At 27.7% G+C, this 230686-nt stretch carries 194 protein-coding genes, 7 tRNA genes and 2 rRNA genes (1 of these 203 cut by a window edge); 113 read left to right on the top strand and 90 right to left on the bottom strand.

Features of this window, described 5'->3' with window-relative positions; genetic code table 4:
• The first annotated feature begins 140 nt into the window (after nt 1-140).
• The 13 genes from ACR82Z_RS00005 to ACR82Z_RS00065 all read left to right on the top strand — a co-directional run bounded on the left by ACR82Z_RS00005 (nt 141) and on the right by ACR82Z_RS00065 (nt 12340).
• Complete coding sequence (locus tag ACR82Z_RS00005) at nt 141-1556, top strand: helix-turn-helix domain-containing protein (RefSeq protein WP_435129504.1); 1416 nt, start codon at nt 141-143, stop codon at nt 1554-1556.
• A 134-nt stretch (nt 1557-1690) separates the two neighbouring features.
• Nucleotides 1691-2809: a DNA polymerase III subunit beta gene (locus tag ACR82Z_RS00010; protein ID WP_435129507.1), complete on the top strand. Its 1119-nt coding sequence runs from the start codon at nt 1691-1693 to the stop codon at nt 2807-2809.
• A gap of 1 nt (nt 2810) precedes the next feature.
• Complete coding sequence (locus tag ACR82Z_RS00015) at nt 2811-3032, top strand: RNA-binding S4 domain-containing protein (protein WP_435129510.1); 222 nt, start codon at nt 2811-2813, stop codon at nt 3030-3032.
• Nucleotides 3033-3187: 155 nt separating this feature from the next.
• Nucleotides 3188-4336: a type 2 glycerol-3-phosphate oxidase gene (glpO, locus tag ACR82Z_RS00020; protein ID WP_435129513.1), complete on the top strand. Its 1149-nt coding sequence runs from the start codon at nt 3188-3190 to the stop codon at nt 4334-4336.
• Between the two features lie 9 nt (nt 4337-4345).
• On the top strand, nt 4346-5737 hold the full coding sequence (locus ACR82Z_RS00025; RefSeq protein WP_435129516.1) for an MFS transporter: 1392 nt from the start codon (nt 4346-4348) through the stop codon (nt 5735-5737).
• Nucleotides 5730-6458, top strand: coding sequence for a glycerophosphodiester phosphodiesterase family protein (locus tag ACR82Z_RS00030; RefSeq protein ID WP_435129518.1), 729 nt, complete (start codon nt 5730-5732; stop codon nt 6456-6458). Before ACR82Z_RS00025 ends, ACR82Z_RS00030 begins: the two co-directional genes overlap by 8 nt.
• A gap of 10 nt (nt 6459-6468) precedes the next feature.
• Nucleotides 6469-7986: a glycerol kinase GlpK gene (gene glpK, locus ACR82Z_RS00035; RefSeq protein ID WP_435129521.1), complete on the top strand. Its 1518-nt coding sequence runs from the start codon at nt 6469-6471 to the stop codon at nt 7984-7986.
• A 7-nt stretch (nt 7987-7993) separates the two neighbouring features.
• Complete coding sequence (locus tag ACR82Z_RS00040; protein WP_435129524.1) at nt 7994-8752, top strand: MIP/aquaporin family protein; 759 nt, start codon at nt 7994-7996, stop codon at nt 8750-8752.
• A gap of 9 nt (nt 8753-8761) precedes the next feature.
• Complete coding sequence (gene dhaK / locus ACR82Z_RS00045) at nt 8762-9745, top strand: dihydroxyacetone kinase subunit DhaK (protein WP_435129527.1); 984 nt, start codon at nt 8762-8764, stop codon at nt 9743-9745.
• Complete coding sequence (gene dhaL / locus ACR82Z_RS00050; protein WP_435129530.1) at nt 9736-10347, top strand: dihydroxyacetone kinase subunit DhaL; 612 nt, start codon at nt 9736-9738, stop codon at nt 10345-10347. The genes dhaK and dhaL overlap by 10 nt, the downstream gene beginning before the upstream one ends.
• Nucleotides 10347-10727, top strand: a complete 381-nt coding sequence (locus ACR82Z_RS00055; RefSeq protein ID WP_435129533.1) for a PTS-dependent dihydroxyacetone kinase phosphotransferase subunit DhaM — start codon at nt 10347-10349, stop codon at nt 10725-10727. Before dhaL ends, ACR82Z_RS00055 begins: the two co-directional genes overlap by 1 nt.
• Nucleotides 10728-11021: 294 nt before the next feature.
• Nucleotides 11022-11144 (top strand): hypothetical protein, encoded by a 123-nt coding sequence (locus tag ACR82Z_RS00060; protein WP_435129216.1) that lies wholly within the window; start codon nt 11022-11024, stop codon nt 11142-11144.
• 524 nt (nt 11145-11668) lie between these two features.
• Nucleotides 11669-12340: a hypothetical protein gene (locus ACR82Z_RS00065; RefSeq protein WP_435129536.1), complete on the top strand. Its 672-nt coding sequence runs from the start codon at nt 11669-11671 to the stop codon at nt 12338-12340.
• A 535-nt stretch (nt 12341-12875) separates the two neighbouring features.
• Here the strand turns inward: ACR82Z_RS00065 and ACR82Z_RS00070 are convergent.
• The 8 genes from ACR82Z_RS00070 to ACR82Z_RS00105 form a co-directional block, all read right to left on the bottom strand.
• Entirely contained in the window at nt 12876-16901 is a 4026-nt protein-coding gene (locus ACR82Z_RS00070) for an MGA_1079 family surface serine endopeptidase (protein ID WP_435129539.1), read from the bottom strand.
• An 81-nt stretch (nt 16902-16982) separates the two neighbouring features.
• Nucleotides 16983-17348 carry a DDE-type integrase/transposase/recombinase gene (locus tag ACR82Z_RS00075; protein ID WP_435130651.1) on the bottom strand — a complete coding sequence of 122 codons (366 nt, stop codon included), beginning with the start codon at nt 17346-17348 and terminating at the stop codon, nt 16983-16985.
• A gap of 53 nt (nt 17349-17401) precedes the next feature.
• Nucleotides 17402-17917, bottom strand: a complete 516-nt coding sequence (locus tag ACR82Z_RS00080; protein ID WP_435129541.1) for a transposase — start codon at nt 17915-17917, stop codon at nt 17402-17404.
• Between the two features lie 307 nt (nt 17918-18224).
• Nucleotides 18225-18443, bottom strand: a complete 219-nt coding sequence (locus ACR82Z_RS00085) for a hypothetical protein (protein ID WP_435129544.1) — start codon at nt 18441-18443, stop codon at nt 18225-18227.
• 79 nt (nt 18444-18522) lie between these two features.
• Nucleotides 18523-18990, bottom strand: a complete 468-nt coding sequence (locus ACR82Z_RS00090; RefSeq protein ID WP_435129547.1) for a transposase — start codon at nt 18988-18990, stop codon at nt 18523-18525.
• A 67-nt stretch (nt 18991-19057) separates the two neighbouring features.
• Nucleotides 19058-19303, bottom strand: a complete 246-nt coding sequence (locus ACR82Z_RS00095; RefSeq protein ID WP_435130653.1) for a transposase — start codon at nt 19301-19303, stop codon at nt 19058-19060.
• Nucleotides 19257-19736 carry a hypothetical protein gene (locus ACR82Z_RS00100; protein WP_435129550.1) on the bottom strand — a complete coding sequence of 160 codons (480 nt, stop codon included), beginning with the start codon at nt 19734-19736 and terminating at the stop codon, nt 19257-19259. Before ACR82Z_RS00100 ends, ACR82Z_RS00095 begins: the two co-directional genes overlap by 47 nt.
• 4 nt (nt 19737-19740) lie before the next feature.
• A complete protein-coding gene (locus tag ACR82Z_RS00105; protein WP_435129553.1) occupies nt 19741-21201 on the bottom strand; it encodes a hypothetical protein in 1461 nt (486 codons plus the stop codon).
• 202 nt (nt 21202-21403) lie between these two features.
• Here ACR82Z_RS00105 and upp point away from each other — a divergent pair, with 202 nt between their 5' ends.
• The 8 genes from upp to der all read left to right on the top strand — a co-directional run bounded on the left by upp (nt 21404) and on the right by der (nt 31397).
• Entirely contained in the window at nt 21404-22030 is a 627-nt protein-coding gene (upp, locus tag ACR82Z_RS00110; protein WP_435130655.1) for a uracil phosphoribosyltransferase, read from the top strand.
• Nucleotides 22031-22037: 7 nt separating this feature from the next.
• The gene (locus ACR82Z_RS00115) at nt 22038-24353 is read left to right on the top strand and encodes a class I tRNA ligase family protein (protein WP_435129556.1); all 2316 of its coding nucleotides are present in this window, start codon (nt 22038-22040) and stop codon (nt 24351-24353) included.
• Between the two features lie 8 nt (nt 24354-24361).
• Nucleotides 24362-27052, top strand: coding sequence for an endopeptidase La (lon, locus tag ACR82Z_RS00120; RefSeq protein ID WP_435129559.1), 2691 nt, complete (start codon nt 24362-24364; stop codon nt 27050-27052).
• Nucleotides 27052-28542, top strand: coding sequence for an APC family permease (locus tag ACR82Z_RS00125; RefSeq protein WP_435129562.1), 1491 nt, complete (start codon nt 27052-27054; stop codon nt 28540-28542). The genes lon and ACR82Z_RS00125 overlap by 1 nt, the downstream gene beginning before the upstream one ends.
• On the top strand, nt 28512-28952 hold the full coding sequence (gene msrB, locus ACR82Z_RS00130; protein WP_435129565.1) for a peptide-methionine (R)-S-oxide reductase MsrB: 441 nt from the start codon (nt 28512-28514) through the stop codon (nt 28950-28952). Before ACR82Z_RS00125 ends, msrB begins: the two co-directional genes overlap by 31 nt.
• A gap of 64 nt (nt 28953-29016) precedes the next feature.
• Nucleotides 29017-29439 carry a hypothetical protein gene (locus ACR82Z_RS00135; protein ID WP_435129568.1) on the top strand — a complete coding sequence of 141 codons (423 nt, stop codon included), beginning with the start codon at nt 29017-29019 and terminating at the stop codon, nt 29437-29439.
• A complete protein-coding gene (cmk, locus tag ACR82Z_RS00140; protein ID WP_435129571.1) occupies nt 29429-30097 on the top strand; it encodes a (d)CMP kinase in 669 nt (222 codons plus the stop codon). Before ACR82Z_RS00135 ends, cmk begins: the two co-directional genes overlap by 11 nt.
• On the top strand, nt 30090-31397 hold the full coding sequence (der, locus tag ACR82Z_RS00145) for a ribosome biogenesis GTPase Der (protein WP_435129574.1): 1308 nt from the start codon (nt 30090-30092) through the stop codon (nt 31395-31397). Before cmk ends, der begins: the two co-directional genes overlap by 8 nt.
• A 246-nt stretch (nt 31398-31643) precedes the next feature.
• On the opposite strand, the gene ACR82Z_RS00150 is transcribed toward der, so the two are convergent.
• From ACR82Z_RS00150 to ACR82Z_RS00165, 4 genes are all read right to left on the bottom strand, one after another.
• A complete protein-coding gene (locus ACR82Z_RS00150) occupies nt 31644-33509 on the bottom strand; it encodes a GmrSD restriction endonuclease domain-containing protein (RefSeq protein ID WP_435129578.1) in 1866 nt (621 codons plus the stop codon).
• A gap of 90 nt (nt 33510-33599) precedes the next feature.
• Nucleotides 33600-34145: a ribosome recycling factor gene (gene frr / locus ACR82Z_RS00155; protein WP_435129581.1), complete on the bottom strand. Its 546-nt coding sequence runs from the start codon at nt 34143-34145 to the stop codon at nt 33600-33602.
• Nucleotides 34146-34150: 5 nt separating this feature from the next.
• A complete protein-coding gene (pyrH, locus tag ACR82Z_RS00160) occupies nt 34151-34870 on the bottom strand; it encodes a UMP kinase (RefSeq protein ID WP_435129584.1) in 720 nt (239 codons plus the stop codon).
• 387 nt (nt 34871-35257) lie between these two features.
• Nucleotides 35258-36205 (bottom strand): hypothetical protein, encoded by a 948-nt coding sequence (locus tag ACR82Z_RS00165; RefSeq protein WP_435129587.1) that lies wholly within the window; start codon nt 36203-36205, stop codon nt 35258-35260.
• Nucleotides 36206-36227: 22 nt separating this feature from the next.
• On the opposite strand from ACR82Z_RS00165, the gene ACR82Z_RS00170 reads away from it, so the two are divergent.
• From ACR82Z_RS00170 to ACR82Z_RS00180, 3 genes are all read left to right on the top strand, one after another.
• Entirely contained in the window at nt 36228-36878 is a 651-nt protein-coding gene (locus ACR82Z_RS00170) for a hypothetical protein (protein WP_435129590.1), read from the top strand.
• A complete protein-coding gene (locus ACR82Z_RS00175; RefSeq protein ID WP_435130657.1) occupies nt 36856-37077 on the top strand; it encodes a transposase in 222 nt (73 codons plus the stop codon). Before ACR82Z_RS00170 ends, ACR82Z_RS00175 begins: the two co-directional genes overlap by 23 nt.
• 303 nt (nt 37078-37380) lie before the next feature.
• Nucleotides 37381-37614 carry an IS3 family transposase gene (locus ACR82Z_RS00180; protein ID WP_435129593.1) on the top strand — a complete coding sequence of 78 codons (234 nt, stop codon included), beginning with the start codon at nt 37381-37383 and terminating at the stop codon, nt 37612-37614.
• Between the two features lie 36 nt (nt 37615-37650).
• On the opposite strand, the gene ACR82Z_RS00185 is transcribed toward ACR82Z_RS00180, so the two are convergent.
• The 9 genes from ACR82Z_RS00185 to ACR82Z_RS00225 form a co-directional block, all read right to left on the bottom strand.
• Nucleotides 37651-38397 (bottom strand): IS30 family transposase, encoded by a 747-nt coding sequence (locus tag ACR82Z_RS00185; RefSeq protein WP_435129596.1) that lies wholly within the window; start codon nt 38395-38397, stop codon nt 37651-37653.
• 444 nt (nt 38398-38841) lie between these two features.
• Nucleotides 38842-39633, bottom strand: coding sequence for an alpha/beta fold hydrolase (locus tag ACR82Z_RS00190; RefSeq protein WP_435129599.1), 792 nt, complete (start codon nt 39631-39633; stop codon nt 38842-38844).
• Between the two features lie 61 nt (nt 39634-39694).
• Nucleotides 39695-40507 (bottom strand): DUF5378 family protein, encoded by an 813-nt coding sequence (locus ACR82Z_RS00195; RefSeq protein ID WP_435129602.1) that lies wholly within the window; start codon nt 40505-40507, stop codon nt 39695-39697.
• A 78-nt stretch (nt 40508-40585) separates the two neighbouring features.
• Nucleotides 40586-40936 carry a 50S ribosomal protein L19 gene (gene rplS / locus ACR82Z_RS00200; protein ID WP_435129605.1) on the bottom strand — a complete coding sequence of 117 codons (351 nt, stop codon included), beginning with the start codon at nt 40934-40936 and terminating at the stop codon, nt 40586-40588.
• The gene (gene trmD, locus ACR82Z_RS00205) at nt 40926-41609 is read right to left on the bottom strand and encodes a tRNA (guanosine(37)-N1)-methyltransferase TrmD (RefSeq protein ID WP_435129607.1); all 684 of its coding nucleotides are present in this window, start codon (nt 41607-41609) and stop codon (nt 40926-40928) included. Before trmD ends, rplS begins: the two co-directional genes overlap by 11 nt.
• Before the next feature lies 1 nt (nt 41610).
• Nucleotides 41611-41847 carry a 30S ribosomal protein S16 gene (rpsP, locus tag ACR82Z_RS00210; RefSeq protein WP_435129610.1) on the bottom strand — a complete coding sequence of 79 codons (237 nt, stop codon included), beginning with the start codon at nt 41845-41847 and terminating at the stop codon, nt 41611-41613.
• A 144-nt stretch (nt 41848-41991) separates the two neighbouring features.
• Nucleotides 41992-43017 (bottom strand): energy-coupling factor transporter transmembrane component T family protein, encoded by a 1026-nt coding sequence (locus ACR82Z_RS00215; RefSeq protein WP_435129613.1) that lies wholly within the window; start codon nt 43015-43017, stop codon nt 41992-41994.
• The gene (locus tag ACR82Z_RS00220; protein ID WP_435129616.1) at nt 43017-43928 is read right to left on the bottom strand and encodes an energy-coupling factor transporter ATPase; all 912 of its coding nucleotides are present in this window, start codon (nt 43926-43928) and stop codon (nt 43017-43019) included. The genes ACR82Z_RS00215 and ACR82Z_RS00220 overlap by 1 nt, the downstream gene beginning before the upstream one ends.
• The gene (locus tag ACR82Z_RS00225) at nt 43919-44719 is read right to left on the bottom strand and encodes an energy-coupling factor transporter ATPase (protein ID WP_435129619.1); all 801 of its coding nucleotides are present in this window, start codon (nt 44717-44719) and stop codon (nt 43919-43921) included. Before ACR82Z_RS00225 ends, ACR82Z_RS00220 begins: the two co-directional genes overlap by 10 nt.
• A 216-nt stretch (nt 44720-44935) precedes the next feature.
• Here ACR82Z_RS00225 and ACR82Z_RS00230 point away from each other — a divergent pair, with 216 nt between their 5' ends.
• From ACR82Z_RS00230 to gyrB, 7 genes are all read left to right on the top strand, one after another.
• Nucleotides 44936-45058: a hypothetical protein gene (locus ACR82Z_RS00230; RefSeq protein ID WP_435128362.1), complete on the top strand. Its 123-nt coding sequence runs from the start codon at nt 44936-44938 to the stop codon at nt 45056-45058.
• A gap of 524 nt (nt 45059-45582) precedes the next feature.
• Nucleotides 45583-46296 carry a hypothetical protein gene (locus tag ACR82Z_RS00235; protein WP_435129622.1) on the top strand — a complete coding sequence of 238 codons (714 nt, stop codon included), beginning with the start codon at nt 45583-45585 and terminating at the stop codon, nt 46294-46296.
• A gap of 604 nt (nt 46297-46900) precedes the next feature.
• Nucleotides 46901-47872 (top strand): LacI family DNA-binding transcriptional regulator, encoded by a 972-nt coding sequence (locus tag ACR82Z_RS00240; protein WP_435129625.1) that lies wholly within the window; start codon nt 46901-46903, stop codon nt 47870-47872.
• Nucleotides 47872-48975, top strand: a complete 1104-nt coding sequence (locus tag ACR82Z_RS00245; protein WP_435129628.1) for a potassium channel family protein — start codon at nt 47872-47874, stop codon at nt 48973-48975. Before ACR82Z_RS00240 ends, ACR82Z_RS00245 begins: the two co-directional genes overlap by 1 nt.
• Nucleotides 48968-49795: a deoxyribonuclease IV gene (locus ACR82Z_RS00250; protein ID WP_435129631.1), complete on the top strand. Its 828-nt coding sequence runs from the start codon at nt 48968-48970 to the stop codon at nt 49793-49795. Before ACR82Z_RS00245 ends, ACR82Z_RS00250 begins: the two co-directional genes overlap by 8 nt.
• A 121-nt stretch (nt 49796-49916) precedes the next feature.
• Nucleotides 49917-50516 (top strand): thermonuclease family protein, encoded by a 600-nt coding sequence (locus ACR82Z_RS00255; protein WP_435129634.1) that lies wholly within the window; start codon nt 49917-49919, stop codon nt 50514-50516.
• A gap of 77 nt (nt 50517-50593) precedes the next feature.
• Nucleotides 50594-52546 carry a DNA topoisomerase (ATP-hydrolyzing) subunit B gene (gene gyrB, locus ACR82Z_RS00260; RefSeq protein ID WP_435129637.1) on the top strand — a complete coding sequence of 651 codons (1953 nt, stop codon included), beginning with the start codon at nt 50594-50596 and terminating at the stop codon, nt 52544-52546.
• 46 nt (nt 52547-52592) lie between these two features.
• On the opposite strand, the gene gpmI is transcribed toward gyrB, so the two are convergent.
• From gpmI to ACR82Z_RS00305, 9 genes are all read right to left on the bottom strand, one after another.
• On the bottom strand, nt 52593-54098 hold the full coding sequence (gpmI, locus tag ACR82Z_RS00265; protein ID WP_435129640.1) for a 2,3-bisphosphoglycerate-independent phosphoglycerate mutase: 1506 nt from the start codon (nt 54096-54098) through the stop codon (nt 52593-52595).
• A gap of 39 nt (nt 54099-54137) precedes the next feature.
• Nucleotides 54138-56420 (bottom strand): UU173 family protein, encoded by a 2283-nt coding sequence (locus ACR82Z_RS00270; protein WP_435129643.1) that lies wholly within the window; start codon nt 56418-56420, stop codon nt 54138-54140.
• Nucleotide 56421: 1 nt separating this feature from the next.
• Nucleotides 56422-57819: a DUF2130 domain-containing protein gene (locus tag ACR82Z_RS00275; RefSeq protein WP_435129646.1), complete on the bottom strand. Its 1398-nt coding sequence runs from the start codon at nt 57817-57819 to the stop codon at nt 56422-56424.
• 106 nt (nt 57820-57925) lie between these two features.
• Nucleotides 57926-59542, bottom strand: a complete 1617-nt coding sequence (locus tag ACR82Z_RS00280; protein ID WP_435129649.1) for a site-specific DNA-methyltransferase — start codon at nt 59540-59542, stop codon at nt 57926-57928.
• A complete protein-coding gene (locus tag ACR82Z_RS00285; protein ID WP_435129652.1) occupies nt 59529-60053 on the bottom strand; it encodes a hypothetical protein in 525 nt (174 codons plus the stop codon). The genes ACR82Z_RS00280 and ACR82Z_RS00285 overlap by 14 nt, the downstream gene beginning before the upstream one ends.
• A 473-nt stretch (nt 60054-60526) precedes the next feature.
• The gene (locus ACR82Z_RS00290; protein WP_435129655.1) at nt 60527-61708 is read right to left on the bottom strand and encodes an IS256 family transposase; all 1182 of its coding nucleotides are present in this window, start codon (nt 61706-61708) and stop codon (nt 60527-60529) included.
• Nucleotides 61709-61831: 123 nt separating this feature from the next.
• Nucleotides 61832-63493, bottom strand: a complete 1662-nt coding sequence (locus tag ACR82Z_RS00295; RefSeq protein WP_435129658.1) for a DEAD/DEAH box helicase family protein — start codon at nt 63491-63493, stop codon at nt 61832-61834.
• A 1-nt stretch (nt 63494) separates the two neighbouring features.
• The gene (locus tag ACR82Z_RS00300) at nt 63495-64985 is read right to left on the bottom strand and encodes a site-specific DNA-methyltransferase (RefSeq protein WP_435130659.1); all 1491 of its coding nucleotides are present in this window, start codon (nt 64983-64985) and stop codon (nt 63495-63497) included.
• Nucleotides 64975-65376, bottom strand: a complete 402-nt coding sequence (locus ACR82Z_RS00305; protein ID WP_435129661.1) for a hypothetical protein — start codon at nt 65374-65376, stop codon at nt 64975-64977. Before ACR82Z_RS00305 ends, ACR82Z_RS00300 begins: the two co-directional genes overlap by 11 nt.
• Before the next feature lie 663 nt (nt 65377-66039).
• Between ACR82Z_RS00305 and ACR82Z_RS00310 the strand changes: the two genes are divergently transcribed.
• A complete protein-coding gene (locus ACR82Z_RS00310) occupies nt 66040-66684 on the top strand; it encodes a transposase (protein WP_435129664.1) in 645 nt (214 codons plus the stop codon).
• Nucleotides 66685-67230: 546 nt separating this feature from the next.
• Here the strand turns inward: ACR82Z_RS00310 and ACR82Z_RS00315 are convergent.
• Nucleotides 67231-67980 carry a hypothetical protein gene (locus tag ACR82Z_RS00315; RefSeq protein ID WP_435129667.1) on the bottom strand — a complete coding sequence of 250 codons (750 nt, stop codon included), beginning with the start codon at nt 67978-67980 and terminating at the stop codon, nt 67231-67233.
• Here ACR82Z_RS00315 and ACR82Z_RS00320 point away from each other — a divergent pair.
• A complete protein-coding gene (locus tag ACR82Z_RS00320; protein WP_435129670.1) occupies nt 67949-68170 on the top strand; it encodes a hypothetical protein in 222 nt (73 codons plus the stop codon). The genes ACR82Z_RS00315 and ACR82Z_RS00320 overlap by 32 nt on opposite strands.
• A 43-nt stretch (nt 68171-68213) precedes the next feature.
• Here the strand turns inward: ACR82Z_RS00320 and ACR82Z_RS00325 are convergent, their stop codons facing one another.
• From ACR82Z_RS00325 to ACR82Z_RS00340, 4 genes are all read right to left on the bottom strand, one after another.
• On the bottom strand, nt 68214-68660 hold the full coding sequence (locus ACR82Z_RS00325; protein ID WP_435130661.1) for a nicotinamide mononucleotide transporter: 447 nt from the start codon (nt 68658-68660) through the stop codon (nt 68214-68216).
• Nucleotides 68661-68669: 9 nt separating this feature from the next.
• Nucleotides 68670-69014, bottom strand: coding sequence for an HNH endonuclease domain-containing protein (locus ACR82Z_RS00330; RefSeq protein ID WP_435129672.1), 345 nt, complete (start codon nt 69012-69014; stop codon nt 68670-68672).
• Nucleotides 69015-69407: 393 nt separating this feature from the next.
• Nucleotides 69408-70556, bottom strand: a complete 1149-nt coding sequence (locus ACR82Z_RS00335) for a DNA cytosine methyltransferase (RefSeq protein WP_435129675.1) — start codon at nt 70554-70556, stop codon at nt 69408-69410.
• Between the two features lies 1 nt (nt 70557).
• Nucleotides 70558-71805, bottom strand: a complete 1248-nt coding sequence (locus tag ACR82Z_RS00340) for a hypothetical protein (protein ID WP_435129678.1) — start codon at nt 71803-71805, stop codon at nt 70558-70560.
• A 116-nt stretch (nt 71806-71921) separates the two neighbouring features.
• On the opposite strand from ACR82Z_RS00340, the gene ACR82Z_RS00345 reads away from it, so the two are divergent.
• The 5 genes from ACR82Z_RS00345 (at nt 71922) to ACR82Z_RS00365 (ending at nt 78773) form a co-directional block, all read left to right on the top strand.
• Nucleotides 71922-72473, top strand: a complete 552-nt coding sequence (locus ACR82Z_RS00345; RefSeq protein ID WP_435129680.1) for an inorganic diphosphatase — start codon at nt 71922-71924, stop codon at nt 72471-72473.
• A gap of 155 nt (nt 72474-72628) precedes the next feature.
• Nucleotides 72629-73933, top strand: a complete 1305-nt coding sequence (locus ACR82Z_RS00350; protein WP_435129683.1) for a BMP family ABC transporter substrate-binding protein — start codon at nt 72629-72631, stop codon at nt 73931-73933.
• 64 nt (nt 73934-73997) lie between these two features.
• Nucleotides 73998-76235, top strand: coding sequence for an ATP-binding cassette domain-containing protein (locus tag ACR82Z_RS00355; protein ID WP_435129685.1), 2238 nt, complete (start codon nt 73998-74000; stop codon nt 76233-76235).
• A complete protein-coding gene (locus tag ACR82Z_RS00360) occupies nt 76228-77826 on the top strand; it encodes an ABC transporter permease (protein ID WP_435129688.1) in 1599 nt (532 codons plus the stop codon). The genes ACR82Z_RS00355 and ACR82Z_RS00360 overlap by 8 nt, the downstream gene beginning before the upstream one ends.
• The gene (locus ACR82Z_RS00365) at nt 77826-78773 is read left to right on the top strand and encodes an ABC transporter permease (RefSeq protein WP_435129691.1); all 948 of its coding nucleotides are present in this window, start codon (nt 77826-77828) and stop codon (nt 78771-78773) included. The genes ACR82Z_RS00360 and ACR82Z_RS00365 overlap by 1 nt, the downstream gene beginning before the upstream one ends.
• A gap of 120 nt (nt 78774-78893) precedes the next feature.
• On the opposite strand, the gene ACR82Z_RS00370 is transcribed toward ACR82Z_RS00365, so the two are convergent.
• From ACR82Z_RS00370 to ACR82Z_RS00400, 7 genes are all read right to left on the bottom strand, one after another.
• Nucleotides 78894-85124 (bottom strand): glycoside hydrolase family 20 zincin-like fold domain-containing protein, encoded by a 6231-nt coding sequence (locus tag ACR82Z_RS00370; protein WP_435129694.1) that lies wholly within the window; start codon nt 85122-85124, stop codon nt 78894-78896.
• A gap of 217 nt (nt 85125-85341) precedes the next feature.
• Nucleotides 85342-85692: a 50S ribosomal protein L20 gene (rplT, locus tag ACR82Z_RS00375; protein ID WP_435129697.1), complete on the bottom strand. Its 351-nt coding sequence runs from the start codon at nt 85690-85692 to the stop codon at nt 85342-85344.
• A 43-nt stretch (nt 85693-85735) separates the two neighbouring features.
• On the bottom strand, nt 85736-85924 hold the full coding sequence (gene rpmI / locus ACR82Z_RS00380) for a 50S ribosomal protein L35 (protein ID WP_435129700.1): 189 nt from the start codon (nt 85922-85924) through the stop codon (nt 85736-85738).
• The gene (gene infC, locus ACR82Z_RS00385) at nt 85905-86531 is read right to left on the bottom strand and encodes a translation initiation factor IF-3 (RefSeq protein ID WP_435130663.1); all 627 of its coding nucleotides are present in this window, start codon (nt 86529-86531) and stop codon (nt 85905-85907) included. Before infC ends, rpmI begins: the two co-directional genes overlap by 20 nt.
• A gap of 299 nt (nt 86532-86830) precedes the next feature.
• A complete protein-coding gene (gene whiA, locus ACR82Z_RS00390; RefSeq protein WP_435129703.1) occupies nt 86831-87688 on the bottom strand; it encodes a DNA-binding protein WhiA in 858 nt (285 codons plus the stop codon).
• Between the two features lie 37 nt (nt 87689-87725).
• The gene (locus tag ACR82Z_RS00395; protein WP_435129706.1) at nt 87726-88697 is read right to left on the bottom strand and encodes an ABC transporter transmembrane domain-containing protein; all 972 of its coding nucleotides are present in this window, start codon (nt 88695-88697) and stop codon (nt 87726-87728) included.
• Complete coding sequence (locus tag ACR82Z_RS00400; RefSeq protein WP_435129708.1) at nt 88681-90258, bottom strand: ATP-binding cassette domain-containing protein; 1578 nt, start codon at nt 90256-90258, stop codon at nt 88681-88683. Before ACR82Z_RS00400 ends, ACR82Z_RS00395 begins: the two co-directional genes overlap by 17 nt.
• 160 nt (nt 90259-90418) lie before the next feature.
• Here ACR82Z_RS00400 and ACR82Z_RS00405 point away from each other — a divergent pair, with 160 nt between their 5' ends.
• Nucleotides 90419-91468 (top strand): hypothetical protein, encoded by a 1050-nt coding sequence (locus ACR82Z_RS00405; RefSeq protein ID WP_435129711.1) that lies wholly within the window; start codon nt 90419-90421, stop codon nt 91466-91468.
• Here the strand turns inward: ACR82Z_RS00405 and ACR82Z_RS00410 are convergent.
• Together ACR82Z_RS00410 and ffh are read right to left on the bottom strand one after the other, a co-directional pair.
• Nucleotides 91465-92046, bottom strand: coding sequence for a hypothetical protein (locus ACR82Z_RS00410; protein WP_435129714.1), 582 nt, complete (start codon nt 92044-92046; stop codon nt 91465-91467). The two genes, ACR82Z_RS00405 and ACR82Z_RS00410, sit on opposite strands and share 4 nt — an antisense overlap.
• 81 nt (nt 92047-92127) lie before the next feature.
• Nucleotides 92128-93480: a signal recognition particle protein gene (gene ffh / locus ACR82Z_RS00415; RefSeq protein ID WP_435129717.1), complete on the bottom strand. Its 1353-nt coding sequence runs from the start codon at nt 93478-93480 to the stop codon at nt 92128-92130.
• A gap of 63 nt (nt 93481-93543) precedes the next feature.
• On the opposite strand from ffh, the gene ACR82Z_RS00420 reads away from it, so the two are divergent.
• The 14 genes from ACR82Z_RS00420 (at nt 93544) to ACR82Z_RS00485 (ending at nt 106995) form a co-directional block, all read left to right on the top strand.
• Nucleotides 93544-94494, top strand: coding sequence for an RluA family pseudouridine synthase (locus ACR82Z_RS00420; RefSeq protein ID WP_435129720.1), 951 nt, complete (start codon nt 93544-93546; stop codon nt 94492-94494).
• Nucleotides 94478-95353, top strand: a complete 876-nt coding sequence (locus tag ACR82Z_RS00425) for a hypothetical protein (RefSeq protein ID WP_435129722.1) — start codon at nt 94478-94480, stop codon at nt 95351-95353. Before ACR82Z_RS00420 ends, ACR82Z_RS00425 begins: the two co-directional genes overlap by 17 nt.
• A gap of 290 nt (nt 95354-95643) precedes the next feature.
• On the top strand, nt 95644-97359 hold the full coding sequence (locus ACR82Z_RS00430; protein ID WP_435129724.1) for a hypothetical protein: 1716 nt from the start codon (nt 95644-95646) through the stop codon (nt 97357-97359).
• Nucleotides 97359-98069: an ABC transporter ATP-binding protein gene (locus ACR82Z_RS00435; RefSeq protein WP_435129726.1), complete on the top strand. Its 711-nt coding sequence runs from the start codon at nt 97359-97361 to the stop codon at nt 98067-98069. Before ACR82Z_RS00430 ends, ACR82Z_RS00435 begins: the two co-directional genes overlap by 1 nt.
• Nucleotides 98047-99180: an aromatic motif membrane protein gene (locus ACR82Z_RS00440; RefSeq protein ID WP_435129729.1), complete on the top strand. Its 1134-nt coding sequence runs from the start codon at nt 98047-98049 to the stop codon at nt 99178-99180. Before ACR82Z_RS00435 ends, ACR82Z_RS00440 begins: the two co-directional genes overlap by 23 nt.
• Nucleotides 99170-100165: an aromatic motif membrane protein gene (locus ACR82Z_RS00445; RefSeq protein WP_435129732.1), complete on the top strand. Its 996-nt coding sequence runs from the start codon at nt 99170-99172 to the stop codon at nt 100163-100165. The genes ACR82Z_RS00440 and ACR82Z_RS00445 overlap by 11 nt, the downstream gene beginning before the upstream one ends.
• Nucleotides 100149-101573 carry an aromatic motif membrane protein gene (locus ACR82Z_RS00450; RefSeq protein WP_435129734.1) on the top strand — a complete coding sequence of 475 codons (1425 nt, stop codon included), beginning with the start codon at nt 100149-100151 and terminating at the stop codon, nt 101571-101573. The genes ACR82Z_RS00445 and ACR82Z_RS00450 overlap by 17 nt, the downstream gene beginning before the upstream one ends.
• A gap of 94 nt (nt 101574-101667) precedes the next feature.
• Nucleotides 101668-101790: a hypothetical protein gene (locus ACR82Z_RS00455; protein WP_435128362.1), complete on the top strand. Its 123-nt coding sequence runs from the start codon at nt 101668-101670 to the stop codon at nt 101788-101790.
• 730 nt (nt 101791-102520) lie between these two features.
• The gene (locus tag ACR82Z_RS00460) at nt 102521-102784 is read left to right on the top strand and encodes a transposase (protein WP_435128564.1); all 264 of its coding nucleotides are present in this window, start codon (nt 102521-102523) and stop codon (nt 102782-102784) included.
• A complete protein-coding gene (locus ACR82Z_RS00465; RefSeq protein WP_435129737.1) occupies nt 102717-103082 on the top strand; it encodes a transposase in 366 nt (121 codons plus the stop codon). Before ACR82Z_RS00460 ends, ACR82Z_RS00465 begins: the two co-directional genes overlap by 68 nt.
• Nucleotides 103064-103801, top strand: coding sequence for an IS256 family transposase (locus ACR82Z_RS00470; RefSeq protein ID WP_435129740.1), 738 nt, complete (start codon nt 103064-103066; stop codon nt 103799-103801). Before ACR82Z_RS00465 ends, ACR82Z_RS00470 begins: the two co-directional genes overlap by 19 nt.
• Before the next feature lie 112 nt (nt 103802-103913).
• On the top strand, nt 103914-104801 hold the full coding sequence (locus ACR82Z_RS00475; RefSeq protein ID WP_435129743.1) for a hypothetical protein: 888 nt from the start codon (nt 103914-103916) through the stop codon (nt 104799-104801).
• A gap of 347 nt (nt 104802-105148) precedes the next feature.
• Nucleotides 105149-106129 carry a recombinase RecA gene (gene recA / locus ACR82Z_RS00480; protein ID WP_435129746.1) on the top strand — a complete coding sequence of 327 codons (981 nt, stop codon included), beginning with the start codon at nt 105149-105151 and terminating at the stop codon, nt 106127-106129.
• A gap of 38 nt (nt 106130-106167) precedes the next feature.
• The gene (locus ACR82Z_RS00485) at nt 106168-106995 is read left to right on the top strand and encodes a TIGR00282 family metallophosphoesterase (RefSeq protein WP_435129749.1); all 828 of its coding nucleotides are present in this window, start codon (nt 106168-106170) and stop codon (nt 106993-106995) included.
• 36 nt (nt 106996-107031) lie between these two features.
• On the opposite strand, the gene ACR82Z_RS00490 is transcribed toward ACR82Z_RS00485, so the two are convergent.
• From ACR82Z_RS00490 to ACR82Z_RS00525, 8 genes are all read right to left on the bottom strand, one after another.
• A complete protein-coding gene (locus tag ACR82Z_RS00490; RefSeq protein ID WP_435129752.1) occupies nt 107032-107844 on the bottom strand; it encodes an ABC transporter permease subunit in 813 nt (270 codons plus the stop codon).
• Entirely contained in the window at nt 107837-108784 is a 948-nt protein-coding gene (locus tag ACR82Z_RS00495; protein WP_435129754.1) for a hypothetical protein, read from the bottom strand. The genes ACR82Z_RS00490 and ACR82Z_RS00495 overlap by 8 nt, the downstream gene beginning before the upstream one ends.
• Nucleotides 108756-109472 (bottom strand): ATP-binding cassette domain-containing protein, encoded by a 717-nt coding sequence (locus tag ACR82Z_RS00500; RefSeq protein WP_435129757.1) that lies wholly within the window; start codon nt 109470-109472, stop codon nt 108756-108758. Before ACR82Z_RS00500 ends, ACR82Z_RS00495 begins: the two co-directional genes overlap by 29 nt.
• A 39-nt stretch (nt 109473-109511) precedes the next feature.
• Nucleotides 109512-109934: an ATP-binding cassette domain-containing protein gene (locus ACR82Z_RS00505; protein WP_435129760.1), complete on the bottom strand. Its 423-nt coding sequence runs from the start codon at nt 109932-109934 to the stop codon at nt 109512-109514.
• Nucleotides 109935-109982: 48 nt separating this feature from the next.
• Complete coding sequence (locus tag ACR82Z_RS00510; protein ID WP_435129763.1) at nt 109983-111428, bottom strand: hypothetical protein; 1446 nt, start codon at nt 111426-111428, stop codon at nt 109983-109985.
• A gap of 12 nt (nt 111429-111440) precedes the next feature.
• Nucleotides 111441-111788 carry a hypothetical protein gene (locus ACR82Z_RS00515; protein WP_435129766.1) on the bottom strand — a complete coding sequence of 116 codons (348 nt, stop codon included), beginning with the start codon at nt 111786-111788 and terminating at the stop codon, nt 111441-111443.
• A gap of 89 nt (nt 111789-111877) precedes the next feature.
• Nucleotides 111878-113722 carry a P68 family surface lipoprotein gene (locus ACR82Z_RS00520; RefSeq protein ID WP_435129769.1) on the bottom strand — a complete coding sequence of 615 codons (1845 nt, stop codon included), beginning with the start codon at nt 113720-113722 and terminating at the stop codon, nt 111878-111880.
• Nucleotides 113723-113792: 70 nt separating this feature from the next.
• Entirely contained in the window at nt 113793-115691 is a 1899-nt protein-coding gene (locus ACR82Z_RS00525; protein WP_435129772.1) for a P68 family surface lipoprotein, read from the bottom strand.
• Between the two features lie 262 nt (nt 115692-115953).
• On the opposite strand from ACR82Z_RS00525, the gene ACR82Z_RS00530 reads away from it, so the two are divergent.
• The 6 genes from ACR82Z_RS00530 (at nt 115954) to ACR82Z_RS00555 (ending at nt 127727) form a co-directional block, all read left to right on the top strand.
• A 16S ribosomal RNA gene (locus ACR82Z_RS00530) occupies nt 115954-117459 on the top strand.
• 269 nt (nt 117460-117728) lie between these two features.
• Nucleotides 117729-120634: ribosomal RNA gene (locus ACR82Z_RS00535) — 23S ribosomal RNA — on the top strand.
• The 16S and 23S rRNA genes sit together here, the layout of an rRNA operon.
• Before the next feature lie 374 nt (nt 120635-121008).
• On the top strand, nt 121009-124704 hold the full coding sequence (locus tag ACR82Z_RS00540) for an AAA domain-containing protein (RefSeq protein WP_435129774.1): 3696 nt from the start codon (nt 121009-121011) through the stop codon (nt 124702-124704).
• Nucleotides 124640-126598 (top strand): hypothetical protein, encoded by a 1959-nt coding sequence (locus tag ACR82Z_RS00545; RefSeq protein ID WP_435129777.1) that lies wholly within the window; start codon nt 124640-124642, stop codon nt 126596-126598. Before ACR82Z_RS00540 ends, ACR82Z_RS00545 begins: the two co-directional genes overlap by 65 nt.
• Nucleotides 126598-127602 (top strand): hypothetical protein, encoded by a 1005-nt coding sequence (locus ACR82Z_RS00550; protein WP_435129780.1) that lies wholly within the window; start codon nt 126598-126600, stop codon nt 127600-127602. Before ACR82Z_RS00545 ends, ACR82Z_RS00550 begins: the two co-directional genes overlap by 1 nt.
• On the top strand, nt 127602-127727 hold the full coding sequence (locus tag ACR82Z_RS00555) for a hypothetical protein (protein ID WP_435129783.1): 126 nt from the start codon (nt 127602-127604) through the stop codon (nt 127725-127727). Before ACR82Z_RS00550 ends, ACR82Z_RS00555 begins: the two co-directional genes overlap by 1 nt.
• A gap of 36 nt (nt 127728-127763) precedes the next feature.
• On the opposite strand, the gene ACR82Z_RS00560 is transcribed toward ACR82Z_RS00555, so the two are convergent.
• Genes ACR82Z_RS00560 through ACR82Z_RS00570 form a run of 3 tightly spaced genes read right to left on the bottom strand, consistent with a single transcriptional unit; the run spans nt 127764 to nt 128979 of the window.
• On the bottom strand, nt 127764-128231 hold the full coding sequence (locus ACR82Z_RS00560; protein WP_435129786.1) for a transposase: 468 nt from the start codon (nt 128229-128231) through the stop codon (nt 127764-127766).
• A 30-nt stretch (nt 128232-128261) separates the two neighbouring features.
• On the bottom strand, nt 128262-128546 hold the full coding sequence (locus ACR82Z_RS00565; RefSeq protein WP_435130626.1) for a transposase: 285 nt from the start codon (nt 128544-128546) through the stop codon (nt 128262-128264).
• A complete protein-coding gene (locus ACR82Z_RS00570; RefSeq protein ID WP_435129550.1) occupies nt 128500-128979 on the bottom strand; it encodes a hypothetical protein in 480 nt (159 codons plus the stop codon). The genes ACR82Z_RS00565 and ACR82Z_RS00570 overlap by 47 nt, the downstream gene beginning before the upstream one ends.
• Here ACR82Z_RS00570 and ACR82Z_RS00575 point away from each other — a divergent pair.
• The 3 genes from ACR82Z_RS00575 (at nt 128973) to ACR82Z_RS00585 (ending at nt 133099) form a co-directional block, all read left to right on the top strand.
• Nucleotides 128973-130739 carry an AAA family ATPase gene (locus ACR82Z_RS00575; RefSeq protein WP_435129789.1) on the top strand — a complete coding sequence of 589 codons (1767 nt, stop codon included), beginning with the start codon at nt 128973-128975 and terminating at the stop codon, nt 130737-130739. The two genes, ACR82Z_RS00570 and ACR82Z_RS00575, sit on opposite strands and share 7 nt — an antisense overlap.
• Nucleotides 130740-131282: 543 nt before the next feature.
• Nucleotides 131283-132821 (top strand): S8 family serine peptidase, encoded by a 1539-nt coding sequence (locus tag ACR82Z_RS00580; protein WP_435129791.1) that lies wholly within the window; start codon nt 131283-131285, stop codon nt 132819-132821.
• An 89-nt stretch (nt 132822-132910) separates the two neighbouring features.
• A complete protein-coding gene (locus ACR82Z_RS00585) occupies nt 132911-133099 on the top strand; it encodes a hypothetical protein (protein ID WP_435129794.1) in 189 nt (62 codons plus the stop codon).
• Here ACR82Z_RS00585 and ACR82Z_RS00590 read toward each other — a convergent pair.
• Nucleotides 133082-133276 (bottom strand): hypothetical protein, encoded by a 195-nt coding sequence (locus ACR82Z_RS00590; RefSeq protein WP_435129797.1) that lies wholly within the window; start codon nt 133274-133276, stop codon nt 133082-133084. The genes ACR82Z_RS00585 and ACR82Z_RS00590 overlap by 18 nt on opposite strands.
• 614 nt (nt 133277-133890) lie before the next feature.
• Between ACR82Z_RS00590 and ACR82Z_RS00595 the strand changes: the two genes are divergently transcribed.
• On the top strand, nt 133891-135195 hold the full coding sequence (locus ACR82Z_RS00595; protein ID WP_435129800.1) for a hypothetical protein: 1305 nt from the start codon (nt 133891-133893) through the stop codon (nt 135193-135195).
• A 54-nt stretch (nt 135196-135249) separates the two neighbouring features.
• On the opposite strand, the gene deoC is transcribed toward ACR82Z_RS00595, so the two are convergent.
• The 3 genes from deoC to deoD are packed head-to-tail and all read right to left on the bottom strand — an operon-like array spanning nt 135250 to nt 137916.
• On the bottom strand, nt 135250-135912 hold the full coding sequence (gene deoC / locus ACR82Z_RS00600; protein ID WP_435129803.1) for a deoxyribose-phosphate aldolase: 663 nt from the start codon (nt 135910-135912) through the stop codon (nt 135250-135252).
• Between the two features lie 2 nt (nt 135913-135914).
• Complete coding sequence (locus tag ACR82Z_RS00605; protein WP_435129806.1) at nt 135915-137210, bottom strand: thymidine phosphorylase; 1296 nt, start codon at nt 137208-137210, stop codon at nt 135915-135917.
• A gap of 1 nt (nt 137211) precedes the next feature.
• Complete coding sequence (deoD, locus tag ACR82Z_RS00610; RefSeq protein WP_435129809.1) at nt 137212-137916, bottom strand: purine-nucleoside phosphorylase; 705 nt, start codon at nt 137914-137916, stop codon at nt 137212-137214.
• A gap of 488 nt (nt 137917-138404) precedes the next feature.
• On the opposite strand from deoD, the gene ACR82Z_RS00615 reads away from it, so the two are divergent.
• The 6 genes from ACR82Z_RS00615 to ACR82Z_RS00640 all read left to right on the top strand — a co-directional run bounded on the left by ACR82Z_RS00615 (nt 138405) and on the right by ACR82Z_RS00640 (nt 147295).
• A complete protein-coding gene (locus ACR82Z_RS00615; RefSeq protein ID WP_435130628.1) occupies nt 138405-144848 on the top strand; it encodes an SGNH/GDSL hydrolase family protein in 6444 nt (2147 codons plus the stop codon).
• Between the two features lie 14 nt (nt 144849-144862).
• The gene (locus ACR82Z_RS00620; protein WP_435129812.1) at nt 144863-145387 is read left to right on the top strand and encodes a hypothetical protein; all 525 of its coding nucleotides are present in this window, start codon (nt 144863-144865) and stop codon (nt 145385-145387) included.
• 83 nt (nt 145388-145470) lie between these two features.
• Nucleotides 145471-146019: a DNA cytosine methyltransferase gene (locus ACR82Z_RS00625; protein ID WP_435129815.1), complete on the top strand. Its 549-nt coding sequence runs from the start codon at nt 145471-145473 to the stop codon at nt 146017-146019.
• Nucleotides 146020-146024: 5 nt separating this feature from the next.
• Complete coding sequence (locus ACR82Z_RS00630; RefSeq protein WP_435129818.1) at nt 146025-146444, top strand: DNA cytosine methyltransferase; 420 nt, start codon at nt 146025-146027, stop codon at nt 146442-146444.
• Nucleotides 146437-147129, top strand: a complete 693-nt coding sequence (locus ACR82Z_RS00635) for a UpaP162 family type II restriction enzyme (RefSeq protein WP_435129820.1) — start codon at nt 146437-146439, stop codon at nt 147127-147129. Before ACR82Z_RS00630 ends, ACR82Z_RS00635 begins: the two co-directional genes overlap by 8 nt.
• Nucleotides 147130-147204: 75 nt before the next feature.
• Nucleotides 147205-147295: transfer RNA gene (locus tag ACR82Z_RS00640), tRNA-Ser, on the top strand.
• A gap of 135 nt (nt 147296-147430) precedes the next feature.
• Here ACR82Z_RS00640 and ACR82Z_RS00645 read toward each other — a convergent pair.
• The 5 genes from ACR82Z_RS00645 to ACR82Z_RS00665 are packed head-to-tail and all read right to left on the bottom strand — an operon-like array spanning nt 147431 to nt 149831.
• Entirely contained in the window at nt 147431-147817 is a 387-nt protein-coding gene (locus tag ACR82Z_RS00645) for an HAD family hydrolase (protein WP_435129823.1), read from the bottom strand.
• A gap of 8 nt (nt 147818-147825) precedes the next feature.
• Nucleotides 147826-148458, bottom strand: coding sequence for an HAD-IIB family hydrolase (locus ACR82Z_RS00650; RefSeq protein ID WP_435129826.1), 633 nt, complete (start codon nt 148456-148458; stop codon nt 147826-147828).
• Nucleotides 148458-148856 carry a hypothetical protein gene (locus tag ACR82Z_RS00655; protein ID WP_435129829.1) on the bottom strand — a complete coding sequence of 133 codons (399 nt, stop codon included), beginning with the start codon at nt 148854-148856 and terminating at the stop codon, nt 148458-148460. Before ACR82Z_RS00655 ends, ACR82Z_RS00650 begins: the two co-directional genes overlap by 1 nt.
• Nucleotides 148831-149364: a hypothetical protein gene (locus ACR82Z_RS00660; RefSeq protein ID WP_435129832.1), complete on the bottom strand. Its 534-nt coding sequence runs from the start codon at nt 149362-149364 to the stop codon at nt 148831-148833. Before ACR82Z_RS00660 ends, ACR82Z_RS00655 begins: the two co-directional genes overlap by 26 nt.
• A complete protein-coding gene (locus ACR82Z_RS00665) occupies nt 149364-149831 on the bottom strand; it encodes a hypothetical protein (protein ID WP_435129835.1) in 468 nt (155 codons plus the stop codon). Before ACR82Z_RS00665 ends, ACR82Z_RS00660 begins: the two co-directional genes overlap by 1 nt.
• Nucleotides 149832-149890: 59 nt before the next feature.
• Between ACR82Z_RS00665 and ACR82Z_RS00670 the strand changes: the two genes are divergently transcribed.
• Nucleotides 149891-150733 carry a Cof-type HAD-IIB family hydrolase gene (locus ACR82Z_RS00670; RefSeq protein WP_435129838.1) on the top strand — a complete coding sequence of 281 codons (843 nt, stop codon included), beginning with the start codon at nt 149891-149893 and terminating at the stop codon, nt 150731-150733.
• 76 nt (nt 150734-150809) lie between these two features.
• A complete protein-coding gene (locus tag ACR82Z_RS00675) occupies nt 150810-152630 on the top strand; it encodes a R.Pab1 family restriction endonuclease (RefSeq protein WP_435129841.1) in 1821 nt (606 codons plus the stop codon).
• Between the two features lie 71 nt (nt 152631-152701).
• On the opposite strand, the gene rbfA is transcribed toward ACR82Z_RS00675, so the two are convergent.
• The 3 genes from rbfA to ACR82Z_RS00690 all read right to left on the bottom strand — a co-directional run bounded on the left by rbfA (nt 152702) and on the right by ACR82Z_RS00690 (nt 154823).
• Nucleotides 152702-153043 (bottom strand): 30S ribosome-binding factor RbfA, encoded by a 342-nt coding sequence (gene rbfA, locus ACR82Z_RS00680; protein WP_435129844.1) that lies wholly within the window; start codon nt 153041-153043, stop codon nt 152702-152704.
• A gap of 69 nt (nt 153044-153112) precedes the next feature.
• Entirely contained in the window at nt 153113-153685 is a 573-nt protein-coding gene (locus ACR82Z_RS00685; RefSeq protein WP_435129847.1) for a PTS sugar transporter subunit IIA, read from the bottom strand.
• 10 nt (nt 153686-153695) lie between these two features.
• Nucleotides 153696-154823: a trigger factor-related chaperone gene (locus ACR82Z_RS00690; RefSeq protein WP_435129850.1), complete on the bottom strand. Its 1128-nt coding sequence runs from the start codon at nt 154821-154823 to the stop codon at nt 153696-153698.
• A 69-nt stretch (nt 154824-154892) separates the two neighbouring features.
• Here ACR82Z_RS00690 and ligA point away from each other — a divergent pair, with 69 nt between their 5' ends.
• From ligA to ACR82Z_RS00715, 5 genes are all read left to right on the top strand, one after another.
• Nucleotides 154893-156905, top strand: a complete 2013-nt coding sequence (ligA, locus tag ACR82Z_RS00695; protein WP_435129853.1) for an NAD-dependent DNA ligase LigA — start codon at nt 154893-154895, stop codon at nt 156903-156905.
• 9 nt (nt 156906-156914) lie between these two features.
• A complete protein-coding gene (locus ACR82Z_RS00700; RefSeq protein ID WP_435129856.1) occupies nt 156915-158021 on the top strand; it encodes a DNA cytosine methyltransferase in 1107 nt (368 codons plus the stop codon).
• 37 nt (nt 158022-158058) lie between these two features.
• Nucleotides 158059-158229 (top strand): hypothetical protein, encoded by a 171-nt coding sequence (locus ACR82Z_RS00705; RefSeq protein ID WP_435129859.1) that lies wholly within the window; start codon nt 158059-158061, stop codon nt 158227-158229.
• Between the two features lie 86 nt (nt 158230-158315).
• Nucleotides 158316-158504 (top strand): hypothetical protein, encoded by a 189-nt coding sequence (locus ACR82Z_RS00710; protein ID WP_435129862.1) that lies wholly within the window; start codon nt 158316-158318, stop codon nt 158502-158504.
• 6 nt (nt 158505-158510) lie between these two features.
• A complete protein-coding gene (locus tag ACR82Z_RS00715; RefSeq protein WP_435129865.1) occupies nt 158511-158819 on the top strand; it encodes a tyrosine-type recombinase/integrase in 309 nt (102 codons plus the stop codon).
• A gap of 78 nt (nt 158820-158897) precedes the next feature.
• On the opposite strand, the gene ACR82Z_RS00720 is transcribed toward ACR82Z_RS00715, so the two are convergent.
• Both ACR82Z_RS00720 and ACR82Z_RS00725 read right to left on the bottom strand, forming a co-directional pair.
• On the bottom strand, nt 158898-160097 hold the full coding sequence (locus tag ACR82Z_RS00720; RefSeq protein ID WP_435129868.1) for a hypothetical protein: 1200 nt from the start codon (nt 160095-160097) through the stop codon (nt 158898-158900).
• Between the two features lie 75 nt (nt 160098-160172).
• Nucleotides 160173-160418: a hypothetical protein gene (locus ACR82Z_RS00725; protein ID WP_435130630.1), complete on the bottom strand. Its 246-nt coding sequence runs from the start codon at nt 160416-160418 to the stop codon at nt 160173-160175.
• 456 nt (nt 160419-160874) lie between these two features.
• Between ACR82Z_RS00725 and ACR82Z_RS00730 the strand changes: the two genes are divergently transcribed.
• Nucleotides 160875-160950: transfer RNA gene (locus ACR82Z_RS00730), tRNA-Thr, on the top strand.
• Between the two features lie 24 nt (nt 160951-160974).
• On the opposite strand, the gene ACR82Z_RS00735 is transcribed toward ACR82Z_RS00730, so the two are convergent.
• Nucleotides 160975-161274: a thioredoxin family protein gene (locus tag ACR82Z_RS00735; protein ID WP_435129871.1), complete on the bottom strand. Its 300-nt coding sequence runs from the start codon at nt 161272-161274 to the stop codon at nt 160975-160977.
• 294 nt (nt 161275-161568) lie between these two features.
• On the opposite strand from ACR82Z_RS00735, the gene ACR82Z_RS00740 reads away from it, so the two are divergent.
• The 3 genes from ACR82Z_RS00740 (at nt 161569) to ACR82Z_RS00750 (ending at nt 162886) form a co-directional block, all read left to right on the top strand.
• Nucleotides 161569-161691, top strand: coding sequence for a hypothetical protein (locus ACR82Z_RS00740; protein ID WP_435129216.1), 123 nt, complete (start codon nt 161569-161571; stop codon nt 161689-161691).
• Nucleotides 161692-162276: 585 nt separating this feature from the next.
• Complete coding sequence (locus ACR82Z_RS00745; protein ID WP_435129874.1) at nt 162277-162495, top strand: hypothetical protein; 219 nt, start codon at nt 162277-162279, stop codon at nt 162493-162495.
• Complete coding sequence (locus ACR82Z_RS00750; RefSeq protein WP_435129877.1) at nt 162431-162886, top strand: hypothetical protein; 456 nt, start codon at nt 162431-162433, stop codon at nt 162884-162886. Before ACR82Z_RS00745 ends, ACR82Z_RS00750 begins: the two co-directional genes overlap by 65 nt.
• A 968-nt stretch (nt 162887-163854) precedes the next feature.
• Here ACR82Z_RS00750 and ACR82Z_RS00755 read toward each other — a convergent pair.
• The 4 genes from ACR82Z_RS00755 to ACR82Z_RS00770 all read right to left on the bottom strand — a co-directional run bounded on the left by ACR82Z_RS00755 (nt 163855) and on the right by ACR82Z_RS00770 (nt 167708).
• The gene (locus ACR82Z_RS00755) at nt 163855-164076 is read right to left on the bottom strand and encodes a TM2 domain-containing protein (RefSeq protein WP_435129880.1); all 222 of its coding nucleotides are present in this window, start codon (nt 164074-164076) and stop codon (nt 163855-163857) included.
• 149 nt (nt 164077-164225) lie between these two features.
• Entirely contained in the window at nt 164226-165824 is a 1599-nt protein-coding gene (locus ACR82Z_RS00760; protein WP_435129882.1) for an ATP-binding cassette domain-containing protein, read from the bottom strand.
• Nucleotides 165824-167386, bottom strand: coding sequence for an ATP-binding cassette domain-containing protein (locus ACR82Z_RS00765; protein ID WP_435129885.1), 1563 nt, complete (start codon nt 167384-167386; stop codon nt 165824-165826). Before ACR82Z_RS00765 ends, ACR82Z_RS00760 begins: the two co-directional genes overlap by 1 nt.
• Nucleotides 167370-167708: a hypothetical protein gene (locus tag ACR82Z_RS00770; RefSeq protein WP_435129887.1), complete on the bottom strand. Its 339-nt coding sequence runs from the start codon at nt 167706-167708 to the stop codon at nt 167370-167372. The genes ACR82Z_RS00765 and ACR82Z_RS00770 overlap by 17 nt, the downstream gene beginning before the upstream one ends.
• Nucleotides 167709-167762: 54 nt before the next feature.
• Here ACR82Z_RS00770 and ACR82Z_RS00775 point away from each other — a divergent pair, with 54 nt between their 5' ends.
• On the top strand, nt 167763-167987 hold the full coding sequence (locus ACR82Z_RS00775) for a hypothetical protein (RefSeq protein ID WP_435129890.1): 225 nt from the start codon (nt 167763-167765) through the stop codon (nt 167985-167987).
• Between the two features lie 899 nt (nt 167988-168886).
• Here the strand turns inward: ACR82Z_RS00775 and ACR82Z_RS00780 are convergent.
• The 5 genes from ACR82Z_RS00780 to ACR82Z_RS00800 all read right to left on the bottom strand — a co-directional run bounded on the left by ACR82Z_RS00780 (nt 168887) and on the right by ACR82Z_RS00800 (nt 179689).
• Entirely contained in the window at nt 168887-170479 is a 1593-nt protein-coding gene (locus ACR82Z_RS00780; protein ID WP_435129893.1) for a hypothetical protein, read from the bottom strand.
• Between the two features lie 44 nt (nt 170480-170523).
• Nucleotides 170524-170661, bottom strand: a complete 138-nt coding sequence (locus ACR82Z_RS00785) for a hypothetical protein (protein WP_435129896.1) — start codon at nt 170659-170661, stop codon at nt 170524-170526.
• A 179-nt stretch (nt 170662-170840) separates the two neighbouring features.
• Complete coding sequence (locus tag ACR82Z_RS00790; protein WP_435129899.1) at nt 170841-171065, bottom strand: hypothetical protein; 225 nt, start codon at nt 171063-171065, stop codon at nt 170841-170843.
• 574 nt (nt 171066-171639) lie between these two features.
• The gene (locus tag ACR82Z_RS00795; RefSeq protein WP_435129902.1) at nt 171640-175593 is read right to left on the bottom strand and encodes an Ig-like domain-containing protein; all 3954 of its coding nucleotides are present in this window, start codon (nt 175591-175593) and stop codon (nt 171640-171642) included.
• 283 nt (nt 175594-175876) lie between these two features.
• Nucleotides 175877-179689, bottom strand: a complete 3813-nt coding sequence (locus tag ACR82Z_RS00800) for an Ig-like domain-containing protein (RefSeq protein WP_435129905.1) — start codon at nt 179687-179689, stop codon at nt 175877-175879.
• A 607-nt stretch (nt 179690-180296) separates the two neighbouring features.
• On the opposite strand from ACR82Z_RS00800, the gene ACR82Z_RS00805 reads away from it, so the two are divergent.
• Nucleotides 180297-182993 (top strand): HsdM family class I SAM-dependent methyltransferase, encoded by a 2697-nt coding sequence (locus ACR82Z_RS00805; protein WP_435129908.1) that lies wholly within the window; start codon nt 180297-180299, stop codon nt 182991-182993.
• A gap of 106 nt (nt 182994-183099) precedes the next feature.
• Here ACR82Z_RS00805 and ACR82Z_RS00810 read toward each other — a convergent pair whose 3' ends face one another.
• From ACR82Z_RS00810 to ACR82Z_RS00825, 4 genes are all read right to left on the bottom strand, one after another.
• On the bottom strand, nt 183100-183837 hold the full coding sequence (locus ACR82Z_RS00810; protein ID WP_435129911.1) for a transposase: 738 nt from the start codon (nt 183835-183837) through the stop codon (nt 183100-183102).
• On the bottom strand, nt 183819-184184 hold the full coding sequence (locus ACR82Z_RS00815; RefSeq protein ID WP_435129228.1) for a transposase: 366 nt from the start codon (nt 184182-184184) through the stop codon (nt 183819-183821). The genes ACR82Z_RS00810 and ACR82Z_RS00815 overlap by 19 nt, the downstream gene beginning before the upstream one ends.
• The gene (locus tag ACR82Z_RS00820) at nt 184117-184380 is read right to left on the bottom strand and encodes a transposase (RefSeq protein ID WP_435128564.1); all 264 of its coding nucleotides are present in this window, start codon (nt 184378-184380) and stop codon (nt 184117-184119) included. The genes ACR82Z_RS00815 and ACR82Z_RS00820 overlap by 68 nt, the downstream gene beginning before the upstream one ends.
• A 183-nt stretch (nt 184381-184563) precedes the next feature.
• On the bottom strand, nt 184564-188439 hold the full coding sequence (locus ACR82Z_RS00825) for a hypothetical protein (protein WP_435129913.1): 3876 nt from the start codon (nt 188437-188439) through the stop codon (nt 184564-184566).
• Between the two features lie 675 nt (nt 188440-189114).
• On the opposite strand from ACR82Z_RS00825, the gene ACR82Z_RS00830 reads away from it, so the two are divergent.
• From ACR82Z_RS00830 to ACR82Z_RS00850, 5 genes are all read left to right on the top strand, one after another.
• Complete coding sequence (locus ACR82Z_RS00830) at nt 189115-190422, top strand: YitT family protein (RefSeq protein WP_435129916.1); 1308 nt, start codon at nt 189115-189117, stop codon at nt 190420-190422.
• Nucleotides 190423-190480: 58 nt separating this feature from the next.
• The gene (locus ACR82Z_RS00835) at nt 190481-190726 is read left to right on the top strand and encodes a hypothetical protein (protein ID WP_435129919.1); all 246 of its coding nucleotides are present in this window, start codon (nt 190481-190483) and stop codon (nt 190724-190726) included.
• 112 nt (nt 190727-190838) lie between these two features.
• The gene (gene rplU, locus ACR82Z_RS00840) at nt 190839-191138 is read left to right on the top strand and encodes a 50S ribosomal protein L21 (RefSeq protein WP_435129922.1); all 300 of its coding nucleotides are present in this window, start codon (nt 190839-190841) and stop codon (nt 191136-191138) included.
• 6 nt (nt 191139-191144) lie between these two features.
• The gene (gene rpmA, locus ACR82Z_RS00845; protein WP_435129925.1) at nt 191145-191408 is read left to right on the top strand and encodes a 50S ribosomal protein L27; all 264 of its coding nucleotides are present in this window, start codon (nt 191145-191147) and stop codon (nt 191406-191408) included.
• Between the two features lie 451 nt (nt 191409-191859).
• Entirely contained in the window at nt 191860-192630 is a 771-nt protein-coding gene (locus ACR82Z_RS00850) for an IS30 family transposase (protein WP_435129929.1), read from the top strand.
• A gap of 557 nt (nt 192631-193187) precedes the next feature.
• On the opposite strand, the gene ACR82Z_RS00855 is transcribed toward ACR82Z_RS00850, so the two are convergent.
• Nucleotides 193188-193331 (bottom strand): hypothetical protein, encoded by a 144-nt coding sequence (locus ACR82Z_RS00855; RefSeq protein ID WP_435128810.1) that lies wholly within the window; start codon nt 193329-193331, stop codon nt 193188-193190.
• Nucleotides 193332-194206: 875 nt separating this feature from the next.
• On the opposite strand from ACR82Z_RS00855, the gene ACR82Z_RS00860 reads away from it, so the two are divergent.
• From ACR82Z_RS00860 to ACR82Z_RS00925, 14 genes are all read left to right on the top strand, one after another.
• The gene (locus ACR82Z_RS00860) at nt 194207-194881 is read left to right on the top strand and encodes a hypothetical protein (protein WP_435129932.1); all 675 of its coding nucleotides are present in this window, start codon (nt 194207-194209) and stop codon (nt 194879-194881) included.
• Nucleotides 194882-195604: 723 nt separating this feature from the next.
• The gene (locus ACR82Z_RS00865; protein ID WP_435129935.1) at nt 195605-198043 is read left to right on the top strand and encodes a putative immunoglobulin-blocking virulence protein; all 2439 of its coding nucleotides are present in this window, start codon (nt 195605-195607) and stop codon (nt 198041-198043) included.
• Between the two features lie 8 nt (nt 198044-198051).
• Nucleotides 198052-200787 (top strand): Ig-specific serine endopeptidase MIP, encoded by a 2736-nt coding sequence (mip, locus tag ACR82Z_RS00870; RefSeq protein ID WP_435129938.1) that lies wholly within the window; start codon nt 198052-198054, stop codon nt 200785-200787.
• A complete protein-coding gene (locus tag ACR82Z_RS00875; protein WP_435129941.1) occupies nt 200787-202355 on the top strand; it encodes an MSC_0624 family F1-like ATPase-associated membrane protein in 1569 nt (522 codons plus the stop codon). Before mip ends, ACR82Z_RS00875 begins: the two co-directional genes overlap by 1 nt.
• Nucleotides 202345-202950: an MSC_0623 family F1-like ATPase-associated protein gene (locus tag ACR82Z_RS00880; RefSeq protein ID WP_435129944.1), complete on the top strand. Its 606-nt coding sequence runs from the start codon at nt 202345-202347 to the stop codon at nt 202948-202950. Before ACR82Z_RS00875 ends, ACR82Z_RS00880 begins: the two co-directional genes overlap by 11 nt.
• A gap of 1 nt (nt 202951) precedes the next feature.
• The gene (locus tag ACR82Z_RS00885; protein WP_435129947.1) at nt 202952-203875 is read left to right on the top strand and encodes an MSC_0622 family F1-like ATPase gamma subunit; all 924 of its coding nucleotides are present in this window, start codon (nt 202952-202954) and stop codon (nt 203873-203875) included.
• The gene (locus tag ACR82Z_RS00890) at nt 203868-204320 is read left to right on the top strand and encodes an MSC_0621 family F1-like ATPase epsilon subunit (protein WP_435129950.1); all 453 of its coding nucleotides are present in this window, start codon (nt 203868-203870) and stop codon (nt 204318-204320) included. Before ACR82Z_RS00885 ends, ACR82Z_RS00890 begins: the two co-directional genes overlap by 8 nt.
• The gene (locus ACR82Z_RS00895) at nt 204313-206955 is read left to right on the top strand and encodes an MSC_0620 family F1-like ATPase-associated subunit (protein WP_435129953.1); all 2643 of its coding nucleotides are present in this window, start codon (nt 204313-204315) and stop codon (nt 206953-206955) included. The genes ACR82Z_RS00890 and ACR82Z_RS00895 overlap by 8 nt, the downstream gene beginning before the upstream one ends.
• A gap of 1 nt (nt 206956) precedes the next feature.
• Nucleotides 206957-208474, top strand: coding sequence for an MSC_0619 family F1-like ATPase alpha subunit (locus ACR82Z_RS00900; protein ID WP_435129956.1), 1518 nt, complete (start codon nt 206957-206959; stop codon nt 208472-208474).
• Nucleotides 208474-209850, top strand: coding sequence for an MSC_0618 family F1-like ATPase beta subunit (locus ACR82Z_RS00905; protein WP_435129959.1), 1377 nt, complete (start codon nt 208474-208476; stop codon nt 209848-209850). The genes ACR82Z_RS00900 and ACR82Z_RS00905 overlap by 1 nt, the downstream gene beginning before the upstream one ends.
• A gap of 94 nt (nt 209851-209944) precedes the next feature.
• On the top strand, nt 209945-210772 hold the full coding sequence (locus ACR82Z_RS00910; protein ID WP_435129962.1) for a DNA adenine methylase: 828 nt from the start codon (nt 209945-209947) through the stop codon (nt 210770-210772).
• Nucleotide 210773: 1 nt separating this feature from the next.
• On the top strand, nt 210774-211418 hold the full coding sequence (locus tag ACR82Z_RS00915; RefSeq protein ID WP_435129965.1) for a DpnII family type II restriction endonuclease: 645 nt from the start codon (nt 210774-210776) through the stop codon (nt 211416-211418).
• 35 nt (nt 211419-211453) lie between these two features.
• A complete protein-coding gene (locus ACR82Z_RS00920; RefSeq protein WP_435129968.1) occupies nt 211454-211756 on the top strand; it encodes a transposase in 303 nt (100 codons plus the stop codon).
• Between the two features lie 885 nt (nt 211757-212641).
• Complete coding sequence (locus tag ACR82Z_RS00925) at nt 212642-212881, top strand: DpnII family type II restriction endonuclease (RefSeq protein WP_435130632.1); 240 nt, start codon at nt 212642-212644, stop codon at nt 212879-212881.
• 28 nt (nt 212882-212909) lie between these two features.
• Here ACR82Z_RS00925 and ACR82Z_RS00930 read toward each other — a convergent pair whose 3' ends face one another.
• On the bottom strand, nt 212910-213629 hold the full coding sequence (locus ACR82Z_RS00930) for a transposase (RefSeq protein WP_435129971.1): 720 nt from the start codon (nt 213627-213629) through the stop codon (nt 212910-212912).
• A gap of 270 nt (nt 213630-213899) precedes the next feature.
• Between ACR82Z_RS00930 and ACR82Z_RS00935 the strand changes: the two genes are divergently transcribed.
• The 8 genes from ACR82Z_RS00935 to ACR82Z_RS00970 all read left to right on the top strand — a co-directional run bounded on the left by ACR82Z_RS00935 (nt 213900) and on the right by ACR82Z_RS00970 (nt 217638).
• Nucleotides 213900-215966 (top strand): PTS fructose transporter subunit IIABC, encoded by a 2067-nt coding sequence (locus tag ACR82Z_RS00935; RefSeq protein WP_435129974.1) that lies wholly within the window; start codon nt 213900-213902, stop codon nt 215964-215966.
• Nucleotides 215966-216874, top strand: coding sequence for a 1-phosphofructokinase (locus ACR82Z_RS00940; protein ID WP_435129976.1), 909 nt, complete (start codon nt 215966-215968; stop codon nt 216872-216874). The genes ACR82Z_RS00935 and ACR82Z_RS00940 overlap by 1 nt, the downstream gene beginning before the upstream one ends.
• Before the next feature lie 27 nt (nt 216875-216901).
• The gene (locus ACR82Z_RS00945; protein ID WP_435129979.1) at nt 216902-217039 is read left to right on the top strand and encodes a hypothetical protein; all 138 of its coding nucleotides are present in this window, start codon (nt 216902-216904) and stop codon (nt 217037-217039) included.
• A 168-nt stretch (nt 217040-217207) separates the two neighbouring features.
• Nucleotides 217208-217282 (top strand) — tRNA-Asn (locus ACR82Z_RS00950).
• 5 nt (nt 217283-217287) lie between these two features.
• Nucleotides 217288-217363 (top strand) — tRNA-Glu (locus ACR82Z_RS00955).
• Nucleotides 217364-217367: 4 nt separating this feature from the next.
• Nucleotides 217368-217443: transfer RNA gene (locus tag ACR82Z_RS00960), tRNA-Val, on the top strand.
• Nucleotides 217444-217446: 3 nt separating this feature from the next.
• Nucleotides 217447-217522: transfer RNA gene (locus ACR82Z_RS00965), tRNA-Thr, on the top strand.
• A gap of 31 nt (nt 217523-217553) precedes the next feature.
• Nucleotides 217554-217638, top strand: a tRNA-Leu gene (locus ACR82Z_RS00970).
• 240 nt (nt 217639-217878) lie between these two features.
• On the opposite strand, the gene ACR82Z_RS00975 is transcribed toward ACR82Z_RS00970, so the two are convergent.
• The 5 genes from ACR82Z_RS00975 to ACR82Z_RS00995 all read right to left on the bottom strand — a co-directional run bounded on the left by ACR82Z_RS00975 (nt 217879) and on the right by ACR82Z_RS00995 (nt 224704).
• Nucleotides 217879-219489 carry a CTP synthase gene (locus ACR82Z_RS00975; protein ID WP_435129982.1) on the bottom strand — a complete coding sequence of 537 codons (1611 nt, stop codon included), beginning with the start codon at nt 219487-219489 and terminating at the stop codon, nt 217879-217881.
• 82 nt (nt 219490-219571) lie between these two features.
• On the bottom strand, nt 219572-220795 hold the full coding sequence (locus ACR82Z_RS00980) for a CNNM domain-containing protein (protein ID WP_435129985.1): 1224 nt from the start codon (nt 220793-220795) through the stop codon (nt 219572-219574).
• Between the two features lie 40 nt (nt 220796-220835).
• Complete coding sequence (locus ACR82Z_RS00985) at nt 220836-222287, bottom strand: DnaB-like helicase C-terminal domain-containing protein (protein WP_435129988.1); 1452 nt, start codon at nt 222285-222287, stop codon at nt 220836-220838.
• Complete coding sequence (rplI, locus tag ACR82Z_RS00990; RefSeq protein WP_435129990.1) at nt 222274-222732, bottom strand: 50S ribosomal protein L9; 459 nt, start codon at nt 222730-222732, stop codon at nt 222274-222276. Before rplI ends, ACR82Z_RS00985 begins: the two co-directional genes overlap by 14 nt.
• 1 nt (nt 222733) lies before the next feature.
• Nucleotides 222734-224704, bottom strand: coding sequence for a DHH family phosphoesterase (locus tag ACR82Z_RS00995; protein ID WP_435129993.1), 1971 nt, complete (start codon nt 224702-224704; stop codon nt 222734-222736).
• A gap of 275 nt (nt 224705-224979) precedes the next feature.
• Here ACR82Z_RS00995 and ACR82Z_RS01000 point away from each other — a divergent pair, with 275 nt between their 5' ends.
• The 4 genes from ACR82Z_RS01000 to ACR82Z_RS01015 form a co-directional block, all read left to right on the top strand.
• The gene (locus ACR82Z_RS01000) at nt 224980-226479 is read left to right on the top strand and encodes a hexose phosphate transporter (RefSeq protein ID WP_435129997.1); all 1500 of its coding nucleotides are present in this window, start codon (nt 224980-224982) and stop codon (nt 226477-226479) included.
• A gap of 93 nt (nt 226480-226572) precedes the next feature.
• Entirely contained in the window at nt 226573-229137 is a 2565-nt protein-coding gene (locus tag ACR82Z_RS01005; RefSeq protein WP_435130000.1) for a DNA topoisomerase (ATP-hydrolyzing), read from the top strand.
• 1 nt (nt 229138) lies between these two features.
• A complete protein-coding gene (locus tag ACR82Z_RS01010) occupies nt 229139-230218 on the top strand; it encodes a hypothetical protein (protein ID WP_435130003.1) in 1080 nt (359 codons plus the stop codon).
• Nucleotides 230211-230686: the 5' portion of a hypothetical protein gene (locus ACR82Z_RS01015; RefSeq protein WP_435130005.1), read on the top strand. 124 nt of this gene lie beyond the right edge of the window; 476 of the gene's 600 nt are visible here — the first part of the coding sequence; its start codon is at nt 230211-230213; its stop codon lies off the right edge, out of view. The genes ACR82Z_RS01010 and ACR82Z_RS01015 overlap by 8 nt, the downstream gene beginning before the upstream one ends.

Here is a 230686-nt window from a genome sequence, read left to right on the forward strand (position 1 = left end):
AAAAAAATGTTGTTAATAAGTATTAATATATGTATATTTTAGCAGTAGAAGTTGTGAATAACTTTTATATTTGCTTGGTATTTTATCATTATTTTTAATTATTCTTGTAAGTGTATATTATTTACTTTATAATTTAATTTATGAATGATGAAGTTGTTAAAAACATAAACAATTATGAAGATGTTAAACTCGATTCATTGACTGAACAACTTAAAAGTTATTTAAGGAACGAAATAACAGACAATGTTATTTGAAAGTCTTTCTTTTTTAAGATGAAAATCATTGATTTTAGTAGAAACATATTAGTTATATATATACCACTAGAACAAGAGCAATCACTTTTAGGATTAAATGGTTTTTATAAAGAAATTTTTGATAAAGCAATAAAGGAAATATTTGGAACACAAGTTTTTTATAAATTAACAATAAAAAACAAAACAGAATATCAAAAAGAAACAGAAGAAGAACAAAGAAAAATTAATTCTAAAGTTATCACAAAAGAAGAAAAGAAAAAATTATCAAACAACTTTGTTCGAAATCAAACATTTGATAATTATTTAAAAGATGGTTTTAATGAAGAAGTTGTTGAAATTTGTCAAAATTTAATTAACAATCCTTTTGGTTTGAATACTTTATATATTTTTGGTAGTTCTGGTATAGGAAAAACCCACCTTTTACATGCGATAGGAAACGAATTTGTTAAAGCAGGTAAAAAAGGTTATTATATTTCTCCTAACTCTTTTACAAGACAAATTTCTTCTTTATTAATGTCAAATGAATCTTTAAAGATTTCTAACTTAATTAAGTTTTTTACAGAATTAGATTTAGTTGTTTTTGATGATTTTCAACTTTTTGGTGATGGACAAAAAAAACAAACTAAAAATTTCATATACGAAATTATAGATGGAAGAATCCAAAGCAATAAACTTACAGTAGTTGCTGCTGAACTTAATATACACGACTTAGAAAATAAATTTGATGACAGACTTATAACAAGATTGGAATCTGGTTTAATTACTAAAATTAAAAATCCAAACGAAAAAGAAATGTATAACTTATTGGGTTTTGTTCTTGATTTAGAAGGTTTTGATTTTCATATATTAGATGAAAATTCAAAACAATTTATAGTTAAAAATCACTTTAGTTCAATTCGTGCTTTATTGGGTGCAGCTAAACGTGTTTCTTTTTCTCGAAACAAACTTATTAATACAAATTATGTTTATGATGTTATTCAAAAAATTTTCGCTGATGTTGTAAGACAGCAAGTCGAAATCAATTCAGAAAGTATTATTAAGGCAGTTGCTAAATATTATCGGATATCCGAAAAAGATATATATGGTTCATCTAGAAAAAAAGAAATAGTTGTTGCAAGACATATAGCTATCATATTAGTGAATAGTTTTCTTTCTCTTTCATCCACAGAAATAGGAAAGATATTCAATAAAGATCACACAACTATATTAAATGCTATTAAGAAAATTAACAATGATGTATATGACAAATCAATTCAAAAAACTATCGAACAACTTTCTCGGGAAATCCGTGGTTTAAAATAAACATTTATACATAAATAAATAAGTTGTTAATAGTTCAAAAAGTTAAATTTTTAAGGTTTTTATAGCTTATTTTATGCTTTTTAGTTTTAAAGCACTTATTCACAAGAAATTATATAAATAATAAGGGGAAATTTATGAAATTTACAATATCAAAAAATGTTATTGATAATAATATAGATTTTTTATGTTCTTATAACGATAATAATGATGCTTTTGTTCCGTATCGTGGTATTTATTTTAAAATAGATGCAGATAAACTTGTTTTGATTTCAGCAAAAAATAACTTAGCGGCTAGAATTATAATTAATGTAGATGAAAAAGATTTATCAGTAGATGAAGCAGGAATATTTTTAATTAGTTCAAACATATTAAGAACCATAATTAAAAAAATGGATAATAGAATAACATTTGAAAGTTATGGACAAAATATAAAAATTTATGACAAGACAACTAAATATACTTTAACACAATTAAATTCTGATTCATATCCTTTTATCAATTTCGATTTAAAGAAAAATCAATTTACTATAAAATCAAAAATTTTAGAAGAAGCAATTAATAATGTTTCAATATCTACTTCACAAGGAACAAACGAAAGATTAACTGCTCTTTTATATAAATGTATAAATATAAAAAATACTGATATAAATAAACTGCGTTTGACAGCGACAGATAGTTTTAGATTATCAAGTTTATTAATAAATATAAATAAAGAAATAAATATAAACGTGATTGTTGAAGCTAAAAATTTAAAGAAACTTATTTTTAAAGATATGCCTGAAGAAATAGTAGTATTTTTTGATGAAGAAAAAATCGGTATATCTGCAAATAACTTAGTTATTTTTACTAATTTAACAAAACTAAATTATCTTGATATAAATAATTTTATAACACCTGTTTTTTCTAAAACATTAAGTATAGAAAAAGAAGAATTTTTAAAATTAATAAATAAGGTTGTTTTTTATAACTCTGATAAAGTACGTAGATTATCATTTTTTATAAATCAAGAAGAATTAAAACTAAGTTTTGAAGTCCCTGAACTTGGTATATCTCAAGCATCAACAAAAAATATTACTTATAATGGAAAACCTTTAGAAATGGATATAGATTTTCAATTTATTAAAGATGCTGTTTCTGTATTACCAAACGGAAAAATATACTTAAAAATAAACGAGACAAATGATCGTATTTTTGTTCTTTCAGATGAAAACAAAAATCATATACAACTAATTACTCCTATAAGAAGGTATTAATATGAATATAAAAATAAAAGGTAAGTTTATCAAACTGGGACAATTTCTTAAAAAAATAGAAGAAATAGACTCAGGTGGACAAGCAAAATTATATTTACAAGAAAATAACATAAAAATAAACGGAAAAACCCCCGAAGGAAGAAGTTCAAAAATATATATAAATGATATTGTTTGAGTAAATAATGATGTATACAAAATAACAAGTATTGATTCAGAAATATAAAATCTAAGATAATTCTTAGATTTTATTTAAAAAACTCATATTTATGGCAAAAATACGGAAATAATTTCTTTTAAAAACAAAATAATTAAGTTTTTATTATTAATTAATAAAGATAATAAATAATTTTTCTATAATTAATATTATAGGAGGATATTATGAAATATGACGTTGTTATTATTGGTGGTGGTATTATCGGTGCTTCGATAGCATATGAACTATCACAATATAAATTAAAAATTTTGCTTTTAGAAAAAAATCCAGTTTTTGCTGATGAAACATCTAGAGGTAATTCAGGAGCAATCCACGGAGGTTTTGATCCAGAACCAGGTAAAGTAGAAGCAAAATTAAATGTTTTAGGTAATCAATTATGAAGAGAAAAAATATTTAAATATTTAGATTTTCCTAGAGCACAAGTTGATTCGTTAATTTTAGCATTTAACGAAGAAGAAATGGAGCATGTCCATATGCTTTATGAACGCGGAATTATAAATAAAGTGCCTGCTGAATTCATGAAAGTTCTTACAAAAGAAGAAGTTCTTAAAAAAGAGCCGAATGTAAATCCTGATGTTCATGGAGCTCTTTTATGCACAAGTTCATGAGCAATAGATCCCGTTCGTGCAACATTTGCATTTTTAGGTGCTGCAGAAAACAACGGAGTTGAATTGCGAAATAATGCAGCAGTCAAAGATATAGAGTTTGATGAAACAGACTTTAAAATTCATATAAATAAAAAAGAAGTAATAACTGCTTCTGTTGTAATTAATGCTGCTGGGCACTATGCAGACGTTTTAGCCGAAAAAGCAGGTTATGGTGATTTTAAACAAACAACCAGACGTGGTGAGTATAGAATTCTTGCGCGTTCTGAAGGTGGTGTGGTTAATTCTATATGCTTTAAAGTTCCTACAATTCACGGAAAAGGCGTTATCGTTGCACCTATGCTAGATGGACATGTAATGGTGGGACCTACAGCAGAAGAGGGTGTTCCTAAAGATCAAACTCGGGTTGTGACAAAAGAAAAATTTGATTATATCGGTCAAATAGGAACACAAATTATTCCTTCACTTCGTTTAGATCGTACTATTATGACACTTGCCGGATCGCGTCCAATTGACATAGAAACAAATGATTTTGTTATAAGACCAGCAAAGAAAAATGCAAGATTTATAAATGCAGCAGGAATGCAATCACCAGCTATTGCTTCTGCTCCAGCTATTGCACAAGAAATAGCAAAATTAGTAGAAAAAGCAGGATTGGAATTAGAAAAAAAAGAACATTTCAATCCTAAATACAAAGTTAGATTTTAAAAGGAAGATATGATTAGTAAATTTAAAGGACTTACATACAAACAAATCATTGCTTTAGTTATTTTAGCAGCTTGTGATGTGTTTGTAATTGCAGCTCCATATTATATTAAAAATATAATACCTAATTTACACACATATTTGAATATACGTGAAGATCAAGTTGCTTCCCTTACATCGATAATAGGATGAGTTACCTTAGTTACTCAATTACCGGGGGGGGTCCTTGCCAACAAATTCAGTTCAAGATGATTGTTGTTTATAGCAGTATTTTCAACAGGAATAATAACTTTTTGGTTTGGTGGGGTGATTTGAAACTCAAGTACATATTCAAAAGAAAGTGTGTTTATTCAATATTCAATTATATTTGGATTATGAGGTGTTTCATCAACATTAGTATTCTGAACACCCTTATGAAAACTTGTTTCCCAACAAACAACTAAGGAAAATCAAGGTTTAGCATACGGGATACAAGGAACAGCAAACGGTTTAATCGGATTATTATTTGTGTTCTTTATTGGAATTATGATTACTACATACTGAGCACCAAAGGATGTTAGTTCACATATACCATTTTCAACTTATGCATTCTTAATAGCATCATTTTTAGTGGTTACATCAGTGCTTGTATTAGTTTTAGTTCCTGAAAAACCAATGCAAAAGAATAATGATAAACTTTCTTGAGCAAAGGTTAAAAAGAACATTTTAGAGGTTTATAAAGCCTTAAAAAACTGAAAATTATGAGCTTTATCATTATTTGTAATGGGTATGTATACTTTCCAAAGTGTCTTTGCTTACTATTTGTTACAATTGATTCAAAATTCATATTCAGCACCCGTAATACTTGTAACTGTTTTGGGTGGATTAAGAACATATGGACTTAGAACGATTGTATCAACATTTATAGGTCGTTGAGCAGACAAATTTAGAAGTTATATATTATTCTTATTAATTACAACAGGAATAGGAATTATTGTTTTAGGAATTATTATTCTACTGGGATTTGCACCTAAATCAGCCTCTGTTGCTGTGATAGTTATAAGTAGTATTTTATACTTATTAGCAGGGATTTTATCTTGGGCTATGGTTACATTAAGATATACACAAGTTGGTGAAATACATATTGAAAAGAATTCTTATGCTTCATCGGTTGGGATTTTATCGTTTATCGGATTTTCAACCGATGCTTGATTATATAATGTAACAGCTGCAGTGGGTAAAAGATATACAGAAAATAATTCGACAAATACATCTCAAACAGGATATCAAATTATTCTTGTGATTACACTTGCAATAGCGATTATCGGACTAATTGCAGGTGTTATAGTTCATATCGCTAACAGTAAAGAACTAAAGAAACTCGGAAAAACAAATTATAGATGGAGAACATTAGAAAATGCTTAGTAAACAATTAATTTTAGGACACAGAGGTTATTCGGGTATCGCACCTGAAAACACAAAGTTGTCATTTGAAATGGCATATCAATTTAATTTTGATGGAGTTGAACTTGATGTTCATTTAACAAAAGATAAAGAACTTGTTATCATCCATGATGAAACAACAAATCGAACATCATTGACATCAAAGGAAATTGAATTTACAACATTAGCAGATCTTCGTAAAGATGATCATTCAAAATTCTTTAAATTTAAAACTCAACCACAAACTATTTTAACCTTAGAAGAGTTTTTAGATGCATATATAGACAAATTTCAGGTAATTAATGTTGAAATTAAAACTGATCAAAAAGATTATAAAGGGATCGAAGAAAAATTACATAAATTATCTGAAAAATATGGTGATAAATACTTTGAAAAAATAGTATTTTCATCATTTAATTTCCAAACCTTAAGAAATATGCACAAAATTTCTTCAAAATACCGTTTGGGATTTCTTTTTTGGACTCAAACACAATTTAATTCTATTTCTGTTACAGAGATTAAAGAAATTTGCGAATTCTTAAATCCTTGATGGGTTTTATATGATAAAGATAAAGAAAAATATAAAAAAATCAACTTACCTTTGATGTTATGAACATTAAAAGACAAGAAGAAATTTGATGAATATGCTAATGATTCATTGGTTTATGCTCAAATAAGTAACTATAAATTCGAAAAGAAATAATAGAGGTTGTATGACAGATAAATATATTATTACACTTGATTCAGGTACCACATCATGTCGCACATTAGTAGTCGACCATGATGGGAATATAAAAGCAAGTGCTCAAAGTGAATTTACCCAATATTTTCCTAAATCAGGTTGAGTAGAACACGATCCACTTGAAATATGAAATACACAACTTTCAACTATGCAAACTGCTAAACATGCAGCAAAAATTAAATCTCATGATATTGCAGCGTTAGGGATTACAAATCAACGTGAAACAGTGGTTTTATGAGATAAAGAAACAGGATTACCTGTATATAACGCGATTGTTTGACAAGATCGTAGAACAGCTGAATTTTGTGACACCTTAATAAAAGATGGTAAAGAAGAAATGTTTCGTTCTAAAACAGGATTAATTATTAATCCATATTTTTCAGGAACAAAAATTCGTTGAATCTTAAAAAATATTAAAGAAGCTCAAGAAAAACTTGCACAAGGAAAATTGCTTGCAGGAACAATTGATACATGACTAATATGAAAATTAACAAACGGAAAAGTACACGCAACTGATGTATCTAACGCTTCTAGAACATTGTTATTTAATATTCATACACTTGATTGAGATCAAGAAATTTTAGATTTATTAGAAATACCAAAATCAATTCTTCCTAAAGTGAAATCATCATCAGGACACTTTGGAGTGGTAAGTCCATACCATTGATCAAATAAAGCGTTAGGACAAGTTCCTATTACAGGTGTTGCTGGAGATCAACAATCAGCATTATTTGGACAATTATGTACTGAAGTTGGTATGGTTAAAAATACTTATGGTACAGGATGTTTTACACTTGTAAATACCGGTAATGAGGCAGTTGATTCAAAAAACAAACTTCTTACTACTATTGCTTGAAAACTAGGTGATCAAAAAGTTGTTTATGCCCTTGAAGGTTCGGTTTTTGTTGCCGGTGCAGCGATTCAGTGACTTCGTGATTCGGTTGGATTGTTATATAACGCAGCAGAATCAGACTTTTTTGCTTCATTAGTAAACGATGATCAAAGAGTTTATGTGGTTCCATCATTTACTGGTTTAGGAGCACCATATTGAGATTCATATTCTCGTGGAGCAATTTTTGGTTTAGAACGTGGAAGCAAACGTGAACATATTATTAAGGCAACCTTAGATTCTATTGCTTATCAATCAAATGACTTGATCTCAGCGATGCAAAAAGATTTAGGTAAACCAATTGTGGCTTTAAAAGTTGATGGAGGTGCATCTAATTCTAACTACTTAATGCAATTTCAAGCTTCAATTTCAAATTTAAAAGTTGAAAGACCTAAAAATATTGAAACAACTGCCTTAGGTGCTTCATATTTAGCTGGTTTAGCGGTAGGTTACTGGAAAGATTTAGAAGAAATTAAACAAATAAATCAAATTGACCGTGTATTTTCACCATCATTTAGTCAAGAAAAGATTAATCACTTGCTTAAAGGCTGACAAACAGCGGTTAAAAAGACATTAAATTGAACTAAAGATATAGAATAGGAGAAATATGGATTATCATTTTTGATTAACGGTATTATCAGAATTTTTAGGTACAATGGTGCTTATTATTTTAGGTAATGGTGTTAATTACTCTGTGTCTGGTAGAAAAATGTTTGCAAATCAACCAGGAAAATGAACAGTAATCATTTTTGGTTGAGGTATAGCAGTTATGGCGGGTGTTTTAGTCTCAAGATCTCTTGGTGGTTTCGGACATTTAAATCCTGCTGTAAGTATTTATGGTGCGATAAGCAATAAAGATGCAACCTTATTGATATATATACCGTTTCAATTATTAGGTGCGATGGTAGGACAAATAGTTTTAGATTTTATAAATTGAAAACACATTCAAGAAACAGAATTATCTGCTATACGAAGTTCACATTGCACCGGACCAGTATATGATAACAAAAAAGACAAAGCATTAATTTTTAACTTTTCTTATGAATTAGTAGGAACATTAATGTTGGTTGGAGTTATTTTAGCATTTAATCGTGGTGCAGCAGCAAAAGATGTTGCTAGTTTAGGTCCTTTACCTGTAACTTGATTAGTTGTAGGTATCGGTGCTTCTATCGGTGCTTCAACAGGATATGCTATTAATCCGGCACGTGATTTTGGACCAAGAATAATTTATTGATTCTTAGAATCGATAATGCTTAAAAAACGTAAAAGTGAACATATAGGAGCAAACTGAAAATATTCATGATTACCTGTGGTAGCACCATCATTAGCAGGAGCAATAATTGGACTGTTTGCGTTAATTCATTAGAAAGTTATTATGAAGAAAATATTAAATAACCCACAAAACATAGTTGATGAAATGTTAGAGGGTTTTGTAAAAGTTAACAAAAATGTTAAAAGAGTTACTGGATTTAATGTTATTTATAATCCAAACTTTGATAAAAACAAAATTGCTTTAATTTCTGGGGGTGGTTCAGGACACGAACCAGCACACGCCGGATATGTAGGACAAGGAATGCTTGCAGCAGCGGTTGCTGGTGAAGTATTTACATCACCTACACCTGATCAAGTTGAATCAGCAATCAACCAAATAGACTCACAAGCAGGAACATTACTGATTATCAAAAACTATACAGGTGATAAATTAAACTTTGAAATAGCCCAACAACTTGCACAAGCGAATGGAAAAAATGTTGAAAGTGTTTTAGTTGACGATGATGTTGCTGTTGAAAATTCAACTTGAACTATTGGTCGTCGTGGAATTGCTGGAACAGTTTTTGTACATAAAATAGCAGGTGCAGCAGCAGAAAAAGGATTAAATTTATCAGAAGTAAAAAGAATTGCAGAAAAAGTAATTAAAAATGTAAGAACATTTGGAATTTCACTAAATTCAATTTTTATCCCTACCACAGGTAAAGAATCGTTTTCTTTAAAAGAAGATGAAATAGAATTTGGATTAGGGATTCATGGAGAACCTGGAGTAAAAAGAGAAAGAATTAAATCATCAAAAGAAATAGTTAAAGAAATGTTAGATCTAATATTAAATGATTTAGATTATAGCAATTCTGATGTAGCTTTAATGGTAAATGGACTTGGTGGAACACCAGAAATGGAATTATATATTGCTGCTAATGATATTCATAATTATCTACAAACAAAGAATATAAATATTTATAGCAGTCATTTAGGTAATTTTATGACTTCCTTAGAGATGCAAGGATTTTCTATTTCACTACTTAAATTAGATTCTGAATTAAAAGAAATGCTTGATGCACCAACCGAGGTAAGAAATTGGAAGTAAAATATCAGAACTTAGTTGATGCAATGCATCAGATAAATATAGATTTGCAAGATAATCAAGATTATTTATCTTCGCTAGATCAAGCGATAGGTGATGGTGATCATGGATTTAATATGGTGCGGGGTTTTGTTAAAGTTGCTGAAATAAGACCTAATAACCTTGATTTAAGTGGTTATTTAAATCAAGTTGGTAGAACTTTGATGTCAGTTGTTGGAGGTGCTTCTGGACCTTTGTATGGTATGGCATTTTTACAAAGTGGAAATACACTTAGAGGAAGTGAGAAGTTTGACCTTGTTGAATTTAAAACCTTAATTGAAACTTTTGCAGCTTCACTTGAAAAACTTGGTAGAGCTTCGCTAAATGAAAAAACAATGTATGATGTTTGAAAACCACTTGCAAGTTATTTAGAAAATAAAAATAACTTGCAGCAAAAAGAAAAAGATAACTTAATAGAGTTTGTCAAATCACTTTCTGATAAAACTAAAGAAATGCAAGCAAACAAAGGAAGAGCATCATATTTAAAAGAAAGATCGATTGGAACTGTTGATCCAGGATCTTATTCAAGTTATTTAATACTTAAAAACCTAATTAAGGTGCTTTAATGAAATTGTTTATTATTGTTAGTCATTATTTAAAACTTGCACAGACTATTAAAGAATACTTGTTAAAAATGTTGCCTATAAAAAAAGAAAATGTTAAAATAGAAGCAATAAGTGGGATAAATGAAGAATTAGGTACAGATCCTTTTAAAATTTTAGAAGTAATCCAATCTAATCCTGATATAAGTGAAATATTTATCTTCCCTGATTTAGGTTCTGCTGTATTATCAGCTGAATCAATGATACCTATGATAGAGGATAAAAAAGTATTTATCAGTAAGGGAGCAATTGTTGAAAACACATTTGCTGCATATGTTTTAGCCAATGCAGGTGCAGACTTTGAATCTGTTTGTCAAGCAAGTTTAGCACCTTTACAAAAATAAAACCAAGTTTATAAAACTTGGTTTTATTAATTATCAAATGGTTTAAAAAACCAAGGAAGTGGGTACATATTTGGATTTATTGCATTCATTTTCATCATATATGAAGCAAGTGATTTAGTGTTGTTTAATATTAATGGATTTTGTCCATCTCAGTTGATCCCAAAATAATTATAAAAGTTTTTACTATAGGTTCAACTTTGTAAAAATCTTAAAGGAGCACCAGAATTTATAGCGTGAATTATTAAACAAAATTTTACTAATTACTATAGTATATAATTTTGTAAGGATTTAATAATGAACAATAACTTTGAATTATCTAATTTCAGAAAAACAAGACTGATAAATTTACAAACAGTAATGCAATTTAGTGATTTAACAATACAGAGTTTAGCAAAAAAATCGGAAAATCTCTCGTAACTGTTATTAAATATAAGAAAATTATATAAAAGGGAGAAGAAGTTTATTAAAAAATTTGTTCTTCATAAGAATAGAGATAACATTCATGCCTGAAAATACTCAAATGAAGAGATAAAGAAATTAGCAGAAGATTATAATAATAAAAAACTCCTCACTTAGCGACGGGAAGAGTTCAACAGATTCATATTTGAGTTTGTTTTTATATAATGAAAAAATAAACTCGAATATATCTTACTCTCAATTTCATAAAAGACTAATAAAATTAGGTGTTATATCTGCTTTTGCTTATAAAAGTGACGAAAATTCTGCAAAAAATATGTAAAGTATGCAAAATTAACGAATAAGGAATATCTTTTTGATAATATGGTTTTTAAAAAACCTAAGAAAAAGAAGTAATTAGAACCGAACAAAGACGAAATTTCTCATTTGGTCAAAGGGTAGAAATAGATGGATGCTCACACAAATTCTTAAATAATAAAGAAATAACATTAATTGGTTCCATTGATGTAGCAACAGGTTTAATTTTGTCATTACATTTTGAGAAAAAAGCAGAATCATTAAATGGACATCAATCAAATATTGAAAAAATGATAAATAATTATGGAATTCCACAAATGATTATTACAGATAACAGAAAGAATTTTTATAATTCTGCTGAATCAAATGCTTCTACATATAATGCCGTAAGAGATTTAGGAATAGAATTTATAACCACTTCTGAATCAAACGGAAAACCACATATTGAACGTTTTTGAGATTTTGCACAAAAGAGAATTCCAAGTTGAATAAAAGACCACAATTATAAAACAATTGAAGAATTGAACCAAAATATAGGTGAATTAATGAATTATTTAAATATTACAAGAAAAAGTGTTATACAAAATCCACAAAGTAATTTCTTTAGACAACCACATAAAGAATACCTAGAAAATTACTTTGATTTAGAGATAAAAAGAAAAATTAATGCTGCTGCAGTAACTTATAATAATGTAAATTATGCACCCTATGAAAATGACAAAAGAATTAAAATTAATAGCAGCACAGATATAAAATTTGTCATAGGAACAGACGAAAAATTATATTTTAGAACCAAAAATAAAAGATATGAAGCAAAACCGATATCTACAAAAGATATGACTCATTATGAGAAAATAGCATTCTGAAAAACGCTTGCATTAGGGGTAAAAGAAGTATAAATCATATCAAGACTTCTTTCGAGTGGTTTCTCCTTTAATAAATTACTTGATTTAAAAATTAGAAAAATTGCTTCATCTGATAAATATACAAATTGATGAAATAAAAATATTGCAACAAATACTAGATGAACTCGAAGATGCTCGTAAAAAACTCGATAACATCACAAATTTATAAAATCAAACAAACAAAATTTATGAATATTTTACCAAAGCAGTGCCTGGGATTTTCCTTTACAGGAAAATCGTTTAAAACATACACATACAAATGTTTTTAAGGGTTTCTCACTTTTACCACTTCTAACCCCCGCCTAATGCTACAAAATAGGTAGGGAATTTTCTTTTTGAAAAAAAGAAACAAAAAACTTTATATCTGTGGCAGATACGCAAATATTTTATTTGCTACAAGCTCACTTTTTCAGATTTTGTTTTTTATATTTTTATATAAAGGTGTTTTATTATAAAAAGTAAACAGAAAAATCTTAAATTAAATTTTTTATGGTATTAAAAAAACTGGTAAAAAGTGATTAATCCTGCTTTATGCTATATAATTTTTATACATTGTAACTATGTAAAGTTTTGAATAATATTTCAGACTTAAAGGAGCACCAGAATTTATAGTAGAAATATAATTATTATCAGCACCCATAACACCTGTACCAGAATTACCGGCATTAAAATATGCAGGTGTATATCCATCTTGTCGGTTAAATCCGACATTTTGATCACTAAAGATAGCGCGATTTAATAAATATCCATTTTCTTTTGCATAAGGATAACCATTCATTACAAACTGAGCCCGAACTGAGGAGAATGATTCTAGATTTTGCCCATTGGTATTAAGTTTTAATGGAGGTAATTTATATCAGTTTTCAAACCATGCTGCTCGAACGAATTGTCCACTGTTATAAGCTTGTTCAATTACAGGTTTGATATCAACAATAGCAACTGTCATATCGGCAAAAGCTGGATTTTGCCCATTTAAATCAAGTTGCTTCAAACCTGTTCAAACTATAGCAGCTTTAATGTTTTTTGGTGTATAAACATTGTTTTGGCCTGCATCAACATTGTTAGAATAGTTATCTAAAGCGATATTCATATACCTACCTGCTTCAAAACGATTAGGTAAATTGTTTCCTTGCAGCGAATCTATATCGAATTTATTACCACCTTCAACATGGTTGTTAGTAATAATGTAAAATAAACCACTATTTGGATCATCATTTACTTTTGCTAGCATTGTAGCAGTTCCGCGAGAATAACCAAACGTTCTAGATTTTGCATTATTAACTAAATCTATATTTACATCATTTTCTTTTCAACTACGATGTAAGAATTTGTTATCTTGCAAATACCCATCATGTAGTTTAAAATCAACATTTTGGTTTGGATTATATCAACTTAAATCGTATGCTTTCGGATCACTTATGAATGTTATCGGTTCGTTTTCTTGATTGTAATCTAATTTTGTATAATCAAAAATATTAGTTTTTACACCAAAATTTTCTTCAACATTGTTTTCATATTCAATATGTATTGCAGCAGCATTTGATGCAAGCAGAAATGATTTATTTGGATCAAATTCATCAAATTTATCACTGTTATAAAATTTTGCATCACCGATTCCGTATAAGTATCTTAATAAGTTACCAACAACTAATTTGTACTTTGCATCAGTTATCTTGAAAACAAAATTAATATCACCTGAGTCATTTAATGTAGCAGTCAATGAAAAAGGTATATGAGGAAGTTCTTTTGAAACTTTTTCATAAAAAACATTAGATGTATGTGAATTTATAGTGATAGTTTTTTGAGTTTTTAATTTATCGTAATCTATTTCAAAATCATATCCACCTTTGTTTTGGTGAACTCTATCAGAAATTCTTGACTTTCTTTTTGCGTTTTGAACTAAAACATTTCCAAAAAGATGTAAATATATTTTTCGATGGTTTGAATTATTGGATTCAAAAGTTTTAGCAAGATATTTAGATTTTAAAATTCAATGAGTAGCATTATTTTCCTTGTCAAAAGTTCATAATGCATCTTTATAATATAATTCAATTTCCCTGCTTCTAAAAATTGAATTTTTCTTGTATACAGTTGTTAAAGGTTTTTCTTTTGAAATATCTAAATCAACTTTAACTTCATTATTAGAGTTTCCTAATAAATATCATGTTCTACCGAAAATAGTTCTTCCTGGTTTCTCGTATTTTAAGGTTACATAGACATTATCACCTGCTTTAACAAGTTTATCAAGTTTAATATAATCTTTTGCAACCGTGTAATCATTGTATGTTAGTACATTAGGATTTATGGTAATAAATTGATTAAAATTGCTTGCAGAAAGATTTTTAGCAACAAAGTTGCTTGATAAAGTTAAATCGGATTTTTTAATATTATTTAATATAACTTCAGGATATAATTTATCTTTATAATCGTTTTTTAAATTAACCAATGTGATAGAGTGATTAATATGATATCTTTTGTTTGTGTTTGTTTTATCTATAAATCCTAATTTGAATATCATCTTTCCGTGTTCAGGATTTTGAACATCGTAGAAATAAATAAAATATTTCTTATTTATTTCATTTAAATTTAATGTATTTAAAACATCTGTTGATAAAGATATATCATCGTAATTGTATTCGTTTTTGTTGGTATTTTCTTTTTTGAAATTATCAGTTTCACCTTTAAATTCTTCTTTTTTTTCATCGGGTTCTGCTGTTGTGTTTTTAAATGCAAGTAAGTAATTAAGCATTATTTGTGCATTTTGCTTTACTATATCAGTTGGAACTAACACACTGTATTTAACTTCACTGTGTCCTGTAAATTCAGCAAGGACTTTGCGATATTCAAAGTTTTTACTATTAATTTTATTAATGGTATCTTTATCTTTTTGATCAATTTCGTTATTTTCTCTTCGTGAAGGTGTTGGTTTAAAGTCATCATCAGTAAATTTGTTATTATTTTTAGGTTTAATATCACGATATTGAATAGGTTTTCAATATTTGATATCTAGCGTTAAATTATCATAATCACTTTGATTTAATTTGATTTCATTACCATTTCCATCTTTAATTGAAAAAGTAATTAAAGCATTATCGGTAAAATGTTTACCTGCTGATTCGATAGCCGATGATTTAGCATATATCTGATATTCACCTATTTTAGGAATTATATAGACATCATTGAATGTATCTTTTGGGTTTCTTTGGATTATTGAATAATTATTATGTGTGTTATTTAGATTTTTAATTTTTATAAGGTTAAAAAGTTTTGAACCAGATTTATCCCTAAAAATTTCAAAAATCTTATCCAGTGCTTTTTGTTGACTTTTCGTTAAATTATCAATTCTATCAAAATTTTGTGTTGTAAAACGAAGCGAGATTTCTTTTTTTAATTGTCCTTTTGTAACTAGAAAATTGAATATAGCAGATGATTTAGTCGGATCACCTGGATCAATTTCAAAAAAGTGATTATTGGTAGTTTTTAAATCAATCGTAGCATCAGATGGAATATTATAATTAACTCAAGGATTGTTTTCTTTAAACCACATTAAAACAATGTTTTTTATTTGCATTGCTGAAAGTTTATTTGAATGATCTGCTGCATCATCAAGTAAAGGAAAATTTTTCTCGTTGTTTTTTGTTGTTGGTTCAACAAAAAAATCTTTATTATTAAATTGACTCTTTATTTTTTCATAAAAAGGTTCAATGTTATGTTTTCAAAATCATCATCTAAATAAACCTGCTTTTGTAAAAGCATTGTGATATTCTTTGTATTGTCCGTTGCTTCCTGTTTCGTTGTAATATTTTGTGTTACCTAAATAAATAGGGTTAACATAAAGATTTACAGGTTTATAATAATCGCTTTGTTTGAAAGCATTATTTAAGGAAATAGAAGCATCAAAAGTTTGATTATCTTCAGGTAAAAAATCTATTGAGTTTAAACTTGATACATTTAATGTTTTAATTATATGATTATTAAATAGTAGTTCTATATTCAAATTTAATTTATTATTTAAATCAAAGAAAGTAGTTGAATTTTCTTTGATTTTAAATTTAAAGTAGTTGTTAATATATGTTTGTTTGATAGATAAGTTATCTTTAAGAATTTGTAATGTAATATCACTTTTTTTATAAAGACCTAAATTAAAATAATTAATATTATATATTTCATCGAGATTTTTAATCGACGATTCATTAATAATGTTATTTACATCTTTTTCAGTATTATTAATGCTTAATTCACTTGTTACATCACCGCTTCAGACATTATTTTTAGCAGATGCATGATATGTTAAAATCAAAGTATTTTTATTATCATCTTTTAAATTTATATCAGTTAATTTATAGTTAAATTGATTACTTTTTGGCTCTTGTAACCATAATTTTGTATTTTTAAGATTAAAAGAAAGAGAAGTTAAATAACGATTTAAATCATATTTTGAGAGTCGATCATCAAGTTTTACATTAAGTTGTTTTTGTGCTTGTTTCTGATAATCATTGTTATTAAACAAGGACATAAAAATTAACAGAAAATTAACATTGTATCATCTCGGCATATTGCAGAGGTGATTTTCAATCTAAAACAGATTGAATTCGTTTTGTATTATATCAAATTATGTATTGGTGTATTAGTTTTTTTAATTCATCGAAGTAATTTTTGAATAATCTACCTTTTTTAGTCATTCAGATTTTAAGCATGAAAATCAATACTCTATTTCTCTATTATCCAAAGAATTACCAACTCTTGAAAATGAAACTTTTCCATTCTTTCTTTCTATCATATCAATATAGTATTTTGAAGTATATTGATATCCATGATCAGAATGGATTATAAAAGAATCACGATTAAAATCTTTAATATTTTTAAAGTTATCAATAACAAGTTCTAAGTTGTTTTTGGTGGATATTGAATATCCTAAAATTCTTTTAGTTTTATGTTCAATAATTGCAGATAAGAATATATGGTTTTGGAAAGGTTTTAGAGTCGGCAGGAGCAGGGATATATGTTACATCAGTAGCGATGATTCCTCTAGAATCTTTATCATTAAAATCTCTTTTAACTAGATCTTCTTTTTGAAAATTTGTATTCTTTTTTCACGAACTTTTTCTTATTACGAACAAAAGATTTTATATTTAAATATTTCATTATTCTTCCTAAAGTCCTGTAATTTATGTATATTCCGTATTTTTCTCTTAATACAATAGACATTTTTACACGACCATAAACTTGCTTGTTTTCGTAAAAAACTTTCAGGATTATTTCTCTGTACTGCTCGTATTTTTCTTCCTTTTTGCTTATTGAATTTGTTTTTCATTTTGAGATAGTTTGTCTAGTTGCATCTAATATTTCTGCTGTCTTAGTTTGTGATAAGTCTTCTAATTCATGAGACTCATTTTTCTTTTGATTCTTATCCATTTTTTCTGCGATTTCATAGTATCGAGTCGCGATAATTATTAGATCTTGTCTGGTAAATTTTTCAAAATTTGGAACCTTAGATTTCTTGTCTTTCTTCGGTCTTCCAGAACCTGGTTTTCTTTGTGAACCACTTTTGGTTAATAATTGATTTTCCATATTTAAATTATAATATGAAACAATTTTTTTCAATCTATTTCTTAAACTTGTTGATTTAATAAAGATTAATTTTGAACTGATTTCTTTCATAAAATATAAAAGCTTTTTCGGTTCCTTCACTTGAATAAATTTCAAAAATTTTATCAAATTCTTCCTTCTTAAAATGCTTTGACATTGCTTTCCTTTCTTTAATATTTTTGGGTGCGGACACCCCTAGGGGTGTTGGTTAATCCTATTAATAAAACAAAAAGATTAACAGAATTAATTGTTAATCTTTTTGTCCTACTTTATATTTTGATTATCTTTTTTATCTAATAATGAATCGAGTTTTTGCTTTCATAGAATCTAAGTTATTAATAAGTGTTTCCCTTAGATTCAAGATATGATTTAGATCGAATGTTTTAAGTTTTAAATCAGAAGTAAAAAACCTTAAAACAGCAGCAGAAAGTGAATTTAATTGATTTAAATCATCTTGACTGATATTGGATTTATCTAACTGTGATTGAGTGCTATAAGTTATGTTCAACTTGTTAAAAATATCTATAAACGAACTTAATTGATTGGTCTAAACATGGACACTTTTGTGGTACTAAAAATGTGTTTTGTTAAAAATTGAATTCTCTCCAACATTGTTGTGGAGTTTTCCGATTTAAAACTGATTGGAATCTAATTTTATTATAAAAATTTATATATTCATCAATTAATTGATAAATTTCGTTAAATGTTAATTTATTTAAGTTGTATAAATTTAAGCATTCTGATTTTATAACAGAAAAGAAATATTCTGATTCTCTGTTGTCCAGTGAATTTCCTATTCGTGACATTGAAATTTGAGCATTTAATTTTTGTGTTAACTTTATATATTCTTTTGAAGAATATTGATATCCGTGATCGGAATGAAGTATTCATTTATCTTTAAAATGAATTTTTGAAATATGCTCAATAACAAGTTTTGTGTCATTTGTTTCTGAAAGGTTTCAAGACACAACAGGCTTTTGTTTTGTGATGTATTGCAACTGATAAATATAAATGATTTGATTCTGAATCTTTTGGAGCAGTAATATATGAAACATCTCAGAGAAACAATGTTATTCTTTTCACCGTTATAATCTCTTTGCACAAGATCGATAAATTTTACATTTATATCCTTTTTTCTTTTTTTCTTTTCTTTTGTCTAACGAGACATTTTAAAGAAAATTTGTTCATTATTCTCCCTATTTTCCTGTAATTTAGGTTTATTTTATATTTTTTGTAGATGTAAATCGATAATCTTACACGACCATATAAACCTTTATTTTCTTTGAAAGATTTAATAACAAGTTCTTCATCAGAAGTATTTTTAGACTTCTGGTTTTGGTAAATTAATTTGTTTCTTTCATCTGAAATAACTAGTTCTTGAAATACCTAAAAGGTAAAGAATTTTGTTTAACGAAACATAAGAATTTAACTTCTTAATTTTTGAAATTGCTTCATCTAAATCGATTTCATTATTTGTGGATTCAGTAAAAATTTTCAAAATTTCTATCACAAACTCTTTGCTGTAATTATTCAGTTCATCGTATTTAATGTTTAACTTAATTTTCTTTCTTCCGACACCTTTATTTTTCTTCAAAGACTTTCCTGTCTTGCTGCATAAATTCATATTTAAATTATATATTTTTATCTTATTTTTGAAATTTTTAATTACTTCTTTTGTTAATTTTGTATTTCTAATTTTGCAAAATTCAATTCAAAAAATATTTACTTCAATTTTAGATTTACAACTTTGATATTTTTCGATTCAAAACTTTCATTGTTCGTGAGTTAGGTGTTTTGCCATATTTTTACTCCTTTTTTATCAAAAAAATCGCCGGGGTGGTACCACCCCGGCGTCCTACTTTAGTCTTTTGATTAATATCAGCTGCTATTTTTTGTGTTGATATATATTCATCAAGTTGCTTTTTTAAATCATTTGAAAAATTATTATTATCTTTGATTTTGTTAAACTCAGATAAAGCATTTTGGTAAACTTGATTACCGTTTATATTGTTTAAAAAAGAAGAAATTAAACTTATATATGTATTTAGTTTTTCTAGATAATTGTTATCTGTGGCTATATTTTCAATGTTTTTTAATAATTTTGAATTAGAAGCATCATCAAATGAATTTTTTGAAATTTGTTCATCTAATTTAGTTTTATTATCGCTGTTTATATAGTTAATATCATTATCTGTTTTTAATTGATTATATTTATCTAAAAGTATATTTAATTTTTCTTTTTCTTTGTTTAATTTATTTGCTCTACTTAAAAGTGTATTAATTTCATTGGAAATTAATACATTATCAATAGCATTAATAAATTGTGATTTAGTATCGTTTGTTAAAAGATTGAATGAAGTTATTTGATTTTTTGCTTGATTTTTAAGATTGTTTAGTTGAGTATTTGATTTATTTTTGTTTTTTAAACTATCAATTTCAGCATTTATTTGCTCTAAAATACTTTGGTATTGTATAGTCAATTTGTTAATATCATCAAACTTTTTTGTTGATATATTTAATGTGTTAAATTGTTCAAAATATTGCTTGAGTTCCGAAACATTTTGATGAGAATTTTTGATATTGGAAATTTCATCAAAAACAAATTTATTTGACTGTAAAATAGTCAAAAAAGAATTAAAACCGTTAATTCCATCTTGTTTTAGTAAAATTTGCAAAAATTTATCATTTGATAAATCATAATATGAAGAAAATTTACTTATTTCTTGTAAAAAAGTGTCATATTTTGCTTTAAATTTTACATAATTATCAATGGTAGAACTAATTTGAGCATCTTCATTAATAATTTTGTCCTTATATTCATCTATGTTTTTTGAATTCACACTTTTCAATTGATTAAGCAACAGGTTAATTGATTCATCTACATTTATATTTGAATTGATTAACGTAAAATATTTGGAAATATTTGCATCTGATAAATATGTTTTTAACTGTGAAACCTTTAAAAAAGCATTTTTTCAGTCTGTTAAATAATTTTTAAAAGATGTTAAAAACTTATTGAAATCTTTTTCTTTTACATCCTTTATAATCTTTCTTAAATCAGGTTTATAAGCGTTTGTTTGTGTTGGTAAACCTTTTCATTCTATAGTTTGTTCTATTTTAATAACAGACTGATTTTGATATTTCTTTTGTGATTCCAATGCTAAATTATTATGAGTTAAACCTATTCCTAAACCTACTGCTGTTGCTAAAACAGCAGAAGATGCTAATGTAGCAGCAGTTATAATTATTTTTGTTTTCTTTTTCATAATTACCTATATTTATATATTTATATTTTAGATTATTTAAAAATATAATGAAATTTCTTATAAAGTTCGCATTTAGTCCTTTTTTTGTTCTCTTTCGATAAAAATAAATAATAAAAATGCAACTGCATTTATAAATGATTAGAAAAATATAAAAAAGTATATAATATAAAAATATTTATATAATGTGAAATTAGGAGAAATGATGCTTAAAATTTTAGAACACCCACTTATTAAAATAAAACTTACTAAATTACGTGATAAAAATACATCACACAAAGAATTTAGAAGTAATTTAAATGAAATAGGTTCGCTAATGGTTTATGAAATTATGCGAAATTATAAAACAAAACCTAAACAAATTACAACTGCTTTAGGACAGGACTTTGTTGGTGATACATTTTCAAATGAAATAGTTTTGGTACCCATTTTACGTGCTGGATTAGGTATGACAGAAGGTTTACTTGATTTAATTCCACAAGCAAGAGTAGGACACATTGGAATGTATCGAGATGAAGAAACCTTACAACCAAACGAATACTTTTTTAAGATGCCTAATGTTCCAAAAGACAGTTTAATTATAGTAGTTGATCCGATGCTTGCTACTGGAAATTCAGCAGTCGATGCGATTAGACGGATTTATCAAGAGGGTTATACAAATGTACAGTTAGTGTGCCTAGTTGGAGTTAATGAGGGTGTTAATAATGTTTTAAGCCATTTTGGAGAAGACTTTCATATATATTTATCTGCACTTGATGCTAGGTTGAATAATAAAGGTTATATCGAACCTGGTTTAGGTGATGCAGGGGATAGAATTTTCGGAACAAAATAGGAGCAGAATGTCTTATAAATTTGAAGAAATAGAAAAAAAATGACAAAAATATTGACTTGATTCTAAAAATTTTGAACCTTCAAATAATTTTACATTACAAAAGAAATACATAGTTAGTATGTTTCCGTATCCTAGTGGGAAAATCCATATGGGACATGTTAAAAATTATGCTATAAGTGACGCGATGGCACGTTTTTATCGTCGTCAAGGGTTCAATGTATTTCATCCATTTGGGTGAGATGCGTTTGGTTTACCTGCTGAAAATGCAGCAATAAAAAATAATATTCATCCTAAAAAATGAACTTATGAAAATATTAAAAATATGGATGCTGAGTTAAAAAGACTTGGTTTATCTTTTGCCTGAGATCAAGAATGTATTACAGCAGATGCAACATATACAAAATGGGAACAATTTTTATTTATTCAACTTTGAAATAAAGGTTTGATTTATAAAAAGAAGAGTTTGCTTAATTGATGCGAAAATGATAATACAGTTTTAGCAAATGAACAAGTAGTTGATAATAAATGTTGACGTTGCAATGAAAATGTTGTGCAAAAAGAAATGGATACATATTATTTAAAAATAACTGAGTATGCTGATGAACTTTTAAATGATTTGAAAACATTAGAAAATCATTGACCCCAACAAGTTTTGACAATGCAAAAAAATTGAATTGGTAGAGAAGAAGTATATAAAATTATCTTAGAATCTGCAAATAAAGATTTTGAAATAGTTGTTTTTGAAAAAGATTATCAAAATATTGTAAATGCAGACTTTTTGGCTATAAATTTTAAACACCCACTTGTGAAAAAACTAAAAAATCAGGGATTTTTGAACGAAAAAAAACAAAAAATACTTGATGAAATAAATAATTGTGTGATTAACAAAATTTTTGGAAAGAAATTATCAATAAAAACACCATTTCAAGTTATTAATCCAGTTACTCATGATTTTTTAGATGTTTATATAACAGATTTCGCAAGTTTTTCTGCAAAAGAAGCACAATTTGCTTCGAGTAAGAACGAAAGTCATTTAGCATTTATGAATGTAAATAGCATAAGTGTAAAAAAGAAAATTAAAAATCATATTGTTTTAGAAAAAGAACTAAAAAAGGTAGTTCAATATAATCTTAGAGATTGAGGAATTTCGAGACAAAGATATTGAGGAACACCAATTCCTTTAATTCATTGTCAAATGTGTGGAACTATACCGGTTCCTGAATCGGATTTACCTATATTATTACCCGAAAAAGTTGAATTCACTGGAAAAGGAAATCCTATTTTAACAAACAATGAATGAGTAAAGACTAAATGCTATCGTTGTGGTATGGATGCAAAACGAGAAACAGATACACTTGATACATTTTTTGAATCGAGTTGATATTGAATGAGATATACAACACCCCAAAACCTTAGAGATAACAACTTGTTTATCAAAGAAAATATAAATTACTGAAATCAAGTAGATGAATATATTGGTGGTATAGAACATGCAATTTTACACCTTTTATATGCTAGATTTTTTTCTAAAGCACTTGCTGACCTTGGTTTAATAAATTATCGCGAACCTTTTTTAAATCTTTTAACACAAGGAATGGTGTTAAAAGATGGTGCAAAAATGTCGAAATCAAAAGGTAATGTAGTTGAACCAAAAGAAATGATAGAAAAATATGGTGCAGATGCAACCAGATTGTTTGTTTTTTTTGCTGCTCCACCAGCAAAAGAATTAGATTGAAGTGATGCAGGACTAAATGGATGTTTTAAGTTTTTGAATCGACTAAGTGATAGGATTAATGAATTGCCTGAAAATACAACCTTAGATGAAATAAATATAGAAAAGTTATCTTCACAAGAAAAGAATGCAAGAAGAAAACTTTATCAAGGAATGCAAAAATATTTAGATGTCTTTAACAAAAGAGAAAATGAATATGCATTTAATACTGTTATTGCATGAGTAATGGAAACATTTAATGAGTACGATACGATTAAAGATGTTGCTTTATTAAAAGAGATGTATTATGTCGTTTTGAATATTTTAGAACCTTTTGCCCCACACCTTGCTTGAGAATATTCAGAAAAATATTTTAATTTAAAAAACTTAAAAGATTTTAGTATAGATGAATCAGCATTAATTGTGAACGAATTAAGTTATGGTATAACCGTAAATGGTAAAGTCCGTGGAGAAATATTGGTTGATATAAATTCAAGCGAATCAGAAGTTTTAGAAAAAGCACAAAAAGAAGTTACAAAATGATTAGAAGGAAAACAAATTATTAAAAAAATATTTATACCTAAGAAATTAATTAATTTTGTCATAAAATAAGGAGAATAATGAAAAATAAAAACATATACCCATTATTAGTTGTTGATACAAACTGAATGTCTTTTCCAAAAGGTATTCATCAAATAGAAACAGATGCATTTAATTTGTATTCATCTGGCGCTTTAGTTATTCCTAAAACAAATATAGAACATAAATTTGTTATTTCGTTTACAAATAATGAGCATGAATTAGAAAGTAAAGCAGTATTTGTTAAATTCTTAAAGGCAGAACCACTTGAACCTCCTGTAAAAGATTCAGAACGAGATCAAAAATGTATGTTGACATATGAAGTTTTAGGTTTTTTTAACATAAAAGAATATGGTTTCGCAGAAACAGATGAAGATGGTTATGTTTTGTTAGAAACTTATCAACCTGTTAAAGAAGGAGATGGAGATAAACTATATGAAGAACAATTAGTCAGAGTTTGTTCGGGTGAAGTAAAGTTTGTTCCTGAAGAACCTAATTCTGATGAAACAAATGAAGTTTATAAATTTGACTTATTACCACAAAATCATGATTTAGATGCAATGCTTTCTGCTTTAAAAGGGATAAGGGATACTGAAAAAATCCCTGGTATAAAAGAAACACAATCAGTTAATATTATTTTTCAATATAATCCGATAACAAAAAAACCATATACAACCGATGACCTTTCTGCACTTATTAATTCATATTATCCGAACTTTGAATTAAAAACAAGAGAAGAAAAAATTAAGTTTTTATTTACTTTTTTATCATTTTTATCACCCGAAATAAATGAAAAGTTTGCTGCATTTTATAAATTTAACATTATTTCTTTAATGAAATTAATTGCATCCGCAACAGGTATGATGAGTCAAAATGTTGATATAGAATCACAAATGACTCAAAAGATGACAGATAAAATGGCAAGTCAACATAAAGAATATGTACTTCGTGAAAAATTAAAATATATACAAGATGAATTAGAAGGAATGAATGTTGATCCAAGCGATGATGATGATTATGCAAAAGAGTTAAAAGATAAAAATAAATCTTTCCGTTACCCTGAATCAGTAAAGAAAATTATTGCTGAAGAAACAAAGAGAGCGAACGAAATGATGGCTACATCACCAGAAGCAAATATTTCAAAAACTTATGTCAATCATCTCAAAAAACTACCATGAAGACTTACACAAAAAGAGTTATTAGATTTAGATCATGCTAAAAAAACCCTTTCTAAGTATCATTATGGACTTGAAGAAGTTAAGCAACGTGTTTTAGAATATATCGCTGTTATTATTAATACAGAAAGAAACAAAAAGAAAAAAGAAAATAAATTACCTTATGATGAAAATTATGAGATTGATATGAATTTGTTTAAGGATTCTAATAAACAAAATGATAAAACATTTAATAATGTCCCTATTATTTGTTTAGTCGGGCCACCTGGGACAGGAAAAACTTCGCTTTCTAAAGCAATTGCAGAATCATTATCCAGAAAGTTTGTAAAAATTTCTCTTGGAGGAGTGCATGATGAAAGCGAAATCCGTGGACACAGAAGAACCTATGTAGGAGCAATGCCAGGAAAGATTATCAAAGCTATTTCACAATGTTCTGTTTCTAATCCAGTTATCTTATTAGATGAAATTGATAAAATGGCTTCAACAAATAAAGGGGATCCGGCATCTGCGATGTTAGAAGTTTTAGATCCAGAACAAAATACAAAGTTTCAAGATCACTACTTAGAACATGAATACGATTTATCTAAAGCAATTTTTATTGCGACTGCTAATTATTATGAAAACATTCCTCATGCTTTAATAGACCGTGTTGAAGTTATCGAATTATCTGCTTACACATTAACTGAAAAATTAAAAATTGCACAGCAACACTTGATGCCAAAAGTAACAGAACAAGTTGGGGCAAGTAGCGACTTTATGCAGATTTCTGAAGACACAATGAAATACATTATTCAAAACTATACCAAAGAAGCCGGAGTTCGTGGATTAAAACGTGTCTTAGATAAATTAGCACGCAAATTCGTGCTTAAAAAACTCGAATTACCAAAACTAAAAAATAAACAATTCGAGGTAAAAATAAATGATTTAAAAGAACTTTTAGGACCCGAAAAATTTAAAGATAATGAAAATGATGGATACAAAACCCCTGGTGTAGTTAATGGTTTAGCATATACATCAGTTGGTGGATCAACCTTGCAAATTGAAGTTAATACTTATCCAGGAAAAGGAGAAATTAAATTAACAGGTTCATTAAAAGATGTTATGAAAGAATCTGCTAATATATCACTTTCATATGTGCGTGCAAATGCTGCTAGATATGGTATTACAGACTTTAATTTTGATGAAACAACAATTCATATCCACGTCCCAGAAGGAGCAGTACCAAAAGATGGCCCAAGTGCAGGAGTGACATTTACCACTGCATTAATATCAGCATTATCACAACGAATTGTATCATCTGAAATTGGTATGACTGGCGAAATAACCCTTAGAGGTAATGTTTTAGATATCGGTGGCCTAAAAGAAAAATCATTTGCTGCCGCTTCTAAAAACTTAAAATATGTTTTTATACCTACAGGAAATGTAAAAAACTTAATTGATGTTCCTATGGAAATTAAAGAAAAGTTAACTTATATTCCTGTATCTAATTATGAAGAAATATATGAAGTAGTTTTTGAGAAGAAGAAACCCAAAAAACAATTAGAGTTTAAGCAATAGTGAAAAAACATTTTAGTGAAAAATCATTTACTTTTTTCACTATTAACTTTATTGTTGGTTTAGGTTTCCTTACAACTTTTTCAGAAATACTAAATATAGGATTTTACGGATATTTAGTTATTGCTCTTTGTTTGCTTACAATGACAGGAACTGCATTAGTATTTGCTCGTTTAGGGAATGCTTTTAAAGAACATTATGGTGGTTCATATGCTTATGCAAGACACCTTGATTCAACCTTGTTTGAAGAACAGCCAAATGTTGAAAACAAATGATATAAATTTAAAAAAGGTTTTGTAAAGAATTTTTGTTATTTCATTGGTTGAAATCAATTCTTACAATCACCTGTTTTATCATCTGTGTCACCTTTGTTTTTAGCGCAAACTTTTGAATTAGTAATACCTAAAACTATTTCAAATTATATAACTATAATATGGATTATAAGGGTCATTGCATTTATCTTCTTTGGTGCATTGATATTGATATCAACCAAAGGATTATCACTTAATACAAAAGTTGTATTTTTAACATCTGCTGTAAAATGAGCATTTTTGTTGATAGGTTTTGTAAATTTAGTATATCTTTCGGTTATAAAACCAGGTGGATATACAGTTGTTTATGAAACAACAAAAAAAGCAACATCTACAATGATTTTTGGAAGTATTTTAGTTTTTATTTTTGCTTTTGCAGGAATTGAAGATATGGCTTCTATGGCAAAGGACGCAGAATTTAAAAATTTTAAAAGAATTTTATTTGTTTCCCTAGGAATTGTAGCAGTTGTTTACTTAGCATTTTATAGTGTTTATTTAGCAATAAAGTTTGATTCAAATAACAATGAATTTTCACAAATTTATTATCTTGTAATGAATATTACAGGAACGATTGTGTTTATTATTGGATTTATATTTAATGATATAGGGTATAAAATTACACAAACGGTATCTACAGCAAGAAAGTTAATTCCGCTTGCATTAGATAATCATATTAATCCAAAATATGCAGATCATAATAAACACGTTGAATACCGTAATGCAATCATTTTAACAGCAGTTATTACATTTATAGCAATGCTTGTTTTATGATTAGTACCAACCCTTTTAAGCAAAACAAAAGATAATGATAACCCGTTCTTTACAGCTGTTATAAAAGTAAATAGTTTAGCACTGTTAATTGAAGATACTTTAACAGCTGTTGTAGCATTAATTTTAGAAAAAAAGAAACAAATATCTAAAATCCCGTGATGAGAAAAAACAATATATATAGTTAATATTTTATGAATTTCAACTTTAATTTTATTTTTCTTAGTACCAAACATATTAGGTAACAACTGAGATGAGACCAACACCTTTGTTGTAGTTGTATATCTATCATTTGTTTTGATAGGATTTATAATAAAATGAATGTGAATTTATAAACAAAAGAAACCGAACAATTTAAAAAAGATAATTTTTTGAAAGGAAATATGGAACAAAAGAAAAAAGAACAACGTTTAAAAGAACTTACAGAATTACAATATAAAGTAACTCAAGAAGGATATACAGAACATCCATATTCAAATGAATATGATGAACATTTTGAAGAAGGAATTTATGTGGATATCGTTGATGGAACACCACTTTTTAAATCACAAGATAAATTTAATTCAGGATGTGGGTGACCAGCATTTAGTAAACCGATAGATGAAGATGTTGTAACAGAACATAGCGATTATTCACATAATATGATTCGAACTGAGGTAAAAAGTAAAAATGCCGATTCACACTTAGGACATGTATTTAATGATGGTCCAAGAAAATTAGGTGGACTTCGGTACTGCATTAATTCTGCATCATTGCGTTTTATTCCTGTAGATAAATTAAAAGATGAAGGTTATGAAGAATACCTTGAATTATTTAAAAAATAACTGTAAAGCACTATAATGTGCTTTTTGTTATTTCAAAATATAAAAAATAAAGTAAAATAACTATATGAATTTTAATGGTTCAAAAGTAGATGATTCAAACGAAGATAAGGATGTTTTAGATAACCTAATTCTGCTATCTCAATCAGGAAATGATGAACTAAAAAAAGAGCAAAAATGATTCAAAAAGAACATTAATTCAGCTTATAAATATCAGCAAAATGTTAGTATCGAATCCAAATTAATAGAAAAACAAGAAGTTTTTGATTTCGATTTTAATTATTTGTATAAAGAATTATTACAAGGTTATATAGACTTAAAAATTAAATTCGATAAACAAAACGACTCATATGTAGATGATATAGAATTTATTGAAAAAGATAAAGCACAATATTTAATTGATACATTAGCTTCAGAAGAACACAATATATCAAATACTACAAAAGTAAGAATAAAGAAAAAGAAACTTGGAGGTAGTGATGAAAGTTAATATTGCAATAGATGGGCCATCTGGAGTAGGTAAATCCACAGTAAGTAAGCAAATAGCAAGCAGATATGGTTTCACTTTTATAAATAGTGGTAGTGTATATCGGGCAATAGCAAAAAACACCATTGATAATGGTGTTGATTCTCGTGATCAAGAAAATGTTATTAAGACATTACAAAAAGGTATGATTAAACTGCTAGAAAATGACAGAATTGAATTAAAAGGAATTGATGTATCAAAAGCTATAAGAGCCGATTATATCTCACAAATAACTCCGTCTGTGGCTAAAATTCCTGCAGTTCGAGAGTTTGTGGTTGATTATATCCAACAACTCACTAAAAAACGTAAAGGATATATTATCGATGGGAGGGATACAACTTTTAAAATTATGCCTCATGCGGAAGTAAAAATCTTTTTATGAGCAGAAGAAGAAGAAAGAGCAAAGCGTAGAATGAAGCAAAATCAGGAATTAGGTTATAATACAGGTTTTGCAGAAGTGCTTTATGAAGTAAAAAAACGAGACGAACAAGATATGAATCGTGAAGTTGATCCGTTACATAAAACTGAAGATGCAGTATTTATTGATTGTACTAATTTAGAGATAGAAGAAGTGATAGCAAAGATTATGGATTTGGTTAAAGAAAGGTCAAAAGATGCATAATACAGTTGCAATTATTGGAAAACCTAATGTAGGAAAAAGCACCTTATTTAATCGTATTATAGGTAAAAAGATATCAATTGTTTATGACCAACCAGGTGTTACAAGAGATAGATTGTATGAAAAAATTACTTGATCAGGTCATGAAATCAAATTAATTGATACCGGTGGAATTGAAATTGAAAATAAACCTTTTCAAGAACAAATCCAGATTCAAGCAAAAATAGCGATTGAAGAAGCAGATGTTATTGTTTTTATTTTTGATGGGACAAACGAAATAAGTAATGATGATTTATTCATAATGAATATTTTAAGAAAGAGCAATAAACCTATTATTGCTGTGGCAAACAAACTAGAAAACAACCAGCAATTTGATTATGGTTGATATGCTTTAGGAGTTGAACATATTTATTCTGTTTCTGCATTACACGGTGAAGGTGTTGGTGAAGTTTTAGATAAGTGTTTAGAATATCTTGATTTCAGCGATGAAGACCAAAATGATTATTTTAATTTAGCGATTATCGGAAAACCTAATGCTGGTAAAAGTTCGCTACTTAATAATTTAACTAAAGAGTATCGTTCAATTGTTTCAGAAATTGCAGGAACTACACGAGATAGTGTTAAATCAACCGTTGAAATAGACCATAAACTATATAATGTGATTGATACAGCAGGAATAACAAAAAAATCAAAATTAATTGAAAGTGTTGATCATTATGCTTTGATGCGAGCGATGAATTCGCTATCAGAAGCTGATTTGTCTTTGATAGTAATCGATGCGACACAACAAGAAGTATCGCATTTTGATTCTAGAATTATAGGATATGCATTAGAGAATGAAAAACCAATAATTGTGGTAATAAATAAATGAGATTTAGTTGAAAAACAAACAAATACAATGGCTGATTATGAAAAGAAAATGAGAAATAAATTTCATTTTGTTCCATGAGTTCCTTTTGTATTTATTTCAGCAAAATTTAATCAAAGAATTAATAAGTTGATAGTAACTTTATCAGAAGTTCGTGAAAATATGGAAAGAGATATAAAACCGTCGTTGCTTTCTAATTTAGTGCTTGAAACACAACTTATTCAACCAGCACAACCGTTTAATGGTGGAAGATTAAATATTTATTATGTTCGTAAAGAATTATCAAAAATACCTACTTTTACATTCTTTGTAAATAATAAAAAATTCTTACACTTTTCATATCAAAGGTTTTTAGAAAATCAATTGAGAGCTACCTTTAATTTCAAAGGTTGTCCAATTAAGATGTATTTTAAGAATAAGAATGGGTTGGAGTAAAATTGGTTGATAAAAACTAGAGTTAGTTAACATTTTCTTTAAGAAAAATAATTAAAATAAGGTAGAAGGTTATAGTGGCATTGATTAGAACCTAAATTTTTACTGTTTTTATACCTAGCAAAAAAACGGCATATTTTTAAAGTAAGACGCCGAGTGGTCCCTTAGGCGTCCTACTTATGAATAGTATAAGGATTTTATTTATTAATGTGGTATTAAAGAAAGAAAATTTACATAATACTTTAAAATCTAAATATTCTCATATCATTTTTTAATTTTTTTTGCCATTAATTTTCTTCTTTCAGGTAAAAATTTATCTTTATAATCTTTATATGTTCAGTTTATTATATCTTTTGGAATACAGTTTTCATCGAGATTTTCATCCAATTCTTCTAAGGAAATCTTTCTACCAAGGAAAAGAGAATTATTTGTTTTTATATCTTGAATTATTTCTTTAAAATATACATTAGGTGCTTTGTCTTTGATCTTAATATTTATATTCTTTTCTAAATATACTAAGTTAGCAGAATGGTTGTATCATTTTTTCTCAGATAAAAATGAATATTCATTAAATTCATTAGAAGAATTAATTAAATATTGTTTGGGAAAAATATGGTGTTTGTCACTGATTAAATTTTTTAACATATCCTCTTGTGTTAATCAAGGAGTAAGAAATCCTTTATTGCCGTTAGCAACTGAGGCGGCATAATAACATTTTAGAAAAGGATTTTCTTGTATACTTGTATCTAAGAGTTCAGGAAGTCTTAGTTCTCAAAAATCAGTTGTCAATTCTGTTTGATCTATTTTTCTTAATATCACTTCGATTCCTAATTCTTTTATATTTCTTAAATCATTAATAACTTGATCAACATAACTATCTTTATATCTTTTTGTTAATAAAGACATTATATACCATTTAACAGTGTATTTTTTAACTTCTTCCATACCAAGACGAGATAGTTTTCTAAGCTTTAAAAAGACTATATAAGCAACATTTATTACAACAGAATTTTTATTGATTTTTATATTTTTAAATCCTATATTTTTGATTGCTTGTGTAAAAGTATTGAAATTATATTTGTCTATAAAACTCGAAATTCCATTAATAATTTTTTCAAAATTACTTTGTATATTTTCTGGAATATATTCTCTTTTTTCGAAATCCCTACCAGATAATAATTCAACAAGATCGCTCATTTTTGCTCTATCAAAAATATGAGAAAATGAAACAAATAATATATCATTCACTGATGGTTTATAAATATAATCATTATTATTTATATTACTAAGTCAAGTAATTTTCTGACCCATTTCAGTTTTAAAAAAATCTGGATCAATTTTTTCAATCTCTCTGTAAATATTATTATCGGTTTTTAGGATTTCAGAAAAATAATTCATAACTCTAATTATATTTGTTCCGTAATTTTTATTTGCAGAAATTTTACTTATTGAATAATCCAAAAGCTTTAAAGGTGTCCCTTTGGAATTTATCCTTATAAAAATTTCTGTAAGCGTTTCCAGATCAACATATTCTTTTATTTCAATTACCCCAATATTAGTTGATCATATTTTATGTTTTAAATTATCTATTTTGCTATCGATATCTTCCATAGTTATTTCTGGATTATCATTAATATATTTTTGACAAACTTTATAATGAGAATGACCTTTAAATATATCTGAAATATCAGATATTCATTTTTTACTATTTTTTGTATATGCATTTTGTATTTTAAAAATCTCTTCATTTTTCTTAGGGAAGGGGTTAAAAGAAACAATTATTCTTCTTTTTTTATAATTTTCATCCAAGACTTCTAAACCATTAATTATTGCATTTAGAGCAGTTAACCTTTGTTGACCATCAATCAAAACAGTTTCAAAATCATCATTTGAAACATAACTCTTCCGTTTTATATCATTATTACGAGGTCTGTTTGTTATTATATAACCTATTGGGAAACCATGATATAAGGAATCGAACAAATCACTTACTTGTTTGTCTTTTCAAACATAAGGTCTTTGCATTTCGGGAATTATAAGTTTATCCTGAGAAAGTTCATAAATAATATCTTTAATTGTTCTTTGTTTTAGTTCATATTTAGTATTATTTTCCATAATCTTCCTTGTATAAATGTGAATATTTCCTTTATTATATACAAAAAAAAAAAAAAACAAACAAACCACAAATTTTTTCATTATAGCTTGTTATTTGTTTAATAATTCGTTTTCTTTTTCTTTGGTTAATTGAACGACTTTTTCAATTAATAAATCTACTTCTTTTTGAACAGCATCTAAGTATTTCTTTTCTTCATCATCAGAAAGTTCTTCATTTGCTTTAATCATCTTATTTATTTCTTGACGAGCATTACGGATTCCTATTTTAGCTGCTTCAGTAAGTTTTGCTAACGATTTAGTCATTTCCTTACGGCGCTGAGTTGTTAAAGAAGGAAATGTAAGTCTAATTTGATTCCCTTCATCAATGGGGGTAATCCCAAGATTTGCTTTATCTAAAGCTTTAGCAATTTCTTTTACTGATCCCATATCATAAGGCTTAACTAAAAGTTGTTGTGGTTCAGGAACCGAGATGTTTGCTAATTCATCAAGTGGAGTAGGAACATCATAATAGTTTACCCGAATCCCTTTAATAAGTTGTGGATTGGCTCTACCAGTAGAAATTTTTGACATCTCAAATTTAAAATGACTAATTGCTTTTTCAGATTTTTCTTGTAGTTCTAATAAATAAGTTTCCATATCCATTATTTAATTACCTCTGTGTGTGTTATTTGTCCTTTTAAAGCTTTTAATATTGAATCTTCTTCGAGTAAGTTAAATATAATTAAATTAATATTGTTATCACGAGCCATACTAGTGGCAGTTAAATCCATAACTTGTAATTTTTTTTCAAGTATTTCATTATATGTAATTTTATCATATCTTTTTGCATTCGGATTTGTTTTAGGATCACTATCATAAATCCCATCGGTTCCATTTTTACCCATTAAAATAACTTCTGCACCAATTTCAGATGCATATAATGTAGATGCAGTATCAGTGGTGAAATAAGGACGACCAGTTCCACCGACAAAGATTACAACCTCTCCATCTTCAAGGTATTTCATTGTTTTTTCATTTACATAGTTTTCCGCAACACGAGCATCAATGTTCAATGAACTTTGCACCCTTGCTTTAAGTCCCACAAGCTCAAAACCACTACGAAGCGCTAAACCATTCATTATGGTAGCGAGCATCCCGATGTAATCGGCACGATTACGAGGAATACCATTTTTTTCAGCAGATGCACCTCTTCAGAAATTACCACCACCAATAACAATAGACACTTGTACACCTTGCTTTACAATTTCTTTTAATTGTATGGCAATTTTCTTAACAAGTTCGTTATCAATTGCTAGGTGTTTTTCTTTGTTAGCAAAACCTTCACCAGAAAGTTTTATTAAGATTCGTTTATATTTAATCATTTTTCCTCTAATATAATTTATTTATCATATTATAAACAAATTTTATGAATTGTTATATTTAAATATAAAAGGTCTGAAATATTATTCAAAACTTTACATAGTTACAATGTATAAAAATTATATAGCATAAAGCAGGATTAATCACTTTTTACCAGTTTTTTTAATACCATAAAAAGTTTAATTTAAGATTTTTCTGTTTTACTTTTTATAATAAAACACCTTTATATAAAAATATAAAAAACAAAATCTGAAAAAGTGACTTGTAGCAAATAAAATATTTGCGTATCTGCCACAGATATAAAGTTTTTTGTTTCTTTTTTTCAAAAAGAAAATTCCCCACTATTTTGCTATCAGTGCGGGGTTAGAGGTGGTAAAAGTGAGAAACCCTTAAAAACATTTGTATGTGTATGTTTTAAACGATTTTCCTGTAAAGGAAAATCCTGAGACTACTTTTGGTAAAATATTCATAAATTTTGTTTGTTTGATTTTATAAATTTGTGATGTTATCGAGTTTTTTACGAGCATCTTCTGAGTTCATCTAGTATTTGTTGCAATATTTTTATTTCATCAGTCTGTATATTTATCAGATGAAGCAATTTTTCTAATTTTTAAATCAAGTAATTTATTAAAGGAGAAACCACTCGAAAGAAGTCTTGATATGATTTGTACTTCTTTTACCCCTAATGCAAGCGTTTTTCAGAATGCTATTTTCTCATAATGAGTCATATCTTTTGTAGATATCGGTTTTGCTTCATATCTTTTATTTTTGGTTCTAAAATATAATTTTTCGTCTGTTCCTATGACAAATTTTATATCTGTGCTGCTATTAATTTTAATTCTTTTGTCATTTTCATAGGGTGCATAATTTACATTATTATAAGTTACTGCAGCAGCATTAATTTTTCTTTTTATCTCTAAATCAAAGTAATTTTCTAGGTATTCTTTATGTGGTTGTCTAAAGAAATTACTTTGTGGATTTTGTATAACACTTTTTCTTGTAATATTTAAATAATTCATTAATTCACCTATATTTTGGTTCAATTCTTCAATTGTTTTATAATTGTGGTCTTTTATTCAACTTGGAATTCTCTTTTGTGCAAAATCTCAAAAACGTTCAATATGTGGTTTTCCGTTTGATTCAGAAGTGGTTATAAATTCTATTCCTAAATCTCTTACAGCATTATATGTAGAAGCATTTGATTCAGCAGAATTATAAAAATTCTTTCTGTTATCTGTAATAATCATTTGTGGAATTCCATAATTATTTATCATTTTTTCAATATTTGATTGATGTCCATTTAATGATTCTGCTTTTTTCTCAAAATGTAATGACAAAATTAAACCTGTTGCTACATCAATGGAACCAATTAATGTTATTTCTTTATTATTTAAGAATTTGTGTGAGCATCCATCTATTTCTACCCTTTGACCAAATGAGAAATTTCGTCTTTGTTCGGTTCTAATTACTAGTAGGACGCTAGGGTGGTACTACCCTAGCGATTTTTTTGATAAAAAAGGAGTAAAAATATGATGAAAACACCTAACTCACGAACAATGAAAATTTTGAATCGAAAAATATCAAAGTTGTAAATCTAAAATTGAAGTAAATATTTTTTGAATTGAATTTTGCAAAATTAGAAATACAAAATTAACAAAAGAAGTAATTAAAAATTTCAAAAATAAGATAAAAATATATAATTTAAATATGAATTTATGCAGCAAGACAGGAAAGTCTTTGAAGAAAAATAAAGGTGTCGGAAGAAAGAAAATTAAGTTAAACATTAAATACGATGAACTGAATAATTACAGCAAAGAGTTTGTGATAGAAATTTTGAAAATTTTTACTGAATCCACAAATAATGAAATCGATTTAGATGAAGCAATTTCAAAAATTAAGAAGTTAAATTCTTATGTTTCGTTAAACAAAATTCTTTACCTTTTAGGTATTTCAAGAACTAGTTATTTCAGATGAAAGAAACAAATTAATTTACCAAAACCAGAAGCCTAAAAATACTTCTGATGAAGAACTTGTTATTAAATCTTTCAAAGAAAATAAAGGTTTATATGGTCGTGTAAGATTATCGATTTACATCTACAAAAAATATAAAATAAACCTAAATTACAGGAAAATAGGGAGAATAATGAACAAATTTTCTTTAAAATGTCTCGTTAGACAAAAGAAAAGAAAAAAAGAAAAAAGGATATAAAATGTAAAATTTATCGATCTTGTGCAAAGAGATTATAACGGTGAAAAGAATAACATTGTTTCTCTGAGATGTTTCATATATTACTGCTCCAAAAGATTCAGAATCAAATCATTTATATTTATCAGTTGCAATACATCACAAAACAAAAGCTTGTTGTGTCTTGAAACCTTTCAGAAACAAATGACACAAAACTTGTTATTGAGCATATTTCAAAAATTCATTTTAAAGATAAATGAATACTTCATTCCGATCACGGATATCAATATTCTTCAAAAGAATATATAAAGTTAACACAAAAATTAAATGCTCAAATTTCAATGTCACTGAATAGGAAATTCACTGGACAACAGAGAATCAGAATATTTCTTTTCTGTTATAAAATCAGAATGCTTAAATTTATACAACTTAAATAAATTAACATTTAACGAAATTTATCAATTAATTGATGAATATATAAATTTTTATAATAAAATTAGATTCCAATCAGTTTTAAATTGGAAAACTCCACAACAATGTTGGAGAGAATTCAATTTTTAACAAAACACATTTTTAGTACTACAAAAGTGTCCATGTTTAACCATTATCTTGTGTAATTGATTTAACATTTAATTTGTATTTTTTAATTGTGTCTCAAAGTAATCGATTAATCTTTCAAGGATTTTTTTCTGGTAGAAGAATGATAATTCCATATCTTGTAATTCTCTCTGTGAAAATAAGTAAATGACTATGTTTTGCACGGTTTCTTCCTATGATTAAATCGACTTCTCAATGTCCATATTCACTTCTTTCTGCAATACTAGTTGGACGAGATCAAAAGGACAGAATCCATCTTTTTCCTACTAATTTTTCTACTCCACTTTTGTAGTCATCTGGATGTTTCTTTCTATATTTGCTGCGTAAACAGTCTTTTCTGCTTATAACTCAAACACCACTTTCGATTCAGTTGAATACTGTTCTTAAAGTCTGGTATTTGCACTTTTGAGTATTTTTAATATACTGATAAGTGACATCGATTCCAAAACTTCTTTTATTAAATTTGCTATGGAAAATTTGCGAAAATATATCATATTTATGCATGTGTGATTTTAAAATACAATGCTTTTTTCATTGATTTCTTATCTCACATTTTTCTTGCATATAATAAACATCATAACCAAATAAATGAGAATTTCTCTTTATTTCTCTGCTGATAGATGAACGTGAAATTTTCATTTCTGTTGAAATTTCAGTTAGTGATTTTTTCTCTGTTTTTAATAAAAATTCTAATCAAATTCTTGTTTTCAGGGTAAAATTATTAATGAGAGGCTCCTTTCTATTCACTAGATAGAAAAGGGGTTTTTACAACCGTAATAATTTTATTTAGAAATAACAAAAACAAAGCTTCTCTTTGTAAAATATACATACAATACATTTATCTGTTTTGCACTTTCACCACCCCCTCTGCCCTCCTAATGAGCAAAATAGGTAGGGAACTTTCTTTTGTAAAAAGAAACAAAAAACTCCCTACTTTGCAAACTCAGTTTATAAAGCAGGTTTTATTTTTAAGCCTTGCATAAAAAATAAAAAAAGTTACTAAATTTAAAATTTAACTTTTGGGATTAATGACTTTGTAAGTTCAAAATTATTTTTGCTTTTGTTAAATTAATATCGTAAATTTATTATTGAAAATATTTGTGGTTATACAAAAAAGCTACACAATAGTCTAATTTTTATAGTGTAGCTTTTTAGATTGCATTTTGGGAGCACTGTATACAGTGCTTTTAGTTATTTCTTGTAAAAATCACTTATAATTTTAAAGTATTTATCAAAGCTTTCAAAATATAGCATATGACCAACTTTATTAAAAACTTCAATTTGGATATCTTTAACATTTTCCTTAAAATATTTGATGCAGTTTTCTCTATCAATAACAGCATCTTTTTCACCTAACATTAATAAGGTAGGAACATTAATTTTATTTAACCCTGATTCAATTTGATTCATCAAATTTATATCTGGCAAGCTGTGTCCGAGTTTTAAAATTGTAGGATTGTTATAAAGTCAAGGATTAAAGTTGTTTCTTTCATTTTCCATAAAATCTTTATTTTCAAATAGATTAGTTGGATCAAAATAGAGTGCTTTTAAGAAAACTTTATAATCATCAAAAGTTTTAGGAAAATATGTATCTAAATAGTCTTGTTTTTTAACTAATGATGATTTATTCATCGGAGCAACATAAATCATTTTTGAAAATAGTTTAGGTGCTTTTTTATAAGCAAGCGAAATAGTTCCACCTCCCATTGAATGGCCAATTAAAACTACATCTTTTAAATTATTTTGTTTGATAAATTTAATTAATAAATCAGAAAAACCGTTAACGCTAATTTCATCATTATTTTTTGCTTCTAATAAGTTGTTGCCTGGAAAAGAAATTGCATAATAATCACTTAGGGTTCATTTATCCATAAAAACATTATGAATTTCTGCTCTTGAGTTAAATCCATGTACAAAAATAATTGGGTTTTTAGGTTGGTTGTTATCTTTAAAAACATAAGGATAATCGTATTTTAAGTTCATATAACCTTTCTTTTATCTATTTATTAATAGATAAAATTATAACATCTAAAATTTATGTATTTTATATTTTTTGAAGTAAAATTTCTTGTTTTCTTTGTGGAAATTTTTGTCATTTTCTATAAAGAAAAACCTTAAAAAACACTAAAGAAGAAATTAAGAAAACAATGCTTATGTGAAATACTATTGCAATATAAGGAATCGGAATAGGCACAATAGAAGCAATTGTGTAAAATTCTCCTCCATATTGTCAATCTAAGTTTACTAAACCAGAAGCATTGTGTGTTATATTGAGTGCAAAAATCATTATAGTAGTGTATACAAGTTGAATAAGGAAGAATATATTTGTGTAAATGATGTCTTTGTATTTATTATCGTGATAGGATATATAATAATATGCTCCTATAACATATATAATAAAGTGCAACATAAAATAAAGTTTGTTTAATGATGTACCTATAAAAATATATCATAAATTTATTGATGCCTGTGGTTCAGTATAAGGAACAAAAATAACTGTTAAAAATCCACAAAGAGCTGCTGTCGGAGCGATATACGAAATGATTTTATGATTTTTTTCACTTATCAACAGGATGCTAATTATTAAATATAACATCGGACATATATCGAGTAAAAGTGATTTTGACAAAACAGTGCTTCGATAAAAATCATTGCTAGGTGCTGATGTAATTTCTGTAATTAAAGCAATATCTCTAAATCATCTTGCTGCAGCAAAGTATATTAATAAAGTAATTCCGATGCTAATTTTTATCCATCTTTTTCTAAGTTTGTTTTTTGTCTTTTTGTTTATATACCAAGGGATAAAAGTGAAAATAAAAGATAAAAACAAAATAAGTATTAAAAATCCATTTTTCATTTATTCCTAACTAATAAATTATATAAGTTTTATGAAAAAAGACAAAAAAACCACAAAGGTGGTTTAAATGAGGATATTTTATCTTTTAATTTCTTTAAGACGAGCACTTTTACCTTTACGATCACGCATGTAAAATAATCTTTTTCTACGAACTTTATTTGAACGTACTACTTCGATGTGTGCTATTAAAGGTGAGTGTACAGGGAATGTTCTTTCAACACCAATTCCATAAGAAATTTTTCTAACTGTAAATGATTCTCTTGTTCCTGATTCTTTTTTAGAAATTACTAAACCTTCAAAAACTTGGATACGTTCTTTTTCACCTTCGCGGATACGAACTGAAACACGAACATTATCACCTGTTTGAAAGTTTGGTAAATCATTACGCAACTGACTTTGTTCTACTACTTCTAATAATTTATTTCTCATTTTGAATCCTTTCAATGATATCGGGGCGATTTTTTAATGTTTTTGTATATTGTGCATCCCGTTTTCATTTATCAATTTCCTTATGATTACCATTAAACAAGACTTCAGGGACTTTCATACCCTTATATTCTCTTGGTCTGGTATATTGTGGGTAATCTAATAAACCTTGTCCTTGAAAAGAGTCATTAATATGTGATTCTGCTTTTATAACACCAGGTAGCAATCTAATTATACTATCAGCAATAACCATTGCTGGGAGTTCTCCGCCTGTCAAAACATAATCACCTATTGATAATTCTAAGTCAACTAGTTCAACAACCCTTTCATCAAAACCTTCGTATCTACCTGCTATTAATGTAATTTGATTCTTTTTAGATAATTCATTTGCAATTTGTTGGTTAAAAGTTTTACCCTGTGGTGAAACTAAGATTTTATAACCACCACGATTCTTTAATGAATCTAATGCTAAATCAATTGGTTCAACTTGAAGCAAAAGACCGTGTCCACCGCCATAAATTTCATCGTCTACTTTATGGTGTTTGTCTTTACTGAAATTTCTAAAATCAATAACATTAATTTCAATAATATTATTCTGAATAGCTTTATGAATAATGCTTTCTTGATAAAAAGGTGTGAAATAATTTGGAAACAAGGTTAAAAAATTGATTTTCATTTTATTTTGATACTTTGTGAGCTTTAAGTAGGTTCGCAACTGTGTCAGTAGGTTTTGCACCTTGATTTAATCATTTAACTGTAGCCTCTTTGTTTAAAACAAATTCCTTAGTCGATGGATTGTAGTGTCCTAATGCTTCAATAAATCTTCCATCACGTGGAGCTCTTGCATCAGCAGCAACAATTTTATATACTGGTTTGAATTTACTTCCCATACGTTTAAGTCTTATTTTTACCATTAATATCCTCCTTTACTGTCAAGTAATTTTACTTGACACTCTAAAATGTTGTATAAATTATAATAAAAAAATTTTTATAATCAAATTTAATTTAAAAATTCATTTAAGACTATATAAAAGACTTAAATGAATTTTGTTAATATATTAACCTACTACCCGTAAATCAAGATATCATTTTGGAAGTATATACTGACCTATTGAGAAGGTATTGTTAGCACCAAATTTAAAATCATAATTTTTAAAATAAATATAGTTAAAAATTATTATTATAGCTAATGCAATAAATGCTAATAAAACTAATATATCGATTCAAGTAGGTTTAATTTGTCGATATTTTGTCCGTTTTTCATATGGATCATAACCACGAGTTTCCATTGAGTTTGCTAAATCATCCGCTTTTTGAAAAGATGAAACAAATAAAGGGATAATTAAGGTGGTAAATGCGGTTATTTTTTCTTTTAAATTACCATTTTTAAAATCCACTCCACGTGAAGATTGAGCTTTTATAATTCTTTGCGATTCATCTACTAATGTTGGGATAAAACGCAAAGCGATCGAGATAATTGTAGCGATAATATGTGTTGGAATAAATAAGAATTTTAAAGGATAAATTAAATCTTCGATTGCTTTATTTAATAAAATAGGCCGTGTTGTGTTGGTAAGCAAAGATGTAATTAAAACCATTATGTAAATTCTTAAAAACAATGCTAAAGTTCTGTTGATAGAATTTAAAGAAACACCATATTGGATTTTCGCATTTTGTCCAAATGTTTTTACAAGTGTTGAATAATCAAAGTTAGTTCCTAAATAATATTGCTGTCAACTGATCGGGGTGGTAAAATCTGATTTAGATGTATAAAAACTTCAAAAAAGTTCATTGTGATAGTGATCATTATAGACTGATTCAGAATTTATGATATATAAATTAACTAAGAAAATAACAACTGAAATAAAAATAGGTAGTTTAAGTAACTTAAATAAAGGTCTAATTTTTTTAGTAGATGCTAGATAAATAATTACCAAAGGAAGTAAAATAACAAATAAATCAATAAATGAACTAGCAATAAATACCATTATAATATATAAAACAGTTAAAAAAACCTTTATACGAGGATCGAAATTATAAAGAAAACCATTACCAGGGATATAACGACCAAAAATACTTTTCATTATTTATCCTCTCTTGATAAATTGATAAAATCAGCAAGTTCTTTTAATGATTTTACCTTAGGTACATCTAATCCGTTTTGTCTTAATTTAAAGACAAATTCGAGTAATTTGGGAGGTTGTAAATTGTTTTCTTTTAAAAAAAGAATATCATTTAAAACTTCATAAGGTTGTCCTTGTCGCACAAGTTTTCCGTCTTTTAAAACAACAACTTTACTTGCTCTTTCTAAGACATGGTCTAAATCATGTGTAACATTAATAATGGTTTTACCACTTTGGTTTAGGTTGGTTAAAATATCTAAGATTTCTACCACACCCACAGGATCCAATCCAGCAGTAGGTTCATCAAAAACCATAAAATCAGGGTTCATTGCTAAGATACCAGCAATAGCAACGCGTCGTTTTTGTCCACCCGACAACTCAAAAGGACTGCGAGACAAATATTCTGAACCTAATCCTAACATCTCTAAACATTTTCTTGCTCTTTGATATGCTTCTTCTTTAGGTACACCATATGCAATAGGGCCAAAAGCGATGTCATCTTTTATAGTATTTTTGAAAAGTTGGTATTCAGCAAACTGAAAAACTATCCCGATTTTCTTACGTATTTCTTTTAGGTTTTTAATTTTTCTTCGTTTTTGCGAATCATTTATGATATGAAAGCTTTCTGTATGGTAGTTTTTTAACTTTTTATTATATATATCAGTTGAAAAAGTTCATTCTACTGTTCCAAAAGAAGGTTTAAGTAAGCCATTTAGATGTTCAATTAAAGTAGTTTTACCTGAGCCAGTTGACCCGATAATACCTAAGTATTCACCATCAGCAACATCTAAGTAAACATCAGTGAGAGCAGTAAATTCTCAAGGAGTTCTTTTATTAAAAATATGTGTAATTTTGTTTGTTTTTACTTGCATATATTGTCTATTAACTCCTGTTCGTTATAGGTTGGATTAATTCCTTTAATAAGTTCGCTAAGTTTATAAATAAAAGGAGAATCAATTTTCGCTAAATCAATTATGTCTTTATTATTTAGTATTTCTTGTGGTGAGCCAAATGCCACTAATTCACCATTTGAAAAAACTAAACATTTATCAGCTAAAATTGCTTCATCCATATTATGTGTAATGGAAATTAAAGTTTTCTGTCTTGAATCACGAATTTCTTTAATTAAATTTAAAACATCATTACGACCTTTTGGATCTAACATAGAAGTAACTTCATCAAAAATCATAACATCTGGATCTAATGCTAAAACTGAGGCGATTGCAACACGTTGTTTTTGACCACCAGAAAGGTTTTCAGGTTCTCTTTCAAGATGATCTTGCATCCCGACACGTGTGGCACATTTTAAAATAATATCTTTCATTAATTTTGGGTTAACACATCGATTTTCAAGTCCAAAAGCAATATCATCTTCAACAGAGGAACCGATAAACTGGTTATCTGGGTTTTGAAAAATAATACCTATTTTTTTGCGAACCTGAACCAATGTAGTGCGATGATATTTGATACCATCAATAGAAACCGAACCTTGTTGTGGTTTGAGCAAACCAACTAAAATTTTAGAAAGGGTGCTTTTTCCACTTCCGTTATGACCTAAAACAGCTATATATTCACCTTTTCTGATGTGAAACGAAACATTTTTCAATGCAGGTTGCAAGATTCCAGGTTTATAACTAAAAACGATGTTATTAACTTTTATCATATATATATTTTAATAAAAAAGCAAGATTTAAAGAATTATTTTTATTTTTATGTTTTATAATAAATTATAAATATTTTAATTTTGTTTTATTAATTTGTATTTTAAAAATACTTAGCGACCTACAAAAAAGAACTTGTGGAAAATTTCCACATTTCGTGAATTATTAAACAAAATTTTACTAATTACTATAGTATATAATTTTGTAAGGATTTAATAATGAACAATAACTTTGAATTATCTAATTTCGAAAAAACAAGACTGATAAATTTACAAACAGTAATGCAATTTAGTGATTTAACAATACAGAGTTTAGCAAAAAAATCGGAAAATCTCTCGTAACTGTTATTAAATATAAGAAAATTATACAAAAGGGAGAAGAAGTTTATTAAAAAATTTGTTCTTCATAAGAATAGAGATAACATTCATGCTTGAAAATACTCAAATGAAGAGATAAAGAAATTAGCAGAAGATTATAATAATAAAAAACTCCTCACTTAGCGACGGGAAGAGTTCAACAGATTCATATTTGAGTTTGTTTTTATATAATGAAAAAATAAACTCGAATATATCTTACTCTCAATTTCATAAAAGACTAATAAAATTAGGTGTTACATCTGCTTTTGCTTATAAAAGTGGCAAAAATTCTGCAAAAAATATGTAAAGTATGCAAAATTAACGAATAAGGAATATCTTTTTGATAATATGGTTTTTAAAAAACCTAAGAAAAAGAAGTAATTAGAACCGAACAAAGACGAAATTTCTCATTTGGTCAAAGGGTAGAAATAGATGGATGCTCACACAAATTCTTAAATAATAAAGAAATAACATTAATTGGTTCCATTGATGTAGCAACAGGTTTAATTTTGTCATTACATTTTGAGAAAAAAGCAGAATCATTAAATGGACATCAATCAAATATTGAAAAAATGATAAATAATTATGGAATTCCACAAATGATTATTACAGATAACAGAAAGAATTTTTATAATTCTGCTGAATCAAATGCTTCTACATATAATGCCGTAAGAGATTTAGGAATAGAATTTATAACCACTTCTGAATCAAACGGAAAACCACATATTGAACGTTTTTGAGATTTTTGCACAAAAGAGAATTCCAAGTTGAATAAAATGACCACAATTATAAAACAATTGAAGAATTGAACCAAAATTATAGGTGAATTAATGAATTATTTAAATATTACAAGAAAAAGTGTTATACAAAATCCACAAAGTAATTTCTTTAGACAACCACATAAAGAATACCTAGAAAATTACTTTGATTTAGAGATAAAAAGAAAAATTAATGCTGCTGCAGTAACTTATAATAATGTAAATTATGCACCCTATGAAAATGACAAAAGAATTAAAATTAATAGCAGCACAGATATAAAATTTGTCATAGGAACAGACGAAAAATTATATTTTAGAACCAAAAATAAAAGATATGAAGCAAAACCGATATCTACAAAAGATATGACTCATTATGAGAAAATAGCATTCTGAAAAACGCTGCATAGTAGGGGTAAAAGAAGTACAAATCATATCAAGACTTCTTTCGAGTGGTTTCTCCTTTAATAAATTACTTGATTTAAAAATTAGAAAAATTGCTTCATCTGATAAATATACAGGCTGATGAAATAAAAATATTGCAACAAATACTAGATGAACTCGAAGATGCTCGTAAAAAACTCGATAACATCACAAATTTATAAAATCAAACAAACAAAATTTATGAATATTTTACCAAAGCAGTCTCAGGATTTTCCTTTACAGGAAAATCGTTTAAAACATACACATACAAATGTTTTTAAGGGTTTCTCACTTTTACCACCCTAACCCCCGCCTAATGGCGAAAATAGGCGGGGAATTTTCTTTTTGAAAAAAGAAACAAAAAAACTTTATATCTGTGGCAGTTACGCAAATATTTTATTTGCTACAAGTCACTTTTTCAGATTTTGTTTTTTATATTTTTATATAAAGGTGTTTTATTATAAAAAGTAAAACAGAAAAATCTTAAATTAGACTTTTTTATGGTATTAAAAAAACTGGTAAAAAGTGATTAATCCTGCTTTATGCTATATAATTTTTATACATTGTAACTATGTAAAGTTTTGAATAATATTTCAGAAGAACTTGTGGAAAATTTCCACATTTAGACATTTATGGTATAATCTAAATTATGAATATCAAAAAACAATTATCATATAAAGACATAGCAGCACAATCTAAAGTTTCTATTTCAACTATTTCAAGGTTTTATAACAACGGATACGTGTCTAAAAAAACAAAAGAAAGAATTCAAGCCGTAGTAAAAGCAAATGAGTATTATCCCAATCAAGGAGCCCGTTTAATCAGAGGTCGTGATAATTCGGTATTTATTATTATGCCAATTTGAGCGCAAAATTTATATGCATCTATTGTAAGTGGAATTACCATTTCTTGTGCAAAAACAGGAAGAAGAGTAAATACAACTTATTCAAGCAGTTCAACATCTGAATATATTGATTCAATAAGATATGCATTATCTTGAAAACCCGGATCAATTGTTGTATTTATTCCACAATATGATAAAGAATTATTTGACTTTATTCGTAAAACAGATGATACAACATTTATAGTTTACGGACATCAAGTTCGGGGGATAAATTGAATCAAACCTGATGTGACCAAAGGCTTTTATGATTTAACTAACAAAGTAATGTTAAGTACACACCCTAAGGATCGAAAAGCAATTTTTGTTAAAGATGATCGCCTTAGTGATTCGCAAATTGCTGAAAGAATTCAAGGATACGAGAGAGCTTGTTCGGAAAATGGTTGAGAAATTCATGATTTTCATCTAAGTACCAAAAAAGAAATTGATGAAATTATTCGTTTGAATAATTACCTTAAAAAGAACAATATTAAAAATATTATATGTTCAACACACGAAGTTTATGTAACTTTAACTGTTACATTAGGGGTGCGTGAATACACATTTACAGATATAGGTTATCAATCAATTTATGATAATATGAAGAATTATTCAGCAAAAATATTCATTGATTATCCTAATATCGGTTTTAAAATTGATGATATGATTACAGTTTATAAAGAAACACATGAATTTATTTCTAAAATAATTCCTATTGAAATTTTAGAACCAAGAAGATAATGTCAAAATTTAAAAAACATTATGATAATTTTATAACAATCTTCACATCAATTGTTTGGTCAACGAAAAAATTAGATGATGTTTTAGGTAATCAACTTAAACGCATTCGTTTTGTTCGCTTAGGTTATGTAGGTTTAGTAATTTTTGCTTCTCTAATTTCAGTTTTTTCTTTGGTTTCACCAACCGAAGTGATTAAACCTTATTGAGGACCTGCTGTTGCTACATTACAGCTTATTACCTTTACATTTTTTATCTTTGATTTTGTTGCACACTTAGTTACATATCGGATTTATAATAATTTAAATAAAGATATTCAGTTGTGAAAAAGTACAGTAAAATTTATTTTTTCTGGGACAGGGATTGTTATTTTATTGTGTATTTTAACGTCTTTACATGTGATTGAGGATTTTAGTAATCATATTTCACCTGCTTTATCTAAAGCGATAAATTTCTTTAGAATCTTAAATATTTTTAGATTTATTCGTTTGTTTATAGTGTTGGCATTTTTTGCGCCGTTTAAGATTATCATCGATGTTTTTGCTAAACAAAAAAAGGTGCTCTCATATGTTTTGTTATTAGTAATTTTAGTGATAATTGTTTTTGCGATATTGATATGAAATAATGAAACAGTATATTTAGAAAATGAGCAAAAAAACTGATTAGAAAGTCAAAAAATTGATTTTAAGCAGTGACAAGAATTTTTAAATTATAAAAATTTAAATGAAATAGAGACAAAAAAATTCTTACAACAACATCCTAATTTACAGACAAACCTAGCAAATTTTGAAAATAATTATCAAAGTTATCAAGATTTATCTAGTGCTTATGTAAAGAATTTTGTGGATGCTTTGTATTTTTCAACTATCACATTAACTACAATAGGTTATGGTGACTTACTACCACATGCAACAATTACAAAAATTATAGTTTCAGTCAATGCATTGATTGCTTTAGCGATTATAGCTATCCCATCTGGGGTTATAGCAGGAGCATTCTTAACAGAAATGCAAGCACATATACAGAAAAAGAACAAAATGAAGGATTCTGAAGTGGTTAATGAAACAGTACAAAATGCTTCAGAAAATGAGGTGAACAATGATTAAATTAGGATCTCATATTTCTTTTAAAGCTCCACATTATTTACCTGGGGCAGTAAAAGAATCACAAGAAAATGGTGCAAATACAATGATGGTTTATCTTGGAGCACCACAAACTACCAAAAGAGTAGACATAGAAAAATATAAATTACAAGAATATGAAGAAAATTGAGCTAATGTGATTCCAAAAGAAGATATTATAGTTCATGCACCATATGTTATTAATCCAGCAAGTCCATCAAAACATGCTTTTTCAAATGATTTTTTAATAGCAGAAATTAAAAGAATGAATTATTTAGGATTAAAATGATTAGTCTTGCACCCAGGATCATATACAGAATTTGAACCACAAGAAGCACTTGACCAACTTGTTGATTCACTTAAATATATACTTGAAAATACCAAAGATGTAATAATCTGCATTGAAACAATGGCGGGAAAAGGAACAGAAATCGGAACAAACTTTGAGCAAATTCGTTTTATTTTAGATTGAGTTGATTCAGAACGAGTACAAGTTTGTTTAGATACGTGTCATATGTGGGATTCTGGATATGATTTGCAAGATTATGAAAATTTTAAAAATGAGCTAAAAAGGTGAAATCTGCTTGAAAGAACCAAAGTAATACATTTAAATGATTCAAAGCACGGAATTTTCTCTCGTAAAGACCGCCACGCAAACATCGGAAAAGGAACAATAGGAACTGAGACACTCAAAAAATTTGTTCATGATCCTGATTTTGATGACATTCCTATTATACTAGAAACTCCTTGAGCAGATGATGGTCCAATTTACAAAGAAGAAATAGCATTATTATTAAGTAAATAAAAAGATTTGCAGTGCAAACTGCATTTTTTTACTTTCTGGTAACAACAAAAGATTATAAGTTCGCTTTTTGTTCTTTTTTAGTTCGTGTTTAAAAATCATTAATAATTTAAATGGAGCGAATATGAAAAAAATTAAAAAATGAATATGAATTCTTTTAAGTGTGTTGGTTGTTCCTGCATCTGCAAGTGGCTTGTTTTTATATCAACATAATAAACAAAATAATCATAAATATATTATTATAAATGTTCAAAAGGTTATTGATGGTGATACAATCATAGCAACTGATTTATCTAATAAACAATATCATATACGGCTGTATGGAATTGATACACCTGAGACTCAAAAAGATTTTAAAAAAGAAAAGCTACAAAAATATGAAAATGATTATGCACAGAAAGCAAAGCAATATACATCAGAATTAATTGAAAATAAAAGAATATATATGCAGCAGATTCAAGTTGATAAATATAAAAGAGTAGTTGCTGTCTTGTATTTGTCAACAAAAGATTATTTTGATAATTCAATTAATGCTAAATTAGTAGAAAAAGGACTTGCCAGAGTTCATTATATTCAAGATAAAAATCCTAAAACGTCTTACTATACATATAATGAAGAAATAAAGCAAATGTATGTAAAATTACTTAAAAAACAAGAGATATCAAAAAGTAATTTAAAAGGTTTTTGAAAAGAAAATTTATATACTATTTTCTCGAAACCATAGGTTTTTCTATACAAAAACAAGGGATTTATAACAAAAATGGTATAATTTAAAAAATATTTATGCTTTAGGAGTAAAGAATGTCAGCAAAGAATACACAAGATTATAGTGCAGCAAATATTAAACACTTAGAAGGTTTAGAACATGTTCGTAAGCGGCCAGGGATGTATATTGGAAGTACATCGAAATCAGGACTCCATCATATGGTTTGAGAAATTGTAGATAACTCTGTTGATGAAGCAATGGCAGGATATGCAAAAAATATTCATATAACAATAACAAAAGAAGAAAATATAATAGTAGAAGATGATGGTCGTGGGATTCCTACTGATGCTCATCCAAAATTTGGTATAAGTGCATTAGAAGTAGTTTTAACCAAACTTAATGCTGGTGGTAAATTTGAATCAAATGCATATAAAGTTAGTGGGGGTTTACATGGTGTTGGGGCTTCAGTTGTTAATGCTTTAAGTGATTCGATGAAAGCATGAGTTAAACGTAATGGGAAAGTTTATTTTGCTGAATTTCATAATGGTGGGAAAACTTTAACACCCACAAGTGTAATTGCTGATTGCGATCCAAACGAGACAGGGACCAAAATTCAATTTCATCCTGATTTTAGAATAATGGAGAAGTTGAGTTTTGATAAAGATATAATAATAGATCATACTAAACAAATAGCTCACCTTAATAAGGGTTTACTTGTTACAGTTAAAGATGAAAGAGACGATTCTTATCAAGAATTTCGATATGAAAATGGGATAATTGATTATGTTAAAGAAGTAGATGAAGGTTATAAACCTGTGAATAATGATGTTATTTATGCTTCAGGAGAATATAAATATATTGATGAACATACTCAAAACGAAGTTATTATAGGCGTAGAAGTAGCTGTGCAATACCTTTTTGACTTATATCGTTCTAATATAATTTCATATACAAATAATATTCTAACAATTGAAGGTGGGACACATATATCTGGTTTTTATGATTCAATAATGCGTTTAGTCAATTCATATGCTCAAGAAAAAGGTATTTTTAAAAATGAATCAGAGCGTTTTACCCGTGATGACTTAATTGAAGGAATGACAGCGATTATTTCAATAAAACACCCTGATCCACAGTTCGAAGGACAAACAAAGGCGAAATTAGGTTCTAAAGATGCTCGTAGAGCAGTAAATGAGATTTATTCAGAAGCTTTTGAACGCTTTTTAAATGAACATCCCGATTTAGCTAAAAAGATAGTAGAAATTGCTATAGCTGCACGTAGAGGACGTCTTGCATCGAATGCAGCAAGAGATAATGCTCGTAGAAAGAATGTTTTTGAAAGCGGAGGTTTACCAGGTAAGTTATCAGATTGTTCATCAAAAAATGCAGAAATTTCAGAGTTATTTATAGTCGAAGGAAATTCAGCTGGTGGGTCAGCTAAGATGGGTCGTGATCGTCATATCCAAGCTATATTACCACTTCGCGGAAAAATCCTAAATGTAGAAAAAACCAGACAAGAAAGAGTGTTTGGAAATGAAGAAATAATGTCGCTTATTACAGCATTAGGAACAGGATTGGGTGAAACCTTTAACATTAATAAATTAAGATACCATAAAATAGTTATAATGACAGATGCCGATGTCGATGGTGCACACATTAGAACTTTATTATTAACATTCTTCTATCGTTATTTTAAACCTTTAATAGAATATGGATTTATCTACATCGCGCAACCTCCTTTATATAAGATTTCACAAGGAAGAACGGTAGAATATGCTTTTAATGACCAACAAAAAGAAGAAATTATTGCTAAATTTAATCAGAGTCAAAAAATAACAATTCAACGCTACAAAGGACTTGGGGAAATGGACCCTATTCAACTTTGAGACACAACAATGAACCCGAAAAACCGCAAAATGTTACAAGTTCAAATCGAAGATGCAGTAAGAGCAGACCGTATTTTTGAAATTCTTATGGGTGAAAATGTTTTACCACGTAAACAATTTATAGAAAATAATGCAAAATATGTTAAAAATATTGATTTATAAAAGTACCTATTAATTAGGTACTTTTATAAATTACATTAGCATATGGTTATTTAATCAATAACGATTCTTCATCCATTTGTTTTGGTTTTGGGATATTTAGATAATCTAATAAAGTTGGTGAAATATTAGCTAGACATCCATCTTTTAATTTTACTGATTTATCGGTGCAAATAAGCATAACAGGACTACTTGTATGTTTGGTTGCTGGTTTTCCGCTTTCATCTTCAGTTATTTCTGCATTTCCGTGATCAGCTGTTATAAATACAGTGATATTGTTGCTTTGTGCTCAATCAATAATTCTTTTAATTTGTGTATCTAAAAAACTTACTGCTTCAATAGTAGATTTAAGATTTCCGGTATGTCCTACCATATCAGGGTTAGCAAAGTTCATAATAGTAACATCAAAATCTAAAGCATTTTTTAATAACTCATCGGTAATACCTTCAGCAGACATATGTGGTGCATCAGCATATGATTCTACTTTTAATGAATCAACCATGATTCTTTTTGAGTTTTTAAACACAATGTCTTTTCCGCCATCCATAAAGTAAGTCACATGTGCATATTTTTGTGTTTCGGCAACACGTAATTGACTTACATCTGCTTCTTCCAAAACCCTACCAATAGGCATATTAATTTCCATTTCATCAAATGCAATATTTGTTTGAATTCCTTCATATTTCATCATTGAAACAAATTGGTTAATTTTAACAGGTTGTGACGGTTTATTTTCGTATAAAGGTGAACTAATTAATAAATGAGTCAGTTGTCTAGCTCGATCAGGACGGAAGTTAAAGAAAATAATTGAATCACCATCTTTTATAAATGAATCTGCTGACAAGTTTGCTTTTTGTGCAGGTATAAAAAACTCATCAGAAATATCATTAGCATATTGCGAATCAACATAATCAAGAGCATTTTGATATTTATTTTGCGAATTACCTAATAAAGTTGCGTATGCTTTTTCAACACGATCAAACATTTTGTCGCGGTCCATTGCATAAAAGCGACCAGAAACGGTTGCGATGTTGTAATTATATTTATCACAGATATCTTGTAGTTTTTGCATTGATGCTTTGATTGAACGAGGGGCAACATCACGACCATCACCAAAAGCATGTACAGAAACTTTTTTAAGTCCATATTCGTATGCTGCATCTAGAAGTTCAAATAAATGTGTTTCTAATGAGTGAACACCACCTGGAGATAAAAGTCCCATTAGATGAAGTGTTGAATTATTCTTTTTAACATCCTCGAATGCTTTTACAAATGCTGGAGCAGATTTAAAAGTTCCATCTTTTAAAGCTTTGTTAATTAATGATAATCCTGTATACACAATTGTTCCTGCACCAATATTTAGATGTCCAACTTCTGAATTACCCATTTGTCCTTTTGGTAATCCTACAAACTCACCAGAAGCCTGAATTAATGAATTAGGGTATTCAGCAAATAATTTATCAAAGGTTGGTGTATTTGCTAAAGCAAAACCGTTTCCTTGGCTTTCCCTACGTAATCCTAATCCATCTATAACTATTAAAATAACTTTTTTCATATTAAACCTCGATATATTTAATAGATATTGTATCACAAATTATCTTTTTGTTGCAACAGATAATTTTCCATCTATAACTGTATATTCCATATTTTCAACCATTTTAAGTTGATATTCAAATTCGGATAAATTATCGTATGCTTTAGAAAATAAAAACATTATAAAATCATACACCATCATCATTGCACGAACATCATTTTCACAATATTTTTTTAAGTTAGGAACGATATTGTTTTGTCATACAGCATCATTGGTTGCACCTAAATATCTTAATATAGCAGCTTCCATTGCCATTGTTCCTTTTTGAATTACAAGTTCTGAATAAGGTGTGATTTTGTTTTTCAGATCAAAATTCATATGAGTGATGTATTTTTCTATTTTCTTAATAGAAAAATAGTATTTTAGGAAGTTGATATGAATTAGTTTTTTAGTAGTTATTATGTTTTCTTTAATAAAATCTTTATCAACTTTTGTTGTTTTTATATTATTACCATCCTCAAAAAAAACAGTAATTTTTTGATAATTGTTTTTTTCTTGCTTTGAGTTTTTAAAACAATCAGCTAAATCAATTGTGTGATTATTAATTCAATCCACCATACCAGCAAAATAATGAATGCTTTTATATTTTTGATCAATGTATTGTTCAAATTCTTTGTTGTTTAGATAATTTTCAGTAACTAAATCCTTAATCTCTTTATTACGTGCATTTTCATAATTTTTGTTATATACAACAAATCAATCTGCTTTATTTGAATAAATGACATCGATTAAATCAACTAAATTATATATAGTCAAACCTTTTGTATCTATTACAATATTTTCAACTTTTTCTTCGATACCATTTTTAGTTATAATAACAGAAACTTGATTTACTAATTGATTATATGGAGCAATATTATTTAAAGGAGGATATAAGTCAGAAAAACCCTCATAATCATATCAACAGATCCGAGCATCTTTTTGATGTAAAGGGAGAATTTTTGTCAAAGCATCTAAGTTAAAAAAATTAATGTTTTTATTATATAGTTCTATTTTTCTTGTAAATTCAACTAAATTTTCTTTTTCTTTTTTGCTAAAGAAAGAAAAAGAAATTTCATCAAAATTTGGACCTATAAACAGTTTATATAAAGCAATTTTTTGTTCTTTATTAATAAAGTTTCATTCATCAATTCATATTTTTTGTGAATTTGTTTGATAGTCTAATGTGTTATTCAATCAGCTTATTACAGATTCGATTTTTTTATCTTTTTCAATTGATAAAAACTTATATATTGCATCAAAGTTGCTTTTGTTGTTAAATTCATTAAATGCTTTTTCAATAATTTTTTTATATATCTTAAAAGACCAAAATTCAATGGTAATTTCTTTTGAAAGATTTTCAACAATAAAAAGTTTTTCATCAGTTGAATGAAGTATATCAGCAGTTTTTTGCGAAAAAGAAATACCATTTCTTTTAATAACATTAATAAATTCTAAATGACTGTTTTCATAATGATCAAAACCTAATTTTAAATTAATATCACCTGTTCTTACTAATGCTTCAAACATCTGTTTTTGATATGTGGTTGGATTATCCTTAGAAATTTTACGGATAGATTTTGCAACATCGGCAGCAAAAGATTCATAAAAATTTATTTTACCTTTTTGTACCTTACGATATATCCTATCTCATGGATTTATTATTAAAACTGACATATCTTTAATATTAATATTGTTTGTCTTAAAAATTTGATAAATATAGAAATGTTTGTAATACATTTCATATTTACATCTTGCTGTATAACTTAATAAAACTAATTTGTTCAAGGATTTATGATAAATAAAGAAAGGTGCAATATAATCAAAATCGCCTGATACATCATATAAAGTTCCGTTAAAGATTAAATCTATTTCATTATCCTTGATAGCTTTTAATGTATCGATATGCTTGGTTTGATAGTCACTTTTCGATGAAATAAATTTAACTTGTGAATTTTTAATATTATATTTATTTAAATATCAATTTAATGCATCTTTTAAATAATTATCATAACTATCTTTATTTACTTTTATATATGTTTCTGTATCACTAACAGAATCTAAATTTAATTCGTGTAATGCATCAATATCGTGATTTTCAAAAAATTCATAATCAAAATTAACAAATTGCTCATCATCTTCTTCGTTAGTTATTTCGATGTTATCTCAAGTTCTGTTTCATCTTTTTTGATATTCTTGTTTTATATCATTAATAAGAGAATCGTTATTTCAAATTAATGCAGGATTATTACCAAAAACGCGTTTAAAAATATTTCATGTAATTTTATTTTGCTGCTTTTGCATTTTATTCAGATTCCTTTTTCTCGATTAGTTTTTGCTCTGCTTTTTCAAGTTTAGCAATTTCTTTAATAAATTCGGATTTTCCAAAATCACTTATCTTACGCTGCATTTTTGAAAAATGTTTATGCGCTATATTATTTGCACTATCTTCTATGCTAGATAAAAGTTTTCGCATCTTATCTGCATTTTCAATAATACCTTCAATTTCTTTGTTTGATTTCTCGATATGATTTAATATATTTTTTTCTACAAAGTCGTTGAATTTCTCAAGTATTACTTTTTTACTATTAAATTCTATTTTGTCTGCATTTAATGAATATTTTATTTGTAAGATGTTTTTTAATAATGAAATAAGATTTATTAAAGCAACATCACGAACAATAAATATCTCGTTATAACCTGAAATTTTTTCAATATAAAGAACGCTATTAGGTTCTAATTCAGTGACTAAAATTGCAAAATCAGCCTTAAAGTTTTTTCGATCTTGTTCGAGTTTTTCAATAAAGTCTTTGTTTCTTCTTGATCCTTGTTCAGTGATTCTGTTTTTTGCTTCAATTATAATAGTTCCATATGAATTTTTATCATCATCTAAGATATTTAAATCTTTAAAATCTATTTTAAAATCGGGTTTTCTATTGTTTATATGTTTGGTGGTTTTCTCAAAACTAACATCTTCTGAAAAAGCAAAGCCTTCTGCGAGTTTATTAAAAATATGATTCTCAAATTCCTCACCATATTCCTTGGTTGATTTATTATATCTATATTTTTGTAGGGTTTCTAACTCGGTTTGAAGTTTAGTTGATAACTGTTTTTTGTCTTCAAATTCAGCAAGTAGTTTTTCGTTCTTTTCTAGAAGTGATTGCTTTTCTACATTTAAAATTTGAAGTTTATTTTCTAATTCCATCAATTGTTTTTGATGTTGTTGTTGAAGTTTAAGTTTTATGTTTTCAATTTCTTTATTTAAAATAGTATTTTTATAATCTTTCTTTTCTGCTTCAAATTTATCTTTTAACTTATCTCTTTCTTGCTCGAGTTGCTTGTAATAATTATCCTTAAGTTCGTTTTCAAGTTTTTGTGTTTTTTCAACATTTTCTATTATGAGTTTATTAATTTCATAATCTTTTTCACTTTTTAGTTCATTGTATTCTTTTGAATTCTTTATTTCTCTTGTGAATGTTTTTTCTAAATTTTCTTGTATTTCTTTAGTAAGTCGATTTTTTTCATTTTGTATAATTTGTTCCCTGATTTTACCTGTTTCATCTGTAATTTTTTTTAGATCTTGGTTGAGAATATCATTTAAATTAAAATAATCTCCATCTGAAACATTAATATCATCGATGAAGAATTCAAGGTTTTGAATATCTTTAATTTTAATATTAATTTTTTTTGATTTAACTTGCATGTCACCTCCTTAATATATAATTATTTTTATAATTATATATATAGTTTAACAAAAGCAAATAAAATACAAGAAATTTTCTTGTATTTTAATTATTAGTACACCGATTCTAGTCATTCTTTTTATAAGGTTTTAAGGTTAATAATTCAGTTAGTAGTTCATCATAATCAAATTTAGAATTATCTATACCAAAGTTCTTAATAAGACTTAGTCATTTTTCTTTTAAATCTTTAACATTGTTTGATGATTCTAATCCTATATTGATATAATCTTCTTTTTCGTTAAGTCAGTAGACATTTAAATTAGAATTATAAGATTCATTTTTTTGATATCACTTACAATTAATTTCATTACCATTTAGATCTGTATTTGTATTAATTCTTCTTAATCTTTTATAATTTACATCGATACCTATATTATTTTCATTATTTGTAACAAGAGTAAATGTTCTGTTTCCACCATCTTCACGATTTAGTTCTAATACAGCATGACCTGTTGTTCCAGAACCGGCGTAGAAGTCTAAAACACGGGAGTTTTTGTTAAGTAATTTTAGAATATGTTTAATTAATGTAGTTGGTTTTGGTGTTTGAAATTTTGAGTTTTTATCTAAAATTGATTCTATTTCTCTTTTTGCACTGGTCAAAGAACCAAGGTTTTCAAATATACTTGATTGAACTTTTGAATTTATATTGTATTCAGATTCATAAATTTTTAATCTTGGAACATTGTTTCCATTAAAATATAACGAAACAGTACCATTTTTATAATCATCATATGAAAATTTTCAATTTCTAATGCATTCTTTGCCACCAGGAAGAGAAATAGGGAATTTATTTCTATCACTATTTTGATTAGGACTGGCTGCATTGCTACTGAATCAGTTTCCTTTTGGGTCATTATCGGGATTTTGAAAATTCATTGTATTTTTCTGTCTTAAGAATACAACCTCGGATATTTTCTTTGCATATAAAAGAATATATTCGTGATCATTTCTTATAAGTTTTGATTGTTTTAGAACACTATTTACAGATTTTCATACCAAAGAATCAACAAAATTCCCTTCTCCAAATATTTCATCCATTAAAACCTTTAAATATGCTTGTTCATTGTTATCAATTGAAACAAAAATAACCCCATCATCCTTTAACAGCGCTCTTGCTAGTTGTAACCTTTCATTCATCATATTTAGTCAACCATTTTGTGTGAATTTATCACGGTAACTAAATGATTTTGCTGCAATGTTTTCTTTATCATTTGCTAATTTATTTCCATCTTTTAAGGAACTTTCGGTATTATAAGGGGGATCGATATAAATTACATCGTAATTAAAATCTAATCCGTTTCTTTGTCTATATCTTTCAATTAATATGAGATTCTTTAATGCATCATAGTTTTCACCTATGATTAAGGTATTTTGATCTTTTGGTTGTTTATTATCAAAATTAAATGATAATTGATCATCTTTTCTTAAAATAGCAATAGTTTTACTATCTGACTCAGGTGCTGCATCGAAGGTAAAACCCATTTTTACTCTTTGAATAATAAATTGTGAGATATATTGCACTCTATTTGGATTAGTAATATTATCAATAATTTCTTTAGCAATTTCTTTTTGGTCTTGGTTAAATTCAGTTGAAGAAAGTTCATCAATTCTAGCTTTTTCTTGTTTCTTTAGTTCATCTAAATTCTTTTGTAATTTAGATTTCTTTACACTAGTTTTGTTCATTATTCTCCTGTGAAACAAGATTATTTTCTGATATTGATTTAATTATCTGTTTGAGTTTAACACTTTGATTTTGAAGAATTATTCTTACACTTTCTAATGTTGAATCCCCAGAGAATGAAATATTTTTATCTTTATCAATTTTTGCTATTAAAAGAGTTAAGTTTATATTTGTGCTTGTTTTATAGTTTTCTATATATTTTTTATATGCTTTGAGAATGTCATCGGTCTTTTGAGAATTGATATCGTTTTCAGATTTAACTTCTATATATACAAAATGATTTTTATACTTCAATATAAAATCTGGATAACTTGAACCTTTTTTAAGTTCTGAATCATAGTATTCGATGTTAATCCCTTCGAATACTGGGTTTTTAGTTCATATTTTTAAGTTACCATCCATATCATTGTTATAATTGATTAAATTTTTAATTTCATTTGCAAAAACAGTTTCCGGATAAGAATCAAGGTATATATTTATTTCTTTATCATAATTTGTGTATGCATATTTCATATTTTCGGATACTTTAACACAATTAGTACATTCGCTTTTTTGCTTATCAACAAATACAGAAATTTCCGTAGGTAGTATTTTATCTTCAAGAAAAAAGAATTCAATTTTTCCTTCATCTACAGTTTTCTTATTTAGTTCTTTATAAATTTCTATGAGTATATTTAAATACTTTTTGATAAAAATATATCAGTATATAGTTTTGTCAAAAAATTGGACTGATTTTTTATATTTATTAGATGTTTCGTTTTGATTTTCATTTTTGCTGTTTTTATAAAAATCGACATTATAAAAATTCTTGTGTATTTTAATAAAATCTAAGTTATATCCTATAAAAAGGTAAGTAGTATATATAATAGCATCTTATCAGAAAAATTTAAAAATTTTTTTGAAAAACCCGCAAAATAAAGCGAACAAAAGTAATCTTTTGTTCTTTTGCTTTATATTTTGCAGGTTTTTCAATACCAAATCGAAGTTTAACCAATATTTCTAAATCCGTTTGTTGCTCTAAAACTTCTGTCAATATTTCAGTTATCAAAAATATGTGCTAAAAGCAGTGATAAACTTTCCATATTAGGAAATGAAACTTTTCTTTTTAAAATCAATTTCATATTCGAGTTTAAGGATTCGATTGGATTTGTTGTATAAATAGATTTACGCTTTTCAGGTGGAAAATCAAAAAATGTTAATAAATTTTGCATTTGCAAAAGATATGAGACTTCTTTTTGTAACCTTTTATAGTTCATTTTGATACAAAGTTTTCTAGTTCTTTTTGTGCTTCAAGTTATATTACTTCGTTTTGCAATCAACATAAAATCATTAGAAATTTCTTTACGATCAGAAACCCTTACTTTAGACACAATATTTCTTTGAATGTGTATAAGACATCTTTGAGTCTTAGATTTTGGAAAAATTTCATTTACAACATTTTCTAAACCAGGTAAACCGTCAAAGACAAAAATTTCAACTTCTTCTACACCTTGTTCCTTGATTTTTAGTAATAATTCTCTAAAAATTCCTTTGTTTTCATTTGGACAAATTTCAAAGTTTAGCACTTGCTTATAACCATTTTCGTCAATTCCCATAACGATATTTATAGACTTCCTTTGCATAACTTCCTCGTTTTGATGGAAAAGTAAGTAGAATCAAGAAAAATTGCTTGAAATTTCTTTGGTAGACTTTCTATTTTGGAATTCATCTACCTTTTCCTTTGTAGTAGTAAAGATATTAGAAATTGTTTGTCTTGACATTTTTATGTCTGTAGAATTCTCAATGAAATCAGTGATTTCTTTATAAGAACCACCTAGTTTGCAAAAGGACATTATCATCTGAGTAAGATCATCACTTCTTCGACTATATCTGGTAAATAATTTACTTTTAATTCTTCCTGCTCTATCTCTTGGAACATTTAGCAATGCTTTTCCAATAGGTGTATCTAGTCGCTTCTTGTATAATAACCATTTCGTGTATTTTTCTTTTTCATATTTAGAATTTTCAAATTCAAATTTTAAGTTCTCATCAAACTCTTCTTTTAAGATTGCATTCATTATATTAGTAATGATATCTCTTGAAAATTCTGCTACGAATTTAAACCCATTTTCTTTTATTTCATTAATCTTTTCTGAAATTAACAAATTTTTTGATATAATATCTGTCATGTGTTCTCCTTTGTTTTATTTCACATACAATTTTAAAGGAGTTTCACTCTTTTTTAATATTTTTTAAAAATCTTTTTTTGTGAAGATAACTCAGTTATGAATACACAACTTTTTTTAAGGTCCCTAAAAATCATCTACTTTTTGATAAAAAGCATCAATTTCCTTAATAATAGCATCTGTTAAATAATTACTATTTTTATCAATTTGCAATAGATTATATTGTTCCATATCAATTTTATTTTCTATAATTTCACTGTTGATTACTTTATTTCCATATTTTTCTGTTTGTGCAACAATATATCCTTTGTTTTTGTATTCGTTGATAATTTCTTCTTTTATAGTTATAAATGTATCTATAGTAATATTATTAAATTCATCAATTTTTTCTTTGATTTTTGCTTCATATTCTGATTGATTTTTTTGTTTAACAATATCAAAGTTTCTCAATCGACCTATAACAAATTTCTCGCTATTATACTCATCTTTAAGATATAACTTTATTGCTTCTCTTTTTTCATAGTCAATATTACTATAAATATAGTATTTAAGTGCTTCCGAATCTAGATTTTGCTTCTTTTTAGGTACAGGATTTCGTTTAATTCTTCCAATAGTTTGAATTGGTAAGGTGCTAGACGAAATATTACGCAGTTGTACCAACATACAAGCTCTTGGGATATTTCAACCAGTTGAACCACCGATTTTAAAGATAATTACATCAGTATTATCTGAATTTTTAGAAATATCTTTAAGTGAATATCCATCTTTAGTCCGAAGTTGTTTTTCATTAATATCATCATCAAAATATTGAACATATTTTAAATTATATTTATTTAAAATTTCTTTAATTTTATTTAAATTTTTACTAAATTCTTCTTTTTTATTTAGGTCTGTATTACTGCTGTTATCAACCTGTATAAGCATCGCAGCATTAATACCAACTAAATCTGGCTCTTTTTTTGCATCATTATATCTTGCTTTAATTTGTTTAAATTCTTTACATGCAATATCTAAAATTGTTTCTAGATCGATATCATCTTTGATGTCATTTAGTCCTTTATTAAAAATCCTATGTATTTTTAATAACTTAATATCTGCTTCCATTAATTGTTTTTCAGTTAGTTCAATCAGATTTTTATAATCTTTTGGAGTAGCAGTCATCTTAACAGTAAAATGAGCATTTGATTGCATTAAATTTTCAAACTTATCTAAGTTTGCTTGTTCAGTTTTTCCGTTTCCTTTAGATTTATCAACATCAGAACCAATATGTGCTTCATCGCGGATGTAGATTAATTTATATTTTTCTTTTTTAATTTGACTAATTAAACTTTCGATAGCGTTTTGTTCTTTTAAAATAGTATTTTTGCTATATGAAGAAGAACCAATTATAAAAACTTTATTATTAGCAGCAAAAAACCGATAGTTGGTTTCTTTAGAATAATTTTTCTTATTTGAAGGAGATTCAATACGTTCGACTAAAATATCCGAACCTTTTAAATACCTTTTATATTCATTAAAATTATTTTCTAGTTGTTCTGGTAGTTTGGCAACTGATAAAGTTGTAACAATGAAGATTATTTTGTCTTTTTTAAGAGTTTTGTTATGTCATTTAATCATTTGGTGAATGAAATTTAGCATCATAAAGGTTTTACCAGAACCAGTAGGTGCTTTAAAATATACTGTTTTACCTTGAGGATTTTCATCATTTATATTTATGGATTTAAGATGACCTTGTGCTTCTCTACAAAGTTGTTTTACTACTTTTTCTTGTGGTTTTATGAGTTTCATACTAATTTTTACCATCCTTAATTAAAGGTTTTAAGGTTAAAAGTTCAGTAAGTAAATCATCTTTATCAAAATTAGTTTCTTGTACACCGAAATTTTTAATTAGGTTTTTTCATTTTTCTTCTATTTCTTTAACAGTAATGTTTGAGGATAAGCTTATATCAATATAAGCATCATTATCAAGTCAATATACATTTAAATTAGAATTATATGGATCGTTGTTTTTGTATCAAGTGAGATTATATTCATTCTTATTTAAATTAGTTCTCGTATTTATTCTTCTTAACCTTTCATAGTTTATATCTCTACCAATGTTGTTTTCATTATTTGTAACAAGTGTGAAAGTCCTGTTACCACCATCTTCGCGATTTAGTTGTAAAGTAGCATGACCGGTTGTTCCAGAACCGGCGTAGAAGTCTAAAATTCTAAGGTTTATATTGGGATGTAAATTTATTAATAATTTAATAATATTTACTGGTTTTGGATTATTAAACATTCCATCTGCTGGTTTTATAATATTTGTGAATTCTGTTGTTCCACCTGACGAATCTATTGATGAAAAAATGCTTTTATCTCAATATAAATCATCTAAAAGTTCATTAAACGAAAAGTTAGCAATAACTGATTTAAATTTTTGATAACTTTTATTCGGAATAAATTCAGAATGTTCATATTCATAAACAATGTTCGAATCTTTAGTTGTTTTAACCTTTAATTTATTTTCTTTTATAAGTAATTGAACTTTATCTAGTCCAACCCTTCAACGGCCTAACTTGTTCTTATTCTTTTTTATAGCGGGAGTGATATGTATAAATCCCGATTCTAAAAGAGTTTTTCGTTTTGGTGTATTAAAGTCATATATAAAGTTAAAATCACTACTTGATGTTTTATCGCTTACCTTATTTTTTATACCATCATTATCAATAATAAACTCATTTGTTTCTTTGTTTCATCAAATAATATAACCCATATTTGGTCTTTCATTTAATGTTTCTGCTCCACCACCTTTTTGCAATGGATATAATTCTTTTTCATATAAATTTAATTTTTCGTTAAATTTTCATTTGTTTGTATTTTCTTGAATCCCGACTTTTTTAAAACTTAAATTGTCTATGTTTTTAGCATAAATATGTATATATTCATGACAAGAAGCAACGTTATTTTTATCACTTCTTCCTCCAAAGTTATTTACTCATATACATGATGCTACAAAATTATTTTCACCAAAAATTTCATCCATTAAAATTTTCAAATATGCTTGTTGGTTATCATCGATTGAAACAAAAATAACTCCATCATCTTTGAGAAGTTCTCTTGTCATACGAAGTCGTTCATTCATCATATTTAATCAACCGTTTCTAGTATATTTATCACGGTAAATTAAAGTTTTGTTTTTCTTGTTTTCAGTATCATCTGCAATATTATTTCCATCTGATGCAGATCTTTCGGTATTATAAGGAGGATCGATGTAAATTACATCATATTTATAATCTAAACCCGCTCTCTCTCTCTCTCTCTATGAGTATTAGATTCTTTAATGCATCATAGTTTTCACCTATGATTAAGGTGTTTTGATTTTTTGTAGGTTTATTATCAAAATTAAATGATAATTTATCATCTTTTCTTAAGATAGCAATAGTTTTGCTATTGCTTTCGGGTGCTGCATCAAAGGTAAAACCTATTTTTACTCTCTGAGCAATAAATTGAAAAATATATTGTATGTTATTTGGATTTGTGCAATTATCAATAATTTCTTTAGCAAGATCTTTTTGATCTTTATTAAATTCTGTTGGTGAAAGATCATCGATAATTTGTTTATATTGTTTTTTTAGTGTTTCTAAAGATTTAGTTTCTTTAGCAGTTAACTTTGTTTTGGTTTTTGTCATGATTCTCCTTACATATATTATGTAAATATTTTACTATGATCTCAAAAACTTTACTATATTTAAACTAAAAAGAAATTCATACAGAGAAAAGGAAAGAAAAATATAAAAATAAATACCGTTGAATAAATCAAAGGTATTATATATGGAAAATTAATCTCTAATAACTATATAGTTATCTGCTCACTTTTCAGGAAATGTTCCTTTTTTCATTATAATAGTAAAAAAGTCTATGATAAATGTAAAAATAAGCATTCTTCATATAGCTCTAAAAAGTCATAATTTTAACATTCGCCACTTCCATGACTATATGTAATGTTAACAGCATTAATTCCTAAATTAGGTTTACCTTGTATAAAATTAATTAGAAAAACTATTCCCATAATTCCAATGGTTACCGTAACTAGTAAACCGTTTATAAAACGACTTCCTCATCTTCTTCAATATCCTGCAATTCTCATAATCCCTTCTTTCCTTATAATAAACAAATTCTTTGCAAAAGAATCAAATCTATATTACAAAAAAAGGAATTCATAAGAAAACATAAAATATTTATGAAAAAAATATGAAAAGCAAACCTTTGAAAATCAAAGGTTTGACTTATGAAATAAATTGGCTATATATGTTTTAAATGTGTTTTATTTGAAAATAATGTATAATTTAGTAATGTCAACAAAAGATGAAAAACTCAAACAACTAAAATTAATGACAAATTCATGAATAAAGTCATTTACTGACCTTCCGAATGATGTTAAAGAAGTATTAGCATCTTATATTACTTCATGAAATAATAGTAAAGATATAACAATAGAAAAACCTAAATATTGTCATAGATGTGGATACTGTAAAGATACACAAGCACGGTTCAACAAACAACATCGCCTCGTTATAGAATGTTTAGATTGTAAGAAAACTTTTAGTAATTGCACTGGAACAGTTTTTGAAAGGCTAAGAAAAACACATCAGCTTAAATATCAAATGTTTCTTGAGTGTCATTTAAAGAAATTAACACTTAAAGAAACTGCAGCGATTTGTGGAATTAATTTAAAAACAAGCTTTGTTTGAAGACATAAATTATTAGATTTTATTAAATCTAAGCAAAAAGAATCAGATGTCAGTAGTGGAATAATCAGAACTTGACGAAATATATTTTCTTGATGTAAAAAAGGTAGACACAAGAACGGAATAGGTAGAGCAGCAAGAAAACGTGGAAAATCTTTATACTATAACTCAAAAAGAGGTATAAATAGTGATTTAGATTGTGTTTCTACTATGGTTGATAGAAATGGGGAATCGCAATTTCTTATTTAGGAAAAGGTAAAACCTTCTGCAGAAAAACTATATTTTGCTTTTAAATACAAAGTTAAAAATCCTGAATCTGCAAAATTTATAACTGATGGGGAAACATCATATAAACCTTTTATAAATAAGATAGGTGCATCTCATTATATTGTTGGTGCTTCTAAGAAAAAATCTTTTGTTTATAAAGAAAATTCAGATAAAACAAAAAGTGTAAGGGAAAAATTACATATACAAAATGTTAATAATTTTCATCGCAAGATTAAAGAATTAATTGAAAATGTATATAACGGAGTTTCAAGTAAAAATTTAGATAAGTATATAAATTGGGTAAAGTGAACAAGAATAAACAAAGGAAATCATTATTCAATGATGATAACTTTAAATAAATTTTTAACAAGCAGGTAAAAATAAGACAAAAAGATTTTTTGGATTCTTAAAATATAACAAAAAATAAGAATTTAAATTAAATAATAAGTTGTTTTTTAGTTTTTTAACAAAAACATTTAAAATTATTTAAAAACACACATTTAAAACATAAATAGCCAATAAATTTTATTATAATTTAAAATTTTCTTTTAATTTTGATTCGATTATTTGTTTAATTTTTGATGATGCTATATCTTTTTCAATATTTATAAATGTATGATGTTCTTTAGAGTAAATTTTTAAATTCTTTGAAAGTAATTTACCTAGTTGCCTATTATTTAAATACTCAATATTTACAACTTTAAAAAACTCTTTGTTCTTCAATTCAATCTTTCTGCGATCTCGTTCTGTTTGTAATTGGTGGTTTTTGCTTGCATATAAGCGATTTTTTCATATAAAGTCTATATCTTTTAAAACTACAAAGACTAAATCAATTTTTGGTTCCAAAGAAAGCAAAAACTTATATCAAGGATGATAGAAGTAGTTTCAAGCAAATTTTTGTCATTTAGTAAAATAATTTATCTTAATTAAACATTTTGGGAACAAGAAATCATCTATCATATGTCTATCTATTAAGGATTTATTGAAATTTTGCATCTGCTTGATTTGTATATATCGATCTTTAAAGAATATTTTTTGAGTTCTATATCCATTTTTCTTCATATCATTCATATAATCTATGAAAATCTTTTCATCTTTTAGTCTTTCATCAATAATTTGGATGTTATTTTGATTTAAAAATTCTCTGAGATTATTGATAATACTGGATTTTCCACTTGCACCCATACCGACAAAAGCAATTGATAATCTTGATTCTTTTGATGTGATAAAGTATAAATATATAGATATGGATAAATATATAAAGTTAATAAATATCAAGGTTCAACTTAAAAAACCAATACCAGAGAAGAAAACAAAACAGAAGATGTTTTTAAAACATCAAATTATTCAATTTGATCGAAATCCAAATGCCATCATAATCAATGCGATAATAGATATTGCATTAAATATAGCAAGGTTTGCAGATGCTGATGTTTTATACTTAAAATTAGAACTAAATTCGATGTAGTTTATCCTAAGCAATTTACTAATAAAATCATTGGTGTATGGGTTTAAAAGTAAAATGATGTTGAAATCACTACAAAGATTATAAAGAATAATATCGCTGCATATGATGATAGTCTTAGTTCCCTAATCCTTTTATTGTGCTTATGAATCAGTATTTGTTTTATATAAATATAAAACAAAATAAGGATATAAAGAATTTGGACAAATCCATCTATAACTAATCCATTTGTAAAAGAAAAGAAAAGATATAAAATTGCATTAGCAATCGCTAAAATATAAGCGATTTTCTTTCTTTTAGCAAACAAAATAATTGAGAAAACACCCAATAATCCAGAAAAAGCAACAAAAATATTAACTACCTTTTTCCAAGTATCAATATCCTTTTCTCAAATTCAAAATAGTGAATCTAAATCATATAAAGAAAGAAAAATTAATAATGCAGAAATGATAGTTAATAATAAGATTTCGTATTTTAATCTTCTAGTTATTATAAACCTCTATTAAAATTTGTGACTTTTTGTAAGAAGTTTTGGTTGATGTGGATTTGAAATGTCATAAATTCCACTGCTGCTGTAACCATCAACCTTTTTAACTTGAAAATTAGTTCCGTTTAAATTTCATGAAGTACGATCTGCTCTTAATGAATTGTTATTCACATTAGCAACTGTAAGATTTGTATATGCATCGGTTCCACCTAATGATTCCGGTGTAATATGTTCGATATTTCATCCAAAGTTTGATTTTTTACCATATTCATCAAAATGAACAATAGATCCTGCATAATCTTTTCCTGTATTACTATCACCAAATTGTAATCTTCATAATTTTTCTGCTTTTGTCGTCATAATATCTCCTTTGTGAAATGTTTAAATATTCGAATGTATAAAGCTTATAAAAATAAACTATTTATTTTTTAGGGTTGTTGTTACCACGACCACCACCAGAAGGATTTCCGGTTTTTGATGATCACCCAGCACGATTTGGATCGTTATCTGGTCTGTTATTTCCTTTGTTTCCAGGCATAAAACCTCCTATTTATAATTAAAAATTTTTTTGCATAATAAGCTTTATACTTTTTTATTCTACAAAAAAAAAAAAAAAAAACAAAGCAACTCAAGCATTTGAGTGCTAAATTTTGTAATTCGTTTCATATATTTTCATAATTGCTATTTGTGCATTAAAATAGCAGTTTGTAAGTCTTGTGCATTTTCAAAATAATTTATGTTTTTAACGTTTATTTACTGCTTTAAAAGTTTCTTAATAAGTTCTGAAACCACTGTAACATTTATGCTATTTCCTAATTGTTTATATGCTTTTTGATCATTTTGATGTAATTTAAAACTTTCTGGAAAACTTTGTAATCTTGCACATTCTCTTGGTGTTAGTCTTCTTTTGTATTTACCTATTATCGGAATGTGTACCATTGCAACTAATGCAGGGAATACATCAGGTTTTTTAACCCTTATACCAGAAGGACGAAATTGAATGATTCCATCTCAGATGTTGTTGATTTTATCCCCTGCTTGTCATTCAAATTTTTGATGAGTTTTCCTAAAGTGTGAAATATCTTTTGATATTCATTTGTCGATAAAATCTTTGTTTTGATTATATAGTTTTTGATTTTTTCTAATAATATCTTGTTTTCATTTCGGAAATAATGGATCGACATCGTTGTTATTTAAATATTCAATATAAACAGGAAAACCAATAACTTTTTGATTTATATTTAAATAAAAATCATTTCAAAAATTTAGTACTTCTTCATCATATTCACTAATATGATATTTTGAATTATCAATATTTTTATCCAAAATATCATTAACAGAATTTGCATCTTTTTTTATTAAATTATGAAATGAGATATTTAAAGGAACATCTTTGTTTTTTGGGTCATATTTACCTAGTATATAGACACGTTCGCGAATTTGCGGGATGCCAAATTGGTGCGGGCTTAGTATGAGAGGATTTTTAGTTAATCTATAACCTAATTTATATAGATTTTCTTGAATAATTTTTCATGTCCTACCACCATCGTGACTAATAAGATTACGAACATTTTCTAATAAGATGTATTTTGTTTTAGTATGTTTTAAAATTCTTTCAATTTGGAAAAACAAGGTACCTCTTGTATCGTTTAAACCTTCTTGTTTACCTGCTTTTGAGAAAGCCTGACAAGGAAATCCAGCGAATAAAATATCGTGTTGTGGAATCGAATCCACTTTTATATTAACAACATCTAGATTCGAATCAAGATGGTAATTATCATAATAAGCAGCAACACATTCTTTATCTATTTCAGATGCAAGAACACAAATTGAATCCTTATCAACAATTTTCATCGCTTGATGAAAACCACCGATACCAGCAAACAAATCGACAAATTTCATTTTATTTCCTTTCTACATCAAATGAATATATAATAAAGTTATCTATAGCATTTTTATTGATTGAATATTTAGGTTTTCTTAAACTACCATCAGGTTGTTTACCTTGTTTAAATAAGTTGAACACATATTTGATATTTATCTTATTTACTTCTAGAATATACATCTTCTTAAACTTTATAGAATGTTTCATTCTGTTGATATAACTTAATGAAGAAATATCTTGTTGTTTGGAGATAAAATCATCAATTTGTTTGATATTTCTATGTTGTTTTAAATTGTTTCAAAACCGAGTAGTTTGATAATTTGTGTTACTATCTTTATCTTTTAATGAACTATGTTCATAAATTAGGTATCATAATTTATTGTGTTTTATTAAAGCATCATTGATGTGTTCTATATCATTTCCAATAATTTGTATGTTTTTTTCATCGCTTGATTTTAAATCACCATAAAAATCATCATTTTTAAAATATAAATCAAAATCCAAAAATTCTTTTTTATTTATGTTTTCTGAATTAGTATAAACAATATTATATATCTTATTATCTTTAATGAATTTTTCAAACAAATATTCTAAATATCAACCACTTCATTCTGCTTGAAATGTGTTTTTAAAGTTTGCACAAAACATCTGTTTATATGCATCAATACCTTTAATTTGTATATTTCATTTTAAAGAAAGATTAAATAAATTTATTTGATTTATTAATGATGGATTATTATTTATTTGTTTGTCCAAATAATCTTTAATTTTATCGCTTCTGATTACAGTTATTTTATTGTTGTTTTTATCATATTTTTCAAATATTCCATACATTAACCCCTGACTTAAATCATTTATATATACATGCGCAGATGAATTATTCATTTTCTTGTTTATATAAGTTTGTGTATCAAAGGAAACGAACATAATGTTTGTATTATATTTGTATATACCAAGAATAAAGGTATTTTTGTTCGTATTTATCACATCTTTATACCAAGATTTTAGTTGAATTCTCTTTTTATAAATAGGATGTTGTCCATTACCACCTAAGTAAGTTATATTAACAATAAGAAGAAAAATGTCTGTGTTATTTAAACTGGAATATTTGAAAAATTTAGCATTTTTATTACATTTTTCTATCTTTATTTTGTTATCTAGCAAATAGTTAAGCAACTGAAATTTTTCATCATAACTTAATATTTGATCCAAATCAATACAAACAGAATTATCAATATTTAATTGTTCACTTTTTAGATTCATCATTCTCCAATAAGTTGATTAAATTATACTTTTATATTAACATTTCAATGCATTTTTGTAAATATTAAAAAGATAAAACAGGATATAAAGTATTTAAAGGTTTTATATATAATATAAATATGAAAAATATAATTAATGTAAAAATAGAGATTCAAAAGAACTCTCCCATAAAATATGAATTTAATCGAAAAACCAAGCAACTAGAAGTTGATCGAATTTTACGTGGTGATTTTGTTTATCCATGCAATTATGGATTTGTTCCAGATGCTCTAGATTGAGATGGAGATGAATTAGATGTATTATTATATTCACCTGAGACATTTATTCCTGGTGTTTCGTTGAAAGCTCGCATTATTGGAGCGATGAAAATGATTGATGATGGAGAAACCGATACAAAGCTAATTGCTGTACATGCTGATGATTATCGTTTAGATAACATAAAAACCTTAAAAAATTTGCCGGCACCATTTTTAGATACTGTAAAAACATTCTTTTCAACATATAAAAACTGAAAAAGACCTAATATTACTGAGATTTCTGGATTTGAAGATGTTGATTGAGCATTATCAGAATACCAAGAATGCATTGAGTTAATGCAAAAATATGGACAAATGGATAAAAAAGAATTTATCAAAAAGATGCAAAAAGAACATCCTGATAAATATAAATAAATAAGTTTATTCGCTTATTTAATATAAAAATGATTTTATTTTCATAATTTTGCAATTTTGAAACAAGAAATTTGTTTATATCATAGTTAAATACAATTAAAAACTGAAAAATTCTATAAAATTTATACATATATAAATAGGAGATTTAAAATAATATGACAAAAAAATTTAAGAAATTTTTAATCGGGTTTGGAACACCGATTGCTGCTACAACTGCATTGATTGCAGCATCATGTGGAACAAAGACTCAAACACCAAAAAAAGAAGTTCTTGATATTCCTAATCCAAGCAATTACATTAATCCAAATGAACGTGTTGCTACAATTACTAAAGATAACACATTTACATTACCAGATAGTATGGTAGGAACTAAAATATATGTTATTACTGACACAGGACATGTAACTGATAAATCATTTAACCAATCACAATGAGAAGCGGCATTAACCATTTTAGATCAAACAAGAAAAGATGAAAAAAATCAACTTGAAGTAAAATCAGTTGAACCAAGAGAAGGTAAATATGACGATTCATATAGAGCTGCTTTAACATCGGGAGCAAAAATTTGAGTTCTTTCAGGATTTACCCATATTGATCACATTAAAAACTTTATTCAACAAAATAATGCTGCATTAAAACAAAAAGGAGTAAAAATATTTAATGTGGATTTTGCATTAAATCCAACTGAACTTAATTATCCTGATATTTATAATATTAACTTTAATGTAAACGAAGCATCATGAATGGCTGGTTATGCATTAGCTAAATATGTTGCAGAAAACGAAACTGATAAAAAACTTTCATCATTTGGTGGTGGAGCATTTCACGGTGTAACAGATTATATTACTGGATATCTAAAAGGTATTTTAGAATGAAACAAAGAAAACCCAAGCAAGAAAGTAACTCATGAAGCAGTTAGATTAGATTCAGGGTTCCAACCTGGACCACAAATGGACCCAGTTATAACATCTGCATTAGCTTCTAACCCAGTATTAATTTATCCAGTAGCTGGACCTGCTACAAAAGCAACATTAGATAAACTTAATCAAAATAACCAATCTACATATATTGTAGGAGTGGATGTTGACCAAGGTAAATCACTTTCTGCACCTGATAGATTCTTAACATCAGTGCTTAAAAATATGGCTCAGGCTGTTTATGATTCAATTTTAGAAAAAGCATTTGGTGATACTAAGAAACCTGTATTTGGCGACAAAAACAGTGTAAAAGGCGACTTTGCTGAAGGTTGAGTTGGTTTAGCTCCATCTTCATTAAAAAATACCACAAAAAGAGAAAAAATGAATGAAGCTATAACAGCAGCAGAAACCAAATTTAATTCATTAACAGCTGATCAAAAAACATTTATCGATTCAAATAAAGCAACTACTGATGGAACAGCATATACAGATGATCAATTAGCTAATTTAATTAATGCACTTGTTGAAGAAGTAAACAAATAATTAGTTTTATCAAAACACATCATAATTGATGTGTTTTCTATCATTATGTCATTAAAGGAGTAAAATGGAAAAACACGCAATAGAATTTATTGATATTTGCAAATCCTTTGGTGAAATAAAAGCAAATCAAAATATTTCATTTAAAGTTAAAAAAGGTACGATTCATGCCTTAATAGGAGAAAACGGAGCCGGAAAAAGTACTTTAATGTCTATTTTATTTGGACTTTACGAACCCGATAAAGGAATTATTAAAGTTAATGATAAAGAAGTTTCAATAGATGGACCAAATGAAGCAAATCGCCTTGGAATCGGTATGGTGCATCAACACTTTAAATTAGTAGATGTATATACAAATCTAGAAAACATCGTTTTAGGTAGTGAAGATAATAACAAACACACCCGAATCATTGATTTTAAACCTGCAATAAAAAAAATAAAAGCCATTCAAGAATCATTTAATTTATACTTTGATTTAAACAAAGTTACAGGAACTGAAACAGTTGCTACTCAACAAAAAGTTGAAATTATGAAGATGCTTTATCGTGATTCAGATATTTTAATTTTTGATGAACCAACTGCTGTTTTAACAGACCAAGAAATTCAAGGATTGTTAGAAACATTTAAACTATTTCGTAGTCAAGGAAAGACAATTCTATTTATTTCACATAAATTAGGTGAAATAAAGGAAGTTTCTGATAATGCTACCGTGCTGCGTTTAGGAAAAGTAACTGGAGACTTTGCTGTTAAAGATGCGTCAATAGAAGAAATGGCTTCAAGAATGGTGGGAGGAGATGTTGAAATCACCAGAAATGAATATTCTGATACCACTAAAAATCCTGTTGTATTAAGCATTCAAAATGTTTCAACCCAAGGAGATAAGCCCCTTAAAAATGTTTCATTAGATGTTAAATCTGGTGAAATACTAGCAATTGCTGGAGTTGAAGGGAACGGACAATTAGATTTAGAATATGTTGTTAGTGGAATGAAAAAACCGATTTCAGGTGATATTTTACTAGCACAAACTCAGTTATCACAAAAACGTGTAAAAGAGATAGCAAAGACAAATAAATTTAAAAACATCGGATTATTAGTTTTAAGTTTATTGATGCTAATAGTTGGAATTATATTAATAGCAGTCCCGAAGCAAGTATCTGAGCAATTTACATTTAGAATTTTAGGTGGCATATTCATTTTTGGATTTGTATTATTATTAGGGATATTCTTTAAATTGATACTTGGAATTCAAATCAAACATGTAATAAATAAGTTCCATTTAAATGGGTTAAATAAAATGAAACTACCATTTCAAAAACTAGCAACCTGATCTTTTTCAAGTATGATAATAATGTTTCTTTTCAGCTTAATATTTGCAGGATTGTTATTTAAATATAACACTGTAGCATTAATTGTTTTATTAATGATATCGATTATTTGTTTCATAGCATTCGGATTAATTGTTTTACATTCATTTTGATATTCAACAATTTATGGAAAGTTTAAAAACAAAAAACACGAACTTTTAAGCGCTCATCTTATAGGCTTACTATCATTAATAGCATTAATTGATTTTATTTTTTCATTAATCATTAGAAGTTCAACTTCATTAGTATTTCAAAGTTTAATAATTGTTTTTAGTAGTATCTTTTTAATCGGTTTGCTTATATATATGTTTTTTGTATTTAAACAAAACCAGGCTAAATTTATGATTAAAAAAGACACTACTGAAAATATTTCACTTACTGATTATGGAGTAAAAAATATTTCACGTTTAGGTGTTACATTTATACCAAGTGATAGACACAAACACGGACTTGTTTTAGATTATAACATCAAAAATAATACAATATTAAGACGTTTATGAGATAGTGAATATGTGAGATTTGGTATCTTAAGAGATGCAAAGATTAAAAAAGAAAATAACCTAATTACAACTAAATATGATGTGCGTGGGACAAGAGGTGGTCTGTCACAAGCAAGACAATTATCTGGTGGAAACCAACAAAAATTTATTGTTGGTCGTGAAATGAATACTCCACATGATTTTATTTTAATTGTGCAACCTACCCGTGGTTTAGATGTTGGAGCAATTAAAAACATTCATGAACAAATTTTATTAGAAAAGAAAAACGGAAAGGCAATTTTGTTAATTTCATATGAACTTGATGAAGTCCTTGCTCTTGCTGATAAAATTGCTGTAATTAACAGTGGAGAAATATTGGCAGTTAAACAAGCACAAGATTTAACCAGAACCGAAATTGGTATATATATGGCACATAAAAAAGAAGGAGGTGTAAATGCATAAATATGCAGATAGTAAATTTGCTTCATTTATGGAATCAACTCGACGATTCTTTATGTTTGAAGAAAAGAAGAACACTCGAACAAAAATTTATTCATCTTTATGAGCTATATTTTTTGGTTTACTAATTGCTTCAGTCTTCTATATGATTCTGGGAAGATCTGGGCAAAATGGTCGGCAAACAGGACTTTTCACATTTATAACATATGTATTTACTTTTGCGTTTGATTCATTAAACCAAAAATATTTATTGCTTTATTTAATTTTCTTCGGTTTTGCCGGAATAGGTGTTTCCATCGGATTTAAGTCAGGATTGTTCAATATTGGTGCTGCAAACCAGATGACAACACCAGCAATTATCTTTTTTGCTGTATTGATTCTTTCAAGAACACCCGTTAATAAAATAAGTGTTTCATACCTTGTGATAATGCTATTTATCTTTATTATAGTTGCATTTATTATGGGTGCCTTATCAGGGCTTTTGAAAGCATATTTAAATGTACATGAAGTAATTTCAACCATCTTTTTTAACTGAATTATCGCTTACTTAGCACAATATTTATTTAAAAAGGATAACGGTGCATTTGGAACAGGGTTAGAACCTTGATTTGATCAAATCCAAGGAACAACACAAATATTTATTAGTGAAACAGTTACATATAACTTTATTTATGCAGGACTAGTTTTATTAGGTTTTTTTGCAGTTTTAATCTGATATATTTATGCAAAAACTTCAATAGGTTATAAAATCAAAATGGTTGGTTTAAATAAAACCAATGCAAAATATGTAGGTATAAATGAAAAAATGCTGACTGTAATGGTGATGGGATTGTCGGGAGCATTCATAGGATTTGCGGGATTTTATTACATAGTCTTACAACGTAATTCCTTAGAAGCATCAAATTCACCAATAGTCATCGGATTTGATTCGATTGCTATCGCCTTGATTGCTTTAAATTCCCCAATAGGAGTCATTTTATCTGCATTTTTATACTCACTGCTATATACATCAGAAACTTTCTTTCAAGCTATTCCACAAGGAAGCGAAGCAATTCGAGAAGAATTCTTTATGCTAATTTATGGAATTATTATCTTCATCGCTTCGCTGTCACTAATCTTTTATAAATTTAAACCGTTTCGGTGATTGTTTAAACAAAGTTATCTGATTACGAATAAAGAGTACTGGAAAGAATTTAAAAAATACTATCAACAAAAATTTAGTGTTTTTGTTCCGAATCGCTTTAAATTAGTAAACAAATGATTTGAAGGTCAAAAACTCAAACGAGCTTTTGCTAAAACCGAAAAAGACTACCAAAATAATGTAGCCCAAAGGATTATTGCTTCAAAAGACTTTAGCAACGAACAACTGATGCAGATGTATGATGAGTTATCAAAAATTAAATTTCAACATAATGCACAAAAAGAAGTTTCAGGATTAAATATTTATCGAGACTTACTTGGAAAACATAAAAATGAAGCAAAAATGTTAAAAAACAATTTTAAACATTTTCAAGAAGAACTGTTTTTAACATTTATTAAGAAAATAAAAGATAAATACTTTAAGACCTTTAAAATCAAAGAGGAGGTTGCATAATGGAAATTATTATTAGTCATGGTGCATTCTTTCTTTGTATCTTGTTATTAGGAACAATTTCTGGTATTTTCTCTGAACGTGCAGGGATAGTTAATATTGCAATTAATGGATTTATGGTATTTGGTGCTTCTGTATATGCTGTTTATAGCACAATATTTACTGAAGTAATTAAAACAAACAATGTTTGAACTAATATTCCTTTAGTATTTCTTTCTTCAATTACAACTTTGTTGCTTTCGTTCCTATTCGGGTTTGCTGTTATAAAGTTAAAAGCAGACCAAACAGTTGTAGGTTTTGCAATTAATATACTTGCTGGTGGAATTGGTGCTTTAATTGTCTACCTGCTTGCTTCAAAAGTATATGCAGGACAATATGTAGAGTTTAAAAACAGGTTTGAATTAGCATTGGATACCAACGAAAACAAGTATGGGAATATACTTTCGCTAAAGGTTGTTTTAACCGTTGTAATCACATTCTTAGCCTGATTTGCATTGCGTAAAACAAAATGAGGACTTAGATTTAGAGCGATAGGAGAAAATCCACAAGCAGCAGATGTAGCTGGAATTAATGTTAATCGTATGAAATGACAAGGTTTAATGATTGTAGGTTTAATTTCAGGTGTTGCCGGTTCAATCTTCATTCAATCGAGTCGACTCACCGAGTTTTCACTGACTAAGGATGTTTCTGGTTTTGGTTTCATCGCATTAGCAATTATGATAACTTCAAGATGGAAAGTATCGATTTCAATTATAGTATCGCTATTCTTCTCGGTTCTACTTTCTATTTCATTTTATGGAGCAATTTCATTCGGGGAAGGATTCCGTCGTTATAAAGACTTATTCCAAATCTTACCTTATATTGTAACTTTAATAGTCTTAGTTGCTACAAGTCGCAATACATACGGACCTGCAGCAGCAGGAATCCCGTATGATAAATCAAAACGATAAACAAAACAAAAAGAGCATCTGCTCTTCTAAAACACAATTTAAAAAGCTACACAATAACTTAATTTTTATAGTGTAGCTTTTTAAATTGCATTTCGGGCATCGCAGATGCGATGTTTTAAATTATTGATTTGATTTTTTCTTCTTGTTTTTAAATCAAGTATATCCAAAGGTTGCTATACCGAGAACAAATGCTAATACAGCGATTACAATACCAGCGATTGCTCCACCAGTTGGTCCAGTAGATTTTTCAACAGTTTTTGTATTTTCTGTATTTTTATTATCTTGTGGATTTTGGTCTTTTGGTTTGTTTTTGGAAGTAGGTGGAGTGGTTGTTGATCCACTATTGCCTCCTTCTTGTGGTTTTGAACCTTCGGTATTTGCTGGGGTATTAGTGCTTCCGCCTTGCTCTGGTTTTTGAGTATCTTTATCACCATTTTCTGGTGTACTTGGCTGAGCAGGTAAGGTTGGTTTTGGACTTAATAGTTGTAACACTTTTGATTTAAAGTTTGCTAATTCATTTTCGGTTTTAGCTTCTTTAACTTCTTGCTCTAAGTCTGCTTTGAGTTTTTCGTTTGTTAGTTTATCTAATAAACGTTTGATGCTATTAGATAAAACTTCTTTATTTTTCTTGCTTTGTTGCACTTCATCATTAATTGCGTTAATGATTTTAGCTAATGCAGCAGTATCTTTTGCTTTTGCAAGTTGGTCATTAAATTCTTGTTGAACATCTGAATCTAGACCTTCAGTTAATGCAATAGCTTGTTTTTTAGCAGTTTCAAGTTTAGTTGGTGAAATTGCTAACATACTTTGCGCATCTTGAATTTGTTTTACATATTTTTGGATATCCGATGCAGTTAACATCGATGGATCGTGATTGATTGTTTTAATTTGATTGATTGCATCAAGATATGAATGATATGAATCAACAGTATAGATTTCATTAGTATTAGCAAGTGGTGTCAATAAATTATCCAATGAAGCAACTAATTCATCCTTTTGAGTTTGTGCATCTTCGTTAGCACGATTCATCCGATCTAAAGCTTTTTGTAAATCCTCTAACTTAGCATCTTTGTTGTTTAAAGTTGCCTGTCATTGATCGATTTGTTTTTGTAATTGTTGTGATTGTTGTGGGAATTTTAGAGCGTTTTCAGCAATAAATGCTTTTGCTTTAGTAATTGCATCTGCTAGGTTTGTATATGTAGTTCCTAAATCATTTGGTTTTAGTTCTTCAACTTTGGTAGCAACTTGGGCATTAAGTTTAACAAAATCATCGATAGTAGCAGTTCCATCCTTGATTTTTGCTTCAAGTGCTTTTTTAGTTTCTTGTAGTTGTGCATAAGTTTGCGGATCATAGTGATTTGCATTCAGATTATCAAGTTCTTTGAGATTAAATTCAGCTACTTGTTGGTTATATGTAGAATATTTTAATCCTTGTTTAGCTGCATCCAGCTGTGATTTTAATTCATTAAAATCATCATTTGAATATTTTGATGGATTAGCAACAATTTGCTTCACTTGATCTAATAAGAATTGATATTTAGCATAGTTGGCATCCTGAATGTATGATTGATTAGAATATGCAGTGTTGATGATGTTATTTAAGGTTGCAACATTCGCTGTCGAAACTGCTGGTGTTCCTGCTTTAGCAGCATCAACAGCAACTTTAAGTTGATGAAGTGAACGATCAGTTAATGCAACATTTTCAGCGGCCATTGCATCAATTGATGTCTTTATTTTATCAAAACGAGTTTTAGAATCTTGAGTTCAATCATTATATCCAGTTGGAGCGGTTGCTAAAGATTCTTTTAGTGTTGCTAAGGTTGGTTTATTTGTTTGATCTCCACTGTCTTGAGTTTCTCGTGGAGATGGAGAAATTTCATAAATTAAAGGTTTTTTATCTGTTCAATTAATTTGGAATCCTACTAGTTTTTTAGTATTATCTGAGTTTTTAAGTGAAAAACTCAGTGCTTCAAGGTTTAAGGTTCCTAATTTAGTAATTTCTTCTTTATTGGTAGTTGTATTATATCAGATTGCATTAAATGTTGCATCTTGTGCGCTACCATCAGAAAAGACATTAACATCTTTATCATTATATGTTTGTGGATTGATATAGAATTTTAAATTTCCATTATTTTGAGCAGGTGTTCAGTATGTATAATAATCACCATCTACAAAGTATTTAGGTGAATTAATCTTTAAAGTAGGTTCATAATTAGTGCCTGTAAATCTTGCATCAGAATGTGGTACATTATCTCATTTATCATTAATTACAATTTCATTAATTGTTACACCACGATTTTTATTATGTGATGTTACTTGTAATAAGTCATTTATATCTTTGGTAAATACAATTTTTACATATCTAATATTTTTGTTTCCTAATGCAGCAATCTTGCTTGCGTCTGCTTCAAAATAGGTAAAGTTGTTGCGTTGTGGATCAACTTTAACCATATAATTTAATCTCGAATCTGAAAGAGTATTATCAAAAAGATATTGAAAATCTTTAACTGCTGCTAAGGTGGTTGGTCCTGTTACAGTGGTAGATGAATCAGATGTAGCTTGTTTGTTCCCTGAATAAAATATTTCATGTCAGCTATTTGTTTCATTGCTATTTGTTTCTGAAACATATATCTTAAAGAATCGTGGATAATCAGATGTGTTTGGGTCTACATAAAGTTTAAGAGATTGAAGTGTAGTAGGTTTACCTAAATCATACAAAATATAATCATTTGCTTTAGGTCATCCTTTAAAATTATCAGATGTAGTATAATTCCCGTCTAATGCAGAATCTGAATAACGAGTATCATTACCTCAACCATTAATAATTTGCACATTTGAACCAAGCAATGTACCAAATGATTTAGGTTTTTGAACACTTACATCTAAATTTGAAAAAGAAGGTGTTTGATTTGTTGCTCTTTTAACACGGATATAACGAGCAAACTTATTAGTATCATCAAGTGTTCCTGTATATTGTGTTCATTCAATTCCGTTTCTTGATGTTTCTAAAACAACTTTGTTATCTAGTGTAGCTTTTCCGTTAAACTTAATATTAGTAAGTTCATACATTCTTAATAAGTCTAATCCAACATATTTGTCATCATTTAAAGTAATTTGTGTTGTTTGAGTTTGTGAAGATGATGCAGTTGTAGAATTAGGGGTTGCTACAAACAAGTTAAATTCATTATTATTTAACTTCGTGGTAAATAAATTAGTTTTATTTGAATCATCTTTATCAGTATATAAAAACTGATTTGAAGGCCCGAAAAGATGTAATGAAACAAGATTTCAAGTTCCTGTTAGTGATGTATCTGTTGATCTAATTCTAAAAAATTGAGCACGAGCTTGACCACGGATAATTTGATATGCACCACTATGGATGTTACCAAATAATTTTCAAGTACCTGCTGAAGAAGCACCTTCTCTAGAAGGTGTAGATGCATTTGAATCTCAATATTCTACCACCCCTGAATTTAATTCACTATTACCTTGTTCAATGACTACCGATGTAACTTCTGATTCATTTGCTAATTTAAATTGGATGTATTTGTTATTAGCAAAGTTATTTATATTAGTAGATAAATCAAAGATTGATTTTTGAACATTGGTTATATTATTAGAATCAAAAGTTCGTTTATTCGATGAATCAGCACTGTTATGATTTTCATTATCTTCTGAAATTTGTAAATTATCTGAAATTTTCCCGATTCTAGGTGCAGTATCAGTATTTACAACAAATTCATAAATTCTAAACCAAGCATTTCTCTGAGTGTTTGCAGGTTCTGTATCTACGATTCTAATTGCAGATACATTATCTTTATTTACACTAATATTTCATTTATTATTATTGGTAGTTGTAGTTAACGCTCCACTATTTAATGTGTAATCGTTACTAGTTGAACCACTTGTTTGTGAATCTTGTGTAGTTGCATCTTTTTGCAAATCATTTCAAGTACTTTGTCCATAAAGTTGATATTGTACTTTAAAGGATTTAAAGTATTCATTGCCATTATTATTATTAGAACCGAATTTTACTTGTAAATCTTTAGCATAAATTGGTTTTTTAAATGAAACACCAAATCAATCCCCTGTTTTGATTTTATTACTTCCCCTACCATTATTTTTATAAACTAGTTGTCTTTGGTTTCCTAAGATAAAAATATCTGAAAGTGAAGCATTAGATGGATCTGACATTGAAGTAATGACACTAGGTTGGTTATCACTATCATCATCACCTACTGGTTGAACTTTATCAAGATATTTTGAAACTATATCTTGTAGATATGATTGCAGATTTTTCATTACATCTGCACCCACATTTAAGTTTTTAATAATCACTTGTCCATATTTTGGATCACCGTATTTGTAAGTTGCAAAATTTTGTAAATAAGTTTGTCCGATGTTATATAAATTAACTACCCGATCTAAAACTGGAGCAACTTTTTGGTTTTCTAAATAAGCTAGCACATAATATTTATATGCTGAAAACATATCTTTAACTGCAGATAAGTAGTTATCTTTGATGTTTGCTAAAAATAACGAATTATCCTTGTTATCTTGTAGTAACTGAATTTCAGAAATAATATTTTCTAACTGTTCTAAATATGCATTCGCTTCAGTAGAATGATTACCTGTATATAAATCTAATTTTGAAAAATTAGTAGCCGCTTCTTTTAAAGGATCATCACCAAACACATTAATTTGTCCAGTATACTCAACTGATAAATATTTAGCAACATGTCGCAAAGCAATTGATGCTGGTGTATCAAGGAGTGTATTTGATGCAACCACTTTAAACGAATCATAGTATAACTTTTTCTTTGTTTCATTTCGTGAATTTGAATGTGTAGGTAAAATTTTTCAAGAGATGTTAGCTAAATCATAATATGAAAACAAAGAAAATTGTGGATGGATATTAACATCAGTTAATACCAATCCACTAAATTTATCTGGATTGATATTGTCACTGTTATTATTAGATAACTTAATTAAATCTTCTGCTCCACGAGTTAATATGGTATTTTGTAGTCAAGAATTATCTGCTAAATCAACTGAAAAAGTTTTGTGAAACACAGGTTTGATATTATATGAATCAGATGAATATCTATCAACTGTAAAAGCATCAATATATCTTTTTGATGCATCGTTAATTAAAAATGGAATTACTTCGTGTGGTAAATTAGCATAATAAGGTAGATATCCTGTATTTAACGATGTGTGATTTGTATCAGTAAAATCAGAACCACCTTGACCATATTTACCTTCAAATAAAATTTGAGTGCTTAAATCTGGATAGGTTGTTTGTAGTTGTTTTAATCAAGTCACTAAATCATTAAATAACTGCGATACTTTTGTAGAATCTTCACCTGGTGATAACATTCCAATATGACGAACTCCACCATCTTTGATAACTTGTAATAATTTTTCTTTAAGTAATCCTAAATCCTTCTGATATTCAGCATCGGTATATGTTTGCGAAGAATTTTTAGCATTAAAATCACCTAGTGCATCTAATGTATAAATAAAGTGAACGTGACTTTGTTTTGATGCTTCGGTGATATCTTTGAGATCTTTTAGTTCATCTGCTGTGTATAACACACTTCAACCAGGTTTGCTATCTATTTGATTGCGATTTGATTTATTTTCTCCTAAGATTTTTTGATCTGGGTTTCAGATGTAGGTATTAAGTTTATAAAACGATGCAAAATTCATTAAGTTAATAATATCTTGTTTAGTTTGAGTTGGAGCATATGAATATAATTTTCACGAATCCATCATTCCACGCATTTTAATATCAGCATAGTCATTAATGGTAAAGTCTTCTATTTTATATCCATCAAGTTGTTGAAAGATATGTCATAAAGTAGTAGCACCAAAATAAGCAGCATCAGAATCTTTTGCTAAAAGTTCAATGTAGTTATCTTGTGTTTTGATTACATATGAATCGTTTTTAGTAAAATTAGAAGCATTAAAATCATTTGATGAATCAATTTTTTTAATTTGATCATCAACTAAGGTGTCACTATCACCTTGAATTCCTACGAGGATATTAGTTTTCCCTTCTACTATATTTCTTGATTCTGAAGATGTAATATTTCTAAATGCTAATGCAGCCTTTAGACGATCTTTAGTTGCTTGATCAATATTAGATTCATAAACTAAATTAACATCTCTAGAAATTAAAGATGTTTTATTTAAATAAGTAATAGATTGAACTTCTGGTGCAATATTATAGTGTCTTGCAGAAGTTATATCTTGATTTTGTGCTGTTGTAGTTGTTGCTGAAACAGCAACAACACCAATTGATGATGCACCTAAAATCAAATGTTTTAATTTTTTATATTGTTTCATATAACATATTATAAATTAAAACCAAAAAAAAAAAACGGTTTTTAAAGCAGTCTGAAATATTATTCAAAACTTTACATAGTTGTTAAGTTAATATTCTAAATTTATCATTGAAAAATAATTTGTGGTTATACAAAAAAACTACACAATAACCTAATTTTTATAGTGTAGCTTTTAGATTGCATTTTGACCCAAATGAGCATCTGCTCTTTTGTGCTTTCTATGCTTCCTTAGATAATTTAACAAGCATTGAAAAAGTTTTTGATTCGTTGATTGCTAATTCTGAAAGCATTTTACGGTTGATTGTAACATTTGCTTTTTTAAGTCCGTTAATAAATCTTGAGTAACTAAGTCCTTCTGCTCTGGTTGCTGCATTAATACGTGCAATTCATAGTTTACGGAAATTTCTCTTTACTTGTTTACGGTCTCTAAATGCATAAGTTCATGATTTTATAACTGCTTGTTTTGCGACTTTATAACCGATTGATTTATGTCCAAAGTAACCTTTAGCTAATTTTATTCATTTCTTACGTCTTGCTCTTGTAACTGTTCCACCTTTAACTCTTGCCATATTTATTTTCCTTTCTTAGTTAATAAAATATCAAGCTGAAAGATTAAATCAATGATTTAAATCTTTTAAGGTCGCTTCTGTGCATAAGAGTTGATTTACGGGCTTGACGTTTTTGTTTGGTAGTTTTGTTTTGTGCTAAATGTGAACGGAAGGCTTGTTCTCTCATAACCTTACCTGTTCCGGTAACTTTAATACGTTTTTTTAACGCACTTTTAGTTTTCATCTTTGGCATTTGTTTCTCCTTCTATAGAACCTTGATGCTGAGCATTTAAGTTCTGTTCTTTTAAGTATTTAGCGATTTTTGTTTTATTTGGTTGGAGATTCATGTCTAAGAAACGTTCATTTACAAGTTTTGGTTCGGTTGTCTTATCAGCGATATCTTCGACCTTAGATAAAAACTTTCATAATACATTTTCACCTAAGTCTTTTCTACCTAATTCGCGTCCTCTAAGTTTTACAGAAACCTTAATACGATCACCTTTAAAAAGAAACTCGCGAGCTTTTTTTGCTTTGGTAGTTAAATCGTTTTCACCAATCATAGGAGTCAAACGGATTTCACGATTTTGAATGGTTGTTTGTTTTTCTTTAATAACCTTTTGTTTCTTTTTACGATCATATTTAAATTTTCCGTAATCTAAAATTCGAGCAATAGGTTTAGGTTCCACACTGATTAAAACTAAATCCATTTTTTCGTTTCTTGCTATTTCAATAGCTTCAGAAGTATATTTAACACCTAATTTCTCACCACCACTTCCGATTAAGAAAACTTTTGGAAATGGAATGTCTTTGTTAACATAATGTTCTGAAGTAGGTTTTTTTCTTTTGTCGTGTATGATAATGTCTCCTTATAAAAAAGTTTGATTCGCTCTCCTACTTTAAAAGTATCAGAAGTTTGATACATTTAATTGTAGCTAAACCCAAGGCTATGACCATCAGGTGAGATTTCATCTACTTTCTGCAATTAAATAAATTTATTGCTTCTATATTTTATCATATTTGTATTTTTGTGTAGTGATAACAAAAGAAATTAATATATTTTTTTAACTGGTATTAAGTATTAAAATTTATAATATCTTAATTTTTCGAAAAAGCATATATCTAAATTACAAAAATATAAAAAATTTATTATATTTTTCTCTTATTTCTGACTTTCTTTTGCGACTTTATCTAACTTTCTAAATCAATGACTAATTCCACTTTTTGATATATAAATATTGTGATGTTCTTCTAGGGTATTTTTTATATCAGTTAGTGAAATCCATGGATTTTCCATTCTTATTCTATATGCAATAAGTTGATTTTCATTAAAAAGGTTCATTAAATTATTATTATATATATAGCAAATATTATCGAATTGTTTTTTTGCACTATCTGTAACTTTCTTTAAATTTGAAAAATCTATATTATTCAGCCGATTTGAAAAATTTTCCATATCGCGATTTATCTTAATGTTTTGTAAAGAAAATCAAGATTTTTTAGCATTTATTGCAGATAAAAAATCAAGTAAATTATCAAGTTTTTTAGTATAAGCAATAAATTTTGAATTTCTTTCTAGTACGTTAAATTCAAATTCGTATTTATTAAGTTTATCAATTATGGTTTTTATATGTTCTGAATAATTTGTCTTTAATTCTAGGTGATATGAAGTAGAGTTTTTATCTGAAATACTTCCTCCACCAACAAAAACACCAGCAAAAAAGAAAGTGGGTTGCTGGTTCATTTCATTTTCAAAATTTATTTGAAAATCTTTTTTGTTAATTTTTATTTTACTTTGTTTAGGGGTAAATTTCAAACCTTTTTTTTCAAATTTTTTAACAAGTTTTTCAAAAATATATTCATTTCTTATATTTAAAACAAATTCGGTTTCGGACATAATCGCATTAGAAAAAATAAATCCATTTAAAAAAGCAACAAATTCATTATCTCTTTTAATTAGATTTATTATTTCCTTTTTTACTTCGCGTGAAAAAGAGTTTTTTATCTTTTTGTGTTCCATTATTAAATTTTACAAAATTAAATTGATTTTTTTGAACTTAAAAACTTAAATTCTTAGAATCTCCATGGTGAAAGTTATAAACAGTAAATTCGTGTTTATATGTCGTTAATACTTTTATATTATTTGCTAATAAAGGTAATTGATTCTTAGATAATTCAATAACTTTTTTAAATATATAAATTGAACCAATTGATGTAAAGGGATTTTGATTTAAATATAATGTTCCTAAAACAACCAAACCTAAGAAAGAACTAAATTCAAGGACAATTTTAATAAAACTATCATTTATAGAATTTATAAAATTATATTTATAGTTCGCTTGATAATATTTATAAATTTCTTGTTGCATAAATTCCTTGATAAGATGTTCTTTATTTGCAAAATAAAGAACTGGATATCTTTTCATATAGTAGGATAATTTATTTATAAGTTGCTTAAAAGCGACATTGTTCTCTTTTGAATTTTTTTTAAGTTTTTTAGCAAATATAAGATAGATTATCGAGCAAAAACTTAAAACTACCAAGAGTAAGACTAAAGCAATTCAGTTTGTAATAGCAAAAAATATTATGATAGCTAAATAAGTAAATAAAATAGAAATCGATTGTGATAAAGGGATAAAGGTATGAATATCAATAGTCTTTGATTGATCGATTATTTCTTTAAAAATATCTTGTACACAGTAAGTTTGTTTTACTTCGATACTTGCATCTTTAAATTGTGAGAAAAGGTTGCTGGTAATTGATTTTGATATATATAAAACAAACTTATTGTTTATTTTTTGATAGTAATATTTACCGATTAAAGAAATAAAATAAGCTAAGCATACAACAGATAATAAAATAACAAAATTCAATATCTTATGATTTTTAATTACTTCAAATCTTTTTAATAAAGCATCAATTGCATATCCTTCTAAAAAAGTAATAGCAATAGCGAATAAAGATATGAATATAGATAAAAGAGTAAAAAATATAAATATTGATTTAATATCCTTAAATACTTTCTTCATATTCCTCCGTTTGATTATCAAGATTTAAAATAAAATCATAGTGATTTAGATTTTTGATACTACCCGTTGAATGGATGATGATAATATTTTTTGTTTTAAGATAACTAAAAATCTTATTTAAATAATTCATTTCAACATTTGAAAAAGCATCATCTAAGATAATAATAGAATTATCTTCACAAAGTCCTCTAGCAAGGTGTATTCGCTGTTTTTGACTACGATTTAGCGATTGCTCTGATATTTGCATATCAATATCTAAGTTTTTTAGTTCTACAATATCTAAAACCACTTTAACCTTAGTTACCTGATTTTCTTCTCATAGTGTAATGTTATTATAAAGACTATCATCAAAAAGCTTATAATGGGAAGTTATATAACTAATACTTTTAAGAAATTGAGCTGTATTTATATTATTTATATTTTCTCCATCAAAACTTATTTGTCCATTATATGTATTTATTTGTTTTAAAAGTATGTTGATAAATGAGTTTCTAGTATTTTTATCGTTTGCTGTTATTGCATAGGATTTACCCTTGATAAATTCATAATTTATATTATTTAAGATTGTATGATTATTATTTTGATAGGTTAAATTGTTAATGCTTATAGAACCGAAAGTAATTTTAGAAAAATCGTGATGTACATCTTTAAATTCAAAATTAAATTTTTTATAAAAACTTTTATATTCATTTAATTTTGAATTTAATTTAATTAAATTATGAATATTTGATGAAAAAGCGACAAAGAAACTAGGTAGCACAAAAATAATGGCAACTGGTTGATGTTGATTTATTATAAAAAAACCTGTAATAAAAACTAAAAAGAGTCCTATAATAAAGGTAAACCCATTGTTAATTGTTTCAATGATATTAATCTTGGAATGATCTTTATCTATTCTGATAATTCACTTTTTCAAAATCTCATCTATATACTTAATGATGTGACTATCATCCCCTAAGTAGTAAAAAAGTCTAAAACCGTTAAAAGTAGTTTGTAGATAGTTTAAAAATCTTGCTTCTTTTTGTTTATTTGTGTGCTTATGTTTATTAATTATTAGATTCAAAAAGGAAGGGAAAATAAGTAGTAATATAAGTGCACCTATACCGATTAGAGCAAGTTTATAACTTAAGACAATTAATACAAATAATGTTCCAATATTAACTATGAATGATGTTGCTGCATCTAAAGAAGTTTTTAAAACAATACTTCGAAATTCTGGGATTCTATGTTTAATTCAATTGATATTTTCTTGTGATTTTGAACTTGAAAGCTCTATATTTGGCACACTAAAGATTTTGTCTACAATATTATTCGTTACTAATTTTGAAATATAATTATCTAACTTATTTCTAAGAAAAACATTGATAATACTACTTATTAAAAATATAGAAATTAATGATATATCTGCATATAAATCTGTATAAAATTGTTGGTTTTGTTCTTGTAGTAGACTTATCAGTTCAGTAGTAAAATATACCAATAAAAAGGTAGATGTAGTTGAAAAGAAAGTGAATAGTAAGATAAGTATTATTAACAATTTCCTAGATAATATTTTTGTCATCAAATCCTTTCATATATATTAAATAATCATATCTTATTATTAGATTTTTATAAAAATAGTATTAAAAAAGCACAAAATATTGAAATAATTAATATTCAGAAGCATACAGATTAACGAAAGCAAAATTAAAGAATTTGATAAAATAAATATAAGGAGAAAAATGCAATCATTTAATAAGAAAATTATTTGAGATTTATTTGGTGGTGGTTGCAATTCTGTATCAAGAGCAATAAAAGAATATAATTTAGATCAATATTACAAAGTTTATACTTTCGATGTTGTTAAAACACATAAAGAAAGTTTTCGTGGTCAAACTGACTATAATTTCCAAACTTATATAGATATCGATTTAAGTTCTGATTCAATAATCAGTGATTTTAATAAATTAATTAAAGAAAACACTATACAAAAACCTGACATTATTCTTAGTTCAACATTGTGTCAGTCTTTTAGTAAGGTTTTATCAATGGTTGGAGGAGGAACTTGTTTTTGAAAACAAGAAATAAAAGGTGACAAAAATTCCAAACTTATCGAAAGAAGTTTGGAAGAATTTGAAAACCTTAAATCTGGTTTTACTAAAAGACTTAACGGACCAAAACAACTTTTTATAAAGAGATTAGGTGAAAAATGCGCAGTCAATTCCGTGAATTTGATAAAAACTTTTAAACCAAAATATTGATATATAGAAAATCCTGATAGTTCGATGTTATTTCAATTTTTAAGAGTGAATTTAGGTTTGAATGGTTATGAAAATGTTGCATGTTATGGTGCATATGATTTTCCACAAAATAAATCTGGTTGCTTTTATTCAAATATACAAATAGAATTGAAAAAAGAGCGTAGACCCAGAACATATGAAACTCAATGAGAAGAAGTGTCCAAAGAATATTATGATAAATGAATTGAAAATGTAAAATATAAAAAAAATTACCTAAATGGTTCAGGTGATTTTAGACATGTTAAAAAAGTTCTTGATGAATTTGGTAGCTATAAATATTATCGTAGGTGATATGTTGATATAGGTTATAAAATTGGGGATAAAGGACACTCATCACTAAAGAAAACTTCAATGACATTAGGAAAATTAACTAAACAAAAATACGCATTAAAAACTATTGGTGATTTTAATACAAAGCAAATAGGGGAAGCAAATGAAACATCACATATTCCCGCTGGTGTAATTTATCAAATCTTAAAGAAATTTAATTAATCTATTTTGTGTACTTTTATTCAAGCTTCTTCAATTTTTTGTTCTTGTTCTTTGTTTAATTTAATATCCATTAGTCTTGCAAAAGTATAAATATCTTCTTTAAAACCAAAATCAAATATGACAAATTCACCATATGTGCTTTTGTAATAATCTATAAAATTTCAATAATTTTTCTGTAATATTTTTCAAAAACCTACCAATATAACAATTGTTTGAATTCTTATATTTTTATCGAATAATTCTGATAAATTGTTATAAAAGTGATGATGATATCCAAAATTAGATTCTAATTTCTCTCAGTCAGAACCATTTATTTGTTTGAATTTACTTTCTAAAAATAAATATTGTAGTCGGTTTTTGAATTTAATTTTAAATGTATTAGGACAATTTATAACAAAATCAGGAGACATATAGTTGTTTGATTCTAATTCGCTTTTAACACTGTGAAATTTATTTCCAGGTGTTAGTTGCAGAGTTTGTATGTTTAGGATATTTAAAATGTTCTTTAGAAAGTTTTCACCTTCTTTTTTACCTTCTACTGCTCTGGTTCCTTGTGATCAACCAGTAAATTTTTTCATTCCTTGCTTCATAACTACTTATTTGAAAAATTATATGCTTTTTGCAAAAAAAACAAAAAGCAAGTTCATTGAACTTACTTTTTAGAAACCAAAACCTCCACCTAATCCTCCCAATCCTCCTCCGTTTTTAAGTGATTTTGCCATTTCTGTCATACGTTTTACCATTGCTTCGTAGTCAGAAATAAGTTTGTTAAATTCTTGAGGAGAGCGACCGCTACCTTTTAATACACGTTCTTTCCGTGTAACTTGTTTTAAAAGTTTTGGATTTTGACGCTCTCTTTTTGTCATAGAAGATATCAAAATTTGGTAAACATACATCTTTTCTTCTGCTTTTTCTATTTGACTTTCATCTACTTTGGATGCAAGGTTTCCGGGGAGCATTTTTAATATTTTAGAAAATTTACCGAGGTTTTTTACCTGGTTAATTTGCTCAAGAAGATCATCTAAACCAAAATCACCTGTAATCATTTTATGAAACATTTTAGTTGCTTTATCTTCATCAATTACATCTTGGGCTTTTTCGATTAAAGACATAACATCACCCATACCTAAAATTCTATCAGTCATACGTTCAGGATAGAACAAGTCTAAATTAGATGTTTTTTCACCAGTTCCGATAAAACGAATCGGTAGGTTTAAGATATATCTTAAACTTAATGCTGCACCACCACGAGCATCAGAATCAAGTTTAGTAATTATAGTCCCAGTAAGCTTTAATGCCTCATTAAAGGTTTTTGCAACATTAATAACATCTTGTCCACTTAAAGCATCTGTTACAAAGAATATTTCATCTGGATTTGCAATCTTTTTTAATCATTTTAATTCATCCATTAATTTTTCATCAATTGATAAACGACCTGCAGTATCGATGATGATTAAATCATTTTGATTTTCTTTTGCTACTGCCATTGCTGTGGAAACAATATTATCTACACTGTTATTTATACCTTCTTCATAAAAATCTACTTGAATACCTTTTGCTAATGTCACAAGTTGTTCAACAGCAGCAGGACGATAAATATCGGCGGCTACAACTAGCGGTTTAGTCACCATTTTCTTCTTACGGAATCAGTAAGCAAGTTTTGCTGTTGCAGTTGTTTTACCAGATCCTTGCAAACCACACATCATTATTATATAAGGTCGCTTGCTAATTTGAATTTCTTTTACTTTTGAACCAAGTATTTCAACAAGTTCGTTATGTAATATTTTGATGAAGTGTTGCGATGGATTAAGTTTACCAACAATTTTTTCTTCTAAAGCTTTTTCTTTAACCTTAGAAATAAATTCTTTGACTACTTGCAAGTTAACATCAGCTTCTAAAAGTGCCATTTTGATGTCGCGCATGATTACCAAAATATCTTCTTCGTTTAAGGTAACTTTTTTTTGCACTTTTTCAAGTGCCTTTTGCATTCTTTTTTCTAAAAATCCTAACATAATTCAATTATACATTAAGACAATATTTTCGTGTGACTTTTTTAAATTTGGTATAATTTGAAAATGTTACATTTAACAGTCAAATATACAGAGAGGATTGATAAATATATAGCAAATAATTCTAATATTTCTCGAAATGATATAAAAGAATTGATTGCACAAAAAGTAGTTTGAGTAGATGGAATTTTAGTAAATAAACCTAAATTTGTTGTTTCAGTTGGGCAAAACATAGAAATACAGAAAGTTTTAGATAAAGAAATTCATGTTCAACCTGAAAAAATGGATTTAAATATAATATATGATGATGAATATATATCTGTAATAAATAAACCTTGTGGACTTGTGGTGCATCCATCACCAGGTCATACCAGTGGAACACTGGTAAACGGACTTTTATATCACTTTAAAAACAATTTATCTAATGAAAATGGATTATTGCGTCCAGGGATAGTGCATCGAATTGATAAGGATACTAGTGGTTTATTAATAATTGCTAAAAATAATTTAGTACATCAGTTGCTATCGGAAAAGTTTGCAAAACATCAAATAAATCGTAAATATTTAGCAATATGCGATGGGATAATAGAAGATAAAAAGTTACTTTTAAACCTACCAATAGGTCGTTCGAACATCGATAGACAAAAGATGACTATTACAAATATAAATTCCAAACCTGCTATAACTCATATTACAATGATTAAGAGTTTTTATATTGATTATTTACCTAAAACATTAGTTAAATGCGAATTAGAAACAGGCAGAACTCACCAAATCAGGGTTCATTTAAAACATATAGGAAATCCTGTTTATGGGGATCCTTTGTATGGTAAATCAGTTGATGATAAAGGACAAAGACTGCATGCATATAAATTAGAATTTGAGCATCCGATAACCAAAAAATATCTAGAATTTTATAGCAAACCAGACTCAAAATTTGATGTAGCTAATTTAGATTTTGATGAATTTATTAAAATATATGAAGCAAAGAAAGGACAAAATGAAGAAGTATTATAACGAACAATTTGCTGATACACAAAGTCTTTGAGATAAATACAAAAACTATTTTAATATTTGAGTTTTTAGTTTTATCGGACTTTTATCTGTATTAACTGCTTTATATTTAGCACAAATTATATTTGTAGGGCTTAATTATAATTCTTATGTAGATTTATATCAAACAATTAATAAAACTGTTGAACCAAATGAACAAATAAAAGATATTCAAGGCGCTGCTGCTTATACATACAAACAAGACATTACAACTACATTTTTTTCGTTAGTGTTTTCTGCTTCTACTATTATATTTTTTGTAATGTCAGTTCAAAGGTCAACAAAAGAGAAAAATTATGGTTATTTATCTAATGGAGCATTGTTATTTAATTGATTAATTAGTTTATATAACATAATAACATTAGCGATTTTCTTATTTACTCCAAATAATTACAAGGGTTTACAAGGAAATCAGATTATATTATTTAAATTCATTGTATCAATAATTATTTTATTTATTTATGTGTTATTGTTTGTTTTGGTTCAAAGAGAAGTAAGTCGAATAAGAAAAACATTTATTATTATCTTACAAACTAAGGCATTAAAAGAATTTATGCAAAATGTAAGTCAAAACCAAAATAATAATCCCTTTGTTTCGCCTTTTGGATTTACTAATCAAAATCCACAACAAAACCAGCAAACACAGCAACCACAAGAACCGAAACCACAAGAAAGCGAAGAATATAAAAAGCTTATTAGATTGCCACTTAGCCAGCTTCATAAAATAGGAGAAAAATTAAATATTTTTGGTTATGCTGATATGGAAAAAGAAGAATTAATTCAAAAAATTATTGCTTATACAAAGAAAAATAAGACTACATAAATTTATATGTAGTTTTTTTCTTGCTTTTTATGCTTGTGTGAAAGTAAAAAAGCAAGAAAAACATAAAATTAAAAATAATTTGCTTTTTTATATTACTATACTATAATATTTATATATTACTATTAAGTAATATAAGGAGACAAATGAAAAAGTTTTTCTATTATGTATTTTTTATACATAAATTAATTTTGAAGAAAAAGAACACAATTATAGTACCCATTATATGGATTATAATTTCAATAATAAGTTCAATAGTATTTAGTCAACTAAATATAAATACAAAACAAAAAATGTTATCCTTTTATATAGTAATCTTTGTTGAATTATTAATTACAGTTTTCTTTTCATCAATAAAAACTATTAATATATATAAAGATTTAGAAGAAGAAGGGATAGAATTACTTACTTTATCAAAATCTATTTCGAGAAAAAGCATTATATGAGCAAAAACATTTTCTAATATAGTTTTTGGACTATATTGAGCTGTTATAATTATATTCTCTAATATATTTATTCTGGCAAGTTTAAAACTATTAGTAATTATGTGATATTTAATCTTTATAAGTCTTGCTACATTCTTTCTAGCATACATTTTATTTGGAACATTCACATCTTTGATTGCTTACAAAATCAACACAAAAGTCGCTATAACACTACCTATTTTGCTTTTTAGTCCGCTAGCAATAGGTGGAAGCATAATTGCTGCTAAAAGCACTTCAACAGCAAACAATTATGCATATTATTTAAATTTACCATATCAGAATCATTTATCAGGAAATAGAGTAAATGCAGAAAAATTCTATTTAAACAATGGATATGATAAATATTACATAGTTCCTAATGGATATGAGAGTTCAGAATTCAATAAAAATCAAAAAGAATTTCTTGATAAAGCTTTTGCTACTTCAAAAGCATCTGCTAGAGATTGACAAATATATTCATATTTAATTACACCATATCAAATGCTGGATATATTTAATATTAATAATGCTAATATTTTTAATGCATTTTCAGATGAACAAGACAGCAATTTATCCAAATACTTGTTTTATAAAAACAAGGATTCTTATATCTATAATTATATTCTTTTACCTAAATCTAATCTAAAACAATATAGTGTAACTGATAAGTTAAAAAGCACATCTGAAGTTAAAAATCCTGATTCTCAAATTATTCAACCTGCTGTTATAGTAAATAAAAATGCATTTTTGGTGCCTACAGCACTTAAAAATCAAGCTATATTCAATAATTTAATTAATACCAATATTATTTATGCAAGAGAGGGTGCTGATACTTTTAAGACTGAATTTCCGGAAGATAAATTTGTTTATAACTCTTCGCAAAATATTGTAGGTGAACTAAAGTGAAAATATATTAAGGAACTTTTATCAGATTTGGCATTTGATGATTATGCACAGAAATTTTATCAACAAGTGCTTAATAAAACACAAAATACACAGCAACTTGAAAGCAAGGATATCTATTTTAAATATCTTTCAGATGCATTAAATAGTGAAAATAGTCATTTATTAAGATTACAAACTCAGAGTGTTGTATTGGATCCAAGTTCTTTAAAAAACAAGTTAATAAAGAGTTTGACAGAAAAGAAAATTTATTTAGCAGTTGCATTGATTTATTATGGATATTTTTCTTATTTAGACACAAAACTTTTTGATGCAATTTTACATAATGATATTAATAATAATTATGATCCTGATACATATACAATTAATATAGATGGTTTTGACTACAATATAGGTGGATATTCTGATTATGTAGCAAAACAAGAAGTATCAGGTGATAAAAACAATTCAAAAATAATTATTCGCTATGATTTAAACAAATCTAACAATTATTTATTTACACCAGTTGAAGATGTTTATGAGCTAAGTCGAACAAATATAAAGGTAGTTGAAAAAAATATTTACTTTTTGATTTGAATTATTTTATCAGCAGCATTGGTATTAGTAAATAACAAATTATATTATCGTAAGGATTATAAATAATGAATATTCTAGAAGTTAGAAATTTAAGTAAATTTTATTCAAAAAAGAAGAATACTGGTATTTTTGATTTAAATTTTGATGTAAAAACCGGAAGTTTTCATGCTTTTATAGGAGAAAACGGAGCAGGGAAAACAACAACAATAAAAACTATTATTGGATCATATATAAATTATCAAGGAGATGTTTTAATAAATGGAATAAGCATTAAAAAACCAGATAGTAGACAAAGATTAGGATATGTTCCTGAAAACACTATATTCCCTAAAGAAATTACTACATTTGAATATTTAAAGTATTTAGGGATGTTAAATTTAAAACAAGCAACTGAAAAAGAAAAATTGTTACAAAAAATCGATCAGATGCTAGAAAACTTCGGTATTTTAGATCTAAAAAACAAAAAACCTTTTTATTTTTCATCAGGTCAAAAGAAAAAAGTTCTATTAATTCAAGCGTTACTAAATGATCCGGAATTGTTAATTTTAGATGAGCCTGCTGCTAATTTAGACCCAACAGCACGATATCAATTATTCAAAATACTAAAAGAATTACACCAAAACGGAACAACTATTTTTATAAGTTCGCATATATTGAGTGAAATTAAAAAATATGTAGATTCATTTACACTGATTCATCAAGGAAAAATTTTGTATTCTGGAGCAAATGAAAATAATTTAGAGGAGGTTTTTTATGAAAAAGTGATTAAAAATTAGTCTAATAACATCAGCAAGTGTTTTAGGCGTTGCTGTTATATCACTTGTATCTGCTTTTGTTAGTATAAACTCTAACAAAAGCGAATTTATAAACTCGTATACAAATAAACAAGAAAGTAAAGTGGATTACAGAAATTATTTAGTAAAGCAAGTTCATCAAAATGATGATTTATTAACAATTGCTAATAGTTACTATTTTGATGAAAGCACAAGCGAGCAAGTTAAAAACGAATTTTATAATGAACAAAATTCAATAAACAATGGTTATTTATCAGATATATCATCTGCTTTAACGTATGCACCTTTATTTATTTATGTAAATTCGAAAGATCGAAGTGAATTGACTGGTAAATATGCTAAAAAAGGTATAAATGTTTTAACAAAATTGTTAAATGAAAATTGGTTTTGGTATTTAAATAATATTAATAAATTCACTTTTATTTATAACACATATGGTGAAAATTTCAAAGATGATCGTGATTATTTAAATAATCAAACAACAAATATAAAGGATTTGTTGTTTGAAAAGTTAATGATTAAAAACAAAGATGATGAAGTAAAAAATACTGATTCGCTTTTGTATAAAATAAATAAATTCAAAATTAAGAAAATTTATGAACAAAGATTCATTAATTTGATACCAGATGAATACAAAGAAGCAGCATCTGAGTTAAATAAATATATAGATACAAAAATATTATTTATAGAACTTAATGATGGTTCAATTATGCCAGTATTTGTATATAAAAAACAAGTCAATAATCAATCACAAAAGCATGTTTTTATATTGCCAGAAATATTAACCACAAGAGTTTTAGGGACATTCAATGAAGTTTATGATGTATTTATCCAAAGTTGAAAAGATGCATATAAAAAATCACTTGATAGTTTATTTAATTACCAAAAAAAGATAATAGATGAAGATGAAAATAAAACAGATGCACAAATAAAAAAAGAAGTTTTTGCAAAATTTACAGACCAAAATTTTGCAAAATTATTCGAAAGAGAAAATTATTCTGAAATGCTACATCGAAGCATTTATGAATACAATCTAAACCACAAATATAATTATATTTCTCGTTTTAGTCTGGGAGACAGTGATGAAAGTTAAAAAAATATTTTTAAATTCATTATTTTTAGTTCCTTTGATATCTGTTTCTTGCACCAATTATTCACAGGGCGAAAAACTAAGTGCTTTGATATCAAATGAAGAAGATATAAGTTCAAATCCAAATAACATTAGACAAAAGAAAACAGATGCTCTTATTAATGATATTTTAAATGATTTATTTAAAGGTTCAGAGGTTAAAAAACTAGAATTTATAAACAAACAAAAACAAAGTAAAGATGAAATTGAAAAAACTTTTATAACTATGTCGCAGGAATATAATAAATTATTACAAAAATACAAAGAACAGTTAAGTAATATAGAAGACGAAATAGACGATATCGAAACCGATTTAAAAGAACTAAAATTTACACCTAAAATAAACAGTAAACAAATAATTGAAAAAGAATCACAACTCATAAATAAAATAAAACAATTATCTGATATAAGAGTTCATTTTAGAGATTTTGCGATAAGACAAAATGAAAAAATTTCTAAAAATTGATATTATTTTTTTACAAATATAGATAAATTTAATTTTGAATTTATAGAATATGTCTATGATGGACTGCAAAATGGAAAAACAGCAAGTTCAGAATACAAAAAATCAATTGATTCAAAAATCTCATATCCATCATTTAAATTTAAGAACAATTATTTAGATAACAAGATTCAAGGAATTGAAAGCGTAGAATTTCGAAATAGTGTTATCTATTACATTAGTAAAGGAAAGATGGTTTTCAGAATTTTAATAGAAAATTTAGATACTGAAAATCCTAAATTATCTATGAAAGCAATGAATTGATATTTTGGTAGTTCAAAAGCAAATACCATTTCACTTCCGTTAGTTTCATCAGTTGTTCACACATTATTTATACATCAATATCCTAATGCATATCCAGAATTTGAAGATGTAATGGTGAAAAAACAAAAATATGGTGAACCTGCATTTATGTTTGGAGTTTGAAAGAATGAAAAAATGAGTTAGAAAAACTATAAGTTTAGGATTATTTATTATGCCAGTGCTTGCTGCTATTTCTTGTTCTAAGCCACAGCAAAATGAAGTTAGTTTCTTAGTTAATAATTCTGTAAATGCAGAAAATGATAAATGAGATAACTTTATAAAAAACGACTATATCCAAGAAATTTTACACAAATTGTATGATAATAATGAAGATATTCAAAAGTATATTAAAAAGCAAAAGAGTATTAATGCACAAGAGTATTTAACTTCATTAAAAACTTGATTAAGATACTCAAATAATTTCATTTCTTCCTATGACAAAGGTTCTTTTGACTATAAAACATTTAAGACTAAAAGAAATTTTACAACAGAAAAAGCAGAAGATGAAAAAAGAGTGTTGTTCGAAGAGAATTGATTGTTTTTATTATTTAATTTAGATAAATTTAAATTTATGCAGTCACCAAATATCGCAACAGATGAATTTGTTAAAGCAGATGTTGTTGATGATGCAGAGACTAAACAAAAGATTTATAAAGATTATTTTATAGCAGATAATAATGAGATAATTGATTTTGTTGTTCAAAGATATAATTTTTATGAAATTGAAGAACCATTAAAACGAGAAATACCTAAAGAAAAGAAAGAAATAGTAGATGATAAGCAAGAAAATAAAGAGATTGTAGAAAAACCAAAAGAAGAAAATTATATTGAACCTAAAAAAGATGAAAAAACACAAAATCAAAGTTTGTTAGAGAAACTAAAGAACTCATTCAATGAACCAAAAACCCAAAAAACAGATGATGATGATGATGATAAAGAGAAAGATGAACAAAATGAAAATCAAAAAGATAATAATCAACTAGAGGAAGAAGAAAAAAAACAAAAAGAAGAAGAACTGAAAAAATCAGAAGACTCTAAAAAAATACAAGAATCCGATGAAAAAGATGAGGATATGGAGGGAGAAAATAGCAAAGCTTCTGATGTTGATGAAGATGACGATGAATGTGAGGATGAGGGTGAACTTAAATGCAATGATTTATCAAAAATCCCACCATCATTTTTCCCTAAGAAAAAATTATTTAGTATTGCAAATGATGTAAAAGTTTCTATAAAAAAACCAACATATCATTATGAAGAAAGAATATTTATGTTAACAAAACAAGGATATATCCTTTCTTTTGAAATAGAAACTACTGAAAAAGGTGGTAAAAAGACAATAACAAGAAAAAAATTAAGTGAATATATTTATACATATCCAAAATTGCTATTAAGTAAACAAAAATTAGAAGATTTTGATTTAAAAAAATATGTAAATAGCACAAGAATATGAGCCGATCCAAATGTTTCGCCATCACCTGCTACAAAAGTTATCTTTGAAGAAGAATATGGTGGTAGAGAAATGCGATATACATTAATTAACACAGTTAAATAGTTTATATTTTGTTCTTTATTAGTCCATATTATCGTGAATTATTAAACAAAATTTTACTAATTACTATAGTATATAATTTTGTAAGGATTTAATAATGAACAATAACTTTGAATTATCTAATTTCGAAAAAACAAGACTGATAAATTTACAAACAGTAATGCAATTTAGTGATTTAACAATACAGAGTTTAGCAAAAAAATCGGAAAATCTCTCGTAACTGTTATTAAATATAAGAAAATTGTATAAAAGGGAGAAGAAGTTTATTAAAAAATTTGTTCTTCATAAGAATAGAGATAACATTCATGCCTGAAAATACTCAAATGAAGAGATAAAGAAATTAGCAGAAGATTATAATAATAAAAAACTCCTCACTAAGCGACGGGAAGAGTTCAACAGATTCATATTTGAGTTTGTTTTTATATAATGAAAAAATAAACTCAGAATATATCTTACTCTCAATTTCATAAAAGACTAATAAAATTAGGTGTTACATCTGCTTTTGCTTATAAAAGTAGCGAAAAATTCTGCAAAAAATATGTAAAGTATGCAAAATTAACGAATAAGGAATATCTTTTTGATAATATGGTTTTTAAAAAACCTAAGAAAAAGAAGTAATTAGAACCGAACAAAGACGAAATTTCTCATTTGGTCAAAGGGTAGAAATGAGATGGATGCTCACACAAATTCTTAAATAATAAAGAAATAACATTAATTGGTTCCATTGATGTAGCAACAGGTTTAATTTTGTCATTACATTTTGAGAAAAAAGCAGAATCATTAAATGGACATCAATCAAATATTGAAAAAATGATAAATAATTATGGGGACACTTAAAAAAGTTGTGTATTCATAACTGAGTTATCTTCACAAAAAAGATTTTTTAAAAAATATTAAAAAAGAGTGAAACTCCTTTAAAATTGTAAGTGAAATAAAACAAAGGAGAACACATGACAGATATTATATCAAAAAATTTGTTAATTTCAGAAAAGATTAATGAAATAAAAGAAAATGGGTTTAAATTCGTAGCAGAATTTTCAAGAGATATCATTACTAATATAATGAATGCAATCTTAAAAGAAGAGTTTGATGAGAACTTAAAATTTGAATTTGAAAATTCTAAATATGAAAAGAAAAATACACGAAATGGTTATTATACAAGAAGCACTAGATACACCTATTGGAAAAGCATTGCTAAATGTTCCAAGAGATAGAGCAGGAAGAATTAAAAGTAAATTATTTACCAGATATAGTCGAAGAAGTGATAATCTTACTCAGATGATAATGTCCTTTTGCAAACTAGGTGGTTCTTATAAAGAAATCACTGATTTCATTGAGAATTCTACAGACATAAAAATGTCAAGACAAACAATTTCTAATATCTTTACTACTACAAAGGAAAAGGTAGATGAATTCCAAAATAGAAAGCCTACCAAAGAAATTTCAAGCAATTTTTCTTGATTCTACTTACTTTTCCATCAAACGAGGAAGTTATGCAAAGGAAGTCTATAAATATCGTTATGGGAATTGACGAAAATGGTTATAAGCAAGTGCTAAACTTTGAAATTTGTCCAAATGAAAACAAAGGAATTTTTAGAGAATTATTACTAAAAATCAAGGAACAAGGTGTAGAAGAAGTTGAAATTTTTGTCTTTGACGGTTTACCTGGTTTAGAAAATGTTGTAAATGAAATTTTTCCAAAATCTAAGACTCAAAGATGTCTTATACACATTCAAAGAAATATTGTGTCTAAAGTAAGGGTTTCTGATCGTAAAGAAATTTCTAATGATTTTATGTTGATTGCAAAACGAAGTAATATACTTGAAGCACAAAAAGAACTAGAAAACTTTGTATCAAAATGAACTATAAAAGGTTACAAAAAAGAAGTCTCATATCTTTTGCAAATGCAAAATTTATTAACATTTTTTGATTTTCCACCTGAAAAGCGTAAATCTATTTATACAACAAATCCAATCGAATCCTTAAACTCGAATATGAAATTGATTTTAAAAGAAAAGTTTCATTTCCTAATACGGAAAGTTTATCACTGCTTTTTAGCACATATTTTTTTGATAACTGAAATATTGACAGAAGTTTTAGAGCAACAAACGGATTTAGAAATATTGGTTAAACTTCGATTTGGTATTGAAAAACCTGCAAAATATAAAGCAAAAGAACAAAAGATTACTTTTGTTCGCTTTATTTTGCGGGTTTTTCAAAAAAATTTTTAAATTTTTCTGATAAGATGCTATTATATATACTACTTACCTTTTTATAGGATATAACTTAGATTTTATTAAAATACACAAGAATTTTTATAATGTCAATTATGGAATTCCACAAATGATTATTACAGATAACAGAAAGAATTTTTATAATTCTGCTGAATCAAATGCTTCTACATATAATGCTGTAAGAGATTTAGGAATAGAATTTATAACCACTTCTGAATCAAACGGAAAACCACATATTGAGCGTTTTTGAGATTTTGCACAAAAGAGAATTCCAAGTTGAATAAAAGACCACAATTATAAAACAATTGAAGAATTGAACCAAAATATAGGTGAATTAATGAATTATTTAAATATTACAAGAAAAAGTGTTATACAAAATCCACAAAGTAATTTCTTTAGACAACCACATAAAGAATACCTAGAAAATTACTTTGATTTAGAGATAAAAAGAAAAATTAATGCTGCTGCAATGACTTATAATAATGTAAATTATGCACCCTATGAAAATGACAAAAGAATTAAAATTAATAGCAGCACAGATATAAAATTTGTCATAGGAACAGACGAAAAATTATATTTTAGAACCAAAAATAAAAGATATGAAGCAAAACCGATATCTACAAAAGATATGACTCATTATGAGAAAATAGCATTCGAAAAACGCTTGCATGTAGGGGTAAAAGAAGTACAAATCATATCAAGACTTCTTTCGAGTGGTTTCTCCTTTAATAAATTACTTGATTTAAAAATTAGAAAAATTGCTTCATCTGATAAATATACAGGCTGATGAAATAAAAAAATATTGCAACAAATACTAGATGAACTCGAAGATGCTCGTAAAAAAAACTCGATAACATCACAAATTTATAAAATCAAACAAACAAAATTTATGAATATTTTACCAAAGCAGTGCCTAGGATTTTCCTTACAGGAAAATCGTTTAAAACATACACCTCTACAAATGTTTTTAAGGGTTTCTCACTTTTACCACCCCTAACCCCAGCCTAATGGCGAAAATAGGCGAGGAATTTTCTTTTTTGAAAAAAGAAACAAAAAAACTTTATATCTGTGGCGTTACGCAAATATTTTATTTGCTACAAGTACTTTTTCAGATTTTGTTTTTATATTTTTATATAAAGGTGTTTTATTATAAAAAGTAAAACAGAAAAATCTTAAATTAGACTTTTTATGGTATTAAAAAAACTGGTAAAAAAGTGATTAATCCTGCTTTATGCTATATAATTTTTATACATTGTAACTATGTAAAGTTTTGAATAATATTTCAGAATTTTGTTCTTTATTAGTCCATATTATTGAATATTTTATTATAATATTGGAGGTAAAATGGAAAACAATAAAGACATTATAGCTACAACGATAAATCAAATCGAGAAGAAGTTTGGTAAAGAATCTATTATGCTTTTAGGAGATGTTCCTGAATTAGCAGTAGAAACATTCAGTAGTGGTAGTATAACACTAGATAATTTACTTGGTGGTGGTTATCCAAAAGGACGTATCATAGAGATTTATGGACCTGAAAGTTGTGGTAAAACAACTTTATCATTACATGCAGTAGCAGAGATTCAAAGACAAGGTGGAGTTGCGGCATTTATCGATGCAGAACATTCAATAGATCCATTATTTGCTCAAAAAATAGGTGTAGATGTTAATAATTTAATACTATCGCAACCTGATAGTGGTGAGCAAGCACTAGAAATAGTCGATATTTTAGCAAAAACAGGTAATATTGATTTAATAATAGTCGATTCAGTAGCAGCATTAGTTCCAGAAGCAGAATTGAACGGAGAAATGACAGATCAACAAATTGGTGCTCAAGCCCGCTTAATGTCAAAGGCATTAAGAAAAATAACAGGAAATCTTAATAAAAATAAAACTACTATTATTTTTATTAATCAAATCCGCGAAAAAGTTGGGGTAATTTTTGGTAATCCAGAAACAACACCAGGTGGTCGTGCGTTGAAATTCTATTCAAGCATTCGTGTAGAAGTTCGTAAGGGACAACAAATTATTGAAGATAAAGAAGTTATAGGTGCTGAAATTAAATTTAAAGTTGTTAAAAACAAAATTGCACCACCATATCGTAGTGGACAAAGTGAATTTTACTTCGATAAAGGAATTGATAAAATTGGTGAAGTAATTGATATGGCGACTGAAAAAGATATACTTGATAAAAAGGGTGCTTGATATGGATATCAAGGACAAAATGTTGCTCAGGGTAAGAAAAACCTACGTGATTATTTATTAACACATTCTGATATATATGATGAAATCCTAAGTCAAGTTCAAGAATATAGTAAGCATTAGCCTTACTTATTTTTATAAACATTTATAATATATGTATTATGAGTATCAGAATCTTGTTTTTAGGTGATATTTTTGGATTACCAGGTATTATAACTGTTGAAAAATATTTATATAAGATAAAAAAAGAACACAATATTGATTTTGTCATTGCACAAGGAGAAAATGTAACAGGACGTAAAGGTTTGTCGGTGGAAGATTATTATCGTTTAAAAAAAGCAGGAATTGATTGTTTTACAATGGGAAATCATGTTTGAGCTGATGAAAGTATATTGCAAATTATTAATAAAGCAGATATAGTGAGACCTTTTAATGTTAATTATGAATATGAGGGATTTGGATCAAAGGTTTTTAGTATAAATGGTTCAACATTAAGAGTTTCTTCTTTTATGGGAGTAAGTTTTAACGAACTGTTTAAGCCTTGACAGGAACAATATGCTAATTCATTTTTATTATCCTTTGATGAATTAACAAATAATTTCCAAAAAGCAGATTTTCATTTTATAGATTTTCATGCAGAAACAACAAGCGAAAAATATGTTTTTGGTTTGTATGTAGACGGAAAAGTTGATGCTATATGTGGGACACATACACATGTCCAAACAAACGATGCACATATTTTACCAAACGGAACAGTCTATATAACTGATGCCGGAATGGTAGGTCCTATTAATTCTGCTATTGGTGTAAATCCTGCTGAAATAATGGCTAAAATAAATGATGATGGAAGTAAAAAAGAAAAATTTGTTGTAAGTTCGAACAACACCCAAATAAACGGGGTTATTATTACATTATATAAAAATGGTATGAAAGAAAAGAAAAATAAAATAGAAACATTAAACATTCAAAATATTGATATTTATAAATAAAATACTTTTAAGTTATAATAAAGACTTAAAAGTATTTTAAACAGAACGAACAATTTTCTTAGAAAAAATAAAGTAAACTGTTAATGGTATAGCAATAACAACTAATGCCCCAGCAGATTGAATGTTTAGCAAACTTCCTCCAGCAGGGACTTGTCCAATTTGTCTAAATCAGATACCGACAGTTGCATCATTTGTTCCGCTAAGTATATAATTTGGTCATAAATAATCATTTCATACAGAAACAAAACTAAAAATAATCAAGAGAATATAGGTTTCTTTCATTTCTTTTCAATAAATTAAATATATTTTCTGTCATAATGTGAGATTATCAATTTTCATTGCTTTATAATATTTTTGTTTACTCTTTTCAAAATGGATAAGTAGATTATACATAAAAAAGTAAGAGAAAAATCCATTTGTAACAAGTGATAAAGGTGTTAAACTGTTTGTGATGTTCAGTTTATTAAGCACCTTATTTAATGATAAGTATATAGCAAATTCAGGGATGAAAGATAAAATAAGTATTATAAGTAAGATAACCTTCTTAGATCTTTTTCCGAGTTTTGAAATACCTATGACAAATAGTGTGTATGTTATCAAACGAATAGATAAAAGCATCAAGGAACTACTTAGAGAAAGTCCAACTGCTTTTCAAAAACGAATATCACTAAAGAAATTGAAATTAGAAAAATCAAACTTTCTCAATCTTATAGTAAATCTTTTATTAACCACATCATCGGTAGGCATTAAGGCAGAGACGATTAAAATATAAATCGGAAATAAGATGATAATGATTAAAATGACTATTAAAATAATAATTAATGCTTCCTTAAATGCTTTTTTATACATCTTTTGCTCCTTTATACTTTATAATAAGTTGAAAAGTCTTTTTGAATACAAATAAACCTAATCAGCTTATTATAAACAGAAACAGTAAGTATAAAATTACTAGTAAACTTGCTGCATATGCTTTGTTTGTATCTACTGATAATGTTCCTGCAAAAGGTTTAATTAATGAAAAAATATAACTTGTAAGTGTATGGGCCCCAGTTGGTACGATGCGTTCTTCAGGTATGATAGCACCAGGATACATTAAAAAAGAGAAAATTAAGTTTGTATATGTAACTAAAATAAAGTATTTTCGGAATTCAACATAATATAAATATTTAAGTCGATCTCAGAATCTAAGATTATCTATTTTAATTAATTTAGCATATTTAACATTAATGCGACTAAAAATAAAACCAAAAATAACGATATTAAAGGGCATTGATCGTCAAAGTTGAAACAGCGTCATATAAAATTTAATACTTAATAAGTTATTTCCGTAAAGAAAACTCCGTTTCGAGTTAAATATACCAAAAAACAAGTTCTCTTCACCAAACAGTAAGATAAAGGCTAATCCAACTGTATAACCAGAAATAAAAAATTGCGAATAAATCAACTTTAAAAAGAAGTTTCTTGTTCTTTTTAAAGTTAAAGAACTTATTAAATATGAAACAATTATAGATAAAAATAAAGAGATAAATGTAGGCACAAAAAACAAAAAGGTGGAATTTTTCAAGCCTGTCTGAAAGTCGTTATCTTCTATAACACGACGATAATTATCTCAACTATAAAAATAATAAATCTTTTTAGTCTTTGATGGAAAATTTATAAATGATTCATGAACTAAATTTACTATGGGGTAGATATAAAAGATGATTACAAGGATTAACAAAGGTAGAATATATAATAAAGCAAGTGAAACATTAGATAATTTAGTTTTGTTGATCAATAACTTCTTCATGTTTAAAACTCATTATTTTGTTTTCTGGTATATTTACATCTACTTTATCTAAAATATTCAATGTTGAATTTGTGTTTGAAACTACATATTCTTTGTCTTGATTTTGTATTGTATATATTGTTAGATCAGCAATATTTTCCTTTTGTCTAATAATTCATTCTGAATCAGATGATAAGAAAATTTGAATATCTTTAGGTTTTACAAAATATTTGTATATATCATCTTCTTTGATTAGATTTAATCTTGGTGAGCAAAAGAAGTGTGCTACAAAGTATGATGCAGGTTCTTCTAACACTTTATCTTTTGTATCGAATTGTTCTATTCTACCATTATTCATTACCATTATATAATCACTAAGTTTTAAAGCATCATTTTGATCGTGGGTAACTAAAATAATTGATAAATTAAATTCTTTCTTGATTTTTAAAATTCATTCAATAGTTTTTTCTTTAATCTTAACATCGAGAGCCGAAAAGGGTTCATCCATAAGCATCAAAGTAGACTTTTTAATTATCGCTTTAGCAATTAATACACGCTGCTTTTGACCACCTGAGATATTTTGTGCTTTTTGCTTTAAAATTTGCTTTATTTCTACTTTATCAGCAATAAAATCTAGGTCTTTTTTGAAAAACTGCTTAAGTTTAGATTCTTTTTGTATAACTTTAAATGCATTTTGGTTTTTAAACATATATTTAAAAAACAAAAAATGTCATATTGTATAGAATAATTATCTTTCTTTCTTTTCGTTTTTTGTTTCTTTATACTTATTAATAAGTTTTTGTAAAAAAGGTGATAAATAATATTTAGCATCAAAATTTTGTAAGAATTCTAACCTTTTTTCATGTCTTCAAACAAATGAGTTTTTTGCGCTTAGATAAATATTATGAAAAACACTTATTTCCTCATAAAGAAAGTTTTCTTGCAAAATATAACCTATTTGAGCAGTCTGCATATTGTTAAAAAGAGTGATTTCAGCACTTTTTGGTGTTTCAATTTTAGATAACAAATTTAATAAGGTAGTTTTGCCTGCTCCTGATGGTCCAACTATCGATATTATTTTATTTTCGGGAATATATAATTCTGGGATATTTAAAATTTCTTTTTTTTGTTTTACAAAAACAAGATTTTTTACACTTGCTATACCATTCATAAATAAATTTTACCAAATATACAAAAACAAAAATAAATATGACAATAACTATGAGTTTTTTATCATATTTAAAATGATTTGATATGCTTGTTCTCCTGTTATTATTTTTGGATTCTTTTTCAATGTAGAATCAAGAAGTAAAGAGCGAATTTTTTCGACAATAGCAGATGTTGTTTGGTCGATAGGAACTCAAAAAATATCTTCGTTTTTACTGTTTTCAAAGTTTTTTAATCCTTTAAAAGTTGTATCAGCTGCATATAAATAATTGCTTTCTGTGCTTAATTTATCAATTTGTTTTTGGATTTCATCGGAATTATTTGAATTAGTTTTAAGTTGATTTTTAAGTAACTTTAATTTATTAGTTAAAATAGTTTGTCTTTGAACATATCAATCTGATGCAGATTCAATTTGACTTTTTTGTGGGATTATATAACCAGTTTTTTGTGCTAATAAATCAGTAACCTTAATGTATTCACCATTATAATTTACATTTCCTTGATAAAGTCATTTTAAAAATAATAAAGTTGCATTATCTTGTTTTCCTCCATTATCAATTGAAATTGGGATTAAATTTGATCCACCTTCGATGTATGTGGAAAAAGCATCATTTGCTCTGTTTTTGGTAAGTTGTTCCTGTAAATAAATATCATCTTTTTGTGCTCATTTTTTATATTTTTCTTTATCATCTTTGCTTAAATAAAAAAATCTGGAAATTGGACTATCCATAGATTGCTCATAACCTACATTAGCTACAAAAGAAAAAATCGCTTTATAATCACGCAATGCTCATGAACTTCATTCATCCATTTGGTTTTCAAATTTTATATCTTGAAAAACTGCATTATTTAAATATTCATTATGATTTAGAGCAACAAATTCATTAAATGTATCTATAAATGCCTTTTTTATGTCAGAATCTTCAAGATTGTATTTTACCTTTGAAAAGTCATATTTATCGTTAGTTTTTTGCAGTTGCCAAATTCTTTTGCCCAGTAGTTTGTTATTTAAAACTTTTAAAAATGCATCATCTCTTTCATCGATTGTGAAAATCGCTAAATCATCAATTTGATCGCTTGTTTCAACCTTTGATTTATCAAATTCTAATATACTTTTAAGCTTACGAGCAAGATCAAAAAGTGATTCTATCCCGTTAAATGTAGCATCATTAATTATATAACCTTTTAAATTGGTATCGTCTTTGATTTTTAAGTAGTTGATTAATGAATTACTCGGTATTTGGTTACCTAAATCCTTGTGCTGCAAAGCATATTGATATATTTTTGAATTTTCATCAATAGTTGCTCCAGCTTGTTTTAAAAATTCAAATGCTTTATTTAACAAATCGATATTTATAGAAAAACCATCTATATCAGTAACATCAAAAGGAAGATTATAAATACGAGTATTATTAATTTTTTCGCCAGCTAAATTAGTGTGAGTTGTAACAAGTTTGCTTGGAAAATAACTAACCGGTAACACACTTGAAACATCCAAAAGTTTATTATATTAATTAATTAAAAATGCACCTGCTTGGTTACCTAAAAAAATGTTTGCTAGCTTGCTATCATCGTTTTTGATATATTCTGCATTTTGAGCTGCTAATTTTAATTCTGAATTAGTTTTGGTGTCATTGCTAGTTAGTAGTTGCACAGGAAGAAAATTAGGTTGGTCTTTCATTTGTTGATTATACAAAGGAATAATTTCCTTTAGTCCCATAATCAAAGGAAAATAATCACCTTGTGATGTAGCAAAAAGAATTTTACTTTCTCTTTGTTTTTGTGCATTTGAACAACTAATAGCAACTGCTGATGTTGCTAATGATGCGATTGATAAAAATCTCAGTAACTTTTTCATTATAACTCCTTATGGATTATTGCTATATTATAATGCAAAATTATAAATAAAAGAATTAGCAAAATAAAATTGCACATAGTGCAATCTTATTACTGATTTTTTGAAATAATTTGTAGAACTTCATCTAAAACTTGCTGTCCTGTTTTAAAAGATGGATTTTTGTTTAATGTTGAATTTATTAATGATTCCTTAATTACAGCATCGATTTTTGAGGTAGTTTCATTACCTGGTAAATCAAATAATTTTGCTACATCTGTATCGACAAATTCTTTTAATGAAGTGAATGATAATGCTCCTGAATGAAGGTGATGTGTCTCTGTTTTTAGTTCTTCAGTTTGATCATCTAAGGTTTTATTCGGTTGATTTTTGAGTTTTGCTTCATTAGCATCAATTTCATCCTTTAAGGTTTTTTCAGCATTTTCATAAAAACTGATTCCACGTTCTAAATCCTTATTTAAAGGTATAACATAAGCAGCTAATTGTGTCATTAAGTCACGGACATTAATTTCCTTATTATTTCAAGTAGTTTTTCCATTGTAAAGTCAATTAATAAACATAGTAGTTGCTTTATCTTCATCACCACCATTATCAATTGAAATAGGGACTAATGATGATCCACCCTCGATATAGGTTGCAAAATCATCGTCTGCCTTATTTTTTAAAACTTGTTGTTGTAAATAAACATCATCGCTTGTGGTTCACTTTGCTAACACATCAGCAGTTGGTTTATTAAAATATCTAATAGTCTTTGAATTAAATGTGTATTCATATGAAACAGAAGCAAAGATGCTGAAAATTACCTGATATTGACGCATATGTGAAGAACTTGATTCGCTTTTTCCTTCAAATTTAACATCTCTAAATAAAACATCATTAACATTTTGGTCATTTGATGCTTGTACAATAGTTAATTTGTTTTTAACAAATTCGTTAAAAACATCGATAAAATCAGCTTGCATCTTCTTATCTGTTGCTAAATTAAAAGTAATTTTACTTTGATCATATTGACCATTTGTGGAGTTTAGTTGTCAAAGTTTTTTACCTTTAAGTCTATTATTTAGCACTTTATAAAATTCATCTAATGTGTAATCGATTGAAAAGACTTGTAAAGGGATAATAGGTTTGTTGAATTTAGCAACCTTATCATTATCTATTTCAACTGAATCATAAAACTTGTGTGCTAGTTCAAAAAGCGATTCAACCCCTTGGAAAGTTTTAGAATTTATAGCGTAACCTTTTAATGAATCTGGTTTTATTTTTAAGAAATTTATTACTGATTCATCAGGGATGTGATTTCCTTTATCTTTATATTCATTTAAGGTATCAAAAAGTTTTCCATTTCGGTCGATATTTGCTCCTGCTTGTCGCATTAAGTCTAACATCTTATTCATTAAGTCAATGTTTAATATAAATCCGTTGGTATCTGAGACATCAAAAGGTAAGTTGAATAATTTGCTACCTAGTTTTTCTCCAACAACACTAGTATGATTTTCAAGTATTTTCTTAGGAAATAAAGAAATTGGAAGTTCTTTTGATGTATCAAGAAGTTTTTGATATTTATTGATAATATATGCAGTGGTTTTGCTACCTAAAAGCAAGTTAGCAAGTCTGGAATCGTTACTTTTAATATAATTTTCAGTTTGTGTAGCTAAACCAAATTCGCCATCTGCTTTTGTTATTTCCTTTGTTTGTAACTCTATTGGTAAAAATCCAGGTTGGTCTTTCATTTCTTTGTTATACAGAGGAATCATCTTTTCTAACGCATACATTAAAGGTCAAGAATTAGGTTGTGCAGTGGCAAAAACAATTTTCTTATCTTTTGCAGCATTATCTGTTAGATATTCAGTTTGTTGTGTTTTACTTTGTGAGCAACTTGCTGCAAGAGCTACTGAAGCAAGGGAAATAATAGAAAAGAGTTTAGTATATTTTTTCATTTGTGTCCTTTTTATTAATACTAGTTAAAAGTTAAAATTTAAAATCATGTATACACATGATTTCGTATTATTAGTTTTCTTTACTGATTAAATCTAAAACATGGTTTAACACATCTGTTCCGTTTGCTTTAGTTGCATTTTTATCACGGGTTGAATTAAGCAATTGTGTAGCGATGTATGCATTAATCTTTGTTGTTTTAGGATTACTTGGTAAGCTAAATAAATCTTCATTACCATCGTTAAATTCTTTTAATGAAGTGAATGATAATGCAGCTGAGTGTGTATAGTTAGCTTGTGATTTTAATGCTTCAGTTGCTTTTTGTAGGTTGGTTTTTTCTTCACCATCTGATAAAGTTTTTAGTTTTGTTTCATTTGCAGCAATTTGTGTATCTAAATCTGATTCCACATTGTTGTAAAAACTTACTCCACGAGTTAAATCTGTGTTTAATGGAATGATGTATGCAGAAAGTTCAGACATTAAATCACGAACATTAACCTCTTTATTATTTCATGTGGTTTTACCGTTATACAATCAGTTTAAAAACATCTTTGTAGCAGCATCTTCTTTACTACCAACAGCAACAGGGATTAAACTAGAACCACCTTCAAAATAGGTAGCATTAGTATCATCTGCTTTGTTTTTAGTAATTTGTTGTTGTAAGAAAACATCATCACGAGTTGTTCATTTCTTTGGAGCATCAGGGTTTTTAGCAGCAAAGAAATTGCGAGATGTTTGCGAATTAACTGATTGCTCAAGACCGACAGAAGCAACTATAGCAAAAATGGTTTGATATTGTCTCATATGTCATGATGCTCATTCATTTGAGTTATTTTCGAATTTTACATCTCTAAATAAGATAGGTTTAGACACATCTTTATCACCTACCTTGGTTTGAACTTGTATTGAATGGTTATCTACAAATTTGTTAAATACTTCAACAAATTTGTCTTTCATTGCTTGATCACTTGGTAAGTTGTATTTGATCTTAGACAAGTCAAATTGGTTATTTGTTGTAGGTTCAAGTTCTCAAAGTTTTTTATAATTTAAATCATTATTGATAAGTTTGTAAAACTCATCTTGTTGGTAGTCAATTGAAAAAGCTTGTAATGGAATAAGTTCGGTTGTTGCTGTAGCAACTTTAGCAGTATCAACTTCGACTGCTGAATAGAATTTTCTTGCAAATTCAAATAAACTTTCAACACCTTCAAAAGTTTTTTGATTAACTATATATCCTGTTAGTGATCCAGGTTTTGCTTTTAAGTAGTTAATTACTGATTCAGCAGGGATGTTATTTCCTTTGTCTTTGTTTGCAGCAAGTTTTTCAAAAACTTTACCTTCATTTACAACTGTAGCACCAGCTGCTTTCATTAGTTCTAATGCTTTGTTTAATAAGTCGATGTTAATACTAAATCCATTAGTATCAGAAACATCAAAAGGAAGGTTATAAATTTTTCCACCTGATGTATCTTCACCAACTAAGTTGTTGTGATTCTTTAAGATTTTAGTTGGAAACAAATTGTTAGGTAAAGTATCAGAAACATCTAAAATCTTACCATATGAATTAATTTGATATGCAGTAGTTTTGTTACCTAAGAGTAAGTTAGCAAGTTTTGCATCATTAGTTCTGGTATAATTTTCAGCTTGTGTTCCAAGTTCATATTCACTTTTTGCTTTAGTTTCATCAGCTGTCTCTAAAACAACTGGCAAATAACCTGCTTGATCTTTCATTGTTTGATTATATAATGGAACAAGTTGCTTAAGAGCAATCATCAAAGGGTATACCTTTCCTTGTGCTGTTGCTAAACGAACAGTGTTATCAGAAGCAGCTTTATCAGTTGGATATTGAGCAGTTTCTGTGCCTGTTCCTGGTGTTTTCTTTTGCTGCGAAGTTCCACAACTAGCAGCAATTAGTGTAGTTAAGCTTGAAGTACCAAAAAGTACTGAAAGAAGCTTATACTTTCTTGTCATTGAATCTCCTTTTATATTATTTTTAATGTTTGCTAATATTTTACTACTTTTTCACACAAATTCATTTATATAATATAAAATAAATATAAAATATGTAAGAGAAGAATAATTATTCTTTCGATAAATTACAAATTAAAAATCAAAAAAAAAATAAAAAAATAATTTTTCTTTTTTATTTTACTGCTATAATATCTAAGCGACTTTTAAAAAAAGTTCAAAAAAGTTCTTTGAAAACTAGATATAAAACATGACAGTCGTCAATTTTTTCGAGAGTTTGATCCTGGCTCAGGATGAACGCTGGCTGTGTGCCTAATACATGCATGTCGTGCGAAGTTATTTATAACTTAGCGGCGAATGGGTGAGTAACACGTACTTAACGTACCTTTTAGATTAGGATAACGATGAGAAATTATCGCTAATACTGGATACCTTTAACTTTTGCATAAAAGTTAAATTAAAGGAGCATTTGCTCCACTAAGAGATCGGGGTGCGGAGCATTAGTTAGTTGGTAGGGTAAAGGCCTACCAAGACGATGATGTTTAGCGGGGTTGAGAGACTGATCCGCCACACTGGGACTGAGATACGGCCCAGACTCCTACGGGAGGCAGCAGTAGGGAATTTTCCACAATGGACGAAAGTCTGATGGAGCAACACAGCGTGCAGGATGACAGCCTTCGGGTTGTAAACTGCTGTTATAAGGGAAGAAAAAGTATTAAAGGAAATGTTAATACCTTGACGGTACCTTGTCAGAAAGCAACGGCTAACTATGTGCCAGCAGCCGCGGTAATACATAGGTTGCAAGCGTTATCCGAAATTATTGGGCGTAAAGCGTCTGTAGGTTGTATGTTAAGTCTGGCGTCAAAATTTGGGGCTCAACCCCAAATCGCGTTGGATACTGGCATGCTAGAATTGTATAGAGGTTAGCGGAATTCCTAGTGAAGCGGTGAAATGCGTAGATATTAGGAAGAACACCAACTTGGCGAAGGCAGCTAACTGGGTACATATTGACACTGAGAGACGAAAGCGTGGGGAGCAAACAGGATTAGATACCCTGGTAGTCCACGCTGTAAACGATGATGATTAGTTGATAGATACTATCGACGCAGCCTAACGCATTAAATCATCCGCCTGAGTAGTATGCTCGCAAGAGTGAAACTTAAAGGAATTGACGGGGATCCGCACAAGCAGTGGAGCATGTGGTTTAATTTGAAGATACGCGTAGAACCTTACCCACTCTTGACATCTTCTGCAAAACTATAGAGATATAGTGGAGGCTAACAGAATGACAGATGGTGCATGGTTGTCGTCAGCCTCGTGTCGTGAGATGTTCGGTTAAGTCCTGCAACGAGCGCAACCCTTATTCTTAGTTAATTATCTAAGAAGACTGCCCGAGTAATTGGGAGGAAGGTGGGGACGACGTCAAATCATCATGCCTCTTACGAGTGGGGCAACACACGTGCTACAATGGATAGTACAAAGAGAAGCAAAATAGTGATGTGAAGCAAATCTCAAAAAACTATTCTCAGTTCGGATTGTAGTCTGCAACTCGACTACATGAAGTCGGAATTGCTAGTAATCGTAGATCAGCTACGCTACGGTGAATACGTTCTCGGGTCTTGTACACACCGCCCGTCACACCATGGGAGCTGGTAATGCCCGAAGTCGGTTTAGTTAACTACGGAGACAACCGCCTAAGGCAGGGCCGGTGACTGGGGTGAAGTCGTAACAAGGTATCCCTACGAGAACGTGGGGATGGATTACCTCCTTTCTACGGAGTACATTGTTATTTATATAACAAATATTAACGACTATTTTATTTATGTTATGTGCTTTTGTTAATAGTCCAAAAGTTATATCTAGTTTTGAGAGAACTTTTCTCTCTTTTGTTCTTTGAAAACTGAATAGTAAAGATAAATTAATATGACAACGACATCAAAAAAAATGAGTCAATTTGTTTGATGATACCGAGTAATTATTTATAAAATAATTTATTAAAATGTCTTTGAATACATCAAATCAATAGGTTATATTGTCAACTTTTAAATAAGAAAGAGTGAGTTGTGGATGCTTGTGGGTCTGGAAGTCGAAGAAGGACGTGATTACCTGCGATAGTCCTCGTAGAGCCTGGATATAGTCTGCGACACGGGGATTTCCGAATGGGGAAACCTAATTAGAATAATATCTAATTGCATTGAAATGAATCTATAGTTTCAACTGACGAGACACGTTGTGAACTGAAACATCTTAGTAGCAACAGGAACAGAAAATAAACAATGATTCCATAAGTAGCATGAGCGAAATTGGAAGAGTCTCAAACCAACTTATGTTGGGGTTGTAGGACTATCTACACGAAGTTACAAATTGCACTGATAGCAAAAGAAGTTGGGAAGCTTCAGCATAGAGGGTGATACTCCCGTATGTAAAATTATTGCAACTTCTGATAGTATCCTGAGTAGGGCGAGGCACGTGAAACCTTGTCTGAATCCACCGGGACCATCCGGTAAGGCTAAATACTAACCAGACACCGATAGCGAACTAGTACCGTGAGGGAAAGGTGAAAAGAACCCCGGGAGGGGAGTGAAATAGAATCTGAAACAACTTACTTACAATTAGTCAAAGGCCGTTAATGGCTGATGGCGTACATCTTGCAGTATGGACCGGCGAGTTATATTAACATGCAAGGTTAAGCAGAAAAAAGCGGAGCCGTAGAGAAATCGAGTCTGAATAGGGCGTTTAGTATGTTGATATATACCCGAAACCATGTGATCTATTCATGAGCAGGTTGAAGTTTGGGTAACACCAAATGGAAGACCGAACCGTAGTACGCTGAAAAGTGCCCGGATGACTTGTGAATAGTGGAGAAATTCCAATCGAACTTGGAGATAGCTGGTTCTCCTCGAAATAGCTTTAGGGCTAGCGTGTGATGTTAAGAATTGGTGGTAGAGCACTGAATATGGAATGGCCGCGCCTAGTGGTACTGACTATAATCAAACTCCGAATACCATTTTGTATTATCATGCAGTCGGAACCGGGGTGCTAACGTCCCGGCTCGCGAGGGTAACAACCCAGATCGTCGGCTAAGGTCCCAAAATTGTGTTAAGTCAGAAAGGTTGTGAGATTTCATAAACAACTAGGAGGTTGGCTTAGAAGCAGCCACCCTTTAAAGAGTGCGTAATAGCTCACTAGTCAAGAGATCTTGCGCCAATAATTTAACGGGAGTAAAACACAATACCGAAGCCACGGGTACATTATGTACGTTAGAGGAGCGTTCTTAAGACAGTGAAGTTACACCGTAAGGAGTAATGGAGACTTAAGAAGTGAGAATGCCGGTATGAGTAACGATTTGTGGTGAGAATCCACAACGCCTATTGGGAAAGGTTTCCTGGGGAAGGTTCGTCCACCCAGGGTTAGTCAGGGCCTAAGGAAAGGCAGAAATGCGTATCCGATGGATAACAGGTTAATATTCCTGTACCACCTTAATATGTGATGGAGTGACGGAGAAGGATAGCACTACCTATAAATGGATTTTTTAGGGGTAAATAACAACTGGGGAAGATTAGTTAAATGCGTCTTCTAAAAGAAATTGCAACCGGAAGTTATGATGCATAGATTCTTTGAATCAAATTGTGTGATTTCATACTTCCTAGAAAAGCTTCTAAACTTTAAATATTTTGGTGCCTGTACCGAGAACGGACACACGTTCCCAAGATGAGTATTCTAAGGCGAGCGAGAAAACCAATGTTAAGGAACTCTGCAAATTAACCCCGTAAGTTCGCAAGAAGGGGTACCAGCTTGTAAAAGTTGGTCACAGTAAATTGTGAGGGGCAACTGTTTATCAAAAACACAGCTCTCTGCTAAACCGTAAGGTGATGTATAGGGGGTGAAGCCTGCCCAGTGCCCGAAGGTTAAGTGGATGCGTTAGCTTTATGCGAAGCGTTGAAATGAAGCCCGGGTGAACGGCGGCCGTAACTATAACGGTCCTAAGGTAGCGAAATTCCTTGTCGGCTAAATACTGACCTGCACGAAAGGCGCAATGATCTCTCAACTGTCTCAACATTGGACTCGGTGAAATTATGGTCCCAGTGAAAACGCTGGGTACCCGCATCAAGACGAAAAGACCCCATGGAGCTTTACTACAACTTCGTATTGGAACTTGGCCTAACATGTGTAGGATAGGTGGGAGACATTGATACTGAAACGCTAGTTTCAGAGGAGTCACCGTTGAAATACCACCCTTGGTATGTTGAGTTTCTAACCTACCACCGTGATCCGGTGGGGAGACAGTGCGTGGTGGGTAGTTTGACTGGGGCGGTCGCCTCCTAAAAGGTAACGGAGGCGTTCAAAGGTACACTCAATACGGTCAGAAACCGTATGTAGAGCGCAAAGGTAGAAGTGTGCTTAACTGCGAGACTTACAAGTCGAGCAGGTGCGAAAGCAGGACTTAGTGATCCGGCTGTACATCATGGAATGGCAGTCGCTCAACGGATAAAAGTTACCCTGGGGATAACAGGCTTATCTTGCCCAAGAGATCACATCGACGGCAAGGTTTGGCACCTCGATGTCGGCTCATCGCATCCTGGAGCTGGAGTCGGTTCCAAGGGTTTGGCTGTTCGCCAATTAAAGCGGTACGCGAGCTGGGTTCAGAACGTCGTGAGACAGTTCGGTCCCTATCTGATGTGGGCGTTGGAATATTGATGAGAGCTGCTCTTAGTACGAGAGGACCGGAGTGGACGTACCACTGGTGTTCCAGTTGTTCCGCCAGGAGCATAGCTGGGTAGCTAAGTATGGAAGGGATAACCGCTGAAAGCATCTAAGTGGGAAGCCTCCTCAAAGATAAGTATTCCCTTGAAATTCCTTGTAGACTACGAGGTTGATAGGATGGAAGTGTAAGTGTAGTAATACATTCAGCTGACCATTACTAATAAATTGATAGGTTTAAAAGTAAATGTATTCAAGACATTTTAATGAATTATAATTACTATTCAGTTTTCAAAGGACTATGCCTAAGGGGCATTTTTTTAACTTGTGTAAGAACACAACCTAAAAAATATCAGTAAAAAGCAATAAATTGCCTATTTTTATAGTAAAATTTATGAATAAATAATTCATAATAAGAGAAATTGTGAGGTAAATTAAATATGGTTATGGATAACTTGCTACACACACACACACATCTACTATTAATATAGCTGTTAATTTTAATAGTAAGCTTTCGTATGGCGATTTAAGAATTCAAGCAGGACATATTTCTGAAAAACAAAAAGAGAAAACCCTGGAGAAGTTTCTTCAAGAAACATTTCGAAGGAATTTAAATTACTTGAATTCTAATGATATAAATCAGTATATTAATTATCTTAATGGAGTATTTAAGAATATAGATAATTATAACTTGGAAGTAATAAATCTTGATTTGCTATCAAGCAAAAAGAAGTTAGAAAAGGTTTTGTTAAATAATGATTGGAATGATTTAAAAACAGGTGGACCGTTGGTTTCAACTGTAGTTTTTATTGTAAAGCTAAAGGATTCCTATATTAAAGAAAATAAGATTGACAGATTTAATAGCATTTGTCTTTTTACTAAATTAAAGAAACTGGAGAGTATTAAAGATTTATATTTTGAATTAAGTAGAATAGAGTTTTTGGACTTATCATTAGAAAAAGAATATCAAAATATTTCTAATCTTTGCATTCAGCTTATAAATATTAAATACGAAGAAAATTATTTTAGAATATACAATACTCTAAAAGAGAATCATAAAATAAGAAACATAATTCTTGAAAAAAGTAGTGAATTAATGTGAACAAAAAATACAAAAACTGAAAATGGATTAAAACTAAGGAATTCATTGGATTTTTTAATTTCATTCCATATCTTTAATAAAGAAAGTGATAAAAAGACATACTCATATCCTGTTTTAAAATTCAAAGACAGAAGAGTTGATAATATAAATACATATCATAAGTATTGATGCTTGGTGAGCAGAGATAATAAAAAAGAAAAACTTGTTTCCGGTAAGAATATCAGTATATTTGCTGAAAATGATTATGATGATAAATATGAATTTACAAACAAAAACGAAAATGATGTTGATAAAACCGAGTATATAAAAAGTAAGTTAAATTCATTTATAAAATCATCAAATGAATCAATAAATATGCTTACACATCAGAATCAAAATCTGACAAATGAAATTAATGAAAAAGAAAAAGAGAAGAAACAATCTGAAAAACATAAACAAGATTTACAACAACAAATAAGCAATTTTAATAATAAAATTAATGAAGTATCAAATCAAATAAAAGAAATTAAAAAAATTAAAGAACAATCATGAGAAGATGATTATGATGTTGATAATTATAAAGATAAAATAAATTACTTAAATAATGAAAAATTATTACTAGAGCAGAAGATAAAAAAGATCGATGTAGAACTCAAAAATATAAGTGAAAATATAAGGATATCAAACACCAAATTATCTGATATACGAACTTTAATTAAATCAAATAAAGAAAGTATAGAAAAAGAAGAAAAAAAAGTAAAATATATTGAAAAACTAATAGCAGATAAGTTTTTTAAGATATATAAAATTATAGAGACTGAACTGAAGATAAAAAAAGACACAAAATCTGAGTCAATAGAGAATATAAATATAAAATCAATTAATGATTCTGAACACTCTCTATTAAATATAAAAGATCTTTTTAATAGCAATCATTATTATTTGTCGGATAAAGATGAAGGTTTAGTAATTAAATATAGAAGATTTTATAATTCGTTAAAAAACTTTAGTGATGGGATGTACAGAAATCCTTATTTAGCAAAATCAGTAGAAGAACCAAATTTCTTTCAGGTGAACATACCAGCAAATTTTGAAATAAACAGTCAGATAGCATTGAATTTAAATCAAAAACAAGAAGAATCAGTTAAAAAAGCACTAAATTCATCAAGTATTTCATACATTCAAGGACCGCCTGGGACTGGAAAAACACAGACTATTTGTGCAATTATAGAGCATGTAGTAAATGAAAATAAAAAGAACTGTTTAATAATGTCATCAACACATGAAGCAATTAATAATGCACTTGATCGCTTGTATGAAATTAATAAAAAGAATCCCAATTTTATATATTTTAAGTTATTAAGACGAGAAGATATAGATTACAGTAATCCTGAAATTCTAGAAAATGAAAAATTCAGCGATAAAGCGATGTTAAAGAATTTTACAAGTTCTTTATTCAATAATTTAATTACTGAAAAAAAGAATTTTCAACCTTTTTTAAATTGGTATAAAGATAATAAAGAAGAAAATTTACTAAAATATATTGATATAAAATTAAGTGTTGAATATTTAGAATCAAATAAAGACAAAGCACCAGATTTATATTTAAAAATAACTCAACACACAAAAGATGAAGTTATGAAAATAACTTTATCCCCTTATAAAGAAACTATAGATTATGACATATTGCACAAGATATTAGATTTTACAATCAAAACTAACCATGAATATAAAGGATTTGAAGAAAATAAATATTTTCAACAATTTAAAAATGTAGCAAGTAAATCACAAATAAGATTAGTCGAATTTTGAAATCTTGATGATATTCTAAAGAAAACACAAACTCAAATCCAGGATAAATGAAGTATATATTTTGATAAAATGAAAAATTATTATGCTGATAAATCAAACAACAGTATTGATGATATTAAAAATTTTGCTAGGAAAGCATTTGATGCAGATTTAATCAATGTTATAGGAATGACTACATCAGCCAGACAAGAAATATCGATTTTTAATGATAGCGATAATTCTAAAAGGTTATTTATAGATTATCCTATATATTTTCAAATTCTTGATGAAGTATCAAAATCAACAACATTAGAAGTGATTAATAGTATTTTAATGGCTAATAAGGTAACATTAGTTGGAGATTATCGGCAACTGCCACCTAATGTTGAATTAACTGAAAACCTAAATGACAAAAAACTTAATCAATATGGAGAATCAGATAAAGGAATTTTGGATAATTGATGAAATTGGTTGAAACTTCAAAATAGCTCAAAATGACCAGCAACAGAAGAGTTTTGAAATAATCTTAAAAAGGAACTGGAATTTCCTTTCTTTAAAGAACATGCATTGCAAATAAAAAGAAGATATAATAATCATTCACCATATTCATTTTTAAAAACTCAACACCGTTTTGCTACCGAGATAATGAATATAGTTAACTTTGTTTATGATCATGATGAAAAACTCGAGATGCCGAGCATTTATCAAAGTCACGAATTTATTAATTATAATTTAAAAACGAATCAGAATAATAATTTTAATCATCATTTTAACATAGTTGATTCCACACATTATTCGACAGATTTTATGAAATTTCTTTCTTTAAATTCAGAACATTCAGAAAAAAACAAAATAATTAATGCTCTTAGCAATCTTTCTTACACTGCTGATCAAAAATCTTCTATGTTTAAAAACAAAGAATACAACGGAAGAATCAATGAATATAATGCATATATTATTATAAAAATACTTCATAATTTATTTAAAAATAACAATATAAACTCCAACCAAATTGGTGTAATCTGTATGAACCGTGATCAGAGTAATGTTGTTAGAAGCTTCATCAAAGAATACTCGCATATAAAGGCACTAAAAAATATCAAAGTAGATACAGTAGATAACTTTCAAGGTCGCGAAAAAGATATTGTTATAGTAGATTTAATCAGAGCACAAAATAGTTTCGATGAGAACGGTTTCGTTAGTCTTAATACCAGAAATTATGATTTTTATAAAAAAATAGAACGTTTAAATGTTGCAGTTTCGCGCGCAAAGGATAAATTAATTTTAGTTGGTGCATTCCGAAAACCTCTTAATGATATTGTTTCAGAAATAGATCTACCTACAGGAAGTAAATTCGAAAGCATTATCAGAAAATGATATGATGAAGCATCAAGCAAAGGAGCAATTGTTAATTATGATGAAGAACAATTCAATGAAGATTAAGATTAATGTTCCATATTTAGAATTAAAAATATTTAAAAAATACAGAAAACTCATTGATATGGATGAACTAAGTGCGATTTTTGTAGGAATTATTAAGTATTTAGAAAACCCAGACTTTCGAAGTAATTACGAAATTAAATCTACTGATTTATTTAAAGATGTTATTACAAAAGTATTAAATATTTGACAAAGATCATTTGTTTTAATAGAAGAAAAAATAGATAATTTATTTATAAATAATGTTTTATATACACTCACTAATGAATATAATAAAGGAGATTGAAAGAATTTGAGATTTCATTCTATTAAGATAAATAAAAAAATATTAGAATATTTTGATAATGATGAGTATAAAACACTTGAAGAACAAGAAAAGATAGTAAAAAATATAATTTATGTTAATTTAATAAATAAAGAACGCAGAATAGCTGTAAAGAAAACAGATATTAATTGAAAACCTAACTTTTCTGATTCAAATGATTTAAATAACATAATTAAACTGCGCGAAAATATAAAAACAAACGATGATAATGTTTCGCAATGGAAAGAATATAAATCAGGTGGATATGATGATAATAAGGATTATGTCTTTATTTCACATCAATTAGAGAAAGTTAATGTTCTTATAGAAGAAAATTGTGAATTTGAAGTAGATAATAACAAAATTAAATGAAACAAGACAAATTTTATATATTCATATAATCAATATATTCCTTCATTTTCATATATACTTAGACAAAAACTTCAAGAAAAATTTAATGAAGTTTTTGATGGGAGTGATTTTCAAGGGAATTTTTATCAAAAGGATAAAGAAGATCTAAAATATTCATTAGAAGAAAATCAAAACTTGATAGATAAATGTAATGAACAAAAGAGTTGAATCTGACCCATTTCAATTAAAATTATATATGCTGAAAATAAGCATTGACAAGTCTTTAAAGCACCAATAAAACTGCAATATTACCTTAATAACAATTTGGGAAATCCAAAAACTGACTTTGTTAATACCTATCAGTTATATAAAGAAGAAATAGATTTAAAACATTGGATTAAAAGTGAGTTTTCAAAAGAAAACACACAGGATATAAATCATCAGATAAAAGATGCTAAGGTTCTGGAATATGTTATGGAAATTATTGATTATAATTTCACAGTTAATTATTTTTATAATTTCTTTGTTAAAAATAAAGAACAAATATTAAATCATAAAATAACAGATATAAATAAATTAATGTATTTATACACAGAAAAATTAATTGAATATGATGAATTAATTAAATATTTAAAGAAGCAAAAAAATAACATTTATAAGAATATAGATAACGGTGAATTTATAAAATTAGTATCATCAAAATATAAATATGATATAACAAATTCAACATTGCTAAACATTTTCTATGAGACATTTCCTTGGTTTTATGATAATGGCGAAGTGTATTTTGACAACTGAATACCTGAAATAAATATTAAAAAAGCATTTGAGATTCTTAATTTATTGCTACTAAAATACAAATCAATGACAAAGAGCGAATTAGAATCACAATTAAATAAATTAACTGCAATAAATTACAGTCCTTTAAAAAGTCCATATATATCAAATAATATAAATAAAATTAAAATTTATCTAAAAGATGCTCCAACAATGTCTGAAGAAACATTTTTAGGCAGAACAGCAAAACTAAGACAAAGTTTAGAAACCTTAGTAAATTCAACAAAAAATGTTTCTAAATTATTAAAAGAAAAAGGATATCCTAATTTTTCCAAAACATATGAATGAACTTCTGAGCAAATACATAACAAAGAAAAAGAAAATTTTAGTTTTAATTTAACAAAAGAGAAGCAATTGTTAAGATTTGAATCAGAATTTGATAACAGTAAAAAAGGAGAAAAATAATGTCACATGCTGCAGTAATTACTCATAGCATCTGCATTGATGCAGAAAAACAAGAGTTAAATAAAATTAATGATGAAGTTACAGAACTTTATAACAATGCTTCATCTGAATTATTTCAAGAACAATGTAAAGAAATTTTAGAATCAGTAGCTGCAAGTTTAAATACGCTCGAGTCGTTTTCCGAGACAAGACAAATATATGAAAATCAAGTTACTGCTAGAGAAACAGAATTTCAATACCAAAAACACAGAATTTTTAAACAACTAGAAAATCTTAAATTAAATTTAAACTATATCGATGATATTTTTGCTCAAATTAAACAAGATGAAAGTGAAATAAATCGACTAATTTTAAAAGAAGGTTATATTGCAAACATCGCTATAGATGAACTAAAAGAAACTGGTACAGTTATTACAACGAATGCACTGCAAGCCAAAATTTCTCAGATAAGAAATAAAGAGATTACTAAGCAAACATTGGATAAAACTAAAAGACATATTGAGAACTTAATTGAAGAATCTACATTAGATATAAAGATAAAATTCAAATTACTTGATGAGCTAGATACAAAGACTTCTCCGCAAGAAATAAGTGATTTATTAGCAGTAATACAAGAGTTAAATTATCGTAATAATTTAACCCAAAGAAAAATAAATACCTATAAAGAAGTTTTAAAAGAAAACGGGTATCATTTAAAAGGTACACCAGATGTTATTACAATTACTGATGACAAAGGTGAATTGCGAGTTTCATTTGCATATGTTCTAAATTTTAAAAATAATAAAGATAATAGATTTAAAATTATTTTCAATCTAGATGACAGTGTACAATATGATATAGGGGATTATGAGAAACATATGTGTGTTACATTATCAGAAAAGATTCAGCAAGCAGTCTCTAAAAAAGGATATTTATACAAAGATATTAAAATACTTCGTAATATTATCAATGCAAAACCATTATTAAAAGCAATGCAGCAAACCATAAAATCTGGAGTAAAATAATGTATAATTCTTTAAAGAAATTAGCAATTAAACTGCAAGAAAAGAATCTTGTAGTTATCTCAGGTAATGTATATGATACATATTATTATAAAGATGAACATGATAATAAAAAAGAACATAATTAAACATGGACACTTTTGTGGTACTAAAAATGTGTTTTGTTAAAAATTGAATTCTCTCCAACATTGTTGTGGAGTTTTCCAATTTAAAACTGATTGGAATCTAATTTTATTATAAAAATTTATATATTCATCAATTAATTGATAAATTTCGTTAAATGTTAATTTATTTAAGTTGTATAAATTTAAGCATTCTGATTTTATAACAGAAAAGAAATATTCTGATTCTCTGTTGTCCAGTGAATTTCCTATTCGTGACATTGAAATTTGAGCATTTAATTTTTGTGTTAACTTTATATATTCTTTTGAAGAATATTGATATCCGTGATCGGAATGAAGTATTCATTTATCTTTAAAATGAATTTTTGAAATATGCTCAATAACAAGTTTTGTGTCATTTGTTTCTGAAAGGTTTCAAGACACAACAAGCTTTTGTTTTGTGATGTATTGCAACTGATAAATATAAATGATTTGATTCTGAATCTTTTGGAGCAGTAATATATGAAACATCTCAGAGAAACAATGTTATTCTTTTCACCGTTATAATCTCTTTGCACAAGATCGATAAATTTTACATTTTATATCCTTTTTTTCTTTTTTTCTTTTCTTTTGTCTAACGAGACATTTTAAAGAAAATTTGTTCATTATTCTCCCTATTTTCCTGTAATTTAGGTTTATTTTATATTTTTTGTAGATGTAAATCGATAATCTTACACGACCATATAAACCTTTATTTTCTTTGAAAGATTTAATAACAAGTTCTTCATCAGAAGTATTTTTAGACTTCTGGTTTTGGTAAATTAATTTGTTTCTTTCATCTGAAATAACTAGTTCTTGAAATACCTAAAAGGTAAAGAATTTTGTTTAACGAAACATAAGAATTTAACTTCTTAATTTTTGAAATTGCTTCATCTAAATCGATTTCATTATTTGTTGATTCAGTAAAAATTTTCAAAATTTCTATCACAAACTCTTTGCTGTAATTATTCAGTTCATCGTATTTAATGTTTAACTTAATTTTCTTTCTTCCGACACCTTTATTTTTCTTCAAAGACTTTCCTGTCTTGCTGCATAAATTCATATTTAAATTATATATTTTTATCTTATTTTTGAAATTTTTAATTACTTCTTTTGTTAATTTTGTATTTCTAATTTTGCAAAATTCAATTCAAAAAATATTTACTTCAATTTTAGATTTACAACTTTGATATTTTTCGATTCAAAACTTTCATTGTTCGTGAGTTAGGTGTTTTGCCATATTTTTACTCCTTTTTTATCAAAAAAATCGCCGGGGTGGTACCACCCCGGCGTCCTACTTTAAATTTAGATCAACATATAATTAATTTGTTTGAATCGTTAGGTTATCTAAGGATAACTAAATTTAGTCCTGGATATGGTGAATTCCAATTATATCCAGAAGTTATCACTTCTGAATATGAAACAGATGAAGAAGAAAACAGTATCGATTTGTTGACATATATGAGAAGATTGCTTGAAAGCATTGTTGAATTTAACAAGAACAAAGTTTCTAAAAAAGCGAATCCAAATGTATATATTATTGATTTTTCAGATATATTAATTTCTAATACAGCAACGAATTCGCCTGAGTTAATTGAAGTTATTAGTGGAATATTATCAGTTATTTTAACTAACATTAAATCTGAAAAACTGATTAATAATGCAGATATTAATAAACAAAATAAAGTGATTTTTATAGCAAAAAATGAGCAAAATATCTTTAGTGAATTAGTTAAGGATAATCCTGAGGCTGCAGTAGTTCACATCAATAAACCAAATCAATACGAGCGATCATATATAATAGAAAACACATCTGAAAATTTCATTGTTTCTGATGTAAGTAAATTACAAGAAATAAAAAGCAAAGAGCACTCGCAGGCAGTAGGATTAACATCACAAAAAACATGCCGTGAAATAATGCAAATTGGTCGAGTTTGATGAACAGGAAGTAATAAATTCACATATACTGAAAAATATAACCTTATTCATTATAATAAAAAAGAATCAGAGTGACAGAAAATTAATCCTGTAAACCTCAAAAACTTTGAAATTGAGATAAGAAAAAGAGTATTAGGTCAAGATGGAGCAATTGCTAAAATAAAGCAAACATTAATTTCATCATTTATTGGTTTAAATGGTATCTTGCAATCGCAAAAGTTATCCAAACCAAAAGGAATTTTATTTTTTGCCGGACCCACAGGGACAGGTAAAACCGAAATATCAAAAGCATTAGCAGAATTTGTTTTTCACGATGAAAATAAATTGCTTCGTTTTGATATGTCAGAATATAATCATGAACATTCTGATCAAAGATTAATTGGTGCTCCACCAGGATATGTAGGATATGATTCAGGTGGAGAGTTAACTAATAAAGTGAAGGAAAATCCATTTTCTATTTTACTTTTCGATGAAATTGAAAAAGCACACCCGAAAATACTAGATAAATTCTTACAAATCTTAGAAGATGGTAGATTGACATCTTCTAAGGGAGAGTTAATAGACTTCTCGGAAACTTTTATTATTTTTACGTCCAACATTGGTGCAAATAAAGTATCTCCAGATGATTCAGTTATAAATGTTGAAAAGAATTTTAGAAAAGAAGTTGTAAATTATTTTAATAATCAACTACAAAGACCAGAATTATTAAATCGTATCGGCCATAGAAATATCATAGCATTTAACTTTATAACTGATGATAATATCATAAAACAAATAATTAAAATTAACCTTGTTAAACTACAAAAACAATTGAAGTCATTATATGAGTTAGAAATGAGAATAGCAGACTATGAAAATGTAATAAATGGTTTGTTAACCAAAACAAAAACAAAAATTGATAAAAAATTAGGGGCACGTGGAATTATTACAGGTTTAGATGAAATTTTAATTGATAAAGTTAGCGATTTTATTTTTGAAAACTTTACAAACATTCGAACAAGCAAACAAACAACATTAAATATAGAGTATAAAGAAGGTGAAATCTTTTTAAATTTGGAATAAATTTATTTTTTAACTGTGTCACAGTTAAAACACAAGATTTGACAATGCATTTAATTCAAAGGTTTTTATTACTTTTTTAGGTTCGATAGTCCGTTCTTACATATTTTACAAGTGCAAAAAGTACCTTGAAAATCATAGTTCATCATCTTTTAATACTATTATGCATGAATTAAGAAAAATTAAAGTTATAAAATTTACAACAAAATATATAAGAAAAAATTCCCATACTAAAAAGCAAAAGGAAATTTTCAATTTACTAGAAATAGATGTTAAAAAAATGATTAAATATATAGATGAATTAAACAATAAAATTAACTAAGTATAGAAATTTAGTAAAAATTTATGGTTAAAAAGGTGTTGGGTAATTAGTATTATAAGTATATGTGTATATTTCTTTTCCATAAAATTTGCAGATATAAAGAGTTTTAACAATTTTTTATATCTTTTTCTAAATTGTTTCCATCTTTTCTTATAAAATAAAAATGTAAGAAATTCTATAAATAATTAATTTCTTACAAAATATTGTGATAAGGAGAAATTAAATTGAAAAAAAAGATTAAAAAAATTTTTTCTTTCGGAACCTTATTTTTTGGTTCTATAGCAACTTTTGCTGCAATTGGGATAACAAATACAACAAAAATAAATAAAAAACCTTGATATCTTGAATATCAAAGTAAAAAAGTTGAAGTTCGTGTAAATAAAAATGGTGAACTGTTCAATTCGGTGAGGAATGTTGCTGTAAATAATAATTTTGAATTAAAACTTTTATTAAGCTTTGATGAAAAACCTAATTCTGTTTATGATGAAAATTGGGTAAAAGATAAAAACATTGAATTTATAGATGCAATCAAAAAGAAAAAGTTAAATTTCAAAAAATATCAAATAAGTTCAATGATGCCAATCGTTTGATTTTATTTCGATGATGAAAGTCAAAGAAAAAATTTCATCAATAGCATTATAGATGAAAAAGAAATTTATAAAGGCATAATTTTCCCTAATGAAATACAAAATAAGCAGTTATCTTATAATAACAAAACAGATTGAGATGTCTATTTCGATCGAAATATAACAGTAGATAATACAAAAGATTTAGAAATAGTTAATTTCAAAAAACAAAAAGAAAGAGAAGATAACAGATATTATAATAATGTAGGAAATATAGGTGTTTTAGAATGAAATGGTATGATAGATGAAGGAAAATTACAAAATTTTCAAAAGTTTGGGATTAAATTTTATAATGTATCAAATTCAAATTATAGACATCACGCTAATGAAGTTTCGAATGTTGCTGTAGGTGATCGTGGTTATGATAGATATTCAAAACTTTTCTTTTCTACATTTATTAATGATTCTCAATGACAAACAGCTATAGAATGAATGGTTAAAGAAAATGGTGTGAGAATTATAAATCATAGCTATGGGCCAGATAAAGATGAATATAGAAGAACATACAATGAAAATAATTTATTTTTGGATTACATATCAAGAAAATATGGAGTTGTAAATATTTTTTCTTCTGGTAATGGTAATGGTAATAAAGAAAAACGAAACGAATGAATTAATGGTGATAAACTCTCTTTTAATGACATTGTTGTAGGTGCATTAGATTATAACCTACAAACAGATAAACCGACTGAAACAATTGCTAAATATTCAAATTATTTATTACCGGATAAGTATACAAATCTTTCAAAACCTAATGTTGTAGCACCAGGATATTTATATAGAAGATGACATAAAAGCGAAAACGGTAATTGAGGAAAATTTGGTGTTGATGGTACAAGTTTTGCTGCACCAGTAGTCACTGGTTTAGTGTCCACTCTACTAAGAGAAAAAACATTTTTAGATAACGACAAAAACAGGTTACAAGCCATAAAAGCTATCATAGGTGCTTCTTCAAGAAAACCAAATGTTAATAATTTAGAGTATAAGTCAAACGGGTATTCGACTGTCTATGGTTCAGGAATAATAGATTTTGAAAATATGTTAGTTGCTGCAAATAACTTAGTTACAAAACAGGTGTCAAAATCGGATAAAGATTTTGTTCTATCAACAAAAGAATTTTATAGTGCAATCAGGTAAAAAATCAAAGGTGCTAGTTCTTGATTATTCAATTCTGGTTTACTAAAATCGCCAGAGAACTTACCAACATATAATGCGAATGTAAATTGATGATGATTTCTAGGATTCTTGGTGGAGTAATAAATAATTCCATCGAAGGTTCAAGATTAAGTAAAGAAAAAACAGAATGATATGATACTCATATAGATAACCAAAGACTTAATCTAAAAACAGTCAATACTAAGCAAGAAGATAAATTATTTTCAGACTACGATTTATATCTAGAGAGAAAAAGATAGCAACGGAAATTGATCAGTAGTAAAAAGTATAACATCAGTTAAATCAAACGATGAAATATTAGAATATACAACAGCAGATGCAGGTACATATCGCTTGAAAGTTAAAAAATATTCTGATGCATTGTTTGATAATTCAATCGATGATAGTTTAGCATTAACATATACGGTTCAGGACAACTAAGATGAAAAGTCTCAAAAAATCTTTTTCCTTTTTCTTCTAGTTTGATATTCTTTATGTCACCGCTTCTAGTGCTAAAACATCTGATGTTAAAGTAGAAAAGAAATATAATTTAGAAGATGTAAAAAAATTTCATTCTCTTATTAATAAATATAACAATGAAAATGGTATTAAATCAATTTATGATGAATACTTTTCAGTTTTATGAAGAGATAATAAAGAAAATAACGGTAAATTTAAATACTTATTAAATAATAGATATGAAATTATTACTTCCGAAAATGAATTAAAAGAAAAGTTTTTAAATAAATTTACATTAGAACATATCAGAAAATATTATCATATAGATCGTTTTGTTACAGAATCTTAGTTTTGATGTAAATACATTAACAGAAGAAAAATTAGAAAAAATGAACCGAGAAAAGTTTCAAGAGACATTTTTGGACAACCAAGATATAAGTGAGTTCTTTAAAAATAAAAACTTGTTAATGTATGAAAGTTGATATGATCATGCTTCACAAGATACATACTCTTGTTGCTGATTATAAAAATAATAATAAAACAAATTTACATTTTAATATAGTTGACTCAGATGACTTAGGATTTGTAATAAATGTCGCCTGATTATGTAGGGATTGAAAACTTAAAAATGGAAGTAAAGTATCTTAATAAATCCGATACTATAACCGTTTCTCCTTTGATGAACCTAGAACAAAACAAAGATTTTTTACGAATACCTTTAAAAGTTATACAAGGATGAATAAAATTCAAAATAAGAACATTTTGAGGATGATTTCTAGGGATTCTTGGTGGAGTAATAGCTAATTCCATCGAAGGTTCAAGATTAAGTAAAGAAAAAACAGAATGATATGATACTCATATAGATAACCAAAGACTTAATCTAAAAACAGTCAATACTAAGCAAGAAGATAAATTATTTTCAGACTACGATTTATATCTAGAGAAAAAAGATAGCAACGGAAATTGATCAGTAGTAAAAAGTATAACATCAGTTAAATCAAACGATGAAATATTAGAATATACAACAGCAGATGCAGGTACATACCGCTTGAAAGTTAAAAAATATTCTGATGCATTGTTTGATAATTCAATCGATGATAGTTTAGCATTAACATATACGGTTCAAGGACAACTAAGATGAAAAAGCTCAAAAAAATCTTTTTTCCTTTTTCTTCTAGTTTGATATTCTTTATGTCAGCTTGCTCTAGTGCTAAAAACATCTGATGTTAAAGTAGAAAAGAAATATAATTTAGAAGATGTAAAAAAATTTCATTCTCTTATTAATAAATATAACAATGAAAATGGTATTAAATCAATTTATGATGAATACTTTTCAGTTTTATGAAGAGATAATAAAGAAAATAACGGTAAATTTAAATACTTATTAAATAATAGATATGAAATTATTACTTCCGAAAATGAATTAAAAGAAAAGTTTTTAAATAAATTTACATTAGAACATATCAAAAAATATTATCATATAGATCATTTTGTTACGAATCTTAGTTTTGATGTAAATACATTAACAGAAGAAAAATTAGAAAAAATGAACCGAGAAAAGTTTCAAGAGACATTTTTGGACAACCAAGATATAAGTGAGTTCTTTAAAAATAAAAACTTGTTAATGTATGAAAGTTGATATGATCATGCTTCACAAGATCGTACTCTTGTTGCTGATTATAAAAATAATAATAAAACAAATTTACATTTTAATATAGTTGACTCAGATGACTTAGGATTTGTAATAAATGTGCCTGATTATGTAGGGATTGAAAACTTAAAAATGGAAGTAAAGTATCTTAATAAATCCGATACTATAACCGTTTCTCCTTTGATGAACCTAGAACAAAACAAAGATTTTTACGAATACCTTAAAAAGTTATACAAGGAAGAATAAAATCAAAATAAGAACATTTTTATGATGTTCTTATTTTGATAAACTTTTTTTGTTTTAATATCCTGATTTTCCTTGTTTTCCTTCTACTATTGCAACTGATCTTGATGTTCCAAATCGCGATGCCCCTGCTTGATGCATTTTGATCAGGTCATCTAATGAAGAAATTCCACCTGCTGCTTTGATTTGTAATTTATCTCCTGCTACAGATTTCATTAATTCAATATCTTTTAAATTCGCTCCACGAAAACTAAATCCAGTGGAAGTCTTAATAAATTCTGCTCCAGATTTTAGCACTATTTCTGTACCTTTTTTAATTTCTTCTTCTGTTAATAAAGCAGTTTCGATAATAACCTTTAAAATTTTATTTCCACATACTTCTTTAACTTTCTTAATATCATTTAAAACATATTCATAATCTTTTTGTTTAAAGCGACCTACATTGATTACCATATCAATTTCATCAGCACCATGATCAATTGCAAGTTTTGCTTCTTGTGCCTTTGCTTGTGTTATCATTGCTCCTAGTGGAAAACCTATAACACTGGTAATACCTACATCGCTTTTTTGCAATTTTTCAGAAGCATACTTAACTCATGATGAATTCACACATACGGTTTTAAATCCGTATTTTTTGGCTTCATCAATAAGTTTATTAATATCTTTTTCGGTTGCCTCTGCTTTCAAATAAGTATGATCAATCATCTTGTTATAATTCATTTTTACCTCATTTTATCTAAAATTATTTTATTTTCTACGGGTGTTTTATTAATCCGATATCCTTGCATTAATTCATTTACAAGGGTTGGATCAATAGGTTTCGATGAAGATAGGGTGAAAAGTTTATATCTTGGACGAACCAATTCATTTGTTTTTTTATGAATTGTGATTCCGGCATCAAAATCTATGCTATCTTCTTTGGTTTTTCTTCCGGCACCAAGTTTCATAGCTACGATACCGATTGTTAAACTATCAAAAATTTCCATATATCCATCGATTTGATTAAACACATGTAATTGGTATTTAGGTTTTCAAAACTCATCACTTTGCAACTTATTCACATCACCATTTTGTGCTTGCACAAAGTCATAAAACTTTCTTAATGCACTTCCATCTGAAATCACTTTTTGTATTTTTTGCAATGCATCAGTTTCATTAATAGCTATTTTTGCTTGTTGTAAAATGGTTGCACAAGAAGAAAAAACAAGTTCATTAAAGTCATCTGGTCCTTGTCCTTGCAAAGTTTTTATTGCTTCTAAAACTTCGTTTTTATTCCCTATTTCTCTTCCAATTGGCCGATTCATATTAGTTATTTCAACTCTTACATCTACATTTAACTCTTTACCAATATCAATCATCCGTTTAGAAAGTTCCTTAGCACTTTCTAAATCTTTCATAAATGCACCATTCCCGCATTTTACATCTAATAAAATTGCATCAGCTCCTGTTGCAAGTTTTTTAGACATAATTGATGAAGCAATTAATGGAATCGATTCAACTGTTGCAGTTACATCCCTTAATGCATATAATTTTTTATCGGCAGGAACTAATTCAGCACTTTGTCCGATTATGGCAATTTTATGTTTTGTAACTTGCTCAATAAATTGCTCATAAGTTAATTCAACATGAAAACCAGGAATGGATTCGAGCTTATCAACTGTCCCTCCAGTATGTCCTAGCCCTCTTCCGCTCATTTTCGCTACTGGCGCTCCGCAAGCTGCAACTATAGGTGCAACTGCTAATGTAGTTTTATCTCCAACTCCACCAGTAGAGTGCTTATCTACCTTAATTCCAGGTATCATAGATAAATCCATAACTTCACCTGAATGCATCATATATTTAGTCATTAATGCAGTTTCCTTAGTGGTCATAGAATTAAAAATAACTGTCATTAAAAATGCGCTCATTTGATAATCTGGTGTACTTCCATCTACATAAGAGTTAATTAAAAACTTAATTTCTTCTTCATTAAGTTCTAAATTGCATCTTTTTTTATCAATAATATCAACTACACGCATTTTATCTCGCTAATTTTAAAGCAATTTCCATCATTTTTGTAAATGAATTTTGACGTTCATTTGCACTTGTTTCTTCGTGAGTAATTAAATTATCACTAATTGTTAACAAACATGCCGCTTGTTTACCTGTTGCTTGTGCATTAGTAAATAATGCATATGATTCCATTTCTACACAAAGGGCACCCGATACATCAATTCTTTTTTTAAGTGGTACAGATGTATAAAATACATCAGATGAATGTACTCTTCCTTTATTAATTTTAGTTCCTAAATCAGAAGCAATCTTTTCTATTTCGGAATTTAATTGAAAACTTGGTTTAGCAATGTGATCATCTTCGTTTAAAACAAGTTTTCTAAACGAATTATTGTCTGCATATGCTTCAGTTGCTAAAACAACTTCATATAAACCCAAATCCTCTTTATATGCTCCTGCAGACCCAATTCTGATAATGCGATCTACATCATAGAATTTAAATAATTCATAAGAATAAATACCAATTGATGGACAACCCATTCCGCTTCCTGCAATTGTTACAGGTTTTCCTTTATAAGTTCCAGTATACATAAACATATTTCTGATTCAGTTAACTAATTTATAACCTGGATCTAAGTATTTTTCTGCGATAAATCTAGCTCTTAAAGGGTCACCAGGCATAATAACTGTCTTAGCAATATCCTCTTTAGCTGCTCTAATGTGTGGTGTCATAAATCCTCCTTATATGACAAATTACTATAATAATTTTATCACTATTGATTTTTTCTTAAAATATTATCTTATTTTATAGTATAATATTATTATGAAAATGTTTTCTTAAAAATTGAAGAAAAATAATATTTTTTATTTTTATGAAACAAGAATGTGGAACATATTTATATTATATATACTGCAAAAGGTAAAATTTGTCCAATAAAGGCACATTTAAAAAGATTAAATATAATTAGTCTTTTAAATGTGCTTGACACAGCACTTAATCATTAAAAAATGATAGTAAGGAACATTTATGAAAAAGAGATTTTTATTTACAGGTGGAATGGCGCTGCTTACAGCAACTGCTATAACTGCTTCTTGCACAGCTTCACCAAGCAATTCAAGCGAGCATCTCCCCCCCCCATTCAGCTCAGTTAATAGTTAAATCGCAGCGTGATAAATCTGATTTTTTTATTCCAGCGAATGAAAAAATTCGATATGTCGCAATTGGTGATTCAATTACAGAAGGATTTGATGGAACATTGTTAAGATCATATCCTGGTAAAAAAGAAGCAGATGGAAGCATCTCTGGTGTTTCATATCCTGCTTATTTAGCAAGACTTTTAAACCAAAATAATCGTGTAGATGACTTTGAAAACTTCGCTGTTTCTGGTTCAAGATTACTTGATTGACTTCGTTTATTTAATATCCCATATCAAAGTGGAATACCATATGAAAATAAGAATGAGATTACCATTTTTGGTAAGGATTGAAAAACATATGCACAAAAAGTTAAAGCAAAATTAAAGGATGCTAACTTAGTTACATTCTCACTTTCTGCTAATGATATGTTATTTTTACTTTTTCAACAAGCATCCAAAGATGATGTTGTAAAAATTGTTAAAAAATACTTAGCAAAACAAGCAATTGCTGCTGATGTCGTAACATTTTTCACAAAATTGCTTAATGATGCACTAAGAGAAACACAAAAAAGATTATTAACTTTTGTTTCAAACCTCAGAACATTTGCCCCAAAAGCAAACATCAATATTATTAGTTATCCAACCCCGATGTTTGGAATGGCTAATATTTTAAGGGATTATGTTAATAAGTTATTAGGTGGTAATTTTGATGTATCACCATTTGATTTTCTTATTAACCACCTTAATAATGGACTTAAAGAGGCTGCAAAACGTGCTAATATAAACTTTATTCAAGCAGTTAATGCAGACTATTGAAATCATAATGTAACTAAGTTTACTACCTTATTCTTTGATATTCACCCTAATATCTTTGGTTACAAAAAAATCGCAATGGATATTTATCTTAAGATAACTAATCCATCATTAAATGTTAATGATTATAAAAACTATGATTTTTCACAACAATACTTAAACTTAGATGCTGATACTGCTAAATATGAAATTCAAGTAAAGGAATCGAATGCTAAAGTTCTTGGTTTTAACACTGATGCTTACTTAAAAACTCGCACTAAACAAGAACAAGAAGTAGCTTCCGAAAGAAAAGTTTCTAACTTTAGCACCAGAATCGGTGAGTTAACTAATGACTTACTCGAAGGTGCTAAAGATGCATTTAACTTCTTAGCTACTAATTCTACATATAAACAACTTGATCCAAACGGACTTTTAATTAATTTATTGAATCAAAAACTTAGCAGTGGAAAAAATGGTAAAGATTCAATTATTGATACTATTATTAATGCAAAAACAATTAAAAACATAATCTATAACACTGAATCTGCTCTTTCTGAACTTCGTGCAAATGGACAATTAACCTTAGATAAAGTTGCTCCGGTATTTAAGGATGCAGTCTTCAATATTGAAAACCTTGCTTTATTAATTGCTTCGCTTTCACAAAGTGAACTAGTAACAGAACACAAAGACCAGCTCGCTGTTGCTTTAAAAACAATCTTAAAAAACTCTTTAAGTGTTTTTAAAGACAAGATTTCAGGATTTTTAAATACTAAATTACAGGAAAATCTAAGTGATTTTAACTTCACAAAGGATGATTTAAATCAACTTTCGCAAGCATTTATTTCATCACAATACCTTAAAAACTTAATAGATTTATTAGTCGATTCATTTATCTTAAATCCAAGTAAATTCACTGAAGTTAAAACCTTACCTGATATCATTCGGGCTTTATTTAGTGATGAAAATCAAAATCAACAAATTACAACTAATGTAAATAACCTCCTTATTGAAGTTCTTTCAAATCCAAAACTTAAGAAAATTACTACTGAAATTATTTACAATTTCCTTAAGAAAGGACAAATTGATAAGAATATCACTTCTGAACAAGTTGAATCTGTTGTATCCGACTTTTTAGCCTTAATTACCAATGTAAACAATGAATTTAAAGTCTTTGATGAAGTAACTTTATCAGTATTAAATCATCTTAAAACTGTAGGTGACATCAAGCTACCTGATTTATTTACCAATGCAATCAAAGAAGTTTATGATAAATTTACTACAACTGGAAATCCAACAATATTATTTAGCATAATCAAAAGGGTAGCTCAATCAGATTTATTCAAAAATCACAAAGACTTTGCTAAACAAGTAGTTAAAAATGCATTAGATGAAAATAATTTAGCAAGAATTTCACAAGAAATTGCCAAAACTATTAACAAGCAGAAAGAGGTTTCTAAATACATTTCTTCTGATGCTGTAGCAAAATTAGTTCAACTTATCTTTAAGCAACCACATATCCATACACTTTTAGATGTAAGTGTAGATGCAATAATCGATAATGTGGATATTTGAGATAATGCTAATAATTTCGCTGATATAGTTACAGAAATTGTAAAACGTGTTCCTTATGATAGCAACAAAAATTCAATTAATGCTGTTTTAAATAACATTATTAATGATCCAGATTTTGCAAATGTTTTAATTGATGCATTTTCAACATCAATACAAACTTTTGGATTAAATAGCAAAGATCCAAAAATTAGTCAATTTATTAACGATTTGATTACACACATCCTAAAATGAATCAATGATAATAAATTTACCCAAAGCATAATTGATGTAATCGGAGAAAGTCTTTCAGAAATTAAAACATCAAACAATCCTTTTGATGAATTTGCAAAAATTCCATCAAAAGTCTTTGATGTAATCAAAGATAAATTTACCAGCTTACCAAGTGAAAAAATTCAAGAATTAATCTCTGCTCCTTGAATCTCACAGAATGCTGATGCTGCAGCCGCAATTATTAAAGTTATTTTTAATGAACTAAATAAACGTGGTATCTTTGCTAAAAATATTGTTCCTGCTTTAAAAGATTTATTATCAAAGGATGCAGCAAAACCTTATCTAGATTCCAACGAAGTAACTCCATTATTAACATCATATTTACAAACTCAGCAAGGTATAAATTTCTTAGAAGATACAATTAAAGTAATAATTTTAAATCCTAACCTTTTTGATAAATCAAATGGACCAAGAGACATTACCAACATATTATTAAAGAGCACAGACTTTAAAAACATCCTAAATAAATACCTTGCACCACTTTTGATTCCACAGGCACAAGCAAAACATCTACCAAATACAGTTGCAAAACTTCTTCGCGAATTTGCTCGTAGATATAACTACAACATCTCAGATGAGTATCTTGATTTACTTCAATCACTTTATCCAAGTTTAGTAGATTTACTAAATCAGATGCAAAACTTTCCACAAGTTGCTAGTGCAGCAATCAAAGGACTTTCTGAATCAGAAAACGTTGATCAAATTGCTTGAAATATTTTTAGTGAAATTTCAAAAGTTATTAACTTCAAAGACTATGAATTTTGAAAAAAAGTTATTGAAACACCATTTATTTCTGAACATAAAGATCAATTTAGAAAACTACTTATTTCGTTCTTTAATACTTTCAAAACACAAGATTTATCATATGTTTTAGAAACTTTCTTACCTGATACATTATTTAATTTAACCAAGGAACAACTAAAAGAACGCATAAATGCATTATTAACTCACGATGAATTTGTATCAGTTTTAGATAGCACTATACAATATATTTTAGACAACACAAGCAAATTTACTAACTTCAACACATTCACAGATGCACTAAGAGATGTAGTTAAAAATTCTATTTTAGAGAAGTTATATAACGATTTTATTAAAAATCAAGCATGAGTTGATCAAATTCTTGATAAAGCATTAACCGATGAACAAAAACAAAGTTTAAGTAATTTAGGAGCTGATTTACACCTACTTAAAGAAGGTACAAAAGAAATAATTAATGATTCAAGTTTAAAAACTCAAATTTTTGCTGCTATTGATGATTTATTATCAAGACTTGATACCTTTAAAACTTTTACAAGTCGATCAGATTTGGTGCAAAAAATCTTTACTTCACAACCTTTCCAAGATGCAATTAAATCTATATTGACAAATATTTTTGCAAAATTATATACATCTAACAATTTCAAACAACTTTTGGCAAAAGTTTTAGTAAAACAAATTAATAAAACATCTTATGCATCGATATTCAAAAACATCGATGCATCAAAACAAGAAAAAGCAGCTGAATTATTAATTGATGCCTTCGGTGTAACTGACAAAACTTTAAAACTTTCTCAAAGTTTTATCGATGGACTTGTAAAACTGTTATCAACCAACGGTACACAAATTGAATTAAGTGTATTATTTAACAAATGATTAGAGCAAGTTAAGGTATTTTCTTCTGATCCAAGTTATGAAGCAAAATTCATTCAATTGCTCAATAATATGCTTGCTCTACCACAACTTAAACAAGGTGATAACAAGGACATCTTTAGTAAACTCCTTGAAAATGGATTTGAACTTCTTATTAATCAAGTTGATTTTGGTGGAATCTTATGAAACACATTCGGAAGTTACCTAGAAACCTTTGTCAACAATAACCTTATCAACAAAGAACAATTCACTACAATTATTAATTCTGCTTTAAGAGTTGATGGACTAAAGACAGTTATTGTTAATATCGTCAAATACTTCATCGATCACAATGACACCTTTAAAGATGCCAAATCTATTTTAGATGTTATTAAAAAATATCTAAATGAATCAAATAATGAAACTAGTTTTAAAGATGCTATTAAATCTGTATTAAAAACTGCTTTATCTTCAAACGATCTAAAAGTCGTAATCAAAGCAATTATCAATAATGTAATAACATACTTAAATATCCAAAAAACTGATCATATAACAACATTTATCGATGCAGTCGCTAATGATTTTGATGGATTATTTGATCGCACAGGTGTATTTGATAAAATATTATCGGCAGCAGTTGATTCAGTTAAAAATAGTAGTGATTTAGCAACCTTTGTAACCAATTTTACCAACAACATCAAAACCAATGTTAATTTCTTGTACTTTGATTTATTTAAGAAAGTTCTTAATGATAAAGTTATTAGTGATCACAAAGATGGTGCTAAAGAGTTATTACATGCGATTGTAAGTAACTTATTAAATAACGAAGAAAAAACTAAAACATTTATTAAATCAATAAACCTTTCTTCTTTCTTTATAAATCAAAGCGAACTGACTGGACCAGAATTTATCAATGATGCATTTGCTCTTGCGCTTAAAGACTCTAATATCCGTGATTTAATCAATTTAATTCTCAGTGACTTTATTGATCGTGCAGGTGAATATAATAAAAATAACGATTGATGAAGTGCATTAAATACCTTATTTAAATCAAGTCAATCAGAGCAATTTAAGACTAAATTCACCGAATGATTAAAGAGTGTACTTAAAAATCCTGACCCAAGACTTCCAAAAGGACTTGCACAATTATTAATCGCATCACTTAAAAAAGCAGGTTTTGCTCTAAACGATGAAAGTGATTTAAATTTATTTACTACTGTTTTAACCAACTTAATGAAACAACTTGCGCAACGAGATGAATTATCACAAATGATTACACACATTTACGATAACATCAAAGCAATTGACTTTAGCAAGGATCATAATCCTAATAAAGTAAAACGTGCAATTATGGATGGTGCTTTATATATGATATTAACTGATGATAAAAAGAAGATATCATTAACCAAAATTGTTGCACAAAAAGACTTACTTAAAGCGCTTGTTGATTCAATCGTTGATGCTAACTATATAACCTTAGTAAACAGATTATTTGAATCATCTAGTCGTGAAAATAAAACAGGAATTTATAAGTTTATTGATAACTTTACTAAGGTTAAACCAACACAACCTGCAAAGCCACAAAATGTACAAGGTGCATCACCAAACTCAAGCAACCAACCAAGTAATGAGGATGTATCTAAAAATGATAATTCAGATGAATCATATGGTTTTGAAACAGGTGGAATATCTCAAATTCTACAAAATGCATCCGGTGTTTCAGATTTAGTTGCTGTGTTAACTGAACCAGCATTTAAAGAGATGATTAAAAAATCAGCAGATAATTCTTTTGACTATACAAATAATAACAAAAAGAATAATCCAGAATATAAATTCTTATTTAGACTTTCTGCGCTGATATTATGATGAATTCATGATGGTGCTGGTGTAACAGGAGTAAGTTTCTGAAATAGCAGTAATTATGATGTACAAGGCTACTGAAATGATGGTTTAAGAAGAGCATTTAATGCTGCCACAACTAATGATTCTAAATCTAGTTGAGACAAACTAACTAATGATAAAAAAGTTGCTATTGGAGCTACTTCAAAAACAAATTCAAGTATTTTTGATGATACTTATATTATTGGGACTAAATCTACTTCATTTTGAGGTACCAACAATAACTCTGCTACCAATTATGACAAGAACTTGCTAATCAACTACATTTTCTATAACAATCACGGTAATCAAAATGATAAATATATTAGCAGTAAAAAAATGAAGGATGTGTTGTTAGAAGCAATCGAAAAAGGATATTTAGGTTGACAAAGAACTGCTAAATAATCCGAAAGGAATATATGAAAGTTAAAAAATTATGATGATATCTTGGTTTTGGTAGCATAACAATTTCTTCTGTTGCTTTTGCTGTTGCTTGCACACAACAAGTTCAACAAAAACCAAAACCAAAACAAACTGATGATGATATTTTTAATCAACATGTTCTTCCACAAATAACCTTAGCAGATGTAGCACAAGATACTAAAAAATATACCAAAGATGATTTACAAAAAGCTCTTACAAACTTTTTAGCTGTGATTGCACCGGGATTTATAGTTTCTGATGCATCCAAAAATACTAATAATTTAAACAACAAAGAGACTTTAGATAAGTTAAATACTTTTGTAAAAGATATTATGAATCTAATCCCAACAGGTGGGGATTATAGCACTCTCACTAAGGTAATGCACTTTTATACAAAATCATTGCTTACACCAGGTTCAAAACATGTAATCCCACAAAACATTGTTTCGGTTCTTTTCCAAATTTATGCCGGCATCCAAAGTTTACAAGCACAAGCTGCTGCTTTGCAGCAACATAAATAAATAATAACAAGGGTAATATCCTTGTTTTTTTAATATTTTCAATAATTATGTATTTATAAGTAGCATTAAGATATAATTAAATTATGGATAAGAAATTACTTGATTTATTTGCTGGTTGTGGTGGATTAACATATGGATTTGTAAAAAATGGTTTTGTGATTACAGACACCGTAGAATTTTGAAAACCTGCACTAGATACATATAATCTTAATTTTAACCAAGATGCCTTTGTTAATGACATTACTGATCCAAAAGTCTTAAAATATCTTAAGGATAACTATGCGCATAACATCGATGTTATCATCGGTGGTTTTCCTTGTCAAGGATATTCAATGGCTGGTAAAAGAGATAAAGATGACAATCGCAATCAGCTTTATAAATATACCATAAAGGTAATTGAAGATATTCAACCAAGTCTTTTTGTCTTAGAAAATGTTAAAGGAATTCTTTCGTATAAAGAACATGATGGAAATTTAGTCATAAATAAAATTATTGATAAATTACATAGCATCGGTTACTATGCAAAATATATCTTGCTCGATGCATCAAATTTTGGTGTTCCACAAAAGCGTCAGAGAGTGATTTTTATCGGTGCTAAACAACATCAAAAGGAAAAAAAGTTGATAAAGTAATTAAAATGCTTGAAAACACTTTTCTACCTATTAAAACCGTATATGATGTTATATCTGATTTAGAAAATGTTTCTGAGGATGTAAAATGAAATCATATTTTTTCAAAGCATTCACCTAAAATGTTTGAAAAAATTAAAAATACACAACCTGGTAAATCCCCGATGAAAAATTATTCCGATGCATTTAAAAGACAATTTTATGATAGACCGGCAACTACGGTAAAAGAAAATCATGGTGGAGTTCATTTGCATCCAAAACTACACCGGGTTATGACCCCTAGAGAACTCGCTAGATTACAAAGTTTTCCAGATGATTTTATTTTTACTTCTTCAAAAAGTAATATCTTAAAACAAATTGGTAATGCTGTCCCTCCGAAATTATCCGAAGAAATTGCTAAAATTATAAATAAGGTATTTTATGAATAATTGAAATTTACTAAATAAATATAAATCTCTTTTGATAAGTCAGTTACATAATATATTTAAAATGTATAAATATCAAATACAAGTTAATGCAGAAGATTTAAATTTATTAGAATCTAAAAATAGTACTCTTCGATCTTCAACAGCAATAGGATTTATCATAGAAGAATTTGTATATCAAAAACTAAAGAATGTATTTTGTGATTTTGTTGTAAATATTTATCGCAAATCTAAGACAACTGCGCAAAGTTATGATTTTATCTTAGATTTTTCAGATGTTATGTTTTTAGTTAATATAAAAGTTGAAAATAACACAAGTAAAAATAATGCTGTTGCATCTATAAGCAAACTGTTATTAGATTATCATAAATTTATAAAGCAAGGTAAAAACTTCTTTTATCTTATCATAAAAATTAAATATAAAATCTTGGATGTTAAACCAGAAAGATCATATTATGATAAAATAAAAATAGAAGATTTTTCAATATATGCACTTGAGGAATTTTCTTTTGATAGCAGACACAAACAGGATCACCGTAACTGAAGCACAAATTTTAAAGCAGAATCTGGGAGATTAATTATTGATTCAGAATTTTTCAAAAACAATAAACTTAATCCAACTGATTCGATTTCTAATCAAAAGACTTTTGCATCTTTACAAAAGATATTTGAAAGACTTAAACAATAACATTTCATCACAAAAAAATTTTTTATTTTTTCTTTGTAAAAGTCCTATTATGTTATAATAACATAGGTCTCAAATGGAACAGTACTCAAGAGGCTGAAGAGGCGGTCCTGCTAAGACTGTAGGGGAGGCAACTCCCGCGGAGGTTCAAATCCTCTCTGTTCCGCCATTTTTTTAATATTTAAATTCAAATTTTCATACCTTTTTTAAGCAAGTTGGTTTCTTAAATGAAATCATTCTTAAATTTGTTTTAAATCCTTAAACAAATTTTTAATTTTTAATAATTTAAAGACACCTTTTAACCTTAGGTGTCTTTCTTTATAAATTCAGCTAACCAAGCAACATCATTGCTCTGTAGATGCATATGAACCTTATTTTTGACTATTTCAAATGAATTAGCTGTAGTTGCTGAATATCTTACAATCTCAAACATTGATATGTCATTTTCAGCATCGCCGAACACCATTGTTTTATTTGCATCTAAATTATATTTATCCAGCAACCATTTTAGTGCATTACCTTTGGTTGCAAATTTGGATGTGATATCAAAAAATTGTTTTTGTGATACTACACCAGTAATATTTGCTTTATTTTTAAGGTATTCTTTTAGTTCAATAAACATCTCTTCATCGTTTTGTCTTCTTACAACTAAGAATTTAAAATATTGTCAATTATATTGTTTTAAATCCACTTTTGCTTCTATATATCTACTTTTTTAACTCTGCTAGGATAATTTTTCTTTATATAAAAATCACTTAAGTGAGTATTGTATGCAACCATTTTATCTTTAGTATAGAACAAAAAATCAAAATTTAATTCAATTAATTTATCATATAAATCAAATGCATCTTCTTTTAAGATATCAAATGATTTAACCAGTTTATCATTTTTTAAATCATAGATCATCGAACCATTTGCTAAAATTAATGGAAATTGTGTAGGTATTTGATGGATAAATGATTGAATGGTAAACTTTGGTCTTCCTGTTGCAATGATAATATTTTTATTTTTGCTTTCTAAGTATTTTAATGCATTCAATTGTGCATCTAAAAGTTTAAAATCGGATGTCAATAATGTCCCATCTAAATCAAAAACAAAGGTATCAATATCATTCAAATTAAAATTAATTTTCATAACTTTTAAATCATATATATTTTCCTTATTCAACTGTATACTATGTATTTTAGTTAAAATTTCATTATTTGCATTAAACAAACATATTACTTTATTTATATAATTAAACTTAGCAAAATCCTCGCATTGTATTTGGATTTTGCTAAGTTTATTTTCTGTTATTGAACTTAAATCCTTAAAATAAAATCTTAGTTGCATTAGCTAAATAATTCCGAAATGTTATCAATATCTTCTTGTGATAAGTCTGTTTTTGCTTTTAATTCCAATGTTATTTCATTTGATCTAGCTAAATTGTCTCTTAATTTATTTTTACGATTTGATAAGTTTAAAAAAGATTGAATTGAAATTAAAAATGTTGATATTGAAGAAATAAATGAAATAGCAACAAACATAGCCATTGTTTCATTTGGATAACTATTTCAACGAATTGAATATAGGTTTAATACCACAACTGATGCAGATACTGCTATTGATAAAATACTTAAAAGTATGAATATTGTTCTTCAAAGAACATACTTTTTTTGCACATAATTTTTCATCATATGCATTTTTGGGATAACTGCTATTGAATTATAAACTTGTTTGATCTTGCTCATTTTTTCTTCCTTTTTGATAATCTTGAATATCTAATAGTGCTGTTGATTTATATCTTTCAGTTTCTAAAATATGTAATGCTCTTTTGTACAAAATGAATTTGTTGGTGTCATTATTATGTGTATATAAATACAACTTTGATTTATAAAATACATATTCCATTTCAAGTTGCTTAACTTTCTTTTTATAAAAGATAAACTTACTATTAACGACAAATAAAGACAAAATACCTGATATTAATGATAAAACCGAGTTAATAATGGTAGTTAATAAAATATAGTTCGATGAATTATTAATGAAGTCGTTTTTATATGGATTGACATTGTTTAAAAAGTGTGGATTATTCCCTGCTAAAAACAATATCGCGATGATACTAATATAAAAGGCTGTGATAATAGTGGTAAGGTTTAAAATGTAATAAAAAACTCCATAGACATACATTTTGATTTTTGCATTTTTGATAATTTTCCCATACATTTTTCTTGGTGTTAAATCGCGTTTTGATTGCATTATTTTATCCCTCTTTGAAACTCTGCTTTAAGAATTTTACCTATACCAACTTTCTTTTTCTTAGTTGCTTTTTCTCAAAGTTTATCAATAATCACTTCTAAATCAGCCTTTGAAATTTGGTTGCTATGATACTTTAAATCAAGGTATTTTAAAGTATTAACAATTTTTTTATACTTAGCAGAACGATCAAAATATTTATAAATAATCAAGGTTAATGTCAAAATAAATGAGAAAATTATAAATACAACTAGCACCATTAACAAAATATAAGATGTTGATTCAAAAACTTTTTTATCTTCGTTTCCTTTATGGACCAGCACCACTAATGCATAAATAGCAACTGAAATAGATGCAATACTAAGTAGTGAAATAATCGATGACAACAGTGAATCAACAATCGAATAAATGCGCAATGATCGCTTATCTATATCATATTTTTGTTTAAGTTTTTCTAAAATTAAATTCATATTATTATATTTTATAATAAAAAGTGTATGTAATTAATAAATTATTTTATAATTTATGTATGAAAAAATGAGCTATATTTAGTGACGTTGATGGGACTATATATCCCTTTCCAAGTAAAGAATTAACAAAAGAAAATGTTTCAAAAATTCATGAAGTTGTTGAAAAAGGAATCCCTTTTATCATTAATACCGGTAATGGACCATATCCGAAAATTCAAAATTTAGCTGAAAAAGTACACTCTCGATATATCATTTGTTCGAATGGTGCGTTAATTTTTGATAATCAAACAAAAGAAATTTTGCATATTGAATATCTTCCACAAGAAGAAGCAAAAAAAGTTTGAGAACTAGCAGATGAACTAGGATTAGGGCTATATTATTTTGGTACACATAAATATTATTTAAAAGGTGCTGATGATCGTTTCCGTAAATTCATTAGTGATTTTTGTGAATATACCGACTGAATCGAAACAGGTGAAATACCATCTGATTTACATAAAATTGAGTCATATGGACCATTAGAACTTGTTGATAAATTTTGTGAACTTGCAGAGCAAAGGGGTATCAATTTAAACATTGTCAACCTTAAATCACATATTGAAATAACAAAAGCAGGTGTATCAAAAGGTAGTGGTATTAAGTGAGTTTGCGATAATCTTTTAAATGCATCTGTTGATGATGTAATGGCTATCGGTGATAGTCAAAATGATATTTCTATGTTCAAAACAGCAGGATATACATATGCAATGGAAAACACTGATTCATATTCCAGAACTTTTGCTAAATATTTTACATCCACAGTAGAACAAAACGGTTTAGCAGAAGCAATTGATGATTACTTATATCGTAGTGATTTTGAATTAAAACGTGCTATTTCACAGGGTTTGAAGAAAAACAAATAACCTCTTTGAGGTTTTTTAATAAAATGTATATAAATAAGTAATTTTTAGATATGTAAAACAATTTATAAAGGATATTATGAACAAAAAAATTAAGTTAGGACAATTTTTTACACCAAAAGCTGTTGTTGATATAGCTTGAAAAATGATTAAAAGAAATAAAGTTGAATTTGATTTTGTTGCTGATACATCTGGTGGAAATGGTGATTTTATCACAGATGAAGTTGCAGACAAATTTATTTATGTTGATATCGACAAGCACTATTATGATTATGTTAAAGATAACTATAAAATTTATAAAACATTAAATAAAAATGCATTAAACGATTTGAAAAGAAGTGATATATGTACAAATGATAAAAAATTATTAATTGTAGGGAATCCACCATATAACAACTGAACATCTTTTTATATGAAAAACCAAAAAGGAAGTATGCTAATAAATGATACATTTAAAGCACGAGATATGGGAATTTCTTTTTTAAAGATGTTTAACCATTTGGATGCTGAATATATTTGTGTTTTACATCCGTTGTCTTATTTGATTAAAAAATCTAATTTTAATCAACTAGGTCAATTTAAAAATAATTATGTTCTTACAGATGGGATAATAATTTCATCAAATTTGTTCAATGATACATCCAAAAATACACAATTTCCTATTATAATAGCTCTTTATAAAAAAGATTTAAAAGGGATGAGTTTCGATGAAATAAAAACCTTTACTTTTTCGGTTCATAACTCAAATTATAAATTCTGCTTAAATCAGTTTTTATATATAGAAGATGTGCATACAAAATATAAAGACAAGTCAATTACAGGTAATTATGCTCATTTTAGCACTCTAAGAGATATGAATCAGTTAGTAATTAATAAAGGGTTTTTAGATCAGGAAAATGCTCAATCTATTAGAGTTAAAGGACAAACTGCCTTAAAAATCTTCAAATATCTACAAATATTAAAATCTTGATATTCTCAAAATAAAAATGAGTTTTATTTTTTAGGTAATTTTTCGCCAATTGTTAATAAGGAAATATGAAAAAACATAGATACTAAGGGTGAACAAAGCATCTACCAAGAAATAGATTTGTTTTTTAAAAAAGAACTATCAGAAAATAATTCTATTTTATCAATATATACCGACAAATTAATTTGAAATTTCACCAACATATCACCTTCTGGAAAATATAGATTTAAAAAGAGAGAGAAACATTTTGAACAAGGTGAAATAAAACCTTCTGCATCACAAGTAATTACTGATAAAGATTTTTTAGAAATACAAATAGGATATGATAAAAAAGTAGAAGACTTTTACAGCAAACCTTCTCTTTATAAACTTGCTTTTAAAAATAACAAGGATGAAGATAAATATATTTTTGAATTATCTGATATATTTTATTGAGGGTTGAATAAAGGATTTATCGATTTAGAGTTTTTAACAAATTTATTAGAAAAAGTCGAATCAATTAAAACATACATTGAAGATGAATATAAAATAACAAGAAAACAAAGGGTTGAAAATCCTAAAATCATTTTGCCTATTAGTTTTCAAACCGTTGATGTAATAAAACCTAGTTTTATTAGTGAATACATTGATAATGACTTCATAGAAATTAAAATTGATTATAAACAGAAAGCAATTGGAACACAAGCAATGTTGTTTTTAAATTTATCAGCAAAAAATTTTGTAATAAACAATGAGCCAATTATAGGTAAAACCATATCCAAAACTTCTGTTATTAATTATGTCATAGATAGAAAAAGATATACAGACTTATTTATACACATTATTTTGCTTTTTGCTAATTTATCAAAAGAACATAACACAGATATTATAAGAATATTAAGTTCTGTGTTAAAATATAAACAAAATGAACTTTATGAAAATGTAGCATCATAAGAAAGTAATAAAAACTCTAAGAGTAAAAACAAAACCCGCAAAGTGGGTTTTTGAAAATAATTAATCACTTTTTATTGTTTTTCTTTTTCTATATTTCTTAGTATCTCATCAATTCTTGCTCCTTTTTCAGAAACATCATCAATAAAGAATCTAACTGTAGGAACCTTTCGTCAGTCCAAAGATTTTGCTAACATCTTACGAACATAACCAGCAGCATTATTTAATGCAATAAGTCCTTTTTTTGTATTAGATTCAAAATTTACATACACCTTTAAATCTGATAAATCAGATGATAATCTCACATCCATTACAGTTGGATTAATAATATTTACATTACTTATATTATGTTCAAGAATATCAGCAATCAATTGATGCACTTGTGATTCTTTTCGTTTTAAATTAATTTCATTCATAGCATAATTATATAATTTATCTTATATTTAGTGAATAAAAGTTGCTGAAATATAATTTCAGCAACATTTTTATTTGTTTAATTCCACCTCGGCAATTGGTTCAGATAATACAACTGTATCACTTGTGCTTCGATCTGCTAAGAATTTAACTGCTTTATAATTACTTTCAGGTAAAACAGTTACATGAACATCGGAAGTATAACCTTTTGAATGCACTAAATCTAAATCCACATTAACTAGCACTTTGCCAACTTTAACTTTATCACCTTGTTTAACTACACTTTCAAACCCTTGTCCATCAAGTTTGACGGTATCAATTCCAATATGAACGAAAACTAATGCATTGTTATTTGCTTTGATTGTTACAGCATGCTTGGTAGCAAATAACATTTCTACTACACCTTCAACTGGTGAAAACACAGGAACAACACCAGAATAATGATCAAATTCAACTGCGAATCCATCGCCTAAAGCACCACTAACAAAAACTGGGTCTTTAGCATCAGAAAGGTTTACAAATTTTCCTTTTATTGGACTATGAATTACATCATTTGCTGGTTGATTTATTTCTTTTGTTTTAACTTCTTGATTTGTTTTTTTTGATTTTCTACCAAATAGTTTTGCTATGCAATCTCTTAACATAACATCCTTTCTATTTAAACCTTAAATATTTTTCGATTTCTGTATATGTATCAGAATGATACTTTTTCAAGAAAATTGTCCCTAGTTTTTGCATTAAAATCGCATCAGAAATACGACGAGGATCAATCTGTTCTTCCATAACAGGATTTAATGATGCTTTTACTTTTGCAATTTCTTCCTTAATTTCTTCATTTGAGATAAAAATATCATACTTTTTAGAAATAACATTTAATCAAAAGAAGTCAGTTAATGTTTCTTTAACTATTGCAACCTTATCACCTTCGAATTTTTCATCAAAGTTAAATCCTTCAATATCACTTTGAATTAAATCTTGTGGAAAATCAATCGGTTTATTAAATTTCTTTATTTCCTTATAAATGTTCATTCCATAAGTAAATAATGAATTAGTAACCACTTCTTCTTTTGTGGTATAAAAAATAAAATCTTTTAATGATTTAAGATCGAAAACACCCGGTATCTGCATTTCTTTTACATTATCATCATTTAATTTTTCATCAAGGTAATAAAAAACATCAATAATGGTAATTTGTAATTTAGTTGTTTCTAAATCAAAATCAAATGTTGATTTAGGTTTCATTCCTACTAACTTACTTTCTAATGTGCTGTCTTTATCTGCTTTTGCTAATAATTCAAAACGTTGTCTGCGTTTTGAAATAGGATCAAAAGCATCTAAAATAACATGATCATTAGGTTCAATATCATCTGTGGTACGGAACTTACGTGGTGATTGGTTTTTAACATAATCATCGACAAAATTATTTATTTTTTCATCTGTGTCAGATAAAACAAAATCATTAGTTGGTTTAAAATCTAAGGTCAAATCATCTAGATAATTTTCTAAATAATAAGTTTTCAAATCAAATGAAATTGAATCCACATTCATGTGAATGTTTTCAGCAATAGGCATAAATGCAACTTTATTAGATTCACGATCTTTAAGTACATCTGTAAATATTTTTTGTTTCTCAAGCAAAATAACACCACGTGAAGCATATGATAAAATATCTTGTTGTGAAACTTTACCTTTTTTGGTAGTATTTAGATAGTTTAGTGCTTCATTTTGGTAATTAATTCATTGGTTTTTATCAACCAAGATGCTTGTCATTGTATATTTCATTTAAACTCCTTTATTTAAATTTTACTATAAATAAAATAAGTGTATAAAAATGTTTTGTATAATTATTTAATGAAAGATAAAAATTTAGAAGTTAAACACCAAATTCAGCAATTAGTTGAAAAAATTAATCAATGAGACTGAGAATATTATATGCTTGATGCTCCAAGTGTTTCGGATTCTGAATATGATAGCGAATATAAGCGCTTACAAGCATTAGAAGAGACTTTTTCAGATCTGATCCTACCTAATTCACCAACTTTAAAATTAGGTGCTTGAAACAACGAGAAATTCGCTAAAGTAATCCACCAAAAACCGATGCTTTCTTTGAATAAGGCATACTCAAAAGAAGATGTTTTTAAATTTTTAAATGATATTAAGCAACAAATAAGTTCTGATATTTCATTTAATTGCGAACCTAAAATTGATGGATTATCTATTTCTTTGAAATATGTAGATGGTAGACTGATTCAGGCTTTAACTCGTGGAAACGGGATTGAAGGCGATGATGTAACAGAAAATGTTTTTCAAATTGAAAACTTACCTAAACAAATTAATTATCTAAAACCAATTGAAATAAGAGGTGAAGTATATTTATCTAAAACTCGTTTTAACCAACTAAATAAAAAACTGGAAACTGATAATAAAAAACTTCTAGCTAATCCACGCAATGCTGCTGCCGGAACTTTAAAACTGCTAGATAAAAATATTGTTAAAGAACGTGGATTATCAATTATTTTATATGATATAACAGACCCAATACTACATAATATTAATTTACAAAGCGATGTGGTAAATTTTCTAAATCAACTGAATTTACCCACCAGCAAGCATAATAAGACATCTGCAGACTTTGATGAAATATGAAATTTCATCAAAGAATTCAAAGAGATCAAAAATTCCTTTGAATATGATTGCGACGGATTTGTTATAAAGTTAAATAACTTAAAATATTGAGATTCGCTTGGTAGAACTTCTAAATTTCCAAAATATGCTATCGCTTATAAATACGAAACAGAAGAAAAAGTTGCTAAAATCAAAGAAATTATTGCAACCGTAGGAAGAACCGGGAAAATTACCTATGTTGCAAATTTCAAAGACAAGGTTGAATTAAACCAAACCTGAGTATCAAATGCTACCTTGCATAATTATGAATATATAAAAGATATGAATATTAACATCAACGATGATGTTTTAGTAATAAAATCAGGTGAAATTATTCCAAAGGTTATTGCATTAGTTCATAAAAATTCTGATGGTATTTTTAAAAAAGTCACAAAATGTCCTTCTTGTAATCAGCTACTACATCAAAATGATTCATTAGTTGATCAATTTTGTATTAATCAACACTGTCCAGAACAAAAAATACGTGCTTTGATTCATTTTTGTTCAAAGCAGTGTGTTAATATTGAATCCTTAGGAAATGAAATTATTAAGCTATTTTATCAAAAAGGATATATTAATACTTTTTCTTCTATATATATGCTAAATAAGTATAAAAATGATATCATTAAACTTCCTTCTTTTGGTAATTCTAAGAGCAAAAACAAAGAATATAAAAAAATTGATAATATTTTAAGTTCAATTGATAAATCAAAGTCTATTAAACTAGCAAATGCCCTCTTTGCACTTGGTATTCCAAATGTTGGTAAAACTGCTGCCACATTAATTGCTGCAAAAATAACTAAATTAACTGATTTAACAATAATAAATCTTAATTCTTTGTTACAAATAAACACAATCGGTCAAGTAATAATCGATAGCATCAAGAGTTTTATAAAAAACCCTAATATGCTTGAAGAAATATATAAACTTGATAGTATTTTTGAATATATCAACGATGATATTAAAACATCTGATTTATTAAAAGGGAAAAATTTTGTAATTACAGGAACATTAAGCAAATCCAGAGATTTTTTTAAAGATCAAATTATCAAAAATGGTGGCAATGTGGTATCAAGCATTTCAAAGAATACTAACTTTTTACTCGCTGGAGAAAATGCTGGTTCAAAACTACAAAAAGCCTATGATTTAGGGATAAAAGTTATAAATGAAGATTATTTTAATCAAATGATTAAAATCTAGAAAGTATATATGAAGAAAATCGGAATTACATCTTTATTTGCTTCCGCAGGAATTGGTACATATTTATTAAAAAATATTGGTTTTGATGTTACCTTATCTAATGAATTTATAGCTAAAAGAGCATATATACACGATTTTTTATATCCAAATTCAAAAATGATAGTTGGTGATATAAGTAATAAAAATATCTTTGATTCTTTGGTTTTAAGACACAAACAACTTAATAATCAAATTTTAATTGCTACACCTCCTTGTCAAGGGATGTCACTAGCCGGAAGACGAAAGATAGATGATCCTAGAAATCTATTGATTACATATGTTGTAGATTTTATCAAACAAACAAAACCAAAACTTATTATTATTGAAAATGTAATTCAGATGTATACAACTAAGATAATGATAAATAACAAACTTGTAAATATCCAGGAATATTTAAAAAATGAACTAAGTAGTTTATATCAACATATCGATTTTTATAAATTAAATTCCAAAGATTTTGACACTGCACAAGACCGTAAACGTGCTGTAATTATCATTAGCAACCTAGATATACAAATACCACACCCCACAAAGATAAAAACTGTAGATGAAGTAATTGGGCACCTGCCAAGCCTAGAATCAGGTCAAAGAAGTGATATAAAATATCATAATGCTTCCGTTCATAATGACAGACACATTGAATGAATGAAACATACACCAAGTGGAAAAAGTGCTCATTTTAACGAAAAGTATTTTCCTATCAAGAAAAATGGAGAACGAATCAAGGGGTATTCTACAACATATAAAAGAATTTCATGAGATAAACCTGCCCCGACTATAACAATGGCAAATGGTTCAATTTCTTCACAGAACAATGTACATCCAGGTAGATATAAAGATGGTTTTTATAGCGATGCAAGAGTTTTAACTATCAAAGAAATTTTACTTTTAACAGGTTTACCTGATGATTTTGTTTTACCTGATGATGTAAGTGATTCAAATATTAGACATATTATCGGCGAATGTGTACCACCGAAGATTTTTTATGGTATTTTAAAAGAAAACAAGGATAAATTTATTTCTGACAATCACCTAGTAATAAACAAATTTTTACTGCTCGCTAAATCTAAATCCTAAAAAGTTTTCTACATCTACTCTGTATACTTTTTCAACCTTGTCTTATTTTAAAAACAATATAGATGCATCGTGATTTAAACTTAAAGACATTAATTTATTGAAAACCTTAATTTTTAAACAAATGAATAAACCTGAAAATAAAACAGTAGCAACACATCTGATTACTCACCTTGTCTTTTATGGGTTCCTTAAAATCATCCAAAAGTAATAATGAAAAAATAGTTATTATAACTTCTTATGGTAGAGATTTTATAGACAAATGAATACAGGTGCTTAAACATAGATTGATTAATTTTGCTGATAGCTAAAACAGGATTATGGTTTTCTGGAGCATTGGCTATTACACCAAAAGATTTTGATTTCGTTAGGCAAACATTAAATGTATCAAAAACTTGAAATTATAAAGAAAATGGTGGATTTCTACCAACAAAAAATAAATCTTCAATTCGCAAGGTACAACTTGATTGAATGACTACATCATAGTTTGCAATGATAATAAAGGATATAGATCCGGAAAAACCTATTTTTATTTTTAAGGAACGAATTTACAATTCAACCATTAATGATACTTTGATTCGCAGGTGTAACAAAGCAAATGTTCCACTGATAACAATTCATGCCCTTAGACATACACATGCATCATTGTTGTTATATTTCGGGGTATCAATAGCTTCCGTTGCAAAGCGCCTCGGACATGCTAGTATGAATACTACCGAAAGAATTTATTTACATATCATTAACGAGTTAGAAAACAAAGATATTGATCTAGTAATGCGATCGATATCAAGTCTTATCTAAATTTTAAAACCCACGAAAATTAGGATATCAAAGAATGTTTTGATATCCTACATTTTGCAATATTTTGTGTGTTATAACCTAAACAAACATTTTTTCTAACATTTTTTTCTTAATATTTTTAATTATTTGCAACTTACGCTGATGAAGTGAAAGGATGGAGTCTAGGGAAGTGAAAAGATGAGATATTTTTTGTTGTTCAGGGAGAGAAGGGAAATACAATTTTTGTTTCAAAAACTCATCATCATTTGCTATTAAAGTATTCTTAGCACCTTTTTGTATAATAGGAAAAAGAAAATTATTTAATCTTGAATCTGATAAAAAGAAATGTTCAATAAATTTAGAATATAATTTATCTTTATAAGGTTTAAAGATAGAATATAAAATTGAAACAATACCCTTCTTAAAAGAATTAACTTTTATTATTCCGTAAGGATTCTTGTTTAACGGAGACTTTGTGTAAACTATATCACAAACATCAAAAACTTTATAATTTCTTAGGTTGTTTCCTGCAAAACTTCTTCCTAAAAATTTTATTTGATTTAGTACACCGTATTCGCCGGAAACAGACAATACATCATCTTTATTAAAAAAGTTGTTTTGATTCTTTTCTGAGTATTTATACATCATATCTCCCAATTGTTCCTGTTCTCAAGCGTGAGTAAATTCAGAGAAACGAATATTAGGAAATTTTGAGTTTTGATTAGGAAACATTTTAGATAGCAAAGTTGACTTAATGTTCATTAAAAAGTCATATTTTCGCTTATGAAGTGAAAGGTAGGAGTCTAAGGAATTGAAAAGATGAGAGATTTTTTGTTGTTCATGCTTTGATGTAGTTTTTAACAAATTCTTTTCTAACTCATTTAAATTAATATTTTTTCCTTGTCTTAATCCGTAAGTTAAAGGAACAAGAGAATTTATGAACTCACTACTTTTGAAGACATACATTCAAAAATTTGGATGATGTTTATCTATATCTCTAAATCTTAGAACATTGTAAACAGGTGATGTAAGTCCTTCAAATTTAGAAAAGGCTAAACCACTATTAAAAGACGAAAGATGCAAAACAAAGTCGTTTGGTAGAACCCTTTTAAAACTCTCAAGTGATTTAACTTTCTTTTTGGAATCTTTTAGTATCATCCCGTAATTAATTGATGCGGTTAAAAGTGGTAGATAAGCAAAACCTCTCTCATCTACACGAAATAAAATTTGTCCAAAAGCATCTTGTTCTCACTCATCTTCAAATCCATTAAACCTCAAACTAGGTACTTTTTTGTCCATTTCTATCCTTTCTTTTTATAATTATATTTAAAAATATCAATTTTTAAATAGACAAAAATAGATATCAAATAATATCTATTTTTCATCAACAAATTTATCTATAATCTTTATTGCTTCTTCAAACACCTGATGGTCATCTAAATCATTTGTATTAATTATTCTATAAGGAATATTATATTTTTGCACCAATTGTTCAAATAAAGGACGATAAAGCTGATGTAATCTTTTAAAATAATCTATATTCAAATCAAAGTTTTCAATTTCCACATTTCTACCTCTTTTTAGGATGCGATTTTTAATTACATCAAAATCAGCATCTAAAAAATTGCTAAATCAGGGTTATCTTTTAAATCTATAATATAATCGAACAAAGCATTAAATGCATTTAGATACTTTGATGGTTTTTGCTCAAGTGTAACGGTTGCAAAAATATGATGTTCAACATTAAAGCGATCTAAGAAGATGTGGTGTCGTTTATGATTATGATTTTTTAAACTCTCATCGTTTCTTTACCAGTAAGTTGATATAAATAAAGAGATATTCATAGATGCAATGCTCAAAAAACTTTATGAGAAATGAAAATTCGTTTCAAAATCAAAGATGCAAGAAATTTATTTTACTTCTGAGTCATATTAGTCAAATCTTTAACAAAAAACAGTTAAGAATTTATTTCATTTCTTAACTGTTTTAAAAGTTGTAAAAAAGATAATATACAGACATAAAAGTCCAAAATTAATCTTTTATTTTATATCTAAAAATGGTATAATATCAGAAGTTGCCGTCATAGCTCAGCAGGCAGAGCACGTCCATGGTAAGGACGGGGTCGCTGGTTCAAGTCCAGTTGTCGGCACCATTTTTTATACCTTTATTTTAAATATTATTGAATATCATTTTTTAATACATCATATGGTTTAAAACCAGTAAATTCTTTTACAAGTTTTCCGTTTCTGTATAATTTTGAATAAGGTATAGATTCAGTTCCTGATTCCTTAGCAAAAGCTCTATGAGTATCAATATTAACTCTTAAAACTTCAAAATTGTCTTTATCTGCTAACTCTTGTAAAGAACCCTTATACATTCTACATGGCCCACATCAGTCGGCATAGAAAACTACTAATCTGTCTCCTGGTTTTTGAAGTTCTGATAAAACTTCTTCTTTGTTTGATTCTCTTAACATATTTTTTGTTTCCTTTCTAATTTATATATTTATTATATACTAATTTTATAAAAAGTTAATTTTTTCGTATTTTTTTAGCTAAAAATTAACTTTTTATAAAATTAAATTTATTTTTAAGAACTTTACACAATCTTTATCTATACATATCATATTATCCAAAATAAAAATTATGATATTTTTTCACAAAATATAAATAAAAACTTGCTTAAAAATATCAAATTCTAATTATTATCGTGAATTATTAAACAAAATTTTACTAATTACTATAGTATATAATTTTGTAAGGATTTAATAATGAACAATAACTTTGAATTATCTAATTTCAGAAAAACAAGACTGATAAATTTACAAACAGTAATGCAATTTAGTGATTTAACAATACAGAGTTTAGCAAAAAAATCGGAAAATCTCTCGTAACTGTTATTAAATATAAGAAAATTATATAAAAGGGAGAAGAAGTTTATTAAAAAATTTGTTCTTCATAAGAATAGAGATAACATTCATGCTTGAAAATACTCAAATGAAGAGATAAAGAAATTAGCAGAAGATTATAATAATAAAAAACTCCTCACTCAGCGACGGGAAGAGTTCAACAGATTCATATTTGAGTTTGTTTTTATATAATGAAAAAATAAACTCGAATATATCTTACTCTCAATTTCATAAAAGACTAATAAAATTAGGTGTTACATCTGCTTTTGCTTATAAAAGTAGCGAAAATTCTGCAAAAAATATGTAAAGTATGCAAAATTAACGAATAAGGAATATCTTTTGATAATATGGTTTTTAAAAAACCTAAGAAAAAGAAGTAATTAGAACCGAACAAAGACGAAATTTCTCATTTGGTCAAAGGGTAGAAATAGATGGATGCTCACACAAATTCTTAAATAATAAAGAAATAACATTAATTGGTTCCATTGATGTAGCAACAGGTTTAATTTTGTCATTACATTTTGAGAAAAAGCAGAATCATTAAATGGACATCAATCAAATATTGAAAAAATGATAAATAATTATGGAATTCCACAAATGATTATTACAGATAACAGAAAGAATTTTTATAATTCTGCTGAATCAAATGCTTCTACATATAATGCCGTAAGAGATTTAGGAATAGAATTTATAACCACTTCTGAATCAAACGGAAAACCACATATTGAACGTTTTTGAGATTTTTGCACAAAAGAGAATTCCAAGTTGAATAAAAGACCACAATTATAAAACAATTGAAGAATTGAACCAAAATATAGGTGAATTAATGAATTATTTAAATATTACAAGAAAAAGTGTTATACAAAATCCACAAAGTAATTTCTTTAGACAACCACATAAAGAATACCTAGAAAATTACTTTGATTTAGAGATAAAAAGAAAAATTAATGCTGCTGCAGTAACTTATAATAATGTAAATTATGCACCCTATGAAAATGACAAAAGAATTAAAATTAATAGCAGCACAGATATAAAATTTGTCATAGGAACAGACGAAAAATTATATTTTAGAACCAAAAATAAAAGATATGAAGCAAAACCGATATCTACAAAAGATATGACTCATTATGAGAAAATAGCATTCTGAAAAACGCTGTCATTAGGGGTAAAAGAAGTATAAATCATATCAAGACTTCTTTCGAGTGGTTTCTCCTTTAATAAATTACTTGATTTAAAAATTAGAAAAATTGCTTCATCTGATAAATATACAGACTGATGAAATAAAAATATTGCAACAAATACTAGATGAACTCGAAGATGCTCGTAAAAAACTCGATAACATCACAAATTTATAAAATCAAACAAACAAAATTTATGAATATTTTACCAAAGCAGTAGCCTGGGATTTTCCTTTACAGGAAAATCGTTTAAAACATACACACTACAAATGTTTTTAAGGGTTTCTCACTTTTACCACTTCTAACCCCCGCCTAATGACGAAAATAGGTAGGGAATTTTCTTTTTGAAAAAAGAAACAAAAAACTTTATATCTGTGGCAGATACGCAAATATTTTATTTGCTACAAGTCACTTTTTCAGATTTTGTTTTTTATATTTTTATATAAAGGTGTTTTATTATAAAAAGTAAAACAGAAAAATCTTAAATTAAACTTTTTTATGGTATTAAAAAAACTGGTAAAAAAGTGATTAATCCTGCTTTATGCTATATAATTTTTATACATTGTAACTATGTAAAGTTTTGAATAATATTTCAGATAAAAATATCAAATTCTAATTATTATAACAAAATGTGAAATAATTATTATGGATGCAAGCAAAAATTAATAATTTAGTTCACTCGTTTTCAACCATTGTTTGTTTAATGTATAGATATCCTTGAAGTTTATATTCATAATATTATCGCTCCTTTCTTAATATTTGCGATATCCTTATTGATTTTTTACCCTTTTTATAATCGCATATCTTTCGTCTTTCGACTTGCTTGGATCCAAAATATCATTTTTTTACCTCCTTTGTAAAGATTTTTATATTATTCAATTTTTTATTTCTCGTTTTCAATTATTCGTAAAATTTATTATTGTTATTTTGTTTTATAAAAAATCAGTCCATATTAATGGACTGGTTTTATTTATTTGCTTCATTTTAAGAAAGCACCAGATTTATCAGTAAAACTTTCTGTAATTATCATAATAATATCTATTATTCATCATACAAAACCTGCACCAAGAGTTAAGAAAAATAAAACTCCTGTTCCTGCTTTACCTACATAGAAACGATGTGCTCCTATGACACCAAGAAAAATGCACAGGATTAATGCAACTAAATTACTTTTTGGAGACTGTATTGTCATTTTTTCCTTTCTTTTTTTTGTGTTTTTTCTTAATTTTAAACAAAAAAAAAAAAAACAGGTTGGTCAAAATCTGCTATATTTATGATGCTAAATATGGAAAATATATGAAAAGTAAATAAAATTCGGTTCACATGAACCGAAATTAATTATTAACCTAACTTTATAACTTCATCAAATTTTTCTAATTGCTCTGTATTTAAATGATGTGAAACTAGCAAAATTGTTTTAGATGATTCTAATAAAGTATTTAAAATCTTATCTGATAAATCTTTATTTAAATTGGATAATGTTTCATCTAATAGCATCACATCCTTTTCTTGATAAAAACTTCTTGCAAGTGTTAATCTTTGTTTTTGTCCTAATGATAAATTATTATATGAATCAAAATCTTTATCCTTAAACTTCTGTATTACTTCTTCATCCATATATGCTTGTTTAAGTGCTTTTAGAACCTTTTCTTCGTTATTTTCAAGTAACGAAACATTATTAAATGGATTAACATCAAAAACAAAATTTTCTGCGTTCAAATAACTTAAATTATCCTTAATCGATGCATCAGTATAAGTTTTTACATCAGTATTATTAACTAATATTTGTCCTTGATAATCATTGATATTATTAATAAGTAAATTTAATAAAGTAGATTTTCCACAACCAGATGGCCCAATAATAGCATATTTTTTGCCTTTTTTAAAGGTATAATTGAAGTTATCAAATAAGAGCTTATTTTCATATCCAAAAGTTAAATTCTTAACTTGTATGCTTTCAACAGGTTGCATTTTTACATTTCCACGATCTTTATCAAAGTTAAGGTCTAGCATTTTATATAAAACCTTTGAAGCCAATACATATTTTATTCCATCAACCATTTTTGAAAAGTTGTCTTTACTATCATCCATTCCTTTTTTAAAGGTATATATTAAACCAATAGAAATTGATAATGGATTTTTTATATATAAAAATCCTAGCACAATTAAACCTACAATCACACCTATTTCAGTAATAGCATTTGATAAATTGTTATTTCAAACATTAATATTATCAAAATGATAAACTTTTTGATAATATTCTTTTACTTCATTTTCAATAAACTTATATAAGAGTTCTTGATTATTCGAAAAATATAATAATGAATATCTTTCTAAGTAGTAAGTTAATTTTGATGTTAATTCATTTAATACAAGTTGATTTTGCTCAACATATCAACTAATTTTTTTATAAAAGATAAAGTTAGGTAATGCTGATAAAAGTAAAATTCCTATTACAAAAACAAATGCGATGATGTTGGATAATCCAAAGAAAATTAATATTACAGTTAAATTAATTGCAGTAGATAAAAAGTTTACAAGTGGAAGCAGTGAATTATATGAGATCGCATTTGCATTATTATAAACTTGTTCAAAGGCTTGTTGCGATGAATAATTTAATTTTGTTTTTGAGTCTGCTTTAAATAATTGGTTGTAAAAGATTCTAGAAACTGATTTTGCTGTATATATACCAAATTTATTTGAAAGCATATAATAAAAATAAGTGCTTATCGATGACATAATATATGCAGCCACAATTACAATTAATAAAATACCAAAACTTAAAAATGCATCATTTTTAACAAATGTGTATTGCCTGATAACAGCATTAACTGCATAACCTTCTAAGATAGATAAAACAAATTGAAAACTATTAACTATGATAGCAACCAAAACAAAAAACAAAAATGGTGTTTTTATTTTTGATATAACATTTTTCATTATGCTACCTCTAAATTAATTACTGCATCATATAAACTAGCATCATCAAGATGATGTGTACAGTTAATTAATAATAAATCTGGATTTTGCATTAATTTATTAAATAAATCTTTTGTATTTTCTTTGTCAAGATTCGATGCTGCTTCATCTAAAATTAAAAGATTCTTGTTTCGATAAAAATGACGAGCAAAATTTAATCTTTGTTTTTGTCCTGTAGATAAGGCTGTGTCACTTTCTATAACATAATCTAGGTTAAATTCGGTTAAATTAGCTTGTTTTAGAGCTAATTTAACTTGATCTTGCATATTTTCTTTTCATAAAGTGACATTATTATATATGCTATCATAAAATACATTCTCTTTGCTATTTAAATATGTAAATGAATTATTTCATACACTTACATCTATATCTTTGATTTCTTGATCGTTTACTTTAATGCTTCCATTGTATCCATGAAGTTGCTTTAAAATTAAATTCAATAATGTAGACTTACCAGATCCAGATTTACCTACTATTGCATACTTTTTACCTTTATAAAAGGTAAAATTAAAGTCTTTAAAAATTACATTTTCTTCATATGCAAAATTCAAATTAGTTATTCGAATTTTTTCTACATTTATTTCTGCATTATCTTTGTTTGAAGCAACAAATTCACTACTAAAATCCTTTAAATAACTTTTATAAGCAATGTAATTTTGATTTACATAAATTGTATAACGCAGTTGAATTGAAAGGGTATAAAAGTAGCCAGGAACAGCAAATATTGCACCAAGTGGTTCATGTTGGTAGAAAATAAAGTAACCGATAATAAACATCATTAATATATATGAGATATATTGAAAACCACTGTTGATTACTTCTAATTTGATAACGGTACTTTGTGTTTTATCCAAATCTTTTAATCATTTTTTTAATGTCACATCGATAAAATCAAATAATTTTTCAGGTTTATTTAAATATCATAAGAACTTAAATCCATTAAAGATGTTTTGTAATGTTGCAACATGAGATTCCATTGAAAACATAAATTTCTTATGCATTCTCCCAGCAATTGTTGATAAAAAGAAAGGAAAAATAAATGAAATTAACAATATCACAAGTCCTATTAATGCAAATTTTCAACTTATCACAAACATAACAATCAATGTTGCAACTTGCACAAAGACACCTATGACTGTATCAAAGAGACTTGTAAATAAAAATTCTTGTAGTTCTGGCACACGTTTGTTAATTCAAACTAGGTATCTACCTTCTTTGTTTTCAGTGACTTCATGCGATGACAAAGTAGAAATTTTCGAAACTGCTCCTTTAGTTAACAATGTGCTAACATATTGTTTTAATTTATTCTTCAGAAGTAGTTGCATCAATGTGGCAACTAAGAATATAACAGTTAAAGATATAACAACTATTAAATTTGTTTGAAATAATGCTTTATCACCACTTTTGATGCTATCAATCAATGAAGCAATAAAATAAACAACTATCGATGATGCTGCAACTGAAATAATACTAAAAATAAAGATATAAAACAACAAAGGTTTATTATTAAATAGTCTTTTCAACTTTCTCCTTTCTATATTTAAAGACTTTATAAAGCAGATGCAATCCTTGATACCCATTTCAAAAACTTGCATCTATTTCTCTTTTGTCATAATCAATGATCTTTTGATCCCTTAAACAAATGTTTATAAATGCTATATGCTTATTGATTTTATCATTATTAATGTTATATAATTCAACATAAAGATAATGCACTAATAAAATACCTGCATAACCGTTTGCTAAACTTATTTTTCTTGTAAATGATTTGAATAACTTATTAGAAATTAACATAATTTCTTCATCAAAGTCATGGATATTAAACTTATATTTAGCAAAAAGCAAAAGGCTATATATGTTTTAAATGTGTTTTATTTGAAAATAATGTATAATTTAATAATGTCAACAAAAGATGAAAAACTCAAACAACTAAAATTAATGGCAAATTCATGAATAAAGTCATTTACTGACCTTCCGAATGATGTTAAAGAAGTATTAGCATCTTATATTACTTCATGAAATAATAGTAAAGATATAACAATAGAAAAACCTAAATATTGTCATAGATGTGGATCTGTAAAGATACACAAGCACGGTTCAACAAACAACATCGCCTCGTTATAGATGTTTAGATTGTAAGAAAACTTTTAGTAATTGCACTGGAACAGTTTTTGAAAGGTTAAGAAAAACACATCAAGTTTAAATATCAAATGTTTCTTGAGTGTCATTTAAAGAAATTAACACTTAAAGAAACTGGCATGATTTGTGGAATTAATTTAAAAACGAACTTTTGTTTGAAGACATAAATTATTAGATTTTATTAAATCTAAGCAAAAAGAATCAGATGTCAGTAGTGGAATAATCGAACTTGACGAAATATATTTTCTTGATGTAAAAAAGGTAGACACAAGAACGGAATAGGTAGAGCAGCAAGAAAACGTGGAAAATCTTTATACTATAACTCAAAAAGAGGTATAAATAGTGATTTAGATTGTGTTTCTACTATGGTTGATAGAAATGGGGAATCGCAATTTCTTATTTAGGAAAAGGTAAACCTTCTGCAGAAAAACTATATTTTGCTTTTAAATACAAAGTTAAAAATCCTGAATCTGCAAAATTTATAACTGATGGGGAAACATCATATAAACCTTTTATAAATAAGATAGGTGCATCTCATTATATTGTTGATGTTTCTAAGAAAAAATCTTTTGTTTATAAAGAAAATTCAGATAAAACAAAAAGTGTAAGGGAAAAATTACATATACAAAATGTTAATAATTTTCATCGCAAGATTAAAGAATTAATTGAAAATGTATATAACGGAGTTTCAAGTAAAAATTTAGATAAGTATATAAATTGGGTAAAGTGAACAAGAATAAACAAAGGAAATCATTATTCAATGATGATGACTTTAAATAAATTTTTAACAAGCAGGTAAAAATAAGACAAAAAGATTTTTTGGATTCTTAAAATATAACAAAAAATAAGAATTTAAATTAAATAATAAGTTGTTTTTTAGTTTTTTAACAAAAACATTTAAAATTATTTAAAAACACACATTTAAAACATAAATAGCCAAGCAAAATATATAAAATACCTGCACTTCCGTTTATTAAATATGGTGAATGATAATTTCCTGTATCATAAAACAGATTATAATCTAACTTTTCTTTTATAGATTTATATCATTTTTCAAGGACTAATTTTGCTTCATAACTTGTTTTTATATCAATAAGAACTTGTAAAATACTTTGGAAAGCAAAATTGCTATAAATTAATCTTAAATTTAGGTAATTAAATATATCAGTTATACTTGAAATCGCTGGTAATAAATCATTTTTATTGCCAAAGATTTCATTTATTATTTCAAGGTTATACAACGAATCAAAATGTTTAATAGTTAGTTTTCTATTAAATACTTTAAATAAAAAAATTGCAATGTTTAAGAGTTCATACGAGTTGTTCAAATAAAAAATGAGTGATAAATAATCTGATGGATTTAAGGAAGAATCTTTTTTATAATCAAATAGAAAATCTAATAACATATAGAAAATCTTCATTTTATCTGTAGAGTGTGTTAAATTATTAGTATTACAATAAGGATTTTTAACATTCATTGGTGATGAACTTTTATGATATTGTGAATGTTCTAAATCAACAAAATAGAGCATCTTTTTATCTTCATTATAAAGAAAATTATCCATTTTCACATCGTTTAAAACAACTGGACTGTTTTTTAATGTATTAAAGAAATATCTAAATGAATCAATTAAATCAATAACTTTATTTTGTTTTGCTTCACTAACATCATAAAGTAAATTATAATCATATTTATATAGATCTAGTTGTTTTCCTTCGCAATATTTATATACATAAAAAATACTTTGCGAATTTCAGAATTTCTCAATATATACTGGAAAATTTGGTATTTCAGATATAGATGCAATTATTGACTCATGCTCTCTTGCTTTAAGGTTTTCACCGTTTAAAAAGTATTTTTTACTTTCTTTTATCACATATTTTTGGTTATCCTTTGTTGCTAATCATATATTAGAAAAGGAATCAAATGTTATTAAACCTATTAAGTTATAACCATTAATTATTTTAGAAATTGGTTTACTGTAAAATAAATCTTTGATATCAGCAGGTTTATACATTTTTACAATTTTTTTATATTCATTTTCATCTTTTTTACTAATACTGCCATATCGATAATGAATAATACTCTTTTTATATTGCTTATCTGAATATGTTAAAGGTGCTTTAAATTCCTTTAAAATTGGATATAAATTAATAATTATTTCTTTTGCTTCTTTTGCACTTGTAGGATAAATAGTAATAAATTTACCAGTCAAATTGTTTAATTGTTTTTCAAATAAACTCTGATATAAAACCTTGTAATTTTGGATATATTTAAAACTTATGTTATGAATCTTACAAAATGTAACTACTCGTTGCAGAATATCATTATAAGATTTTATATCAGTTGAAATATGTATTTTTCAACCTTTATCAGGCAGTTTTGCTTTACGATATTTATAATATGCAAAAGTTTCATCATTATAAATATCACATCTGTTATCAAATTTATCATAAAATCTTTTTATTTTAATCAAAGTACTAATTTTGACCCCTTATTTTATAAATCAATATGATAAATTTATCATCTAGGAAATATTGGACAGATGATTGTAATAATTCTTTTTGATTCTAATGTAGCAACTTCAGATGAAGATTCAGCGAGTAAAATCTTTTCCATAGTATGTGGCTGTACTAAATCAAAGTTAAAGAGTTCCATTTTTTTAATCCCCTTTCATTTTATAAGTTATATAAAATTACAATATTAATGTTTTAAATATTGTAATGAAATTTAATACAAAAGTATTACAATAAAACTTATAGTTTTAATTCAAATTTTCATATAACTCAGATGTATTATATCACATACTATCTTTATAGTTAAATACATTTTGAAATTTATTTAGCAATGTTTGCTAGTAGTTTTAAACCTCAGTATAATAATGTAAAAAATAAAATGATTGAAAGCACAATAAGCACAACAAGCAAAATAAATGAAACAATTGCTATTATCGGAATAATCATTATAGAAAACATTGATAAACTTTGTATCGGTTTTCAAGGTCCATAGAACTTATGATTTTCAAACATTGATGCAGCCATTAAAATATGAGATGCAAACATAAAAAAATGCTGATGCAATCATTAATGTATATAATAATCCAATTAAAAATTGCACAAAACCTGTAATAAACGGAAATCATACAGAAAAGTTTTTTATTACATCAATTACAAACCAATAAAAATCATATAACGATCAAATACTGACAATTAAGAAAAATACCATCAGTATACAGGAAAATAAAATTCATATCCAACCATTTTCTTTGATATTATTTCCTAAATATATAATATAAATAACTATAAATGCCGTTTCAGCTGCGATATAGATAGCAATTAAAGTCAGTAAACTCACCTTATATGAAAATAGCCATATTGTAGGATTCAGGATGATTCTTAACGCATTAAGTATGCTAATAACTAAGAAAACAATATTTATTATTGGTAAATAAACAAAAATTTCTATTGATTCAATTTTTTCTGTTGAGCCTTTTCAACTTTGTATATCAAAAAGGTTTTACAGAAACCCTCATAAATATTTAAAAGGTTCTGTAATTACCAATAATAAAATTTCCATAAAACAATTTTATCAAATCTACACAAACTACATAAATTTGATTCAAAAAAGTAGCATTTGCTACTTATTTGAATTCATTAATTTTTGTAAATCATCTCAGGCTTTTTGTAATTCAGTAAGTTTTGCTGTTTTGCTCATTCCATATACTTTATATGCCTTTGCATAAATTTCAGTTCCTTTAGTTAAAGTATATTCACGATCAGCAAATTTTCTTAGCAATCTTCTGACTTTTTTACTAATATCACTGCGTTCTTTGATCAAAGCATCTGCTGTGTTAGTCTTAAACTTATAAGTTTTTGACATACTTCCATCTTCAGATGTTACAACAACTGTTAGGGTTTCATCTTGATAAGATGTAAAAATATTAGCATTATTTGTTGCAGAAAATGTTAATAAGTTAAGACTTTGATCAACTGCTAATGTATAATCAGTAATTTCTGGATGTTCATTAAATCCTGGATAATTGTTGTTTGCATATTTTACATTTAATGTAAAGGTGCTTTCTTTTGTTACATTTGTATCAGGTGATAACGCTTGCAGTTCTTTAATAACTACTGCATCTGATCCATTCGGTAAAGTAAATTTTATTCTTACTGCATATGCATCAACTGGTTTAGCAAAGATTAACTCAGTATAATCATTTGGTTTAATAGTTGGGTTTTGGTTTTGTAAGGTGATGTGGGTTCAGGTACCAGTTTTTAAGTTTGTTGCATTTGATGAGTCATCATTTAGATTAGATAATTGACTTTTATTTGAACTATCCAATCCTGTGACTGCTGAAGATAAATATTCGACACTTAAATTAGTAGGAATACCAATTTTTTTATCAGTATCAGCTGCTGCAAATCATACTTTAACTCGATCTATTTTAACTGATGCTGATGTGGTTGAACCAAAAGCTATACCAACATAATTTTCATTTACTTTTGCTGGTGTATCTGGTGTTTGTTTTACAGTTTTTCCTTCTTGTACTTCTGCAACAGTTGATACTTCCATTGATTGAGTCATAGGTTCTGAAACTGATGAACCTTTCCCTGAACTACCAGTCGAGGTTGAAGAATCAGTATGTGAACCTTCAGCACCACTATTTGTTGAAACTGTATGAGTTTCTTCTTGCGAACCCTCATCAGTTGTTTGTCCATCATTAGATTTTGCTGGAGAAGCAGAACCACCTTCTCCTGATGCACCTGCATTTTCTTGTGTATTTTTACCTTCTTCTGACTTTGTATTTTGTGCAACTACATTATGCTTATTGCTTCAAACAGAAGTTGTTGTTGATGCATCAGCAGTTCCGTCATTTAATGAATCTACAGAATATGTGACAGCAGTAGAATTGTCACTTGATGCACTTGCAGTCATAGTAGATGAAGCAAATGCAGCAGGGAATAAATCAGAACTTCCTGATGTTTTTTGTGAAACAACAGTTGTTTTTGTAGTAGTGGTTCTTGGAACTTTACGTACAAATAATTTTACTGTTAAATTTGTTCCTGTAACTGTTGCTGTTTTTTCAACAATCTGATCAGAATTTAATTCATCTTCTGTTAAATTTTCAAATGTAACAGATTTAGTATATGAATTACCTAAATCATCATAAACAGTAACTGATGTAGGTAAGATAGGAGCATATCCAGATAATGTTGCAATATGTGTATCTGCAACTTTTACCAAATCATGTACGGAAACAGCAGCAGTTACATCACGAGTAAATCCACGATATGACACAGTTCCTTTATAAGTATAAAAACCTACTTTATCGGCTTTTTCTGGAACATTATCTCATGTTACATCAATTCATCTAGGATATTTATCACCTGGATAAATTGCTTCGATGTATTTAGGTAAATTAATATTATCACCTTTTAAAACATCAATAGTCTGTGTCTTAGCAACGGATAAATTATCCATATAGAAAGCATTTGAACCAGGTGTTTCATTAACATTAATATTTACTGGTGCAGATGTATAATCAACTCCTTGGTATTTTACTTTTAATACCACAGGTTGACTATTGGTAAAGTGTCTACCGATAAAGTATCCATCTTGATAATCAAAGAAAATATTAGTTAAATTTGAATTAACTAATTCAAATTTAAATCCATCCTTATCTAATCACTCGGGTGTAATTTTAGTTCCATCTTCTAAAACTAATGAAGCATCAACTGCTTGTGCTTGTCCAATGGTAATATCCGAAACCGAGAACGCTACAGTTTTTAATTTATTAATTAATTTATGAGTATATGTATATGTTTTTGTAACTCCAGTTTCCGATCATACAAAAGCATAATATTTTTTAGTAAACTTATCGATTTGAATGCTAAAAGTTTGCATTCTAGCTCTTGATGGATTTGGTAGGTTAAAATCAACTTTTGTTGGGAATCCATCTGTAAAACTACTACTTCCTTGATAATCTAATTTATCAGCAGCAAACGATGTTGATGTATCAGATGTAACTCCATTCCCTTTTACAACTATCGATTCTAATGAATCGCTGGCATCCTTTGTTCGATGTCCGGTAGTTTTTGTGGCTCCATAAACAAATACTTCAAGTAATCCAAATACATATGATTTTGTCGGTACATCTGTTCTTGGATAATTGACATAATCAAAACGAACATATCTAGCATGTACTTTTTCAAAAGTAATCTTATAATTATTAGAATTATTTTCATTAGTAACTCCGACAGTAGATGAATTTACTAATGTAAAATCAGAATATTTTGATTGATTAAATACCCGATGGAAATTAACTCCATCTTCTGAAGTTGAAATATATAGACTTTTCGGCCCATTTGTTCCAGTATTATAATCAGCAAACATAAATAACTTAACACCACCTATATCTTGCGCAGTCTTTAAATCGATAGTAATTTGACCTGTCTGAGCATTCGCTTGACGATCACCTACTCAGTTATTAGAATTATTATCTCTGTTATTTCAAGTTCCATCAACTATTTTTTCTATACCAGTTTGTGCTGGGACAGCCGTTGCAGTTGCATGATTAGGATCAGATGAGGTTGTATCTACAATATTTTGTGTTCCTGTAGTGTAATTACTATCAACAACCTTTAAATAAGCAGTAACTTCTTTATCAGCATAAGCATTTAAATGTCCTTTGATTTGAATATCACTTGATGTTCCGTTTGCAGTTGAAACATTAGTTGTAGAATTTCAAGTTACAGCTTCTGGTTTACTATCATATTTAGAAAACACATTTACTGTTGCAGGCAAACTAATTGAATCATTTTCATAGACTGTTATATAAGGACTTTCAACTTGATATGCATTTTCAAAGGTATATACTTCATATTCTTTTACAAATGATTTACCATCAACTGTCGCAGTTATTTGGTAGACTGCGGCTCTGGTTTTATCAACTTTAGCACTATCTCATGTGACATCAACTTCCTTTTTGCTTCCATCGCTATAAATAGCATTGACTTTAGAAGGTAAAACAAGTTCATTGTTTATTTCACTATGTAAATTATTTGCATCTATATCTAAAATACTTGCAGGTTGTTTAGAAGTTTGTTCTTCATCTAAATCATCTGTATCACTAGGATTTAGTTCATTAGCATTACCAGGGGGTGTGGTTTGGTTTTCACTACCATTACCAGGTTTGCTATCAACGTTTCCTTGGCTGTTACCTGAATTTTGTCCACCATTTTCTGGTGGTGTTGTTTGTGAACCGTTCCCTGAACCATCACCTGGTTTATTACCACTTTCGCCAGAACCACCTGGATTTTGTGTTTGTGAACCACTTCCTTGTCCTGGTTTTATTTCTTCACCTGGATTAGTTGTTTCACCACCTCCTGGTTTTTGAGTTCCATCACCAGGTTTGCTTCCTTCATCAGGTGGTGTTTGATTGCCTGGTTTAGGTTGTTCACCTGGTGTTTTTCCTTCTTCAGGTGTTTTCGGTTTGGTAGTTGAACCTTGACTGCCGCAACTAGCCGCTATCGCTGTGGTAGAAGCAGATATAAATAAAAGCGATGTAAGTAATTTATCCTTTTTCCTCATAATTATTCCTTTTACATTATTTGAATATTTATAAAACTTTATTTTCTAGTAAATTTGTTTTATTACAAAAACAATGTTTTTGAAAATAAAACACTTTCTATTTTATTTAAATTTTTGAATTGTTTTTTTTTTTTTTTGTTTTTAGGTAATTTTAAAAGATAAAACTGCAAAATTTTCTTTATTTTTCATTATCCTACTTTTTAACAGTAAATATAGATATAATATATCAACAAAAATATACAAAAACATCGCATTGTTTACAATGCGATGTGAATATTAATAATTAATCTTGTTTCATTAATGTTTCTAATTCATTTCAAGCTTTTTCTAAATCAGTAACTGATGCTGTTTTAGTAATGCCTCAAACCTTATACGCTTGTGCATATACTGCACTTCCTTTGGTAAGGGTATAGTTTTTGCTGGTAAAGTTGTTTAGTAAATATCAAACTTTATCAACTACTTTTGATCTTCGTTCTGCTAGTGCATCAGCAGATGTAGTTTTAAATACATATGTTTTAAAATTACTTGCATCTTCTGATGAAACAGTAACTGTTAAAGTTTCATCTTGTAAAGTTGTAAAGATATTAGCATTATTTGTAGCAGAAATATGTAATTTATCCAAACTTTGATCTGGTCCTAAAGTATAAGTTGTAATATCTGCTTTTTCATTAAATCCTGGATAGTTATTTTGATCATATTTTACAGTTGTTTCAAAACTACTTTGTTTTGAAACATTTGTATTTGGAGCAAGAACTTGAAACTCTTTAATTTGCACTGATTTTTTATTGGTTGGGATGCTAAATTTTATTCTTACTGCATATGCATCAACTGGTTTAGCAAAGATTAACTCAGTATAATCATTTGATTTAATAGTAGTGTTTTGTTTTTGTAAGGTGATGTGGGTTCAGGTACCAGTTTTTAAGTTTGTTGCAGTTGATGAACTATCATTTAGATTAGATAATTGAGTTTTTGTAGAATCGGTTAATCCTGTGACTGCTGATGATAAATATTCGACACTAACAGTTGTAGGAATACCTACTTTCTTAGCATCATCAGCTGCTGCAAATCACACTTTAACTCGATCTACTTTAACAGACTTAGATGTAGAATCCCCAAAAGCAACTCCAACATAGTTATCATTAGCAATATTTGTTGTATCTGTATGTGTTTCGCTTTGTTTTACTGTTTTAGATTCTTCTGCTTTCGCAGCAGATACTACTGTTGAACCACTTGAATGTTCAGCTTGTCCTTTTCCTTCTTGATTATCTGTAGTGCCACTTCCTGCTTGTGATTCTGTATGTTCTGTATCGGACTTATCAGAACTAGATTCTGAACCCACTGAACTAGCAACTTGTGTTTTTGGTGTGCTTTCTGCTTCAGTATATTTATTGCTTCAAACAGGAGTTGTGGTATTTGCTGCAGCAGTTCCATCATTTAATGAATCTACAGAATATGTGACAGCACTACTATCTTGTGATGTACTTGCACTCATAGTAGAAGAAGCGAATGCAGCAGGGAATAATGCAGAAGTTTGTCCTTGTGTAGTTGCTGATTTTTGAGAAACAACAGAAGCTGTGGTGTTTGCACTTCGAGCTACCTTAGCAACATATAATTTTGCTTTTAAGTTTGTTCCAGCAACACTTGCTTCTTTCATCACAACATCAGTTGAATTAAGTTCATCATCAGATAATGTAGGGAAAATAACTGGTCTAGTATATGCTCTACCTAAATCATCAAATACAGTAACAGTATTAGGTAAATCAGGTGCATATCCACTTAAAGTTGAAATATGAATATCTGAAACTCGCTTAATATCATGCACAGCTACTGCTGCTGTTACAGTTCTAGTTAAGTTTCGATATGTTGCGGTTCCACTATAAGTAAAGAATCCAACATTATTTGCTGTTGTTGGAACATTATTTCATGTTACATCAACATATCTAGCATATTTATCACCTGGATAAATTGCTTCGATGTATTTAGGTAATGTTATATTATCACCTTTTAAAACATCTAAGGTTTGAGTTTTAGCAACTGCTAATTCATCCATTCTAAACAAGAAAGGAGAAGTAGGTGATTCTAAGACATTGATACTTACAGGTGCAGATGTATATGAAATTCCTTGATATGTTACTTTCATCACTACTTGTTGAGCATTAGTGAAGTGACGACCGATAAAATTACCACTTTGATAACTAATGTATATATTTGGATTTTGATTATTTACTAAGTGAAATTCAATTCCATTTTTATCTAGGTCTTTTGGCTCTATCTTAGTGTTATCACTTGCAATTAAATTAAATGTAACAGGTTGTGCTTGTCCAATTGTAATGTCTGGAACTGAGAAAGCAACAGTGGTAAGTTTTTTGGTATTGGTAAGTAATCTATGAGTATAAGTATATGTTTTAACTTGTCCTGTTTCTGATCAAACTAATGCATATCATTTTTTGGTATTTGCATCAATTTGGATGCTAAAGGTTTGCACCCTTGCACGACTTGGTTGTGGTAAGTTAAAATCTACTTCGGTTGGGAAATTATCACTAGGACTACTGGTTCCGTTATAATCAAGTTTGTCGGGAGAAAATAATGTGGATGTATCTGTTGTTATACCATGTCCATTAACAACAATAGAATCAAGTGAGTTACTACTATCCTTTTCTCTGTGTCCTTGTGCTTTGGTAGCACCATATACAAACACTTCTCTTAAACCAAAAACATAATTATGGGTATCATCGCGTGGATAGTTTTCATAATCAAAACGAATATATTGTGCATTAACTTTTTCAAAAGTTATTACATAGTTGTTGCTATTATTAGCATCTTGTATATTAGCAGATGTATTTAATGCGAAGTTATCACTTTTACTTTGATTAAATACCCGATGGAATGTTTGTCCATCTTCTGATGTGGAAATATATAAGTATTTTGGTCCGTTATTACCTGTATTAAAATCAGCAAACATAAATAACTTAACACCTGCAATATCTTGTTTGGTTTTTAAATCAATTGTTATTTGTCCTGTCTTAGCATCTGCTTGACGATCTCCTACATAGTTGGTAAATTTATTTTCACTACTATTTCAAGTTCCATCAACTATATTGGTAATAGCATCGCCAGAACCAGTTTTAGCAGGGCTAACGGTTGCTGTTGCATGATTGGTATTAGATGCATTAGTATCTACAATGTTAGTAGATGTATTAGTTGTATAGTTATTATCTACAACTTTTAAGTATGCTGTTACGGGTTGATCAGTATAGTCTTTTAGATGCCCTTGGATTGTGATATCTTGCTGTGTACCTTTTGATGTTGAAACTGATGAATGCTCATTTCATACAACAGGTTCATTAGATGTACCAAATTTAGAGATGACTTTAACTGTTTCAGGTAATGTTACTTTATCATTCTCATATACTGTAATATAAGGATTTTCTATCTGAAAAGCACTTTCATTATATACTTCATATTCTTTTACAAATTGCTTACCTGCAACTGTTGCGGTAATTTGATAAACAGCAGGAGTTTCCTTTTTAATTTTTGATGTTTCTCATGAAACAGGAACTTCTTTAGTTGTTCCATCACTATAGTATGCTTGCACTGTATATGGTAATGAAAGTTCTTTGTTCACTTGACTGTATAAATTGTTTGCATCGATCGCTACAACACTAGCAGCTTCTTTTTTAGGAACAACTGGTTCCTGTGTTTGATTTGTTCCTGAACCATCTGTGTTTCCTGAACCAGGCTTTGTTCCGACTTCTGGTGTTGTAGTACCTGTTCCAGAACCATCACCTGGTTTATTACCACTTTCTCCAGAAGCACCTGGATTTTGTGTTTGTGAACCACTTCCTTGTCCTGGTTTAGCTTCTTCTCCTGGATTGGTTGTTCCACCATCACCTGGTTTTGGTGTTCCATCGCTAGGTTTGCTTCCTTCATCAGGTGGGGTTTGATTACCTGGTTTAGTTTGCTCACTTGGTGGTGTTTCTTTTCCTGGTGTTTCCGGTTTAGCAGCAGGTGTTTGACTGCCACAACTTACTGCTATCGCTGTTGTAGAAGCAGATATAAATAAAAGAGATGTAAGTAATTTATTTCTTTTTCTCATTTTTCCCTTTCTTTTTATAAAGTTAGATGATTTAGCAAATCATCTAAATATACTATTTACTAGAAAATATGTTTTATATTTAAAATAACCAAATAAAACACTTTTAATTTTATTTAAATTTTTGAATTGTTTTTTTTTTTTTTTGTTTTTATATTATTTTTGAGAATAAAACTGGAAATTTTTATTTTCTTTTCATTATTAGGTTGTTTAATATACATAAAATTTATATTTATTTATATTATATTCAACACATTAGAGAAAATATTCAACAGAAAGAAACGAAAATACATAGATGTTAGTGGTTTGGTAAACTATTTTATTTGTGATTAAGGTTACATTTTGTCTGCACCTGCACACTAAAAGAAACGGTCAGATTCTTCTTACTGATACCGAGTATTAGTATTTAAAAGCAATATTATATTTTTCTTGGTTTTTTACAAAACTATGATATTATTATTAAGAACCTTGTTTAAGACAAGAATGAAAGACTTATAAGTCTTACTGCTTGAGATAACCCTCCTTTCACATAATAATTCAGAGACATAAGTCTCTTTTTTTACCTTTTTAAACCGTTATATCAAAATCATATATAATTAGAAAGATACTTATGGATGCAATATACTTAAACACTTTATTAAATGCTTTTCCTTTGTTTTCAAAAGAAGATGGTGTTGTAACAATCAGAATCAAGAATGCTATTATTAAAATAGATTTAAATAATCAAAAATGATGTATAGAAAACTTTAAAAACTTTGGACACCAAAGGATTTTTGATTTAAGCAAAAATGAAAATTGATCAGTTTTAATGTTAGTTGCTTCACTGTTAGAAAAAGGCTATAAAAAATCACAAATATATTTAGAAAAAAGTTGAAAACTTGGACACAATACATCCGGTTTTGCAGATGTAGTTGTATTAAAAGATGCAAAACCTTATTATATTTTTGAAGTTAAAGATATAAACTCAATCCATAAATATATCAATCATAAATCTGCTAAGCATACTATGCAAATATTTAGTTATCTTTTTCAAGATAAAAACATCAAGGTTGGCAGTTACTACACCTATAACTTTATAAACCAAAGTCACCAATTTTTTAATATTTTTATTAATGATATTTTAGCAAAAGCAGAATCAACTGAATCAATGTATGAAATATGAAACAAACAATGAGATATAAGTAATTTTGTTTTCAACAACAATCTCTTTGAAGCAGAATTTCAAGTAATTAAATATCATCAATTAAAAAGAATAGATTCTGATGCGGTGAAACTTATTTTTAACCAGTTTTTAAGCATTCTTAGACAAAATAGTGTTTCTGATAAATCTAATGCATTTGATAAGATGATTAATATTTTTATTGCAAAAGTATATGATGAAATTTTAGAAGATAGTAATTTTGAAATAGATGGACAAAAAATTAATGGGATGCAATTTCAATTCATCAATAATATTGATAATGATTTAAGTTTTCTTAAAAGATTAAATGATTTATACAAAAATGGTATGAATTATTGTATGAAAAAACAAATTATTGACTACTCTGATTCGGAAATTGAATCAATCATTGAAAATAATGATAATAAACAAAAACTCCGTCAAGTTATAGATGATTTGCGTTTAAAGAAAAATAATGCTTTTTCTTTTATTGAAGTTTTCGATGATAAAACATTTATCGAAAACAATGGTGTTTTAAAAGAAATGGTTTTATTACTGCAATCATATAAATTTAAATACAACAACAAACATCAATTTTTAGGGGACTTTTTCGAAGAACTTCTTAACACATCTTGAAAACAAGAATCTGGCCAATTCTTTACTCCAATGCCGATAGTAGAATTTATGGTTAACTCCCTACCTATTGAAACACTTATTAAATCTAAGTTAGAACAAAAAAATATAGATTTTATTCCTAAAATGATTGATTATGCTAGTGGAAGTGGACACTTTTTGGTTTCGTATATGGATTATATCGAAAATGTTGTCCAAAAACTTCATCCTATTTATACATCTGCTGTAAATAAACTAATTCAAAGTTATCAAATTAACCCTTTTAGTTGAGCAAATGAGCATGTTGTTGGGATAGAAAAAGATTATCGATTGGCAAAGACATCTAAAATATCTACATTTTTAAATGGTGATGGTGAAGCACAAATTATTAATACGGATGGAATTAATAAATTTAATTCTATTGAATTTATAAATAGTCCTTTATACACCGAGAAAACCCTGAATCCTATATTTGATTTTGTGATCGCAAATCCACCTTTTTCTATTGCTGGTTTTTTAAAAAATATTTTGAAAAACAATGTCACTAGTGAAGATTTTAGTTTACTGAAAACACTGGATGCTAAAAGCAGTGAAATAGAAGTATTATTCATCGAAAGAACTTATCAATTACTTAAAGATGATGCTTATGCAGCTATAATTCTACCTAGATCTTTTTTAACAGCCGCACAATATGCATCAGCACGTGAATTTGTTTTAACACACTTTAAAATTAGAACCATTTTTGAATCAGCAGATATAACTTTTAGTGGAACTACAACATCTCCTATTATCTTATTTATGCAAAAACAAGATAATGTAGAGTTAAATTATAATATATTAGTTATTAACTCACCTAAAACTTTGTTTGCTGGCAATAATGCCGAAAAAGAATTTTTAGGTTATGAATTTAGTGCTAATCGTAATAAGTTAGGGATAACCTTACTAAATGATAATTTAAAACAAAATTATGCTCCAATTGTTAATGAATTTTTGACTAAAAACACTGTAAGTAAGTTGAATAAGTTTACTTTTATTAAAAATATTAATCAGATGTTGTTGTTAGATAAAGATCAAAAACGTATTATTTATCCAAGATTTAGCAAACCGAAAACTGGTTATATCAGTATCAACGATATCGCTGATGCAATTAATCCTGTTTATGATAAAAATGTAAATTATAAATACTTAGAAATATCAGATATCCAAAATGGTAAAATTAAACATAAAAATAATAAAAATAAAAAATCATCAAAACTTGCTTTAAAAGGTGATATTGTCTTTTCAAGTCTACCGAATGCTAAAAAAATAGCTATCGCAGATGATAATTATTTTGTGTCCGCTGCTATATATGTAATAAGAATTACAGATAAGAAAATCAGAGATAATTTTTATAACTATATTTATAATAATACTAACAATATTATCTATGATATGAATGTTTTATTAGATGGTTTCAAAATTACATATGCAAAAATCAGTGAGTATAATTTCAAAAATAATGTATTTATGCAAAAGGATTTGATTTTTAAGAAGTAGGATCGGTTTGTCGACATTATAAAAATTCTTGTGTATTTTAATAAAATCTAAGTTATATCCTATAAAAAGGTAAGTAGTATATATAATAGCATCTTATCAGAAAAATTTAAAAATTTTTTTGAAAAACCCGCAAAATAAAGCGAACAAAAGTAATCTTTTGTTCTTTTGCTTTATATTTTGCAGGTTTTTCAATACCAAATCGAAGTTTAACCAATATTTCTAAATCCGTTTTTGTTGCTCTAAAACTTCTGTCAATATTTCAGTTATCAAAAATATGTGCTAAAAGCAGTGATAAACTTTCCGTATTAGGAAATGAAACTTTTCTTTTTAAAATCAATTTCATATTCGAGTTTAAGGATCTCGATTGGATTTGTTGTATAAATAGATTTACGCTTTTCAGGTGGAAAATCAAAAATGTTAATAAATTTTTGCATTTGCAAAAGATATGAGACTTCTTTTTGTAACCTTTTATAGTTCATTTTGATACAAAGTTTTCTAGTTCTTTTTGTGCTTCAATTATATTACTTCGTTTTGCAATCAACATAAAATCATTAGAAATTTCTTTACGATCAGAAACCCTTACTTTAGACACAATATTTCTTTGAATGTGTATAAGACATCTTTGAGTCTTAGATTTTGGAAAAATTTCATTTACAACATTTTCTAAACCAGGTAAATCCGTCAAAGACAAAAATTTCAACTTCTTCACACCTTGTTCCTTGATTTTTAGTAATAATTCTCTAAAAATTCCTTTGTTTTCATTTGGACAAATTTCAAAGTTTAGCACTTGCTTATAACCATTTTCGTCAATTCCCATAACGATATTTATAGACTTCCTTTGCATAACTTCCTCGTTTGATGGAAAAGTAAGTAGAATCAAGAAAAATTGCTTGAAATTTCTTTGGTAGACTTTCTATTTTGGAATTCATCTACCTTTTCCTTTGTAGTAGTAAAGATATTAGAAATTGTTTGTCTTGACATTTTTATGTCTGTAGAATTCTCAATGAAATCAGTGATTTCTTTATAAGAACCACCTAGTTTGCAAAAGGACATTATCATCTGAGTAAGATCATCACTTCTTCGACTATATCTGGTAAATAATTTACTTTTAATTCTTCCTGCTCTATCTCTTGGAACATTTAGCAATGCTTTTCCAATAGGTGTATCTAGTGCTTCTTGTATAATAACCATTTCGTGTATTTTTCTTTTCATATTTAGAATTTTCAAATTCAAATTTTAAGTTCTCATCAAACTCTTCTTTTAAGATTGCATTCATTATATTAGTAATGATATCTCTTGAAAATTCTGCTACGAATTTAAACCCATTTTCTTTTATTTCATTAATCTTTTCTGAAATTAACAAATTTTTTGATATAATATCTGTCATGTGTTCTCCTTTGTTTTATTTCACATACAATTTTAAAGGAGTTTCACTCTTTTTTAATATTTTTTAAAAAATCTTTTTTGTGAAGATAACTCAGTTATGAATACACAACTTTTTTTAAGGTCCCGGTTTGCAACACTATAATTAGTATATAGAATAAAATATAGCACCATTGGTGCTATTATTTTATGCTTTATTATTTTTCTTTTTCTTTAAATATCAACCAAATGAAAGTAGAGTTATAAGTGCGATTACAGAAGAAACTACTGCTGCTATTATTGCGGCTGTTGTTTTTGATTTGCTATTCCTAGAATTTGTAGGTGTTTTAGTTTCTGTATTAGTTGTTGTGCTTTCATTTGTTTTTGGTTTATCTTGTTTTGTTTGATCGTTTGCTTTAGTTTGAGGGTTTTGCTCTGTGTTTGCTTGTTGGTTATTTGGATTTTCTGCTTCTTCTTGTGGTTGTGGAGTTTGTTTTTGCTCAGATGCTTTTTGTGAATCTGTTGGTTTTGATTCAGTAGGTTTATTTTTTTGATCAAGTTTTACTTCTACTTCGTTTTTTAAAGCAGTAAGTGCTTTGGTATTATTATTTTCTGGTTTATCTAATTTTGCTTGATATGTTGGTTTGTCTGCTTCTGAAAGCTTATTAATTAATGTTTGAACTTCTGCTTTTAAATCAGCTAAATCTTTTGCTGTCTTTTCATTAGCAAGCTGATCATTGACTGCTTTTTCAGCGATATTCAACTCTTGCAGATTAGTAGAATCATTAACTTGTTTGGTTAGCTTAGTTTTTGCATCGGTATTTGTTATTGTCGCTGCTAATGAAGCGATTTTAGGTTTTTTTGCATCAAAATCTCTTTTATCAGTTTCAGCATCTTGTTTATTTTGTTCATCTAATACTTTTTGAACTTTAACTTTTACTTCATTTACTTTTGAAGCATCTGTTGCAACACGTAATTCTTCTTGCAATTGAGATTTATTATTTTGGTCTTTAATTTGATCTATTAATTTCTGTGTATCTACAATTGCATTAATAAATATTGATAGTGCTTTATAAGTTCTTACAGAATTTGGAACATGGTCCGAACCTTTTCCTTGAAGAAATTCAATTAAATGAGCTTTTCTTTGATCTACATCAGAAAGTTTTCTTAAATCCATTACAACTGCAAATCTAAATTTTTCTAGCAACTGGTTACCTATACCAATTGCTTTTCTGAGTTTTTCCTCTGAACTTTCAGCATCATGAATAATTTGACTAAATTTAGTAGTTCCAATTCCATTAACCCCATCTTCTTGACTAATAAACAATGTTCTTGTTCATAAACTATTTGCATCATCACGCAATTTAACAACAAAAGTTTTTGCTGCATCAACTGTATATACTGCTTTTGATAAATCGACAACATCATTAGTTAATGCCTTTGAAAATTCAGTTGAAACTGTATCAAATGATTCTTTTTTCTGTGGATTTGAATCAACTAACATTTTATCTAAATCAGATTTATTTTTATACTGAATAACTAATTCGGAATTTAATTCTGAATTTAATTGTGTTAATATACCTTGTTTAGTATTATCAGATTCGTTTGTTGGATTACCATATAGAAAATCATTAACCAATTGAGCACTAGTCATTGTTGCTTTATTTTTTTGATAATATTCTTTAAATGCATCCCTGCTTTTTTGAACAGTTAATTTTTCTATTAAATCTGGTATCAAACTTTGATCTGCATCTACTGCTGTATTTTTAGCTTCAAATAATTTCGTTTTCAACTCTTGTAATTTTTTAAGTTTATCAGTATTTGGTGTGGCTTTTTTGGCTTCTTCAAGTTCTTTATCAAACTTAGTTGATTGTTCACTTGTTAAAGCTCCATCGGTAGCTTTTAAGGTAGCGATATCTGCTTCATTAGCGTCTTCTAAAACTTTAATTATTTTTTCAGTTGTAGTATCTTCAACAATGCTTGATTCAACTGTTTTAAGGTTTGTATAGATAGTATTAATATCACTTGTTTCTTTATCACCATCTTTGGTTACATTATTAAAATTAGTTTGTTTTTGCTTTTGTGCTTCATTGATTATATCTTGAATGCTCTTTACATAACCTAATTCAACCTCGTTAATTGCTTTTCTTTTTGCAACAGCATTATTTACAGTTTGTGCCTTAGTTAATAATTCTAAGAATTTAGCACGATTATCAATTTGGTCAAATTTAAAATTCTTGAGTTCATCTTCATTTTTGTCTTTTTGAACTTTTTCTATTGTTTCATTATATTCTTTTACCTTTGTTGCGATTTTTTCAAGTATATCAGTAACAGATTTACTAATATTTGCAGAAGTTGCATCGGTTTTATCTAAAATAGGTGAAATTATTTCATTAAATGCTTTTAAAAGTTCTTGCTTCTTAGCATTATCAGCGATTTTATTTATTTCATCTAATGCAGCCTTTTTAATATTTAAAGTAGATATATATAACTCAGAAAGTCATTTAATTTGATCTAATTTTAATAATGAATCATTTACAGAAGCATTCAATAAATCAACGAATGCACTTTTAACATTTGATGGAACTTCTGTATTTTTATTTAATAAATCAACTTCTTGCTTAACAAAGTCTTGTTTTTTTAGTGTTGCATTAACTTGTTCTTCAAGCAAATTAATATCATAAAGTGTTTTACTTTCATCGCTTATTATTTGACTTAAATTATCAGAATATGTTTTTTGCACTGCATTGCTTGAATCTATTTTCGCAATCAACGCTTTTAATTCAGCAACTTTATTACGGAACATTTTAACAGATTTGATAAATGATTCTTTTTGAAGTTCTGGATTTTCATTCATTATTGAATCATATTGAATCTGAGTAACCCCTTGATCTAAATAGTTTCCGTTAAATAAACGTTTATTTTCTATAGTAATGATTTTTTCACCTGCTTGGTCAAATTTAACTTTAAAATTATCTAATCTTTGTGAAATAGCAAGTGTATGTGTATTAACTCACAATAAATCAAGTGCTTTATCAAGATCATTTTTTACTTTATCTAACTCTGCTTGTGTTTTTGCATTTTTAATTTGATTATCAAACTTATCTAAATCCTCTGACTGTTTAGTTAATTGAATTAATGAATCCTTTTGAGCATCTAAAAGTAACTGACCTCTTTGATTTTCATCTGTATTCTCGGTTTTTAATTTCCCTAATACTTTTGTTTTTAGACTTTCAAGTTTATCATTTACATTTGCATCAGGGTTATCTGATAGTGCAGTGTCTAATGAGATTTTAATAGCATTTAACTCTTTTTGTAATTGTGGCTGAGAATCTGCATTTGCTTCTTTTTTATCTTTTATAAGTGATATTAATCTTTGTAAATAATCTATAGTTTCAAAATTCTTTTGATAATCTGATCTAACCTTTAATGCTTGAAGTTGTTTAACTAAACTATTCGGTTTATCTGGATCATCTATAGATGCAGCATATGCTTCATTTTGTTTAAAGCGATCATCATTTATTTTCGCTTCATCTGTTTGTTGTTTTTGAACTTTTAATAATAAATCTTGATATTCATCTAAATAAAAAGTTTTTTTAATTTCATCAATGAAGTTAGATTTTGCAACCTTGTTAAATAACGATTCAATTGCATCAGAAACTTTGATTAATAATCCTGCTTTTTCAGAAAGAATTGACATCTTATTAGCATCCATTTCACTTGGATTCGCTTTCTTAATATCGGTATTTAAACTACGTAAGTCATCTAGCAATTCATTACTCTTATAATCAAAATAAGATGTTTTTGAAAATCTCTTGGTATTTACAGTATTTTTAATAGCATTGATATCTTTTAAATATTGTTCTTTTCTTTCTACCGGCGCAACAGGAACAACATCAATTGGTTTTTCTTGTTTAGGTGGTTTGGGATTTATTTCAGTTTCCTTTGCTTTCTCTTCTGAAGTTAGTTCAGATGATCTAGGTGCATACACAGCAGCAATAACTGCAGCAGTAACTGCAGATGCAAAAACTGCTGAAGAAACTAAAAACATTGCTAATTTATTTTTCTTTTTCTTGTCTTTCATAAGGTCCTCCATATATATATATATATATGATTGTATTAATATTAATTTTTTTAATGTAGAATAATTGTATCAAATTTTGAGAATTTCCTGTGTTATTTTTTTAAATAAAAATGAAATTATTTTCTTACTTCTCTTACACAAAGTGATAAAATATTAAAAAAGGTGGCAGAGTGAATCCTGCTTGGATTTAATGCACACCTACTTACGGTTGGAACACCGTCTGAGTTATCGTATTAACAAAAGTAGGTGGTTGAAACTGTTTTTAATTACTTTAACGGATAACACAAGTTTGCCTGTGTGTTTGTTGACAACTGTGGTGGTTGCAATCAAACGTTACCAAACATAGGTTTTCGGTTGATCGCTATGTGAATAGCAGTATAAAAACTCCGTGTGTTAGTAGCACCCAGAATCCGAAAAGAGTATATTGACCAAAGTCAAGGTGCTTGGTGAAAACCCAGTATTTAAAATGAACCTTAGCTAAGTTCATGCTGTGCCAGAATAAAAGTGATTATCTGCAGCTCGGGAGTGTCGGACAACACTCTCCCTTTTTTTTATATTTTGATTCATAAATGATAAAGTTTTTGTGGAAATATAACTTTATTTTCCCGTTACATAGTTATTTTTGAAAATACAATAAATTTCTTTTTTATTAAAAAAGAATAAAATTATATCAATATGACTTCATTAGATAATACTAATTCAAATGATAATAATTGCTGTGAGTTTCACATAAATAAAGCATTAGATGAGCATAAAGTTGCTAATATAGTAGACAAAAAATTAAACAATAATATCGATTTAGAAAACATCGAAAATAACACACATCATCTTAAATACAAGATGGGTGTATATCTTTTAAATTCTAAAGATCATGGATTAAATTTTAAAAGATTGTTCAAAAGATACTGAAATAAGGTAATCTTTATATTTATTGCTTCTTTATTGTTTAATGCAGGAATTCAAATCTTCTTAAAACGTGCAGAAACTATCCCATCTGGTGTTACTGGAATACCTACATTAATTCAATATGCAGTACCTGCTGTAGAACCTTATTTTGCTTTGTTATATTTAGCATTCAATATCCCGTTATTTTTAATTTTTGGATGACGGATTAAAAAAAGCTTTATCTTTTTAACCCTAACGTTTATGTTATTTCAGATATTAACTAACCTTTTCTTTACAGCACCTGTGATATCTGTCGGCTTACAGGAATTCATTACATTTACCGAAAGAAATGAACCTACAAGCAACTGAAGTAATATCGTTTATTCTTTTATTGGTGCATTATTTATTGCTTTAGGTATCTCGATTTCTTGAAGATCGGGTGGATCAACAGGTGGAACTGATATTATCGCTTATTATTTTTCGGTTAAATCAAAGAAAAATGTTGGCCATGTGTTATCAATTATCGGAGTTGCTACTGCTATTACATTTTTAATCATCTTTGCTTTTTTAAAACCTAACTATTTATATCCCAATCCATTAGATAACGAAGGGAGGATTATTACAAATATTGCAAATATGCCTGTATACAAGGATAATGCATTTATAAATGGTAGTTGAGATATAAATAAACTCAAAGAAATTTTTAACAATAAAAATAGTGTTAATGGGAGTGGTCCACATCGAATTTATTTTGGTATCCGTGAATTAACAACATTTTTATATATTTTAATTGTTAATGTTTTTATTGATATTCTTTATCCAAAATATAAAAAAGTTGATGTCACTATTATCAGTTGTAATCCTGAAAAAGTATTAGCTTACTTTCGTCTAATAAACTACTGACATTCATATCGAATTGAATCTTATAAATCAGGATATACAGGTAAACAAGCAACAAAAATTTCAACAGTTATGCTTATTTTAGAAACACCTAACATAATTTCTGATTTAAAATTAATTGATCCAAACATTTGAATATCAATTTCAAGGGTAAAACAAGTTGTCGGAAACTTTAATACCGAATTTGTCGAACATTAAAATTAGTGCTATTTTAGTGCTAATTTTATTTTTATTAATAATAAAAGTGGAGGTATAAATGAGACTTAATCAACTACAAGAAATTAAAGGAAGACAACTTAACAAGATTAAACCAGGTTTTGCTTTTTTAAGTTTACTCACTGGTATTCCTTTGTTAGCTTCATCACTTGCTTCAATAGTTGGTTTGTTTAGAACAGCATTTTCAGCAAATGGTGAAATTAAGGATAAAACAACCACTTACAAATGAAGTCATAATGAGAAAAGTTCAACAACAAATTCTAAAACAAACTATATTATCTTTTAATTTGGATATAAACTCTTTTTGGTATAATAAATTAGTTACCATGAGTAACCGTTCTGAAAAGGTTTAAGTAGCATAGCTCACCTCAAAGACGAGCCACTTTTTGGAGGATTGCATGTTAGCAATTATTGAAACAGGTGGAAAACAAATTTTAGTTAAAGAAGGACAAACCATTTTTATCGAAAAAATCGATGGAGAAGAAGGTAGTGAAGTAAAATTTGATAAGGTTTTACTTGTAGATACCAAGATTGGTACTCCTTATTTAAAAGATGCTTTTGTAACCGGAACAATTGAAAAACAAGGTAAAGCAAAGAAAATTATAGTATATCGTCACAATGCAAAATCAACACACAAAAGAAAGCTTGGACACCGTCAACCATATACACGTGTTAAGATAGTGTCTATTCAAGGATAATAAGAAATGGCAAAGACAAAAGCAGGTGGATCTACTCGTAATGGTCGTGATTCACATTCAAAACGTTTAGGTGCTAAATTAGGTGACGGACAATTCGCTACTGCTGGATCTATTATTTATAGACAACGTGGAACCAAAATCCATGCAGGTAATAATGTAGGTCGTGGTGGTGATGATACTTTATTTACTTTAATTGATGGTTATATAAAATACGAAAGCAGAAAAAACAGAAAATTTGTTTCAGCATACCCTGAAAGAAAATCAAATTAACAAAAGAAGGGCATTCGCTCTTCCCCAAAATGCAATCTAAAAAGCTACACTATAAAAATTAGACTATTGTGTAGCTTTTTTTGTATAACCACAAATATTTTCAATAATAAATTTACGATATTAATTTAACAAAAGCAAAAATAATTTTGAACTTACAAAGTCATTAATCCCAAAAGTTAAATTTTAAATTTAGTAACTTTTTTTATTTTTTATGCAAGCTTAAAAAATAAAACCTGCTTTGTAAACTGAGTTTGCAAAGTAGGGAGTTTTTTTGTTTCTTTTTTACAAAAAAGAAAGTTCCCCCGCCTATTTTGCCATTAGGAGGGGCAGAGGGGGTGGTGAAAGTGCAAAACAGATAAATGTATTGTATGTATATTTTACAAAGAGAAGCTTTGTTTTTGTTATTTCTAAATAAAATTATTACGGTTGTAAAAAACCCCTTTTCTATCTAGTGAATAGAAAGGAGCCTCTCATTAATAATTTTACCCTGAAAACAAGAATTTGATTAGAATTTTTATTAAAAACAGAGAAAAAATCACTAACTGAAATTTCAACAGAAATGAAAATTTCACGTTCATCTATCAGCAGAGAAATAAAGAGAAATTCTCATTTATTTGGTTATGATGCTTATTATGCGCAAGAAAAATGTGAGATAAGAAATCAATGAAAAAAGCATTGTATTTTAAAATCACACATGCATAAATATGATATATTTTCGCAAATTTTCCATAGCAAATTTAATAAAAGAAGTTTTGGAATCGATGTCACTTATCAGTATATTAAAAATACTCAAAAAGTGCAAATACCAGCTTTAAGAACAGTATTCAACTGAATCGAAAGTGGTGTTTGAGTTATAAGCAGAAAAGACTGTTTACGCAGCAAATATAGAAAGAAACATCCAGATGACTACAAAAGTGGAGTAGAAAAATTAGTAGGAAAAAGATGGATTCGTCCTTTTTGATCTCGTCCAACTAGTATTGCAGAAAGAAGTGAATATGGACATTGAGAAGTCGATTTAATCATAGGAAGAAACCGTGCAAAACATAGTCATTTACTTATTTTCACAGAGAGAATTACAAGATATGGAATTATCATTCTTCTACCAGAAAAAAATCCTTGAAAGATTAATCGATTACTTTGAGACACAATTAAAAAATACAAATTAAATGTTAAATCAATTACACAAGATAATGGTTGAGAATTTAAGAGTCTTTTTATTTAGCATACAGATTACAAATTTATATAGCTATTTATGTTTTAAATGTGTGTTTTTAAATAATTTTAAATGTTTTTGTTAAAAAACTAAAAAACAACTTATTATTTAATTTAAATTCTTATTTTTTGTTATATTTTAAGAATCCAAAAAATCTTTTTGTCTTATTTTTACCTGCTTGTTAAAAATTTATTTAAAGTTTATCATCATTGAATAATGATTTCCTTTGTTTATTCTTGTTCACTTTACCCAATTTATATACTTATCTAAATTTTTACTTGAAACTCCGTTATATACATTTTCAATTAATTCTTTAATCTTGCGATGAAAATTATTAACATTTTGTATATGTAATTTTTCCCTTACACTTTTTGTTTTATCTGAATTTTCTTTATAAACAAAAGATTTTTTCTTAGAAGCACCAACAATATAATGAGATGCACCTATCTTATTTATAAAAGGTTTATATGATGTTTCCCCATCAGTTATAAATTTTGCAGATTCAGGATTTTTAACTTTGTATTTAAAAGCAAAATATAGTTTTTCTGCAGAAGGTTTACCTTTTCCTAAATAAGAAATTGCGATTCCCCATTTCTATCAACCATAGTAGAAACACAATCTAAATCACTATTTATACCTCTTTTTGAGTTATAGTATAAAGATTTTCCACGTTTTCTTGCTGCTCTACCTATTCCGTTCTTGTGTCTCACCTTTTTTACATCAAGAAAATATATTTCGTCAAGTCTCGATTATTCCACTACTGACATCTGATTCTTTTTGCTTAGATTTAATAAAATCTAATAATTTATGTCTTCAAACAAAAGTCTGTTTTTAAATTAATTCCACAAATCGCTGCAGTTTCTTTAAGTGTTAATTTCTTTAAATGACACTCAAGAAACATTTGATATTTAAACTTGATGTGTTTTTCTTAAGCCTTTCAAAAACTGTTCCAGTGCAATTACTAAAAGTTTTCTTACAATCTAAACATTCTATAACGAGACGATGTTGTTTGTTGAACCGTGCTTGTGTATCTTTACAGATCCACTATCTATGACAATATTTAGGTTTTTCTATTGTTATATCTTTACTATTATTTCATGAAGTAATATAAGATGCTAATACTTCTTTAACATCATTCGGAAGCGTCAGTAAATGACTTTATTCATGAATTTGCTATTAATTTTAGTTGTTTGAGTTTTTCATCTTTTGTTGACATTACTAAATTATACATTATTTTCAAATAAAACACATTTAAAACATATATACCAATGAAAAAATAAACTCGAATATATCTTACTCTCAATTTCATAAAAGACTAATAAAATTAGGTGTTACATCTGCTTTTGCTTATAAAAGTAGCGAAAATTCTGCAAAAAATATGTAAAGTATGCAAAATTAACGAATAAGGAATATCTTTTTGATAATATGGTTTTTAAAAACCTAAGAAAAAGAAGTAATTAGAACCGAACAAAGACGAAATTTCTCATTTGGTCAAAGGGTAGAAATAGATGGATGCTCACACAAATTCTTAAATAATAAAGAAATAACATTAATTGGTTCCATTGATGTAGCAACAGGTTTAATTTTGTCATTACATTTTGAGAAAAAAGCAGAATCATTAAATGGACATCAATCAAATATTGAAAAAATGATAAATAATTATGGAATTCCACAAATGATTATTACAGATAACAGAAAGAATTTTTATAATTCTGCTGAATCAAATGCTTCTACATATAATGCTGTAAGAGATTTAGGAATAGAATTTATAACCACTTCTGAATCAAACGGAAAACCACATATTGAACGTTTTTGAGATTTTTGCACAAAAGAGAATTCCAAGTTGATTATAAAAGATCACAATTATAAAACAATTGAAGAATTGAACCAAAATATAGGTGAATTAATGAATTATTTAAATATTACAAGAAAAAGTGTTATACAAAATCCACAAAGTAATTTCTTTAGACAACCACATAAAGAATACCTAGAAAATTACTTTGATTTAGAGATAAAAAGAAAAATTAATGCTGCTGCAGTAACTTATAATAATGTAAATTATGCACCCTATGAAAATGACAAAAGAATTAAAATTAATAGCAGCACAGATATAAAATTTGTCATAGGAACAGACGAAAAATTATATTTTAGAACCAAAAATAAAAGATATGAAGCAAAACCGATATCTACAAAAGATATGACTCATTATGAGAAAATAGCATTCTGAAAAACGCTGCCATTAGGGGTAAAAGAAGTATAAATCATATCAAGACTTCTTTCGAGTGGTTTCTCCTTTAATAAATTACTTGATTTAAAAATTAGAAAAATTGCTTCATCTGATAAATATACAAATTGATGAAATAAAAATATTGCAACAAATACTCGATGAACTCGAAGATGCTCGTAAAAAACTCGATAACATCACAAATTTATAAAATCAAACAAACAAAATTTATGAATATTTTACCACAAGCAGTCTTGGGATTTTTCCTTTACAGGAAAATCATTTAAAACATACACATACAAATGTTTTAAGGGTTTCTCACTTTTACCACTTCTAACCCCCGCCTACTAATGCAAAATAGGTAGGGAATTTTCTTTTTGAAAAAAAGAAACAAAAAACTTTATATCTGTGGCAGATACGCAAATATTTTATTTGCTACAAGCTCACTTTTTCAGATTTTGTTTTTATATTTTTATATAAAGGTGTTTTATTATAAAAAGTAAAACAGAAAAATCTTAAATTAAACTTTTTATGGTATTAAAAAAACTGGTAAAAAGTGATTAATCCTGCTTTATGCTATATAATTTTTATACATTGTAACTATGTAAAGTTTTGAATAATATTTCAGAGATTTAAAGAAAAAAATCTTTTATTTTTAGTAAAAATACTATAATAACAGTATAGAAGACATTTTAAGTAGATATGTATGCATATATTTCATATATATATATATATACGTGTCAATCGAAGGAGTGTCATATGAGTATAAAATTAAAACGAAAATATTTGATATTAAGTGGTTTAGTAGTTGGTACATCACTTGTTTCAAGTGTCACTGGATCAGTCTTGTATAATTTTTCACCCACCTCATCGTCAGATAATAGTAGCAACCTACCTGAATCAATTAATAAACCAGTTTTAGAAAATATAAATCATACTGATATAACAGCTGGTATTAGTTCAGCTGTTGATTTAAATTTACCTAAACCAAAAGAAAAGGTTAAAAAAATAGATGAACCTACTGTTAAGACAACTAAAAAAGTTGATGAAAACAAAGAAGTGACAAAAACTAAGGAAACAGTTATTTTAAATCAAATTGAAAAACCAAAACCGATAGAAAAACCAGAGTTAAAACAAGTTCCTGAAAAGAAAAAAGATGAACCAAAACCTGAAACAAAACAAGAAATAAAGAAGAGTGAACCTGCTTCAGCGCAAAAAATAAAACAAATCGTTATAACCCCACCAAAAGAAGACGAAAAGAAAGAATTACCAATTGCTCAACCTCCAAAGCAGGAAGTAAAAAAACAAGAAAACTTTAGTCCTAAACAAGAACAATCGAATAAAATATATATTCAAGGTGTACCTGTTGATGCAGATGTTACACAAAATCCAGGAAGAACAATTGCTCAATATGATGTAGAACGTGATATCGCTAATCGAAGACCATATTCACAGGAAATAAATAAGGTTCTAAATAGTATTACAGTTACAGACCAACTGACTAACAGGGTTTTATCTAATGCAATTGCAGCATTCAAAACCATACATGATAATCCGAATGATACAATAGGGTTTATTAAGCAAATTTTTGATGATAAACAATATAAAACAGAAACTGAACGCGATGCTAATATTCAAAGTTATATTAATCAACAACCAGGAGTTTGAGAAAAAAAACGATATCAATACAGTAGATTAATAGATTCACCTAATATCAAGTATTTTTTAAAGAATCCAGCTGATTATGAAAAATTTAAAAATTACCCTGATAAAACAGTTCGTGATTGACTCTTAATAGAAAATATTGACTTTTCTAAGTTTACCCAAATAGATCCAAGTGCATATTCGGAATTACAAAAAGGATTTGTTTTAGATCCGAGAGAAATTTATATCACTGAAGATGGAAAAATTAACTCACATGCATTTGGTCAACCAGATGAATTTAACTCAGTTTTAGGTGTACAAACAAGAGATAATGAAACTAGAAGAACCTTTAGGATCTCAGGACCATTTGGCCGTGATGGTGATTCAATTTTAAGTGGTAATTATAAAGACTGAAATAAAACTGATATAAAATATGAAGCAAGATTTGCTAAATATGATATTCAAGGAATAAAAGGTATTAATATTTATAAACTTACAGCAAAGCAAAAAGTCGATGGACAACTTAATGAAGGAACTGTTTTAGAAATTAATATGTTTGATTCTAAAGCATATGCTAAAACAAAAGAACTTTTGGAAGGATTTAAAAAAGATAATATTAATATAACTTCATATCGTTTCTTAAATATGGGTGCAGCATCAGCAAACCAAAAATTTAAAGAAATTTTAGATTTATTACCACAAAAAATCCCTCAATTAGAATTATTCTTCGATGCATCTGCTGCAAATACTTCAGCTTTGATAGAGTTAGAATATAAAGAAATCGATGAATTAGGTTTATATACAACCGGAAATGCACTTTCAGAAAAATGATCAATTAACCCGTTAGCTCTTCGTAAAACTGCTTGGGTTAATACACTAGATTATAATGTAAGTAGAGATTATCCAGCGAATTCAAATATAGCTACTAGAATTGTATTTGACTCTCTTGCTTTTGAAGAAAGTGATATAAAAAAGAACACTTCTGATCCATATTCAAGAATTAATGATGGTTTAAGAATGGCATATTGAACTAGAAATAATGAAAAAATATTTGAAGGACAAAGCGGAGGTGGAAACCATCCCGATAACAACGAAAGTGGAAACAGTTATCCGTTAGGTCTTGATTTTTCTAGAGCACCATCAATTCGTTCATTGCATGGTTTAGTATTCTCAGATGTAGTTAAAACATCAAATGCTCCAAGAAAAATTAAAAGATTATTATTATTTAATGATTCAGAATACTTTAACATTTCTTCTAAAGAACTAAATGATGCAGGTTTTGAAAACATCGCTAAGGGAGAACCGGGTCCACCAGATGCAAAAATAATATTTAGCAACAATAATACAACTAAATATGTTTATTTAACTGGTTCTGATCAACTAACATCACGTGGATTGGGTTATTTAAAGGATTTATTTGATTTAGCTAAACAACTTAATAAAACAACCATTTATGTACAACCACAAGCAATAGAGTTAAAAAAACAACTTGAATCAAATGGTTATACAGTTGCTGTATATAGTCAACAAGAAGATGATCTTACATTAACTTAGGAGGTTATATGAAGAAAATAAAGCGATTTAGTATTTTATCTGCATCTTTATTAATTCCAGCAACAATTGCTGTTGCTTGCGGGACAAAAGAAGACAAAAAAGATACTAATGATTCAGAGACAAAAGGTGGTTCAGGTAGTTCAACTGATTCAGGAGGAGCAAAAAGTTCTTCTGATCAAGATGGAACACAAAGTTCTAGCGATCCTGGGGGTTCAAGTTCTTCTGGGAGTTCAGGTGGGCAATCAGTGGGTGAGCAAAAACAAGTTAAACCTATATCAAAAGCAGAATTTGCTACAATAGTAAATTCGTTAAAACCAGATGACCAATTTGAATTAGTTGCTACAAACACTTTGGTTCCTACCACAAAAGAAAATACACTTCCTACAAAAGTTTTTGATAACTTACAAAATTGAAGTATTAAGGTTAAAGATAACTACATAAATAAGTTTAAGGCAGTTTTAACTAATGCTACCTTAGATGGAAATAATCGTGCTAAAGCAAATCAAGAAGGTAAATTAACTATATATGTTGAATTCACCAATCCTACTAATAAAAAAGATACTATTGTTAAAAGTTATGATATCAGTGGATTTAAGCAAGGTATGGAAGAAACAATCCATATCCCTGCTCCAACTAATGATGAATTCAGAACATATTTTAATAAAGATTTAAAACAAAGATATGATTATGATAATCAAAAATATACTGATTCATTTGTTAGATATGCATCTGCAGATGGTTCATGAGAAAGTTTAAGAGGTGGACTTTTCAAAAAAACAAGTGCATCTGAAATAACAAGTTTTAATCAAAAAGCAGCATCGGTAGGTGTTTCTGATTATCGTAGCAGCGTTGTTAAAGGATTTTCTACACCTATTTATAAATCAGATGGAAGTGTGGATGGATTATATATTAATCAAGAATCACAACCAGCACAACCGAGTTGAGTTGATTCATATGGTAAGAAAGAGCCGTTTAAAACAACCGGATTAGCTCGTACACTACCTAATCAAACCTATGTTGATATTGCAAAACAAACTTATGCAATTAATATTGGGAACTTCTTAGTTTCTGGTGATGAAAATATTCGTAATCAAGTTGCTAAAATACTTGAAAACAAAGAAGATTTAACTGAATTTATAAAAAAAATAAGTGATCCACAAAGAGTTAAATATTACACTGAATGACTTACTGAAAATCCAGGTTCACAATGAAAAGAATATGTTCGTGATGAAGTTTATAACGAACTTGTTAAAGAAAATAATAATGATTACACAAAAGTTAATAAACTTGTAAATGATTATTTAGAAATTTACAAAGCACCAATGCGTAAACAACTTGAAGCAGCAAATTTCCCTGCTGATGTAAAGCAAAGAGTTCTAAATGAAATTAATTCATCTGTTGCTTATAATTCATTAATTACCCTACCTATTTTTGCTAAACAACAAGATAATATTGGTGGAACAATGTGAATTATGGATTATCAAATTCCAGATGATGGAAGTTACCCAACTAAGTTTTATTTTGGAACTAATTTACATGTTGCTGATGCGATTAAAAAAGGAAGGTTTGTTGGTTTTGGAATAACCAGAATGATTAATGACGTTAATCCTGTGTTAAATACCTTAAAATTAGTTGGATTAAATAGTCCTGCAATGTTTAGAACTTTCGGATTTAACAAGGAAGCAATTCGTAGAGTTTTTGATGCACGTGATTTTCTTAATACTAAACCATCAGATTATTTAGCAGAACCACAAAAAGATTTATATAAAAATGCTGAAGAATTTGCGGATTTTGCGGTAGTAGAAATAGATTTTGCAAAAGCAGATTTATCAAAAGTTTTAATAAATACTAATGAAGCCCCCAATGCGGCAGCATTAGCAAAATTGGTTACCAATGATTATAAGGACTTACCAGATGATAAAAAAGTTAAATTCTTACCTAATTCGTATTTAAAAGATTATCAAAAGATTAATGTCCCCTTAGCAGTTAAGAAAAACGAAGAAAATTCATTAAATAAATACGATCAATTATTTATTCTAGGTTTCCCGTTAGCTGATTCAGGTAGTTGAAGAGATTTTTATCTAAAAAGATATATTGATGATGACCAAATTAATGTAGCAAAATATTATCGGACCTTATGAATTAATTCTGATCCTGATTTTTATGACTATAAGGTAGGAGAAAACGATTCAGATCAAAAAACCCAAGAACGACTTGCTCGTGGGAACCGTTTATCATACGATTTAGCATATCGCACCTTTATTGATAAACCTGGTCTTACTGATGCTTTCTTATCTGCACCTGTTTTATCTCACGGAAAAAGTCCATTACAAAACCTATATACATCTGATGATAATAAGCAATATATCAACTTTGGTTTAGAATACATGCCACGTTGATATGCTCCAGGTGGTGGTGCATCTGGTTCGTCGGTTCGAAACCAAAAAAACGAGTTAGTTGGAATTTATCATTATTCTAATCCAACAGCAAGAACTGGTTTAGCAGCAGCATTTAGATCCGAAGGATACAGTTATAATGGATTATATGGAAGCTATAATTTACCACAATATGATTTAATTTATGGTGGTGGAAAAGATCAAAAGAATTCATATCGTGAAGCAATGTCTAAGTTAAATATCGGTAAAACTAACTTATTTCCAAATGGATTTGCAAGCGAAAACATCCCAGAACAATTTAAATTTAGTGACAATTTATTAACATATCAAAATACTGAAGGAAAATAATGAACAAAATTAATAAAATCATAATCAACCGAAAAATTTATAATGATTATAGCAATCAACTTAATTCTAAATCACAGAGTTGATGAAGCACTATTTATAAATATATTTTAGTTTCTTTCTTTGTAATTTCGGTGTTAGTTGTTGTCAACTTGCTAGATAAATCTATTTTCCCTACATCATTACTTAGTCAATCTGCTGCGGATAAACCATATTCAGATTTATTTAACTTTAATTCAGTAATTTCAAGGCAAGATAATGCTGTAATAATGCTGCGCTTTAGTCCTCTTGTATTTGTGTTCTTTTATTCAGTGTTTAAAAACTTCAAATCAATAGAACAACAAAAAGAACGTATTGCAACCTATTTAATTTTTTATTTACTATATTTCACTTTATCGCTTATATCATTGTTTTCACTCTTTTTTGCATTAACCAAAGATACCACAACAGTCGCTCATGATGTATTTAGTTTGTATTATTTATTAATTCCACTATTTTTAGTTAACGTTGCATATGAAATATATACTTATATTTATAAACGCAAATCAGAACCACTTTTATATGTTTCAATATGACCTTTGGTAATTCAAATAGTCTCACATACTATCTTGTTATTATTTACCTTAATTAATATGTTTTTATGAGATGTGAATGCTTACTTTCCTGAACCTACACAAGAAAACCCAGATACCATTAGAGAAACAGTTCCAGGTAACGAATTAATAAAAGGTTCAGAATACTTATTATTTTCAAGCAAGAACTCTTATTGAGCAGCCGTAGATGCATTATTTAATGTTAAAGCTGCTAAAAACTTAGTAATCATTATTTTATTATTTATTTTAGTTGGTTTATCTATTTTAGGAGCAAACATCAAAAAAGTACTTCGTTATAGTGAAAATGAAATTTCTGATAATGCTTCTAAGGATAAATTTGTTTTATATTTTGCTATTTTAGGTGTTTTATTGTTGTTGCTTATTAAAACAATGACTATCAATTTACGCAATCGTCTTACCTTATTAGATGGTGGTGATTCATATAATTATTTATATATCTTATTCATAGTAATTGGATTCTTAATTACTACAGGATATTTTGTTGGGATTGAATTTTTCTTTAGAAAAAATAAAAATACATCATTATTTACTATTTATATGTCATTAACACAAGGATTATTATGAATGTTATTAACCGTTTCAATTTTTGTTATTTCTAGTCCAAGTGATTATGTATATAATGTCTTTGCGATAACTATCTTCTCAGCAGCAATTTATATTCATTATATTGTTCGTCATAAAAATATAAATCGATTATCAATTTTTGCAATTCTTAGTTCCTTATTTTTACATAGTTCATTAATCTTTATCTATGCTTTAAATCACTTGTTAGTTGCTCAAGATAACTTTATGTTGATATCAGCACCTACCCCAATTTCCTTACTTAAAATACTTACCATTATTAATTTAATTGTTGTCGGATTGTTCTTTATCTCAATTCTTATTTACATTTATGTTTGATTACAAAAAATTAATTTTGCATCTAAAAATAAAGGAGTAATTACTCATGAAAAATAAAACTATACTAGTTGAAACACCTGAACTTTTAGAGGTTTATAACTCATATAACCAACTTGTTTCAGAATCAAAATTCGTCAGTTACAAACAATTCTTTGCTTCTGTTTTGTTAAAACTTAATTCAAGTTTTAATTCAAAGGAATTTGAAAACTTTGAGGAACAAGTTAAAAAGGCATTTAAAAATAAATATGATTTACTTTTTCAAAAATTTGTAATTACTTTTAATTTAAATCCAAAATTTAGTCTTAACAAACTAGTTCCGATGTTAGCTAAATATGAATCATCTAATAATCAAGCAATAAGTTTTAAAACACAATCTTTTGATTTGGTTGTTAACCCAGATGAAAATGTAGATGAATTGAATTTAGAAATTGCTAAATATCAAAAAGTTGACGGAGAGGTTTATCTAACTGAAAATCCTAACCAAAATGAAGATAAATTTGAAATTTTATTAAATGAAATTAATTTATCTTTATTAAGGTTGCTACTAGGTGGTTATGTTGTTGAAATTCTACCTAACATAGTTTTATTTATTTCAAAATATACCAATGCTTTAAAACTTTTCTTTAATAATAATATTTTAAAAGAAGAATAAAATGCATTTAAAAGATATCATTCAGAAAAAACAAAACTTTGAAAATATTAAAATCAAAGTTAATAATGATAAAAATATTTTATTAATAACAATTGTTAAACTAACACGAAAACTTGCTTTTTATGTTGATAATGCTTTATTAAATGTGCAGTTAATTCAAGCACTTAAAAATAAATATAACATCAAAAACAGTTTTATTGAAGATATTTCATTTGTTAAAAATAATAGTTTTTTAAGAAATCTAAAAAAATCATTTATTAAAGAAAAAGAACTGTATATTTATTTAACTGAAGAACAAAAATATGGAACCGATTCATATACTCGTTATGAAAAAACAATTTTAAATAAAATTAAAGGTAAAAATGTTGATTTTATTACTATCGGAAACCGTGCATTAAATTTTGCTAAAAGTAATAATTTAAATGTAATAAAAACATTTAAAAGTTCTGCAGAAAAAAACCTTGCAAGAACATTGGCACAACTAACCAAGATTTTATATTTAGATAGTGAATACAAAAATGTGCATCTAGTTATTAACTCAAATAAAAACTATAAAGAACCTTTTACATTGCTTCCGATGTCAAATTTTGATGTTGATAAATTACTAAACATTCATCCAGAAAATGAGTTTGATAAGGTTATTAAAGATTATAAAATTTATCCAAACATTGAAAGTTTCATTGATAATCAAATTACTATTTTCATCGAAAATGCAATTAACTCATTAATTATCGAATCATCGTTTTATAATGCTAAAAATGCTTTGGTTGCTGCTAATAAAAAAGTAAAACAACTTGATGAAGAACTTCTTAAAGTTACTAAACGAATCCACCGCATTAAACAAGAAAAACAAATTGAAGAAATAGTTTTATTAACTAAGAAAAAACAAACGATTTTTGAAGAAGGTTGAAATGAGTATGAGTAAACCTATTGAAATGATTTTCTTGGATAATAAGAAATTAAGAATTAAAAATTATGATTTATATATTAATCATTATCAAGAAAATACTTGAATTAAAGTTTCTGATAACTCTATTGGTGCATATCCAAGAATGTTAATTAAATTAGTTAATCCACAAAACAAAAACACTTTCTTTATGTTTTTAAAGAATGTTAATATAGTTTCAAAACCTGATAAAACCTTAGTAAAATCATTTTCTAATATCCATTTTTTCAAAGTTGCGACAACAAAGCAAAAATATAAAAAAGAACTTGATCCACTTAAATATCAAATATCTCGTTTAAAAACCTTGCAATTTGTAGGCTTATGCATTGATGAAACCATCTTATTAGATGACTTGAAAAATGATTTATATGAATTAGAATTAAAGCAGTTGTTGAATTTAACAGAAAGGGAAACATATGAGTAAAAAATGAAAAAAAATTCTTAATGTTCTTTCGTTAGCAACTGCCACAATGACACCTATAATTTCGCTTTCTACACAAAACAAAGCAAAGTTAGATATTAAGCAAACAGATGGTGAAGAAAATCCAAGTACTCCAGATAATCCTGGGACACCTAGCGATCCAAATAATCCACCAGAGGATCCTCGCAATCCAAAGCAAAATAAACCTAGAGATATATCACCAGACTTTGATACATTTAGAACAGAAGCTGATGATAAGTTTCATTCAGACTTAAAACCTTTTTTAGATAATCTTATTCAATATTTACAAAACGAAAGAGATAAAGAACAAAAAATTGCTGATTCTGCTGTAAATCCATCTTCAACAACACCTGAAACTAATCCTGGTGTAAATACCCAAAATCCAGGGGGACAAGGAAATAAAGAACAACCATCGAACCCGAGTGATCAAGGTGGTCAACAACAACCATCCAATCCTGGGGCAGAACCAGGAAAAGGTAGTGAAGAACAAAAACCAAAAGATGATTATCGTGGAAATCGAAGTAAAATAACTTACTTAGATAAGTTAATTAAATTCTTTAGTGACCATAAAGATGATATTGCTGCTAACCCTGAAAAATACGGAATGAATGCAATCTTCCCGAAAGTTATTTCAAGAGATAAATATTATGATTATGCAACCGTTAAGTTCAATGGTAAGGATTATACTGATATAAAAGTTGGTAAAAGTGATCCTACAAACTATGAGAAGGCTATTGAAGGAAATGATCAAAATGAAATTAATATTGATGAAAAACGTAAAGATGAAAAAAATACCATTAATAAAACTGAACTTGATACAGCCTTAAATAAGTATATTAATAAACTAAAAGATAAGATTCCAGAAATCTTTATGAATCCTGAGGATATCACTAAAATTGGTAAGGATGTTGAAGTTGTATATGATCCTAAAACCGATTCATATACTGTTACACCACCTAAAGGATTTAAAACTTGAGATGAATACTTTATAAATAAGATCAAACCAAGATATACAGCATTTGACTTAGAAGCTAACAAAGATATTGAGATAGAACCTAAGCAACAGCCCCCACAAAACAATCAAGTCACTCCACCTGATTCAGCTGCACCAAATACAAATCCGAATTTACCTGAACAACCCAATGATGCATTAAATCCTCCGATAAATCCTCAAGAATTAATTTTGCAACTACCACCATTATTTCCGAATATCAGTTATAAACTTTATAACCCTGTTGATCAAAATCTACCTATCGCAAGAAATGATGGAGAAGATTTGGGAGATTATTTATATAGGGTTTTCAATGACCAAAATGTTTCACAAGAAGTAAAAGATAGTTTATTCTTCTTTGATAATCCGATTAACATTCGTTATAGATATCGAGTAGTAAAACTTGAAAAACCTACCGATAATGCTAGAAATTCATTAATACCTACTATTGAAATTCAGGACTTACTAGATCCTAAGTTAAAACGTGAATATCAAGTTGCACAAGTTGATTCGGATGCAAATAAAACAGATGCTGATAAAGATGCTCCAAGTTCTACAAAATATAAATACCTTGATACCACTGATGATGAAACTCACAAGAGATTCAATTTCTTATATCAAGGTGAAATAAAAGCACTAAAAGAAAAATTCGAAGATTTATATAAAGCAGTAGGTATTGAATACGAAGATACAGTTAAAGACGGTGACAATGAAGTAACTAAAACATTCTATTTAGACTATGATAAATTAAATTTCTTAAAAGATGTTAGAACAGCAATTTTTAGTATGGTAGCTTACGGGGTGCAATTTACAGCAACCGAAAAACCATTCAACATCCAACGTGAAACATTATTAAATGATCCAAAATTTACAGTTATAAATACTTCAGATTATGACAAAGTAAATGCACAATCAATAAAAACATCTTCTGAGGCAGTTATGGGATTTTTATTTAGAAATCTTAAAGGTTCATCAGTTGAATCGAAAAGATATAATGGTCCATATTTTTCTCACCTTGCACAAGCATATAAAGATGAATTAACTTTTATTCTTCTTGCTTTAAAAAATGACCAAGTAAGAAAAACAGTGGAAGAAAATTTTAAACAAATTAAAGCGAATACCAAAGTATTTAACGATTTTATTAAACAGACAGAAGTTAACATTAACAAATTATTACAATATTCACAATCACAACAACCTACATTTAATATTATCACTTGATATGATAATTATGTTAATTTAGTAAAAGAAATTGGTCCTGGTATGTTAGCACTTAAACAGTTAATTATTGCTAATAAACTACCGCCTACACCACCCGAAGAAGATCAAAGTGATGCAGATAAAGAAAGTCAAAAAACAATTGATTCATATCAACAACACTATCAATTAATTGATAGTCAATTACAGAAGTTTAAACAACCTGATAATAATCTGTTAACAATTTTAGGAATATTATTTTTAGCCACAGGAAGCATTTTAGTTGCATTGAATTCTGTTGGTGCTATTATTAATAGACTTAAAAGAAATAATCAACTTAAAACTATTTACATTATCGCAATCGTAGCAATTATTCTATTCCTAGCTATCGGTTCAGTATTTTTAGGAATAGGATTGAAAGGAATTTAATATGAATAACCCAAAAATTACATCAATTTTTGATTACATAGTTGAAGTATCTGGTGAATTCCCTTATAAACAGAGACAGTTTTATCACCTTAAGGAAAATCCTAAGATAAAACTTATGTTAATCAATGCAAGCAAAACCCATGCCTTTTTGATTGCTAATACCAAAAATGCACAATTACGGATTAATTCAGAAGTTGTTTTAGAAAACGATGAAGCAAGAATTGATACTTTTCAAAATTATTTTGGTAAGGTTATTGACATCGAAGGGAATGTGATTTTACCAACTGCAGAAAACACATATAAACCTACTCCACTCGGAGCAAAAATCTTTGAACTAGCACATGATTTAACCACCGTCAAAACCTTAAACGAACAATTATTTACCGGTATTGTAGCAATCGATTTATTAATCCCAATTGGTAAAGGACAACGTGAATTAATCATTGGAGATCGTCAAACCGGAAAAACTCATATTGCGTTAAATGCGATTATTAACCAAGCTCGCAATGGTGTAAAATGTGTTTATGTAGCGATCGGACAAAAACGGGAAGCTATTACAAGAATTTATAATACCTTAGCAGAATATGATGCTTTAGAAAATACTATAATAATTGATGCACCATCAACAAGTGCATATGAACAATATTTAGCACCATATATCGGTATGGCACATGCTGAAAATATTTCTTATGAAGATGATGTATTAATTGTTTTTGATGATTTAACCAAGCATGCTAATATTATCCGTGAAATTGCTTTATTAACAGATCGACCAGTAGGAAAAGAAGCAATGCCTGGAGATACATTTTTTTCACATTCACAACTACTCGAAAGAGCTGGTTCATTTGTTGGTCGTAAAACTATTACAGCATTGCCGATTCTGCAAACTGTTGATGGTGATATTACATCGTTAATTGCTTCAAATATTATCTCAATTACCGATGGACAAGTTGTTACAAGTGCTGATTTAATCTCACAAGGGGTATTACCAGCAATAAACATTAACTTATCAGTATCAAGAACTGGTTCAAGTGTGCAAAGTAGACTTGTTACTGAGGTTGCTGCTGAAATTGGTAAAGCATATAAAGAATATAAACGTCATTTAAAGCTTGCGATGCTAGATTATGATTTTAATAAAGAAACTTCGTTATTAATTTATAAAGGAAAAATGATTGATAAGATGTTTACCCAAAGAGGATTTTCGTTACATACCCAAGATCTTATTTTGTTCTCATCAAAGTTAATCAGTTGAACTATTTTAAAAGGTGTTAAAGATGAACAAAAAGCAATCGCTTTTATTGATAAATTAATTCAAGTTGATGAGCAAGCGCGTAATTCATATAATACTGTAATGAGTGGTGAAAACTACGATGATAATTTACATAAATCATTTTTTGCTAATGCATTGAAACAATATTCAGATACATATAATTTAAATTGAGAAATTGAAACAGATGATTTATTCAAAATCCAACCTGCGATATTAGAACAAGTTGCTAGAGAATTAGGAGATAGATAATGCCAGGAAAAATTATTAATTTATTTTCAGATGTCATAGAAGTAGAATTTGATAAAGACAATCTTCCGAAAGTAAATCAACTGCTTACTTTACATGATGGAAAAACCTATCTGCTAGTAAAAAGAGTACTAAATGATACTACTATTCGTGCTATTATAATTTATAACTCACAAGAAATATCGATCGATGATGCTGTAATTAATACTAAACAAAGTTTTATGGTTCCAGTTGGATTGCGATCATTAAATAACATTTATTCATTCCGTGGACAACCTTTATTAGATCGTGATACCCATCCAAAATACATTGAAATGGATTCAACAATTAATCCAAATCGTTATTTACATAATGAAATTGAACTTGTTGAAACAGGAATTAAAGCAATTGACTTCTTTATCCCGATTATCAAAGGATATAAATTAGGTATTTTTGGGGGTGCTGGAGTTGGTAAAACTGTGTTAATGAAAGAAATTATCTTTAATGTTAACAAAAACAGTGCTAATACATCAAATGTTTTCATCGGTTCGGGAGAACGTTCTCGTGAAGCCATCGAATTATTTAATGAACTTGAAAGTTCAAACTTAATGGATCGTTCTGCAATGTATATTTCAAAAATGAACGAATCACCAGGTGCTCGTATGTCAATTGTTCCAATCGGGGTAACTGCTACAGAATACTTAAGAGATGTTGAACATCAGGATGTGCTGTTATTTATTGATAATATTTACCGTTTTTTACAAGCTGAAAACGAAACTAGTGCAACCTTAGGTAAAAAACCATCAGTTGGTGGATACCAATCAACCTTAGAATCAGATGTTGCTAATATCCAAGATCGTTTATATAAAAACGAAAATGGTTCAATCACATCGTTTCAAACAATGTTCTTACCTATGGATGATTTATCTGATCCATCAGCAGTTGCTGTATTTAACCACCTTGATGGAAGTTTAGTGCTTTCACGTGTGCAATCAGCCAAAAATATTTTCCCTGCTTTTGACCCACTCGCTTCACAATCTAACTCAGTTGATGAAAAATTACTTGGTAAAAAACATTTTGATGCAATTATAGAAACCAAAAGAATTTTGAAAGCATATAAAGACTTAGAAGATGTTATTTTAATTCTTGGTTTTGATGAACTAGATGAAGAATCTAAGACAATTGTTAAAAAAGCCTTACAACTTGAAAACTTCTTTACCCAAAACTTCTTTATGACTGAACACTTTACTAAAGCACCAGGTCAATATGTTTCCTTAGAAGATACTGTTGATAGTGTAATACGGATTTTAGAAGGTAAATACATCAAACAAAGTCCAGAAATATTCCAATATGTAGGTTCAAATCTGCAAATTCCAACAGATGAAGAATTAGGATTGTAATAATTTAAAAACATCTCTAATGGGATGTTTTTACATCACATCTTAAATTTTGAAATTTAAGATGTGATGTGAGTAAATATAATAAAATTAAATTATGGATTCTCAAAAAATATCGCCTTTTGTTAAATGAGCAGGCGGAAAAAGACAAATATTAAATAAAATAAAGCAAAAACTACCAAAAAATATAAATCGTTATTTTGAACCCTTTGTAGGAGGTGGTGCTGTATTATTTACCATTGAAGCAAAAGAATATTTTATCAATGATATTAATACTGCATTAATTAATGTTTATAAAAACATCAAAGATAATTACAAGTTATTTATTAATCAATTAAGCAAATATGATCAAAAATATACCAGTAAAGAAGATTATTATTACATAAGAGCAAAATATAACCAGAAACTGCTTAAAAATGAATATGATATGCAACTTGCAGCTATGTTTGTATATATAAACAAACGCTGCTTTAACGGCTTATATAGGGTTAATTCCAAAGGAGAATTTAATGTTCCGTTCAATGGAAATCAAAACCACCCATCTTTTAGCGAAGAAAACATTAAAAATGTTTCATTATTTTTAAATCGAAAGATAAAAATAATGAATCATGATTTTGCAGAAGTATTAAATGAAGCAAAAAAGGGAGATTTTATTTTTATTGATAGTCCTTATGATGTAGTTGGCGATGCAATATTTGTAGCATATAATAAAACAGGATTCACCAAAGATGATCATATTAGGCTTTCAGAATTAGTTAAAAAATTAGATAAAAAAGGATGTCTGATTATGATTACAAATCATAATACACCCTTAATAAATCAGTTATATAAAGGATTTAACAAAGAGGTAATAGTTGTTAAAAGAATGATAAACAGGGATAAAAACAAAAGAACAGGGGAAGAAATTATTATTACTAATTATTAATATGACTAATATTGAAGAGTTTAAAAGCAGTTTGTTAGTGACTAACAGAAATTTTTTATTTTTTACAAATTGAGATAATGTTTTACAAATAGATAAGTATAAGGATTTGTTAAAAAAAATGGATGTTTTAATTCAAAACCCTAATTTCAATGAAGTTTTTAAGCAACTTTTAAATACTAATCCAAACATCATTTCAGTTTTTCCGCTTTTATTAGCATTAAGCAAAAATGAAAGAGAACAACTTTCCAAAAACAAGGTTTTTAAAATTATAGATGATTTTGATTTTATAAAAGAATATAGTTTTAATGAAAAGATAATATTAACAGACAGCAAAATAGATGAATACCTTGAATTGTTTAACAAAACAGGATTAAAAAATCTTTTTGTAAATATACTTAGATTTTCTGTTTTTGACTATGTTACAGGTATTTTAGTCGGTTTAGATTCTAATGGTAGAAAAAATAGAAGTGGAAATTGATTTGAAGCAAGATGTTATCAACAACTAAAAAAGATATGTTTAAAATATAATATTCATTTGTTTTCACAGCAGAATTTTAAAAAGATAAATAGCATAAAATCGTTACATAAAGTAGGTGATTTTATGCTCATTAAAAATGAAAAAATTTTAAGGCTATATATGTTTTAAATGTGTTTTATTTGAAAATAATGTATAATTTAGTAATGTCAACAAAAGATGAAAAACTCAAACAACTAAAATTAATGGCAAATTCATGAATAAAGTCATTTACTGACCTTCCGAATGATGTTAAAGAAGTATTAGCATCTTATATTACTTCATGAAATAATAGTAAAGATATAACAATAGAAAAACCTAAATATTGTCATAGATGTGGATCTGTAAAGATACACAAGCACGGTTCAACAAACAACATGCCTCGTTATAGATGTTTAGATTGTAAGAAAACTTTTAGTAATTGCACTGGAACAGTTTTTGAAAGGCTAAGAAAAACACATCAAGTCTAAATATCAAATGTTTCTTGAGTGTCATTTAAAGAAATTAACACTTAAAGAAACTGGCATGATTTGTGGAATTAATTTAAAAACAGACTTTTGTTTGAAGACATAAATTATTAGATTTTATTAAATCTAAGCAAAAAGAATCAGATGTCAGTAGTGGAATAATCGAACTTGACGAAATATATTTTCTTGATGTAAAAAAGGTAGACACAAGAACGGAATAGGTAGAGCAGCAAGAAAACGTGGAAAATCTTTATACTATAACTCAAAAAGAGGTATAAATAGTGATTTAGATTGTGTTTCTACTATGGTTGATAGAAATGGGGAATCGCAATTTCTTATTTAGGAAAAGGTAAACCTTCTGCAGAAAAACTATATTTTGCTTTTAAATACAAAGTTAAAAATCCTGAATCTGCAAAATTTATAACTGATGGGGAAACATCATATAAACCTTTTATAAATAAGATAGGTGCATCTCATTATATTGTTGGTGCTTCTAAGAAAAAATCTTTTGTTTATAAAGAAAATTCAGATAAAACAAAAAGTGTAAGGGAAAAATTACATATACAAAATGTTAATAATTTTCATCGCAAGATTAAAGAATTAATTGAAAATGTATATAACGGAGTTTCAAGTAAAAATTTAGATAAGTATATAAATTGGGTAAAGTGAACAAGAATAAACAAAGGAAATCATTATTCAATGATGATAAACTTTAAATAAATTTTTAACAAGCAGGTAAAAATAAGACAAAAAGATTTTTTGGATTCTTAAAATATAACAAAAAATAAGAATTTAAATTAAATAATAAGTTGTTTTTTAGTTTTTTAACAAAAACATTTAAAATTATTTAAAAACACACATTTAAAACATAAATAGCCAATTTTAAATATTGAAGTTAATTTCTTCTTAAATTCTGGTTCCAAACCAATTGAGATTATAGATAGTTATATAAATAGAAAAAATGAATTAGTTAGCAAAGGAGTAAATTTTATCTTGATAACAGATGGGCCATTTTGAAAGAATCAAGATAATTTGCTTAATAAGATGAACGGAAAAATAGAATTCTTTAATTTTAGTCAAACCCTTTCACAGGATTTTAAAAACACTTTATTAAAGATGTTAGAATAATAAACTACCTAGGTAGTTAGGTAGTTTATTATTCTAAATTATTATGGACAACAACTTTTCCAAAGATATTTACAGCTTCATTATTGAATCTATGATTATTGCTGTAAATATGTTTAATTCTTTGTAAACCTCGTTGTTTTAAGTCGTTTAGTACTACTGTTCAGTAGTTTTCGTTTTTATCATCATTTAATCAAATACATATAATCTGATGATTATTAGAGTTCTCAGTAATTAAATAGTAATATTCATTAAATTTATCATCAAAGTCATTTTTGATATTTATTTTATTTAAATAAAGCGAATCACAAACTTTTTCTATTGGTGTTTGCATAAAATCGCAGGCATTGTTTATAATTGCATGTACAAAATTATTTTGAATTTCCTTGTCGTAACTAGACATAATATTAGATAAATATTCTATTTTATCAGAACTCTTTACATTGTGTGCATATGAATAGAAAATATTAGGTAAAAAAGCAGGACTTTCGCGATTATATTTTTGGATAAAAACTGAAACAAACCTAGTTGTTCTTAGTCTAGGATGATAAATTTTTATTTTACCTATTTGTGTATTCAGGGTACGCTCGTAAAAACCATTTTTGGAATTAAAATTTTTTGATCCATGAATTTTCCGATTATTTTTAATAAAACTATATAATTCACTTCTTAAAATATAATCTATAAAGAATTGCATTTGTTGCTTTAGAATATCAAGTTGTTGCTCTTGTGTTAAGATTGGTTTTTTCATAGTTTCTCCTTATAAATACACTTTATTTATTATAAATTTAAAGGTATAAAATTAATTTATTATAAAAATAACAAAATTATATATTCTACTTTTAAGTCTATGATATAGATATAAAAGTAAATATATGATTTATAAACCTTTTATTTATAACTTGTTAATTATATAACAAAATAAATTTGCTAATAAGTTAAAACACTAAATTTTTGAATAATTAATTACATCTTTTTGCTTTTTTGTTATTATTTAATACACAAAAAAGAAAGGAGAAAAATGAAAATCACAAAATTATTCGAACAAAAAGATACTATCTTTTTTGATCAAAGTTTTGCTAATAAAGATGCGGCATTAGAATTTTTATCTAATGAACTTTATCATAAAGGATATGTATCGGATAAAGACGAAGCATTAGCATTGTTTAAAGAACGTGAAAATCAAGCAACTACAGGTATAGGTGCCCATATCGCAATGCCACATATCGGGGATGATATTGTCTTAAAAAATACCCTTGTTTTTATAAGAACCTCAGATTTGAATTGATATTCTATTGATAATCAAAATATCAAATATATTTTTGGAATAGTTTTATCTAAAAATGATCGTTCAAGCAAACATGTGCAAATTATGGCTAATTTATCAAGTTTGTTAATTAAAGCAGATTTTATAAATAAACTAGAACAAATAAAGACTGCAGATGAATTTTTAAACCTAATTGATAGTTTTGAAAATGTACAAACTGATACAAAATCAGATAATGATATTTACGATATTGTCGCTGTTACAGCTTGTCCAACTGGAATTGCACATACATTTATGGCTAAAGAAAAATTGTATGAGCAAGCTAAGCAAATGAATGTAAAAATTAAAGTTGAAACACAAGGAGCCGATGGGATTGATAATAAACTAACTGATGATGATATCAAAAATGCTAAAGGTGTTATTTTAGCAGTAGATCGCGAGATTGAAAAATCAAGATTTGCTAATAGTGATAATGTTATCGAAATATCAACTCAAAAAGCAATTCATAAACCAGAGCAACAAATTAAGAAGATACTAGATAAACAAGGAAATAAATTACAAGGAATAAATGCACCAAGCAACCAAACTGAAGCAGCAATGACTTTTGATGGATTTGCTAAAAAAATGTATCGTTCATTGATGTCTGGGATTTCACATATGCTACCATTTATTATTTTTGGTGGTATTATGCTTGCGATTGCATTCATTATTGACTTAATTATTGGCTCATCAAATGGAACTAATGTTGATTCAAAAGAATTTTTATCAAGTTTCGGATTTAATGCACCAGTATCAAATATTATTTTCCAAATTGGTAAAATTGGGCTTGGTTTGGCAGTTCCTATTTTAACTGCATATATAACTTTTTCAATTGTAGGTCGTCAAGGATTGCTACCTGGATTTGTAGTTGGAGCAATAGCAAGTGGGCAACTTGCTAAAACATACGGATTCTTAGGTGAAAGTATTAAAGCAGCAGGCGCAGATGCAGATAAAGTGCTTGAAACAGGGTCCGGATTCATTGGTGGAATATTAGGTGCATTCTTTGCTGCTGCAATGGTAATTGTTTTTGCTAAATATGTCTTTGGTAAATTACCAGAAAGCATGAAAGGGATTAAGAACATCTTATTTATGCCTTTAATTTCAACATTTGCTATTTCAATTATCTTTTGAGGTGTAAATATAGTTTTAATTTACATTAACTTGGGATTATATTTATTCTTAAAATTATTTGAAAGCAAACCATATTTAGCTTGATTATTAGGAATTATCATTGGAGCAATGATGGCTGTTGATTTAGGTGGACCAATAAATAAAGCTGCATATATTTTCGGGGTATTATCAATTTCTGGAGGAACAAGTTCTATACCAATGGCTGCCGCTATGGCTGCCGGAATGGTGCCTCCACTTGGAATATCAGTGTCAATGTTTCTTACCAAGAAATTATGATCAAAAGAAGATCGTGATGCAGGTAAATGATCATGCATTCTCTTTGGATTGTCGTTTATTTCAGAAGGAGCAATTCCGTATACAGCAAAAAATCCAAAGATTATGATTCCTGCAAATATTGTCGGTGGAGTTGTTGCTGGTTTAATTACAGCAGCTCTCGGAGTTAATATAATTGCTCCACACGGTGGAATCTTCGTTATCTTCTTAGCAAGTTCATCATTGTTTGGTAATAATATTGGTTTATCAATAGGATTAGGTATAGTATTTTTCTTATTAGCATTAATCGCTGGTTCATTCGCATCAGCTGGTACTATTTGACTTGCAAGTTATATTAATAAAAAATTCCCTAAAAAACAAAAACCACAGGTAAATTAATGATTTATACACTTACATTATCACCTTCAATAGATTTATTCATTACATCTGAAAATTTTGATTTAAAGAAAGTGAACCGTTATGGTGAATTCGAATTTTTACCTGGTGGTAAGGGTTTAAATGCATCAGTAGTATTAAAAAGACACGGTTTTGATAATAAAGCAATAACATTTTTTGACTCACAAACTTTTGATATGTTCCAAAAAGATACTTTTTCAAAAGAAAAACTTGATGTTTTAAACATAGTAACAGAACAAAAAACTCGCATTAATATTAAATACTATGGAAAAACAACTGATTTTGAACTCAACGGACCAAAAACATTGATTAATGCAGACAAAGAAAACAAGTTATTTAAAGAACTTGATAAAATTACTAAGGATGATGTTTTAATGCTTATGGGTAAAGCAGATGAAGAACTGTTATTGAGGATACTCGAATTTGTTTCTTCAAAGAATATAAAGGTTGTTTTGGATATAGAGAGTTCAAATTTTATTAATTTTTTGCAATTTAAACCATTTTTAATTAAACCCAATATAGATGAATTAAAGATGATATTTGCTAGTTTATCAGATTCAGTTCATGATATAAAACATTCTATGCAACAATTACAAAATTTAGGTGCTGAAAATGTAATAGTATCAAATGGTGAAAAAGGTGCATATTTATTAGATTCAAAACAAAATTTTTATTCTCTAAAAATTAATCAAAAGGTTGACTTAGTTTCTGCAACTGGTGCAGGTGATACAATGATTTCAATATTTGCTGCAAGTTATTTAAAGAATAATAATAGCGAAAACGCTTTTTTATTAGCAGGTGCAGCATCAATGGCAACTGTTACTAGTAAGTGATTAGCAAATAAGAAGGAAACAAAAAAATTTCTTTCAAATGTATTTATCCAAAAATAATGTATAATATTTAAACAAGGATAAATTATGGAAAAACAAGAAATTCAAAAAGTAAATAAAAAAAATAAATTAGCAAATGTAAGACTAATTTGACCTTTGATTATAGGATTAACTGTAGGTGTTGCTATTGTGTTGATTCTATGAGCAATTTTTTCAAATGTATAATAACATCAAAACACACATTTTATGTGTGTTTTACTATATCAAAAATTTAAAGAAAATGATTTTATTGTTATAATATATAAACACAAAGGATTGGACAAAAAATAAAAAACAAATTTTGATTATTTTTTGATTGTGCTATAATTAGTTAGCAATTTATTAAATGCAAATGCCGATTTAGCTCAGCGGTAGAGCAGCTGGCTGTTAACCAGTTGGTCGTTGGTTCAATCCCAATAATCGGCGCCATTTATGGTCTGTTGGTGAAGCGGTTAACACACATGGTTTTCATCCATGCATGCACGGGTTCGATTCCCGTACAGACTGCCATTTTGGAAGATTAGCTCAGTTGGGAGAGCGTCGCCCTTACAAGGCGAATGTCATGGGTTCGAGTCCCTTATCTTCCACCATATGCCGTCTTAGCTCAGTTGGTAGAGCAACTGACTTGTAATCAGTAGGTCGTAGGTTCGAGTCCTATAGACGGCACCAAAGCGAGTTTTTTTACACAAAAACTACCCTTGCACGGGTGGTGAAATTGGCAGACACGCTAGATTTAGGCTCTAGTGCTCTACGGCATGAGGGTTCGAGTCCCTCCTCGTGCACCATTCTTAATTTTAATTTAATTTTTAATTTATAATATTTTTTATTTTTTTAAGCTTTTAATCGTTTATAGTTAAACCTTTCATATACTATAGACAACTTCTTATATTTTTTTCTATACAATTATCAAACTTTTTATCACTTATAATTTAAAAAAAGTAATTTTGTAATAAATATTTTGTAAAAAATTAATTCCATATATATGTACATATAATGCTTTAGTCTTATCAACTAAAGCATCTTTTTTATACATTTTTATCTTTAAATTTACTTGCACTTTGCAAAAAGCGAGTAAATAATTTATGTGGTTGTAATGGTCGCGCAGTAAATTCTGGGTGATATTGTACCCCAATATAAAAATCTTGGGTTGGATCTTCACAGGTCTCCACAAGTTTTAAAGTAGGGTGAAAACCACTAAATATAAAGTCATCACTTTGGATGTTATTTATATATGCTGAATTAACTTCATATCTATGACGGTGACGCTCTCAAATAGAATCCGATTTATAATATTTACTAATGAGTGAATTAGGCTTAAATACAGTTTCATAAGCACCAAGACGCAAGGTTCCACCCAAATTATCTTTAGCACTTTTCCCTTTAATAAAATCGAGCACATAAATTTCGTTTTCACCTTGTGCAAATTCTCGAGAAGTAGCATTGGTTAAACCTTGTTTGCGTGCCTGTGCGACTGTCATAGCCTGCATTCCTAAGCATATCCCGAAAGTAGGGATTTTTTCTTCTTTTGTGTATTTTGCTGCTAAAACTTTTCCTTCAAACCCACGGATACCAAAACCGGGAAGGATAACAACTCCATCTGCATTTGATAATATTTGCTTAATATTTTCTTCGTTCAGGGTGCTTGAATCAACATATTCTAAGTTTATGTCTATTTTTAAATCAATTGCAGAAATTTTTAGTGCTTCATTAATTGATTTATATGCATCTGAAAAACTTGTATATTTACCTAGCATTTTTATTACAAGTGATTTTTGTTTGTTAGCTGCAACTTTACGAGCAAATGCTTTTCAATCATCTAATTTTGCCTGATTATCTTGCATATTAAAATATTTTAAGATATTCGAAGCAACATTTTTTTTATTTAAATATAAAGGAATATCATAAATATTTGATAAATCAGGGACAGAAACCACATATTCATCGGTTAATAAAGAAGTATATGCAACTTTTTTTATTATTTCGTTTGGAAGCGAATCATCAGAACGTAGTAAAATCATATTAGGTTTAACACCTAAACCTTTTAAAGTTGATACTGAAAACTGTGTAGGTTTTGTTTTAAAATCACCTGATGTTTTTAAAAAAGGAACATATGTAACATGGATAAAGAAAGTGTCGTTAGAATTTGAATAACCCATTTGTGATAAAGCATGAATAAAAGGATTTGATTCGATGTCACCAACAGTACCACCAACTTCGATGATAACAAAATCACTGTTATATTTTTTTTCTATATTTTTTATAACAGAAATTATTTCATTAGTTACATGCGGGACATATTGAACAGTTTTACCTTTAAAAACACCTTTGCGCTCTTTTTCAAGAATGTTTTGAAATATACGTCCACTGGTAAAATTCGAATCCTTTGAAAAGTTTTCATTAATAAATCTTTCATAGTGTCCTAGGTCTAAATCAGTTTCTCCACCATCCTCAGTAACATAAACTTCACCGTGTTCAAATGGTGACATCACCCCTGGATCAACATTTAAATACGGGTCTAATTTTAAAACAAAAATACTATAACCTTTTGCTTTGAGCAGGTTTCCAATTGATGCTGCCGCAACACCTTTGCCTAACCCTGAAATAACACCACCTGTGATAAATATAAATTTTGACATAAAATACCTCTGTTTTTATATTATAAATTAATCTATTATTTTAGTGTAAATTATTTATTAAAAACAAAACCAGCAAAGCTGGCTAAATAATAGACACTTCTATTAATGTTTTTTCATCATCTTTTTGTGCTTCAATTACTTTAAAAACAACTTTGTTTTCTAAAACAAAACGTGATTTTTTATATAAACGATCTCGATGTATTTTTTGAGAAAATCATTTATATAAAGTAAGTTCTTTCTCGTTTTCATTTAATAAATCAGCAGAAAGCTCAAGTTGTTTGAAAAGATCGTGCATTACGACATTACCCTTTACTCTTGATTTTTCAAGTGAAATTTCATAAATTTCTTCATCATCATCATATTCATCGTAAATTTCACCAATAATTTCTTCAATAATATCTTCAATAGTTATAATTCCTACAATATCAGGTGAATTATTATTTTCTACAACAAATGCCATATGTGCGCGGGCAGCACGCATTTTCTCTAGGGCGGATGATAATATTGAATTAGCAGAGACAAAAGGAACAGATTTTACATATTTTTCAATCCGACCTTTTTCGATATCAAAAATATCTTTCAATAATACTATTCCTATTAACTCATTTTTTTTGACAACTGGTATCCTTGAATAATTTGTTTCTTTAAATACTTGTTTTGCTTCAGAAACAGTTGACCGATAATTTAGTATTGTTACATCTTTAAGTTTTATATAATGAGATAAAACCTTGGTAGAATCTAGATCTAATGCTTTTTTAGCAAGTAAACTTTCTCCAGTTTGTAGCACACCTTCGCTTTGGGCAAGGTTAATCATATTTTTTAAATCTTCTTCAGAGTTTGTTACATAAACTTGTTTTGAAATTTTTGAAATCGGCCAAGTTAAAATTCAAAAAACTCAGTAACATACATCGATGTATCAACTAAAAAGTTGTAAGTATTTTTTTGGATATTTTTTTGCTAATAATTTCGGTGTAATTTCACCAAAAATAACTAGTAAAGGTGTTACAATAGCAGTTGAAATAATAATAGATAAAGTATTATTGTTAGGAATTAGTTGTGATAAAAATCACGATGTCAGAATTGATGAAATAACATTAACTAGGTTGTTTCCGATTAAAATAGTTGTCAGAATCCGATTATAACGTTTAGTATGCTTGCTAATAAGTTTGCTTGCTCGCTCTTTATTTTCTTCCATTTCATAGATTTTTGCTTTTGAAAAAGTAGAATAAGCTGTTTCGCAACCACTATAAATTGCTGATAGAATAAATAGAAGCAGTAAAAATGGTAAAACTATAAAATGCATCATACTCCTATATAAGGATTCTGACTAGTGGAATAAGGGTCCATTATTCGTCCTTTCTAAATTCGTGTTCCTTAAAAGTAACAATTCTTCCTTCGTATAATAATTCTGCATAACCAGGTGAACCGTTACGGTTTTTTGCGATTGTTACTTCAGTTAATTTGTATTCATCGGTGATATCGTTACTATTTTGATTTTTCTTTTTATCTAAGATAGTGCGAGATAAAAAGATTACAATATCTGCATCTTGTTCAATGCTACCCGATTCGCGTAAATCTATTAATTGTGGACGTTTATCTTCTCTGTTTTCTACATTACGAGTAAGTTGTGATAGTGCCATAATCGGGATTTTAAGATCTAATGCCATTGTTTTTAATGATCGAGAAATAGCAGAAACTTCAGTATTACGATTACCACCATGACCATCACTGCTGACAAGTTGCAGATAATCAACAATTACAAAACTTAAACCACCATTTAAATCTTTATTCAGTTGCTTTATTTTTCAAATGATATCCTGAATTTTGCTTGTAGCAACATCATCAAAATATAAATTAGACTGTTCCTTGGTAATAGCAGCGATATTTCGTAATTTCATAAAGTCATCGTGCTTTAAAAATTTGGGGTTTTGTAATTTATTCAATTCGATATTTGAAATAGATGCATAAAAACGTGAAACTAATTCATGCACGGGCATTTCCAGTGAAATAAAAGCACATGATTTGTTTGGGTCTTTTGTAATATTTTTGGCAATGTTTAATGCTAATGCAGTCTTTCCTACCCCCGGACGAGCTCCTAATACGATAAATTGACCTGGTTTGAATCCTTTGGTATATTGATCAATTGCATCAAAACCACTAAAAACTAATGCTGCATCAACATCACCACTTTGAATCATTTGTTCAAGTTTTTCAATAAAACTATCTGTTGCATCATTTAATGAAATAAACGAACTGTTTTTTAATCCCCGCTCATTATGTGTAAGAATAAATGTTTCAAAGTCATTTAATGAGTTTTCCCAAGAAATTTCGTTGTTAGTTTTAAATGCTTGTAAACTTTCTCCATAAAAAACTTCTAATGCACGTAAACGGGTTAATTCAATTAGTTTTTCAACATTATAATTAAAATTAGATTGATTATTAAATTGTGTAGAAAGGGAACTTAATAAGGCTTCATTTACTAATGAATAACGATTTCTTAGTGAAACATCAGATTCTAATGTTTCAGTCAATTCAATGTAACCGTAAAAAGTAGGATGAGGAGAAGATTTGCTACGTTTGTATTTGATTAAGTCAAAAAGTTGCTTATGCTCAGGAATAAAAAAGTCGTCAATATCTAAATAATCACAACCCAAATGTTGCTTTTCATCATCTGTTAAAATAAGTGCAAGCATTTCACGTTCAACGCTCTTATCAACAAATAATGTATTATTGTAGGCTTTAATTTTTAGATCTTCAAAATTTTTATAAAAAGGCTTTTTAAATTTATTTTTTAACATTAATTATAATTTGAATTTTTATTTTAGCAACAATGTCTTTGTATAAGGTAGCATCGATTTCGTGATTTCCTTCGGAAACTAAATGAATTTTTTGCAAAGAATGCTTTGGAAGTTTAAATCCTAATTCCTTGAGTTCTTTATCAACATCTTTTGTAGAAACCGAACCATGTACATTTAAATTTGAATTAGCATCAATATTTGCTGTTAATTGAAATTTTAAGGTTATATCTTCAAGTTTTTCTTTTTGTCTTAATGCGTTGGTGCGATTTTCGTGTTCGTTAGCAACTAAATCATTAAGTCTCTTTTCTAATTGTACTTTTGTTTGAACATTAAGTGCAACACCTAATCCTTTACGAATTAGAAAATTTGTTCCATATCCGGGGGCTACATCGATGATAGTGTTAGCTTTACCATCTTTACAATCTTTTAATAAAATTATTTTCATATTATGTCCTTTCAACAACTGTAATTGCATGTCTTATGTTATTTGCGAATGTTTCTAAATCTTCATCAGATTCTGCTGCAGCGGTTGCAAAGTGTCCACCTCCACCGACCATTTCTGCAATTACTTGTACGTTTGTATCAATTCCGCGCGCACTTAATTTATATCTTTTAGAATTAGGTAATTTACCTACTACAAATGAAGCACGACGACCACGCACTTTTAGTACTTCATTTGCAGCTATTGAGATAACATCATTTGATGCTTCTTGATTTGAATAAGCAAGATAATATCCATCTTTAATTTCAAGGATATTTTCTAACAATGCTTTTACTTTTTTTGCTGTTTCATCATCATATTTTAAAAGTTCACCACTAATGTTTGGTTCAGCACCCAACGATTCTAATCATGCAGCTGCTTCAAAAGCACGTTTTGATGCTGACTTAGAAAACTGTGATGTGTCTAAATAAATACCATTTAAAAGCCATTGTGCCACTTCTTTGTTAACATCAACTTTATAAGATAAAAACATTAATATTTCGGTGACTATTTCAGATGCACTAGATGCAGTTGTATCTACATATAGATTGCTTTTTGGACAAAAATCAATAATTTTCCCTAGTCTATGGTGATCTATAACAAAAACATTATCACGATTTGTATTAACTAATGCATCAATGTTATCTGTTCTTTCAGGGTCAGAGTTATCTACTAGGAAAACCAATGAATCTTCAGATGTTAAATTATTTGCTTGTGTAGATTTGATAAATAAATTATTTTTTTTGGTTGCTTGTAAGAAATTTTTTGTTGTATTATCCATAGTCGTAATAGAAATATATGCATCCTTTTGAAAAGCTTTTGCAATTGTATATATTCCATAAGCAGAACCGATTGCATCTAAATCTGCTCATTTATGTCCATAAATAACAACATTTTTAATTTTATCATCGCTAAGCTTATTTGCGATAATTTGTGCTAAACCACTAATTCTGGTTCGATTTTTATTTGCAAATATTTCGGTGTATGATCCAAAATACTGTGGTTTACTAATATCAGAGAAGATTGCAACTTGTTCCCCTCCCCGTGATTGAGCTTGCACTAGTGCTTTTTTTGCTTGTGAAAGTTTTGTTTCTAATGAACTTCAACCTACTGCTAAGCCTAAAGAAACAGAAAGTTTTGTAACTTCTTTATCAATAAGTCGATCATTGATTTTAGTAAAAATTTCAAAATTTGTTTCTTTAAGTTTTGTTAAAGAAAATTCATTAGTCAGAATAATAAATTTACCATTTGTATATTGACGATAAATTAAATTATATTTTTCGACCGATTCGTTTAATGCATCAATAATAACTTTATTAATTTTAAAAAGTTGTTCTTCAGAGAAAATTGATTGGTAGTGGCTGTAGTTATCTATTTCCAATTCACCGATAACTGGTTTTTGTTCGTGTAGTTCTTTTTTGTATAATGTTTTAATAGTGGTATCTCGTATTACAACTGTGTTATCTAATGGTCAAAATTGTGCTTCATAATAATTATTATTGTTTTGTAAAATTATATTTTCTGAGTTATTATATTTAATTTTACCTTTAACACTTGCATCAATTTTTTCGATTGCATCTGTAATTTTTAGTCCAATGAAATCATTATGAAAGTTATTTTTAATAAATTCACTAATCCAAATTACTTCAGCGGAGGTATCATAAATAATTAAACCAATTGAGTTATTAGTAATTATTTTTTCAACAAAACGATTAAATGAATGCTTTACTAATTCGCGTGATTTTGCAAAATTAATAATAGCAAAATATAAAATAAAAGTAATTAAGATTAAAGAAAAGAAAAGAGCAATAACTATTAAAACAAGATGTCATTTTTGTGGTTGCAAATTAATAAAGACTACCAAAAGAACTATTATTAAAATAAATAACAATATTCCTGATGTAATAAAAAATCATAATTTTTGCTTCGATTTCATTGATACCTTACCTTATATTTGTTTAATTATACAATAATTTATTTTATCTAAATTATATTCATATAAATTGAATCAACTTGTGAATAACTTTGAAGTTATCCACATTAAATCTAGTTTTTTTACTAAATAACACCTTTAAAAGTAAAACAGACTAATAAATGTGCAAATATTTTTATATTATATGCAAAATAAATATTATAAATATGTAAAAATATTTTAATTTATAATTTTCAATTTATAATTTAATAGAGTTTAAGACTCAGAAAGGGTGTATTATGCAAACGATATTAAAGATGTTACATTTAGATAACATCGAAAGTATGTCACCTAAGAAAAAGTTATTCTATGGATTATTATTATGAATTTCAATTTCTTTTGGTTATACACTATTTGTTGTAAATTTTGGTTTTAGTGGGTTGCTCAATGGTGGAGGAAAAGGCACACCTGGAGTTCTAGGACATTTTAATATAGAAAATAATGCTGCATTTCAGCTAACTAATCAAGCAACTAACTGAGGTATTACGATAGGTCGCGGGATTGGTTCAATATTAGTTGCTGTTATTTTAACTAGATTAGCACATCGTTGGACAGTTATTATAGCATTTATTTTGACTTTAATAGGTATTCCAGCGCAATGAATTTTTCCGGCTTCTCAAGGTGGATATGTAGGTTTTGTTATCTTTAGAACTTTGATGGCTATCGGTGGAACAATGTTGATTATTCTTACTCAGCCTGTTGTTGCTAGATTCTTTAATGCAAAAACTAAATCAATAGTTTCACAATTTGGGATTTGATTCTTCCCTCTTGGTTCAATTATAACAGTTGTAACATTTTTAGCAGCAAATCCTAATGATGTAAAAAGTGCATGACAAATCATTTTTACTGTAATTAGTGCATTAAACATTATACCATTGCTTATTTTCATTTTTGTTGGTTCTAGATTCGGAATTAAAACAGCACAAGAGCGAGCAAAAGAACCTAATCCATTCGTATTTTTATGAATGTATTTGAAGAAAAAGCAAACATACATTTGAATTTTAGTTTATGGTGGATGATTATGCGCAGTAGTACTTCCACAAGTTTTATCTAAAAGATTATTTATTGATTTAACAACACTTAGAAACTTTGATAAAGCAACAAAAGAAATTGCTTCTGCTCCTTTAGAAAAACTAATAAATATTTGATTAGTTATTTATTGAGCAGCAGTGTTTTTAGGTCCTATTACAATCGGGCTTTGATCAAGATTTAAATTAAAACGTAAACTTTATCAAGTATTTGCTCTAACATTCGGAATATTATTTTACATATTCTCAATGGTTGTATTTACCAAATGAATTGTTCCTTCAAACGGAAGCATTGGTTCACAAGTAATATTCTACATTTTCGCATTTATCACCGGATTATGTCTTTGAGGAATTCAAGGTGTTATGCTTAATCTACCACACGAATATCCAGAACGTGACCCACAAACCATTGGTTGAATGTTTAGTTTAATTTGAGGATTTGGATACTTAATGTTTACAGTTGGATTAATTATTATTTCAGCTGTTACATTAATTGGTAAGAGTGTAAATCCAGTTGCTGCAGGACAAGTTGATCCAAATACACTTAAATATTCAATAATTCAGTTTATCTTAATTATTGTCTTTGGATTGATTTCTGTACTTGGTACCTTGTTGCTTCGCGAACCAGATCCAAATGCAGAATCGATGCCAAGTTGAATGAAAAAGATCTTTGGTTTTTTAGGTAAAAGAAAAAACCTAGATAAAAATTAAGCAAAGACTTACATAAAAACAACAACTCTATGGAATTGTTGTTTTTAATAAAATACATGAATAAATTATATAATTAAAGAATTAAGGAGTTATATGAGTGCAACTGAAAAAGCAATTATAGATAAAATAATCAATGAATCATTAGATAAAATAATGGCAGAAAGATTTGGTCGCTATGCAAAATATGTTATCCAACAACGAGCATTACCGGATATTAAAGACGGGTTAAAACCCGTTCAAAGACGGATTTTATATTCAATGTATGGATTAGGTCTTGATTATTATAAGTCTTATAAAAAATCAGCTAGAGTAGTAGGTGATGTTATTGGTAAATACCACCCACACGGTGATTCATCGGTTTATGAAGCGATGGTTAATATGTCACAGTCTTGAAAATCAAATATTCCGTTACTTGATATGCATGGAAATATCGGGTCAGTAGATAATGATCCTGCTGCTGCAATGCGTTATACCGAAGTAAGATTATCAAAAGTATGTCAATATATTTTAAATGATTTAAAAAAGAATACTGTTGCATTTATTCCTAACTTTGATGATAGTGAGCAAGAACCTGCTGTGCTACCATCAATTTTTCCTACATTATTAGTGAATGGAGCAAAAGGAATTGCTGTTGGTATGGCTACTGATTTACCACCACATAATCTTAGTGAAGTCATTGATGCTACTATTGCAAAAATCAAAAAGCCTTATATAACCTTAAAAGAAGTTCAAAAATACATTTTTGGACCAGATTTTCCGACAGGTGGGATTATCAAAGGAATCAAAGGGATTAATGATGCTTTTGAATTTGGTAATAATCCAAAAGAAAAAATACATTTATATAGTAAATGTAATTTATATACAAAAGATAATTATAAGTATATAGAAATTACACAGATTCCCTATGGAGTTGCTAAATCAGCATTGGTATATGAAATTGATTTATTAATTAACAAAGGTGAAATCGATGGGGTAATTGAAATTAAGGATCAATCTGATCGAAATGGAATAAATATTCTTATTACGATGCACCCAAGTGTTAATGAACAAAGTGTGTTATCATATTTATACCAAAAAACACAACTTAAGGTTTCTTATTCATATAATAATACTGTGATTCAAAATAATCAACCTAAACTTTTATCTCTATTAGATATGCTTGAAAGTTATTCATTGCAAGTTAAGAATATAAAAATCAAGACATTGCAATATGATTTAACAAAGAACAAATTACGTTTAGAAATTGTTAAAGGTTTTATTAAAGTTTCTGAAATTACAGATAAAGTTATTAAAGTTATCCGTCAATCAGAAGGTTCAAAAGCAGGTGTGATAAAAGATTTGATGCATTATTTTGCATTTAGTGAAATTCAAGCAACAGCAATCGCTGAGTTAAGATTGTACCGTTTAAGTAAGACAGATAAACAGGCATATTTAAAAGAAAAAGAAGATTTAGAAAAAGAAATTGCTCATATTGAACAATTGCTTAGTGATCCACAAAAATTTAATAATTTTATTATAAAAATACTTAATGAAATTAAAAAAGAGTTTGCTAGTCCGAGAAAAACTTTGATAGAAACTGAAAGTTTTGATTTTTCACATAAAGAAACCGACTTAATTAAAGAAGAAGATGTTTATATTTGTGTTTCGCAAAATGGCTATATTAAAAGATTTAGTCAAAAAACACAAGAAAATAATAATTTAAGCAATTATTATCTTAAAGAAGATGACAACATTATTCATATATCTAAAATGAATACAATGCATAATTTACTAGTGTTTACTAATTTAGGTAATTACATAATTCTACCTATTCATAAAATAACTGAAAATAAATGAAAAGATTATGGAACATCTTTAAAAGAATTTTTCAACCTTAAAATAGATGAAAAGATTGTCTCTGTGATTGAAGTAGCAGATTGAAATTCTGATTTATTTATTGTCACTGGAAGCAAAAACGGATTTTTCAAAAGAACTAAATTAAGTGATTTTGCTGTCCAAAGAGTTAATAAAACTTATGTAGCAATGTCTTTAATTGATAATGATGTTATGCTTGGTGCTTATTTATCAAATAACCAAAACCATCTTTTAATAGTTTCCGATGAATCACTAATAACTTGCTATCCTGAAATAGAAATTAATACTTATGGAACCAAAGCAAAAGGGATAAAAGGTGTTTACTTGTCACTCAGTGATAAAGTTAGTGATTTTAGAATAATTAATTTAGATGATGAATATTTATTTGTTTCAAAACAAGGTTATTGAAACAAAATAAAGGGCTCAAAAATACCTATGACATCTAAATTAGTAAAAGGAAAAAAAATAACAGGAATCAAGGAATTAGGTGCTAATATTAAAGTTGCAAATATTAGCAGAAAACAAGAATTACTAATCCAATCCATAGAACATAATTTAATTAAATACTTAGGATATATAGAAATAAAAGAAAAAACAGGTTATATAGATTTTAATAATATTCAACATATTTTTATCAATGATATTCAGAAGCAAGAAAATATTGATCCATTAAGTGATTTTAGTGTTAAAACAATAAAAAAACACGATGAAAATATAAAAAAATCTGAAGAAAAAGTTAAAGAAAAAGAAAAGGATTTAGATTCTTTGCTAGATCGTGTGGATAAATTATTAGGATTAAAATAATATGGATAAAAAACACTTATACCATGTATTCAAAAGCGAAATATTGAATTTACATTCGATAAATGATATAGCAAAGTTATGAAACCTACATACTGGGACAATAAATCGTTGAATTTTAAAGCAAGAAGTACCAAGCAACTACTTTAACCATATAAATAAACTTTTAAATCATAAATATCAAGCTGATTTTAATGAGCAGCAGTATTATAAAAATATGGATCAGTTTTTTACGCCAGTAAAGGTTGCTAAACAAATGATTGAAAAAACGGTTAAATTTATTAAAAAACACTATGATATAGACTTAAAAGAATATGACTTAATAGAACCATCGGCTGGAAATGGGAGTTTTTCTAATAATTTTCCTAAGGAATTATTTAATCAAACTTATGCATTTGATATTGAACCACAAATAGAGAGTATTATCAAACAGGATTGATTAGAATATTATCCTAAAAACGAAAGAAACATTGTTATTGGAAATCCACCCTTTGGACTTCGTGGACAACTTGCTTTACAGTTTATCAATCATGCAGCAAAATTTTGTGACTTTATATGTTTTATTTTACCTCCACTCTTTAATTCTAATGGTAAAGGATCACCGATGCTAAGAATAAACAAGAATTTTTATTTAGCAGCAGAATTTAAGGTAAATGATGACAAATTTCATTATCCAAATAACAAGATTATTAATGTTAAAAGTATTTTTCAGATATGAACAAAACTACCATCTCATAGTGTAAAGCCAATTAAACCATCTCAAAAAATTAGTGAGTGGATAAAAGTATATTCGTTAAGTAATGGTTCTACACCGAGTTCAAAAAGAAATGTTAAAATGTTGGATAAGTGTGATTATTATCTACCATCTACAACATTTTCAGAAGTTAGTTTAGAAACATGTTTCTCTAAATTACCACATAATCGAGGATATGGTATTGTTATTTTAAAAGAAAAGCAAAGGATACAAAAAATAATTGAAAGTGTTGATTGAAAATCTAAAAGTTTTAAATCGACAAACTTTGCTAATAATCTTAGAACACAACTTATTATTGATGCTGTTGAAGAACGGATAAAAAATGATTAAAAGTATTTATGAAGAATTGATTGGATTAATTGATGAAGAAATTAACAAACATCCTTGGAAATTAACGGATAAATTTGCAAACATCAGAAAAATCCAAATTGATCAAAGAGGCAGAGTCGGAGAAAAGTTTTTTACAACTATATTTAAGGAATTAAATAAGGAAGTTATCTATCAACAAGATGGATTTGGTGATTGAGATATGGTAGTAGATGGAATTAAAATAGAAATAAAAACCGCAACCTTGGATGTTAGTAATAAGTTTCAGCATGAAGGGATTAAAGAAAATAAGTCTTGGGATGTTATAGCATTCTTGGATATTGCACCAAATGACTTATATATTAGTTTTATCCATAAAGATGATTTTAAGTTTGGTTTGCAAAAAGTTAAAAATGATTTAGTTATAAAATACGGGACAGTAAAAATTAATGGTAAGATTCAAAATATTCATTTTAGAGGCAAAGAACAAAC

The sequence above is a fragment of the Mycoplasma sp. 6243 genome (genome assembly GCF_051200785.1).
Taxonomy (GTDB): Bacteria; Bacillota_I; Bacilli_A; order Mycoplasmatales; family Metamycoplasmataceae; genus Mycoplasmopsis.